Annotated in this window: 124 protein-coding genes, 1 tRNA gene and 1 riboswitch; of the genes, 69 read left to right on the plus strand and 56 right to left on the minus strand. The window is 72.7% G+C overall.

Features of this window, described 5'->3' with window-relative positions:
* Nucleotides 1-59: 59 nt before the first annotated feature.
* The 4 genes from HGB44_RS18970 to HGB44_RS18985 all read left to right on the plus strand — a co-directional run bounded on the left by HGB44_RS18970 (nucleotide 60) and on the right by HGB44_RS18985 (nucleotide 5,321).
* On the plus strand, nucleotides 60-1,289 hold the full coding sequence (locus tag HGB44_RS18970) for a sugar ABC transporter substrate-binding protein (protein ID WP_210751874.1): 1,230 nt from the start codon (nucleotides 60-62) through the stop codon (nucleotides 1,287-1,289).
* A 269-nt stretch (nucleotides 1,290-1,558) separates the two neighbouring features.
* Nucleotides 1,559-2,806, plus strand: a complete 1,248-nt coding sequence (locus tag HGB44_RS18975) for a sugar ABC transporter substrate-binding protein (RefSeq protein WP_061082543.1) — start codon at nucleotides 1,559-1,561, stop codon at nucleotides 2,804-2,806.
* A 2-nt stretch (nucleotides 2,807-2,808) separates the two neighbouring features.
* The gene (locus HGB44_RS18980) at nucleotides 2,809-4,416 is read left to right on the plus strand and encodes an ABC transporter permease subunit (protein WP_061082519.1); all 1,608 of its coding nucleotides are present in this window, start codon (nucleotides 2,809-2,811) and stop codon (nucleotides 4,414-4,416) included.
* Nucleotides 4,416-5,321 (plus strand): sugar ABC transporter permease, encoded by a 906-nt coding sequence (locus HGB44_RS18985; protein ID WP_061082520.1) that lies wholly within the window; start codon nucleotides 4,416-4,418, stop codon nucleotides 5,319-5,321. The genes HGB44_RS18980 and HGB44_RS18985 overlap by 1 nt, the downstream gene beginning before the upstream one ends.
* Before the next feature lie 246 nt (nucleotides 5,322-5,567).
* Here HGB44_RS18985 and lepA read toward each other — a convergent pair whose 3' ends face one another.
* Entirely contained in the window at nucleotides 5,568-7,409 is a 1,842-nt protein-coding gene (gene lepA, locus HGB44_RS18990) for a translation elongation factor 4 (RefSeq protein ID WP_061082544.1), read from the minus strand.
* Nucleotides 7,410-7,715: 306 nt separating this feature from the next.
* On the opposite strand from lepA, the gene HGB44_RS18995 reads away from it, so the two are divergent.
* The 5 genes from HGB44_RS18995 to holA all read left to right on the plus strand — a co-directional run bounded on the left by HGB44_RS18995 (nucleotide 7,716) and on the right by holA (nucleotide 14,167).
* Complete coding sequence (locus tag HGB44_RS18995; RefSeq protein ID WP_061082521.1) at nucleotides 7,716-8,708, plus strand: hypothetical protein; 993 nt, start codon at nucleotides 7,716-7,718, stop codon at nucleotides 8,706-8,708.
* Between the two features lie 210 nt (nucleotides 8,709-8,918).
* Nucleotides 8,919-9,188 (plus strand): 30S ribosomal protein S20, encoded by a 270-nt coding sequence (rpsT, locus tag HGB44_RS19000; protein WP_061082522.1) that lies wholly within the window; start codon nucleotides 8,919-8,921, stop codon nucleotides 9,186-9,188.
* Nucleotides 9,189-9,818: 630 nt separating this feature from the next.
* Entirely contained in the window at nucleotides 9,819-10,655 is an 837-nt protein-coding gene (locus HGB44_RS19005; RefSeq protein WP_231972577.1) for a ComEA family DNA-binding protein, read from the plus strand.
* 6 nt (nucleotides 10,656-10,661) lie between these two features.
* Entirely contained in the window at nucleotides 10,662-13,007 is a 2,346-nt protein-coding gene (locus tag HGB44_RS19010; protein ID WP_061082523.1) for a ComEC/Rec2 family competence protein, read from the plus strand.
* A 197-nt stretch (nucleotides 13,008-13,204) separates the two neighbouring features.
* The gene (gene holA, locus HGB44_RS19015; protein WP_061082524.1) at nucleotides 13,205-14,167 is read left to right on the plus strand and encodes a DNA polymerase III subunit delta; all 963 of its coding nucleotides are present in this window, start codon (nucleotides 13,205-13,207) and stop codon (nucleotides 14,165-14,167) included.
* A gap of 85 nt (nucleotides 14,168-14,252) precedes the next feature.
* Here the strand turns inward: holA and HGB44_RS19020 are convergent, their stop codons facing one another.
* Both HGB44_RS19020 and hflX read right to left on the minus strand, forming a co-directional pair.
* Nucleotides 14,253-15,461 carry an amidohydrolase family protein gene (locus HGB44_RS19020; RefSeq protein ID WP_061082525.1) on the minus strand — a complete coding sequence of 403 codons (1,209 nt, stop codon included), beginning with the start codon at nucleotides 15,459-15,461 and terminating at the stop codon, nucleotides 14,253-14,255.
* A gap of 448 nt (nucleotides 15,462-15,909) precedes the next feature.
* Nucleotides 15,910-17,448, minus strand: a complete 1,539-nt coding sequence (hflX, locus tag HGB44_RS19025; RefSeq protein ID WP_061082526.1) for a GTPase HflX — start codon at nucleotides 17,446-17,448, stop codon at nucleotides 15,910-15,912.
* A 330-nt stretch (nucleotides 17,449-17,778) separates the two neighbouring features.
* Between hflX and aceB the strand changes: the two genes are divergently transcribed.
* From aceB to HGB44_RS19055, 6 genes are all read left to right on the plus strand, one after another.
* Nucleotides 17,779-19,383, plus strand: a complete 1,605-nt coding sequence (gene aceB / locus HGB44_RS19030) for a malate synthase A (RefSeq protein ID WP_061082527.1) — start codon at nucleotides 17,779-17,781, stop codon at nucleotides 19,381-19,383.
* Between the two features lie 147 nt (nucleotides 19,384-19,530).
* Nucleotides 19,531-21,012, plus strand: a complete 1,482-nt coding sequence (locus tag HGB44_RS19035) for an FAD-linked oxidase C-terminal domain-containing protein (protein WP_061082528.1) — start codon at nucleotides 19,531-19,533, stop codon at nucleotides 21,010-21,012.
* 34 nt (nucleotides 21,013-21,046) lie between these two features.
* Nucleotides 21,047-22,246, plus strand: a complete 1,200-nt coding sequence (locus HGB44_RS19040) for an FAD-binding oxidoreductase (RefSeq protein WP_061082529.1) — start codon at nucleotides 21,047-21,049, stop codon at nucleotides 22,244-22,246.
* A gap of 27 nt (nucleotides 22,247-22,273) precedes the next feature.
* Nucleotides 22,274-23,596: a (Fe-S)-binding protein gene (locus HGB44_RS19045; protein WP_061082530.1), complete on the plus strand. Its 1,323-nt coding sequence runs from the start codon at nucleotides 22,274-22,276 to the stop codon at nucleotides 23,594-23,596.
* 115 nt (nucleotides 23,597-23,711) lie between these two features.
* Nucleotides 23,712-24,281, plus strand: coding sequence for an RNA polymerase sigma factor (locus tag HGB44_RS19050; RefSeq protein ID WP_061082531.1), 570 nt, complete (start codon nucleotides 23,712-23,714; stop codon nucleotides 24,279-24,281).
* A complete protein-coding gene (locus HGB44_RS19055) occupies nucleotides 24,248-25,330 on the plus strand; it encodes a CU044_5270 family protein (RefSeq protein ID WP_061082532.1) in 1,083 nt (360 codons plus the stop codon). Before HGB44_RS19050 ends, HGB44_RS19055 begins: the two co-directional genes overlap by 34 nt.
* Before the next feature lie 163 nt (nucleotides 25,331-25,493).
* On the opposite strand, the gene dapF is transcribed toward HGB44_RS19055, so the two are convergent.
* Complete coding sequence (gene dapF, locus HGB44_RS19060; protein ID WP_082768541.1) at nucleotides 25,494-26,318, minus strand: diaminopimelate epimerase; 825 nt, start codon at nucleotides 26,316-26,318, stop codon at nucleotides 25,494-25,496.
* Between the two features lie 76 nt (nucleotides 26,319-26,394).
* On the opposite strand from dapF, the gene miaA reads away from it, so the two are divergent.
* From miaA to HGB44_RS19075, 3 genes are all read left to right on the plus strand, one after another.
* Nucleotides 26,395-27,387 carry a tRNA (adenosine(37)-N6)-dimethylallyltransferase MiaA gene (gene miaA, locus HGB44_RS19065; RefSeq protein WP_061082533.1) on the plus strand — a complete coding sequence of 331 codons (993 nt, stop codon included), beginning with the start codon at nucleotides 26,395-26,397 and terminating at the stop codon, nucleotides 27,385-27,387.
* 274 nt (nucleotides 27,388-27,661) lie between these two features.
* Nucleotides 27,662-28,447: a TetR/AcrR family transcriptional regulator gene (locus tag HGB44_RS19070; protein WP_061082534.1), complete on the plus strand. Its 786-nt coding sequence runs from the start codon at nucleotides 27,662-27,664 to the stop codon at nucleotides 28,445-28,447.
* A gap of 17 nt (nucleotides 28,448-28,464) precedes the next feature.
* A complete protein-coding gene (locus HGB44_RS19075; RefSeq protein ID WP_061082535.1) occupies nucleotides 28,465-29,730 on the plus strand; it encodes a cytochrome P450 family protein in 1,266 nt (421 codons plus the stop codon).
* A 106-nt stretch (nucleotides 29,731-29,836) separates the two neighbouring features.
* Here the strand turns inward: HGB44_RS19075 and miaB are convergent, their stop codons facing one another.
* Entirely contained in the window at nucleotides 29,837-31,303 is a 1,467-nt protein-coding gene (gene miaB, locus HGB44_RS19080; protein ID WP_269458485.1) for a tRNA (N6-isopentenyl adenosine(37)-C2)-methylthiotransferase MiaB, read from the minus strand.
* 314 nt (nucleotides 31,304-31,617) lie between these two features.
* On the opposite strand from miaB, the gene HGB44_RS19085 reads away from it, so the two are divergent.
* The 5 genes from HGB44_RS19085 to HGB44_RS19105 all read left to right on the plus strand — a co-directional run bounded on the left by HGB44_RS19085 (nucleotide 31,618) and on the right by HGB44_RS19105 (nucleotide 37,499).
* Nucleotides 31,618-32,361 (plus strand): amino acid ABC transporter ATP-binding protein, encoded by a 744-nt coding sequence (locus HGB44_RS19085; protein WP_168444065.1) that lies wholly within the window; start codon nucleotides 31,618-31,620, stop codon nucleotides 32,359-32,361.
* A gap of 44 nt (nucleotides 32,362-32,405) precedes the next feature.
* Entirely contained in the window at nucleotides 32,406-33,260 is an 855-nt protein-coding gene (locus HGB44_RS19090; RefSeq protein ID WP_061082538.1) for a glutamate ABC transporter substrate-binding protein, read from the plus strand.
* A 78-nt stretch (nucleotides 33,261-33,338) separates the two neighbouring features.
* On the plus strand, nucleotides 33,339-34,013 hold the full coding sequence (locus HGB44_RS19095; RefSeq protein WP_061082539.1) for an amino acid ABC transporter permease: 675 nt from the start codon (nucleotides 33,339-33,341) through the stop codon (nucleotides 34,011-34,013).
* The gene (locus HGB44_RS19100; RefSeq protein WP_061082540.1) at nucleotides 34,010-35,149 is read left to right on the plus strand and encodes an amino acid ABC transporter permease; all 1,140 of its coding nucleotides are present in this window, start codon (nucleotides 34,010-34,012) and stop codon (nucleotides 35,147-35,149) included. The genes HGB44_RS19095 and HGB44_RS19100 overlap by 4 nt, the downstream gene beginning before the upstream one ends.
* A gap of 190 nt (nucleotides 35,150-35,339) precedes the next feature.
* Nucleotides 35,340-37,499 carry a S9 family peptidase gene (locus HGB44_RS19105; RefSeq protein ID WP_168444066.1) on the plus strand — a complete coding sequence of 720 codons (2,160 nt, stop codon included), beginning with the start codon at nucleotides 35,340-35,342 and terminating at the stop codon, nucleotides 37,497-37,499.
* Nucleotides 37,500-37,624: 125 nt separating this feature from the next.
* Here HGB44_RS19105 and recX read toward each other — a convergent pair whose 3' ends face one another.
* From recX to HGB44_RS19120, 3 genes are all read right to left on the minus strand, one after another.
* A complete protein-coding gene (recX, locus tag HGB44_RS19110) occupies nucleotides 37,625-38,209 on the minus strand; it encodes a recombination regulator RecX (protein WP_061083735.1) in 585 nt (194 codons plus the stop codon).
* Nucleotides 38,202-39,347, minus strand: coding sequence for a recombinase RecA (gene recA / locus HGB44_RS19115; protein WP_061083736.1), 1,146 nt, complete (start codon nucleotides 39,345-39,347; stop codon nucleotides 38,202-38,204). The genes recX and recA overlap by 8 nt, the downstream gene beginning before the upstream one ends.
* Nucleotides 39,348-39,522: 175 nt before the next feature.
* Nucleotides 39,523-39,717: a DUF3046 domain-containing protein gene (locus tag HGB44_RS19120; protein WP_061083737.1), complete on the minus strand. Its 195-nt coding sequence runs from the start codon at nucleotides 39,715-39,717 to the stop codon at nucleotides 39,523-39,525.
* A gap of 75 nt (nucleotides 39,718-39,792) precedes the next feature.
* On the opposite strand from HGB44_RS19120, the gene HGB44_RS19125 reads away from it, so the two are divergent.
* The 3 genes from HGB44_RS19125 (at nucleotide 39,793) to HGB44_RS19135 (ending at nucleotide 45,794) form a co-directional block, all read left to right on the plus strand.
* Entirely contained in the window at nucleotides 39,793-44,310 is a 4,518-nt protein-coding gene (locus HGB44_RS19125; RefSeq protein ID WP_168444067.1) for an ATP-dependent helicase, read from the plus strand.
* Between the two features lie 137 nt (nucleotides 44,311-44,447).
* Complete coding sequence (locus HGB44_RS19130) at nucleotides 44,448-44,927, plus strand: GNAT family N-acetyltransferase (protein WP_061079564.1); 480 nt, start codon at nucleotides 44,448-44,450, stop codon at nucleotides 44,925-44,927.
* 207 nt (nucleotides 44,928-45,134) lie between these two features.
* Nucleotides 45,135-45,794, plus strand: coding sequence for a hypothetical protein (locus HGB44_RS19135; RefSeq protein WP_061079563.1), 660 nt, complete (start codon nucleotides 45,135-45,137; stop codon nucleotides 45,792-45,794).
* Nucleotides 45,795-45,966: 172 nt separating this feature from the next.
* On the opposite strand, the gene HGB44_RS19140 is transcribed toward HGB44_RS19135, so the two are convergent.
* Nucleotides 45,967-47,181 carry an ROK family transcriptional regulator gene (locus HGB44_RS19140; protein ID WP_061079562.1) on the minus strand — a complete coding sequence of 405 codons (1,215 nt, stop codon included), beginning with the start codon at nucleotides 47,179-47,181 and terminating at the stop codon, nucleotides 45,967-45,969.
* A 273-nt stretch (nucleotides 47,182-47,454) separates the two neighbouring features.
* Between HGB44_RS19140 and HGB44_RS19145 the strand changes: the two genes are divergently transcribed.
* From HGB44_RS19145 to HGB44_RS19165, 5 genes are all read left to right on the plus strand, one after another.
* Nucleotides 47,455-48,732, plus strand: a complete 1,278-nt coding sequence (locus HGB44_RS19145) for an extracellular solute-binding protein (RefSeq protein WP_061079561.1) — start codon at nucleotides 47,455-47,457, stop codon at nucleotides 48,730-48,732.
* An 89-nt stretch (nucleotides 48,733-48,821) separates the two neighbouring features.
* A complete protein-coding gene (locus HGB44_RS19150) occupies nucleotides 48,822-49,814 on the plus strand; it encodes a carbohydrate ABC transporter permease (protein WP_061079560.1) in 993 nt (330 codons plus the stop codon).
* Complete coding sequence (locus tag HGB44_RS19155) at nucleotides 49,811-50,779, plus strand: carbohydrate ABC transporter permease (RefSeq protein ID WP_061079559.1); 969 nt, start codon at nucleotides 49,811-49,813, stop codon at nucleotides 50,777-50,779. Before HGB44_RS19150 ends, HGB44_RS19155 begins: the two co-directional genes overlap by 4 nt.
* A 149-nt stretch (nucleotides 50,780-50,928) precedes the next feature.
* Nucleotides 50,929-52,401: a glycoside hydrolase family 3 protein gene (locus tag HGB44_RS19160; protein WP_061079558.1), complete on the plus strand. Its 1,473-nt coding sequence runs from the start codon at nucleotides 50,929-50,931 to the stop codon at nucleotides 52,399-52,401.
* 238 nt (nucleotides 52,402-52,639) lie between these two features.
* Nucleotides 52,640-53,104: an RrF2 family transcriptional regulator gene (locus HGB44_RS19165; protein WP_013151707.1), complete on the plus strand. Its 465-nt coding sequence runs from the start codon at nucleotides 52,640-52,642 to the stop codon at nucleotides 53,102-53,104.
* Nucleotides 53,105-53,209: 105 nt separating this feature from the next.
* Here the strand turns inward: HGB44_RS19165 and HGB44_RS19170 are convergent, their stop codons facing one another.
* The 9 genes from HGB44_RS19170 to HGB44_RS19210 all read right to left on the minus strand — a co-directional run bounded on the left by HGB44_RS19170 (nucleotide 53,210) and on the right by HGB44_RS19210 (nucleotide 64,003).
* Complete coding sequence (locus HGB44_RS19170) at nucleotides 53,210-53,566, minus strand: helix-turn-helix domain-containing protein (RefSeq protein ID WP_013151706.1); 357 nt, start codon at nucleotides 53,564-53,566, stop codon at nucleotides 53,210-53,212.
* Nucleotides 53,567-53,725: 159 nt separating this feature from the next.
* Complete coding sequence (locus HGB44_RS19175; protein WP_061079557.1) at nucleotides 53,726-54,274, minus strand: CinA family protein; 549 nt, start codon at nucleotides 54,272-54,274, stop codon at nucleotides 53,726-53,728.
* Nucleotides 54,271-54,876 carry a CDP-diacylglycerol--glycerol-3-phosphate 3-phosphatidyltransferase gene (pgsA, locus tag HGB44_RS19180; protein ID WP_061079556.1) on the minus strand — a complete coding sequence of 202 codons (606 nt, stop codon included), beginning with the start codon at nucleotides 54,874-54,876 and terminating at the stop codon, nucleotides 54,271-54,273. Before pgsA ends, HGB44_RS19175 begins: the two co-directional genes overlap by 4 nt.
* Nucleotides 54,873-56,315, minus strand: coding sequence for a 30S ribosomal protein S12 methylthiotransferase RimO (gene rimO / locus HGB44_RS19185; protein WP_061079555.1), 1,443 nt, complete (start codon nucleotides 56,313-56,315; stop codon nucleotides 54,873-54,875). The genes pgsA and rimO overlap by 4 nt, the downstream gene beginning before the upstream one ends.
* 177 nt (nucleotides 56,316-56,492) lie before the next feature.
* Nucleotides 56,493-57,632 carry a helix-turn-helix domain-containing protein gene (locus HGB44_RS19190; protein ID WP_061079554.1) on the minus strand — a complete coding sequence of 380 codons (1,140 nt, stop codon included), beginning with the start codon at nucleotides 57,630-57,632 and terminating at the stop codon, nucleotides 56,493-56,495.
* 233 nt (nucleotides 57,633-57,865) lie between these two features.
* Nucleotides 57,866-60,382: a DNA translocase FtsK gene (locus HGB44_RS19195; protein WP_061079553.1), complete on the minus strand. Its 2,517-nt coding sequence runs from the start codon at nucleotides 60,380-60,382 to the stop codon at nucleotides 57,866-57,868.
* Between the two features lie 235 nt (nucleotides 60,383-60,617).
* On the minus strand, nucleotides 60,618-62,303 hold the full coding sequence (locus HGB44_RS19200) for a ribonuclease J (protein WP_061079552.1): 1,686 nt from the start codon (nucleotides 62,301-62,303) through the stop codon (nucleotides 60,618-60,620).
* Nucleotides 62,300-63,271, minus strand: coding sequence for a 4-hydroxy-tetrahydrodipicolinate synthase (gene dapA, locus HGB44_RS19205; protein WP_061079551.1), 972 nt, complete (start codon nucleotides 63,269-63,271; stop codon nucleotides 62,300-62,302). The genes HGB44_RS19200 and dapA overlap by 4 nt, the downstream gene beginning before the upstream one ends.
* A gap of 351 nt (nucleotides 63,272-63,622) precedes the next feature.
* Nucleotides 63,623-64,003, minus strand: coding sequence for a phage holin family protein (locus tag HGB44_RS19210; RefSeq protein ID WP_082768262.1), 381 nt, complete (start codon nucleotides 64,001-64,003; stop codon nucleotides 63,623-63,625).
* Nucleotides 64,004-64,099: 96 nt separating this feature from the next.
* On the opposite strand from HGB44_RS19210, the gene HGB44_RS19215 reads away from it, so the two are divergent.
* The 5 genes from HGB44_RS19215 (at nucleotide 64,100) to HGB44_RS19235 (ending at nucleotide 67,518) form a co-directional block, all read left to right on the plus strand.
* Nucleotides 64,100-64,654 carry a GNAT family N-acetyltransferase gene (locus tag HGB44_RS19215; RefSeq protein ID WP_061079549.1) on the plus strand — a complete coding sequence of 185 codons (555 nt, stop codon included), beginning with the start codon at nucleotides 64,100-64,102 and terminating at the stop codon, nucleotides 64,652-64,654.
* A 141-nt stretch (nucleotides 64,655-64,795) separates the two neighbouring features.
* A complete protein-coding gene (locus HGB44_RS19220) occupies nucleotides 64,796-65,668 on the plus strand; it encodes a 1,4-dihydroxy-2-naphthoate polyprenyltransferase (protein ID WP_061079548.1) in 873 nt (290 codons plus the stop codon).
* 94 nt (nucleotides 65,669-65,762) lie between these two features.
* Nucleotides 65,763-66,443 (plus strand): hypothetical protein, encoded by a 681-nt coding sequence (locus HGB44_RS19225; RefSeq protein ID WP_061079547.1) that lies wholly within the window; start codon nucleotides 65,763-65,765, stop codon nucleotides 66,441-66,443.
* On the plus strand, nucleotides 66,430-66,723 hold the full coding sequence (locus HGB44_RS19230; RefSeq protein WP_168444068.1) for a hypothetical protein: 294 nt from the start codon (nucleotides 66,430-66,432) through the stop codon (nucleotides 66,721-66,723). Before HGB44_RS19225 ends, HGB44_RS19230 begins: the two co-directional genes overlap by 14 nt.
* Before the next feature lie 111 nt (nucleotides 66,724-66,834).
* Nucleotides 66,835-67,518, plus strand: a complete 684-nt coding sequence (locus tag HGB44_RS19235; RefSeq protein WP_061079571.1) for a class I SAM-dependent DNA methyltransferase — start codon at nucleotides 66,835-66,837, stop codon at nucleotides 67,516-67,518.
* Between the two features lie 117 nt (nucleotides 67,519-67,635).
* On the opposite strand, the gene dapB is transcribed toward HGB44_RS19235, so the two are convergent.
* From dapB to HGB44_RS19290, 11 genes are all read right to left on the minus strand, one after another.
* Entirely contained in the window at nucleotides 67,636-68,379 is a 744-nt protein-coding gene (dapB, locus tag HGB44_RS19240; RefSeq protein ID WP_082768261.1) for a 4-hydroxy-tetrahydrodipicolinate reductase, read from the minus strand.
* Between the two features lie 136 nt (nucleotides 68,380-68,515).
* On the minus strand, nucleotides 68,516-69,493 hold the full coding sequence (egtD, locus tag HGB44_RS19245; RefSeq protein WP_061079544.1) for an L-histidine N(alpha)-methyltransferase: 978 nt from the start codon (nucleotides 69,491-69,493) through the stop codon (nucleotides 68,516-68,518).
* A gap of 65 nt (nucleotides 69,494-69,558) precedes the next feature.
* Nucleotides 69,559-70,302, minus strand: coding sequence for an ergothioneine biosynthesis protein EgtC (gene egtC / locus HGB44_RS19250; RefSeq protein ID WP_061079543.1), 744 nt, complete (start codon nucleotides 70,300-70,302; stop codon nucleotides 69,559-69,561).
* Nucleotides 70,302-71,642 carry an ergothioneine biosynthesis protein EgtB gene (gene egtB / locus HGB44_RS19255; protein ID WP_061079542.1) on the minus strand — a complete coding sequence of 447 codons (1,341 nt, stop codon included), beginning with the start codon at nucleotides 71,640-71,642 and terminating at the stop codon, nucleotides 70,302-70,304. Before egtB ends, egtC begins: the two co-directional genes overlap by 1 nt.
* Nucleotides 71,639-72,925 carry an ergothioneine biosynthesis glutamate--cysteine ligase EgtA gene (gene egtA / locus HGB44_RS19260; protein WP_061079541.1) on the minus strand — a complete coding sequence of 429 codons (1,287 nt, stop codon included), beginning with the start codon at nucleotides 72,923-72,925 and terminating at the stop codon, nucleotides 71,639-71,641. The genes egtB and egtA overlap by 4 nt, the downstream gene beginning before the upstream one ends.
* Nucleotides 72,926-73,138: 213 nt before the next feature.
* Nucleotides 73,139-74,017, minus strand: coding sequence for an arylamine N-acetyltransferase family protein (locus HGB44_RS19265; protein WP_061079540.1), 879 nt, complete (start codon nucleotides 74,015-74,017; stop codon nucleotides 73,139-73,141).
* 180 nt (nucleotides 74,018-74,197) lie between these two features.
* Nucleotides 74,198-75,277, minus strand: coding sequence for an ABC transporter ATP-binding protein (locus HGB44_RS19270; RefSeq protein ID WP_061079539.1), 1,080 nt, complete (start codon nucleotides 75,275-75,277; stop codon nucleotides 74,198-74,200).
* Nucleotides 75,278-75,311: 34 nt separating this feature from the next.
* Entirely contained in the window at nucleotides 75,312-76,334 is a 1,023-nt protein-coding gene (locus HGB44_RS19275; RefSeq protein ID WP_061079538.1) for an ABC transporter ATP-binding protein, read from the minus strand.
* Nucleotides 76,331-77,377 carry an ABC transporter permease gene (locus tag HGB44_RS19280; protein ID WP_061079537.1) on the minus strand — a complete coding sequence of 349 codons (1,047 nt, stop codon included), beginning with the start codon at nucleotides 77,375-77,377 and terminating at the stop codon, nucleotides 76,331-76,333. Before HGB44_RS19280 ends, HGB44_RS19275 begins: the two co-directional genes overlap by 4 nt.
* On the minus strand, nucleotides 77,374-78,444 hold the full coding sequence (locus tag HGB44_RS19285; protein ID WP_061079536.1) for an ABC transporter permease: 1,071 nt from the start codon (nucleotides 78,442-78,444) through the stop codon (nucleotides 77,374-77,376). Before HGB44_RS19285 ends, HGB44_RS19280 begins: the two co-directional genes overlap by 4 nt.
* On the minus strand, nucleotides 78,441-80,387 hold the full coding sequence (locus HGB44_RS19290) for an ABC transporter substrate-binding protein (RefSeq protein ID WP_061079535.1): 1,947 nt from the start codon (nucleotides 80,385-80,387) through the stop codon (nucleotides 78,441-78,443). The genes HGB44_RS19285 and HGB44_RS19290 overlap by 4 nt, the downstream gene beginning before the upstream one ends.
* A 413-nt stretch (nucleotides 80,388-80,800) precedes the next feature.
* On the opposite strand from HGB44_RS19290, the gene HGB44_RS19295 reads away from it, so the two are divergent.
* From HGB44_RS19295 to HGB44_RS19315, 5 genes are all read left to right on the plus strand, one after another.
* Nucleotides 80,801-81,514: a metal-dependent hydrolase gene (locus HGB44_RS19295; protein ID WP_082768259.1), complete on the plus strand. Its 714-nt coding sequence runs from the start codon at nucleotides 80,801-80,803 to the stop codon at nucleotides 81,512-81,514.
* 160 nt (nucleotides 81,515-81,674) lie between these two features.
* Nucleotides 81,675-82,334: an O-methyltransferase gene (locus HGB44_RS19300; protein WP_061079533.1), complete on the plus strand. Its 660-nt coding sequence runs from the start codon at nucleotides 81,675-81,677 to the stop codon at nucleotides 82,332-82,334.
* Nucleotides 82,335-82,435: 101 nt separating this feature from the next.
* The gene (locus HGB44_RS19305) at nucleotides 82,436-83,593 is read left to right on the plus strand and encodes an exonuclease SbcCD subunit D (RefSeq protein ID WP_061079532.1); all 1,158 of its coding nucleotides are present in this window, start codon (nucleotides 82,436-82,438) and stop codon (nucleotides 83,591-83,593) included.
* The gene (locus HGB44_RS19310; RefSeq protein ID WP_061079531.1) at nucleotides 83,593-86,580 is read left to right on the plus strand and encodes an AAA family ATPase; all 2,988 of its coding nucleotides are present in this window, start codon (nucleotides 83,593-83,595) and stop codon (nucleotides 86,578-86,580) included. Before HGB44_RS19305 ends, HGB44_RS19310 begins: the two co-directional genes overlap by 1 nt.
* A gap of 47 nt (nucleotides 86,581-86,627) precedes the next feature.
* Entirely contained in the window at nucleotides 86,628-87,056 is a 429-nt protein-coding gene (locus HGB44_RS19315) for a hypothetical protein (RefSeq protein ID WP_061079530.1), read from the plus strand.
* 68 nt (nucleotides 87,057-87,124) lie between these two features.
* Here HGB44_RS19315 and HGB44_RS19320 read toward each other — a convergent pair whose 3' ends face one another.
* Complete coding sequence (locus tag HGB44_RS19320) at nucleotides 87,125-88,024, minus strand: TIGR03621 family F420-dependent LLM class oxidoreductase (protein ID WP_061079529.1); 900 nt, start codon at nucleotides 88,022-88,024, stop codon at nucleotides 87,125-87,127.
* Between the two features lie 110 nt (nucleotides 88,025-88,134).
* The gene (locus HGB44_RS19325; RefSeq protein WP_061079528.1) at nucleotides 88,135-90,330 is read right to left on the minus strand and encodes a cytochrome c oxidase assembly protein; all 2,196 of its coding nucleotides are present in this window, start codon (nucleotides 90,328-90,330) and stop codon (nucleotides 88,135-88,137) included.
* A gap of 463 nt (nucleotides 90,331-90,793) precedes the next feature.
* Between HGB44_RS19325 and HGB44_RS19330 the strand changes: the two genes are divergently transcribed.
* From HGB44_RS19330 to HGB44_RS19345, 4 genes are all read left to right on the plus strand, one after another.
* Entirely contained in the window at nucleotides 90,794-92,011 is a 1,218-nt protein-coding gene (locus HGB44_RS19330) for an amidohydrolase family protein (protein ID WP_061079527.1), read from the plus strand.
* 283 nt (nucleotides 92,012-92,294) lie between these two features.
* Entirely contained in the window at nucleotides 92,295-93,416 is a 1,122-nt protein-coding gene (gene ald / locus HGB44_RS19335; RefSeq protein ID WP_061079526.1) for an alanine dehydrogenase, read from the plus strand.
* Nucleotides 93,417-93,771: 355 nt separating this feature from the next.
* On the plus strand, nucleotides 93,772-94,929 hold the full coding sequence (locus HGB44_RS19340) for an enolase C-terminal domain-like protein (protein WP_061079525.1): 1,158 nt from the start codon (nucleotides 93,772-93,774) through the stop codon (nucleotides 94,927-94,929).
* Nucleotides 94,930-95,074: 145 nt separating this feature from the next.
* Nucleotides 95,075-95,530, plus strand: a complete 456-nt coding sequence (locus HGB44_RS19345) for a MaoC family dehydratase (protein ID WP_061079524.1) — start codon at nucleotides 95,075-95,077, stop codon at nucleotides 95,528-95,530.
* Nucleotides 95,531-95,623: 93 nt separating this feature from the next.
* Here the strand turns inward: HGB44_RS19345 and HGB44_RS19350 are convergent, their stop codons facing one another.
* From HGB44_RS19350 to HGB44_RS19360, 3 genes are all read right to left on the minus strand, one after another.
* On the minus strand, nucleotides 95,624-97,279 hold the full coding sequence (locus HGB44_RS19350; protein WP_061079523.1) for a glycosyltransferase: 1,656 nt from the start codon (nucleotides 97,277-97,279) through the stop codon (nucleotides 95,624-95,626).
* Nucleotides 97,276-99,288 (minus strand): glycosyltransferase, encoded by a 2,013-nt coding sequence (locus HGB44_RS19355; RefSeq protein WP_061079522.1) that lies wholly within the window; start codon nucleotides 99,286-99,288, stop codon nucleotides 97,276-97,278. The genes HGB44_RS19350 and HGB44_RS19355 overlap by 4 nt, the downstream gene beginning before the upstream one ends.
* Before the next feature lie 73 nt (nucleotides 99,289-99,361).
* Nucleotides 99,362-100,408: a class I SAM-dependent methyltransferase gene (locus tag HGB44_RS19360; protein ID WP_061079521.1), complete on the minus strand. Its 1,047-nt coding sequence runs from the start codon at nucleotides 100,406-100,408 to the stop codon at nucleotides 99,362-99,364.
* 794 nt (nucleotides 100,409-101,202) lie between these two features.
* On the opposite strand from HGB44_RS19360, the gene HGB44_RS19365 reads away from it, so the two are divergent.
* Nucleotides 101,203-101,817 (plus strand): superoxide dismutase, encoded by a 615-nt coding sequence (locus tag HGB44_RS19365; protein ID WP_017565449.1) that lies wholly within the window; start codon nucleotides 101,203-101,205, stop codon nucleotides 101,815-101,817.
* Nucleotides 101,818-101,987: 170 nt separating this feature from the next.
* Here the strand turns inward: HGB44_RS19365 and HGB44_RS19370 are convergent, their stop codons facing one another.
* Nucleotides 101,988-103,463, minus strand: coding sequence for an aminotransferase-like domain-containing protein (locus HGB44_RS19370; RefSeq protein WP_082768257.1), 1,476 nt, complete (start codon nucleotides 103,461-103,463; stop codon nucleotides 101,988-101,990).
* 119 nt (nucleotides 103,464-103,582) lie between these two features.
* Here HGB44_RS19370 and HGB44_RS19375 point away from each other — a divergent pair, with 119 nt between their 5' ends.
* Complete coding sequence (locus tag HGB44_RS19375; RefSeq protein ID WP_061079519.1) at nucleotides 103,583-104,068, plus strand: DUF3291 domain-containing protein; 486 nt, start codon at nucleotides 103,583-103,585, stop codon at nucleotides 104,066-104,068.
* A gap of 470 nt (nucleotides 104,069-104,538) precedes the next feature.
* The gene (locus HGB44_RS19380; RefSeq protein WP_061079518.1) at nucleotides 104,539-106,050 is read left to right on the plus strand and encodes an SGNH/GDSL hydrolase family protein; all 1,512 of its coding nucleotides are present in this window, start codon (nucleotides 104,539-104,541) and stop codon (nucleotides 106,048-106,050) included.
* 51 nt (nucleotides 106,051-106,101) lie between these two features.
* Here the strand turns inward: HGB44_RS19380 and rocD are convergent, their stop codons facing one another.
* Entirely contained in the window at nucleotides 106,102-107,376 is a 1,275-nt protein-coding gene (gene rocD / locus HGB44_RS19385; RefSeq protein ID WP_061079517.1) for an ornithine--oxo-acid transaminase, read from the minus strand.
* Nucleotides 107,377-107,738: 362 nt separating this feature from the next.
* Here rocD and HGB44_RS19390 point away from each other — a divergent pair, with 362 nt between their 5' ends.
* The 4 genes from HGB44_RS19390 (at nucleotide 107,739) to thiD (ending at nucleotide 112,541) form a co-directional block, all read left to right on the plus strand.
* Nucleotides 107,739-109,412 carry an acyl-CoA synthetase gene (locus HGB44_RS19390; RefSeq protein ID WP_061079516.1) on the plus strand — a complete coding sequence of 558 codons (1,674 nt, stop codon included), beginning with the start codon at nucleotides 107,739-107,741 and terminating at the stop codon, nucleotides 109,410-109,412.
* 452 nt (nucleotides 109,413-109,864) lie between these two features.
* Complete coding sequence (locus HGB44_RS19395) at nucleotides 109,865-110,794, plus strand: DUF368 domain-containing protein (RefSeq protein WP_061079515.1); 930 nt, start codon at nucleotides 109,865-109,867, stop codon at nucleotides 110,792-110,794.
* Nucleotides 110,795-110,813: 19 nt separating this feature from the next.
* The gene (locus tag HGB44_RS19400) at nucleotides 110,814-111,509 is read left to right on the plus strand and encodes a DedA family protein (protein WP_061079514.1); all 696 of its coding nucleotides are present in this window, start codon (nucleotides 110,814-110,816) and stop codon (nucleotides 111,507-111,509) included.
* A 142-nt stretch (nucleotides 111,510-111,651) separates the two neighbouring features.
* A riboswitch (TPP riboswitch) is annotated at nucleotides 111,652-111,750 on the plus strand.
* A complete protein-coding gene (thiD, locus tag HGB44_RS19405; RefSeq protein WP_061079513.1) occupies nucleotides 111,738-112,541 on the plus strand; it encodes a bifunctional hydroxymethylpyrimidine kinase/phosphomethylpyrimidine kinase in 804 nt (267 codons plus the stop codon). Its footprint overlaps the riboswitch before it by 13 nt.
* Nucleotides 112,542-112,660: 119 nt before the next feature.
* Here thiD and HGB44_RS19410 read toward each other — a convergent pair whose 3' ends face one another.
* Nucleotides 112,661-114,076, minus strand: a complete 1,416-nt coding sequence (locus HGB44_RS19410) for an alanine/glycine:cation symporter family protein (protein ID WP_061079512.1) — start codon at nucleotides 114,074-114,076, stop codon at nucleotides 112,661-112,663.
* A gap of 478 nt (nucleotides 114,077-114,554) precedes the next feature.
* Nucleotides 114,555-114,809, minus strand: a complete 255-nt coding sequence (locus HGB44_RS19415) for a DUF6457 domain-containing protein (protein ID WP_061079511.1) — start codon at nucleotides 114,807-114,809, stop codon at nucleotides 114,555-114,557.
* A 354-nt stretch (nucleotides 114,810-115,163) separates the two neighbouring features.
* Between HGB44_RS19415 and HGB44_RS19420 the strand changes: the two genes are divergently transcribed.
* Nucleotides 115,164-116,417, plus strand: a complete 1,254-nt coding sequence (locus HGB44_RS19420; protein ID WP_061079510.1) for a glycosyltransferase family 4 protein — start codon at nucleotides 115,164-115,166, stop codon at nucleotides 116,415-116,417.
* A 238-nt stretch (nucleotides 116,418-116,655) separates the two neighbouring features.
* Here the strand turns inward: HGB44_RS19420 and HGB44_RS19425 are convergent, their stop codons facing one another.
* A complete protein-coding gene (locus tag HGB44_RS19425; protein ID WP_061079509.1) occupies nucleotides 116,656-117,984 on the minus strand; it encodes a pyridoxal phosphate-dependent aminotransferase in 1,329 nt (442 codons plus the stop codon).
* Between the two features lie 146 nt (nucleotides 117,985-118,130).
* Between HGB44_RS19425 and HGB44_RS19430 the strand changes: the two genes are divergently transcribed.
* Complete coding sequence (locus HGB44_RS19430) at nucleotides 118,131-119,069, plus strand: LysR family transcriptional regulator (protein ID WP_061079508.1); 939 nt, start codon at nucleotides 118,131-118,133, stop codon at nucleotides 119,067-119,069.
* Nucleotides 119,070-119,306: 237 nt separating this feature from the next.
* Here HGB44_RS19430 and HGB44_RS19435 read toward each other — a convergent pair whose 3' ends face one another.
* The 3 genes from HGB44_RS19435 to HGB44_RS19445 all read right to left on the minus strand — a co-directional run bounded on the left by HGB44_RS19435 (nucleotide 119,307) and on the right by HGB44_RS19445 (nucleotide 121,810).
* Entirely contained in the window at nucleotides 119,307-119,615 is a 309-nt protein-coding gene (locus tag HGB44_RS19435) for a hypothetical protein (protein WP_061079507.1), read from the minus strand.
* A gap of 107 nt (nucleotides 119,616-119,722) precedes the next feature.
* A complete protein-coding gene (locus HGB44_RS19440) occupies nucleotides 119,723-120,922 on the minus strand; it encodes a glycosyltransferase (protein WP_061079506.1) in 1,200 nt (399 codons plus the stop codon).
* A gap of 12 nt (nucleotides 120,923-120,934) precedes the next feature.
* Nucleotides 120,935-121,810, minus strand: coding sequence for a DMT family transporter (locus HGB44_RS19445; RefSeq protein ID WP_061079505.1), 876 nt, complete (start codon nucleotides 121,808-121,810; stop codon nucleotides 120,935-120,937).
* Nucleotides 121,811-122,086: 276 nt separating this feature from the next.
* On the opposite strand from HGB44_RS19445, the gene HGB44_RS19450 reads away from it, so the two are divergent.
* Nucleotides 122,087-123,667 (plus strand): beta-N-acetylhexosaminidase, encoded by a 1,581-nt coding sequence (locus HGB44_RS19450; RefSeq protein ID WP_061079504.1) that lies wholly within the window; start codon nucleotides 122,087-122,089, stop codon nucleotides 123,665-123,667.
* A gap of 76 nt (nucleotides 123,668-123,743) precedes the next feature.
* Here the strand turns inward: HGB44_RS19450 and HGB44_RS19455 are convergent, their stop codons facing one another.
* Entirely contained in the window at nucleotides 123,744-124,997 is a 1,254-nt protein-coding gene (locus tag HGB44_RS19455; RefSeq protein WP_061079503.1) for an alanine racemase, read from the minus strand.
* Between the two features lie 190 nt (nucleotides 124,998-125,187).
* The gene (locus HGB44_RS19460) at nucleotides 125,188-126,147 is read right to left on the minus strand and encodes a glycerophosphodiester phosphodiesterase (RefSeq protein WP_061079570.1); all 960 of its coding nucleotides are present in this window, start codon (nucleotides 126,145-126,147) and stop codon (nucleotides 125,188-125,190) included.
* Between the two features lie 255 nt (nucleotides 126,148-126,402).
* On the opposite strand from HGB44_RS19460, the gene HGB44_RS19465 reads away from it, so the two are divergent.
* Together HGB44_RS19465 and HGB44_RS19470 are read left to right on the plus strand one after the other, a co-directional pair.
* Entirely contained in the window at nucleotides 126,403-127,896 is a 1,494-nt protein-coding gene (locus tag HGB44_RS19465; RefSeq protein ID WP_061079502.1) for an ICP22 family protein, read from the plus strand.
* Nucleotides 127,897-128,561: 665 nt separating this feature from the next.
* Entirely contained in the window at nucleotides 128,562-130,367 is a 1,806-nt protein-coding gene (locus HGB44_RS19470; RefSeq protein ID WP_061079501.1) for a gamma-glutamyltransferase family protein, read from the plus strand.
* Nucleotides 130,368-130,759: 392 nt separating this feature from the next.
* Here HGB44_RS19470 and HGB44_RS19475 read toward each other — a convergent pair whose 3' ends face one another.
* Both HGB44_RS19475 and HGB44_RS19480 read right to left on the minus strand, forming a co-directional pair.
* Nucleotides 130,760-131,926 (minus strand): C40 family peptidase, encoded by a 1,167-nt coding sequence (locus HGB44_RS19475; protein ID WP_231972353.1) that lies wholly within the window; start codon nucleotides 131,924-131,926, stop codon nucleotides 130,760-130,762.
* Between the two features lie 162 nt (nucleotides 131,927-132,088).
* Entirely contained in the window at nucleotides 132,089-133,765 is a 1,677-nt protein-coding gene (locus HGB44_RS19480) for a bifunctional 3'-5' exonuclease/DNA polymerase (RefSeq protein WP_061079499.1), read from the minus strand.
* Nucleotides 133,766-133,854: 89 nt separating this feature from the next.
* Here HGB44_RS19480 and HGB44_RS19485 point away from each other — a divergent pair, with 89 nt between their 5' ends.
* Together HGB44_RS19485 and HGB44_RS19490 are read left to right on the plus strand one after the other, a co-directional pair.
* Nucleotides 133,855-134,136 (plus strand): type II toxin-antitoxin system Phd/YefM family antitoxin, encoded by a 282-nt coding sequence (locus HGB44_RS19485; protein WP_061079569.1) that lies wholly within the window; start codon nucleotides 133,855-133,857, stop codon nucleotides 134,134-134,136.
* Nucleotides 134,133-134,423 (plus strand): type II toxin-antitoxin system RelE family toxin, encoded by a 291-nt coding sequence (locus tag HGB44_RS19490; RefSeq protein WP_231972352.1) that lies wholly within the window; start codon nucleotides 134,133-134,135, stop codon nucleotides 134,421-134,423. Before HGB44_RS19485 ends, HGB44_RS19490 begins: the two co-directional genes overlap by 4 nt.
* Here the strand turns inward: HGB44_RS19490 and HGB44_RS19495 are convergent.
* The 3 genes from HGB44_RS19495 to HGB44_RS19505 all read right to left on the minus strand — a co-directional run bounded on the left by HGB44_RS19495 (nucleotide 134,408) and on the right by HGB44_RS19505 (nucleotide 137,346).
* The gene (locus HGB44_RS19495; protein ID WP_061079498.1) at nucleotides 134,408-135,340 is read right to left on the minus strand and encodes a 2-hydroxyacid dehydrogenase; all 933 of its coding nucleotides are present in this window, start codon (nucleotides 135,338-135,340) and stop codon (nucleotides 134,408-134,410) included. The genes HGB44_RS19490 and HGB44_RS19495 overlap by 16 nt on opposite strands.
* Nucleotides 135,341-135,542: 202 nt before the next feature.
* The gene (locus HGB44_RS19500; protein ID WP_061079497.1) at nucleotides 135,543-136,361 is read right to left on the minus strand and encodes a TrmH family RNA methyltransferase; all 819 of its coding nucleotides are present in this window, start codon (nucleotides 136,359-136,361) and stop codon (nucleotides 135,543-135,545) included.
* A 328-nt stretch (nucleotides 136,362-136,689) separates the two neighbouring features.
* Nucleotides 136,690-137,346 (minus strand): hypothetical protein, encoded by a 657-nt coding sequence (locus tag HGB44_RS19505; RefSeq protein WP_061079496.1) that lies wholly within the window; start codon nucleotides 137,344-137,346, stop codon nucleotides 136,690-136,692.
* Between the two features lie 349 nt (nucleotides 137,347-137,695).
* Between HGB44_RS19505 and HGB44_RS19510 the strand changes: the two genes are divergently transcribed.
* From HGB44_RS19510 to HGB44_RS19535, 6 genes are all read left to right on the plus strand, one after another.
* Nucleotides 137,696-139,465, plus strand: coding sequence for a substrate-binding domain-containing protein (locus HGB44_RS19510; RefSeq protein ID WP_061079495.1), 1,770 nt, complete (start codon nucleotides 137,696-137,698; stop codon nucleotides 139,463-139,465).
* 268 nt (nucleotides 139,466-139,733) lie between these two features.
* On the plus strand, nucleotides 139,734-141,515 hold the full coding sequence (locus HGB44_RS19515; protein ID WP_061079494.1) for a substrate-binding and VWA domain-containing protein: 1,782 nt from the start codon (nucleotides 139,734-139,736) through the stop codon (nucleotides 141,513-141,515).
* Nucleotides 141,516-141,727: 212 nt separating this feature from the next.
* Nucleotides 141,728-142,459, plus strand: a complete 732-nt coding sequence (locus HGB44_RS19520) for a hypothetical protein (protein WP_061079493.1) — start codon at nucleotides 141,728-141,730, stop codon at nucleotides 142,457-142,459.
* Nucleotides 142,460-142,558: 99 nt separating this feature from the next.
* Entirely contained in the window at nucleotides 142,559-144,694 is a 2,136-nt protein-coding gene (locus HGB44_RS19525) for a DUF2510 domain-containing protein (protein WP_082768256.1), read from the plus strand.
* Nucleotides 144,695-144,780: 86 nt separating this feature from the next.
* Entirely contained in the window at nucleotides 144,781-145,431 is a 651-nt protein-coding gene (gene orn, locus HGB44_RS19530; RefSeq protein ID WP_082768255.1) for an oligoribonuclease, read from the plus strand.
* 67 nt (nucleotides 145,432-145,498) lie between these two features.
* Nucleotides 145,499-145,574: transfer RNA gene (locus HGB44_RS19535), tRNA-His, on the plus strand.
* Nucleotides 145,575-146,289: 715 nt separating this feature from the next.
* Here HGB44_RS19535 and HGB44_RS19540 read toward each other — a convergent pair.
* Nucleotides 146,290-147,309, minus strand: a complete 1,020-nt coding sequence (locus HGB44_RS19540) for a YciI family protein (RefSeq protein WP_082768519.1) — start codon at nucleotides 147,307-147,309, stop codon at nucleotides 146,290-146,292.
* 287 nt (nucleotides 147,310-147,596) lie between these two features.
* Between HGB44_RS19540 and HGB44_RS19545 the strand changes: the two genes are divergently transcribed.
* The 3 genes from HGB44_RS19545 to HGB44_RS19555 are packed head-to-tail and all read left to right on the plus strand — an operon-like array spanning nucleotide 147,597 to nucleotide 151,539.
* The gene (locus HGB44_RS19545; RefSeq protein ID WP_061082331.1) at nucleotides 147,597-148,328 is read left to right on the plus strand and encodes an NUDIX hydrolase; all 732 of its coding nucleotides are present in this window, start codon (nucleotides 147,597-147,599) and stop codon (nucleotides 148,326-148,328) included.
* Nucleotides 148,325-149,473: a 5'-methylthioadenosine/S-adenosylhomocysteine nucleosidase family protein gene (locus tag HGB44_RS19550; protein WP_061082330.1), complete on the plus strand. Its 1,149-nt coding sequence runs from the start codon at nucleotides 148,325-148,327 to the stop codon at nucleotides 149,471-149,473. Before HGB44_RS19545 ends, HGB44_RS19550 begins: the two co-directional genes overlap by 4 nt.
* Nucleotides 149,470-151,539 carry a hypothetical protein gene (locus HGB44_RS19555; protein WP_231972559.1) on the plus strand — a complete coding sequence of 690 codons (2,070 nt, stop codon included), beginning with the start codon at nucleotides 149,470-149,472 and terminating at the stop codon, nucleotides 151,537-151,539. The genes HGB44_RS19550 and HGB44_RS19555 overlap by 4 nt, the downstream gene beginning before the upstream one ends.
* 726 nt (nucleotides 151,540-152,265) lie before the next feature.
* Here the strand turns inward: HGB44_RS19555 and HGB44_RS32850 are convergent.
* The gene (locus HGB44_RS32850) at nucleotides 152,266-153,639 is read right to left on the minus strand and encodes a DNRLRE domain-containing protein (protein ID WP_369689885.1); all 1,374 of its coding nucleotides are present in this window, start codon (nucleotides 153,637-153,639) and stop codon (nucleotides 152,266-152,268) included.
* A 558-nt stretch (nucleotides 153,640-154,197) separates the two neighbouring features.
* Between HGB44_RS32850 and HGB44_RS19565 the strand changes: the two genes are divergently transcribed.
* Complete coding sequence (locus HGB44_RS19565) at nucleotides 154,198-154,887, plus strand: GntR family transcriptional regulator (protein WP_231972558.1); 690 nt, start codon at nucleotides 154,198-154,200, stop codon at nucleotides 154,885-154,887.
* A 3-nt stretch (nucleotides 154,888-154,890) separates the two neighbouring features.
* Here HGB44_RS19565 and HGB44_RS19570 read toward each other — a convergent pair whose 3' ends face one another.
* From HGB44_RS19570 to HGB44_RS19590, 5 genes are all read right to left on the minus strand, one after another.
* Entirely contained in the window at nucleotides 154,891-155,769 is an 879-nt protein-coding gene (locus tag HGB44_RS19570; RefSeq protein ID WP_061082347.1) for a carbohydrate ABC transporter permease, read from the minus strand.
* Between the two features lie 5 nt (nucleotides 155,770-155,774).
* Nucleotides 155,775-156,695, minus strand: a complete 921-nt coding sequence (locus HGB44_RS19575; protein WP_061082327.1) for a carbohydrate ABC transporter permease — start codon at nucleotides 156,693-156,695, stop codon at nucleotides 155,775-155,777.
* Between the two features lie 3 nt (nucleotides 156,696-156,698).
* Nucleotides 156,699-157,982 carry an ABC transporter substrate-binding protein gene (locus HGB44_RS19580; protein ID WP_061082326.1) on the minus strand — a complete coding sequence of 428 codons (1,284 nt, stop codon included), beginning with the start codon at nucleotides 157,980-157,982 and terminating at the stop codon, nucleotides 156,699-156,701.
* A gap of 112 nt (nucleotides 157,983-158,094) precedes the next feature.
* Nucleotides 158,095-160,110 (minus strand): alpha-amylase family protein, encoded by a 2,016-nt coding sequence (locus HGB44_RS19585; RefSeq protein WP_061082325.1) that lies wholly within the window; start codon nucleotides 160,108-160,110, stop codon nucleotides 158,095-158,097.
* On the minus strand, nucleotides 160,107-162,224 hold the full coding sequence (locus HGB44_RS19590; protein ID WP_061082324.1) for a family 10 glycosylhydrolase: 2,118 nt from the start codon (nucleotides 162,222-162,224) through the stop codon (nucleotides 160,107-160,109). The genes HGB44_RS19585 and HGB44_RS19590 overlap by 4 nt, the downstream gene beginning before the upstream one ends.
* Between the last annotated feature and the right edge of the window lie 492 nt (nucleotides 162,225-162,716).

Genomic DNA, 162,716 nt, shown 5'->3' on the forward strand with positions numbered 1-162,716 from the left:
GGCGCCCCGCCAGGGTCCCGCCGTATCCCCCGGAGGCCGCTGTGAGGTCACTTCCGCCATTGCGTTCCCCCTTCCTCTCCGGTGCGTGCGGGCTGCTGCTCGCCCTGACCGCCTGTTCCTCCGGGGCCGGTCCGGCCCCGGACCCGGCCGGCCCGACCATCACCGTGTGGGCCGACGACGAGCGCGCCGTGGCCCTGACCACCTTCGCCGAGGCCTACTCGCGCACGCTGGACGCGCAGGTGGAGGTGATCGTGGTCGACCACGAGGAGCTGCGCGCCAGCTTCCTGAGCACGTACACGAGCGACATGGGTCCCGACGTCGTGGTCGGCCCGCACGACTGGACCGGCGAGCTGGCCGAGGCGGGCGCGATCGTCCCGGTCGGCCTGGGCGCACGGGACGCCGACGCGTTCACACCGGGCGCGCTGGAGGCCGTCACCCACGAGGGGCGCGTGTACGGGATCCCCTACGCCACCGAGAACGTGGCGCTGGTGCGCAACACCGACCTGGCGCCGGACGCCCCCGAGACCTTCGAGGACTTGGTCGAGACGGGGTCGGCGCTGGTGGAGGCGGGCCGGGCCGAGCGTGCGCTGGGCCTCCAGGTCGGCGAGGAGGGCGACGCCTACCACCTGCACCCGCTGTTCACCTCGGCCGGCGGCTACCTGTTCGGCGAGGACGAGGACGGCGATCCCGACCCCTCGGACCTGGGGGTGGCCTCCGCGGAGTCGGTGGAGGCCTTCGAGCGGCTGGCGGAGCTGGGTGAGGCGGGTTCGGGCGTGCTGTCCCGGGAGGTGGACGCGGCGACCGCGTCCGCGCTGTTCACCGAGGGCGCGGTGCCGTTCCACGTCACCGGTCCGTGGAGTGTGCCGGCGGTCAAGGAGGCCGGGGTGCCGTACGCGATCAGCCCGGTCCCGCCCTTCGCCGACGGCGGCCCCGCCCGGCCGCTGATCGGTGTGCAGGCCTTCTTCGTCTCCGCCGGGGCCTCGGACCCGGGGCTGGCGGAGGAGTTCACGGCCGCCTTCATGGCCGATCCGGCGTTCTCGGTGACGCTCTACGACGCCGATCCGCGGGTTCCGGCCCTGGTGGCCGCCCTGGAGGAGGTCGCCGAGCGCGACCCGGACCTGGAGGCGTTCCAGGCCGCCGGGGAGGGCGGTCTGCCGATGCCCGCGATCCCCGAGATGGACGCGGTGTGGGGGCCGTTCGGGCAGGCCGGGGCGGACGTCATCGGCGGCGCCGACCCGGCGTCGGCGCTGGTCGAGGCGGAGGAGCAGATCAGAGCCGGGTTCGAGTAGTCGGAAGCGGCGTGTTCAATGGTGTTACCAAATGGCTGCTCATCACAGGAATGATCAGCGAACGGTCACCGCACCGCTACCCAGCGCACGATGTCACACGCCCGTTTCCGCGGCGTTTCCACATCTTTATGCAGGAGCTCCGCAAAGTCTTTCAAAGCTTGCAAGTTATTGCTAGCGTCACATCACCACGCATGCCCGCGACGGGCCCGGGGCCACCGCCGGAACGCATGCGCGACCTCCTCAGCACGGCCTCCCGGAAGGAAGACAGCATGAGATTTCGCAGCGCACCAGCGGTCACGGGTATCGCGGCGATCGCACTGATGGCGACCGCGTGCAGCGGCGGCGGCACCGACGAGGGCGGGGAGACCGCCGCCGAGGGCAGCCTCGTCATCTGGTCCGACCCCGAGCGCGCCGACGCCATCGAGGCGGCCGCCCAGGAGTTCGCCGAGGCCAACGGCATCGAGGTCGAGGTCCAGGGCCTGACCTTCGGCGACATCCAGGGCGACGTGCTCAACGCCCACCAGGCCGGGAACGCCCCCGACGTCTTCATCGGCGCCCACGACTGGACGGGCAACCTGGTGCGCAACGGCGCCGTGCAGCCCATCGAGCTGCCCCAGGACCGCGCCTCCGGACTGGACGAGACCTCGCTGCAGGCTCTCGACTACGACGGCCAGCTCTTCGGTGTTCCCTACTCCCAGGAGAACATCTTCCTCATGCGCAACACCGACCTGGCGCCGGACGCCCCCGAGACCTTCGAGGAGATGGTCGAGGTCGGCACCGAGCTCAAGGACTCCGGTGAGACCAGCGAGGTCCTGTCCATGGCCGTGGGCCAGGAGGGCGACCCCTACCGGATGAACGCCCTGTTCACCTCCGCGGGCGGCTACCTCTTCGGACAGGACGAGGAGGGCAACTGGGACCCGACCGACCTGGGCGTGGGCACCGACGAGTCCATCGAGGCCATGGAGAAGGTCGCCGAGTACGGCGAGGCCGGGGAGGGCGTGCTGCGCCGCTCCATCACCCTGGAGAACGACGCCTCCCTGTTCTACGAGGGCGATGCCCCCTTCTTCGTCGCGGGCCCGTGGAACGTCGCCGACGCCGACGAGGCGGGCGTCAACTACGAGATCAGCCCCATCCCCGGGTTCGAGGGCGAGGAGCCCGCCAGCCCCTACATCGGCTACCAGGCCTTCTTCGTCACCGAGGGCAGCGCCAACAGCGCCCTGGCCCAGGAGTTCGTGACCAACTACGTCACCGACACCGAGTTCGTCCTCAGCCTCTACGAGGCCGACCCGCGCATGCCGGTGCAGACCGAGGCCCTGGAGAGCGTCTCGGCCGACGACCCCACCATCGCCGCGATCTCCGAGGCGGGCGCCGAGGGCATGCCGATGCCCTCCATTCCCGAGATGGGCGAGACCTGGGAGCCGCTCGGCATCGCCCAGGCCGCCGTCGTCGCCGGTGAGGACGTGCGCGAGGCCATGGAGGCCGCCCACGACACGATCGCCGCGCAGATCGGCGGGTAGCGGTGGCGTCGAAGAAGACAGCGGGTGCCCCCTCCCCGGGGGCGCCCGCCCGCACGCCCCTGCCGGGCGGACGGTTCGCCGGCGGCGGGTCGCTGGGCGGGCAGCTCGTCAAGATCGCCCTGCTGGGCCTGTTCACCGCCCTGGGCGTGTGGGCGGTCCTGCCCCTGTACGTGGCGGGCAACTGGTGGGGCATCGGCCTGGTCGTGGCCGTGGTCGGCCTCGTCTACTGGATCTACCTTTCCAAGCGCACCGTCCCGGCCAAGTACCTGATCCCGGGCGTGCTGTTCCTGACCGCCTTCCAGATCCTGCCGGTGCTCTACACGATGAGCACCTCGGTGACCAACCTCAGCGACGGCCACCGGGGCGACAAGGAACAGGCCATCGCCTCCATCGAGGCCTACTCGGTGAGCAGCCCGGACGGGGCCGAGGAGTACACCCTGACCGTGGCGGTCACCGGCTCGCCCGAGACCGGTGAGCTGGTCTTCCTGCTCACCGGCCCCGAGGGCGACGCCTACGCCGGAACCGAGGAGGGGCTCACCGAGCTCGACGGCGCGACCGTGGAGCCCTCGGGCAAGATCACCGAGGCCTTCGGGTACACGGTCCTGTCCCCCACCCAGGCCAACGCGCGCAGCGAGGAGCTCCAGGCGTTCGCGGTGCCCACCGGCAGCGGCACGGGCATCCGCTCCAGCGGCCTGTCCACCGCCTTCGAGGGGACCGCGACCCGCGCCTACGACGCCGGATGCGACTGCGTCACCGACGCCGAGACCGGCATCGTCTACCACGCGGACAACGAGCGCGGCGCGTTCTACGACGAGAACGGGGAGCGCCTGGCCCAGGGCTGGCAGGTCGGCGTGGGCTTCGACAACTTCGCCCGCTTCCTGTTCAACCCGACCTTCGCGTCGTCGTTCTTCAGCATCCTGGTGTGGAACATCGCCTTCGCCGCCTCCGTCACCTTCCTGGTGTTCGTGGTGGGCCTGGCGATCGCGCTCACCCTGCACGCGCCCGGACTGCGCGGCAGGGTCGTGTACCGGATCCTGGTGGTCCTGCCGTACGCGATGAGCTCGCTGGCGATGTTCCTGCTGTGGCGGGACATGTTCAACACCGACTTCGGCCTGTTCAACCGGGTGCTCGGCCTGGAGGTGGACTGGCTGGGCGACGCGTGGTCGGCCCGGGCCGCGGTGATCCTGGCCAACGTCTGGCTGGGTTACCCGTACATGTTCCTGGTGGCCACGGGAGCCCTCCAGGCCGTCCCGCGCGAGCTGGGCCAGGCGGCGCAGATCGACGGCGCGGGCCCCTGGCAGGCCTTCCGCAACGTCACCCTGCCGCTGCTGATGGTGGCGATGACGCCGATCCTGGTCTCGACGTTCGCGTTCAACTTCAACAACTTCAACGCGGTGTGGCTGATCACCCAGGGCGGCCCCTTCTCCCCGGGGAGCCCGACGGCCGGGGCCACCGACCTGCTCATCACCTACACCTACCGGCTCGCCTTCAACGAGGCCACCGCCCAGTACGGGTACGCGGCGGCGCTGTCGGTGATGATCTTCCTGATCGTGTCGGTGATGTCGGTGGTCAGCCTCAGCAGGAGCAAGGCCCTCAAGGAGGTGGACTGATGGCGGTCGGGACCCCGGGCGCGGTGCGCACGCCCTACCGGCGCGGTACCGGAGTCCGTCTGGGCCTGTGGGCCCGCAGGTACGGATGGCGTCACGTGGTGATGCTGCTGGTCGTGGCGTTCGCGCTCTTCCCGGTGCTGTTCGTGGTGTCGGCGGCGCTCAACCCGCTGGGCACCCTGTCCAGCGCGCAGCTGTGGCCGACCGGGGCCAGCCTGGACAACGCCGTCGACCTGTTCGGCAACACCCCGTTCACGACCTGGTACGCGAACTCGCTGTTCTTCGCCTTCACCAACGCCGCCGTGACGGTGCTGCTGTCGGCGCTGGCCGCGTACGCGTTCAGCCGCATGCGCTTCCGCGGCCGCCGGGTGGGGCTGATCGGGCTCCTGGTGATCCAGATGTTCCCGCAGTTCCTGGCGATCGTGGCGATCTACCTGATGTTCTCCACGATCGGCGAGTACTACCCGTCGATCGGCTTCGACACCCGCTGGGGGCTGCTGCTGGTCTACCTGGGCGGCGCGCTGAGCATCAACACGTGGCTGATGAAGGGCTTCTTCGACACCGTGCCGAAGGAGCTGGACGAGTCCGCGCAGATGGACGGGGCCTCGCACGCGCAGGTCTTCTTCCGGATCATGCTGCCGCTGGTCACGCCGGTGCTGGCGATCGTGGGCCTGCTGGTGTTCATCTCCACCATCAACGAGTTCCTGATGGCGAGCGTGTTCCTGCGCGACACCGACGCCAAGACGCTGGGCCTGGGGCTCTACCAGCTGGTGGCCTCGCAGCGCAACGCGAACTTCGGGATGTTCGCGGTGGGCGCCATCATGCTGTCCCTGCCCACCCTGGCGGTGTTCTGGTTCCTCCAGCGCTACATCACCGAGGGCCTGACCGCGGGAGCGGTCAAGGGTTGAGGAAACGGCACTGAGGAGAACGCGGAGGGGGCGCCCCGGGCCGGGGCGCCCCCTCCGCGTCTGTGCCTTCCACGCGCCCACGAACCCGCACGGGGCCCGAGGGGCGTACCGGGCTCCGCGGGAGGAGCCGAGCCGCCGGCGGGGACCGACCGCCAGGCGTGGGCGGCGACGCTGTGCCCCCGGGCTCGGGGCCCCGGTCCTTGGCGCCCCGGGCCCGTGCGGGCCTGCGGGCACGTGGAGGAGAAGCTACTTCTTCTTCTTGTCCTCGGCGCCGCCGCTGTCGGTGGACAGCGCGGAGATGAAGGCCTCCTGGGGCACCTCGACCCGGCCGACCATCTTCATCCGCTTCTTGCCCTCCTTCTGCTTCTCCAGCAGCTTGCGCTTGCGGCTGATGTCGCCGCCGTAGCACTTGGAGAGCACGTCCTTGCGGATGGCGCGGATGTTCTCGCGGGCGATCACCCGGGCGCCGATGGCGGCCTGGATGGGCACCTCGAACTGCTGCCGGGGGATGAGCTCGCGCAGCTTCTTGGTCATCTCCACGCCGTAGGCGTAGGCCTTGTCCTTGTGCACGATGGCGGAGAAGGCGTCGACCGCCTCGCCCTGGAGCAGGATGTCGACCTTGACCAGGTCGGAGGCCTTCTCCCCGGTGGGCTCGTAGTCCAGAGACGCGTAGCCCTTGGTGCGGGACTTGAGGTGGTCGAAGAAGTCGAAGACGATCTCGGCCAGGGGCAGCGTGTAGCGCATCTCCACGCGGTCCTCGGACAGGTAGTCCATGCCCTGGAGGTCGCCGCGCCGCTCCTGGCACAGCTCCATGATCTGACCGATGTGGTCGGAGGGGCTGAGCACGGTGGCCTTGACCATCGGCTCGTAGATGGAGGCGATCTTCCCGGCGGGGAACTCGCTGGGGTTGGTCACCACGTGCTCGGTGCCGTCCTCCATGTCCACCCGGTAGATGACGTTGGGCGCGGTGGAGATGAGGTCGAGGTTGAACTCGCGCTCCAGGCGGGCCCGGGTGATCTCCAGGTGCAGCAGGCCCAGGAAGCCGCAGCGGAAGCCGAAGCCCAGGGCGGCGGAGGTCTCCGGCTCGAAGGCCAGGGCGGCGTCGTTGAGCTGGAGCTTCTCCAGGGCGTCGCGCAGCACCGGGTAGTCGGTGCCCTCGATCGGGTACAGGCCCGAGAACACCATGGGCTTGGGCTCGCGGTACCCGGACAGCATGTCGGTCGCGGGCCGGTTGAGGGCGGTGATGGTGTCACCGACCTTGGACTGGCGCACGTCCTTGACGCCGGTGATGATGTAGCCGACCTCTCCCACCCCCAGCCCGCCGCACTTGGTGGGCTCGGGCGAGCTGACGCCGATCTCCAGGATCTCGTGCGAGGCGCGGGTGGACATCATCTGGATGCGCTCGCGCGGGCTGAGCTTGCCGTCGATCACCCGGACGTAGGTGACCACGCCGCGGTAGGTGTCGTAGACCGAGTCGAAGATCATCGCGCGGGCCGGGGCGTCGGCGTCGCCGACGGGCTGCGGGATCTGGTTGACGATCTCGTTGAGGAGCTCCTCGACGCCCTCGCCCGTCTTGGCGCTGACCCTGAGCACGTCGGAGGGATCGCAGCCGATGATCCCGGCCAGTTCCTCGGCGTACTTCTCCGGCTGCGCGGCCGGGAGGTCGATCTTGTTGAGCACCGGGATGATGGTGAGGTCGTTCTCCAGGGCCATGTACAGGTTGGCCAGGGTCTGCGCCTCGATGCCCTGCGCGGCGTCCACCAGCAGGACGGCGCCCTCGCAGGCGGCCAGCGAGCGCGAGACCTCGTAGGTGAAGTCGACGTGCCCGGGGGTGTCGATGAGGTCGAGCGTGTAGGTCCGGTCGTCGACGGCGGTGAAGGGGATGCGCACCGCCTGCGACTTGATGGTGATGCCGCGCTCGCGCTCGATGTCCATGCGGTCCAGGTACTGGGCGCGCATCTGGCGGTCCTCGACGACACCGGTGATCTGGAGCATCCGGTCGGCCAGCGTCGACTTGCCATGGTCGATGTGCGCGATGATGCAGAAGTTGCGGATCAGCGCGGGATCGGTCCAGTTCGGCTGTGCCACCGTGCTCCGTTCACAGGTCGGGTCCGGGTCGTGTGCGCCTCGCGGCGGTGTCGCCCCGCCGCGGCGGAGGCCGACGGCGTCGTCCATCATCCCACGGCGGCCGGGTGCCCTCTCTCGGTGACGGCGGCGGACCGTGCGGCAGTATGGGGCGCGGGCGCGGGTCTGGTGTCCAGATTATGTGACCCGGGACCAGGAACGGGCCGTACGGAAGGACGGAAGGGCTGCGCGCGCGGCGCGGCCGGTGAGGGTGGTGGCGGGCGACGTGCGGAAAGGCACCGCGGTCCGGGACGTGGGAGGAGCGGGCGGTTGAAGTGGCTGTTGACACGGTTGCTGGCGGGTGTGGCCGCGATCGCGGTCGTGGTGGCGGGCGCGGGGGCCCTGCTGGCTTTCCAGTTCTCGGGTGAACCGGCGCCGTGGGCGGCCTCACGGGGCGCGGACGCGGCGTGGGTGGGCTCCTGGGAGGACACCGGCTCCCTGGCGCGGGTGCTCGACACCGGCGGGGTGGACACGGTGTACGTGTACGCGGGCGAGATCGACGCCGGGGGCGCGGTCGAACGGGTGGAGGACACCGGTTCCCTGCTGTCCTGGCTGGAGCGGGAGTACCCCGACGTGCGCGCGCTGGCGTGGCTCCGGCACGTGGAGGACGGGTCCTCGCTGCTGCGGGACCGGCTTGACGAGCAGGCCCGCGCGGCGCTCGCCCCGGCGGTGGCCGAGGTGGCCGCGGACGGGTTCGCGGGCGCGCACCTGGAGATCCGCCCGGTGACCGTGAACGACCCGTCGATCCCCACGCTCATGTCGATGGTGCGCGAGGAGCTGGGCGAGGAACCCGTGCTGTCGGTGCAGGCCCACCACGTGGAGCTGGTGCCGGGCGGGCGGGTGCCCTCGTTCGTCATGGAACGCGGGGAGAAGTACTGGTCCAAGGGCTACCTGGACCGGGTGACCGAGCACGCCGACGAGGTGGTGCTGCCGGGCGTGGGCGCGGGGATGCCCGGCGACGCGCTGTACGGCGGGTTCATGGTGCGGCAGGTGACCGAGGCGGTGACGGCCCTGCGCGCGCGTGAGGACGTGACGGTGCGGTTCGGGCTGCCCGCGTACGGCGGTGGCGAGTGGGCCCCGGAGGAGTCGGACGAGTCGGTGGCGACCGCGCTGACGGCCGTCAGGCTGGGCATGACCGAGGCCGAACCGCCGGAGGGGATGACCCTGGGGGTGGCCTTCTACCTGGGGGACGAGGCGTCCGAGGAGGATGTGGCGGCCTACACCGCGGAATGGCTGCTGTCCTGGGAGCCTGAGGTCGATTGAGGTCGTCTGAGGTCCCTGAAGTCTTTTCGGGTCTGTGGGTGAGGCATACTGGAAGTCCGTGTCTCGGACTTCCACATTGGCTTCGGGCCCTGTGGACTCACACACCCTGCGTCGGCGCCCACGCCGGCCTCTCGCGGAACGGCTGCCCGCGAGTTGGGCCGCCTGGTTCGGCCGGCGCGATGACCAAGATCAACTGGAGCACGTTTTCGCATGGCGAACATCAAGTCGCAGAAGAAGCGCATTCGGCAGAACGAGAAGGCTCGTGTCCGCAACCAGGCGGTGCGCTCCTCGCTGAAGACGGCCATCCGCAAGTTCCGTGAGGCTGCCGAGGCCGGGGACGTCGAGAAGGCCACCGTCGCCCAGCGCGCCGCCGCTCGCGCGCTGGACAAGGCCACCAGCAAGGGCGTCATCCACCAGAACCAGGCCGCGAACCGCAAGAGCGCGATCGCCAAGCGCCTGCACTCCCTTCAGGGCGCCTGAGACTGACGACTCGACCCGGCCCGGTGCGTGCGCACCGGGCCGGGTTTTTTCGTGCGCCCGCGGCCGTCGCCCACCACCGTCCGCACAGGTCGCGAGGCCGGGGCGAGAGTTGTCCACAGCCTGGAACCGGCTGCTGACACAGCGCTTCCGGCTTCCTAACGTGGTCCTATGACTACTCAGCGCCGCACCCGGCGCCACTCCCCCGGGACCGACCAACAGGAGCGGCTCCGCGCCCTCACCCTGGACGCCTCACCCGCGGCCCGGCGCCTGCGCGCGCGTATCCCACGCTCACATGCGCGATCCGCGCCGCCGCCCCGCGACGCCCCTCAGATCCCGAGCGCGCCGTACGCGGTGACCGGTACGCACACCCCGTACCGGCCGGAGGCGTCCGGCGGCGCGCCCAGCCCGGAGCGCACCGGCCGCCCCGCGGCCGCGCCCCGTGGGGGTCCGGCCGCCGGCCCCCCGCGGCCGGACACCCCTGAGGACACCGCGGCCTGGTCCCCGCCCCCGGGACACCAGGGCGGGAGGGCCGCGGTGCCCGCACCGCGGCCCTCCGGGGAGGCCCGCGGCGGAAAGGCGGCAGGGCCCGTCAGGCGGGACACCGGGGCGGACGCGGACGAGAGGACCGCCGTGTCCGCCCGCCGTGCTGGCGCACCGGAGGGCGTGTCCGGTCCGGACGCGGGGTCCGACCCGGCCGGGGGACGGCACCGGCGCCCGGAGCGTCCGCCGTCGGGATACGCGGAGTTCGACCCCGAGCCGTCCGGATCGCTCCTGGAGCGGCTGGCCCGGCGGTTGCCGCCCCGGGCGGCGCTGTCCCGCCGGGCGGTGGTCGCCCTGGCCGTGCTGGGCGCCCTGGCCGTCGTGCTGGTGCTTGCGCTGTACCACCGGCCGACCACGGTGCCCGCGCCCGAGATGGTCACTCGTGCAGCGCCCGTGCCCGCGGCCGCGGCGGAGGGCGACAGCGCGCTGACCCCGGCGCAGGACGCGGGGACGGAAACCGGGGAGGCGGACGCAGGAGCGGCCGGGGCCGCGGCGCCGGAGGAGGACCTCGTGGTGCACGTGGGCGGCGAGGTGTCCGACCCCGGGCTGTACACGCTGCCGTCGGGGTCGCGGGTGGCCGACGCCGTGGAGGAGGCCGGCGGCGCGCTGCCCGACGCCGACCTCGACCTGCTCAACCTGGCCCGTCCGCTGGTCGACGGCGAGCAGGTCCTGGTGGGCGTCCCCGCGCCCGCGGGCGCGGGCGTCCCCGGGAGCGGCCCGCAGGGGGCCGGGGGGCTGGTGGACATCAACCGGGCGGACAGGGCCTTGCTGGAGACCCTGCCCGGGGTCGGCGCGGTGATCGCCGACAACATCGTCTCCTACCGCGAGGAGCACGGCCCGTTCCGGAGCGTCGACGACCTGGTCAACGTGGACCGGATCGGTGACAAGACCCTCGCCGATCTCCAACCCCACGTGACGGTGGGGTGAGCGTCGGTGGCGACGTGGCTGGGGACGGACGCCTACGGGCTGGACAGGCCGCCCGACCTGCGCCTGCTGGCGCCCGCGGCGACGGCCTGGCTGGCCGCGCTGGCGGCGCTCGCCGCCCCGCCGTGGGCGGCCTGGTCCCTGGCCGGGGCGGCGGGGGCCGGCGCGGCGGTCGTGCTCCTGGCGGTGGCGCGTCCGCCGCTGGAGGCGGTGGCGCTCACCGCCGCGGCGTCGCTGGCCTGTGTGGCCACGGTGGCGGCGGTGGCCGGTGTCCAGGTGCACCGGGTGGAGCGGAGCGCGGCCCGGGAGGCGGCGGAGCAGGGGCGCGAGGCGGAGTTCGAGGCGGTGGTGACGGCCGATCCGCGTCCGCGGTCGGGGACTCCCCGGCCGGGCAGGGCGGCCTGGGTGGTCGACGCCCGTACCGCGTGGGTGCGGGCCGAGGGGACCAGACGCGGGTCCGCGGCTCCGGTGGTGGTCCTGGCCTCGGGATCGGGCTGGCGCGAACTGCTGCCCGGGCAGACCTTCCGGGCGCGGGGCGTCTTCCTCGGCGCGGAGGACGACCCCCTCACCGCCGCCCTGGTCCTGGTGCGCGGGCCGCCGGAGGAGGTGGGGCGGCCCGGCGGCCTCCAGAGCTTCGCCGGTCTGGTGCGGGAGCGCCTGCGGGAGGCCTCTTCCGGGCTGCCCCGGCCCGAGGACGGGCTCCTCCCGGCATTGATCGTCGGCGACGCGTCCGGAGTACCGCCGGAGACCGCCGAGGACTTCCGGGACACCGGGATGACGCACCTGCTGACCGTCTCGGGGGCCAACCTGGCGGTGCTGACCGGCTTCGTCCTGGCGGCCACCCGGCTGCTGCGGGCGCCCCCGTGGTGCTCGGCGGCGGGCGGCGCGGCGGTGATCTGGGTGTTCGTCCTGGTGTGCCGCCCGGAGCCGAGCGTGGTGCGCGCGGCGTTCATGGGGTCGCTGGGCCTGCTGGCGCTGGCGACAGGGCGCGCCCACGCGGGTCTCGGCGCGCTGGCCGTCACGGTGGTCGGGGTGCTGTTCGTCGCGCCGGGGCTGGCCGCCTCCTTCGGGTTCGCGCTGTCGGTGCTGGCGACCGCGGGCATCCTGCTGCTGGTGCCGCCGTGGACCCGGGCGTGGTCGGAACGCCTGCCGCGTCCGGTGGCGGAGGCGCTGGCGGTGGCTTTGGCCGCGCAGGTGGCGGTCTCGCCCGTGCTGGTCCTGCTCTCGGGCGAGCTGTCGTGGATCGCGGTTCCGGCGAACGTACTGGCCGCCCCGGTGGTCGCGGCGGTGACGGTGACCGGGTCGGCGGTGGCGGCCCTGGCGGTGGTGTGGCCGGGTGCGGCGGCGGTGGCCGCACACCTTCCCGGACTGGGGGTGTCGTGGATCGCGGCGGTGGCGGGGGCGGGCGCGCGGGTCCCGCACGGCGCGCTGGCGTGGCGGTCGGACCTGCTGGGAGGGCTGGTCCTGGCCGCCGTGCTGGCGGTGCTGGTGTTCACGCACGGGCGGTTGCGCCGTGTCGTGGCCGCCGTGCTGGCGGCAGTGCTGCTGCTGGCCCTGGCCGCGCGGTGCGTGCCGGGCGGATGGCCGCCCTCGGGCTGGGCGCTGGTGGCGTGCGACGTGGGGCAGGGCACCGCGTTCGTGCTGTCGGCGGGCCCTGGCTCGGCGGTGGTCGCCGACACCGGCGAGGACCCGGACAGGGTGGACGACTGCCTGGGGCGGCTGGGAGTGCGCGAGGTCCCGCTGCTGGTCCTGAGTCACGACCACGCCGACCACGTGGACGGGACGTCCGGGGTGTTGCGGCACCGGAGGGTGGGGACCGCGTTGGCGCCGCCGGGGTTCGGGGAGAGCGCCACGGGGCGGCTGCTGGCCGGGGCCGGGGTACGTCTGTTGGAGGCCGGACGGGGCCAGCGGCTGCGGGTGGGGCCGTGGCTGCTGCGCGTGCTGTGGCCGGAGCCCGGCTTCACGGGATCGGTGAACGACGCCTCGGTGGTGGTCCGGGCGGACGGGGCGGCGCTGACGGTGCTGCTGACCGGTGACATCGAGGAGGAGGCGCAGAGAAGGCTGCTGGAGGGTCCGGACGCCGACCTGTTGCGGGTGACCGTGCTGGCCGTGCCCCACCACGGGGCGGGGAGCCAGGAACCGGCCTTCCTGGAGGCCACCGACCCGGTGGTGTCGGTGACCTCGGTGGGCGCGGACAACACCTACGGGCATCCGGCGCCGTTCACGTGGAACATCCTGGAGCGGGTGGCGCGGGTGAACCTGCGCACCGACCGGGACGGCGACGTGGCCGTGCTGGACGGCGGCGGTTCCGGGCCCGGACAGGCCGTGGTGCGCGGGCCCGACCCCGCGCGGTAGGGGGCTGTGCCGCGGAAGGGAGCGCGGTGGGAGGCTGCGCGACAGGGGTTGGCGCCGTAGGAGGCACCGCTGTACGGGGCTCACCGGCCACGGGCGGTGCGGGCGACGGGGCGGAAGCGTGCCGCGGACCGCGCGGTGGGTGCCCGGCCGACCGGCGGGGCGCCCGGCTGGTCGGTGTGGCGTGGCATCCTCTGTGTATGCCTGCACCCGCCCTGCTCACGATCATCGTCGGGGACGAGGAACTCCTCGTCGACCGGGCCGTCGCCGCCGTCGTCGCGGCGGTCCGCGAGGCCGACCCCGGCGTGGACGTCCACGACCTGGTGCCCGCCCAGGTGGGGATGTCCACGCTCGTCGAGGTGACCTCGCCCTCGCTGTTCGGCGACCGACGGGTGGTGGTGCTGCGCTCGTCCCAGGATCTGACCAAGGACCTGGCGGCGACCGTCACCGACTACCTCGGGGACCCGGCCGACGACGTCAACCTCGTGCTCACCCACGCGGGCGGCAACAAGGGCAAGGCCCTGCTCCAGGCCGCGGTCAAGGCGGGCGCCCACCGCGTGGACTGCAAGGGGCCCGGCAAGCCCGCCGAGCGGGTGGCCTTCGTCAAGGGCGAGTTCTCCCAGGCCGGGCGCCAGATCACCGCCGACGCCGCTCAGGCGCTGGTGGACGCGGTCGGCAGCGAGCTGCGCGAGATCGCGGCGGCCTGCACCCAGCTGATCGCCGACACCGAAGGCCGGGTGGACGCAGCGGCGGTGGCCCGGTACCACTCCGGCAAGGCGGAGGCCTCGGGGTTCACCGTGGCCGACCGCGCCGTGGAGGGGCGCCTGCCCGAGGCGCTGGAGCAGTTGCGCTGGTCTCTGGCGGTGGGCACCGCCCCGGTGCTCATCAACAGCGCGCTGGCCGGTGCGGTGCGCGGCATCGCCGTGGCCGCCCAGCCGCCGCGCGGCATGTCCGAGGCGGACCTGGCCAAGCGGGCCAAGGTCCCGCCGTGGAAGCTGCGGACCCTGCGTCAGCAGGCGCGGGGGTGGAGCCCGGCGGGGGTCACCCGGGCCATGGCGGTGGTCGCCGAGACCGACGCGCTCATCAAGGGCGCCGGACGCGACCCCGAGTACGCGCTGGAGCGGGCCGTCATCGAGATCGCCCGGGCCCGCGGCACACGCTGAGCGGCGCGACGGAACGGACCGCGTCTGCGGGCCGGCTGCCGGGAGCGGTGGCGGGACGGGCAGCGCCCCCGGAGGGAGCACCGCCTCAGCGGATGGTCCTGCCGCCCTGCCACACGCGCAGGGTGTTGAGGCCCATCGACCAGGCGAAGGCGCCCTCGTGGTCGGCGTCCCACTGGACGAGGTCGGCCAGGCTGCCGGGCGCGAGCACGCCCCGGTCGGTCAGGCCCAGGGCTCGTGCGCTGCCCACCGTGGCGGCGTGCAGGGCCTCGTGCACGGTCATCTCGAACATGGAGATGGCCAGTGAGATCACCAGCGGCATCGACATCGTGCCCGACTGGCCGGGGTTGTGGTCGGTGCCCAGTCCGATGGGCACACCGTGGTCGAGCAGCGCCCGCACCGGCGGGGTGCGGCGCTCGTGCAGCGAGGTCGTCGGGCAGGCCACCACCGGCGTGCGGGTGGCGGCCAGCGCCAGGACGTCCTGCTCGTCGGTCTCGTGCAGCAGGTCCACCGAGGAGCAGCCCATCTCGGCGGCCATGCGCACGGCGCCGTGCCGCGGGCGCGAGCAGGCGTGCAGGGTGGTGCGCAGCCCCGCGGACTGGCCCGCCCCCAGCAGCATGCGGGCGTCCTCGGTGGTGAACTGCTGGTTGTCGCAGTACACGTCCATCCCGTCGGCACCGGCGAGCGCGGCGTCGTTGAGCCAGGAGGCGGCGGTGGCCGCGTACTCCCTGGGTCTGCCGAAGAACTCGGGCGGCACCCCGTGCGCCGGGAAGAAGGTGACGTGCAGGCGCGGCATGCCCGGCTCCTCCTCCAGGGAGCGCAGCAGGCGCACGTCGGCCAGTTCGCCGTCCCTGGTCAGGTGGTAGCCGGTCTTGGCCTCCACGGTGGTGCTTCCGGTCAGCACCCAGTGCCGGAGCCGTTCGCGTACCGCGTTGCACAGGGTCCAGGGGTCGGTACCCCGGGTGATGGTGACGGTGGTGGAGACACCGCCCCCGGCCGCGAAGATGTCCCCCTTGGAGGCGCCCTTGGCCCACATGTTGACCTCGGCGTAGCGGTCCCCCGCGTACACCGGGTGGCAGTGGGCGTCGATCAGCCCGGGGGTGATCATGCCGCCGCCGATGTTGACGACGTCGTCGACGTCGGTGAGGTCGTCCACCACGCCGGGGATGCGCTGGGGGAGCTCGGCGGCGGGCCCGACCCAGGCCACCCGGTCGTCGTCCATCAGGAGCGCGGCCTTGGTGAGCAGTTCGCTCCCGGTCCACAGCCGGCCGATGTTGCTGAGGAGTACCGCCGTCATGGGGTCGTCCGCCCTCGCCGGTCAGATCCGCCGGTGCGACTGCGGGACACGGTCGTGGGATACACGGGCGGACATGGCGACCTCGTATCTGGAGCGGTCCGACAGAGCCGGTGGGGGGCGGCCTGCGGCCGCCGCGGTGCCGTGACAGTGGCAGAGGGGTCGGCTGTCGCGGGACAGCGGCCACTGGCGGCCAGTGCTCCAAAACCGTAGTCCATCCGCGGACTCCGTGTACACCTCCCCGGGAGGACGGATAGGACGGTCTCCCAACAAAAACCCCGGGCACGCGGAGTGATCAGCGCCACGGACGCCGCGGTGAGCTGGGTGTTCGCGTGCGCCGTCCGAGCGGGGACGCGCGTGCGCCGCGTCGGCGCCCGTGTCCCCGGGACACGGCGAGGCCGGGGCGCCCCCGTCTGGGCACCCCGGCCGTGCGCGGCGGACCGCGCGTGCCTCAGGCCGTGCTGGGCGTGTACTCGTCGAGTCTGCCCGCGAGCAGGGCCGGGACGAAGGCGTGGATCGCCGTGCCCTCGGCGGTGTGCTCCTCGCTGAGGATGCGCCCCTCCTCGTGGATCCGGGCGATGAGGTCGCCCCGCGAGTACGGGACGAGCGCCCGCACCTCGTGCGCCAGCTCGGGCAGCGCCGCGGCGACCGCCTCCACCAGGGCGGGGACGCCCTCGCCGGTGCGCGCCGACACCTCGACCATGTCCGGGTAGCGGGTGCGCATCACCTTGAGCACGTCGGGGTCGGCGGCGTCCACCTTGTTGACCACGATGAGTTCGGGCACGTCACCGGCGTCGATGTCGGCGAAGACGTGCCGGACCGCGCTGATCTGGCTCTCGGGGTCGGGGTGGGATCCGTCGACCACGTGCAGGACCAGGTCGGAGTCGGCGACCTCCTCCAGGGTGGAGCGGAAGGCCTCCACCAGCTGGTGCGGCAGGTGTCGGACGAAGCCGACGGTGTCGCTGAGCGTGAACCCGCGGCCGTCGGGCGTGCGGGCCTGGCGCACGGTCGGGTCCAGGGTGGCGAACAGGGCGTTCTCGACCAGGACCCCCGCGCCGGTCAGCCGGTTGAGCAGGCTCGACTTGCCCGCGTTGGTGTACCCGGCGATGGCCACGGACGGCACCGCGCGGGTGCGCCGGACGTCGCGCTTGACGTCGCGTGCGGTGCGCATGTGGGCGAGCTGGCGGCGCAGCTTGGCCATCTTGTCGTTGATGCGCCGGCGGTCGGTCTCGATCTTGGTCTCACCCGGGCCGCGCAGGCCCACGCCGCCGCCCGCGCCACCGCCGCCGGAGCCGCCCGCCTGACGGGACAGGGCGTCACCCCAGCCGCGCAGTCGCGGCAGCAGGTAGCTGAGCTGGGCCAGTTCGACCTGGGCCTTGCCCTCGCTGCTGCGCGCGTGCTGGGCGAAGATGTCCAGGATCAGGGCCGTGCGGTCGATCACCTTGACCTTGACCACGTCCTCCAGCTGGCGCAGCTGGCCGGGCGTGAGCTCCCCGTCGCAGATCACGGTGTCGGCGCCGGTGGCCTCCACGATGTCGCGCAGTTCGGCGGCCTTGCCCTTGCCGACGTAGGTGGCGGGGTCGGGCTTGGACCGGCGCTGGGTGACCCCCTCCAGCACGAGCGCGCCCGCGGTCTCGGACAGGGCGGCGAGCTCGGTGAGCGAGTTGTCCGCGTCGGCCTGGGAGCCGCTGGTCCACACGCCGATGAGGATGACGCGCTCCAGCCTCAGGGAGCGGTACTCGACCTCGGTGACGTCGGTGAGTTCGGTGGACAGTCCCGGAACACGGCGCAGCGCGTGGCGCTCGGCGAGCTCCATCTCACCCTGGTCGGGGGTGTTGTCCGGGTCGTCGTAGCGGTCTCCGCCGGTGGCTCCGGCCTCGCGGGACGCGTCGTGTGCGTCGACCCCGTCCCCGACGGTGATCGCCTCGCGGAACGCGTCCTCGGCCTCGTGGCCGTCGTGGACGCTTCCGCGGGTGTCAGCTGTATTCATATCCCTCCAGGTGGGTCAACGTGGCCGCCGCCGCGATTCTTCCCGCGACCGGACGGCGGCGGGTGCCCTGTCGATGGTGACATCTCGCCTCCGCGAGGGCATCTGAATTATCGCAGGGCACGGCGGGCACGACACTCCACGGAACCCGGGACACGCCCCGCACCCGCCCCGACGACGGGTACGGAAGTCGCGGGAGAAGTTCTTGAGACCTTCCCATCCAGGGAAACTCGCCGGTCAGTGAGACACGCGCGACGTTGACCGTCCGCGAACCGGACGGTAGCTTCGTTTTCCACATACCAGAAGCTTATTTCGTATTGCGGAAGGTTTTCCATGGGCGCCACGCACGGGGTCGAGATCACCGGCCCCCTCCACGAACGGTTCGACGAGATCCTCACAGAGGACGCCCTCGCCCTCGTCGCCGAACTGCACCGCACCTTCGAGGAGCGCCGCCAGGAGCTCCTCGAAGCGCGCGTGACCAGGCAGGAGCAGATCTCGGCCGGGGCCGACCTCGACTTCCTCCCCGAGACCAAGCACATCCGCGAGGACGACAGCTGGCGGGTCGCCCCTCCCGCCCCGGGCATCACGGACCGCCGCGTGGAGATCACCGGCCCCACCGACCGCAAGATGACCATCAACGCGCTCAACTCCGGCGCCAAGGTGTGGCTGGCCGACTTCGAGGACGCCAACACCCCGCTGTGGGAGAACATGATCGGGGGCCAGCTCAACCTGCGCGACGCCCTCGACCGCACCATCGACTTCACCTCCCCCCAGGGCAAGACCTACGCCCTGAAGGAGGACGGCGAGCTCGCCACCGTCGTCGTGCGCCCGCGCGGCTGGCACCTGGACGAGAAGCACGTCCTCGTGGACGGCCAGCGCGTCAGCGGCGGCCTGCTGGACTTCGCGCTCTACTTCTTCCACTGCGCACAGCGCCAGATCGACAAGGGCAGGGGCCCCTACTTCTACCTGCCCAAGATGCAGAGCCACCTCGAGGCGCGCCTGTGGAACGACGTCTTCGTCCTGGCCCAGGAGCGCCTGGGCATCCCGCGCGGCACCATCCGCGCGACCTGCCTCATCGAGACCATCCCGGCCGCGTTCGAGATGGAGGAGATCCTCTACGAGCTGCGCGAGCACTCCGCGGGCCTCAACGCGGGACGCTGGGACTACCTGTTCAGCATCATCAAGACGCACCGCACCCGCGGCCGCAGGTTCCTGCTGCCCGAGCGCAACGCCGTCACGATGACCGCCCCCATGATGCGCGCCTACACCGAGCTGCTGGTCAAGACCTGCCACAAGCGCGGCGCCCACGCCATCGGCGGCATGGCGGCCTTCATCCCCTCCCGCAAGGACGAGGAGGTCAACAGGACCGCCTTCGCCAAGGTGCGCGACGACAAGTCCCGCGAGTCCGGCGACGGCTTCGACGGCTCCTGGGTCGCCCACCCGGGTCTGGTCCCGGTGGCCATGGAGGTCTTCGACGGCGTCCTGGGCGAGCGCCCGAACCAGATCGACAAGCAGCGCCCCGAGGTCGAGGTCTCGGCCGAGGACCTGCTGGCCGTGGACAGGACCCCGGGCGGCGTCACCCTCGCGGGCCTGCGCGGCAACGTCAACGTCGCCCTGCAGTACCTGGCGACGTGGATGGGCGGCAACGGCGCGGTGGCCATCCACAACCTCATGGAGGACGCCGCGACCGCCGAGATCTCCCGCTCCCAGGTCTGGCAGTGGCTGCACAACGACATCACGCTCGACAACGGCCCCAAGGTCACCGCCGAGCTGGTCAGGGAGATCATCGACGAGGAGCTCGCCGCCATCCGCGAGCAGCTGGGCGCCGACTTCGACGAGAACCTGTACCAGCAGGCAGGTGAGCTGTTCACCGAGGTGGCCCTGGCCGACGAGTACGTCGACTTCCTGACCCTGCCCGCCTACGAGCGCATGCCGTAGCCCGACGCTAATTTCATAAGACGGAAGACAACTTCCACTGCACCCCTTGCATGCGCGAGGGGTGCAGTCGTACGTTCACCTTGCGAGGTCGCGTCCGGAAACGGGCGGGACCGTCCGTGTCCGCGCAGGTGGAACCGGGAGGCGCCCATGTCCGAGACCGAGGAGGCGCAGGCGGCCGTGGCCGGGCTCGTCCCGCGCCTGCGCCGGATCTGCGGCGAGGACGGCGTGCTCACCGACACCGCCCAGCGCCGCACCTACGAGAGCGACGGGCTGCCCCACCACCGCGCCCTCCCCGGCGTCGTGGTACTGCCCACCACCGCCGACCAGGTCGCCGCCGTCGTACGCCTGTGCGCCGAGAACGGCGTGCCCTTCGTCCCGCGCGGCGCGGGCACCGGCCTGTCCGGGGGAGCGCTCCCCCGCGCCGAGGGCGTCCTGCTGGTCACCTCGCGCATGCGCCGCATCCTGGAGATCGACGTCGAGAACGAGTGCGCGGTCGTCGAACCCGGTGTGGCCAACCTGGACGTCACCCGCGCCGCCGCGCCCCACGGCTACTACTACGCGCCCGACCCCTCCAGCCAGCAGGTGTGCTCCGTGGGCGGCAACGTCGCCGAGAACTCCGGCGGCGCCCACTGCCTCAAGTACGGGTTCACCGTCAACCACGTGCGCGGCCTGGACATCGTCACGCCCGCCGGCGAGCAGGTGAGCCTGGGCGGCAAGAACCCCGGTGCGCACGGCTACGACCTCGTCGGGGCCTTCATCGGCTCCGAGGGCACCCTGGGCGTGGCCACCCGGATCACCGTGGGCCTCACCCGGTCCCCGGAGCGCACCGTCACACTGCTGTCGGCGTTCACCTCGATGGACGCGGGCGGCCGGGCGGTCAGCTCCATCATCTCCGCCGGGGTGCTGCCCTCGGCCGTGGAGATGATGGACGCGCTGGCCATCGAGGCCGCCGAGAGGGCTGTGGCCTGCGACTACCCCGAGGGCGCCGCGGCCGTGCTGGTCGTGGAGCTGGACGGGCCCGCGGCGGAGGTCGAGGCCCAGCTCGCCGAGGTCACCCGGCTGTGCGCGGAGGCGGGCGCCTTCGAGACCCGCGCCGCCAGCGACGCCGACGAGCGCGCCCGGATCTGGAAGGGCCGCAAGTCGGCCTTCGCCGCCGTCGGCCGGATCAGCCCCGCCTACATCGTCCAGGACGGCGTCGTCCCGCGCACGGCCCTGCCCGAGGTGCTGCGGCGCATCACCGAGCTGTCGGCGGCCTCGGGCATCCGCGTCGCCAACGTCTTCCACGCCGGGGACGGCAACCTGCACCCGCTCGTGCTCTTCGACGACGCGGAGCCGGGCGCGGCGGAGCGGGCGGAGGAGGTCTCCGGCGCCATCCTCGACCTGTGCATCGAGCACGGCGGCTCCATCACCGGCGAGCACGGGGTGGGCGTGGACAAGGCGTGCAAGATGCCGCGCATGTACGGCCCCGACGACCTGGCCACCTTCGACCTGTTCCGCCGGGCCCTGGATCCCGGCGGGCTCGCCAACCCGGACAAGCTGCTGCCCACCCCGCGCCTGTGCGGCGAGCGGCCCGGGGTGCGCACGGGGGTGCACCCGCTGGTGGAGGCGGGAAAGGCCGAGCAGTTCTGAGGCGCGGACGGACCGCGAGCACGGGGGAGAACACGTGACACTCGTCGAGGGACCGGACGCCAGGGACGGCGCCCTGCGGGAAGGGACCGGCGCCGACGCGGTGGGCGGCCTCGTCCCCGCGCGCGTGGCGCGTCCGGCCGACACCCGGGGTCTGGGCCGGGTCATGGCGTCCGCCGCCCGGGAGGGGCTGGCCGTCGTCGCGCGCGGCGGGGGCACGGCCCTGGACTGGGGCGGCCTCCCGCGCGGCCTGGACCTGCTCGTGGACACCGCCGACCTGTCGTGGACCGAGCACATCGCGGGCGACCTGGTGGTGGAGGTGGGCGCGGGAACCCCCGTGGCCGAGCTCTACGACGTGCTGGCCGCCGCCGGGCAGAGGCTGTCGGCGGACCCCGTGCGCACGGGCGGCACCGTGGGCGGGATGGTGGCCACGGGCGTGAGCGGTCCGCGCCGCCTGCTCACCGGTGCGCTGCGCGACCTGGTCATCGGGATGACGGTGGTGCGCGCCGACGGCGTGGTGGCGCGCAGCGGCGGCCGGGTGGTCAAGAACGTGGCCGGGTACGACCTGGCCAAGCTGCACACCGGCGGCCTGGGCACCCTGGGCGTGATCGCCTCGGTGGCCTTCCGCCTGCATCCGCTGCCCCGGGCCCTGCGCGTGGTGACCCTCCCGGCTTCCTCCGCGGCGCACGCCGAGCACCTGCTGACGGCGCTGCGCCGGTGCACGGCGACGCCCGCGGCGGTCGAACTGGACTGGCCTCCGGGCAGTCTGCGGGTGGTGCTGGAGGGAACCCCGGGCGGCGTCGGGGCGCGGGTGGACGAGATCGCCGCGGCCGCTGGCACGGAACCCGAGGTGGCCGACGCCCTGCCCGAGGGCTGGGGCGTACTGCCCGCCGAGGGCACGCTCGCCCTGGTGTCCGTGCCGCCCGCCGAGAGCGTCCGGGCCGCGGTGCGGGTGAACGAGCTGTCCGGCGCGGGCGTCAGCGGCTCGGCCCGGGCGGGGGCGCTGTACGCGTCCTTCCCACCGGGTACCGACGCCGCCGAGGTGGCGGCCGTGCTCGACGGCGTGCGTTCGGTTCCCGGCTGGAGGATGACCCTGCTGCGCGCGGAACCGCACGTCCACGCCGCCGGTGTGGACCTGTGGGGGGAGGTCCCCGGGCTGCCGCTGATGCGCGCGGTCAAGGACTCCCTCGACCCCGGACACCGCCTGGCCCCCGGGCGCTTCGCGGGCGGCATCTGAACACGTGCGAACACCCTGGGAGGGCCCGTGACCGACCTACCTACCGCGGACGAGCGCGACCGGCTGTTCTCCGACCTGCTCAACGACTGCGTCCACTGCGGTTTCTGCCTGCCCACCTGTCCCACGAACGTGCTGTGGGGCCAGGAGATGGACTCGCCGCGCGGACGGATCCACCTGATGGCGCAGACGCACACCGAGGACGTGCTGACCGAGACCGCGGTCGGGCACTTCGACAACTGCCTGGGATGCCTGGCGTGCGTGACCGCCTGCCCGTCGGGGGTGGCCTACGACGCCCTCATCGACTCCACCCGGCACCGGGTGGAGAAGGAGCACGAGCGGCCCGCGGGCGAGCGGGCGCTGCGCGGGGCGATCTTCGCGCTGTTCCCGTACCGGCGCAGGCTGGGGCTGCTGCGCGGGCCGCTGCGCGCCTACCAGGCCAGCGGCGTCTCCTCGCTGGTGCGGCGCACGGGGCTGCTGGAACGGATGTCCCCCGCCCTGGCCACCATGGAGCGGATCTCGCCGCCGCTGTCGTCGCCCCCTCCCGCGCTGCCGGAGCTGCTGCCCGCCGTGGGACGGGCGCGGGCCCGGGTGGGCATGCTGGTGGGCTGTGTGCAGGGGGCGTTCTTCCCCGAGGTCAACACCGCGACCGCGCGGGTGCTGGCCCTGGAGGGCTGCGACGTGGTGATCCCCCGCGCCCAGGGCTGCTGCGGGGCCCTGTCCGGGCACGCCGGGCGGATGGAGGAGTCGGCCGACCTCGCCCGGAGCCTGGTCGAGGTGTTCGAACGCGAGCGGGTGGACCGGATCGTGGTCAACTCGGCCGGGTGCGGGTCCAGCATGAAGCACTTCGACCGCACCCTGGCCGAGGCGGGCGCGGACCGGGCCTGGGTGCGCCGGGGGCGCGCCCTGTCCGAGCGGGTCGCGGACCTCACCGAGTTCCTGGTGGAGCTGGGGCCGCGCGCGGAGCGCCACCCCCTCCCCCTGCACGCGGCCTACCACGACGCGTGCCACCTCTCCCACGGCCAGGGCGTCACCCGTCCGCCCCGCGCCCTGCTCGCGGGCATCCCGGAACTGCGCGTGTCCGACCTGCCCAACAGCGAGATCTGCTGCGGCTCGGCGGGGGTGTACAACCTGCTCAAGCCCGAGGCCGCCCAGGAACTCGGCGACCGCAAGGGGCGGGACGTGGCCTCCACCGGCGCCGACGTCCTGGTGTCGGGGAATCCCGGGTGCTCGCTCCAGATAGCGTCCGCCATGGAGCGCGCGGGTTCTCCGGTCGCGGTGACCCACACCGCCCGGGTGCTGGACGCCTCGCTGCGAGGGTTGACCGTCGGGCGGCTGCTGGGACGCCGCTGAGCCGCACCTCCACCGCCACAGTGACGCACATCACATGGGCTCCGGGGATTTTCCCGTCCTCCCCTCGAACAACGGCCGCTCCGGCGACACAAGGGGTGAGAGAGAGGAGCTGCCGATGGTGCGCGACAACAACGGCGACCCACCCGAGCACACGGCGTTCGACGCGCTGTTCGAGCGGTACTACGACGCGGTGTACGACTACGCCCGCCGCAGGGTCGGCCCCGATCTGGCCGACGACGTGGCCTCGGAGACCTTCGCGGTCGCCTGGCGGCGGCGGGCGGGGGTGCCCGTGGGCCGGGAACTGCCCTGGCTGTACGCCTGCGCCCGCCGTATCACCCTCGCCAAGCTGCGCGAGGTCAGGAAGCGCGGTGAGGTCCCCCCTCCCCCGGAGGAGGTCTGGGGCGGTTCCCAGGACGACGCCGAACGGGTCGTCCGCCGCCAGACGGCCCTGAGCGCCCTGGCCCGGCTCTCCGACACCGACCGCGAGCTCGTGATGCTCGTGACCTGGGAGGGTCTGAGCAGCCGCGGGGCCGCGCAGGTGGTGGGCTGCTCACCCGTGACCGCACGCGGACGGCTGCACCGCGCCCGCAAGCGCCTCCAGGAGCTCATGGACGACACCGCACACCCCGCCGAGGACAGGAAGGACGCCTCGTGGACGACGTCACCGCGCTTCGCGCGCTCCTGAACGACACAGACCCGCGCGCCGGGGAGACGGTCGGCCACGCCGACCGCCAGCGCGCACGGACGAAGGCCATCGCCCTGATGAACGACACCCCCGCCCGCCGCCCCCTGTGGCTCCGCCCCCCGGCCCTGGCCGGCGCCGCCGCCCTCACGGCGGCCGCCACCGCCGCCGTGCTCGTCCTCGGCACCGGTTCGGGGGACCCCGTCGGCGTCCCCGCCGCCTACGCCGCGCCGCCCACCCCCCTGGAGGTGGTCGGCTCCACCCCCGAACCCGGTGAGCAGCGGCTGCTCGAACTGGCCGAGGCCGCCCGCAACGGCGGTGACGCCCCGGGTGAGGGCGACGTCGCCTACGTCTCCTCCTCCGGGGTGGAACTGCTCTCCGTCACCAGTTACGCCGGTGAGGAGCCCGGCGACGAGGACCTGCACAGCGCGGGGTTCATCCCCTACCAGTGGCAGCACTGGCAGGGCCCCGAGGGCGACACCCGCGCGGTCAGCGCCCCGGGCGCGGCCGAGGACACCACCGGAGACGCGGAGGAGCACCGGGAGTTCCTCGACCGGCAGGCCGAGGACGTGGAGGAGAGGCTGGACCCGGTCCTGCTGTTCCCCGAGGAGCTGCCCACCGGGGCCGGGGCCATGGCCGACGCCCTCGCCGCCTGGAGCGGTGAGGACCCCGCGACCGACGCCGCCCTCGTCGACGCCCTGAACAACCTCTACGACCACCGCCCCCTGGACGGGGCCGAGGAGGCGGCCCTCATGGGGGTCCTGGCCGGGATTCCCGGCGTCGAGTACGCGGGGAGCACGCGCGACCCCCTGGCACGGGAGGGCGAGCTCTTCCAGGTACGGGTCGCGGAGCCCGACCAGACGACGCGCTACCGCTACCTCTTCGCCCCCGACACCGGGGACCTGCTCTACCGCGACGCCACCGTACTGGAGGAGGAAAGCGGTGAGAGCTCCCTGGCCCAGCACGGACTGGAGCTGCCGGTGACCACGTCCTACCGGTCCTTCGTCTGGTCCGGCTGGGTGGAGGAGGTCGGCGCGCGCCCCGGGAGCTGAGGCGAGACGTCCGGCGGCCCCGGCCGGGAACCCGGACCGGCGCTCCGCCCCAGGGGGCGCAGAAGCCGGTCCGGGCGGCCCGGTGCGCGGGGCCGCCGGCGTCGCGCGAACACCGGCCGGGCACCGGGCCCGTCCCGCACCGCCGCGCACGCCGCCGCGGGAACTACACCAGGGCCGTCTCACCCTCGGCCACGATGACGGCCGGGCCGCTCAGCCTCGCACCGTCCGCGTCCAGGAAAACGGTGCACTCGCCTCCGAGGACCCGCACCCTCCAGGTCGCGCTCTCCCCACGGGGGGTGGCGGCCGCGGCGGCGGCGACGATCCCGGTCCCGCAGGAGCGGGTCTCCCCGGAACCCCGCTCGTACACGCGCATCTCCAGCACGCCCGGAGACACCTCGCGGTACACCTCGACGTTCGCCCCGGCGGGGAAGGCCTCCGCGTCCAGCACCGGCAGCTCGCCCAGGTCCACCTCGGCGACCGGCACGGTCACCTCGCAGGCCAGGTGCGGGTTGCCCACGGAGATCTGCTCACCGTGCACCACCTGACGGGCGAGCTTGGCGGAGGAGGTTCCCTGCATCTCCACCCGGCCCATGTCTATGGTGATGCCGCAGTCGGCCTCCACCTGGACCCCCTTGGCCCCGTCACGGGTGCCCACCTCGAAGCGGTCCCCCTCGACGAGCCCCGCGTGCAGCAGGTAGCGGGCGAACACCCGCACACCGTTGCCGCACATCTCGGCGACGCTGCCGTCGGCGTTGCGGTAGTCCATGAACCACTCGGAGCGCTCGGCCGTGCGGGCCGCCGGGGCGAGGGCCTCACCGAGGGCGCGCGTGCGCACCACCCGCAGGACGCCGTCGCCGCCGATCCCGGCCCGGCGGTCGCACAGCAGGCGGACGGTCTCCTCCGTGAGGTCGAGCTCCCCGTCGGGGTCGGGGAGGATCACGAAGTCGTTCTCTGTTCCGTGGCCCTTGGCGAATCGCATGCCGACCATCCTAGGCGCGGACGGCCACCGCCCCCGTCCGCCGCTCGACGGTCCGGCCGGGCCCGGGGCTGACTACGCTGGAGAAATGATCAAGGTGATCGCGGTCGTCGGCCCGACCGCTGTGGGCAAGTCGGACCTGGCCGTCGAGGTGGCCCTGCGGCTGGAGGAGCGCACGGGACGCCGGGGCGAGGTGATCAACGCCGACTCCATGCAGCTCTACCGCGGCATGGACATCGGCACCGCCAAGCTCACCGACGCCGAGAGACGCGGGGTGCCCCACCACCTGCTCGACGTGTGGGAGGTCAGCGAACCCGCGGACGTCGCCAGCTACCAGGACATGGCGCGCGACCGCGTCGAACAGTGCGCCGACCGCGACGTCCTCCCCGTCCTGGTCGGCGGTTCGGGCCTGTACGTGCGCTCGGTCCTGGACCACCTGAACTTCCCCGGCACCGACCCCGCGGTCCGCGCGCGCCTGGAGGCGGAGCTCGGCGACGTCGGCCCGGGCGTCCTGCACGCCCGTCTGGCCGAGGCCGACCCCGCGGCGGCCCGTGCCATCCTGCCGGGCAACGGGCGGCGGATCGTGCGCGCCCTGGAGGTCATCGAGCTGACCGGGGAGCCGTTCACCGCGAACCTGCCCGACCACACCTCCTTCTACCCGTGCACGCAGATCGGCCTGACCGCTCCGCGCACCGAGCTGGACGAGCGCATCGGCACCCGTGTGGACCGCATGTGGGAGCAGGGCCTGCTGGAGGAGGTCCGCGAGCTGGACGAGCTCGGGCTGCGCGAGGGCCGGACCGCCTCGCGCGCACTCGGTTACGCGCAGGCGCTCGCCCAGCTGGACGGCGCCCTGTCCGAGGAGGAGGCCAAGGCCGACACCGCCCAGGCCACCCGCCGGTTCGCCCGGCGCCAGGAGTCGTGGTTCCGGCGCGACCCGCGGGTGCGCTGGCTCCCCCACGACTCCCCCGACCTCGTGGAACGCGCCCTGGCCCAGGTGGAGCGGGCCCTGTCGGGAACCTCGGAGGAGCCGGGCGAGGCGCTGGTGGACGTGTCGACCTGGGTGCCCCGCTCCGCGCGCTGACCCCGCGGCGGGTCCGCGTCCGCCGCACACCCGCCCACACGTGACGGCCGGGCCCGCGAAGGGCCCGGCCGTTCGCCTTCCACACTCCCCCCGCCTTCCTTTCCGCGGGTCCGCGGCCCCTGTCCCGCTCTCCCGCGTCCCCGGCCCGTTTTCCCTCCCGAAAACCCTTGCCCCGGCCTCCCGGGTGACCTACTTTGACTTTGTGACCAGTTTTGAAATCTGGTCAAGCAGTCAGGGGAGGGAGGTGCGGATATGGTCATCGGCGTCAACACGCGTGGTCAGCGACACCTCGCACGCCCTCGACTCGCAGGAGTACACCGTGGCCCCATCCACATCCCCGACCGCCAGCGAGCGCGAACTGCGCGCCGACCGCATCCTGGACGCGGCGGAGGAGCTGATGGTCGCCTGGGGGCACCGCAAGATCACCATCGAGGACGTCGCCCGGCGGGCCAGGATCGGCAAGGGGACCGTCTACCTGCACTTCTCCACCAAGGAGGCGCTTCTCCTCACGGTGGTCATGCGGGCGCAGCTCGGCGTGCTGCGCCGGATCCTGGACTCCATGCACGCCTCACCCGAGAACGTCCGGCCCAGCGAGGTCGCCCGCGCCCTCTACCTGTTCCACCTGGACTCGCCGACCATCCGCGCGCTGTTCTCCAACGGCACGGAGTCCCTGGGCAACCTCTCCCGGAACGCGGCCTCCCTGGTCGGCGACACCGTCCGGGAGCGGCAGAGGGCGCTGCGGACCTACTGGGACATCCTGCGCGAACACGGCCTGCTGAACGCCGACCGCGCCCCCGACGAGCAGCTGTACGCCTACAACTCCCTGGTCATGGGCCACCTGGTCACACCCCCGGTGCTGGAGAGCCAGGGCATGCACGTGCCCGACCACGGCACGCGCGCCGAGCTCATGGCCCGGAGCATCCGACTGCTCCTGGAACAGGACGCCTCCCCGGAGGACACCCGTCGGGCCCGGGACAGGGCCCTGGCGCTCTTCTCCGCGCTGGACGAGCGCCTGCACGAGGAGATCACCCGGCAGAAACAGACGACACGCTCCACCTGAGCCCCAGAGGAGGGCCCATGACAGCCGCGACCCCGTCCGACGAACTGATCGACCTGCGCTCCCCCGAGTTCACCGCCGACCCCCACTCCGTGATCGACCGGGTCCGGGCCGCCGGCGGCTCGGCACCGGCCCTCTTCGTGGACACGATGGAGGCCGTCCTCTTCGTCGACGACGAGGACGTGCGGACCATCCTCAGTGACCGGCGCTTCGTGCTGGACCCCGCGAACGTGTCGGGCGGGCGGGCCCAGGCCACCCGCTCCGACGCGCTCAGGGGACTGGGCATCCGCCCCGACCTGATCACCTACCTGACCGAGTCCCTCCTGGACAAGGACGGCGGCGACCACACGCGGCTGCGCAAGCTGGTCTCGCGCACCTTCACCGTGCGCCGGGTCAACGAGCTGCGGCCCGCGGTCCAGCGCATCACCGACGACCTGCTCGCGCGGCTGCCCGACCTCGCCGACGGGGACGGGGTCGTGGACCTCATGCCGCACTTCTCCTACCCGCTGCCGATCGCGGTCATCTGCGACCTGGTCGGCGTTCCGGAGGAGGACCGCGGGATCTGGCGGGCGTGGAGCGACCAGCTGTCCAGGTTCGACCCCACCAGGCCCGAGCTGATGAACGACACGCTCGGCGAGATGATCGGCCACATCGAGGGGATGCTCGCCGAGCGCCGGGCCCGGCCGAGCGAGGACCTGCTCGGCGCCCTGGTCAAGGCGCGCGACGAGGACGGCGGGCGCCTGAGCGAGAGCGAGCTGATCACCCTGGTGTTCACCCTCGTCATCGCCGGGCACGAGACCACCGCGCACCTGCTGGGCAACGGGGTGCGGGCCCTGCTCGACCACCCGGTCCAGTGGGAGATCCTGCGGCACGACCCCGGGCTGCTGCCCTCCGCCGTGCACGAGATGCTCCGCTACGGGGGCACCGCCGTGGTCGCCAAGGCGCGGTACGCGGCCGAGGACGTCGAGCTCAGGTGCGGCCGCCTGGCCGCGGGCGAGCGGGCGATCGCGGTCCTGGCGGGCGCCAACCGCGACCCGAGGGTCCACCCCGACCCGCACCGGTTCGACATCACCCGCCACCAGGGCAGGCCCGGCGAGGCGCACGTGGGCTTCGGCCACGGCATCCACTACTGCCTGGGCGCGGCCCTGGCCCGGCAGGAGGGTGAGGTGGCGGTCGGGTCCCTGCTGACCGCCTACCCCGGCCTGTCCCCGGCACCCGGCCGCGAGCCCCTGCCCGGGAGGATCCCGGGCGCGATGCGGTTGGACAGCCTGCCCGTCCGGCTCTGAGGCCCCATCCGCTTTCCGTGGCCCTCCGAGGGCGGTGCGGCGCGGCCGGACGACCGCGGCCCCCGGCACGAGGGTGCCGGGGGCCGCGAACGCTGTCGGTGCGGGGTCAGATCTCGCAGCAGCCGCCCGCCGGGGCGGGCTCCTCGGCCGGAACGCCGATCCGGGGCATGCCCAGGAGCACCTGCGGCTTGCCCTCCTGGACCGGCTGGCCGTTGCGGGCCGCCCAGGCGTCGCCCGCGCGGGTGCGCCGCAGGGCGCGCACGCCGGAGTCGGCCACCAGGTGGTGCGGGGCGGCGTAGGTGACCTCCACGGTCACCGTGTCGCCGGGGCGCGGGTCGTCGCCGTCACCGACCGCGAAGTGCACGAGGCGGTTGTCGGGGGCGCGGCCGGACAGGCGGCGGTGCTCGCCGTCCTTCCTGCCCTCGCCCTCGGCGACCAGCAGCTCGACCTCGCGGCCGACCAGCTTCTGGTTCTCCTCCCAGGAGATCTGGTCCTGGAGGTCGACCAGGCGCTGGTAGCGGTCCTTGACCACCTCCGGCGGGACCTGGTCCTCCATGGTCGCGGCCGGGGTCCCGGGGCGCTTGGAGTACTGGAAGGTGAACGCCATGGAGAACCGCGCCTCGCGGACCACGTGCAGCGTCTCCTGGAAGTCCTCCTCGGTCTCGCCGGGGAAGCCCACGATGATGTCGGTGGTGATCGCGGCGTGCGGCATGGCGGCGCGCACCTTCTCCACGATGCCCAGGAAGCGCTCCTGGCGGTAGGAGCGGCGCATGGCCTTGAGGACCCGGCTCGACCCCGACTGGAGCGGCATGTGCAGCTGCGGCATGACGTTGGGGGTCTCGGCCATGGCCTCGATGACGTCGTCGGTGAAGTCGCGCGGGTGCGGGGAGGTGAAGCGCACCCGCTCCAGTCCCTCGATCTCACCGCAGGCGCGCAGCAGCTTGGAGAAGGCCTGCCGGTCGCCGAAGCCGCTGCCGTAGGCGTTGACGTTCTGGCCGAGCAGGGTGATCTCGCTGACGCCCTCGTCGACCAGGGCGCGCACCTCGGCGAGCACGTCGCCGGGGCGGCGGTCCTGCTCCTTGCCGCGCAGCGCGGGCACGATGCAGAAGGTGCAGGTGTTGTTGCAGCCCACGGAGACCGACACCCACGCCGCGTACGCGGACTCGCGGCGGCTGGGCAGTGTGGAGGGGAAGTGCTCCAGGGACTCGGCGATCTCCACCTGCGCCTCCCGCTGGACGCGGGAGCGCTCCAGCAGGGCGGGCAGGGAGCCGATGTTGTGGGTGCCGAACACGACGTCGACCCAGGGCGCGCGGCGCACGATCTCGCCGCGGTCCTTCTGCGCCAGGCAGCCCCCGACGGCGATCTGCATCCCCGGGTTGGCGTCCTTGACCGGGCGCAGGTGCCCGAGGTTGCCGTACAGGCGGTTGTCGGCGTTCTCCCGGACCGCACAGGTGTTGAAGACGACGATGTCTGCGGTGGTGTCCTCGGCTGCGCGCGCGTACCCAGCGTCCTCCAGCAGACCGGAGAGGCGCTCGGAGTCGTGGACGTTCATCTGGCAGCCGTAGGTCCGCACTTGGTAGGTACGACTCTGGCTCACGGGACCAGGCTATCCGGTGCCGCGCACCGCGCGGAGACCGTCCAACGGGCCCGACGGCCCCACCTGGGGCTTTCCCCGCGACCCCGCGACGGACCGGGAGGCGGAGCGTGGCCGGGAGCGGCCGTTGTGAGACGCTGAAGAACGGAACCGCGACAGGGAGCGACAAACGGTCACTTAACCGTCCAAACCCATAACAGTTTCGCCGATCACGCCGTAACAAGTCTGCTACTCCGCGGACGGGCGGCGATTTCGTGATGACACGGCAACATGGACCCATTAGGTTCCCCAACATGACCTCAACTCCTCTCGTCGTGCTGGAGAACGTCAACAAGCACTTCGGCGACCTGCACGTGCTCCGCGACATCGATCTGACGGTTAACTCCGGCGAGGTGGTAGTCGTCATCGGGCCGTCCGGTTCCGGCAAGTCGACGCTGTGCCGCACGATCAACCGCCTGGAGACGATCGACGCCGGCACCATCACGCTGGACGGACAGCCGCTGCCCGACGAGGGCCGCGGCCTGGCCCGGCTCCGCAGCGACGTGGGCATGGTCTTCCAGTCGTTCAACCTGTTCGCCCACAAGACCGTGCTCCAGAACGTGACCCTGGGCCCCACCAAGGTCCTGCGCGTGAACAAGGCCGAGGCCGACGCCCGCGGCATGGAACTCCTGGAGCGCGTCCAGATCGGCAACCAGGCCAACAAGTACCCGGCGCAGCTCTCCGGGGGCCAGCAGCAGCGCGTGGCGATCGCCCGCGCCCTGGCGATGAACCCCAAGGTGATCCTCTTCGACGAGCCCACCTCGGCCCTGGACCCGGAGATGGTCCAGGAGGTCCTCGACGTCATGACCGACCTCGCCTCCGAGGGCATGACGATGGTCGTGGTCACCCACGAGATGGGCTTCGCGCGCCGCGCGGCCAACCGGGTCGTCTTCATGGCCGACGGACAGATCGTGGAGGAGAACACCCCCGACGAGTTCTTCACCAACCCCCGGTCCGAGCGCGCCCAGGACTTCCTGTCCAAGATCCTGACCCACTAGGTTTCCCCGCGTTCTTCGCACGAAGCAAGGAAGAGGTACCCCACATGCGAGTTCGTCGCATCAGCACCATCCTGGGCGGCACCGCGGCCCTGGCCTTCGCCCTCAGCGCCTGCGGCACCGCCGACGTCGGCGGCGGCAGCGGCGGCGGTGAGGAGGGCGGCGGCGGGGGTGGCGGCGAGACCATCACCATCGGCGTCAAGTACGACCAGCCGGGCCTGGGCCTGCTGGACGGCGACGCCCCCGTCGGCTTCGACGTGGACGTGGCCACCTACATCGCCGGCGAACTCGGCTACGAGCCCGAGCAGATCGAGTGGACCGAGGCCGCCTCCGCCAACCGCGAGTCCTTCCTCCAGCAGGGCACCGTCGACATGGTGATCGCCACCTACTCGATCACCGACGAGCGCCGCGAGGTCGTCGACTTCGCCGGACCGTACTACGTCGCCCAGCAGGACATCCTGGTCCAGGCCGACAACGAGGACATCCAGGGCCCCGAGGACCTCGCGGGCAAGGTCCTGTGCTCGGCCTCCGGCTCCCGTTCGGCCAACAACATCGTCGACGACATGGGCATCGACGCCGAGCTGCGCGAGGCGGGCAACTACTCCGAGTGCCTGTCGCTGCTGGGCAACGGCGCCGTCGACGCGGTGACCACCGACAACACCATCCTCGCGGGCTTCGCCGCGCAGGACCCGGGCACCTACCGCGTGGTCAACAACCCCTTCGGCGAGGAGCGCTACGGCGTGGGCCTGCCCGACGGCTCCACGGAGCGGTGCGAGGAGGTCAACGCCGCCATCCAGAAGATGTGGGACGAGGGCTACACGGCCGAGGCCCTGGAGAGCGCCTTCGGCGAGACCGACTTCGCCTACGAGGAGGCCGCTCCCGAGGTCGACGCCTGCCAGTAGGTCCCCCTCCCTTGACCGTGCGCCTCGCGGCGGGGCCGGCTCCGGCCCCGCCGCGAGGCCCTTGACCAGCTGGGACCCATGGAAGCCTTTCTCAGCAATATCGACAGGGTTGTCGACGGTTTCTCATGGACCGTCCGGCTCACCCTCCTCAGCGCACTCTTCTCCTTCGTCCTGGGCGTCCTGCTCACGGCCATGCGGGTCTCCCCCGTCCCGCTCCTGCGCGGCCTGGCCACCGCCTACGTCGAGGGCATCCGCAGCACGCCCCTGACCCTGGTCCTGCTCTTCTGCGGTCTGGGCCTGAACAGCGCCCTGGGCCTGTTCCTGTCCGACACCGTCGCGTGGGACGTGTTCTGGTGGGCCGTCATCGGCCTGTCCGGCTACACCGCCTGCTTCGTCTCGGAGTCGCTGCGCGCGGGGATCAACACGATCCCCCTCGGCCAGGTGGAGGCGGCCCGCTCGCTGGGCCTGACCTTCACCCAGAACCTGCGGATGATCGTCATCCCGCAGGCGCTGCGCACCGTCGTCGGCCCGCTGGGCAGCGTGCTCATCGCGCTGATCAAGAACACGACCGTCGCCTCCGTCGCGGGGCTGGGCGTTCAGGAGGCGTCCAGGGAGATGAAGCTCATGTTCGACCAGGGCATCGCGCCGGTCCTGCCGACCTTCGTCGGCTTCGCGATCGGCTTCCTGATCCTGACCCTGCCGACGGGCTACTTCTTCGGCTGGCTCTCCAAGCGCGTGGCGGTGGTCCGATGAGCGCGCAGACCTCCGTCCTCTTCGACGCACCCGGTCCCAAGGCCCGCAGGCGCAACGTCGTCTACACGGTCATCACCGGGTTCCTGGCCGTGATCGGCCTGGGGATCCTGTACCTGGGGTTCAACGGCACCCTGCGCGACACCGGGTTCTCCCTGTTCAACCCGCTCACCTGGGGGCCGCTGGGCGACCCGGCCACCTGGGCGGTCAACCCCGCGGGCGAGTGGACGGCGGACAAGTGGGAGCCGTTCCTGCGGCCCGCCACCTGGACCGACTACGTCCTCCCGGGCCTGCAGAACACGCTGACCGCGGCGCTGACCGCCTCGGTCCTGGCCATCGTCTTCGGGCTGGTGTTCGGCATCGGCCGCCTGTCCGACCAGTGGTGGATCCGCGTCCCGGCCGGGGCCGTCGTGGAGTTCTTCCGCGGCATCCCGCTGCTGATGCTGATCTTCTTCACGATGGCGCTGCCCATCGTGGCCTACCAGCTGTTCGACATCCCCGCGGGCACCTTCCAGGTCTCCGCGCTGGCCGCCGTCGTCACGGGCCTGACCCTGTACAACGGCTCCGTGCTGGCGGAGGTCTTCCGCGCGGGCATCCTCGCGGTGCCCAAGGGCCAGTCCGAGGCCGCGCAGGCCATCGGGATGACCAGGGGCCAGAACATGCGGCTGATCCTCATCCCGCAGGCGATCACCGCGATGATGCCCGCGATCGTGGCACAGCTCGTGGTGCTGCTCAAGGACTCCGCGCTCGGCTACATCATCGCCTTCCCCGAGATGCTGCGCAGCTTCACCCTGCTGGCCACGCGCGAGGGCAACGTGATCCCCGCCGCGATCATCTGCGCGGCCATCTACATCGCCATCAACCTCTCGCTGAGCCGGGTCGCGATCTGGCTGGAGCGGCGCAACGCCCGCCGCGGCAGGCCCTCGGCCAAGCCCGTGGGCGGCGCGGACGTCCCGGTCAGGCCCTCGGGCACCGGTGGCGGCACCGGCGGCGACGGCCTGAAGGTCAACGGCCCCGCCGGGTCCGTGGCGGTGGAACCCACCGTGCAGGAGCCGCTGCCCGACGCGCTGGACGGGTCCCGCCCGGCGAAGTCCGACGACGGCGACGACGCGGACGGCGAGCGGGACCGGAAGGGCTGATCCCTCCTTCCCACGGCCGGTACGGCCCCGTGCGCGCCCCGCGGCGCGTACGGGGCCGTCGTCGTCCCGGCCCTCGGAGCGCGGCCGCGGGGACGCCGCGCGGAGGGTCTTTCGGGACTGCACAAGCGGGCGAACGACGACTAAGGTCGACATGTCATCGCATCGAACCCACGACCCATCCTGAGCGGACATGTCTGAACTGTCGAGCCCCCACGGCTCCTGGCCATCGCCCATCAGCGCCGGTGACGTCGCCCGAGGAGTGCGGCGGATGGCGTTCCCGTCCGTCGTGGGCGCGGAGGTCTGGTGGGAGGAGGGCCGCCCCGAGGAGGGCCGGACCACCCTCATGCGGCGCGACGCCGACGGAACGGTGACCGAGCTGCTGCCCGCGCCCTGGAGCGCGGGGACCCGGGTGCACGAGTACGGCGGGCGCGCCCACCTGCCGGTCCCGCGCCGCGACGACAAGGCCATCACCCGCATGGGCGTGGTGTTCTCCCAGTCCTCTGACCAGCGCCTCTACCTGCTGGAACGCGGCTCCTCGGAGCCGGTGCCGCTCACCCCCGACGACGGCGCCTCGCGCTACGCCGACCCGGCGCTGAGCGCGGACGGACGCGCCGTGCTGTGTGTGCGGGAGAGGCACGGGGAGGGAGCGGTCCGCCGCTCGATCGTGTCGGTACCGCTGTCGGGCCGGGGCGCGCAGGACCCCTCCGCGGTGCGCGAACTGGTCTCGGGCGCGGACTTCTACGCCTCCCCCACCCCGTCGCCGGACGGCGCCCATCTGGCCTACGTCCGGTGGAACCACCCCAGGATGCCCTGGGACGGCAGCGAACTGCGGGTGGGCGCCCTGGGGGAGACCGGGCTGACCGGCGAGTACACCCTCAAGGGCGGTGTGGACGAGTCGGTGGTCTCCCCGGCCTGGGCCGACGGCGCGACGCTGTACGTGGCCTCGGACTGGCCGGGCTGGTGGAACCTGTACCAGGCGGGGATGACCGGGCAGGCGCTAGCGCTGTACCCGGCCGAGGAGGAGTTCCACGCCTCCCCGGGCCGTCTGGGCAACCGGTCGTTCTGCGTGCTGGACTCGGGCCGGGTCGTGGCGCTGCACGGGCACGCCGACATGACCCCGAGCGTGTACGACCCCGACACCCTGGACCTGACGCCGGTGGCGACCGGCCTGACCACGTGGTCGATGCTGGACACCGACGGGCGCACCGTGGTGGCGGTGGCCTCCTCCCCGACCGAGCCGCCGTGCCTCGTGCGGCTGGACCCGGCATCCGGGGCCGTGGAGGTGCTGCGCCGGGGCGCCGAGGAGCTGCCGGACGCCGCCTACCTGCCCGTCCCCCGGCAGGAGACGCTGCCGGGCCGGTACGGGGCGCCGGTGCACGCGAACGTGTACCCGCCGACCCACCCGGACGCGCCCGCGGACGGCCCCGCGCCGTACGTGGTGTGGGCGCACGGCGGCCCGGTGTCGGTAAGCACGAGGGAGTTCGACCTGGCCAAGGCCTACTTCACCAGCCGGGGGATCGGCGTGGTGGACGTCAACTACGGCGGCTCCACGGGGTACGGGCGCCCGTACCGCAAGCGCCTGCACAAGGAGTGGGGCGTGGTGGACGTGGAGGACTGCGTGGCCGCGGCCCGTGCCCTGGTGGAACAGGGGGTGGCCGACCCCCGGCGGTTGGCGATCCGCGGTCCGAGCGCGGGCGGGTACACGGCGCTGATGGCGCTGACCGGGGACACGTTCGCGTGCGGGGTGTCCCTCTTCGGGGTCACCGACCTGCTGGGGTTCAGCGAGACCACGCACGACTTCGAGTCGCGGTTCCTGGACTCCCTGGTGGGGACGCTGCCGGGGTTCGTGGAGCGGTACCGGGAGCGCTCTCCGGTCAACCGCGCCGGGGAGATCGACGTGCCGGTGCTGCTGGTGCAGGGACTGGAGGACAGGGTCGTGACCCCGGACCAGGCCACGGCGATGGCGACGGAGCTGGGGCGGCGCGGGATGCCGCACGCGCTGGTGGAGTTCGAGGGCGAGGGGCACGGGTTCACCGGGCAGGAGGCGCGGATCCGCTCCCTGGAGTCGGAGCTGGCCTTCTACGCGCGGGTGTTCGGGTTCGAGGCCGACGTGGCTCCGCTGGAGCTGGTGACCACTCCGCCGGAGACGAGGACCGCCGAGGACGGCGCGGACGGCGCGGAACCGGCCACGGAGGACTCCCCGGAGTCCGGCGCGGAGGACCCCGGGGAGCCCGGGGGCAACGCGAGCGACGGGGACACCGACGACGCGCTCACACCGGACGCCGGACAGGACGGGCGGCCCACCCGCCCCGCGGAGGCCACCGCTGGCCCGGCCGCCGTCGGCGACTGACCCTGCCGGGAACCTCTGCTCTGGGAGCGGGACGGGACGGGACCGGCGGGCGGTGACGGCTCAGAAGCCGGAGACAGGGCCCGGCCCACGGTGACGGTACCCGCGGCGGGGTTGGCGGTGACGGCTCAGAAGTCGGGGTCGGGCGCGTGGAGTTCGGCCTCCACGCCCTCGCGTTCGAGCTCCTCGCGGACCACGCGGTAGGACAGGCCCGAGGAGTAGCCCTTGCGGGCGAGGAAGCCCAGGGCGCGGCGGATCCGCGTCTCCTTGTCCTTGCCCCGGGTCGCGGCCAGGCGCCGACGGGCGAGGTCGCGGGCGGCCTCCTCCTCGTCCTGGTCGCTGAGTTCGCCGACGGCCTCCCGGACGGTGTCCTCCTCCACGCCGCGGGTGCGCAGCTCCTGGGCCAGGGCACGGCGGGAGAGCCGTCTGCCGTGGTGGCGGGAGGACACCCAGGCCTGGGAGAAGGCGGCGTCGTCGATCAGTCCGGCCTCGCCGAACGTGTCCAGGACCGAGGTGACGACCTCCTCCTCGTACTCCCGGCGGTGCAGCGCCCGCTCCAGCTGGGCACGGGTGCGCGGGGAGTGGGTGAGCATCCGCAGGACCAGGGCGCGGGCCTCGGCCTCGGGGTCCTTCCCGGGCGGGGCCGCCCCGCCCGGGAAGGGGCCGTCGTCCTCGGGGTGGTGCCGGTCCGGGGACCGGCTCCCCTCACGCATCAGCCGCGGGCGCCTTGGGAGTCCTGGCCGCGGCGCGCTTGGCCGGAGCCTTGGCCGCGGCGGCCGGGTCCGGGGTCCCCTCCGCGGCCGCCTTGGCGGGTTCGGCGGTGTCGGTGGCCGGACCGGAGGCGCTGTCGTCACCCTTGACGGGCACGCCCAGCTTCTCCTTGATCTTCTTCTCGACCTCGTTGGCCATGTCGGCGTTCTCGCGCAGGAAGTTGCGCGCGTTCTCCTTGCCCTGGCCCAGCTGGGTGCCCTCGTAGGTGTACCAGGCGCCCGACTTGCGGACGATGCCGTGCTCCACGCCCAGGTCGATGAGGCTGCCCTCGCGCGAGACGCCCACCCCGTAGAGGATGTCGAACTCGGCCTGCTTGAAGGGCGGCGCGACCTTGTTCTTGACGACCTTGACGCGGGTGCGGTTGCCGACCGCGTCGGTGCCGTCCTTGAGCGTCTCGATGCGGCGCACGTCCAGGCGCACCGAGGCGTAGAACTTGAGCGCCTTGCCGCCGGTCGTCGTCTCGGGCGAGCCGAACATGACGCCGACCTTCTCGCGCAGCTGGTTGATGAAGATCGCGGTGGTGTTGGTCTGGTGCAGCGCACCGGCGATCTTGCGCAGCGCCTGGGACATCAGGCGGGCCTGGAGTCCGACGTGGCTGTCGCCCATCTCGCCCTCGATCTCGGCGCGGGGCACCAGGGCCGCCACGGAGTCGATGACGATGATGGAGACCGCGCCGGAGCGGATCAGCATGTCGACGATCTCCAGCGCCTGCTCACCGGTGTCCGGCTGCGAGAGCAGCAGGTCGTCGGTGTTGACGCCGATCTTCTTGGCGTACTCGGGGTCGAGCGCGTGCTCGGCGTCGACGAAGGCCGCGATGCCTCCCATCCGCTGGGCGCTGGCCACCGCGTGCAGGGCGACGGTGGTCTTACCGCTGGACTCGGGGCCGTAGATCTCCACGACGCGGCCCCGGGGCAGGCCTCCGATGCCGAGCGCCACGTCGAGGGCGATCGCCCCGGTGGGGATCGACTCCACCGGCGGGCGGTCGTCGTCGCCCAGGCGCATGATGGAGCCCTTGCCGAACTGCCGCTCGATCTGGGCGAGCGCTGTTTCGAGAGCCTTGTCTCGGTCTCCAGATGCCACGGGATACCCCTGTTGTTGGGTGGATGCCTTTTTCTTCATGGTGAGCACGACGCTACGCGGTCGGTACGACAATCGCGACGTCCCACGTCCGCCTGTGGACAACCCACACTACCCGAACCTGTGTTCGATGTGGCGTACGAAACGAAGGTGATCCCGCGGGACGTCCGTCGCCGGATCAGCGTCTGGAGGCGGGCAGGTCGAAGGCCTCGCACACGGCGCGCCACACCGTCTTGGGCGCCGCCCCGTCGGCGAGCGCCTGCTCCACCGTGCGGGATCCGAGCCCCTCCAGGACGTGGTCGCGGGCCACGCTCTGGGAGTAGGCCTCGCCGAACTGCTCGTGCATGTTGTTCCAGAAAACCGTGAGTCTCATCGGGCCAAGTATCGGTGATCACGGCGTCCGCCGCGTCCGCTCCCCTTTGTCCCCGCCGGCGGGCACACTGGCGGCATGAGCCGTGCGCCACACCCTCTCGAACGCTTCGGACCGGCCACCCGGGCCTGGTTCGACCGGGCCTTCCCCTCGGGTCCCACCCCCGCCCAGACCGGGGCCTGGGAGTCGGTCCAGCACGGGAGGAACACGCTGGTGGTGGCCCCGACCGGCTCGGGCAAGACCCTGTCGGCCTTCCTGTGGTCGCTGGACCGGCTGTCCTCGGCCCCCGTCCCCGAGGACCGCGCCCGCCGCTGCCGGGTGCTGTACGTGTCCCCGCTCAAGGCCCTCGCGGTGGACGTGGAGCGCAACCTGCGCGTCCCGCTGGCCGGGATCGCGGCAGCCGCCGAGGCCGGGGGGCACGCGCTGTCCCCGGTCACCGTGGGGGTGCGCACCGGCGACACACCCGCCGCCGAGCGGCGCAGGCTCGCCACCCGCCCGCCGGACGTGCTCATCACCACGCCCGAGTCGCTGTTCCTGGTGCTCACCTCGCGCGCCCGGGAGGGGTTGGCGGGGGTGGACACGGTCATCGTCGACGAGGTGCACGCGCTCGCGGGGAGCAAGCGCGGCGCGCACCTGGCGCTGAGCCTGGAGCGGCTGGACGCCCTGCTGGACCGCCCGGCGCAGCGGATCGGGCTGTCGGCGACCGTGCGCCCGCCCGAACTGGTGGCACGGTTCCTCGGAGGCGCCGACGTCGTCGCCCCGCCCGGCTCCCCCGGCATGGACCTGCGCGTGGTGGTGCCCGCCCCCGACATGGAGGAGCCCGGTGCCCCGGCACCGCCCCGGCCCTCCGACGGCGCGGAGGGTGACGGGGGCGCCGACGGCGGCGGCGGATCCCTGTGGCCGCACGTGGAGCGGCGCGTCCTGGACCTGGTGGAGTCCCACCGCTCCACCATCGTGTTCACCAACGGGCGCCGCACCGCGGAGAAGCTGTGCGCCCGCATCAACGACCTGCACACCGAGCGGCACGGCGGACGCCTGCCACCGGAGGAGGTCCCCGCCCAGGTCATCGCCCAGTCCGGACACAGCCGCGGCGGCCCCCCGGTGGTCGCCCGCGCCCACCACGGCTCGATGTCCAAGACCGAGCGGGCCCTGATCGAGGACGAACTGAAGGAGGGGCGGCTGCGCTGCGTGGTGGCCACCTCCAGCCTGGAGCTGGGCGTGGACATGGGCGCGGTCGACCTGGTGGTGCAGGTGGCCTCGCCGCCGTCGGTGGCCAGCGGCCTGCAACGGGTCGGCCGGGCGGGGCACCAGGTCGGCGAGACCTCGCGCGGGGTGTTCCTCCCCCGCTTCCGGGGCGACCTGTTGGCGACGGCCGTGGTGGTCGGGCAGATGCGCGAGGGCGGCATCGAACGCCTGGAGATGCCGCGCAACCCCCTGGACGTGCTGTCCCAGCAGGTCGTGGCGATGACCGCCATGGACGACTGGCCGGTGCCCGAACTGGCCGCCCTGGTCCGGCGGGCCGCGCCCTTCGCCGACCTGGCCGACACGGTGCTGGAGTCGGTCCTGGACATGCTGTCGGGCCGCTACCCCTCGGACGAGTTCGCCGAGCTGCGTCCCCGCCTGGTGTGGGACCGGGAGGCGGACGTGCTGCGGGCGCGCCCGGGCGCGCAGCGGCTGGCGGTGGTCAGCGGCGGCACCATCCCCGACCGGGGCGTGTACGGGGTGCACCTGGCCGGGCGGGACGGGGCCGCCGCGCCGGGGCGGGCGCCCACCCGGGTCGGCGAACTGGACGAGGAGATGGTCTACGAGTCGCGGGTGGGCGACGTGTTCGTGCTGGGATCCACCTCGTGGCGGATCGAGGCGATCACCGCCGACCGGGTGCTGGTCTCCCCCGCGCCGGGGCGGCCGGGGCGGATGCCGTTCTGGAAGGCCGACGCGCAGGGAAGACCCGCGGAGCTGGGCCGGGCGGTGGGCGCGCTGACCCGGGAGCTGGCCGGGGCCGAACCCGGGGAGGCGCTGGCCCTGGCCGAGGGGGCGGGGCTGGACCCGTGGGCCGCGCACAACCTGGTGGAGTACGTCTCCGAGCAGCGGGAGGCCACCGGACACGTGCCCGACGACCGGACCTTGGTCGTCGAGCGCTTCCGCGACCAGGTCGGCGACTGGCGCGCGGTCGTGCACTCCCCGCTGGGCGCGCGGGTGCACGCGCCGTGGGCGCTGGCCCTGGCCCGGCGGCTGCGGGACCGGTTCGGCGCGGAGGCACAGGTCGTCCACGGCGACGACGGGATCGTGCTGCGGCTGCCGGACGCCGGGGGCTGGGACCGGCCGGGCGAGCTGGCCGACCTGGTGGCGCTGGACCCCGAGGAGGTGGAGGAGGCGGTCACCGGGGAGCTGCCCGGGTCGGCGCTGTTCGCCGCGCGGTTCCGCGAGTGCGCGGCGCGGGCGCTGCTGCTGCCCCGCCAGCGGCCGGACCGGCGGATGCCGCTGTGGCAGCAGCGGCTGCGGGCCTCCAACCTGCTGTCGGTGGCGGGCCGGTACGGGTCGTTCCCGATCGTGCTGGAGGCGGTGCGCGAGTGCCTGAGGGACGTGTTCGACGTGCCCGCCCTGGTTGAGGCGCTGGAGGGGATCCGGTCCCGCCGGACACGGGTGGTGGAGGTGCGCACCGAGGCCGCGTCGCCGTTCGCGCGCTCGCTGATGATGGAGTACACGGCGGCGTTCCTGTACGAGGGGGACGCCCCCGCGGCCGAGCTGCGCGCGCAGGCGCTCACCCTGGACACCTCGCTCCTGGCCGACCTGCTGGGCGAGGCGGACCTGCGGGAGCTGCTCGACCCGCGCGTGGTGGAGGAGGTCGGCGCGCTGTTGCAGCGGACCGCTCCCGGCTCGGGCGCCCGGGACGCCGAGGGCGCGGCCGACCTGCTGCGCGAGGTGGGTCCGCTGACCACGGAGGAGGCCGGGGCTCGGGGAGCCCGGCGGGAGTGGCTGGAGGAGCTGGAGTCCGCGGGGCGGGCGGTGCGGATGACCGTGGCGGGCGCCGAGCGCTGGTGCGCGGTGGAGGACGCGGCGCGGCTGCGCGACGCGCTGGGCGCGCGGCCGCCCGCCACCGTGCCCGAGTCACTCCTGGAAGCGGTGGAGGCGCCCACCCGCGACCTGGTCTCGCGCTACGCGCGCACGCACGGACCGTTCTCCGCCGGAGAGGCGGCAGCGCGCCTGGGGCTCGGCGCGGACGTGGTGGAGGGCGTGCTGCGGGAGCTGTCCCGGCAGGGGCGGGTCCACCGGGGCGGGTTCCGGCCCGGCGGAACGGGCACCGAGTGGTGCGACGCCGACGTGCTGCGGCGACTGCGGCGCGGATCGGTCGCGCGGCTGCGGAGCGAGGTGGAGCCGGTCGCGCAGACCGCCCTGGCCGCGTTCGCGCCGCTGTGGCAGCGCGCCGTCGCGGGTGAGCGGTGGCGCGGACCGGACGCGGTGTTCGAGGCCGTGGAGTCGCTGCGCGGCGCGACGGTGGCGGCGTCGGCGCTGGAGCCGCTGGTGCTGCCCTCCCGGGTGGAGGACTACGCGCCCAACCGGCTGGACGAACTGACGCAGGCGGGCGAGGTCGTGTGGGCCGGGGCCGGCGCGCTGCCCGGACAGGACGGGTGGGTGTGCCTGGCCCCGGCCGACGAGGCGGCCCTGCTGCTGCCCGAACCGGTGCCGCCGGAGGAGGGCTCCACGGCCCACGCGGTGCTGGAGGTGCTGCGCGGGGGCGGGGCGCTGTTCTTCCGCGACGTCGCCGACCGTGTGGCGGGCGCCTCGGCCGTGACGGACGCGGCGCTGGTCGCGGCGCTGTGGGAGCTGGTGTGGTCGGGCTGCGTCACCAACGACACCCTGGCCCCGCTGCGCGCGGTGCTGGGTTCGGGGGCCGCTCCGCGCCGTGCGCCCTCGCGTGCGGGGCGGCGGGCGCGCCCGGTGCTGCCCACCCGGTCGGGACCGCCCACGGCCGCGGGGCGGTGGTGGGCCCTGCCCGAACGGGAGGGCGACCCCACCAGGCGGGTCCTGGCCCGGCTGGAGGCGCGGCTGGAGCGCGGGGGCGTGCTGGTGCGCGGGTACCAGGGCGGGCGGATCTCCCCGGACGAGTACCGGGTGCTGCGGACGATGGAGGAGTCGGGCCGGGTGCGCCGCGGCTACTTCGTGGACGGGCTGGGCGGCGCCCAGTTCGCGCTGCCCGGAGCCGTGGACCGGCTGCGCGCGGTCTCCGGCGGCGCGGCGGAACCGGTGGTGCTGGCGGCGACCGACCCGGCGAACCCGTTCGGCACGGACCTGGCCTGGCCCGGGGACGCCCAGGCCAGGCCCGGCCGGTCGGCGGGCGCCCTGGTGGTGATCGACGGGGGGCGGCTGACCCTGTACGTGGGCCGGGGCGGCCGCTCGGTGCTGACCTTCGGTTCGCCGCCCGCCCTGCTGGAGCGGGCGGCCCGCGCCCTGGCCGGGGCGGTGCGGGACGGGCGCGCGGGGGCGCTGACGGTGGAGCGCGCCGACGGAACGGAGGTGTTCGCGACGCCGGTGGACGCCGCACTGGTGGCGGCGGGGTTCCACGTGACCCCGAAGGGGCTGCGTCTGCGACCGTAGAGCGTCCCGTCGCGGTGCGCCTTCTCCGGTCGCCACGGGCCCGAAAACGACTGGCCGCGGCGGCTGCGACCGGAGAGGATGGCGTCCGCGACGGGAGAGCACGAGGGGGACTGGTGGGACCACAGGGAATCCGACCGATGCAGCCGGTGGACGAACCGCGCGTGGTGGAGGTGTCGCTGGCGGCGGACTCCGTTTTCGCCGCGGCCGGGGTGGTCCTGCCCCCCGACGACCCCCGGGAGATGCTCGCGCACGCGGAGCGGGTCCTGGTGGCCGACGACCCGGCTACGGGCGCCCCCGTGGTCGGCCTGGCCGCGACCGTGACCGTGGACGGGCGCCCGCACCTGGAGCAGCTGGCCGTGCACCCCGGTCACGGCAGGCGCGGGATCGGCGGCGCCCTGCTGGAGGCGGTGTGCGCCGAGGCGGCCGCCGCCGGTCACACCCGCCTCACACTCACCACCTTCCGCGACCTGCCGTGGAACGGGCCCTGGTACGCCGCCCGCGGGTTCACCGTGCTCCCCCGGGCGGAGTGGGGCCCGGGGCTGGAGGAGGTCTGGCGGGCCGAGGAGCGGGCGGGGATCCGGGTGCTCCCCCGTGTGGTGATGGCCCGGCCGACCTGAGCCTTCCGTGCCCGCCGTGTCCTCGCCCACCTACGATCAGGTGCTCTCCCATCCCCCACGCCGGAGGCCTCCGTGCACGAACCCGAACCCGCCCCGCACCACGGGAAACCGACGGAACCCGTGGAACCGAACGGCGCTCCGCCCCAGGCGGCACCACCGCGACCTGTCGCCTCACCCCCCTCGTCCGGTTCGCGAACACGAGGACCGTTGCTGCTAGGGATCGGCCTGGTGTGCGTGCCGGTGGTCGTGGCCGCCGTGTTGGTGGCGCTCCAGCGCCCGTCCCCGCCCTCTTCCGAGGCCGCGGCGGTCCCGGTCCTCGGTGAGGCCGCGAAACCGGAGCAGACCGCGGACCCGGCACCCTCCGCACCGCCGGTCGGGTACTCCACCTTCGACGATGACGGCGTCGTCATGCGCTACCCCCAGGAGTGGCGCACCGTGTACATCGCCATGGACGCGGGGGCCGAGGATGACGGGGTCCTGTCCGAGTACGAGTTCCACTCCCCCGACGCCGACCACCGGATCAGCTTCACCGTCTTCTCGTTGGAGGGCGTCGAGCCGCGTGCGGCCCGCGAGTACCACCAGGCCGCGGAGACCGCGTTCGCGGGGGAACCGAACACCTCGGACTGGCGGCGGCTCAGCCTGGAGGACGATCCGTCCGCGCCTTCGGGATGGGACGTCTCCCGCATGGAGGCGACCTACCGCGACAGCGGCTGGCGCCGGCCCGACCGGTGGATGCTGTGGAGGTACGCCGTCGTCGCGGAGGAGGGCAAGGGGTACTACCTCCGGTTCGACGTCCCCGGGTCGGAGCGGGAGGACTACGCGCAGATCGTGGAGGAGGTCTTCGGCTCCTTCGAGCTGACGCTCTGAAGGCTCCCCGAGGGCGGGTCGCCCGCGCCCCGACCGGATGAGGGATGCCGGGGCGCGGACGAAGGACCGGAGAGCACGGCCGAGAAGGGGCTGTCAGGGGATGGGCCACCGCTGGTAGAAGCACACGCCCACCGTCGTGGGAGGGCTCCCACGGGGCCGGGGCCCGGCGGACTCACACCGTCGAGGAGAAGACGTCCTCCCGGGCCCGTTCCAGCGCGTGCAGCAGCGCTCCCCGCACCACCGGGCTGCCCTCCACCCTTCCCAGCGCGACCTCGGTCGCGTTCGGGGCGATGCGCGCGGTGGCCGCCTGGACCCGCTCGGCCAGCTTCACACCGCCCGCCAGGGCCACGTCCCCGCCGAGCACCACCAGGCCGGGGTCCAGGATCACCGTGACGGCGGCCACCCCGCGGGCCAGGCGCTCGGCGAAGTCGTCCAGGAAGGCGTCCGCCTCCGGGGTCCCCGCGGCGGAGGCCGCCCCGACCACCTCGGTGACGTCGGTGCCCTCGATGCCGTACCCGGCGGCGAGCTCGACCACCTGCCCCGCCTTGACCAGCGCCTGGAACCCGTGGGGCAGCTCTCGGCTGGCTCCGTCGCGCAGGGACTCGTAGCCGCCGGACAGCCCCACGTCGGTGGGCATGGGCGCCCCGGGCACGGGCAGGTAGCCGATCTCGCCCGCGCCGCCCGAGCGGCCCCGGTGGATGCGGCCGTCGATCATGGTGGACATGCCCACGCCGCCGTTGGCGCTGAGCCAGATGAGGACGAACTCGGCCACCCCCGCGGCGGCGCCCTCGGAGTGCTCCGCCAGGGCGGCCAGGTTGACGTCGTTCTCGATCATGACCGAGCGCTTGAGATCGGCGCGCAGGGCCTCCAGGACGCCCTCGTGCCAGGACATCAGGTCGAAGGAGAAGCGGATGTCGCCGGTGCGGGGGTCGACGACACCGGGGGTGCCGATGACGCAGGCGCGGACCCTGTCCAGTGCGACCCCGGCGGTGTCGGCCAGACGCATCACCGCGGTGTGGACGAGGGCGACGGGGTCGTCGGAGGCACTGGGGTCGACCGCGACGTCGCTGACGATCCGGCCCGTGATGTCGGCGATCGTCGCGGTCACCCGGCGCGCGCTGACATCCAGGGCCGCGACGTAGGCGCTCTCGGGCACCACCGCGTACAGCGCGGCGTTGGGCCCCCGCCCGCCCGCCTGGCTGCCCACGACGCGCACCAGGTCCCGCTCCTCCAGCCGCGCGAGCAACTGGGAGGCGGTCACCTTGGAAAGGCCGGTACGCGTTCCCAGCTGCGTCCTGGTCAAAGGCCCGGCGGACAGGAGCAGTTCCAGTGCCGCGCGGTCGTTGAGCTGGCGTAGCAGCCGGGGAGTCCCCGGACGTTGAGACATAACCGTGACACCTCACCCTGTTTTTATTAGGAAAGTTTCCTGTTAATTTAGCTCACAACCTCACAGGAGGTCACGTCCTCGTAAGGCCCGCTTCGGGCCCTTCCGATACCCGCTGGGCCCTCCCGGTACCCGCTCCGGCGGGGCGGCCAACGTGCTATCCCAGCACAACCCCCACAAGACGTCGAGCCGCCGGGTGATCCCACGATCATCCCAGGCCGGTTCGAGCACAGGCGTCGCACCCCGGCGCGTCGTGCGAAGGGAGAAGAGATACAGATGAGGTTCCCGAAGATCGCCGCGGCCACGGCCGTGGTCCTGCTCGCCTCCGCCTGCGGCGGTTCCGACTCCGGTGACGGGGGCGGCGAGGCCGACAGCCTGACCGTCTGGGTCATGGGCACATCCCAGGAGCCCCTCGTCGAGTACTTCGAGGACGCCGAGGCCCGCTTCCAGGAGGGCAACCCGGACGTCTCCGTCGAGGTCGAGTTCATCCCCTGGCCCGACGCGCAGGAGGCCATCACCAACGCCCTCGCCGGCGGTGACGCCCCCGACGTGCTGGAGGTCGGCAACGACCAGGTCGCGGGCTGGGCCGCGCAGGGCGCCCTGATGGACATCACCGAGCAGGTCAGCGGCTGGGACGCCTCCTCGGGCATCGACGAGAACGCCCTGGAGTACGGCACCTACGAGGGCGTCCAGTACGGCGTCCCGTGGTTCTCGGGCGTGCGCACCCTGTACTACCGCGCGGACTGGCTGGAGGAGGTCGGCCACGAGCCGCCGACGACCTGGGACGAGCTCGTCGAGGTGGCCGAGGCCATCGAGGAGGAGTACGACGTCCCCGGCTTCGCCGCCCCGACCGACTTCACCAACGGCATCGCCAGCTTCATCTGGAGCAACGGCGGCTCGATCGCGGAGCAGAACGGCGAGGAGTGGGAGGGCAACCTCACCGACCCCGCCACCGTCGAGGCCATCGAGTTCTACGCCAGCCTGACCACCGACGGCATCTCGCCGCAGGACTACGTCGGCCAGAACGAGCTCATCGCCCTGGCCGACATGGCCAACAGCGAGCTGGGCATGTACATCGACGGCGGCTGGGCGGTCGGCTCCATGGAGGAGCAGGCCGCGGACCCGGCCGTCATCGAGAACATCGTCGCCGCGCCCATCCCCGGCGCCGAGGGCATCGCCCCGGCCTTCGCGGGCGGCTCCGCCCTGACGGTGTTCACCACCACCGAGCACCCGGACCTGGCCTTCGAGCTGCTGACCGTCCTCGGCAACGAGGAGGGCAGCCAGGGCTACGCCGACGTCGCGGGCTTCTTCCCGGCCTACCCGCACCTGCTGGAGAGCGAGGAGTACCAGCAGGACCCCGCCACCGCCGCGGCCGCCGAGCAGATGCAGCACACGGAGTTCTTCCCGACCACCCCGCGCTGGACCGCGGCCGACCAGGACAACAAGATCCTGCCGAGCGCCGTCCTGGAGATCGTGCAGGGCGGTGACCCCGAGGAGGTCCTCGGTGCGGCCAACGAGGAGCTCACCTCGATCCTCAACGAGCCGGTCGAGTAGTCCGTCCCGCCTCACTGAGTAGAGCTGTGCGCGGGCGGGGCCCCTGGCCCCGCCCGCCGCGGTCGGCCCACGCCTCGATTGAGAAGACCATGGCACAAACCGTCGAACCAGCGACCGCGCGCGAGCGCGAGGAGGCCGTGAAGGCCCCCGCCTCCGAGTCCGCCCCGCGCCGCCGCACGCTTCCCACCCCGTACCTGCTCATCGCCCCGGCCCTGATCCTCCTGGCGGTCGTGCTGCTGTGGCCGATCGTGCAGATGGTGTGGTACTCGCTCACCAGCTTCACCACCCGCAACCTCCTGCCGAACCAGCCCGGGCCGACCTGGAACGGCTTCGCGCACTACCAGGCGCTGCTGACCGACCCCGAGTTCTGGGGGATCCTGCGCAACACGGTCGTGGTCTGCGTGCTGATGGTCGGCATCACGATGGTGCTGGGCACCCTCGTGGGGCTGCTGCTGAACAAGCTCCCCAAGTGGTTCTCGGCGTTCGTGGCCCTGGGCATGATGCTCGCCTGGGCCACCCCCGCGCTGAGCGCCTCCCTGGTCTTCCGCTGGCTGTTCCTGCCGGAGCGGGGCCTGGTCAACGTCATCCTGGACCGGATGCCGGACTGGCTGGTGGGCAGCGGATGGCTGGAGTACAACTGGTTCCTCGAACCGCTCCCGCTGTTCACGATCCTCATCACCGTGATCGTCTGGCAGTCCTTCCCCTTCGTGGCCGTCTCCGTGCTCGCCGGGCTCAAGAGCATCCCGTACGAGCTGTACGAGGCCGCGAGGATGGACGGCGCGGGCGGCTGGAAGGCCTTCTGGAACGTCACGTTCCCGATGCTGCGCCCGCTGTTCGCCCTGCTGCTGGTCCTCCAGATCATCTGGGACCTGCGCGTGTTCACCCAGCTGTACATCCTGGCGAACAGCTTCCAGAACAAGGACGTCTACCTGCTCTCGTACTACATCTACCAGCAGGGCTTCAGCGCCAGCCCGGCGAACTACGGCATGGGCTCGGCGATCGCGGTGGTCATGACCGTGATGATCCTCGCCGTCACCGCGTACTACCTGCGCATCATGATCCGCCAGGGGGAGACCCGATGACCGCGATCGACCAGACCTCCGCCAGCGCCGTCCGCGAGCGCGCCACCGGGGGCGCCGGGACCGGCGGCCCGAGCCGCCCGCCGCGCGTCCACCGCCGCGGCCCGCTGCGCCGCCTGCGCCGTCTTCCGCTGTACCTGGCCGGCCTCGCGGTGTTCCTGTTCTCGGTGTTCCCCGTGTACTGGATGATCATCACGGCCTTCAAGCCGGTGGGTGAGATCTTCACCCGCGACCAGACGATCTTCCCGGCGGCGCCGACCCTGGAGCACTTCGACCGGGTGCTCAACGGCCAGCTGATCCCCGGGGTGAACTTCTGGCAGTTCCTGGGCAACAGCCTGTTCCTCACCGTGGCCTCCGTGGCCATGGGCGCGTTCCTGTCGCTGCTGGCCGCCGTGGCCGTGGCCCGGTTCCGCTTCCGGCTTCGCACCGCCTTCATCATCCTGCTGCTGGTGATCCAGATGGTGCCGATGGAGGCGATGATCATCTCCATCTTCATCAACTTCCGGCAGCTGTCCGACATCAGCGGCGTGGAGCTGCTCGGCAACCTGTCCGGCCTGCTCATCGTGTACACGGCCGTGTCCCTGCCGATCACCATCATGATGCTGCGGGGCTTCGTGGCCGCGGTGCCCAAGGAGCTGGAGGAGGCCGCGGCCATCGACGGCGCCAACGCCTGGACCATCTTCTGGCGCATCCTGATGCCCCTGGTCGCGCCGGGCCTGGTGGCGGCGAGCATCTTCGCCTTCATCACCGCGTGGAACGAGTTCATCGTCGCGCTGACGTTCCTGGGCCGCAGCACCGACAACTACACGCTGCCGCTGACCCTGTCCTACTACTTCGGCCGGTTCGGCACCGAGTGGGGACCGATCATGGCCGCCTCCACCCTGCTGACCATCCCCGTGATGATCTTCTTCCTGTTCGTCCAGCGGCGCATGGTCTCCGGCCTGACCATGGGCGCGGTCAAGGGCTGACCGCCCCTCCCGCCGGGCGGGTCCCGCGACGGACACCGCGGGTCCCGCCCCGGGCGCGCGCTCCGCCCCTTCGCTCTCCCTCCCTCCGCTTCTCCGCCCTTCGTCTGCCCGACCACGGGCACCCCTTCGCTCACCGAACGGAGTTCGTCATGCCGTACGACCCGACCCTGGCGCGTCTGGCCAACGCCACGCTGCTGGTGCCCTTCGAGTCCTACCAAGCCCCGCGCTGGGTCCTGGAGGGTCTGGCGGACGGGATCTCCGGCGTCTGTCTGTTCCACAACAACCTGGACGGTCCCGAGCAGGTGGCCGCGCTCAACGCGACCCTGGCCGGGGTCACCGACACCCCGCTGATCTCCCTGGACGAGGAGGGCGGCGACGTCACCCGCATCGGCCAGGCGCAGGGCAGCGACTACCCCGGCAACGCGGCCCTGGGCGCGGTGGACGACCCCGGCCTGACCCGCGCCACCCTGCGCTCCCTGGGCGGGCGCCTGGCCGAGCTGGGCTTCAACCTGGACCTGGCGCCCTCGGTGGACGTCAACGTCGCCGACGACAACCCGGTGATCGGCACCCGCTCCTTCGGCTCCGACCCCGAACTGGTGGCCCGCCACGCGGCCGCCGCCGTGCTGGGCCTCCAGGAGGCGGGCGTGGCCGCGTGCGCCAAGCACTTCCCCGGCCACGGCGCCACCTCCCAGGACTCCCACCACGTGCTGCCGCGCGTGGAGGCCGACGCCGACCTGCTGCGCCGCCGCGAGCTGCTGCCGTTCCGCGCGGCCGTGGAGGCGGGCGTCCGGTCGATCCTGACCGCGCACATCGAGATGCCCGGCCTGGGCGGCGACGGCCCCGCCACGCTCACCCCGCGCATCCTCAACGACCTGCTCCGCGGCGAGCTGGGCTTCACCGGCACCGTGGTCAGCGACGCCATGGACATGCAGGGCGTCAGCGGACAGATCGGCATCCCCGAGGCCTGCGTGCGCGCGGTGGCCGCCGGGGTGGACCTGTTGTGCCTGGGCCGGTTCGTCTACGCCGACCAGGTCGAGCTGATCCGCGCCGCGCTGGTGGGCGCGGTCCGGGAGGGCCGCCTGTCCGGGGAGCGCCTGGAGGAGGCCGCCGGGCGCAACGCCGAGCTGCGCACCTGGATCCGCGCAGCCCAGACCCGGCGCTCGGACGTGCCCGCGGCCGACGGGGTGGGCCTGGTCGGCGCCCGCCGCGCGGTGCGCGTGGAGGGAGACCTCCCGGCGCTGGCGGACCCCTACGTGGTGGAGGTGGACGCCCCCTCCGGCATGGCGGTGGGCGAGGTCCCCTGGGGCCTGTCCCCCTGGTTCCCGGGCACCGAGCGGGTCTCCCCCGACGTCGCGCACGCCGACCGGCTGGCCGCCAGCGCCCGGGACCGCGACCTGGTCGTGGTGGTGCGGGACGCGCACCGCTACCCCTCCGCCCAGGCGCTCGTCAACCGCCTGCTCAGCGCGCACCCCGACGCCGTGGTGGTGGAGATGGGCCTGCCCATCTGGCGGCCCGACTGCGGCGCGCACGTGAGCACCTACGGCGCCGCGCACGTGAACGGGCTGAGCGCGGCCGAGCTGCTGGGGGCTCCGGTCGGCGCCCCCTCCCCCGGCGTGAACTGAGCCTCCCGGCTCCGCTCCCCGACCCGGCCGGTCCGCGACCGGCCGGGTCGGCGCGTTCCGGTGACGGACGTCACCGCGGCGGACATACTGGGACGGGACACCCCCGGGAGCGGGAACGTCACCGATGTCCCCGCAACCCGGTAGGAGAAGTACCCTTAGCCTGAAGCATCCCGGTCGTCGGCGTTCCCGTCGGCGCCCGGTGCCCCATTCGCCCACTTAAACACGGCATAATCACAGCATGCGCCTTTCAGCCCGGGTCGACTACGCGCTACGCGCGGCGGCGGAGCTCGCCGTCGCCGACGAGGGGCCGGTGACGGCCGAACAGCTCGCACGCGCGCAGGCCATCCCCGGAAAATTCCTCGAGAACATCCTCACCCAGCTACGCCGGGCCGGTCTGGTACGCAGCCAGCGCGGTCCCGTCGGCGGCTACTGGCTGGCCCGTCCGGCGGGGGAGATCTCCCTGGCCGACATCATCCGCGCGGTCGACGGACCGCTCGCCAACGTGCGCGGGGAACGCCCCGAGCACGTCGACTACGACGGTGCGGCCCGCAGCCTCCAGCAGGTGTGGATCGCCCTGCGCGCCAGCGAGCGCGCGATCCTGGAGGGCGTCAACCTCCAGCACCTGGTGACCAACGAGCTGCCCGAGACGGTGCGGTCGTTGGCCGAGGACCCCGAGGCCTGGGTGAACCACACCCACCGCTGACGGCCGCCCCGCGCGAAGGCCCCGCGAACACAGAAGGAGCCGACCGGATGGTCGGCTCCTTCTTCGTGGTCACGGTGACGATGGACGGACAGTTCCGAGGAGGGGTCAGACCCCCACCATGTCGGCGACTTGGGGAACGCGATCCGGTACCGGGTCGATGCCGAGGTCCTGGGCGGAGACGGGGTCGGTCGTGACCGCGTCACCCAGCAGCGCGGCCTCCTGGAGCTCGGCGAGGGCGAGCTGGTCGGAGACCTCTCTCAGTACCTGCGAGAGCGGGACGCCGAGCGCCCCGCAGATCGAGGAGAGCAGTTCGGAAGAGGCTTCCTTCTGCCCGCGCTCGACCTCCGACAGGTAACCGAGGGATACACGTGCATCGGCCGACACCTCACGGAGGGTGCGGCCCTGGCGCTGCCGGAGCCGCCTGAGCACGTCACCAAGTAGGTGACGAAGCAGGACCATCATTCGCGCTCCCTCCCACCGGTAGCGACCTTCATATACACCACCGTACCTGCCCCACGCCCGATTCGGGCACCTCTTGCCGTCCTGTTCGCTGGAGGGGGAACCCCGCCCGGGGGTGCTTTTGTTCCCAAGGGTGGGGAAAGGAAGAACAGCCCGGAAGGTTTAACTCCGGGTGTTTTCCTCCGTGCTCCCGCGCACAGCCGAGTCCAGGAGCAGCAGCGCCCCCTCGACCGTGCGGTATCGGATACCCGCACGGTCCCCGGTGAAACGGAAACGGCGGCCCCGGCTGGCGCCGTCGGGCGTGGCGACGGCCACGAAGACCGTGCCGACGGGCTGGCCGTCCTGGGGGTCGGGTCCGGCCACGCCGGTCACCGCGACGCCGTAGTCGGAGCCCAGAAGGCGGCGGACGCCGAGCGCCATGTGCTCGGCCACCTCGGGGTGGACGGCTCCGTGCTCGGCCAGGAGGCCCCCGGGCACGCCCAGGACACTGTCCTTGGCGTCGGTGGCGTAGGCCACGACACCGCCCCGGTAGGTGCCCGAGGCGCCGGGGATCGCGGTGAGGTGGGCACCGATGAGGCCGCCGGTCAGCGACTCGGCGGTGGCACAGGTGGCGCCGGCGGCGAGCAGGGCCCGGTGGGCGGCCCCGGCCGCGGCGAGCGCTCCGGCACGCGGGTCCTGGTCGGAGCCCGGGAGGCCCTGCTCCCCCGTCACTCGGTGTGGCCCTTGCGGGCGCGCACCGCGCGGACGGCGTCGAACACGTAGGTCAGGCCGGTCCACAGGGTGACCACCAGCGCGGCGGCCATCACGATGTGCGCGAACCAGACGAAGACCTCGCTGAAGGGCAGCACCTGGAGCGGGAAGAGGTAGACGCTGATCGCGACGATCTGGAGGACCGTCTTGAGCTTGCCGCCCTGGCTGGCGGGCATGACCACGTAGCGCAGGACCGCGAAGCGCAGCGCCGTGATGCCCCACTCGCGGACCAGGATGGCGATGGTCACCCACCACCACAGGTCGCCCTGGAGGGAGAGCACCACCAGCGCGGAGCCGGTGAGCGCCTTGTCGGCGATGGGGTCGACGATCTTGCCGAAGTCGGTGACCAGGTTGCGGCGGCGGGCGATCTCACCGTCGACCCGGTCGGTGATGGCGGCCAGCACGAAGACGGAGAAGGCGGCGAACCGCCACCAGGAGCCGTCCAGGAACATGAACCACACGAAGAGCGGCACCATGACCAGGCGGCTCATCGTGAGGATGTTCGCGATGTTCCACAGCGGAACGTGGGGGGCGGGGGTGGCCGCGGGGTCGGGGGTGCTCATCTGTCCGCGGCTTCCCCGTGGGTCTCGTCCTGTTCCGCGATGAGGTCGGCGCCGGCCGACTGGATGACGGTGGCGCGCACCAGGTCGCCGACGGCGAGGCCCTCGCCGTAGAGGATCGTGCTGCCGTCCACCTCGGGGGCCTGGTGCTCGGCGCGGCCCTCGTAGGCCCCGTCCTCCAGCACCGTCTCCACCAGGACGGTGACCTCCGAACCGATCCGCTCCTCGGCGCGCTGGGTCATCAGCTCCTCGGAGAGCCGGTTGAGCCGGTCCACGCGCTCGGCGACGACCTCGTCGGGCAGCTTGCCCCCGTGGTCGAAGGCCTCGGTGCCCTCCTCGTCGGAGTAGCCGAACACGCCGATGGCGTCCAGCCGGGCCTCGGAGAGGAAGGAGACCAGGTCCTCGAACTCGGCCTCGGTCTCGCCGGGGAAGCCCACGATGAAGTTGGAGCGCGATCCCGCCTCGGGGGCGCGCTTGCGGACCGTGTCCAGCAGCTCCAGGAAGCGCTCGCGGTCGCCGAAGCGGCGCATGCGGCGCAGCAGGGTGCCGCTGGCGTGCTGGAAGGACAGGTCGAAGTAGGGCACCACGCCGGGGGTTCCGGTGAGCACGTCCACCAGACCGGGGCGGACCTCGGCGGGCTGGAGGTAGCTGACCCGGACCCGCTCCAGGCCCTCGACGGCGGCCAGACGGGGCAGGAGCTTCTCCAGGGCGCGCACGTCGCCCAGGTCCTTGCCGTAGGACGTGGAGTTCTCGCTGACCAGGAACACCTCGCGCACGCCCTCGGAGGCCAGCCACTCGGCCTCGCGCACGATGTCGTCGGGGCGGCGGGAGAGGTAGGCGCCCCGGAAGGTCGGGATGGCGCAGAAGGTGCAGCGCCGGTCGCAGCCGGAGGCGATCTTGAGGTTGGCCACCGGTCCGCCGACCAGGCGGCGGCGCGGGACGGAGGCGCGGTAGGGCAGCTCGGTGCCCTCGGCCCCGGCGGCGTCGGCGAAGCTGGCGTGGCCGGGGACGTGGGCCTGGGAGGCGTCGCGCTCGGCCGGGCTGATGGGCAGCAGCGTGCGCCGGTCGCGGGGGTCGTGCGGGACCAGGGTCCGCCCGGCCACGACGTCGTCGAGCCGGTCGCTGATGGCGGCGTAGTCGTCGAAGCCGATGACCTGTGCCTCGGGCAGGGCCTGGGCCAGCTCGGAGCCGTAGCGTTCGGCCATGCACCCGGCGGCGACGACTCTGCCGCCGTTCTCCGCCGCTTCCAGGAGGGTCTCGATGGAGTCCTGTTTGGCCGCGTCGATGAACCCGCAGGTGTTGACGATGGTGACGTCGGCCTCGGTGTCGCCCTCGACGAGGTCCCAGCCGCCCGCGGACAGGCGCCCGGCCAGCTCTTCGGAGTCGACCTCGTTACGCGCACACCCCAGGGTGACGAGTGAGACAGTACGGCGCGATGACATGGCTTCCAAGCGTGTGGGAGAGCTTCGGGTGGCGCGGGGGGCCGTCCCGGACCGGACCGCTCGGCCGTGCTCGGTACACGGCGTCGCCTGGCGCCGCCCGCAGCCCCCCACATTACCTTGGTCGGCTCACCCGCCCGTACCCCGGCCCGGAACGTTCCGGGCCGGGGTACGGCACGGTCACTGCCGCACGCCGTCCGGGCCGATCACGATCTCCTTGACCTCGCCGGGAAGCCCGAGGGGGCCGGAGTTCTCGCCGTCGACGGTCACGCTGACCGCCCCGGCGTCGCCGACCCACAGGTTGAGCATGTCCTCGGTCACGTAGTCCTTGACGTCGCCCTCCAGCAGGTAGCCGACGTAGAGGTCCTCGCCCTCGGCACCGGTGACCTCGACCCAGCTGCGCCCGGAGGCGTTGAGTTCGACGGTGAACTCGACGGGCTCCTGCGCCGCCGCGGCCCCCTCCGCCCCCACGGCGGAGTCGACGGTCCTCTCGGTGGTGGAGGAGTCGAAGGCCGAGCGCAGCGGGTTGCCCGCGTCCCAGTCCTGCCAGGTGCGGATCCCGACGAAGAGCGCCAGGAGGAAGATGGCCCCGACCACGGCCCAGGGCCAGTGGCGTCGGACCGCGTCGGCGGGCCGCTGCCGGGCGGCGACGACCACGGGGCGGGCGACGGGGGCTCCCCCGCCGTGCCTGCCGGCCTGGTGCCTGCCGCCCTGCTGCCTGTTGCCCTGGTGCCCGCCGCCCCGGCGTCTGCCCTCGGGGGCCCCGGCCTCGGGCGCCCGAACACGGGGGCGGCGCCCCTCGGTGGTCTGGCGGGGACCGGGGATCCACCCGGCCCGCCGCGGCCTGCGGGGTTCCTGGTGCTCCTGGTGCTCCTCGTCGGGCTGGCGCGTCAGGAACTGCCTGCGTTCGAAGTGCCCCCAGCGCTGGGCGCCGACACCGGAGTCGTCCTCGCCGAAACGGTGGGCCATCACCGCCTCCCCGTCCTCCCCGGGACGGAGCTCGGCGCGCGCGGCGGCGGCCGCCCGCGCCGCCTCGGGCACGGAGGCCGGGTGGCGCTGCGGCGGGACGAAGGCGGGTATGGCGCGGGACGCGTGCTCGCGGTCGTACTCGGCCAGGAGCGGCGCCGGGTCCAGGCCGAGCGTGCGGCAGACGCGGCGGATGTGGCCGCGTGCGTAGAAGTCCCCGCCGCAGGAGAAGAAGTCCTCCTGCTCGATGGCCGTGAGGACGGGTTCCCGGATACGTGTACGGATGCTGAGGTCCGCGACCGTGTACCCCGCCGCGACCCGGGCGGCGGACAGGGTCTGACCGATCGTCGCCATGCGCACTCCCCCCGCGACTGTGTGTAGCTGCAAGAGACCACTCTGCCGTCCGGGGCGCTTTCGCGCAGGTCACCACGCCCCATGAAGCCTCCAAGATCCCACCAAATCGGGCATGCCCGTTTTTAAGGGATGCCAGTGGAGTTTCAGGAAAGGCCGTAACACGGGGCCGGAAGCCCGACTTGCCGGGCGCGGGTCGGCACCCTGACGCCGCCGCGCGGACGCGGCGGCGCGGATCAGGAACCCCGGATGTCGGCCAGCACGGCGGGCAGCTCGTCGGGCTGGACGAGCACGTCGCGGGCCTTGGAGCCCTCGCTGGGGCCGACCACGTCGCGGCTCTCCATGAGGTCCATCAGGCGGCCCGCCTTGGCGAAGCCCACGCGCAGCTTGCGCTGGAGCATGGACGTGGACCCGAACTGGGTGGTGACCACCAGCTCGACCGCCTGGAGGAGCAGGTCGAGGTCGTCACCGATGTCCTCGTCGATCTCCTTCTTCTTGGCGTCGGGGACCGCCACGTCCTCGCGGTAGCTGGGTTCGGACTGCTTCTTGCAGTGGTCGACGATCGCCCGGATCTCCTTCTCCGAGACCCAGGCGTTCTGGAGGCGGATGGGCTTGCCCGCGCCCATGGGGAGGAAGAGCGCGTCGCCCTTGCCGACCAGCTTCTCGGCGCCGGGCTGGTCGAGGATGACGCGGCTGTCGGAGAGGCTGGAGGTGGCGAAGGCCAGGCGGGAGGGCACGTTGGCCTTGATCAGGCCGGTGACGACGTCGACGCTGGGCCGCTGGGTGGCCAGCACCAGGTGGATACCGGCGGCGCGGGCCAGTTGGGTGATGCGCACGACGGCGTCCTCCACGTCGCGGGGGGCGACCATCATCAGGTCGGCCAGCTCGTCCACGATGACCAGCAGGTAGGGGTAGGGCTCGTACTGGCGCTCGCTGCCGGGCGGGGCCGTCAGCTCCCCGGTGCGCACGGCGGCGTTGAAGTCGTCCACGTGCCGGTACCCGGAGGCGGCCAGGTCGTCGTAGCGCCGGTCCATCTCCCCCACCACCCACTGGAGGGCCTCCGCGGCCCGCTTGGGGTTGGTGATGATGGGGGTGATCAGGTGCGGGATGCCCTCGTACATGGTCAGCTCGACCCGCTTGGGGTCGACCAGGATCATCCGCACCTCGTCGGGGGTGGCGCGCATCATCAGCGAGGTGATGAGCCCGTTGATGCAGGTGGACTTGCCCGCGCCGGTGGCGCCGGCGACCAGGACGTGCGGCATCTTGGCCAGGTTCGCGACCACGTTGGAGCCCTCGACGTCCTTGCCCAGGCCCACGAGCATGGGGTGGTCGTCGGAGGTCGCGGCGGGCGAGCGCAGCACGTCGCCCAGGCTCACCAGGTCCTTGTCGGTGTTGGGGATCTCCACGCCGATCGCGGACTTGCCGGGGATGGGCGACTGGATGCGCACGTCCGCGCTCTTGACCACCAGGGAGATGTTCTTGGCCAGGGCGGTGACCTTCTCGACCTTGACCGCGGGGCCCAGTTCGATCTCGTAGCGGGTCACCGTCGGCCCGCGTGTGAAGCCCGTGACGTCGGCGTCGATGTTGAACTGGGTGAGCACCCCCGACAGGGCGTCGACAACCTCGTCGTTGGCCTTGGTGCGCGGCTTGACCGGGCTGCCGGGCTTGAGCATGGTCGGCGCGGGCAGCTCGTAGTCGCCCTCCACCACGCGGGAGGGGATGGTGAGCTGCTCGGTGGTGGCGGGGGCCGGAGTGGGGTCGGGGACCTCCCGCTTGGCGCGTGCGGCCCTCTTCCCCTTGGCCCCGGCCTCCTCCGCGGCCGCGGCCGCGACCGGTTCCGGGCCCCCGGCACCGGTCCGCGCGGCCTCCTCCTCGTCGGTGAGGGCGGGGGCGACGGGCTCGTCGGGCAGCACCGGGCTGTCGTAGGGGCGCTCGTGGTCGCCCGCGACCGTGCCCGTCCTCTTCCTGGGTCCGCTCTTTCGCGGTTTGGCGGGCTTCTTCTTCTCCGCGCCCAGCAGGCCGATGCCCGAGTCGGGACCGGTGTCGCGCTCCATGAGCACGCCGAACAGGGTCTGGAGGCGCTCGGGGATACGCCGGATGGGGGTGGCGGTGACCACGAGGATCCCGAAGACCAGCACCAGGGCCAGCAGGACGCCGGTCAGCCACGGGGTGACGACGGCGCTGAGCGGCCCCGAGGCGACGAAGCCGATGAGCCCGCCGGCCTCCTGGAGGGCGCCCAGCCCCTCGGAGGGCTGCGGGATGCCGTGGGCGATGTGGATGAGGCCGAGCAGGCCCAGCATGATCGAGCTGAAGCCGATGAGCAGCCGTCCGGCGTCGCCCTCCTTGCTGTCGCCCGGGGTGCGCATGAGCCTGACCGCGATCGGCAGGAACAGCAGCGGCAGGATCGGCGAGAACGTGCCGAAGGCGCCGACCACGACCGCGCGGGTGTACTCCAGGAGCAGCCCGTCGCTGTTCCACCACACGGCGGCGGCGATGAGGACGCCCGCGGCCAGCAGGACCAGCCCGGCGCCGTCGCGGCGCAGGTCGGGGTCGAGGCCGCGCGCGCCGCGGCCGACCGCGCGGGCGGAGCCGCCGACGGTGTGCGCGACGAGTTTCCACAGCACCAGCAGGAACTGGCCGAACATGGTGACGGCGAAGGCGATGGGTCCGTCGGGCATGCGCTTCTTCGCCGCGGGCTTGCGCGCGGCGGGCTTCTTGCGTCCGGAACCGCCGGAGGAGGCGCGCGTGGCCATGGGGTCACCTCCAGGGGACGGGGTCGTGCTGACGGTCGGGCAGGACGGCCCGCCACGGCGGGCAGCCTACTGCGGCGTCCACCCCGGGCGCCCGTATCCCGCGCGGCGTGTCGCCCGAACACCGCTGTGCGCCCCGTCCCACCGCGGGCCCGGCCCCGCCCCGGCCCCGGAGACGCGAACGGCCCGTACGCGCCGCGGGGCAGCGTCGGGCCGTTCGTCGTCGTCGGGTATCCGGTCAGACCTCGACCAGGACGGGGATGATCATGGGCCGCCGCCGGTAGGTCTCGTTGACCCAGCGGCCGGCGCTGCGGCGGATGAGCTGGCGCAGCTGGTGGGGGTCGTTGACCCCGTCCCGGGCCGCCTTGTCCAGCGCGTCCTGGATCCGGTCGATGACGTCGTCGTAGGCGTCGGCGCCGATGCCCGCGCCCCGCGTGTGGATCTCGGGATCGCCCAGGATCTTGCCGGAGCCGGAGTCCACCGCCACGACGACGGAGATGAACCCCTCCTCGCCGAGGACCCGGCGGTCCTTGAGCGCGGCGTCGGTGACGTCGCCGACCGAGGAGCCGTCCACGTAGACGTACCCGGCCTGCACCGCGCCGACGATCCTGGCCCGGTTCTTGTGCAGGTCGACGACCACGCCGTCCTCGGCGATGACGATCCGGTCGCTCGGGACCCCGGTCAGCTTGGCCAGGTCGGCGTGGGCGCGCATGTGCCGCCACTCGCCGTGCACGGGCATGAAGTTGCGCGGGCGCACCATGTTGAGCACGTACATCAGCTCGCCCGCGGGCGCGTGGCCGGAGACGTGCACCAGGGCGTTGCCCTTGTGCACGACCTTGGCGCCCCAGCGGGTCAGGCCGTTGATCACCCGGTTGACGGAGTTCTCGTTGCCCGGGATCAGCGACGAGGCGAGCAGGATGGTGTCGCCCTCCTCGATGCGGATCTGGTGGTCCCGGTTGGCCATGCGGCTGAGCGCGGCCATCGGCTCGCCCTGCGAGCCCGTGCACACCAGGAGCACCTCGTCCGGGCGCATCTGGTCGAGCTGCTTGACGTCGACGACCGTGTCGCCGGGGATGCTCAGGTAGCCCAGGTCGCGCGCGATGTTCATGTTGCGGACCATGGAGCGGCCCACGAACGCGATCTTGCGCCCGTGCTGGACGGCCGCGTCGATGACCTGCTGGACGCGGTGCACGTGCGAGGCGAAGCAGGCCACCACGACGCGCTTCTCGGACTGCCGGAACACCTTGTCGATGGCCTCGGTCAGGTTGCGCTCGTTGACGATGAAGCCGGGCTGCTCGGCGTTGGTGGAGTCCGACAGCAGCAGGTCCACGCCCTCGTCGCCGAAGCGGGCGAACCCGGCCAGGTCGGTCAGGCGCCCGTCCAGCGGCAGCTGGTCCATCTTGAAGTCGCCGGTGTGCAGCACCGATCCGCCCGGGGTGCGGATGCCCACGGCCAGCGCGTCCGGGATGGAGTGGTTGACCGCGAAGAACTCCAGGTCGAAGGGGCCGAAGTCGTGCCGCTCGCCCTCCTCCACCAGGACGGTCTCCGGCTTGATGCGGTGCTCGCCGAGCTTGGCGGTGATCAGCGCCAGGGTGAGCTTGGAGCCCACGATCGGGATGTCGGCCCGCTCGCGCAGCAGGAACGGCACGCCGCCGATGTGGTCCTCGTGCCCGTGGGTGAGCACGACCGCCTCGATGTCGTCGAGCCGGTCCCGGATGTACTCGAAGTCCGGCAGGATCAGGTCGACGCCGGGCTGCTCCTCCTCGGGGAAGAGCACGCCGCAGTCCACGATGAGCAGGCGCCCGTCGTACTCGAAGACCGTCATGTTGCGGCCGATCTCACCGAGGCCGCCCAGCGGCACGATGCGCAGCACGCCCTTGCCCAGGGGCGGCGGCGAGCTCAGTTCGGGGTGCGGGTGACTCATACGGATCCCTCCGTGAGGCGCTCGACGGCGACGGCGCTGGCGGGGACGGCCTGGTGCGGGGCGAGCCCGATCGGGCCCTTGACACCCGCGGCGGCCAGGTCCTCGCGCAGGAGTGCCTGGAGCTCGGCGGAGGCGTCGGCGAGCGGAGTGCGGACCGGCCCGGAGGGCAGGCCGAACAGGTTGAGGACGGCCTTGGTCGTGATGACGCCCTGGGTGCGGAACATGCCCGTGTAGACCGGCGTGAGGCGGCGGTGGATGGCCAGGGCCTGGCCGACCTCGCCCTTCTCGAAGGCGTCGATCATCTCGCGCAGGTCGGCGCCCACGATGTGGCCGACGACGCTGACGAACCCGGCCGCGCCGACGGACAGCAGCGGCAGGTTGAGGATGTCTGTGCCGCAGTAGAAGGCCAGGTCGGTGCGCTCCATGACCCAGGAGCTGGCGCCGACGTTGTCCTTGGCGTCCTTGTTGGCGACGATGCGCGGGTGCTCGGCCAGGCGGACCAGGGTCTCGGAGGCGATCGGCGTCCCGGTGCGGTGCGGGATGTCGTAGAGCATCACCGGCAGGTCGGTGGAGTCGGCGATCGACGTGAAGTGCCGGATGAGGCCTTCCTGCGGCGGCTTGTTGTAGTACGGGGTGACGGTCAGCAGACCGTGCGCCCCCGCCTTCTCGGCCGCCTTGGCCAGCCGGATGCTGTGGCGGGTGTCGTTGGTGCCGACCCCGGCCACGATCGTGGCGCGGTCGCCGACCGCCTCCAGGACGGACCGGAGCAGCCGGTCCTTCTCGTCGTCGCTGGTGGTGGGCGACTCGCCGGTGGTGCCGCTGATGACGAGGCCGTCGTTGTGCTGCTCGTCGACGAGGTAGGTGGCCAGTCGGGCCGCGCCCTCGTAGTCGAGTTCCCCGTCCTCCAGCATCGGAGTGACCATCGCGGTCAACATCTTGCCGAACGGGCGGTTCTTGGTGTCCATCATCGTGTGTGAAAGGCGTGCGGACCGCCGCCCTCGGGCGGTGGGGTCCGTGGTTGCCCCTCCTCCTCTCGGTGTACTCCGAAACAGTTGTGGTCTCCCGTGCGGACGTTTCGGGCACGGGTGGTCGGCGCTGCGTGTGCGCCACCGCGACCGGCGGATGCGCGACGGTCGCGGGAAAGATCTGTGGTGCCCCGGTGGCGGGGACTCGGGGCCGGGCCCCGTACGGTCCACCGTCCTCGTGGGTCGAGGTTGGTGGGCCCCGGCAAGACGAACCTACCCGCCCCGGGCCCGTGCCATCCGGCCGGGCCCGGGGGCCGCCCGCAGTTCAGGGCGGACGGGGTCCGTAGGAAGAGGCTAGTCGTCGTTGCCGTCGGGCAGGAACATGCTGAGCAGCCAGCTGACGATGGTGACGACGATCGCGCCCCAGAAGGCGGGCCAGAACCCGTCGATGTGGAAGGGAAGGTCGAACAGGCCCGCGATCCAGTTGGTGAGCATGAGCAGCAGCGCGTTCACCAAGAGGCCGATCAGCCCCAGGGTCAGAGCGTAGAACAGGCATCCGACCGTTTTGACGATCGGTTTGATCACCGCGTTGACCACGCCGAAGATGGCACCGACGGCGAGGTAGACCAGGATCTGGCCGACCGTGTCCTGTGCGGTGACTTCGATGCCGTCGATCAGGAGGACAGCCGCCCAAAGGGCGAGCGCGTTCACGATAACTCTGATAATGAGGCTCACAACGTAGATGTTCGCATGCTGTGGCAAGGTCCGGAAACTCCGGCGTAGGTGATCTTGTCACCAGGCGTGTCGCCCACCCCCGAAGGAGAGTCCTCCGTGTCCAGTGCCCGGTTCGTCCGCCCCGCCCGTACCGCCGACGTGGAAGCGGTGGTCGACATCCAGGTGGCGTCGTGGCGGGCGGTGTACGGGACGCTGCTGCCCGACGAGGTGTCGGGCGCGCTGGGCGGTGAGGAGGCCCGGGAGCAGTTCCGCGAGCGGTGGACGGCTGCCCTGGAGTCGCCGCCGACCTCCCGGCACCGGCTGGTGGTGGCCACCGACGAGGTGGAGGGGACGCGCACGGTCGTGGGCTTCGCCGCGTTCGGCCCCGCCGGGGACCCGGACCTGTGGCCCGCCACGGACGCGGAGGTGTTCGCCCTGCACGTGGACCCCGCCCGGGCGCGTCAGGGGCACGGCAGCCGCCTGGTGAACGCGTGCGTGGACCACCTGGTCGAGGACGGTTTCGGCACGCTGCACGTGTGGGTGCCCGAGGCCGACAACGTGCTGCGGGCGTTCTTCGAGGCCTCGGGGTGGCGCGCGGACGGCGCACGCCGTGAGATCGACATGGGCCGGCTGCTGCCGATGGTGCGCCTGCACGCGGCGATCTCCCAGTAGGGGGCGAGGAGGGGCGCGGGCGGGTCCGCGAACGGTTCCCGTGCCGGGGCGCGGGCGGGAGTGCCGCTGGCAGGGTCTAACGTGGGGTGGTTGTCGCGGCGCGCACGGGCGCGCCGGTGGTGAGCGGGGAGGGGCCGGAGCGTGGCCACGGTCAGTGAATGGGTCTCGGGGCTGCGCCCCCGTACGCTACCGAATTCGGTCGTTCCGGTGGCGGTCGGCACGGCCCTGGCCTTCGCCCTGGACGGGTTCGTCTGGTGGAAGGCGCTGCTGGCCCTGGTGGTGTCCATGGCGCTCCAGGTCGGCGTGAACTTCGCCAACGACTACAGCGACGGCGTCAAGGGCACCGACACCGAGGCGCGGACAGGGCCGACCCGGCTGACCGCCACCGGTCTGGCCGCCCCGAGGCAGGTGCTGGCGGCGGCCCTGGGCAGCTTCGCGTTCGCGGGGGCGGTGGGCCTGGTGCTGGTGGCCACGTCCTCGTGGTGGCTGCTGCTGGTGGGCGCCCTGGCGATCGCGGCGGCCTGGTACTACACGGGGGGCCGCAGCCCGTACGGGTACCGGGGCCTGGGCGAGGTCTCGGTGTTCGTGTTCTTCGGCCTCGTGGCCGTGGTGGGCACGGTGTTCGTACAGCTGGGCTCCGCGCCGTGGCAGGCCTGGGTGGCGTCGGTCCCGGTGGGCCTGCTGTCCTGCTCGGTGCTGGTGATCAACAACCTGCGCGACATCCCGACCGACCGCGAGACCGGCAAGGTCACGCTGGCCGTTCGGCTGGGCGACACCGGCACCCGCCGCCTGTACGGGGGCGCGATCGCGCTCTCCTACGCGGCGGCGCTGGTGCTGACCCCGGTGTTCTGGTGGACGCCGCTGGTGCTGGTGTCGGTGCCGCTGGCGGTGCCGCCGCTGCGGCGCGTGCTGGGCGGCCAGACCGGTCGAGACCTGGTACTGGGCCTGGGCGAGACGGGAAGGCTCCAGATGGCCTTCGGCGTGCTGTTCTCGGTCGGACTGCTCCTGGGGTGAGGCGGTGGCCGTCCGCAGCCGACGGGCCCTTCGTGAGCGGGCCCGGACGCGCCCGTGACCGCCAGGAGACCCACGGGCTCTAGCCTTCCGGGGCATGGCGACCCCCCGCACGACCGCCGTGGCCCTCATCGCCGCGGCGCTGACGCTGATCGCGACCGCCTGCTCCGGAGGCAACCCGGCCGAGGCTCCCCAGGGGCCCGAGGCCTCCCTCGACCACAGGACCGACCTCCCGGAGGGGAGCGCCTCCCCGACCGGGGCGACCCGGGAGGATCCGCCTCCGCCTCCGCCTCCCGTGCCCGGGGACGGCGGAGCGGAGGGGGACGGGGCCGAGAGCGGCGCGGCGGAGGATGACGGGGCCCGGGACGGCCGCGAGCCACGGGAGCCGCGCGACGAGGTGACCGTGCGGCGCGGGGGCACCGAGCTGGTCGTGGGCGTGCGCGAGCTGGTCAGCGGCGGGGCGACGGTCGAGCTGGTGCTGCGGATCCACAACGGCGGGGACGCCGACAGCCCGGCGTTCGCGGAGCTGGTGGGCTCGGACGAGGGCATGGCCGCGGTCGAGCTGGTCGACGCCGCCAACGGCAGGGTGCACCGCGTGGCGCGGGACGCCTCGGGCGGATGCGTCTGCTCCGACCCCGACCCCGCGCTGGTGCTGCGGCCGGGCGACACCGTGGAGCTCAGCGCGACCTTCGCGTCCCCGCCGGAGGACGTGGGGACGATGGACGTGCGCGTCCCGCTGGCCGGTACGTTCACCGGGGTGCGCGTTGTCCGCGGATGAGGGGCGGGGGGCTCCGGGGCGGCGGGGACCCCTCAGGAGGCGGTCCCTCGGCTTCCTCGTGCTGGCCGTCCTGGCCGCCGCCTACACCGCCTACCTCGGGTACGCCCTGCTGTGGGAGCCGCCGCAGCCCCCGCCCGCCGGGCACCGCGGTGAGCTGGTCGTTCCCGCGGTCAACGACGCCCCGGTGGCCACCGCCCCCGTCCTGGACCCGGAGGCGGGGGTGGAGGAGCTGGAGGCGCCCGTGGAGGACCTGGACCTGCCGGTGGCGGGCGCACGCTGAGACGACGCGCCGAACGCCGGGAGGCCGCGTTGGGCCCCGGTCCGGCGGGGAGGAGTTAGGATGCGCGCACCCCGGACACGCGCGTACGACACGGCAGGGAGAGACGACACCGTGCCAAGCGAGAACACCGCCCCCGACCCCCTCGACCGTCTTCCGGACCCGCAGGAGTGGGCACGGCGCTCGGCCCTCCAGGCCGCGGCGTTCGACGCGATCGGAGAACGCTACGACGAGGCCTTCCCCCGCAAGGAGGGCCAGGAGGACCGGGTCCGCCGACTGCTGGACCTGCTGCCGCCCGGTGCGCACGTGCTCGACCTGGGCTCGGGTACGGGCCTACCCACCGCCCGGCAGCTCGTGGCGGCGGGGGCGCGGGTCACCGGCTACGAGATCTCCGGGCGGATGGTCGAGATCGCCCGCCGCAACGTGCCGGAGGCGACGTTCGTCCGGGCCGACATCCTCGACCTGGACCCCTCGGAGTCCTCCTACGACGCCATCGTGGCGTTCTTCTCCCTGCTGTGCCTGCCCAGGGCCCGCATCCCCGAGGCGCTGAGCCGCGTCCGCGCCTCCCTGGTCCCGGGCGGCCTGCTGTGCCTGTCCATGGTGGAGGCCGACCTGGACGACGCCCCGATCCCCTTCCTGGGCACGGACATCCGGGTGTCGGGTTACCCGAACTGGGAGCTGCGCCGGGTGGTGGAGGGCGCCGGGCTGGTCGTGGAGGACGAGCGGGTCGTCTCCTACGAACCCGAGGGCGCCCGGCCCGAGGTCCAGGTGTTCCTCACCTGCCGCCGCGGCGCGTGAGACGGATCGGGGCCGCGCCCTGCCCGGCGCGGCCCCGCGCGGTGACCGGAAAGCGCCTCCGTCGGCACCGCGGGTCCGGCCCCGCGCATCACACCGGCAACGGTTCCGGTCGGCCCGCTAGTCCAGGTCGAGGAGGGCGTCCAGGCCCACGGTGAGGGGGTCGGAGAGGCCTCCCACCCCGCGCACGCCCAGCAGCACGCCCGGCATGAACGAGGTGCGGTTCATCGAGTCGTGCCGGATCTTGAGGGTCTCCCCGTCGGTGCCGAACACGACCTCCTGGTGGGCGATGAGCCCGGCGATGCGCAGCGCGTGCACCCGCACGCCCTCCACGTCGGCTCCCCGGGCGCCGGGGATCTCGGAGGTGGTGGCGTCGGGCATCGGGGCGGTCCCGGCCTCGCGGCGTGCCTCGGCGACCAGCTCCGCGGTCCGGTAGGCGGTGCCGCTGGGCGCGTCGGCCTTGTTCGGGTGGTGCAGCTCGATGATCTCGGTCGAGTCGAAGTACGGCGCGGCCCTGCGCGCGAAGTGCATCATCAGGACGGCGGCGATGCCGAAGTTGGGGGCGATGAGCACCTTGGCCCCCGGCTTCGCCTCCTGCATGCGGCGCACGCGCTCCAGTCTGGCCTCGTCGAACCCGCTCGTGCCGACGACGGCGTGGATCCCGTGGCCGATGAGCCACTCCAGGTTGTCCATCACCGCGTCGGGGTGGGTGAAGTCGACGACGCAGTCGGCCCCCAGCACCGCCTCCCTGTCGCTGGCGGCGTCCACCCCTGCGACGAGTTCCATGTCGTCGGCGCCCCGCACCGCTCGGACGACCTCTGACCCCATGCGCCCGTCGGCGCCGAAAACTCCTACCTTGAACACGGCACGAGCGTACCGGAGCCCGGGACGCGGGTCGTCGCGGCCCGGCCCGCGACGTGGGCGGACGGGCCGGCCGCGCCGCCGGTCAGCCTGTGAACCGCGCCACCGGTGGCGGAGGACCCGGCCCGGCCCTCCGGTGTCAGCGGACGCCGGCCAGGGTGAGCGCGAAGTCCCCGGCCGGGTCGGTCCACCAGTGGGCGGGGGCGAACCCCGCCTCCTCCAGCTCCGCGGTCAGCCCCTCCCTGCGGAACTTGGCGGAGACCTCGGTGCGCATCTCCTCCCCGGCTGCGAACTCGACCTCCAGGTCCAGGTCGGCGACCCGCACGCGCTGGTCGGCCCGGGAGCGCAGCCGCATCTCGACCCACTCCCGCTCGGCGTTCCAGCGCGCCACGTGGTCGAAGGCGCCCGGGTCGAAGTCGGCGCCGAGCCGGTGGTTGATGACGGCGAGGACGTTGCGGTTGAAGGCCGCGGTGACCCCCTGGGCGTCGTCGTAGGCGGCGACCAGGCGGGCGGGGTCCTTGACCAGGTCGGCGCCCAGCAGCAGCGAGTCGCCGGGACGCAAGGCGCCGCGGATGTCGCGCAGGAAGGCGGCGCGCGGCCCAGGCTCCTGGTTGCCGATGGTGGAGCCCAGGACGGCCAGCAGCTGGCGTCCTCCGTCCTCTCCGCCGACCGGCAGCAGTCCGAGGTGTTCCTCGAAGTCGCCGACGACGGCGTGCACGTCCAGGCCGGGATGGTCGTCGGCCACGCGGCGGGCGGAGGAGTCGAGGAAGTCGCCGCTGACGTCGACGGGCACGAAGCGGGTCAGACGGCCCCGGCGGCGCATCGCGTCCAGGAGCAGGCGGGTCTTGACCCCCGATCCGGAGCCGAGCTCGATGAGCGCCTCGGCACCGGCCGCGGCGGCGATCTCGTCGGCCCGCAGCTCCAGGATCGCGCGTTCGGCGCGGGTGGGGTAGTACTCGGGCAGGGTGGTGATCTCCTCGAACAGGGAGCTGCCGCGTTCGTCGTAGAACCACTTGGGCGGGAGTTGCTTGGGCCGCGCGGTCAGCCCCTCGGCGACGTCGGTGCGCAGCGCCTTGTCGAGGTCGTCAGCGGTCAGGTTTCGGTCAATCCGGAACATGGTGCCTCCTGTGTCCCCGAAGATGTACCCGGGACAGGTGGTGTCGGAAAGATGGGCGAGGCCGGTCAGTCGATCGGGCGGACCTCGGTGTGCTCCCCCGTGGCCGTGACCACCGAGTCCTGGGGGACCTCGCGCCACCCGGGAGCGTCGTCGAAGGGTTCGGAGGCAAGGAAGACCCCGCCGTCCGGCTCGCGCAGGGTGAACAGGGTGTCCCCGGCCGCGGTGGCGGCGAGGGTTTCGCCGTCGCTGGCCAGCAGGTTGTAGCGGCCCCCGGAGTGCTTGCGGGCCTCACGGACCACGGTGGCCAGGGTTTCGGACAGGTTCTGGGAGTTCCGCCACAGACGCACGGTGTGCGCGAACAGCGGCGCGGAGTCGAGCGCGGCGCGGGCGTCCAGCGCGCCGCGCGGCGGGGGCGCGGCGAACGCGGCGTTGAGCGCCTCGTCGTCCTCCACCGCGCCGTTGTGGCTGAACAGCAGCCGGTCGGCGCGGAAGGGCTGGGCACCCGACTCCTCCGAGCCGAACCCGACGGTGGCGTCGCGCACGGCGGCCACCACGCACCCGGAGGTGATGGCGCGGGCGGCGTCGGCGAAGGAGGCGTCACCCCAGACGGGCATGGCGCGGCGGTAGCGCAGCGGTTCGGCGCGGACGTCCCCCGGGGGGTACCAGCCGACGCCGAACCCGTCGGCGTTGACGGTGCCGTACCGCTGCATGCGCGGCGCCCAGGACTGGACGTGCAGCGAGTGGGGCGCCGCGTACAGCAGGTCGTGCACCGTGCGCGGCGGCCCCAGGTAGGCGAGGTGTCGGCACATCAGACGGGTTCCGCGTCGCGCGCGCAGCGGAACCCGCTGAAGATCTGCCGTCGGATCGGATGGTCCCAGTTGCGGAACGTGGCGCGGACCGCGGTGGGGTGGGTGGCCCAGGACCCGCCCCTCAGCACCTTGTACCCGTCGTCGAAGAACGCCTCCGAGTAGTCCTCGTACGGGAAGGCGCGGAACCCCGGGTAGCCGGTGAAGGTGGTGGAGGTCCACTCCCACACGTCGCCGATCAGCTGCTGGACGCCCAGCGGCGAGGCGCCGTCGGGGTGCAGTCCGGCCGGGGAGGGGCCGAGCCTGCGCTGGCCCAGGTTGGCGTGGCCGGGTCCGGGTCCGGTGTCGCCCCACGGGTAGCGCCGGGACCGGCCGCTGGCCGGGTCGAACCGCGCGGCCTTCTCCCACTCGGGCTCGCTCGGCAGGCGCTTGCCCGCCCAGGCCGCGTAGGCCTGGGCCTCGTGGAAGCACACGTGCTGCACGGGTTCGTCGGGGGGCACCATCTCCTGGCGGCCGAACCGGCGGCGGGACCACCCGGTCCCCTCCCTGGTCCAGAAGGCCGGGGAGAGGGCTCCCCGCCTCTCCTTCCACTCCCAGCCGTCGCGGGTCCACCAGCGGCGGGTCTGGTAGCCGCCGTCGTCCATGAACTCCTGGTAGGCGGCGTTGGTGACGAGCCCGGTGTCGATCCAGTAGGGGCCCAGGTCGACGGTGCGCGCGGGGCGCTCGTTGTCGTAGGCCCAGGGGTCGTCGTCGGTGCCCATGGTGAAGGGGCCCCCGGGCACGAACACCTCGCTCCGGACCGGCGGACGCAGCGCGGTGACCAGCCCGGCCTCCTCCAGCAGGACGGGTTCGCCCCTGCGGAGCTGGTGGGTGGCGAGCATGGTCTCGCCGTGCTGGTGCTCGTGCTGGATGACCATGTGGAAGACGAATCCGGCCTCCAGCAGGGACCGTTCGCCGTCCGGGCCGGTCCCCGTCCGGGAGAGGTCGGCGGCCTCCAGCGCGTCGAGCACCTCCCGGCGCACGCGCGCGTTGTAGTCGCGGGCCTCCTCGGGCCGCAGCAGCGGCAGGCTGACCCGTTCGGCGCGCGGGTTCTCGAAGGCGTCGTAGAGGGTGTCGATGTCCGGGCGCAGCGCCTCGCGCCCACCGGCGGCGCGCAGCAGCCACTGCTCCTCGTAGTTGCCCACGTGTGCCAGGTCCCAGACCAGCGGCGACATCAGGGGCGAGTGCTGGGCGAGCAGCTCACCCTCGTCGAGGGCGTCGAGGGTCAGCCCGTTGCTGCGGTCCCTGGCCCGGTCGAGTTCGGCGGCGATGCGCTCCTTGGCGAGCTCCTGTTCGTGGTTCACCGTGCTCCTTCCGCGTGTGCGGGGTCCGGGGCCGCGGACCGTGCGCGCTCCGACCGCGCCGGGCGCGGTACGGGCACGGCCGGCCGCGTGTCGGCGGGGCTGAGCCCGCGCCGCGTGTGGTGGTCGGCGTAGTCGTCGACCAGCGCGGCCAGGGAGGCGGCGCCCATGCGGGGCAGGGCCTCGACCGCGGCGTCGAAGCAGGCGCGGGCGCACCGGGCGACGTCGGGATCGGCCATGCCCAGGCGCGCGGAGCGCAGCCACAGGTGGCGGTCGGGGAAGCGGCCCCCGCACAGCTCCTCGGTGGCCTCCTCGGCCGCGGCACGGGCGCGGGGGTCGTCGAGCAGGGCGGCGGCGAGCGCCACCGGGGCCGGCCACCAGCGCACGGGCAGCGCGTCGATCATCCGCAGTTCCCACCAGCCGCGCGGGCGCACGGGCGGGAAGAGGGTGCTGAGGTGGAACTCCAGGTCGGCCCGGGTGACCGGGCGCGGGCCCTGTCCGCCGAGCCACTGGGCGAAGGTGATGCCCGGATCGGGGGTCCAGGGGCCCCCGCTCTCCGGGACCGCCAGGACCCTGGCGGCCAGCGCGTACTCGGCCCACGCCGTGGCGGGGTCGGCGGGGCTGCCGGAGTCCAGGACGGACCGGGTGCGGGAGGCGTCGGTGGCCGCCCAGATCGCCCAGCGGGTGGACTTCCACCCGGTGGGCCGGCCCCGCCAGACGGCGGAGTTGGCGAAGGCGGCGACGAGCACCGGGCCGAGCCGGTGGACGAGTTCCCAGCGGTCGCGGACGTCGTCGGCGTCCCTCCCCGTGTCCAGGCACACCTGGAGCGAGGCGGTGCTGCACATCATGGTGTAGCCGCTGGGCTGGCGGTGATGGGCGAAGAAGCGCTCCATCGCCGTGTACCGGGCCTCCCGGAGCTGGCGCCGGGGAGGACGGACGGGGTCCAGGGCCGACTCGACCAGGTGGAGCCCGGCCTCGGCGAGGGCCTTGCCGATGTGGTCCAGGTCGGCGGAGAGCGCCGCGTGCGCCCGGGCCGGTCCCGGAAGGGCGGGCGAGCTGAGTTCGAGCTGTCCGCCGGGTTCGAAGGTGACGCCGCTCCCCGAGGGCGGTGGGCCGCAGGACTCCACCAGGGCGGCGAGGCGGTCGACGGGAACGGGTGCGGTCGGATCCGCGGAGTCGGCGACCAGCCATTCGGTCTCGGCTCCGACCTTCCCGGGAGAGCCGGTCTTGAAGCAGACGCCGTTGATGTACTCGTGGACGTCTTCCGTGGTCATGTGGTGGGCCATGGGATGTCCCCTCGCGAGCGGCCGCCCCCGCCGGGCGGCGCCCCGGTGATCCTGCCCATCCGGTCGTCATGCCGAACGTGCGCGATGTCCATGAATCTCCGCTGATGCCGCGACACTCCCGATACGGGCGGGAAGGCTGGGCGACGGGATGCCAGGTGGTAAGGGACGTCGCGGTGGGTGGGCGCACTCCCACCCACCGCCGTGTGATGACGGTCACACGCCGGTGAACTCCCGGAGGCGCTTCTCGACGACGGACTGTTCGTCCTGGTCAAGGCCGATGCCGAACACCTCATGCAACACCTGTCCCACCTCCTCCACGGGCACCTCGCGTTCCGTCCGGGTGCCGTCGGGCGCGGTGGTGGTCAGGGTGGTGTCCGTCAGCATGTGCTGGGCGCCCGGTCCGATGCGCTGGACCATCAGTCTGCCCAGGAACGGGGAGCGCGGGTGGCCGACCAGGAAGTGGCTGAAGATCGCGTAGTCCTGGCGCACCGCCGCCGCGGTGGCGAAGGAGTACAGCGGACGCCACTCCCGCCCGTCGAAGGAACGCAGCAGCCACTCGTCCTCGCCCACGTCGGACACGCGGTCCAGCCGCAGGCCCCAGCCGCCCTGGACCTCCTGGTGCCCGTCTGCGAGGGGGACCGGCTCCAGCAGGCCCCCGCCGCCGAAGCCGACGTCGGCCAGCCACGGCTCCCCGTCCAGGTCCACCCGGAGCAGGGAGTGGGTGGAGGGGCGCGGGCTCCCGGTCGCACCGGACAGGACGCGGGCGGTGAATCCGGTGACGGCGAACCCGAGCCGGTCCAGCACGGCCGCCAACAGGAGGTTCTGTTCGTAGCAGTAGCCGCCCCTGGGTCGGCGGACCATCTTGTCGACCAGAGCGGGCACGTCGAGTTCGACGGAACGGCCCAGCACGATCTGGAGGTTCTCGAAGGGGATCGCGGCCAGGTGGGCGCGGTGCACGGCGCGCAGGGTGTCCAGGGTGGGCGGCAGGTCGCCGGACAGGCCCACGCGGGTCAGGTAGGCATCCAGGTCCAGCTCCCGGCCGTGCCAGAAGTCGCGGTCGGTGGTGAGGCGCCCGGGGCGCGGCGCGGGCACGGAAGCGTCAGCGCCAGAAACGCGGTTTCATAGGACATATCGACCCCGAACCGGCTCCAGAACAGGGCTATTCCGACATAACCGACGCACCCTCCGGCCGCATTCGGCCAGGGGGCCGAGGTGTGATGAGGGCGATCGTGGAGACGTCCGCGGTCAGCGCGCCGTCACACCGGCGCGTACTCAGCCGGAGGCCGGTTCCCCCTCGCGAACGCGTCCGGTGGCGTCGGCCGCAGCCCAGTGGCAGGCCACCCTCCGTTCGGCGCCGCCCTCCAGGATCGCCGGGTCCACGGTGCGGCAGCGGTCGGCCACCCCGGCGCGCTCGGCCTCGCCGGAGGCCAGCACCGGACAGCGCGGGTGGAAGCGGCAGCCCCGGGGAACCCGCTTGGGGTCCGGCGGCTCCCCGGAGAGCACCACCGGTTCCCCCTCCGCCTCCGGCAGCACCGACAGCAGCGCCCGGGTGTAGGGGTGGGCCGGAGCGGCCAGGACCTCCTCCACTGTGCCCAGCTCCACCACGCGCCCCAGGTACATCACGGCGACCCGGTCGGCGATGTTCCAGGCAAGGCCCAGGTCGTGCGTGGCCACCAGGGCCGACAGCCCCAGGTCGGCGCGCAGGTCCAGGAGCAGCCGCAGGATCTCGCCGCGCACCGACGCGTCCAGGGAGGCCACCGGCTCGTCGGCCACCAGTACCTCGGGGTCGAGGATGAGCGCGCCGGCGATCACCACGCGCTGGCGCTGGCCGCCCGAGAGCTCGTGCGGGTAGCGGGGGAAGAACCGGTCCGGCGGGCGCAGGCCCGCCTTGGACAGCGCCGCGCCGACCCGCTCGGACTCGTCGGACACGGTGCCCTCGTGGATGCGCAGCCCCTCGGCCACGGACTCGTAGACGGTGCGGCGCGGGTTGAGCGAACCGGTGGGGTCCTGCTGAACCAGCTGCACCCGCTGGCGGTAGCGGCGCATGTCACGGGAGCCGTAGCGCAGCGGGTCGCCCTCGAAGGCCACGTCGCCGCCCGTGGGCCGCTCCAGGCCCAGCAGGACGCGGGCCAGGGTGGTCTTGCCGCAGCCGGACTCCCCCACCAGAGCCACGATCTCCCCCGCGGAGACGTCGAGGTTGACGCCGTCCACGGCGCGGGCGGTGCCCCGGCCGCCGCCGGGGGCGAACCCGGCCGCGAAGGCGACCTCCACCCCCCGGGCGCTCAGGACGGGGGCCGCCTCCTCCCCGCGGGCGGGCGGCGTCTCGTGGGGGTCGGTCTCGGTGGTGCTCACGGGCGCGTCTCCTCGGTGGGTGCGGCGGTCGCGGTCACGGACGGCCCCCGTCGTCCCCGGTGGCGGTCAGCGGCCGGGCGGGGCCCACGTGCACGCACGCCGCCTGCCGGGTGGACGCGCCCCCGGTGTCGGGGTCCACCGGCCACAGGGGCGGGTCGACCGTGGCGCACACGGTCTCGACCACCGCGCAGCGCGGCCGGAACACGCAGCCCGAGGGCGGGTCCGCGGGATCGGGCGGGTCGCCGGGCAGGCCCCGGGGCGCCAGGCGCGAGGCCGGGTCGCCGATACGGGGGAAGGCGGCGCTGAGCGCGCTGGCATAGGGGTGCGCGGGCTCGTGCACGACCTCCCGCGCCGGTCCCTGCTCCACGACCCGTCCCGCGTACATGACCGCGACCCGGTCGCAGGTCGAGGCCAGGACCGACAGGTCGTGGCTGATCATCAGCATGCCGATGCCGTGCTCGGCGACGAGCCGCCGCAGCAGGGTCAGGATCTGGGCCTGGATCATCACGTCCAGGGCGGTGGTGGCCTCGTCGGCGATGACCAGGCGCGGCTCGCAGGCCAGCGCCATCGCGATCATGGCCCGCTGGCGCTGTCCGCCGGAAAGCTGGTGGGGGTAGTCGCGGGCGCGGGAGGCGGGCAGGCCGACCTGTTCGAGGAGGGCGGCGACGCGGGCGGGCGCCTCCGCCGCGGGGACGGTGCCGTGCACGCCCATCGGCTCGGCGATCTGCTGTCCGATCCGCCTGACCGGGTTGAGCGAGTGCATGGCGCCCTGGAAGACGATGGACGCGCCCGCCCAGCGGACCGCGCGCAGGCGGCCCCAGCGCATGTCCAGGACGTTCTCGCCCTCCAGCAGCACCTCGCCGGAGATGCGCGCGGTCTCGGGCAGCAGGCGCAGCAGGGCCAGGGCCACGGTGGACTTCCCGCTGCCGGACTCCCCCGCCAGGCCGAGGGTGTCACCGGGGTTCAGGGACAGGTCCACGCCGCGTACGGCGGGCACGTCGCCGCCGCCCGTGCTGTAGGTGACGCGCAGGTCGCGGACGTCGAGGAGGGAGGTCAACGCTGCTCCCGGAGTCGCGGGTTGATGACGGATTCGAGGGCCCGGCCGCACAGTGTGAAGGACAGCGCGACCACGGCGATCGCCAGACCGGGCGGGACCATGTACCACCAGATCCCGGAGCTGATCGCGCCCGCGTTGCGGGCCGCGTCCAGGATGCCTCCCCAGGAGATCGTGGTGGGGTCTCCCACGCCCAGGAAGGCCAGCGTGGACTCGGCGATGATCGAGGTGGCCACGAGCAGGGTGGTCTGGGCGAGCACGACCGGCATGACGTTGGGCAGGACGTGCCAGAGCATGACGTGGCCGTGGCCGCCTCCCAGGGCGCGGGCCCGCTCCACGTAGGGGCGCGCCTCCACCGCGAGGGTCTGGGCGCGCACCAGGCGCGCCGTGGCGGGCCAGACGGTCAGGCCGATGGCGATGATGATGGTCCCGGTGCCGCGCGGCAGCACGGCGGCCAGCGCCACGGCCAGGACGAGCGTGGGCAGGACCAGGAACCAGTCGGTGACGCGCATGAGCGCCGAGGACACGAACCGCCCCGCGGGGCCGCCGGAGGCGCCGAAGTGCCCGGCGGTGACCCCGACCAGGGTGCCCAGGACCACGGAGACGGCCGTGGCCAGGAAGCCCACCGTGAGCGATACCCGGGAGCCCCAGACGACCAGGTCCAGGATGGAGCGGCCGAAGTTGTCGGTGCCGAGCGGGAACTGGGCGCTGGGCGGCTGGTAGGCGGTGCCCGGCGCGCCGGTGACGGTGAGGTCGGCCTGGTCGACGAAGAGGGGCGCGGCCAGGGCCAGGGCGCCGATGGCCAGCAGCGCGGTCAGGCCGACCAGCCCGGCGCGGTTGCGGGTGTACTCGCGGGCGAAGCGGCGCAGGGCCTCCCTGCGGCGTCCGCGGGCGAGGGCGCGGGGTGAGGGCGGTGTGGTCGGCGGCGGAGCGGTCGCCGTGGCGGCGCCTCCCCCTGCGGGTCGGCCGTCGGGGCCCTCGGGCAGGGCGGAGGGGCCGTTCTCCCCCTCGCTCGGGCTGCCGGGCGTCCCGGCGGGGGCGTTCACGGGCGCACCCGGGGGTCGAGCAGCGGGTACACCAGGTCGGCGAGCAGGTTCATGAGGATCACCGAGGCCGCGAACACCACGAACAGGCCCTGGACGAGGCCGAGGTCGGGTACGCGCAGGCCGGAGTAGAAGAGCTGTCCGAGGCCGGGCCAGGAGAACACGGTCTCCACGAGGATCACCCCGGACACGACCTGCCCGAGGTTGAGGAAGAGGAGGGTCACCGTGGGCAGCAGGGCGTTGGGCACGGCGTGCCTGCGCCGCACCAGGACGTCGCGCAGGCCCTTGGCGCGCGCGGTGGTGAGGTAGTCGGCGCCCTTCTCGTCCATGAGCGAGGAGCGCATGATCATCAGGTACTGGGCGTAGATGACCGCGACCATGGTGGTGACGGGCAGCACCATGTGCCAGGCGGTGTTCAGCACCGTATCCAGGCCCCCGCCGGTGCGGGGGTCGACCATGCCGCCGGTCGGGAACATGCCGGGCACGAACCCGCGCCCGGAGGCCAGGAAGACGATGAGCAGCAGGCCGAGCCAGAACGTGGGCACCGACCAGAAGAACAGGGCGACGGCGGTGTTGGCCCGGTCCGAGCGGCTGCCCGGCCTCCAGCCCGCCCGGGCCCCCAGGAACAGGCCCAGCAGCGCGGCGATGACCGTGCCGGTCCCGGCGAGCAGGATGGTCGGGCCGAGCCGGTCCAGGATGAGCTCGGCGACGGGTTCGTGGTACTGGAAGGACTCACCCAGGTCGAGGCGCAGCAGGCCGAGCGCGTAGTCGAGGAACTGCTGCCACAGCGGCTGGTCGAGCCCGAACTGGCGGCGCAGCTCCTCGCGCTGCTCGGCGGTGACCTCGCGGCCCTCGGTCATGGCGCGGACGGGGTCGCCGGGCAGGATCCGGAAGAGGAAGAACCCGGCGACGACCACGGCGGCCAGGGAGACCACCGCGGTCGTCAGGCGTCCGGCCACGTAGCGCGCGGCACGCCGGGCGCGGCCCGGTCCGGCGGGTTCGACCGGGGAGGGGCCGCCTCGCTTGTTCTCCCCGGGCGGGCCTCCCGCGGAGGTGGGAGTAGTGGTCACTCGCGGTCCTCCATGGTGGAACGTCGGCGCAGCAGCAGGAAGCCCCCGACCGCGGCGAGGACGAGCACGGCGGCCCCGACGCCGATCCAGACCCCGGCGGAGGGACCGGAGGCCGCGCCCGCGGTCCGCTCGGCGGCGGGCTCGGCCGACCACCAGGCCCAGTAGCCGTCCTGGCCCCAGATGTTGCCGCCCTCGGCCGGCTCGTACTGGATGGAGGCGATGTGGTCGGTGCGGTAGGCCTCCATGATGTTGGGGTAGGCCAGCACGTTCACGACGGCCTCGCGGTAGAGGACCTCCTGGAGCTGGTGGATGATCTCCGCGCGGGCCTGGCGGCCGTACTCGGCGAGCTGGGCCTCGTAGAGCTCGTCGTACTCCTCGTCGCAGAAGTAGGCGTCGCCCTGCATGGTGCCCGGCTCGGTGGGCAGCGCGCCGCAGGTGTGGATGCTCAGCACGTAGTCGGGGTCGGGGTTGACCGTCCAGCCGGTGAAGATGAGGTCGTACTCGCCCGCGAAGAGGGCGTCGCTGAGCACGCCGGGGTCGACGGTGAGGTTCTCCACCTCGATGCCGATGTCGGCCAGGCGCTCGACGAGGACCAGCCCGGTGTTGACGTTGTCGGGGCGGTCCTGGTGGACGTGCATGCGCAGTTCGAGGCGGTCGCCGTCGGGCGAGACGCGCACGCCGTCCTCTCCCCGCTCGTACCCGGCCTCGTCGAGCATCGCGTTGGCCGCTTCGGGGTCGAAGTCCAGGATGGCCTCCTCGCCCTCGGGCGCCCAGTGGAAGTCCTCGTAGCGGGGCGGGATGTAGCCGCCCGCGGCCACGGCCTCGCCGCCGTGCCCCTTGTCGACGATCTCCTGGTTGTCGATGGCCATGATGATGGCCTGGCGCAGGGTGCGGTCGGCGAGGGCGGGGTGCCCGTCGCCGAACTCCTCCCCGTCCTGGGTGACCGCGCCGGGGTTGATGGTGAAGGCCTGGAAGCGCTTGCCGTCGGCGATGTTGACCTCGACGTCCTCCGCCGACTCCAGGGCGGCGGCCTGCGCCTGGGTGAGTTCGTAGACGAAGGAGACCTCGCCGCTGCGCAGCGCCTCCACCGCCGCGTCCTTCTCGGAGTAGTAGCGCAGGACGATCCGCTCGAAGCCGGGTGCGCCGCGCCAGTGGTCGGGGTTGGCCTCCAGCGTGATGGAGCGGCCCCGGTCGTGTCCGGTGAGGACGAAGGGACCGCTGCCGACGGTCGGGAAGTCCTCGTTGCCGTAGTCGGCGAAGGCGTCGCCCTCCCGCTCCAGGATCGGCTCCCAGACGTGCCTGGGGACGATCGGGACGTTGAGGGAGGTCATGGTGGCCTGGGGCTGGTCGAGTTCGATGACCACGGTGTGGTCGTCCTCGGCGGTGACCGACTCGAAGCCGGAGACGTAGTTGCCGTTGGCGACGGCCGCGGACTCGTTCTCCATCATGGTGGTGAAGGTCCAGACCACGTCGTCGGCGGTCAGGGGCTCGCTGTCGGAGAACTGGACGCCCTCGCGCAGGTGGAAGGTCCAGGTGAGGCCGTCGTCGCTGGACTCCCAGGACTCGGCGAGGGAGGGGGCGGGCTGGTTCGTCTGGGGGTCGACCGTGACGAGGGAGTCGTAGACGTGCCGCAGGACGTTGGTGGTGATCGCGAGCTGCGCGGTGAAGGGGTTGAAGGAGTCCACCTGCTGGGCGGTGGCGATGCTGAGGGTCTCGCCGTCGGAGGTGTCCGCGGAGGCGGGCCGCGCCGGGAGGGGAACGGCGGTGGCGCCCCCGAGGAGGAACAGGGCGGCGGTCGTGGCGGCGACGCGGCGGAGGGTGGCGTGACGGGAGGAGGGCGCCCGGCGGGGGGCGGTACCGCCGAAGGGCGTGCGGGCGAGATCGCCGGGGGAAAGGGCGGTACGTCGGAAGAGGGAACCGGGGGGAGGGTGGTGGGCGTTCATGTGCGGCCCCTCCTGTCAGAGGATCGTGGGTCGGTGGCACGCCACCTGGGGGTTGGTGGTTGTTTACCAACGGACGACGACGAGCGTCAATGACCTTCGTGGAGCGCCGTGACATCGGTTTGGATTCGGCACGGAGAATGTCGCCGGAAAGACGTCCGGAAACCGTCACCGGAAATGCCCCGGACGCGCGGGAAAAGGGCGTTCTGAGTGCGGAACGGGCACGGAAGGGACACGAAAAGGCGCGCAGAGGCCCCGTGGGCGCACGGAGAGGGGTCGCGGACACACGTCGGGTGGCGGGAGGGCGCCGCCTGGAGGGCGGCGGGGGAACAGGCCGTGTGCGCTGGGTAACCGGCGTGCCGTCGGCGGACGCCCCACGTTGGCAGTGAATGCCGTACTCCGCTACGGTTCCCGCCATGATGGGGCACTCGCACGCACTGAGCGGCGTGGTTGGCTGGATGGCGGTCGTTCCGCTGGTCCAGGGCAGGGAATTCCTTGGACTCAGTTTCCACCTGGGGCCCGGTGAGATCATCGCCGGTGCCCTGGTCTGCGCCGGTGCGGCCCTGCTGCCCGATCTGGACCACAAGAGCGCCACGGTGACCAAGACCTACGGCAAGGTCACCGAGGTGCTGAGCGGCATGCTGGGCTTCCTGTTCGGCGGGCACCGGATGGGGACGCACTCGTTCTTCTTCGCGGTGCTCGTGGGCGTGCTGGTGCAACTGTTGGCGCTGTGGTCGCAGTTGGCCGTCCAGGTCTTCGTGTTCCTGTTGATCGGCATCGCCCTCCAGGGCCTGGGCTTCGGCCTGGACAAGAACAAGGTCGCGTCGGGGGTCATCAACGCGATGGCCACGGCCGGCATCACGCTGGCGCTGTTCACCTCCGGGGTGAACTACAGCTGGCTGGGCCTGGCGGTGGCCTTCGGCGTGGTCCTGCACTTCTTCGGCGACATGATCACCAAGATGGGCGTGCCCATCTTCTGGCCCTTCTTCAAGAAGCGCTTCGGCCAGGGGAAGGGTTTCGTCACCGACGGCCCGGTCGAGCAGAAGTTCGTCACCCCGCTGCTGACCATCGGCGTCATCGTGGGGACCATCTACCTGTTCGACTGGCCCGCGCTGCTGCCCGAGTACTAGGGGGCCGGAGGGGCCCGGGCCGGAGGAGTGTTCCGCGCCCCCCGGGGGGGTGCGCGGGCCCTCCGACGACGCCCGCTTCCACTGAGGCCGCGCTCGGGTCCCCTCCCCGGAACGGCCCGGCACCTGTCCGACGGGGCCCGGCTGGCCTAGGCTGTCGGGCGTGACACGATCCACAGAGGGCCTCAGCCCCGAACTGCACGCCTATGTCGTCGAGCACAGCGAACCCGTGGACGAGGTCCTGGCGGACCTGGCCGAGGAGACGGCGCGGTCGTTCCCCGACCACCGGGGCATGCAGATAGGCCCCGAGCAGGGCGCCTTCACCACGATGCTCACCCGGCTCTGCGGGGCGCGGGAGGTGGTGGAGGTCGGGACCTTCACCGGCTACTCGTCGATCTGCTTCGCGCGCGGCCTCCCCGAGGGCGGCCGGCTCCTGGCCCTCGACGTCAGCGAGGAGTGGACCTCCGTGGCGCGGCGGTACTGGGAGCGCGCCGGAGTCGCGGACAGGATCACCCTGAGGCTGGGTCCCGCCCTGGAGTCGCTGCGGGCGCTCCCCGAGGAGCCGCGGTTCGACCTGGCCTTCGTGGACGCCGACAAGGAGGGCTACGTCGGCTACTGGGAGGAACTGGTCCCCCGCGTCCGGCCGGGCGGCCTGATCCTGGCCGACAACACCCTCTCCCACGGGCGGGTCGTGGACCACGAGAACACGTCTGCGGCCGTGCGGGGGATCCGCGACTTCAACGACCGGCTGGTCTCCGACGACCGCGTCACACAGGTGCTGCTGCCCATCGGCGACGGCCTCACCCTCGCCCGCAAAAACTGACGCCCCGACGCCTGACGCACTGACGCGCCGCGGCGGTCGCCGCCCCCGGAGGTCGTCCACAGGTCGGCTCTCATCCGCACGCGGAGCGTCGGGCTTCGGTAATGTCCAGTGCCATGCGCCTGCTGCACACCTCGGACTGGCACCTGGGCCGCTCCTTCCACCGGGAGAACCTCGTCGACGCCCAGGCCGCCTTCCTCGACCACCTCGTCGAGACCATCCGCGAGCACCGGGTCGACGTGGTGCTCGTGGCCGGTGACCTCTACGACCGCGCCCTGCCGTCGGTGGACGCGGTACGGCTCTTCGACCGCGCCCTGGGGCGGATCCGCGAGACCGGGGCCCGGGCCGTCCTCATCAGCGGCAACCACGACTCCATGGCGCGGATGTCCTTCGCCACCGGTCTCATCGACGCCTCCGGCGTCCACCTGCGCAGCTCCCTGGACGGCGTCGGCACCCCCGTGCTCATCGATGACGAGCACGGACCCGTGGCCTTCTACGGCATCCCCTACCTGGAACCGGAGATCGCGCGCCACCACTGGGACCTGCCGGAGCGGGGGCACGCGGCGGCGCTCGGGCACGCCATGGAACTGGTGCGCGCCGACCTCGCCGAGCGGCCCGGCACCCGGTCGGTGGTCCTCTCGCACGCGTTCGTGACCGGCGGCGAGCCCTCCGACAGCGAACGCGACATCTCCGTGGGCGGCGCCTCGCACGTGCCGGTCCCGGTCTACGACGGGGTGGACTACGTGGCCCTGGGGCACCTGCACGGGCGGCAGACCATCACCCCCTCCGTGCGCTACTCGGGCAGCCCGCTGGCCTACTCCTTCTCCGAGGAGCACCACGTCAAGGGCTACTGGCTGGTGGACCTGGACGCCGACGGCCTCGCGGGCGCCGAGTTCGCCGCGGCGCCCGTCCCCCGCCCCCTGGCCCGGATCCGCGGCCGGATCGAGGACCTGCTCACCCGCCCCGAGTGGGAGTCCCGCACCGGCCACTGGCTCCAGATCACCCTGACCGACCCGCGCCGACCCGCCCACCCCATGGACCGGCTGCGCGAACGCTTCCCCCACGTGCTGGTCCTGGACTTCGCCCCCGAGGGCGGCGCCGCCGACACCCGCCCGGTCGCCGCCTCCGTCGCCGACCGCAGCGAGCGCCAGGTGGTCGGCGACTTCGTGGAGTGGGCCCGCGGCACCCCCGCCACCCCCGAGGAGGAGGCCCTCGTGAACACCGCCGTCGAGCAGGTCCGGCTCCAGGAGGGGACGCGCTGATGCGGCTGCACACCCTCACCGTCCAGGCGTTCGGCCCCTTCGCGGGCACCGAGAAGGTGGACTTCGACCGCCTCAGCGCGGGCGGGCTCTTCCTCATCCACGGCCCCACCGGCGCGGGCAAGACCACCGTGCTGGACGCGGTGTGCTTCGCCCTGTACGGCAGCGTGCCGGGCGCCCGCGGCAAGGACCGCTCCCCCAAGAGCGACCACGCGCCGCTGGACGCCGAACCCAGGGTGGTCCTGGAGTTCACGGTCCAGGGACGCCGTATCTGGATCGAGCGCAAGCCGCGCTGGGACCGCCCCAAGAAGCGGGGCACCGGCACCGTGTCGCAGAACACCAAGGTCGTCGTCAAGGAGTTCACCGGCGGCAGGTGGGAGGGCGTCACCACCCGCCCCGACGAGGCGGGCCAGTTCGTCAACGACCTCCTGGGCCTGACCCTCGCGCAGTTCTGCCAGACCGTCATGCTCCCCCAGGGTGACTTCGCGCGGTTCCTGCGCGCCAAGTCCGAGGAGCGGCGCGAGTCCCTGGAGCGCATCTTCAACACCCGGCTGTTCCGGGACGTGGAGACGTGGCTGGGCGCGCACGCCAGACGGCTCGAACACGAGGTCCGGACGGCCAACGCACAGGTGCGCGCGGTCGCGGACCGGATCGCCGAGGTCGGCCGCTCCCGGGCCCCCGAACCGCCCGAGGAGCTGTCGGCCTGGGCCGCGGAGCTGGCCTCCGTCACCGCCGCGACCGCGCACGACGCCGGGCAGGTGGCCGGGGAGTTCACCGGGGCCCGCGAGGAGGCCCAGCGGGCCCTGTCCGAGGGGCGCGAGCTGCGCGTCCGCCAGGAACGGCTGGCCGACGCCCGTCGGCGCCGCGCCCAGCTGGCCGAGCACACCGCGTGGCGGGCCGCGATCGACGCCCAGCTCGACGACGCCGGGCGCGCCGAGTCGGTGCTGCCCTTCCTGCGGGCCCGCGACAACCGCCGCACCGAGCTGGACAAGGCCGAGCTGGCCGTCGCCGACCACCTGGCCCTGGTGGGCGGGCTGCCCGGCTTCTCCGCGCGGTCCGAGGCGGCGGTGCCGCGTGAGGAGCTGGGCGCCGCCGAGCAGGAGCGCCGGGACGAGCTGGCCCGCCTCGACGCACTGCGCGCGGACGCCGAGCGCCGCCGGTCACTGGGCCGCTCCGTCACCGCGTTCACCGGGCGCCTGGACGAGATCGCCGCGCAGCTGGAGCGCCAGCGCGCGCTGGCCGCCTCCCTGCCTCCCCGGGTGGAGGCGCTGACCGCCGAGCTGCGACGCCTCCACGAGCAGGCCGGGCAGGAGGGGGCCGCCGAGACCGCCCTGGCCGCCGCCCGCAGGCGCCTCGACGCCGCCGCGGAGTACGAGCGGCTGGGCCGGGAGCTCGCGGAGGCGCAGGAGCGCTACCGCGGAGCCGTGGACGGGGCCCAGGCGGCCCGCGACCGCGCCCTCGACCTGCGCGAGCGCCGGATCACCCACATGGCCGCCGAACTGGCGTCCGGGCTGGCCGACGGAGAGCCGTGCGCGGTGTGCGGGTCGCTGGAGCACCCCTCGCCCGCCCGCCCCTCCGGGGAGGGCCTGGTCTCGGCCGAGGAGGAGCGGCGGGCCCAGGCCGCCGCCGACACCGCCGCCTCCCGCCGCACGGAGGCCGAGAACGCCGTGGTGGCCCTGCGGGAGCGGCGCGCCGCCGCGCGGGAGCGCGCCGAGGACGCCACCGCCGACACCGTCCGCCAGGAGGTGGAGGCGCACACCGCGGCGCTGGCGGAGGCCAGGGCCGCCGCCGGTGAGGCCCGGCGGGTGGAGGAGGAGCTGGAGCGCGTCACCGGCGACCTGGAGCGCGCCCGTACCCGCGAGGGCGAGCTGACCCGGCAGGAGGCCCAGGTCGGGGCCGACCGGGACAACGCCGTCCGCGAGCACGGGAGGCTGACCGCGCTGCTGGACCGGGCGCGCGGGGACGACGCCGGGCTGGACGAGCGGATCGCCAGGCTGGGCGGCGAGGCCGACCTGCTGCGCGCCGCGGCCGAGGCGGCCGTCAACCGCGACCGTGCGGCCGACGAACTGCGCACCGCCGTCGCCGAGGCCGAGCGGCAGCGGGCCGACGCCCGGTTCGCCGACGAGGCCGGGGTGTGGGAGGCCGCGCTGGACGAGGAGCGGCGCCGGGCGCTGCGCGAGCGCGCCCGCTCCTTCGACGGCGCTCTGGCCGCCGTCGAGGCGTCGCTGGCCGACCCGGAGCTGACCGCGGCCGGGGAACTGCCCGCCCCGGACCCGGAGGAGCTGGCAGCCGCCGCGCGGACCGCCTCGGAGGCCGCCGACCGCGCGGTGGCCTGGCGGAGCATGCTGGAGGAGCGGGCGCGTCGGCTCGCCTCCCTGCGTGAGGAGCTCGGCCTGCGGTTGCGGGACTGCGAACCGGCGCTGCGCCGCTACGCGGTGGCCGAGGGGCTGCGCGGCCTGACCGCCGGGACCTCCTCCGACAACGCCGACAACGTGCGCCTGTCGGCGTACGTGCTGGCGGCCCGCCTGGAGCAGGTGGTGGCCGCCGCCAACGACCGGCTGGTGACGATGTCGGACGGCCGGTACGAGCTGCGCTACACGGTGGACAAGGCCGCCGGGGACGGGCGCGCGCGTTCGGCCGGGGGCCTGGGCATGCGGGTGGTCGACGCCTGGACGGGAGTGGAGCGCGACCCGGCCACGCTCTCGGGCGGGGAGACGTTCTTCAGCTCGCTGGCGCTGGCCCTGGGGCTGGGCGACGTGGCCAGCGCCGAGGCGGGCGGCGCCGACATCGACACGCTGTTCGTGGACGAGGGGTTCGGCACGCTGGACGAGGACACCCTGGAGGAGGTGCTGGACGTCCTGGACCGGTTGCGGGACGGCGGCCGGGCGGTGGGCGTGGTGAGCCACGTCGCCGACCTGCGGCAGAGGGTGTCCACCCGCCTGAGGGTGGTCAAGACGGCGGCGGGCTCGCGGGTGGAGCACACCGGCTGACCGCGCACGCCCACCCCGGATCCGGGCCCCTCCGGTTCGGTGCGACAATGGCGAGCGTGAATTCGCTGGTCAACATCGCCGTGTTCGGAGTCGTGGGCGCCATCCTGATGGCGGCCCTGCTCGGTCTGCTCCTCGTCGTCTCCGGGAGCTCGCGCGGGGCTTCGCCCCGGTCGCGGGCGGTGTTCGGGATCGCCTCCGTGGTGGTGCTGATCGCGCTGCCGACGCTGGCCGCGGCCAACACGCTGGCCGCCGGGGCCGGTTTCTGGGCGGGGTTCGCCGCGGCCGCCTGCGTCGCGGCCGTCCTGTGCGCGGTCAACGTGGTGATGCTGCCGGTGGTGGCCCGCCGCCAGTCCTCGGGGGGCGGCCAGTCCGCGCTGTCCGCGCTCCGCCCCTCCCTGCCGCTGCTGGCCGCGGCCCTGCTGATCTGCCTGGTCCTGGGGCTGGTGGGGGCCTCCGTGGCCGCCCTGGTCGTCTGACCCCGTACCTTCCGTTCGGGCGCCCCGTGCCCTCCGGCACGGGGCGCCCCGCTTCGCGGGTCCGCCCCTCAGGCCGTCCCCTCCTGCGCCCGGACCAGGGGGATGGCCTCGGCCAGGGCGTCGCGGTAGGGCGCCTGGGTGACCACGTAGCTGAACCCGTACCTCTCGCGGCGCTCCAGGATCCTGTCCGCGATCTCCCGCGGGGTGCCGATCAGCACGTAGGGGTTCTCCCACACGGGTTCCCCCTCGGGGAACACCCCGGGGCCCGCCTGCTCCAGGATCCGGGCGGTGGTCGCCTCCACGTCGTCGGTGACCGCCACCATCTGGACGAGCACGCTCGACTCGTACCCGCGCCCGGCGGCCCGCTCCCGGACCAGTTCCACCCGCCGCAGGGTCTCGGCCGAGTCCGCCACGGAGAACTCCCCCAGTCTGCGGCGCCGCCGCTGCGTGAGTCCGCTGAAACCCACGATGTCGGCCCGCTCGGCCGCCATGGTCAGGGTCGCGGGCCCGTGCCCGCCGATCAGCAGCGGAGGCCGGGGGCTCTGGACGGGCCGGGGTTCCTGACCGCCCTCGGCCAGCCTCCGGTCGAGCTCGTCCAGGGCCGCGACCAGGTTCGCGGTCCGCTCGGCGTGGGGCCGCCAGAGGATTCCCGCGTCGTCGAACTCCGACTTCATGTGGCCCGAGCCCAGTCCCAGCTCGAAGCGCCCGCCCGAGACCTGGTCGAGGGTGGCGGCCTCACGCGCCAGGAGCGCCGGGTTCCAGAACTCGTTGTTGAGCACGTAGGTGCCCAGTCGCAGGCGGCTGGTGACCGCGGCCGCGGCGGCCAGCCGGACGAAGGGCGAGGCCATGCCCAGGTGGTCGGGGGCGAGCAGGACGTCGAAGCCCTGTGCCTCGACGGCGCGGCAGACGTCGGCCCAGTCCCCGGGCTCGTCCGCGAGCATGTTGGTTCCGAAGCGAAATCTCCTCATGGGACCGAGCCAACACCACCGTGCGCCCCGGCGCCAGGGCCCTTCACCCTCCGGGACGGGCCCGGGACGACGGCGGGGGCGCACCGGCCGGTGCGCCCCCGCGTGTCGGGTCAGCCGCCCTTGCTGGCGGCGGGATCGGGATCGTCGTCCCCTGCCTCCGCCGCCGGCGCGCTGCGCGTCCCCGGCTCCTCGCCGGTCCGCGGCGGCGCCTCCGGGGACGCGGTGGCCGCGGCCGGGCCCGCGCCCCGGGAGCGGCGTTCGAGCTCGGCCAGGTAGGCGTTGTAGGCGTCCATGTCGGCGTCGTCGGAGCCGCCCCGGCGGCTGTGGCGCTCCCTGCGGCGCTCCTGCTTCTCGTCGTCGCGCGACCACTGCCGCACCAGCGCGATCATGACCAGCGCGGTGGGGATCTCGCCCAGCGCCCAGGCGACGCCGCCGCCCGCGTACTGGTCCGCGGCCTGGTCCTCCAGCCACGGGATGTCGAACTGGCCGTAGTAGTCCATCGCCAGCGGTTCGGACTGCATCATGATCGTGATGCCGAAGAAGGCGTGGAACCCCATCACCACCAGCAGCAGCAGGATGCGCAGCAGGAAGGGCACCTTCCTCGGCGCCGGGTCCACCCCCACGATGATCCAGTAGAAGAGGAAGCCCACCAGCAGGAAGTGCACGCCCATGAGCAGGTGGCCCAGGTGGTCGTTCATCAGCGTGCCGAACAGCGGCGTGAAGTACAGGACGTAGGGGCTGAACACGAACAGCGGGGCCGCGATCGCCGGGTGCGTGACCGTCTTGGAGAAGCGGCTGTTGAGGAACAGGTTGAGCCACTCGCGCGGCCCCCGGTCACCGCGCCGCGCGGCGGGCCTGAGCGCCCGCAGGGCCAGGGTGATCGGCGCGCCCAGCACCAGCAGGATCGGAGTGAGCATCGACAGCACCATGTGCTGGATCATGTGCGTCGAGAACAGCACCATGGAGTAGGTCGCGAACCCGGTGAGCTGCGTGACCACGATCGTCACCAGCCCCGCCGCGAAGGCCACCGTCCGCCCCACGGGCCAGGAGTCGCCCCGGCGCACCAGCCGGACCACGGCTCCCGCGTACAGGCCGCCCGCGACGAGCACGACCATGATGAAGAACAGGTCGGGGCGCCACAGGGTGAGCAGGGTCTGGGCGCTCATGGGCGGCGGCACGGGGAAGCCGAGGATGGCGGCGGCCGGGTCCACGGTTCCCTCCAGCGGCGGGGGCGGCGCGGTGCGCCCCAGGCCGACGGACACGCCGATGACGGTGGCCATGACGAGCACCTCGGCCAGCGCCGCGCGCAGGAACAGCGGGCGCCGGAACGCCTCCCCCGCAGGCCCCCGCGGGGCGTCCTCCAGGCGCTTGAAGACGAACTCGCGGTGCATGTAGCCGAACGCGCCCAGGGCCCCGAACAGGATGATCTTGACCAGGATGATCAGGCCGTACTCGGTGGCGATCAGGTCCTCGATCGAGTACAGGCGGGCCAGCGCGCTGGCCGCGCCGCTGACGGCCACGCCGACGTAGGCCCACAGGGCCAGGCGGCTGAAGCGGTTGGCGGCCACCGACGTGTCCTGGGCGTCGCGCCGCAGCGCGTGGTAGGTCAGCGCGGCCACGCCGCCCACCCACACGCTGATGGAGATCACGTGCAGGGCCAGCCCGGTCACGGCCAGTTCGTGCGAGCCGGAGGAGGCTGAATGGCCGGTCAGCGCGGGCGGCGTGGTGGCGGCCAGGGCGAGGACGAGCAGCCACAGGCCGCCGGTGGCGGTGGTGGCCGTGCGGCCGAACAGGGCGATGCCGGTCGTGAGCAGGACGACGAACATCAGCGCGATGCCGCCCGAGACCGACCCGGCGTAGGCCGTGACCTCGTCGACGCTGATCTGGCCGACCTTGCGGGCCAGGAACTCCGCGGCCTGGAAGTACAGGGTGAACACGGCGGCGAGGGCCCAGACCAGGCCCGCCCAGCTGGCCGCGCGCACGTAGGAGGTCGCCTGCGGGGAGAGCCTGCCCTTGTGGGAGGGCAGCAGGACGGCGGCGAGCAGCAGCAGGCCGATCGCCACGACCGCGGAGGCGTCCATGGTGACCTTGGCCAGCGGCAGGCCCCAGCGGACCGCCTCTCCGGCGTCGGGCAGCCCGGGGATGACCTCGGGGAAGGCGGCTCCGCCGAGGACCAGGGTCAGGCTCAGGCCGGTCAGGCACAGGGCGGCGGCCGCGGCGGCGAAGAGCGGCGCCCGCCCCGTGCCCGGGGCGTCGTCATGGTGTTCCTTGAGGGGGGACTTCTGGTTCTGTGCGGGAGGAGCCACGCGCCACTCCGTCGTCGGTCTCGTTGCAACTGGCTGGTCAGCGCCCTTGGCCGTGTGACCGCCTCGCCGCTGTCCGGATCTTTCCGGCAGGGGCCGCGCACGGAGGAACACCTCGACCAAGGTTAGTCCGTCTACTACACAGTGTCGGACTCGGGCGTCCGCGTACACCCCCGCGGACGGGTCCGGGCCGCCCGAGGGACGGACGGGAGAGCCGCCGGGCCGGTCGGGGGCCGCGGGGAGCGGTTCGCGGTGTCCCTGGCGCCCCCGCCTCCCCGGCGGGGGCGGTGGCGCAGACGGGGGGATGTCGGATTCCCCCCGTGCGGCGGGGTCCTTCGCGATACGCTCGGATCCGGTCGAGACGACGGTTCCCCCGCCTTCGGCGTCCGGCCTCCCCTCCCGTGCCACGGTTCCCCGTGGTGCCTCTCAGCACATCCTCCAGCGAGCGCAGCGAAGGGGACGGCGGATGGCCGTGTACGACAGTGTGGTCAGGTCCACGCGCGTGGTCGCCCCCGAGGGGGTCCGGCCCGCCTCCGTCGGGGTGCGCGACGGTCGGATCGAGGCCGTGGGCGCCCACGGCGCGCACATGCCCGCCCACGAGACGACCGACCTCGGCGACGTGGCTCTGCTGCCCGGCGCGGTGGACGTCGGCACCGGCGTGCACGTGCCCGGTCAGGGCCTGGCCGAGTCCTACCGCCGGACGGGGGCGGCCGCCCTGCGCGGCGGGGTGACCTGCGTGGTGGCCTCCCCCGCCCCGGCGCGACCCGCCCTCACCCGCCCGGACGCCCTCGGGACGCACCAGCGCGCGGCGGCCCTGTCCCCCGTTCCGGTGCTGTTCCTGGGCGGGGTGGCCCCGGGTACCGGCCCGCTGGACCTGACCGACCTCCAGGCCGCGGGAGCGGTGGCCTTCCACTGCTCGCTGTCGGACGGGGGCGCCCCGGACGTCGCGGCGCTGAACGACGCCCAGCTGCGCAAGACGATGGCCGAACTCGCGGCGCTGGACAGCGTGCTGCTGGTGCACGCCGAGGACGCGGCCGAGCTGGGGACCCCGCCGACGGCCGCGGAGCACCGGCCGCCCCGGGCGGAGCGGCGCGGGCTGGAGCGGGTGATCGCGGCGGCCCGCGCGGTGGGGACGCGCACGCACGTGGGGGCGTTCACGGCGGCCGAGTGCGCGGCGCTGCTGGCCGCGGCGGGGGCTGTGGGGGTGGCGCTGACCGCGCACACCTGCCCGCACTACCTGTGCCTGCCCTTGGAGTCGCTGGCACCGGGGTCGCCCGCGCACGCCTGTCGGCCACCGCTGCGCTCGGACGCCAACCGCAAGGCGCTGTGGAGCGCGCTGCTGGCGCGGGACTCGGCGATCACCACCGTGGGGTCGGGGCACCTGCCCGCCCACGGTCTGTACACGCTGGAGTGGAGCCTGTCGGCGCTGTGGACGGCGGCGCACCGGCGCGGCCGGGGGCTGGCCGACCTCGCGCGGTGGACGGCGCGGGCCCCGGCGGAACTGCTGGGGCTGGTGGGCAAGGGGCGGATCGCGGCGGGGTTCGACGCCGATCTGGTCGCCTTCGACCCCGGCGCGCGGGTGGCGGTCCCCCCGGCGGACCCGAGCCCCTACGCGGGCCGGGAGCTGACCGGCCGGGTGGAGCGGGTGTGGATCTCGGGCCGCCCGGCGGACGGCGTCCGGTAGGACAGCGCCCGGACTGACCGCAACCCGTGCGACAGCGCCCGGCGGGGCGGTGCCCGAACCGACGGCTCCCGAACTGACCGTGCCCGGGACGGCGGCCCTCGGGGCGGTGGGCTCCCGGGGGATTGAGTCCGCGCGCCACGGGCAGGTACCCGTGTCCCAGACCACATATCGGGCTTACACCCTGTCAACAAGATCGTCGACAGCGATGCATGTTGGCGATGGCGCCAGGGCACCCCCGCAGTTCACAGTGGGGGTATCAACGGCGATACCCGTAGGAGGAACCGTGCGCATCGGCGTGCCCCGCGAGATCAAGAACCACGAGTACCGGGTGGCCATCACCCCCGCCGGGGTCCACGAGCTGGTCCGCCGCGGCCACGAGGTGGTCGTCGAGCGCGACGCGGGCCTCGGCTCCTCCATCTCCAACACCGAGTACGAGGCGGCGGGCGCGCGCATCCTGGACTCCCCCGACGAGGTGTGGGCCGCGGGTGAACTGGTCCTGAAGGTCAAGGAGCCGGTCCCGGCCGAGTACCACCGCATGCGGGAGGGGCAGACCCTCTTCACCTACCTGCACCTGGCCGCCTCGCGCGAGTGCACCGACGCGCTGCTGGAGCGGCGGGTGACCGGTATCGCCTACGAGACCGTGCAGCTGCCGGACGGTTCGCTGCCGCTGCTGGCCCCGATGTCGGAGGTCGCCGGCCGCCTGGCCCCGCAGATGGGGGCGGTGACCCTCCAGCGGCCCAACGGCGGGCGCGGTGTGCTGATGGGCGGGGTGCCGGGCGTGCGCCCGGCGCGCGTGACCGTGATCGGCGCGGGCGTCTCCGGCCTGAACGCGACGCAGATCGCGGTGGGCATGGGCGCCGAGGTGACCGTGCTGGACCTGAACGTGAACAAGCTGCGGCACCTGGACTCCCTCTACCAGGGCCGGGTCAAGACGGTGGTGTCCAACGCCTTCGAGCTGGAGCTGTCGGTGCTGGAGTCGGACATGGTGATCGGGGCGGTGCTGGTGCCGGGGGCCAAGGCGCCCAAGCTGGTGTCCAACGAGCTGGTGTCGCGGATGCGTCCGGGCGCGGTGCTGGTGGACATCGCGATCGACCAGGGCGGGTGCTTCGAGGACTCGCGCCCCACCACACACGCCGACCCCACCTTCCACGTGCACGACACGGTGTTCTACTGCGTGGCGAACATGCCGGGCGCGGTGCCCAACACCTCCACGCACGCCCTGACCAAGGACACCCTGCGGTACACGGTGGCGCTGGCGGAGAAGGGCTGGCGGAGCGCCATGAACGAGGACGAGGCGCTGGCCGGGGGCCTGAACACCTTCGACGGCGACGTGGTCTCCGCCCCGGTCGCCGAGGCGCACGGGGTCAAGCACCGCCCGCTGGACGAGGTGCTGGTCCGGGGTTAGCGTCCTGACCGGAAGTGCCTCCGGTGTGATGCGTGGTACCTGACCTGCGATGATCTTGTACTGATGGCGAGGTTCGAGCGCCGACGCCGGCCATGGGCACGAGATCACGGCGAACGGGGCGGGCCGGTGCTCCCTTCCGGTCACACCGCACCAGCGGGCCGCGGCGCCGGTCGGGCCCCGGGCACCGGGCGGGGACGGAGCCCGCCCGGTGCCCGCGCCGCCCGGTCGAACGGGTGGCGCGGGCACCGCCGTTCGGGGTGGTCGCGCAGGTCGGCCGGGGGTACGGTCGAGGGGAAAGCCCGCGCGTCCGGCTCTGCGGCCGGACGCGGGAGGACGAGTACCGAGGTGGGACAGCGTGGCACACACCGGCTCGGCGACCGCGACCCGGATCGTCGAACTAGAGCTGATCCGGCTGCGGCCCCCGGCCGGCGGCCGCGGCTCCGGCGCCGACGGCCCCGTCCTGGTCCGGGTGGCCGACGGTGACGGCGTGAGCGGCTGGGGAGAGCTGTCCGAGGCCAGTGGAGCCCAGTGGGACGCCCTGACCCGCGCCTTCGCCCCCGCCCTGCTCAGCCACTCCTGGCGGCGTCCGACCGAGGCGGGCGAGGCCTGGGCCGACCTGCCCTGGGACCCGGCCGTGGCCGGTGCCCTGGACACCGCCTGCTGGGACCTGTGGAGCCGCCAGCGCGACACCCCGCTCTCGCACGCCCTGGGCGGGGAGCGCACCGCGCTCACCGCGGGGGTGACACTGCCCCGCCAGGTGGCCGTGGAGTCGGTGGTCACGGAGGTGAACCGCCAGGTGGGTTCGGGTTTCCGGCGGATCCGGCTGGAGATAGCCCCGGGCTGGGACGCCGACGTGGTGCGCGCGGTGCAGTCGAGTTTCCCGTTCCTGGTCCTCCAGGCGGACGCGGGCTGCCGCTACACCGAGTCCCCCGCCGACCTGGACGCGCTGCGCGTCCTGGACGGGCTCGGCCTGCTGGCGGTCGAGGACCCCTTCGCCCCGGGCGACCTCGCGGCGCACGCCCGGCTGGCCGCCGAACTGCGCACACCGGTGGCGCTGGGCCGGTCGCTGGAGTCGGTGGACGACCTCACCGAGGCGGTCCGGGCCGAGGCTGGCGGCGCGCTGAACGTGGACCCGGCCCGTCTGGGCGGCCTCACGGCGGCCCGCCGCGCGGTGGACCGCGCCGTGGACGCGGGCTGGCGGGTGTGGTGCGGTTCGTCGGCGGTGACGGGGGTCGGCCGCGCCGCGACGGTCGCGCTGGCCTCGCTGTCGGGGGCCTCGCTTCCGGTGGAGATGCCCGGAGCCGGGAACCGCGGCCGCGATCTGGTGCTCCCGCCCGTGCGGGCGCACGACGGGGTGGTGCCGGTCCCGCTGACCGAGAGCGGTCTGGGGCACACGGTGGACCGCGCCGCGGTGGCCGAGCGCACCGCCCGGGCCCTGGTCGTGGACGCCGACGGCCCGCGCGAGGCCCGCGTGGAGCGCGGTCGCGTCAACGGCGCCCGGCGGCGGCGCTGACCCGCGTGGCTCCAGCCACCGCAGCCACCGCAGCCCAACCCCGCCGCGCCCGGCCGGGTTCCCTCCTCCCCTAACCGAACAGCGTTAGGTAGAGTTGCGGCACCGTCCGGCCCCCGTTTCCGGACCCGACGATTGTGGAGGCGCGGTGCGCGTATTCGCCGACATCCAAGAGGTGCTCGCATCCCAGGGCGAGCACCTGGGCCACACCGACTGGGTGACCATCGACCAGGACCGGATCTCCCTGTTCGCCGACGCGACGCAGGACCACCAGTGGATCCACACCGACCCGGAGAGGGCGGCCGCGGGCCCCTTCGGGGGCACCATAGCGCACGGGTTCCTCACCCTGTCGATGCTGGCCCACTTCTCCCAGTCGGTGATCTCGCTGACGAGCAAGCCGAGCATGTCCATCAACTACGGGCTCAACAAGGTGCGCTTCCTCCAGCCGGTCGTCTCCGGTTCGCGCATCCGCGACGGCGTCGAGCTCAGCTCGGTCCGGGAGACCCCCAAGGGCTACCTGGTCACCACGACCCACACCGTGGAGATCGAGGGCCAGGAGCGGCCCGCCCTGGTGGCCGAGTCGCTCGGCCTCTGGGTGCCCTGAGGCCCCGTTCCCGGAGCGCGCCTCCCCGGCGCGGCCCGGGGGCGCGAGCGCGGTCCCGGCCGGGCGGTCTTCCCGCCGGCCGGGGCCGCGTGTTCAGCGCGCCAGCTTGCGCAGCGCCCTGCGGGTGAGCCCCGGGGTGAACCAGCGCAGCTTGCGCTCGGCCCGCTTGGCACGCGCCCGCATCCTGTCCGCGTCGACGAGCGCGCGTTCGAGCTTGCGCTTGAGCGCCTCGACGTCCTCGGTCGCGGCCTCCTCGCCCGCGTCCGCGATGACGAGGTCCGTTCCCGGCATCCAGTGGGTGCCGCAGACCTCCTCCACCCCGCGGTCCAGCTCCTCGGGGGTCGCCTCGGGCCACAGGTGGCGGGCCCTGGCATAGGCGGAGACCCGTTCCATGCGCAGAACGCCGTCGCCCCGCGTGGCACCGGGCACGGGCGAGCACAGCAGTCCCGCCTTGCTCTTGTTGGCCGCGTCGACCAGGTCGGTGACCGCGCTGGCGCGCAGCGCCGCCCCGGCGGGCACCCGCAGCTGGAAGGGCACACGCGCGTCGTGCGCGGGCGCGGCCCCGACCAGGCGCACCCGGGCGTCCCCCCGGAAGGTCTCCCGCACCAGCCGCAGGTCGAGCCGCTCCTCGTCCAGCGGGGAGCGCCGCCCCTCGTCCAGCTCGTCCCAGGGGCCGACCAGCCACAGCCGGATGTCGGGAGTGGTGCCGGACAGCAGCGCGGAGGCGGTGGTGTCCACGTCCTCCAGGGTGGCGCCGTCCACGTCCATCACCACGTCGACCATCGGCACCTCCCACACCCGTTCGGGGCGCTTGCGGCGCAGGTGGAAGTCGGGTACCCGGTTGGACACGAACGGGGAGCGGTAGCGGGTCCCCGCGTCGCGGCGGGTCTGCATCTGGGAGCGCCCCAGGTGCCAGCTGCTGGTGTCCAGGTCGGGCACGAACAGGGCGCCCTGCTGGGAGACCCGGTAGGCGAACTCGGTGTCGCCGCCCAGGACCAGCTCCCCGTCCAGGCCGCCCGCGGCGTCGAACAGGGTGCGGTGCAGGGAGCCGGTGGCGCCGATGAACACCTTGTAGGCCAGGCGCCCGGCGTTGCGCAGCCGGTCGTTCTGGTTGATCTGGCGCTCCACCCAGTGCGGGTCGGCGGTCTCGCGGTCGAACAGCTCGGCGGCGCGCCCCTCGCGCACCTCGGCGGCCACGTACTCGGGTGTCATCGCGGCGGGGTCGAAGTCCACGAACAGCTTGTGGCCCAGCGCGACCCCGTAGTCGACCAGGTGGTGCCAGCGCATCTGCGACTCGACGTGGTCGCGGTAGACCAGCATGTCCGCGTCCAGGCGCAGGACCACCTGGCCGGAGGAGACGGCCACCCCGCTGTTGACGGCGTGCGCCGAGCCCCAGCCGCCGGGGGCCGAGGTGATCAGCCGGGTGTTCTCCGGGCGCACCGGCGGCAGGGTGAGCGGCTCGGGAGAGCCGTCGTCGACCACGATCACCTCCATCAGGTGCGCGGGGTAGCTCTGCGCGGACAGCGAGGCGAGGACGAGCGCGAGCTTGTCCGGGTGCCCGTGGGCCGGGATGACCACCGACACCGACAGGGTCGGGGTCCACTCCCCGACCGCGGGCGGCTGGAGCACCGCGTGGTCGTTGCGCCGCGCGCGGGGCTGGTCGCTGTAGTCGATCCGTGCCCGGGGCAGGACCGGCGCGGTCGCGTGGTCGCCGGGGACCGGTTCCGGAGTCGTGTCAAGCGTGGTCAACGGATCTCCCCCGTGTACTCGGTGGCGGGCTGGCCCAGGGGCGAGGGCTCGCCCTCCAGGAGGGCGCTGGGGCGCCAGCCGAGCCACTGTCTGGTGTAGTTGTGCAGGAAGTAGCCCATGTCCTCGGACCAGGTGTGGCCGCCACCGGTGCGGCGCAGCACGTAGCCCAGGCCCTGGGCGCGGTAGATGCGGCCGCCGCCCCGGTTGACCGCGAGGAGCAGCTGGGTGTCGATGGCGCGGGGCAGCGGCCGGAAGCCGCCGCTCTCCTCCATCACCACGCGGTCGGTGAGGATGGTGCCCCCGGCGATGAACCGGGTGGTGGTCTCCGATTCGCGGCTGCGCCACACGGTCAGGTCCACCTCCTGGAGGTAGACGAAGTCCTGACCGGTGCCGACGAGCTCCGCGCCGGAGTAGGTGCGGGCCAGCACCATGTCGGCCAGGTGGTCGGGGCCGTACCAGTCGTCGTCGTCCCACTTGGCGATCAGGTCGCCCGAGGCCCGGTCGACGGAGTCGTTGAGCACCGAGCCGAAGATCTGGCCCGCGTCGGCCTCGTGGACGACCAGGTGCAGCCCCCCGGCGGTGAACTCGGCGATGGCCGACGCCACCTCGGGCAGGGAGGCCGCGAAGCCGTGCAGGGTGAGCACCACCTCCAGGTCCACCCCGCGCTGCCGGGCGATCTGGGCGAGCGCGAACCCGACCATCTCGGGGCGGCGCGTACACAGGATGACCGACACCCGGGGCTCGCGGGGCAGCGGGATCCCGGCCTCGGCCCCCAGGGCCCGCCAGCGGGAACGCTGGCCGTGGTCGCGCAGGGCGGCGCGGCGCAGGCGGATGCTGTGCTCCTCGCGGCTGAGCCGGTCGGAGAGGTCGGCCTCGGCGGCCGCGGTGAGCAGACCGGTGAGGGAGGAGCCGAGTCCGGCCGCCCAGGAGGGCACCGGACCGCTGAGCAGAGGCACTCCTCCCGCGGCGAGGGAGGCGACGGCGCGCACCGCGGCGCTGGGCCCGGCGTGCCCGGACCAGTCCACCCGGACGGCGCGCAGGTGGCGCAGGCGTGCCAGGTCGACGTCGGTGACGGTGCCGTCGGCGGCGACGGTGACCAGGACCTTGTTGCCCGCGCGGACCACCGCGCGGTCGCCGTGGACGGTCAGGTCGCCCAGGGGCCCCTTCTCGGACTTGTCGAAGCCGATGGGGTTGACGGTGAGCTCGTCCAGGGGGGCGATCGCGTGCACGGCTTCGGGTACCGCCTCGCGTACCCGGGCGGGTCCGTCCGGTCCGGCGATCCGGGCCCAGGAGTCGGCTCCGGTGGTGGAGCGGTCCAGGACGGGGACGACCGGGTCGGTCCACTCGGGCCGCTCGGCGGTCCCGGACACGCGCAGCGCCATGTCGCCGAACGGGGTCACCCTGCGCAGCGGGACGGGCCCCTCCGCGACCACGCCTCGGGCGCCGGTGTCGCCGGACCGCCACAGGGCGGCCTCGGGCCCGTTGAGGACCGCCATCGGGGCGATCGCGGGAGCCCTGCGGCGGCCGCGGGCGCCGTGCACGACGGCGTCCACGGCCTGAGCGGTGTCCACCCCGTTGGGGAAGAACAGCTCGCACAGCCAGCCGCTCTTGTCCACGCGGCGCACCCGCACCTCCTGGAGGTCGCGCCACTGGCCCATGCCCGGGGACGCCGGGAGCGGGGGCTCCTGGTGGCCGGGGGTGGCGGCCAGCGCGACAAGGACGTGCACGGCCCGGGGCAGGTGCGTGGAGACGGTGAGGGCGCGGTTCAGGTCGGTGGGCGTGGCGGCCAGGACCGCGACGAGTCCGACCTCCGGCTCACCGTTGCGGATCTCGGCGCCGGGGACCTCCACGGCCTGCCCCAGGGGATGGGCGTCCAGGTCCAGGAGGAGGTCGGCGGGGCGTAACGGCAGCCCGGCCAGGACGGAGCGGGTGTCGGCTCCCGCGTGGCACAGCAGGGCGGCCTCGCTGCCACGGGCGCGCAGTGCGTGCCGCAAGGCGGTGGTGATCATCGGGTGACCTCGGGTGTGTCGGGTCGGACTCGGGCCCGTCGGGTGGTGCGTGTGGAAAGGTGTGGTGGGGGGGTCAGAGCCCCTTGCGGCTGAAGATGTGAGCGCCCTTCTCCGCGGCCTCCTCCGTCCGCTGGAGTTCGGGGTACTCGGTGAGCCAGCGGTCACCGATGGCGCGCTCGTCCACGCGCGCGGCGTCGTCCAGGACGATGACGGCGTCCTCGGTGCAGCGCGGCAGCAGGACGGGCAGGGCCGGGTAGCGGGCCTGGAGGCCGGTGGCCTTGGGCGGGCCGTCGACGAACAGAAGGCCGATGCCCTCCAGGTCGGCGAAGACCGAGGCCTCGTACCAGCGGTCCGCGGTGGGCACTTCCTCGCCCTTGACGGTGACCGTCGTGTTCGCGGTCTCGACCAGCGGGGCGTGCCGGACCTCGACGATGTCGTCGAGCCCGTGCGCTGCCACCAGTTCGCGGCTGAGCTCGGCGTAGCGGGCGTCGTGCTCGACGGCGACGAGCCTGCCGGTGCCCGCGCGGCGCAGGGCGTAGCCGATCCAGACGCTGGAGGCGCCGCTGCCGCACTCCACGACCAGTCCGGGGCGCAGCCGGTCGATCTGGCGGACCAGGATCCGGAGCACGTCGGGGGAGGCGGCCCAGCCGCGCAGGGGCGGCATGAACGCGGCGGTGTCGAGGTACTCGCGCAGCTCGGTCCAGGCGACCTGCTGCTCGTAGTCGTCGCGGCCCTGCGCGGAGACCGCGCTCTTGAGGTCGCGGCTCACCTTGGGCAGCGCGTGGTCCTGGAGGTGGGCGACGCGCTCGCGGACGCCGTCCAGGGCGCGGGCGGTCTCCAGGCGTTCGCGGCCCAGCGCCTCGGTGACGCGGCGGCTGTGGGTGTCCATCGAGGTGGCCACGCTCCTGGAGAGGGCGCCCACCCTGCGGTACAGGAGCAGCGTGCCCAACCCGAGCACGCCCACGGCGCCGGCGAGCAGGCCGAGGAAGGTGAGGGTGAGCGCGTCCGCCCAGCCGATCAGGCCCGCGATCCCCAGGGCGGCTGGTACGCAGAGCACGACGGCGCCGACCACCGCGCCGGTGACCAGGAGTGGACGGAGACGGCTGCGAAGCGACCGCATGGGCGGATACCTCCACGGGAGTTTCGACACGGTTCCGCCGGGCGCGGGCCGCGGGGGGACGAGAGGGGAAGAGCTGGTTTCCCGGCACTGAACTGCCGCTTCGCCCGGTGCTTCGGGGGCGGCGGCAATCCGCTCAGACGCTTTCGACCTTAGCCCTTCGAGGAAATAACGGACGCCCCCGAAGGGGAATCGAAACCTGGATTACATGCAATTCGCCTTCCGTTCACCCGGGCATCACGTGCTTCTCATTTTCGCGCATCCGGGGTTTTCCCGGAGCGTCGAGGAGTCCGCCCCACCACCCGCTGGCCTCCTGCGGCACCTCCTCCGTGGCGGGCGTGTGCGGCCGTGTGGCGGTCTCGGGCGCGGCGGTGGGAAACGCGGCGCACTCACTCCGCAGGGGCGGCGCATTCCTCCTCTCCCACCTGCGAATTCCGCACGGCGGCAACGGACACCGGCCGACGTTTTCCGCGGGATACCCGCCTCCTCGTCCGCACTCGCGAGGATTTCGCCGTGAAAGCCAGGATTGGGAGCGACCGTGCTGGGCAGTGCGGGAGGAGGCGGTGGGACCGACCGTGGGGGACGCCCGCCGAGGACCGCTCCCCCGACCGGTCGCGGCGGCCGCGGGCACGGGGCACCCCGCTCCGGAGCGGGGCCCGCGGCCTCGGTTTATTCCCGTGTCGGAGTGTAAAGAGCCTGACATCGGGTGAGCCGCCGCACGACTGATAGCTTGCTGCCTAGGCGATCCCATCGCTGGTGAACACGACGAACCGCGTCATTGGAAAGGTGCGTCAGAGATGTCTGCGCCGTACTCGCTTCCCGAACTGCCCTACGACTACGCGGCCCTGGAGCCGTGGATCTCCGGTCAGATCATGGAGCTCCACCACGACAAGCACCACGCGACCTACGTCGCCGGTGCCAACACGGCTCTGGAGAAGATGGCGGAGGCCCGGGAGACCGGCGACTTCGGCACCATCCCGATGCTGGAGAAGAACCTGGCCTTCAACCTGGGCGGCCACGTCAACCACTCCATCTTCTGGAAGAACCTGTCCCCCGAGGGCGGTGACAAGCCCGAGGGCGAGCTGGGCGCGGCCATCGACGACCAGTTCGGCTCCTTCGACGCCTTCCGCTCGCACTTCACCGCCGTGGCCACCACCATCCAGGGCTCGGGCTGGGCGATCCTGGCCTGGGACGCGCTGGGTCAGCGACTGGTCATCGAGCAGCTCTACGACCAGCAGGGCAACACCGCCCTCAGCTCCGTTCCGCTGCTGATGCTGGACATGTGGGAGCACGCCTTCTACCTCCAGTACAAGAACGTGAAGGCCGAGTACGCCAAGGCGTTCTGGAACGTGGTCAACTGGGCCGACGTCCAGGAGCGCTTCAGCAACGCCCGCGGGGTCAAGATCGGCTAGGCCCGGTCCCCCCGTCCGGCTCGTCGCCGGACACGGCGGAGGGCGGCACCACCGACCGGTGATGCCGCCCTCGCGCGTGCACGGGGCTCACGCGTGCACGGGATCCGAGTGCAGGGGCCCGCGTGTACGGGGGTTCCCGTGTCCGGGCCTCACGCGACCGGTCCCGGGGGTCAGACCACGAGGCGGACCGGATCGGCCTCCACCGGCCCGTGCCGGTCGAGCTCGCGCCAGGCCCGCGCCAGCCGCCAGACCAGCTCCTCGCGGGTGGCGGCGTCGTAGGCGAAGGGCAGCCGGAACCACTCTGCGTGGCGCTCCCCGCCGGACGCCGACATGACCGAGCCCGGGACCAGCTCCACGTCGTGGCAGAGCGCGACCTGCACGTAGGCGCGGGCCTCCACCCCGGGCAGGTGCACCCACAGCGCCGCCCCGCCGTCGGGGCGCCGCCACTCCCACGAGGGCAGGGCCCCGCGCAGCAGCTCCTCCATGTGGTCGAGGGCCTCGCGCATCAGCGCGGAGCGCTGCCGGGACAGTTCGTCGTAGCGCTCCAGGAGGCGCACGGTCACCGCCTGGTCGAGCAGGGGGCTGGCCAGGTCGGCCAGGACCTTGCGGCGGCTCAGGCGCAGGGCCATCTCGGCGGGCGCGCGCAGCCAGCCGAGCCGGAGCCCTGCCCAGCCGATCTTGGACAGCGACTCCACGGTGATGACCTCGGCCCCGCGCGGGGCGAACGCGGCCAGCGGCGGGGGCTCGTCGGGGGCGCGCAGGCCGGTGTAGGCGTGGTCCTCCAGCACCGGCACGCCGTGACGGGCGGAGAGCTCGCCCAGCTCGCGGCGGCGCGCCGCGGACATCATCGTGCCGGTCGGGTTGTGGTACGAGGGCATCGTGTAGACGAGGTGGGGCGCGTGCTCGGCCACGGCGCGGCGCACGCCGTTGGCGTCCAGGCCCTGCTCGTCCAGGGGCACGGGCAGGAAGCGTGCGCCCCGGTCGCTCATCAGGTCCAGGCAGCCCGCGAAGCTGGGGTCCTCCACCACGACGGGCGAGCCGTTGCGCAGGTAGAGCTGGGCGACCAGGTTGACGGCCTGGTGGGCGCCGGTGGTGACGACGATCTGGTCGGCGGTGGTGGGCAGGTCCCGGGCGGTGTAGTGGTCTGCGACGGCCTGGCGCAGCGCGGGCAGGCCGCTGGGGTGGTAGCTGCCCTCGGCCATGAGCGCGGGCAGGTCCTCGGCCACGACCCGGCGGATGGCCTCCTCCACGCCGGGGAGCGCGGGGGTGGCCAGGCAGGCGGCCGAGATGAGGCCGTCCTCCCGCTGGAAGAGGTTGCGGTACATGGGGTTGCCCGTGCCGTTGGCGGTCCAGCCGTCCGAGCGCACGGGCGCGACCCGGCTGCTGACACGGGTTCCGCTGCCCTGCCTGCTGTCGAGGATGCCGTCCGCGCGCAGGGCGTCGTAGGCGGAGACCACGGTGGTACGGCTCACCCGGAGGCTGGCGGCGAGTGCGCGCTCGGAGGGCAGGCGCTCACCGGGGGCGAGGCTGCCCTGGCCGACGAGCCCGCGCAGGGTGTCGGCGAGGCGCCGGTAGAGGGGGCCGCCGCCCCGGGGCCATGCGCCGAGGAGGTCGGCGAGTTCGGCGGAGCTCCGAGAAGAGTCCATTTTCCCCTCCATTGGATCTGTGGGGAGTGGCCCCCGGATTCCATACTGGCATTGCCAGAGGGGATACCACCAGAGCCAGAGTGGACCCTACGAAAGCAGTCCATTTTTCGGGAGCGGTCATGCAGTTCCTCGTCCAGCGCCGACACGACACCGTCCGCCGCACGCCCCGCCACCGTCCGAACCGCGCCCGGGAAGATGGTCCCACACCCCGCGGTGGCTGGCCGGTGCTGGTGGAGGCGCGCGTCCTGCGGGGCGACCGCCGCCACCTCGGCGCGTTCGCCACCGCCCTGCGCGAACGGGCCCGGCGGGATCCCGGCCACCTGGAGGAGGTCCACTTCCTCGACGAGGGGGACCGCATCCGCCTCGTCTCGCTGTGGCGCTCCCCCGGCGACCTGCGGTCCTTCGTGGATGCGGCGCACCGGGACGTGCTGGCCTTCCGTGCGGCCAGCGGCGCCTTTCCGGAGGTGGAGCGCACGCTGTGGTGGTCCGCGGCGGGGACCCCGGTGACGCCGGAGGAGGCCGGGGAGCGCGCGGCGTGGCTGCGCGGGCACGGGCCGGGCGCGCGGGCGTTCACCCTGTCCTCGCCGGTTCCCCCTCCCGCCTGACCCCGGGGACGGTGGTGCAGGTGCGCCGCGGGTGGGCGGCGTCCGCGGCGCGGATCCGGGCGGACCGGCTCGCGGACGTCCGGTGTCCGGCCGCCGCGGGGGGCGTGGGGGTCATGGGGCTCCCTTGTTCACCCCGCTCCCGTACGCGCCCCCGTCCGGTCCCACCAGGAAACCGGACGGATCTTTGTGGGCTTCGGCGAATGACGCGCGGGTGCGCCGGACGGCAGAGTCGTAGACGCCTCCCTGGCACGAAGGACCGGACCGCCCCAGCGGGATTGGCCGCCGCTGGGTCGGTCCCCGCCGGGGACGCACCCTCTCTCCGGCCCGAACGCGCGGCGACGGCAGCCGTCCGGGCGACGCTGAGCGGGGCCGGCGCCCACCGGGTCGTGGACGTCATCGCGGCGAACCGTCCCGGATAGTCTTGCGGAGGTGACGACAGCCCGCCGGGACCTGGGGAGGCGATAGCAGCCGTGTCAGCGCGTGGTGAGGGCCCCGAGGCGCCGGAGCCGGTCCCCGAGGACCCCTCCGCCGTCGGCCGCGTACCGGAATCCGCCCCACGGAAGCCGGAGGAGGGCCCGCACACCGGGCAGGGCCCGGCAGCCGCGCCCCCCGGGAGCTCCTCCGACGGGGACGGTGCGCGCGGTTCCGCACAACCCGCCCGCGAGGACCCCTCCGGCAGGGACGCGGACAGCACCGGCGGTTCCGACGACGGCGGAGCCGGTACGGAGTCGGATGGCGCGGACGGCCACGGAGGTTCCGGTGACGGAACGGACGACGGCGACGGCAGCGGCGGCCCCGGCGGAGACGGTGACGGGCACCCGCGCCGACGGCGTCGGCGGTCCCGGGTCGCCGCCGCCGTCTCGGTCACGCTGATCCTGGTCATGGTGGCCGTCCTGGCGCTGCCCGCCACCCGTGAGGGCCTGGTGGCCCTGTGGTGCGAGGCCACCGACGGCGTGTGCCCGGCGGAGGAGCTCCCCCCGATCACCGAGGAGGAGCAGACCGACTGGCGGATCCGGATGGAGCCCGAGGAGGCCGCGCTGTGGGGCAACTACGTGGCCCTGGGCGACTCCTACTCCTCCGGTGACGGCGCGGGCGACTACGCCCCCGACACCGCCGAGGCGGGCGGCTGCTGGCGTTCGGAGAACGCCTACCCCCGGGTGATCGCCGAGGAGTTCGACTTCGCCGGTTCGCTGGCCTTCTACGCGTGCAGCAGCCACAAGGGTTCGGAGATGATCGAGCAGATCGGCACCTCCGAGTCGCAGATCGAGCGGGTCACCGAGAACACGTCCCTGGTGACCCTGGGCATCGGCGGCAACGACCTGGGCTTCATCCCCGTCCTGCGCACCTGCATGGTGCGGATGCCGCTCCTGGAGAGCAGCGTCTGCGTCGAACAGGAGGAGGAGGTCGACAGGCGGATGAGGACCTTCGAGGAGACACTGACCGAGGTCCTCGGGGAGGTCCGCGACCGCGCGCCCGACGCCCGCATCCTGGTGCTGGGCTACCCGCGACTGTTCCCGGAGGACCCTCCGGGCATGTACTACACGCTGACCAGGAGCGACCAGCTGTGGCTGAACGGTCTGGCCCAGCGGTTCAACGAGCTCATCCGCGACACGGCCTACCGGGCTGACGGCGACGTCTACGGCGGGCGCGAGACCGGCAGCGTGGAGTACGTGAACACCTTCTCCGCCCTGAGCGGGCACGAGGTGAGCGCCGACGCGGCCTGGCTGAACGGGATCGTGCTCGGGCAGCTGGGCGAGGGCCTGCGCGTTGACCGGGCGAGCTTCCACCCCACCGCTCAGGGGCAGCTGTCCATCGCCGAGCGGGTGCGCCTACAGATCGTGGAGGGCCCCGAGCGGGAGGTCTACGTGGCCCGGGAGACCCTGGACAAGGTCGACCCCGAGCAGCTGCGGTCGGAACTGGGCGGACCGCTCGACCCGGAGTTCGCCACCGAGGCGCCCGACAACGAGGCCGACGCCCCCTGACCCGGTAGAGCACGGGGCCGCACCGCGGGTCCGCACGGCCCCGTGCTGTCCCTACCGGCCCGCCTGGAGCTCCCGGATCACCTCGGCGAAGCGGTCCAGACCCCAGTTGAGGTCCTCCTCGCTGATCACGAGCGGCGGCGACATCCGCACCGTGGAGCCGTGGGTGTCCTTGACCAGGACGCCGTGGTCGGCGAGGCGCTCGCACAGCTCCCGGCCCGAGGCCAGCGACGGGTCGACGTCGATGCCCGCCCACAGCCCGATGCTGCGCGCGGACACCACCCCGTCGCCCACGAACTCCTTGAGGCGGCGTTTGAGCACCTCGCCCAGGCGCCGCGCGTTCTCCAGGTAGGGGCCCTCGGTCAGCATCCGCACGACCGTGCTCCCGACCGCACCGGCCAGCGGGTTGCCGCCGAACGTGCTGCCGTGCTGACCCGGCTGGATGACGCCGAGCACGTCCTCGTCGGCGACCATCGCCGACACCGGCAGGATGCCGCCGCCCAGCGCCTTGCCGAACAGGTAGGCGTCGGGGACCACTCCGCTGTGCTCACAGGCCCGGATCGTCCCGGTGCGGCCCAGGCCCGACTGCACCTCGTCGGCGATGAACAGCACCCGCTCGCGGTCGCAGACTTCCCTGACCCGGGGCAGGAAGTCCGGCGGCGGCACGACCACCCCCGCCTCGCCCTGCACGGGCTCGATGAGGACCGCCGCGGTCGTGGAGTCGATGGCGGCCTCGATGGCCTCGGCGTCACCGTAGGGCACCGACCGGAAACCCGGTGTGTAGGGCCCGAAACCCGTCCTGGCCTCCGGGTCCGACGAGAAGGAGACGATGGTGGTGGTGCGGCCGTGGAAGTTGGCGCCCGCCACGACGATGGTCGCCTCGTTCTCGGGCACGCCCTTGACCTCGTAGGCCCACTTGCGGGCCACCTTGATGCCGGTCTCCACCGCCTCGGCGCCGGTGTTCATCGGCAGGACCTTCTCCTTGCCGACCATGTCGGCGAGGGCGCTGACCCACGGGCCGAACTGGTCGTTGTAGAAGGCCCGGCTCGTGAGGGTCACCCGGTCGATCTGCCGGTGCGCCGCCGCGAGCAGGTCGGGGTTGTGGTGGCCGAAGTTCATGGCCGAGTACCCGGCCAGACAGTCCAGGTACCTCCTGCCCTCGACATCGGTCACCCAGGCGCCACGGCCCTCGGCGATCACGACGGGAAGGGGTGAGTAGTTGTGCGCCGACCGCGCCCGTGCGAGCGCGATGTGGTCCGCGCCGGAGAGTGCCTCTCCACCGGGGCTCCCGGCGGAGTCACGCTGTCCCAGGTTCTGGGTGTTGCCCATCTAGCCGCTCCGATCACCATTGACCGATGTCAGACAGTTGATACCCACCGTCGGGCCGGATCGCGCCCCTTCGGCGGGAGGTCTCCAAGAGTTGAGCAGATGATCCGGTGAGCCCACAAGGGGTGGGAGATGTCACAACGCGGAGGCGATGCCCGAAAACCCGCCCGCGAAACGCCGCGCACACCCTCTGAGCGGGACCGTCACATCCGTGGTGACCTGCGATAACGACCCTGGTGACGCGCTCCACAGCCCCGACGGCGGTCGGCCCCTCCCCCGAGGGGTACGGTCGCACCAACAGCCACCCAGCCGCCGCGAGCCCCGTGCCGTGGACGGCCCCGTCGACCGTGCCCGGGAGGTCAGGCGTGCCCACCTTCGCGTCCCCGGACGCCCCCTTCTCCCTCTCCCGCCTGTTCGCGGCGGTCGCCGACGCCGTGCCCGACCGGACCGCCCTGGTCGCCGGTCCCCGGCGGCTCACCTACCGCGCCCTGCGCGAGCGCTCGCAGCGGCTGGCCCGCCACCTGGTCGGCGCGGGCGTGCGCCCCGGAGAGCACGTCGCCGTCCTGGCGTTCAACCGCGCCGAGTGGGTGGAGTCCTTCCTGGGGATCCTGCGCGCGGGAGCGGTCCCGGTCAACGTCAACTACCGCTACGTCGCGGGCGAACTGCGCCACGTCCTGTCCGACTCGCACGCGGTCGCGCTGATCGCGGAGGACTCGCTGGCCGGAGCGGTGGCCACGGTCCGCTCCGACCTGCCCCGGCTGCGCCACGTCCTGCTCGTCGCGGACGGCTCCGCGCGCGGGGCGCAGGGCCGCGACTACGAGGAGGCGCTGGCCTCGGCGCCCGACGACGCGGTCCTGCCCCCGACCAGCGGCGAGGACCACTACCTGCTCTACACCGGGGGCACGACGGGCTACCCCAAGGGCGTGCTGTGGCGGCAGGCGGACATCTTCCGCGCGGCCCTGGAGCGCCGCGCTCCGGGCACGCCCAGCGCCCGGACCCCGGAGGAGGTGGCCGAGCGCGCCATCCGCTGCTTCGAGCAGCGCATGCTGGTCCTCGGCCCGCTCATGCACGCGGCCGGGCAGTGGAACGCGCTGAGCATGCTGCTGTGCGGCAAGCGCGTGGTGCTGTCCACCGACCGCAGCTTCCGTCCGGACCGGGTGCTGGAGACGGCGCACCGGGAGGGCGTGCACGTGCTCCAGCTGGTGGGCGACGCCATGGCCCGCCCGCTGGCCCGCCACCTGCTCACCGAACCGGGGCTGTGTCCGGACCTGGCCTCGATCCGCTCCGGCGGCACCCCGCTCACCCCGGCGGTGCGCGCGCTGTGGCACGCCTGGCGCGAGGACGTGTCCCTCTCCGACGCCTACGGGGGATCGGAGACGGGCGTGTGCGGCTCGGCGACCGGCGCCGAACCGGCCGGTCCGCCCGAGGCCCCGGCCCGGGTCGGCCCCTCCGGCAGCCGCAGCTTCACCATGGGCGGCAGCATCGCGGTGCTGGACGCGTCCCTGCGCCCGCTGCCGCCGGGGTCGCGTGAGGTGGGGCGGATCGCGCGCACCGGACGGATCCCGCTGGGCTACTACAACGACCCCCTGGCGACCGCACGCACCTTCCCCACCGACGCAGAGGGGCGCCGCTGGGCGCTGTCGGGCGACTTCGGGACGTGGGACGCGGACGGCTCGATCGCGCTGCTGGGACGCGGGAGCGCGGTGATCAACACCGCCGGGGAGAAGGTCTACCCCGAGGAGGTGGAGGCCGCGCTCAAGGCGCACCCCTCGGTGGAGGACGCCATCGTGGTGCCCTCGCCCGACGAGTACCTCGGACAGCGGGTGACAGCGCTGGTCTCACTGGCCGCGGACGCCCGCCTGGAGGAGTCCGAGCTGCGCGCGTACTGCCGTGTGCGGCTGGCGGGGTTCAAGGTTCCGCGCACCGTGCACTTCGTGGACCGGGTGCGGCGTACGGCGGTCGGCAAGCAGGACTACCGGTGGGCGGCGTCGGTCACCGGGACCGGGGCGTCCGCTCCGGCCGTCCCGAGCCTCCCCTGAGCGTCGGCCCCGGCGCAGCTTCCGGAGCGGGGCGGGGCCGTGTCCGGGGCAAGCCTCGCAGCCGGACTCCCCGGTTCCGCGGTCCCCCGCTGCGGAACTCCGCACCGGGGCGATACAGGACCCTTCATTTCGGGCACAGGGTCAATACGGACTTACCCAGCCGAAACAGGGGTTGCGCATGTTTCCGACCGCTCTCCACCCGCTCCGCCACCGCTAGACTGGCGTCGCCTGGTTCCAGGCCCCACGGTTTCCTCTCCCCCGCTCCGACCGGATCGCACACTTCCGGCCGGGGCCGCGACCGGTTCCACCGCGCACCGTTCGGGGCCGTGGAACGCGTGGACCACCTTTGACCCACCTCCCACCCGTGCACATGGTGCGCGTGCGGTGACACCACTAGGACGGAGGACGGCGCGCTTCCCCGGGTTCCGCCCGGAGCGCGTCCAAGAACCCAGATGCCCAACTCAGTAGGCAGCTACATCTTCAACGCGGTGCGCGGCGGCGCCGTGGGCGCCTCGGAGGCCCTTCCCGGTATCAGCGGCGGCACGGTCGCCCTCATCGTCGGCCTCTACGACAAGCTCATCGGCGGCGCCGGCCACATGGTCAGCGGCCTCAGGCGCTACGTCACCGACGTCCCGCGCGGGCGCGGAAGGGAACGTGCCCAGGAGCAGTTCCGCCAGGTGGACTGGAGCGTGCTGATCCCCGCGCTCGTCGGCATGGTGGCCTTCCTCGGCATGGCGGCCGTGGTCCTCGCGCCGCTGGTCGAGACCCACACCCAGTACGCGTACGCGCTGTTCTTCGGCCTGGTCCTGGCCTGCCTGTGGATCCCCTACACCGGTGCGGGCCAGAAGTGGCGGGCCTGGCACTACCTCGTCGCCCTGGTCTTCGCCGCGGGCGCGTTCTTCCTCACCGGCCTGCCCGGCGCCAACCTGCCCACCCACCCGGTGGTCGTCTTCCTCGCCGCGGCGGTGGCCGTCTGCGCCCTGGTCCTTCCCGGGCTGTCCGGATCCTTCATCCTGCTCACGCTGGGCCTGTACGAGCCCACGATCAGCGCGGTCGGGGACATGGACGTCGCCTACCTCTCGGTGTTCGCCCTCGGCATGCTCACGGGCCTGTCGCTGTTCGTGAAGCTGCTCCAGTACCTGTTGGAGAACTTCCACCACATGACCCTGGTGGTCCTCACCGGCCTCATGGCCGGTTCGCTGCGCGCCCTGTGGCCGTGGCAGGACGAGGACCGCACGTTCCTGCCCCCCACCGACGTCCCCGTGACGGTGGTCCTGATGGCTGTCGGTTTCGCGATCGTGGCGGCGGCCATCGTCTGGGAAAGCCGTAAGCGCCGCCGGGTGGAGGAATCCGAGCACGGCCGGGTTCCCACCCACGTCTGAGAACGAGGACGACAACCGCATGACGACGAACCTGCTGACGACCGCGACCTCGACGACGGACGTCGACGTCGCCCACGAGTACGAGGGATTCATCGGGTGGGTCCTGAGCCTGATGACGACCCTGGGCGAACCCGGTGTCGGCGTGGCGCTGTTCATCGAGACCTTCTTCCCGCCGATGCCCAGTGAGGCGGTCCTGCCCGGCGCCGGGTTCCTCGCCTACGCCGGGCACATGAACGTGTGGCTCGCCATCCTGTGGGCGACGATCGGCTGCCTGGTCGGCGCGTGGGGCTTCTACGCCATCGGCGCGCTCCTGGGCCGCGACCGCACCGCCTGGCTGGTCGAGAAGACCCCGCTTCTGGAGATCGAGGACTTCTACAAGGCCGAGCGCTTCTTCACCCGCTTCGGCGGCCTCGCCGTCCTGCTGGGCCGGTGCGTGCCCCTGGTCCGCAGCTTCATCTCGGTGCCCGCCGGGATCGAGCGGATGCCCCTGTTCAAGTTCTCGCTGTACACGGTCATCGGCTCCGCGGTGTGGAACACGATCTGGATCGGCCTCGGCTACGTCTTCGGCCCGGCCATCGAGCCCGTCCTGGCCCGGTGGAGCGGCGTGATCAGCAACGTCGTGGTCGTGATCATCGGCCTGCTGGTGCTGTGGTTCATCCTGGCCCGCGTCTACAAGCGGACCAAGGCCCGCCGGGCCGAGGGCACCTCCGCCTGAGGTCCCTCCCCCCGGGGCGCCCTCCCCCGTGAACCCCTCCAGGGGTCCGCCCGCATCCCCGGGCGGACCCCTTCGGCGTTCTGTGGATATCCTGCCCGGAACACACCGACAAGCACATACCGGCCGGGGCCGCCGACGCGGTCCCGGAGGCGCGGGGTGCCGGGACGCGTTCCCGGCTGAGAGCACACCCGTCGAACCTGCCCTAGTTAGCACTAGCGAAGGAACGCCATGAGCGCGTACAACATCGTGTCCATCGCCGGCAGCGACCCCAGCGGGGGCGCGGGAGTCCAGGCCGACCTCAAGGCCTTCTCCGCGCACGGGACCTTCGGGATGACCGTGGTCACCGCGCTCACCGCCCAGTCCACGCGCGGCGTCACCGGGGTCCACCCGGTCCCGGCGCGGTTCGTCGCCCACCAGATGGACACCCTCTTCGCCGACGCCGCCGTGCACGCGGTCAAGGTGGGCATGCTGGGTACCTCGGAGGTCACCGAGGCCGTGGCCGAGGCGATCGACCATCACGCGCTGCCGAACGTGGTGGTGGACCCGGTGATGGTCGCCAAGAGCGGGGACCGGCTGCTGGAGGCCTCGGCCGTCGACGCGCTGCGCACCAAGCTCCTGCCCCGCGCGGACCTGGTCACCCCGAACCTGCCCGAGGCCGCCGACCTGCTGGAGGAGCCCGAGGCTACCGACCTGGCGTCGATGCGCGCCCAGGCCTGGCGGCTGCTGGAGCTCGGCCCGCGCCGGGTCCTGCTCAAGGGCGGCCACCTGGCCGGCGGGGAGAGCGTCGACGTCCTGGTCTCCCGGGACGCCGACCCGGTCGAGTTCCGCGCCCCGAGGGTGGCCACCCGCAACACGCACGGCACCGGTTGCACGCTGTCCTCCTCGATCGCGGCCCTGCTGCCGCAGCGGCCGGACGTGGCCGCCGCGGTGGGCGGCGCCAAGGACTACCTGACCGAGGCCATCCGGCGCGCCGACGAGATCGACGCGGGCGGCGGACAGGGCCCTGTGCACCACTTCCACGCCTGGTGGTAGCAGCGGCGTCACCGGACCCGTTGACCTGCGGGTCCATGATCAGCCGGAGACGACGAGGAGGGGGACCGGCCCCGTGCCGGTCCCCCTCCTCGTCCCGTCCTCCCGCGGAGGCGGAGCTCCTACTTGGTCACGTCCTCCATGATCTTGTCCGGGTCCCTCCAGTCGGGGTGGGCGAAGAACTTGCGCGTCTCCGCCGCGATGACCGGGGACAGCAGCAGGAGTCCGATGAGGTTGGGCAGGGCCATCAGGCCGTTGGCGATGTCGCTGAACAGCCAGACCGAGTCCAGGCTGGCGACCGCGCCCACGTAGATGACGGCGATGAACACCAGGCGGTAGGGCAGGACCAGGCGGCGGCCGCCCAGGAACACCATGCAGCGCTCGCCGTAGTAGGCCCATCCGAGCAGGGTGGTGAAGGCGAACACGGCCACCGCGACGGCCACGATGACGGCACCGGCCGGAGCGAGCGCGGGGCTGATCGACCCCAGGCCCGTGGAGATCGCGTTGCTGGTCATCAGCGAGCCGTCCCCGTCACCGCTGGTCCAGACGCCGGTGGTGATGATGACCAGGCAGGTCATGGTGACCACGATGATGGTGTCGATGAAGGTCTGGGTCATCGAGACCATGGCCTGTCGGACCGGCTGGTTGGTCTTGGCGGCGGCGGCGGCGATGGCCCCGGTGCCCAGGCCCGACTCGTTGGAGAAGATGCCGCGGGCGAAGCCCTGCTGGATGGCGAGCATGATGCCCGCCCCGGCGAAGCCGCCCGTGGCCGCGGTGCCGGTGAAGGCGTCGGTCACCACAAGCTGGAGCGCGGGGAGGATCGCGGCCCAGTTGACGGCCAGGATGACCAGGCAGACACCCACGTAGCCGATGATCATGATCGGCACGAGGCCGGAGGCGACGCGGCCGATGCTCTTGATGCCGCCGAGGATGACGGCGCCCGCGAGGACCACGAGTGCCAGGCCCACCATCCACGTGTCCAGCGGAGTGACGCTGGTGATCTGCTGCGCGACGGCGTTGGCCTGGGTGCCGTTGCCGATACCGAAGGCGGCGATGGCGCCGAAGACCGCGAAGGCGACGCCCAGGGTGGTGCCCAGGCCGCCGCGGATCCCGTACTTGAGGTAGTACATCGGGCCGCCGCTCTGCTCGCCCTTGGCGTCGGTGCGGCGGAACTTCACGCCCAGGAGGGCCTCGCTGTACTTGGTGGCCATGCCGAGGAAGCCGACGACCCACATCCAGAACAGCGCACCGGGGCCGCCGACGCCGATGGCGAGCGCGGCACCGGCGATGTTGCCGACGCCGACGGTGGCGGCCAGTGCCGTGCTCAGCGCCTGGTAGTGAGAGATGTCGCCCTCGACGGAGTCGTCCTCCTTGCGCCGGACGACGGCGAGCCACAGCGCGTGCGGCAGCCGGAGGAGCTGGAGCAGGCGGAGTCGGATCGTGAGGAACAGGCCGACACCGAACAGCAGCGGAATGAGGACGAAGGGCCCCCAGATGATGCTGCTGACGATGCCAGCCATTTCGAGGAGCTGGTCCACAGGGGATCTCCCTATCGGTGAGTGGTGGAGGCGGGGGGTCGCCGGTACCGGAGTACGGGGGATCCGACGCCCTCGCGATCGCTTCGGCACTGGTGGAGGCCCGCGATACCGGCAAAGAATTGCATCGACGCGTAACAAACACATCACACGTGTTCCACATGCCGGTTTCTTCGGGAACTTCCGGTTTCCCTTCCGCGTACCCCCGGCTACGGGCGGTGTTCTCCGGCGAGGCTCGCGCTCCCGGCGGGGGCCGGGGAGGGGGCTTCGCCCGGACGGCGGCACACCAGCTGGAGCCGGTGCGGCCCACGCGGAACACGGCCCGGCTCGGAACGCGGTCCGGTGCGGCCGTACGGACGGCGGGCCGGTACGACCGCTGTGGGCCCGGCACGACCGCGGCGGGCTCCGGGGCTCCGTGTCCCGGGCGAGCGCGACCGGCACGGGCGGGAAGGCCCCGGCCGGTACGGACGGCGCCGGGGTCCTAGGTGCGGTCCTCCTCGTCGGCCTGGGCCAGGGCGAGTCTGCTGAGGGCCGCCGCGGCCTCGTCGGGGTCCGCGCCCTGTCCCACCGCCACGCCCAGGAGGTAGGTGGTGAGGGGCGCGGCGGGCCGGGCCACGGAGTGGGCGGCGTCCCGGGCGAGGTCGAGCACCCGGTCGACGTCCTCCTTGCGGAGCGGTTCGGTACCGGTCAGGCCCAGTTCGCTTCGAACCGCTTCGGCCCATTCCACGAGGGTCACCGCATGACTCCTTAGAGCAATATATTGGCTACATTCAGCAATCATATCCACCGGGGGGTCACCCGGCGGACACACGGGCACACGGGCGCGGTCACCGACCGCTCGAACTGCCCACGCCTGGTCTTCGGGCGCGGTTCCCCCGCCCCCAAACCGAGGTTCACCCCACGAGCCTAGCGTCGGAGGCAGCCGTCCCCGGCGTAGGCAGCCGTTCCCCCGGCGTTGGGAGCCACCCGCATGTCCCCGACCGACCGTACGTCTCCGGCCACTCGCACGTCCCCGGCCGCTCACCCGCCCTCGGCCACACGTGTCGCGCCCCCGGCGCCTCCGGCCGTTCCCCGGCCCGCGAACGACCACGTGTCCACGACCGCTCGCGTTCCCGCTGCCGGGCACGGCGCTCCGGCGGCCCGCACGCCCTCGCCCGACCGCGTCCCCCCGTCCGACGCCCGCGGCCCGCTGCGCGTGGCGATCGTGACGGAATCCTTCCTCCCCCAGGTCAACGGGGTGACCAACTCCGTGTGCCGGGTCGCCGACCTGCTGGCCGCGCGCGGCCACGAGGCCCTGGTGCTGGCTCCCGGCACCGGCCCCTCCTCCTACGCGGGCTTCCCGGTGGTCCGGCTGCCCTCCGTGCCGCTGCCGTTCTACCGCGACTTCTCCGTGGGGCTGCCCGCCCGGCGCGTGATGACCGCCGCGATCCGCGCCTTCTCCCCCGACGTGCTGCACCTGGCCTCCCCCGCCCTGCTCGGGGCGGCGGCCGTGGAGACCGCCCGGCGCTGGGCGCTGCCGACCGTGGCGGTGTTCCAGACCGACCTTCCCGGCTTCGCCGGGCGCTACCGCCTGCCCGGCGGGGACACCCTGTGGTCGCTGCTGCGGCGCACGCACGCCGCGGTGGACCGGACGCTGGCGCCGTCCTCGGCCACCATGGAGGCACTGTCCGCGCGGGGGTTCCCCCGGCTGGACCTGTGGCGCCGCGGGGTCGACGCCCAGCGCTTCTCCCCCGTGCACCGCGACGAGGAGCTGCGGCGCAGGATCGCTCCGGGCGGGGAGACGATCGTGGGCTACGTGGGGCGGCTGGCCAGGGACAAGCGGGTGGAGATGCTGGAACACGTGTCCCGCCTGCGCGGGATCAGGCTGGTCGTGGTGGGGGACGGCCCCGAGCAGGCGCGTCTGCGCAGGCGCCTGCCCGACGCGGTGTTCACCGGGCAGCGCACCGGCGGCGACCTGTCGCGTCTGTACGCGTCCATGGACGTGTTCGTGCACACCGGGGCGGACGAGACGTTCTGCCAGGCCGTCCAGGAGGCGCTGGCCTCCGGGGTGCCGGTGGTGGCCCCCGCCTCGGGCGGACCGCTGGACCTGGTGGTACCCGAACACAACGGGCTGCTGTACGCCCCGGACTCGGTGCGCGAGCTGCGGGTGGCGGTGGGCCGGCTGGCCCACAACCGCCAGGTGCGGGAGCGGATGGCGCGGGGCGCCCGGCCCTCGGTGGAGCACCGTACGTGGGAGGCGGTCGGTGAGCAGCTGCTCGACCACTACCGGTCGGTGATCGCCTCCAGCGCGGAGCTGGCCGCGCGCGAGGCGGGGGTGGGAGGCGCTCCGTCCGGCCTGGGGTGAGCGCCCGGGCGGCGGCCGTACCGGACGAGGGTCCGGTGGGACTCGGAGCCGGGACGGGAACGTGTCGCCGAAGCGGGGGCGAGCCGCCGGTGGCGGGGAGTCTGCCGCCGAGGGGCCCGGGCGTCGCGCCCCACGGGACCGGACAGGGATCCGGCCTCCCCCGGAAGGAGCGGCCGGGGGAGGCCGGATGACGGTGCGTCCGCCCCGCCCCCTTACACGGGGCGGACGCCGGAACCGGTCAGCTGACCGCCTGTGGTTCGGTGGACCGGGGCAGGACGGCCCCGGCGTCGGCGCTCATGGGGAGCAGCGCGCCCAGGACCTCGTCGAGGCGGTCGAGGTGGGCGCGGATCCAGGGCAGCGCCAGCGGGTCCGTGGCGGCGAGGGCCGCGTAGCGGCGTTCCTCGGTGTCGCCGTAGAGCAGGCTGGTGGCGACCCGCATGCGCAGGGCTTCCGTCCCCTCCCCGAACTCCGCGGCGGGCAGCACCCCCATCCCGAAGCGGTCCAGCAGCAGCCCGGTCAGGTCCGGACCGGTGACCACGCCGTGGAGGGCGGCCAGCCGCTCCCGGACCGGCTCGAAGTCGGGGTAGAGGTAGAAGGCCGCCCGGGGGACGGCCACGGTGGCGCCCGCGCGGACGAACGCCTCGGTGACCGCACCGGCGACGATGCCGTGCAGGCGGCGGCTGCGGTCGACGTGGTCGAGGAGTTCGGCGGGTTCGGTGAAGGCGTGCGCGGCGGCCTCCTGGACGGGGGCGACCGGACTCGACCAGATCTCGCTGGCCACCCCGAGCAGCCCGCCGCGCAGGCGGTGGCCGATCTCGGAGTCGGGCAGGCGCACGACGCCGATGCGCCAGCCGCCCAGGGCCAGGTTCTTGCTCAGCCCGGTGGAGATGACGGTGCGCTCGGGCGCGTACTCGGCGGGGCTGTGCACCTCGGCGGGCCCCTCGCCGGGGGCCGCGGGGTGGACGAGGTCGCGGTAGATCTCGTCGGAGATGACGACCAGGTCGAGTTCGCGGGCCACCTCGCACAGGCGCCGGACGGTGTCGGCCCCGGCCACGGTGCCGGTCGGGTTGTCGGGGACGGTGACGATGACGGCGTTGACCGTGCGCCCCTCCTCGCGGGCCGCGGTGACGGCGGCGTGCAGCAGGTCCGGCTGGGGTACGCCCCCCTCGCCGGGGGCCGTGGGAACCATGACGGGCCGCTGCCCCACCAGGCGGCTCTGCGCGGCGTAGCTGACCCAGCTGGGCGCGGCGATCGCGGTGTCGCCGCCGATCTCCAGCAGGAGGCTGTACAGGAGCGGCTTGCTGCCGGGCCCGGCGATGACCAGCCCGGGGTCGGTGGGCAGCCCGCGGCGCTCCCAGTACCCGGCGGCGGCCTCCCGCAGGGCCGCGGACCCGGCGACGGGCCCGTAGGCGTTGGCGCCGTTCCCCGCGGTGAGACGGTCGCGCATGACCGGGTGGACCGGGAGTCCGGCCTCGCCGAAGCCCAGGGGGAGCACGCAGACTCCCTGGCGACGCTTCTCGGCGAGCGCTTCGTTGACGGCGAGGGTCGCGGACACAGTGACGGCCATCGAGGACTCATCTCCGGTTTGTCGTGAATGCGGGTGCTGCGTGGACTGCCGCCCCACCTGGGAGGACGGCCCGTCACCCCACACACTGCCCAGGTTCAGGCATCAGTACAAGCGCGTCTTTTCGATGCTGAGAGTAAGGTTTCCTTATGCTCGATCTGCGTCGTCTGCACGTGCTCCGCGAGTTCAGCATCCGGGGAACCATCTCCGCCACCGCCGGTGCTCTCGGCTACACGCCCTCGGCCGTGTCCCAGCAGCTGGCCACACTGGAGAGGGAGACGGGCGTCGCGCTGCTGGACCGCTCCGCGCGGGGCGCCGAACTCACCGACGCCGGGCGGCTCCTGGTGGCCCAGGCCGAGGACATCCTGGCGCTGGTGGAGGCGACCGAGTCGGTGCTCGCCGAGCAGTCGGACCTGGCGCTGGGCGTGGTCACCGTCACGGCGTTCCCGACCGCCGCCGTGGCGTTCGCCCCGCTGCTGGTGCCGCCGCTGCGCCGGCACGAGGGGATGCAGCTGCTGCTGCGCCAGACCCTGCTGGCGACGGGGACCCAGCAGGTGCGCTCGCGGGAGGTGGACATCGCCCTGGTCGACGACTGGTCCGGACAGCACCCCGGGCGCGGACCGGAGAGCGGGCTGCGGCACATCCACCTGATGCGCGACCCGATGGTGCTGGCGGTGCCCCGGGAGCACACGCTGGCCGACCCCTCGACGCCGGTGGTGCTGGAGCGGTTGCTGAACGAGTCGTGGATCGTGACGCCCGAGAGCGAGCGTTCGCGCTACGGAACGGACCGGCTCCTGTCCGAGGTGGGCGGACTGCCTTCCGCCGCCTGGGAGTTCGAGGGGCTGGGAACGGTGCTGAGCCTGGTGTCGCGCGGAATCGGGATCGCCGCGGTCCCGGCCCTGGCGATGGTGGGGGCCCCGGCGGGACTGGTCTACCGGAGGCTGCCCGTGTCCGCGCCCGAGCGGCACGTGTACGCGGTGGTGCGCTCGGTGGCGGCGAGGCGGCCGGCGGTTCAGGTGACGCTGGCGGCGTTGAGGGATGCCTCGCAGCAGGTGAACAGGGAGATCGCCGGGATGACGATGGCCTGACCACGGGCGCCGGTCCGCTCCGCGCCGGCTCCGCCGGGACCTCCGCCAGTCCGCGCGGCGCGTGCTCGGGCTTGTCCGAGGGCCCGCCCCCTTCGGCTGAGCGCCGCGCAGCGCTCTACGCCGACCCCGCCGGACTCCCCCTCCCGCCCCGCCTCCGCAGGCGCGCCCTCACCCGCGGGACCGCCGCGAAACGGCGCGTGGCCCGGACCCCCGGGGCCGGACCACGTTCGTCGCCGTTCAATCTCTCTCCCTGCCGCGTGTCCGGTCGATCCGGCGGCGCAGTCTGCGGCAGACGTGGAGTGCCCGGTCACGGTCGTCCCGGGCGTTCCACCATCGGGCGTAGGCTTCCAGTCTTCTTTTGCGCAGTGCCTCCAGCTCGGCCTCCATCCGGTTCACCCGGTGCTCCAGGTCGATGCGCTCGCGTTCGAACACCGACATGTCGCGCTCGTGGAACCCCGCCTCCCGCTCGGCACTGACGAGCCGATCGGTGAGGCCCTCGGTGGGGTTTCCTCGGCCGGACTGTGCACTGATCCCTTCGAACCACACAACATCTTGTGTATCCCGCACGGGGACAACATCACCGGTCGCTACGCAAAGAATACGGAAAGTGGCAGAAGAATCTAAATATCAATCAAACGGCCCTTTCGGACACCTCAGGCCGCGACCAACCTCTCGACCCGCACGTGGGCCGAGTCCCGCAGACGGGTGTAGACCTCCTCGAACCGCTCCAGGGACCGGTGGTGGTCGTGCCGCCGCGCGAGTTCGCGGCTGGCCGCGCCCAGGGCGCGCCTCCGGGGGCCGAGCACGAGGAGCAGCCGGTCCGCCAGGAGCACGGGATCGCCCGGCGGGAAGAGGAACCCGTTGCGCCCCTCCTCCACCAGGTGCGGCAGCGCCATCGCGTCCGCGGCCACCACCGGCAGGCCGGTGGACATCGCCTCCAGGGTGGCGATGCTCTGCAACTCGGCCACACCGGCGATCGCGAAGGCGTCCCCCGCCGCGTAGACCAGGGGCAGGTCCTCGTCCGGGACGAAGCCCAGGAAGAACACCCGGTCCGCCACCCCCAGCTCCGCGGCCAGCGAGCGCAGTTCCTCCTCGCGCTGGCCGGTCCCCGCCAGGGCCAGCTGGGCGTCCCGCTCGGGCACGATCCGCGCGAGCGCCCGGATCGTGTCGTCGATCCTCTTCTCCGCGTCCAGCCTGCCCACGAAGACGATCGTGTCCCGGTCGGGCAGCCCGAACCGGCGCCGCGCCGCGGCGGGGTCCTCGTGGGGGCGGAACCGGTCCAGGTCGATCCCGCACGAGATGGCCTCGACCCCGCGCGTGAACCCCTTCTCCCGCAGGAGCCGGGCGGCCCGCGGGGTCGGCGTGGTCACGTGGTCGGCCTCCCCCGCCACCCGGATCATGTCCTTCCAGGCCAGGAGGCCCGCGAGCTCCTGCATCGGCGTGGGGATCCGGGCGTGCGCGTACAGGTTGTCCGGCATGAAGTGGTTGGTGAGCACCACGGGTACACCAGCGGCGCGGCCCCTGCGCACCGCCGAGCGGCTGAGCGGGAAGTGGCTCTGCGCGTGCACGACGTCGGGCTCCAGGCGCTGGACGATCCGGGCGATGTGCCCGCCCATACCCAGCGGGACGGCGGCGCGCATGAAGGGGATGGGCGCCGAACGCAGGCGGTGCTCGGTCACCGCGCCGTTGACCGTGACGTAGGGGTCGCCCTGCTCGGAGGGGCACACCACGTGGACCCGGTGCCCTCGCCCGGCCAGCCCCTCGGCCAGGCGGTGGGTGAAGTATCCGGCCCCGTTGACGTCGGGGGGATAGGTGTCGCTGGCGATCAGGACACGCAGCGGGCGTTCGGCCATGGTGGTTGCTCCTTAGCGTTCGGTGTCGGCGACGACCTCGGGGTTGCGGTGGCGCGCCTGGGCGAGGGCGATGGTCCCGGCGACGGCGAGGCAGGCGAAGACCAGCGCGCCGAACTGGGCGGGAGGGGTCTGCGGCGCGCCCTCTCCCAGGAGGAGGGCGCCGATGGCCACACCGACCACGGGGTCGGTGATCAGGAGGGTCGCGTAGGCGGCCGTGAAGTGCCCGGTGCGGTAGGCGTTCTGCATCAGAAGGGCGCCGAAGACCGCCGTGGCCACGGCGAGCGGGGTCAGCCAGCTGATCAGGCTGGTCCAGTCCCCGACGGCGTTGGCGGCCAGGACGCGTGCCAGCCCGGACGTGGTGCCCATGGCCGTACCGCCCGCCAGGGCGAGCAGGAGGGCCCGGACCCCGTTGTTCATCCGGTGCGCCGTGAAGTGGACGACGGCTCCCGCGCCGAGGGTGAACCCGGTGAGCGCCAGCGCCGCGCCGGTGGTCATGGCGGGGCTGTTGGCGGTGTGCGGGAACAGGGAGATCACCCCGGTCAGGCCGACCATGACGGCGGTTCCGGCGATGATCTGGGAGGGGCTCACCCTGCGGCGGTTGAACAGGGCCGACAGCACGATGGCGAACAGCAGGCCGGTCACGCCGATCGGCTGGATGATGGTCAGCGGCGCACCGCTGAGGGCCACCAGGTGCAGCCCCGCGCCGAGGACGGCGGCCACGCTGCCGATCATCCAGCGGGGCTGGCGCAGCAGGTGCAGCAGGAACCCGGCCTTCGCCACCCGGCCGCCCGGGGCGCGGACGGCGTCGCGCTCCTGGAGGGCGGAACCCAGCGCCAGGGTGAACGCGCCGGCCACGGCGATGAGGATCGGCACCAGCATCAGCGCCACCGCCCCACGGGTGTCCCCCGTCTCCCGGGCATCGCCGAACCCCCTCTGTTCCGTCGTCCCAGCAACGGTACGGACGGGCCCCGCGCCACGGCGATAACGTCAACCCCCCGTCCGCCGTGGTGGTAACCCCACCACGTCCGCACCTACCCGGTCACGGTTCCGGTACCCCGTCGTTTCCGGGTACGGGGTGACCGTTTGTCCCCAGGGGGTGTGCCCGCGAGGAGCCACGTGGCACTATGTCCGGTATTGGTCTAGACCGGATAGGAGCGGTTCACCGTGCCTGACACTTCCCCCTTCCTCGTCCCCCGTCCCAACTCCTCGACTCCGGGAGACACCGGGGGGCTCACGCTGACCGCCTCGACCAGGGTGTCCGCCGACCCCGACGCCCGGGGCACGCTCACGTGGCTCCAGCGTGAACTCGGCGCGGCCACCGGCCTGCCCCTGGCCGCCGGTGACGAGGCCAGCGCACAGGTCCGGCTGAGCGTGGACCCCGAGGCGGGCCTGGGCCGCGAGGGCTACCGGCTGATCGTGGACGCCGAGGGCGCCATCATCGTGGGCAACGACCCCGCCGGGGTGTTCTACGGCGCGCAGACCCTGCGGCAGCTGCTGCCCGCCGACGCCTACCGGGACGCCCCTCTGGGCGGCGCCGAGTGGACCCTGCCCGCCGTGAGCGTCACCGACGCGCCGCGTTTCCGCTGGCGGGGCGTGATGCTGGACGTGGCCCGCCACTTCGTGCCCAAGCGCGAGGTGCTGCGGTTCATCGACCTGCTGGCCATGCACAAGCTCAACGTCCTGCACCTGCACCTGACCGACGACCAGGGGTGGCGAGTGGAGATCCGCCGCTATCCGAGGCTGACCGAGGCGGGCTCCTGGCGGACCCGGAGCCAGGTGGGCGCCGCCAAGCCGCCCGTGTTCGACGAGCGCCCGCACGGCGGTTTCTTCACCCAGGACGACATCCGCGAGATCGTCGCCTACGCCGACGCCCGGCACGTGGCCGTCGTCCCCGAGATCGACGTGCCCGGCCACTCGCAGGCCGCCATCCACGCCTACCCCGAGCTGGGCGAGTGCGGACAGATCCCGGTCGGCGACCAGTGGGGCATCTTCGAGGAGGTGCTCGCGGTCACCGACAACGTCCTGGAGTTCTACCGGGGCGTCCTGGACGAGCTGATCGAGCTGTTCCCGAGCACCTACGTGCACGTGGGCGGCGACGAGTGCCCCAAGACCCAGTGGCGGGCGAGCGCGTCCGCGCAGCGGCGGATCAAGGAGGAGGGGCTGGCCGACGAGGACGAGTTGCAGAGCTGGTTCATCCGCCAGCTGGACGAGCACCTGACCTCACGCGGCCGCCGACTGGTCGGCTGGGACGAGATCCTGGAGGGAGGACTCGCGCCGGGGGCGACCGTGATGTCGTGGCGCGGCGAGGAGGGCGGTGTCGCGGCCGCGCGAGCCGGTCACGACGTGGTCATGAGCCCCACCCGCACCTCCTACCTGGACTACCGGCAGTCGGAGTCCGGGGACGAGCCCGTCCCGGTGGGCACGCTGCTGCGGACCGAAGACGTCTACCTGGCCGAGCCGGTCCCCCCGGGGCTGACCGAGCAGGAGTCCGCGCACGTGCTGGGCGCGCAGGTGAACGTGTGGACCGAGCACATCGACACGCCGCGCAGGCTGGACTACATGGTCTTCCCCAGGCTGTCGGCCTTCGCCGAGCAGGTGTGGTCGTCCGGTGAGCGCGACTACGCCGAGTTCGAGCCCCGGCTGAGGCGGCACCTGGAGCGGCTCGACGCGGTCGGGGTGGAGTACCGGCCGCTGGACGGGCCGCGCCCGTGGCACACCCGTCCGGGGGTGCCGGGCTGGGGGTGACCCCGGGTACGAAGGGCCCCGGGGCCCGTGAGCCGGTGGCGACCGGACCCCGGATCCCGGGCGCCGTCCCGGGGCCTCAGAAGTAGGTGGCCGCCATCTCCACGACGGTGTCCTCCTCGTCCACCACCGGCAGGACCCGCCAGCGGTCGAAGGCCGTGCACGGGTGCGAGATCCCGAAGGAGACCAGGTCGCCGGGGCTGACCTCCAGCCCCGGCGGAACCCTCAGGTAGGCGTGGTGGTCGTTGAGGTCGGTCACCTCCGTGCCCCCGGCCTCCACGGTGGCGCCGTCCGCGCGGCGCAGGCGGCGCGGCACGGGGAACCCCTGGTCGTGGTTGGCGTCGCGGCGCCCCATGCCGACGATCGCCAGCCCCTCCTCCGGGGTGGAGGTCACCTGGGCCCACAGCTCCAGGGCCCCGGCCAGCGCGTCGGGGCCCTGCGGCAGGCGGCGGTAGGGCGTGGTGCGCCGGTACAGGCCGTCGTCGTGGACCACGTAGGCGCCGCTGCGCAGGATCGGCAGGACGTCCTCCCGGCCGCCGAGCTCCTCGGCGACCAGGTCGAACCACGCGCTGCCGCCCACCGACAGCACCGGCCGGTCCAGGCCGTGCCGGGCGGCCAGCGCCGCGGCGTCGCCGACCAGGTCGCGCAGGAAGCCGCGCACTCCGTCGGCGTCGCCGAGCGGCCCCTCGTAGCCGGCCACCCCGGCCAGTTCCAGGCCCGGCGCGTCGGCGACGGCCGCGGCCACCGCGAGCAGTTCCTCCCGGGTGCGGCAGCCGGTGCGCCCCCCGGGGACCCCCCGTTCGACCAGCACCCGCAGGGGCCGTCCGGCGGAGCGCTCCCCGGGCCGGTCTGCGGCGGCCTCCGCGGCGACCGCCACCCCCTCGGCGGAGTCGGCGTAGAAGAGGAACTCGAAGTCGGGGTCCTCGTCCAGCTCACCGACCGCCCAGCGCAGCACCCGGCCGTCGAGCAGCTCGTTGGCGAGCAGGATCCGGCGCACGCCGAACCGCCGGAAGTCCAGGACCTGGTTGGCGCTGGCGGCGGAGACCCCCCAGGCGCCCGCGTCCAGCTGGCGCTGGATGAGGACCGGAGCCATGGAGGTCTTGCCGTGCGGGGCGAACAGCAGCCGGTGGTGCTCGGCGAAGTCGGCGAGCGCGGCGACGTTGCGGTCCAGCGCGGAGGCGCGCAGCACCATCAGCGGCCAGGTGAACGGGCCGGTGAACAGGTGGTCGCGGCGGGCCGCGAACTCCTCCAGGGGAATCGGGGCGTCCGTCCACCACAGGCCCTTGGTGCGCCAGTCGACGTGTTCCTGGGGGATGGTCAGCCGATCGCTCACGTGGTGTCCGCCTCCTGGTCCGAACGCCCCGCTTCCGGGGAGACCGCGGCGCGGTCTCCCCGGAAGCGGGGTCCTCGTGTGGGTCGGACCGATCATCCCACCCGACACCGCCCGGGGCCAGGGAGCGCTCCGGGCGCGGCCCGGGGACGGCGCCCCTCTGAGGCGGACGCGGTTCCCGGACCGACGCGGGTCAGCGGGGCAGGGGCAGTGTGGGGATCCTGACCACCGGCTGGGACCGCTTGGTCCGGGCGGCGATGGCCTCCTGGCCGACGTCGGGGTAGTCGGTGATGAACCCGTCGACCTTCCAGCCCAGGACGGTGTCCATCCGGGAGCGCTCGTTGATGGTGTAGGGCATGATCTCCATCCCCGCCGCGTGGACCCGCTCCACGTAGGCGGCGTCGATGGTGGTGTGGTTGGGGTTGATCATCTGCGCCCAGTCGTGCTCGTCGATACTGCTCTCGGGGACCCGCCCGAGCAGGGCGTGCGGCACGGAGGGGAGCAGGTCCTTGGAGCGCCGCACCGCCTCCCAGTCGAAGCTCTGCACGACGAGGCGGCGGGGCTCACCGGCCGGGTTGGGCTCCAGCCAGGTTCCGCGCTCGGTCAGCTCGTCGGCGACCTCCTGCTCGATGCCCGGGTAGAGCTCGGGCTCCTTGAGTTCCAGGAAGAGGTTGAGGTCCAGTTCCTCCATGCGGTCGAGCCCCTCCGCGAAGGTGGGGACGGTCTCCCCCGCGAAGGAGGGGTCGAACCACTCACCGGCGTCGAGCCTGCGGACCTCCTCCATGGTGAAGTCGCTGACCTCGTAGGAGCCGCGGTCGGGGAAGACCTCCTCGACGTCGGTGGTGCGTTCGAGGGTGGTGTCGTGCATGAGGACGAGGACGTCGTCCTTCGTGCGCTGGACGTCGACCTCCACGGTCTCGGCTCCGAGCCGGTCGGCGGCGTCCAGGGCCGCCAGGGTGTTCTCGGGCGCGTGACCGGAGGCTCCGCGGTGGGAGACGGCGATCAACGGGCGTTCTGATGTCGTGTACTCGATGACTGCGGATCTGGTGACGTCCGACCACCGGGGGTCGGTGTCCTGTGCCGCGGACGATGCGCTCGCGCCGGTGACGACGAAGAACGACACGGCTGCGACGACGATGCCGATGCGCTGCACCGGACCTCCCAAGTGCGCGTGAACTTTCCGGCTGCTTCCTCAGGCTGGGTGCGGATGGTGACCCCGCGGTTACCGTCTGCGGAGCAGCCGGTGATCCGCCGCCCATCATCTGGTGATGTGTCCGGCAGTTCGACGACATTCTCACTTAATGCATCCATTTGGTCACTTCATGTACGGTTTTTGACCCCTGAGCCCATGGGTGATTACTCAGAGGCTGCGAACATCACTAGGAGTAGTCGATGGGAAGGAACACTCATGCGCAAGCACCACAAGAGGTGGGTCGCGCTGCTCGGCGCCGCCGCGATCGCGTCGTCGGGACTGGTCGGTCTCCCCGGGGCGGTGGCGGCCGACGAGAAGGACATGCGGACGCTGACGTGGCCGGAGATCAGCCAGGGCGTCTCCTCGTACAGCCTGGACGGCTACGAGATCGGTTATCTGCCCTCCGGGCTGGAGCGGCACGGGATACACGCCTCGTCCACGACCGACCGGCTGGGCAACAGGCAGTCGCAGCTGTCCTGGATGCGCGGACCGGACCAACTGCTCGGCAGGGTCTCGATCCTGCGCTCGGACAGCATGCAGCAGCTCGACGACCTGCGCGAGCGCCGGTACGGCCACCTTCCCGAGAGGACCCTGGAGCGCTTGGACTCGGGCGAGGCGCTGCGCAGTGAGGCCTACCTGTCGCCGGAGACCGGCGACCTGTTCTGGCTCGACGAGCCGGGCGTGGCCGTGGCCCTGTACCTCCAGCCGGACAAGTGGAGCAGCGGTGAACTGGTCAGGATGGCGGAGTCGCTGACCAGGGGTGAGGAGGCGCCCGCGGAGGGGGCCGGGGAGCCGGGGCCGGAGGGGTCCGGTTCCGAGGACTCCGGGCCGGAGGAGCCGACGGCCGAGGAGCCCGCGCAGGACGACCCGGACGCGGAGGAACCCGCGCAGGAGGAGCCCTCCGGGGCGGGTGGGAGCACGCAGGAGTCCGCGGGTTCGGCGTCCGAGCCGACCGGCGAGAAGGGGAAGGAGGCGCAGGAGCCGGCCGGGGCGGTCGGGGACGCGTCCTCCGCGGACGGGACCGCCGACGGGACTCCGGTGGACACTTCCCCCATCGGGCGGCCCGAGACTCCGAAGACCCACGAGGCCACCGAAACCTCCGAGACCTCACAGACCCCTGAGGCCCCGTCCGACCAGGGCGGAGAGGCCGCGCAGGGGCAGCCCGCCGTCGAGGAGGGCGCGCAGGAGGCACCGGCGGAGGCCGGAGGGAGCGCGGGCTCCGAGCAGCCCGAGGCGACCCGCGTCCGGATGGCCAAGGAGTGCGTCGTCAGCCGGTTCGTGAGCTTCGAGAGCGGCGGGACCAGCCTGGGCGAGATGACCCCGGCCAGCGCGGAGTTCGTCGAGCGGGCCCTGGCCACGGAAAGGCTCGGCGACGGGGACCTCGACCGCCTGCTGGCCACCGTCTGGTACTACGGCGACGAGGGCGTCAGGACCGGCGCCGTCGAGCACTGCGCCGAGGACGTCGAGATGTCGCGCACCGAACTGGAGGAGCTCATCCTCGACCTCGGCGAGATGATCGCCGTGCTCGTGGAGGAGGCCGAGAAGCACGACGCCACACACGAGGAGAACGTGGCGCGCACGCTGGAGGAGGTGAACTCCACCCTGCCCGTGGAGGTGGACTCCACCACGGTCATGGACCCGATCGGCGCCGAGGAGTGGGCCGAGATGGCGGACTCCCTGCCGTGGAGCTTCCCGACCGGGACCTCCTGAGCACCGCGTCCTCCGGCCACGGGACGGTGGCGGTCGGAGGGCAGCACGGTGCGGGCGGCCCCTGAGGGCCCCCTACATCCAGTCAACCCGGGGCCGGGCGCGCGCACCAGCCCCGGGTTCTTCCTGTGGACAACGCCGCACGGCCCGCCGGTCCCACAGCGGGCCGACCAGAAACGTTGCCGGTGTGATGCGTGCTTCCCGACCTGCGGTGATCTTGTGCTTGTAGCGGGTCCCGGCGCGGTGGTTCCTAGTGTCTGTTGCAACGAACCTCGCTACAAGTACGGGATCACGGCGGAGAGAGCGGGCCGGTGCGCCTTTTCGGGCACCGCGGTGGGCACCGGCGCGCGGCTCCTCCGCCCCCGGCCAGGCGCCCGTCCCGCCGGAGCCGTGCACCCGCCCTCCTCCGCACGCCGGGCACCGCTCCGCCCCGCACACCACCTCTCACCCCGTCTCCGTCCCCGCCCCCACGCGAAGCCCCCGGCCTCCCACACAAACCAGACATCGGCCCCTTCATGTGAACAACCCATGATGTACCGTCGCCTCAGGCCCGCGCCCGGGTGACCGCAGTCACCCTCCCGGCCTCCGCGTCCCCCGTCGGGGACAGGACCGGACCGGACCGCGGTGGCGACCCCGCCACCACCGCTCCCTGAGGAGGACCCGCTCAGATGCCCCCCGGTTTCACCACCCGCCCCCAGCTCCGCGGCGACTTCGGCATGGTCGCCTCCACCCACTGGCTGGCCAGCGCCACGGGCATGTCCCTGCTCGAACGCGGCGGCAACGCCTTCGACGCCGCCGTCGGCGCGGGGTTCACCCTCCAGGTGGTCGAGCCCCACCTCAACGGCCCCGGCGGCGAGGTCCCCGTCGTCTTCCAGGCCGCCGGGAGCTCCCCCCGAGTCCTGTGCGGCCAGGGCGTCTCCCCCGCCGCGGCGACCATCGACGCCTTCGCGGGCATGGACCGCGTTCCCGGCAGCGGCGTGCTCGCCGCCACCGTCCCCGGCTCCTTCGACGCCTGGATGCTGCTGCTGCGCGACCACGGAACCATGACCGTCCGCGACGTGCTCGACCACGCCATCGGGCTGGCCGAGCGCGGCTACCCCGTCCTGGACCGCATCGCCGCCGCCGTCGAGGCCCTGACCCCCGTCTTCTCCCGGCACTGGGCCGGTTCGGCCGCCGTCTACCTCCCGCACGGCGCCGCGCCCCGCCCCGGCTCCCGGCTGCGCAACCCCGCCCTGGCCGCCGCCTACCGGCGGATCGTCGCCGAGGCAGAGGGGGCCGGAGGCGACCGCGAGGCGCAGATCGAGGCCGCCCGGCGGTCCTGGTCGCAGGGCTTCGTCGCGCAGGCGGTCGGGGACTTCCTGTCCGCCCCCGTCCCCAGCGGCACGGGCGAGCCCCAGCGGGCCCTGCTCACCGCGCAGGACATGGCCGACTGGAGCGCCTCCTACGAGGAGCCCGCCAGCGCGGCCTACGGCGCCCACACCGTGCACAAGACCGGCCCGTGGGGACAGGGGCCCGTCATGCTCCAGCAGCTGCGCCTGGCCGAGGCCCTGGGCACCGGCCGCGACGTGCTCGACGGGGTCAGCGCCGACTTCGTGCACGGGGTGACCGAGGCGGCCAAGCTCGCCTTCGCCGACCGCGAGGCCTGGTACGGCGACCCCGGCTTCGGGGACGTCCCCCTCAAGGAACTGCTGGGCGCCGACTACGCCGCCCACCGCGCGGAACTGGTCGACGGTGCGCGCGCCAGCATGGAGCAGCGCCCCGGCGCCGTCGGCGGCCGCACGCCCTTCGAACCACCGCTGTACGTACCGGGCCGCACCCCCGGCGACCGCACCACGGGCGAGCCCACGGTACGCCAGGACGCCGTCGCCAACCCCGCCGACCTGCGCGGGGACACCTGCCACGTGGACGTCGTGGACGCGTGGGGGAACATGGTCTCGGCCACGCCCAGTGGCGGCTGGCTCAGCAGTTCGCCGGTCATCCCCGCCCTCGGCTTCCCGCTGGGCACCCGGGCGCAGATGTTCTGGCTCGACCCGGCCTCCCCCAACGCCCTGGCGCCCCGCAAGCGCCCCCGGACCACCCTGTCCCCCACCCTGGTCACCGGGGAGGACGGCCGGGCCGTGCTGGCGATCGGCACCCCGGGCGGCGACCAGCAGGACCAGTGGACGTTCACCGCCCTGCTGCGGATCCTCAACGGGATGGAGAACCTCCAGGAGGTCCTGGACACCCCGATGTTCCACACCACCGCCTTCCCCAGCTCCTTCCACCCCCGCGAGACCGTTCCGGGCGGACTGGTCGTGGAACCGGGCGTGGGAGCGGAGGTCATCGAGGAGCTGCGTCGGCGCGGCCACCGGGTGCAGGTCGCCCAGGAGTGGTCGCTGGGGCGCCTGGCGGCGGTGGCACGCGATCCGGAGACCGGCGAGCTGCGCGCGGCCGCCGACGCGCGGGCTTCACAGGGATACGCGGTCGGCCGCTGAACCGGCTCTGAACTGCACGGAACCGGAGGAAGACGAAACGGCACGGAACACGGTACTGCGTTGAGCGGGATGCGCGGCGGAGCGGGATTGACAGCGCTTACCTGCATTGATCTGGCCTCTTGCCAAATCGCCCGGTCACTGCTTATGTAGACCCTGTGCGACGGCACTCCGGGAAAGCTTCCGATCGCGTTCCGTCAGAACTCAATACCACCGCATCAGGGCTCGTGCGCTGTCTCCCCCTCCCTCAGTGACGGCCCTGTTCCCCCTCCTGACCGAGGCCTGCCCTCCCCTCCCGGCTGGGTTTTTCGGACAAGGAGAAACGAGCGGGCCGTGGTACCACCGGCGCGGTGGTACCACGGCCCGTCTCGTGTGCGCGGCCGGGCCGCGCGGCGTCAGGTGTTGACGCGCACGGCTCCGGCGTAGTTGGCGGTGCGCACCTGGGTGACGCGCACGTCCAGTCCGGTGCGCGGCGCCTCCAGCATCATGCCCTCGCCCAGGTAGATGGCCACGTGCGAGATGTAGTCGGGCGCGGTGGGGTCCGTGCGCCAGAACAGCAGGTCGCCGCGCTGGAGGTCGTCGAACTCCACGCGCTCTCCGGCGTTCCACTGGTCGTGGGTGACCCGCGGGATGGACACGCCCGCCTGGGCGAAGGCCCACTGGAGCAGGCCCGAGCAGTCGAAACCGCCCTCCGGGGTCTCACCGCCCCAGACGTAGGGGACGCCCAGCTGGCTCTCGGCGTGGTCGATGACCTGCTCGATGACCGAGGGGGCCACGGCCTCGCCCTCGACCAGCGGCTCGGGCGAGTCGGCGACGAGCTGGAGGGAGACGTCCTCGCCGAGGGCCTCGGCCAGGGCCTCGTGCAGCTCGGCCAGGTCGGCTTCGGGCGCCGAGACCACCAGGGCGTTGCCCCTGGGCATGCCCAGCTCGGCGGCGCGCTCGCGGGAGACCAGCCCGTCGATCCCGGCGATGCCGGACGTGGCGTGCGTCCACACCTCCACGGGGACCTCTCCGTGCCCGCCCGCGACGGTGACCTCGCGGCCGATCTCCAGCTCGCGCTCGGTGCCGACGTCGTTGGACAGGGCGATGTGGCCCTCGGCGACGCCCTGCCAGATCTCGTCGGACTCGGCAGAGGGCCCGGGGGCGTGGTTGCGGAAGCTGGAGGGGCTGACGCCGAGCACCGAGGTGGGTTCGCCCTCGATCTCGACACGGGCGGCGTCCACGGTCAGGACGCTCTCGACGCCCTCGATCCCGCGGACCGCGTCGACGGCCTCGCGCGGCAGGGGGCGGGGGGCGACCGCGAAGTACTCGGTGCTGCGGGCCTCGCGGAAGGGGGCGACGTAGGCGTCGCGCCGCAGTTGGGAGTCGGAGACCTCGGGGGACTGCTCGGACGTCTCCTGCCGGGGGTCGGCGCCGTCGGAGGTCCCGGAGGAGAGCTGTTCGCTGATGGGGGGACGGTCCTCGACCACCGGCTCCGCCCAGGCCGGGGTGGTCCCGAAGGCGGTGAAGGCGACGGCGAAGGCGGCCGTGGTTCCCGCACACGTTCTCAAGCGGCTCCGCACGGGGGGATCTCACCTTTCTGCGAGTGAGCCGACCGGGGTGTGGGGGACCCCTGCGGCGTACGGCCTGTTGCTGGTTTTGCACTTTCCGGATCCAAGAATGGGCGTACCGGGACGAGTTTGCAAGAAGCCCACGCCGTCCGATATCGGACCGCCATCCTGTGCTCACCCGATGTTCCTCGTCACCACGGGGGCCAGCGGGAAGCGCACCGGGGTGTCCCCGAAGAGGGTGGCGCGGGTCGTGGCCTCGGCCTCGGCCACCGCGCGCACCGCCTCCCCGGCCAGGTCGGCGGGCACGTGCAGCACGACCTCGTCGTGGACGAAGAAGACGATCCCCGCGCCCTCGGGCATGTCCGGCAGGCGCTGGCGCAGCGAGGCGAGCAGGACCAGGGCCCACTCGGCGGCGGTGGCCTGGACGACGAAGTTGCGGGTGAAGCGGCCCTGGGCCCGGCGGCGGCGCTCCCCGCCGGGCCCGGAGACGGCGGCGGACCAGGCCTCGGGGGCGGGCGAGGTGCGCCCCAGCCAGGAGCGGACGATGCCGCCGCCCTCGCCGGTGCGCGCGGCGGAGTCCACGTACTCCAGGGCTCGCGGGTAGAGGCGGCGCATGGTGGCCAGCAGGGGCGCGGCGTCGCCGGAGGTCTGGCCGTACATGGCCGAGAGCATCCCGATCTTGGCGCGGTCGCGGTCACCGCCCACGTGCACGGCCAGGCGTGCGTACAGGTCCTCCTCCGCGGCCGCTGCGGCCAGGGCGTCGTCGCCGGAGACGGCGGCGAGCACACGGGGTTCGAGCTGTCCGGCGTCGGCGCGGACGAGGACCCACCCCGGGTCGGCGCGGACCGCCCCGCGCAGCGACCTGGGGATCTGGAGGGCGCCGCCGCCCCGGGTGGCCCAGCGGCCCGACACCACGCCGCCGACCACGTAGTCGGGGTGGAAGCGCCCGAGGACGGTCCCGTCCGGGCCGGGGCGCCTGCGCACCCAGGCGTCCAGCCACGCCCAGCCGTTGGCGGAGTGCAGGCGGGAGAGCTCCTTGTAGCGCAGCAGGAGCGGGACGACGGGGTGGTCGATCCTCTCCAGGACCCAGGAGCGGGTGGAGTCGACGGGATGGCCGATCCACGCCATGGCCCGCAGGACCTGCGCGGGGGAGTCGGGGTTGACCTCGCGGCCGACGGCCTCGCTTATGCGGGCGGCGAGGTCGGCGAGGACGGGCGGGCGCTGCCCGGAGGGGGGCCGGCGGCCGAGGAGGCCGGTGAGGATCTCGTCGTGGACGTCGGGCCGCCAGGGCAGGCCGTCGTGGCTCATCTCCGCGGCGGCCAGTCCCCCGGCCGACTCCACGGCGGCGAGCAGGCGCATGCGGCCTGGGGCGGGGTCGGGGAGGTCCGCGAGGCGCCGGAGCTGGTCGGCGTGCACCTCGACCAGGGCGGCGAGGCGGTCGGTGCCCGGGGGCAGGGTGGAGCGGTCGGCCTCGAAGAGCGCGGGCTGGGTGTGGGAGGTGCCGCCCTCGCCGAGGGGGCGCACGGGGTCGTCGGGGACGGGAAGCCGGTGCAGGCGGGCCCAGGCGGCGCCCAGGGAGTAGGCCTCGCCGTGGCGGGCGTGGTAGCCCAGGAGCAGGGCCTCGGTGAGCGCGGCGTCGTGGCAGCGTGAGACCCGCACCCCGGCGCGGACGAGGTCGGGGTAGACGTCCTCACCGGCCGACCACACCCAGCGGGGCGGTTGGGGGCGGGCGTGCTCGGCCTCGCGCACGGCGGCGGCGAGGTCACCGACACGGCGGACCGGGCCGGGGGCCTCGTCCAGTTCCTGGAGCCAGCCGCCGCCCTCGCCGTCGGCGACCACCGCGATCCGCATTCCTCCCAGTGTGTCGCCTTCCTGCGACAGTCCTCCGGATTCGCGCTTCTGTACAGACTTCGCGCCAGTTCTTGGCTGCTATGGGCATCATGACGACCACGCCTTTGACCGAAGCCCGCAACCGCCTGTCCGAACTCATCGACGATGTGGAACGCACTCACGAGAGGGTCACCATCACCAGACACGGGGAAGCGGTCGCGGTCCTCGTCTCTCCCGGTGACCTGGAGGCACTCGAGGAGACGCTCGACGTCCTGTCCAGTCCCGAGCTCCTCCGCCAGCTGGGAGAGTCCCGATCCGCCCTGGAAGCGGGCGACGTACTGGAGGCCGACGAACTCGCCGCCCTGATGGCGCGGCGGAAGGATCAGGCGTGAACGACGGGGACCACACGAACTACCGTTTGGTCATCACCGGTCCGGCTGCCCGGATGCTCGCCGGACGCCTTCCGGAGAAGGTGGCGACGGCGGTGTACGAGTTCGTCACCTCCACGTTGCCGGAGAACCCGCACCGGCTGGGCAAGCGGCTCCTCCTACCTCCCTATGAGGGCACGTGGTCGGCCAGGCGCGGAGCCTATCGCGTGCTCCACGAGATCGACGAGGAGGAGCGGACGGTGGTCGTCACCGCGATCGAGCACCGGGCCGACGCCTACCGGTCCCGCTGAGTTCCCGGGCGGACCACGTTGGCCAGCCGCCCACCGGCGGCCCAGCGGGCGAGCTGGGCGTCCATGAAGGCGCGGGCACGCGGGTAGAACGCGGCCGAACCCCCCGCGACGTGCGGGGTGAGGAACACGCCGGGGGCGCTCCACAGCGGGTGGTCCGCGGGCGGGGGCTCGGGGTCGGTGACGTCGAGGGCGGCCCGCACCCGGCCCTTCTCCGCCAGCAGGGCGCCGGTGTCCAGGACCGGGCCGCGGCCCACGTTGACCACGAGCGCGTCGTCGCGCAGCAGGGCGAACTCACGGGCGCCGAACAGGCCGCGGGTGGCCTCGGTGAGCGGGGTGACCAGGACGACGACGTCGGCCCCGGGCAGCAGGGCGTGCAGTTCGTCCACGCCGTGCACGCCCTCGTCCGGACGGGCGCGGCTGGCCACGCGCACGACCTCGGCCTCGAAGGGCAGCAGGCGGCTCTCGACGGCCTGGCCGATACTGCCGTAGCCGACGATCACCACGCGCGAGTCGGCCAGGGAGCGCAGCTGGGCGGAGCCCCAGTGGTGCTCCCTCTGCGTGAGCGCCCACCGGGGCAGGTCGCGCTGGGCGGCCAGGATGAGCGCGAGGGCGTGCTCGGCGGTGCTGGCGTCGTGGAGGCCACGCCCGTTGCACAGGGTCACGCGGTCCGGCAGCAGCGGGAGCACCTGCTCGTACCCGGCGGAGAGGAGCTGGACGACCTCCAGCGACGGCATCCGCGCGATCATGTCGAGCCGCGCGTCGACGCCCTGGGTGGAGGGGGCGTAGGGCACCTGGTAGAAGGTGACCTCGTCCAGCCCGCTGTCGGGCGCCGGTCCCCCCTCGTAGAGGTCCACGGTCAGGGAGTCCGGGGCGTTGTCCCTGTTCTGCTCCCACTGCACCAGCGTTCGGCCGCCCATGTCGCGCCGTCCTTCCCCTCGGTCCGTCTCAGGCGCCACCCTAGCGTCCTGGCCGGAACCGTTTCGGGTGTGGCGTGCGGACTCCCCCGGTGAGCCTGCCCTTGGCGGCGCGACGGGCCGCCGACCGTGCCCCCATGAGCAGGATCACCCCCGGGGGGCGCACCGGCGGGCCTTCGCGGTCACCGTGCCCGCGGGGACCGGTTCAGCCGGTGGAGCGAGTGAGCTCGTAGCAGGCGATGGCCGCCGCGGCGGTGACGTTGAGGGAGTCGACGTCGCGGTCGGCCATGGGGATGTGCACCCGGGCGGTGGCCCGCTCCAGCCAGCGGGAGGAGAGTCCGTCGCCCTCGGTGCCGAGCAGGAGGCCGACCCGGTCGCCGGGCGCGAGGGCGGCCATGGCGTCGCGCAGGGGCAGGGAGCCCTCCCCCGGCGTGAGCGCCATGAGGTGGAACCCGGCCGCGCGCAGGGTGTCCAGACCGCCGTACCAGTCGTCCATGCGGGTGTGGGGCAGGGTGAAGACCGCCCCCATGGACACCTTGACCGCGCGCCGGTACAGGGGGTCGGCGCAGCGGGGCGCGAGCACGATCGCGTCCACGCCCAGGCCGGCGGCGCTGCGGAAGATCGCGCCCACGTTGGTGTGGTCCACCAGGTCCTCCAGGACCACGATGGTGCGCGCACCGGCCAGGACGTCGTCGAGCGGGGGCAGGGCGCGGCGGTGGAAGGCGGCCAGCGCGCCGCGGTGCAGGTCGAAGCCGACGAGCCGCTCGGCGGTGTCCTCCCCGACCACGTACAGCGGTGCGGAGGAGGCGGCGACCACGTCGTCGAGCGCCTCGGCGCGGCGTTCGGTGAGCAGGAAGCTGCGGGGCTCGAACCCCGCCGCGACGGCCCGGCGGATGACCTTGTCGCCCTCGGCCATGAACAGCCCGTGCTCGGCCTCCAGGTGGCGGCGCAGGTTCACGTCGCGCAGGCGGGTGTAGTCGGCCAGGCGCGGGTCCGCGGGGTCACTGACCTTGATGACGTCCATGGGGGACGATTATCGCCGCTCCGCGGAGGTCATGGGCCGGGGAGGTCTTCGGCCGGAGGGAACCCGGTCCGCGAAGGCCCCCGTCCCGGGTCCGTCCACAGGGACGGCGGGGGGCTGGTGGCGCGGTCGGCGGCACGGCAGACTGGAGAACGGGGGGACCACCCCCTCCTGATCGGCGGCGCGCGGCGCCCCCGACATCGAGCGTACGTCCGCACCACCGCGCCCGAAAGCCCCGATCGCGGCCTGTGGACGAGCGGCCTGTGGACACGGGGGCACCCGCCCCTCGAACGCGGGACCAGCCGCGCCGCGGGTCCAGCCGCTCAGTCCGTCAGCTGATCTGCTCGGTGAGGGCGCGCAGGCGCTGCCAGCGCGCCTCCTCACAGGAGCCCTTGCGGGTGAGCGTGGTCTCGATCTCCTGTCCCTCCCAGGTGCCCACGATGGTGGCCTCCTGGGGGCCGTACACCTTGTCGGTGCACACGGTTCCCTCACGAACCTCGGTGAACAGCAGCGCGCTACCCGTGTTGACGGCCTCCGTCGGCTCCGGGCCGCCCGCGGCGCCTTCACCGTCCTCGGCCTCGGCGTCGGCGTCGCCCTCGGTGTCGACCGGCTCCTCCTCGACGGTGGCCGGCCCGCCGGTGTCGGCGTGCAGCTCCTCCGCGGCCTGGGCCAGCTCGGCGCAGGCGGCGGGGTCCTCCTCCAGGTTCCCGGTGCACATCAGCGTCTGCACCCAGGCGCGTCCGCGGTCGCTCACCTGGACCTGGAGACGGCCGCTCGGCCCCTCCTCCACGGCCTCCTCCGGCTCGTCCGCGTCGGGGGCCAGGTCCGGGGTCATCGCGGTGGTGGCCTGCACGTCCCGCTGGTCCGGCGGCAGCATCGACGGGCCGACGATCGCCCCGTAGGCGACCGCGCCGAGGCAGCACGCTCCGGCGAGCATGGCGGTGCCGAGAGTGCCTCGGCTCCGGTGTTCACGATGCGATGGGGACATGCCAAAAACCCTCGGGGGTCGGTGTCATGGAACGTCCACTGGGGAGTGTGGGCTGGACGTGGACGCGGGGGCCTAAGCCTAGCGGGGAGCGCCGAGTGACCCTTGACGGGCACAGTAACAAAGCGATCACCCTGGTCGGTTCGGGAAGGGCTTCCTCTCGTGCGTTACCAACGAGTAAGGTCCTGGAAAAGTGTCGTTCGCGCCTCATGGTGTGGTTGTTCTTCCTCCATCCCGTGTGACGCCGGCGGGTGTGCGGGGGTTCGCACCTCCCTTCGCGGGTGTGCCATATCACCGCGGGGGCGCTGCGCCGCCCCGCCCCGTGTGCCTGCATCGACCCCCCGGAGTGCCCGTGCCCAGTGGACGCCACCGACAGGACTCACCGCCCGCCGCGAAGACCCGCCGTGCGGTCGCGTCGCCGCTGGGGATCACCGCGATCGCCGTCGCCCTCATCGCGGGTACCGCGATCGCGGTACCCGTCGGACTCGACATGCTCGGCTGCGGCGACACCCGCTACCTGCGCGTGTCGGCGACCCAGAGCATCGCGCCCGTGCTCCGCGAGGCCGCCGGCGAGTTCAACGACGAACGCCCCAGCTACGACGGCGAGTGCGTGTACGCGCAGGTGGACGAGATCGCGCCGCACCGCATCATGACCGCCCTGTCCGGCGGCCGCGTGGGCGACTCCACCATCGCCCCGCACGTGTGGGTGCCCGAGTCCTCGGCCTGGGTCGAGCTGACCCGTGTCTCCGGGAGCGGCACGCACCGCATCGACACCGACCCGCCCTCGCTGGCCAGCTCACCGGTGGTCCTGGCCGCGCCGCGGGGCACCGGGGACATGCCCGGGCCCGACGGGGCCGGTTGGCCCCTGGTCCTGCCCGACGGACGCGAACGCCCCCTGGTGATGGTCGACCCCAACCGGGGCGCCGACGGTATGACCGTCATGCACGCGGTCCGCCGGCACCTGGGCACCGGTGACGACGCCGACACCGCCATGACCGACTTCGTGCGCGACGTGCAGCTCGACAGCGCGTTCGGCGAGATCGACCTCGACACCCTCTACACCTCCGGTCGCACCGGCGGCGGGAGCGGCGGGGAAGGCGCCGGAGGGCGCGTCGACCCGCTGATCGCCGTTCCCGAGCAGGCGGTGGTGTCCTACAACGCCGACCGCGCGGAGTCCGCGCCGCTGTTGGAGGCCCACTACCCGACCGAGGGCACCGTCAGCCTCGACTACCCCTACGTCACCACCACCGACACTGCCTCGCTGCGGTCAGCGGCCGCCGACCTGTACGAGGTGCTGCGCCAGGACTCCTACCGCGCCCAGCTCCGGGATCTCGGCTTCCGCGACCCCGGCGGCACCCTGTCCGGTGAGGCCGGGACGAACGCCGACGAGTTCGGTGTGACCGCCGAGGAGCCGCCCACCCACGACGACCTGACCGGGGACGCCCTGCTGGCATCGGTCACCGACTGGAACCGGCTGTCGATGCCCAGCCGCACCCTGGTGCTCGCCGACACCTCCGCGAACATGGCGGAGGACCTCGACGGGGGCCCGACCCGGATGGAGGTCGCCCAGCAGGCGGCGCTCATGGGCCTGTCGCTGTTCCCCGACGAGACCGACATGGGCCTGTGGCTGATGTCGGACGAGAACGCGAGCGGCCGCGACGAGGCCGCGGACATGCACCCCCTGGGCGAGACGGAACAGGGTGACACCGCCACCCGCCGCCGGGAGCTCATCGGGGTGGCCGAGGAGATCGCCGTCCGCGGCGGCGGTTCGCGCCTGTACGACAACATCCTGGCCGCCTACGACCGGGTGCAGGACGACTACGACGAGGACAAGATCAACAGCGTCATCCTGCTCACCGCCGGACAGGACGAGGGGTCCAGCGACATCACGCACGCGGACCTGGTGGCGGCGCTCCAGGACCGTTTCGACCCCGAGCGGCCGGTCAGCATGTTCATCATCGCCTTCGGGTCGCGTGAGCAGCAGGTCGAGGAGGAGGAGCTGCGGCGGATCGCGGCCGCCACCAGCGGGTCGCTGTTCGTCACGGACGACCCCGACGAGATCGGCGACATCTTCCTCAGTTCCATCTCACGGCGTCTCTGCGTGCCCAACTGCGACAGCTGACGGCCGAGGCCCCCTCCCCCGGCGCGGTCTCGATTGGGTATCGGAATCGAATTCCGTTCCGCCTCGCCCGGAAAGGAGAACACCGGGAAAACGCACGGAATCCCCGAGGTGATCGGCACTGTGCCCGGGTTCACACCGGCGGGACCCCGACAGCGCCAACATGAGAGCGGCACGGTCGGCATTAACCCGGTCTGGACTGTTGAGTACCGTTTCCCACCAGTAACACCCCCCTGTACGCCCCGTCCGTACACCACCCGTGAGGAAAGCTGTGGGACGTCACCGCGGAAGATACGCAGAAGAACCCTCCGGCAGGTCCAGACGCCGTCGCGGCCGCGGCGGCGCCTTCGCCGCCCTGGCCGCCGCGCTGGTGATCGTGGTCGGCCTCGCCGCGGTGGGCGTCTACGTGTTCGGCCGGTCCGACGGCTGCGGCGGCTCCGACATCGCGCTGGACGTCGCGGTCAGTCCCGAGCTCGCCCCGGCCCTGGCCGACGTCGCCTCCGACTTCAACGCGGAGGAGCACCAGGTGGACGGGAGCTGCGTACAGGTGCAGGTGCGCCAGGTCGACTCCGCCAACGTCGCCTTCGGCATCACCGGCGCGGGCGCCACCATGGGCGACACCGAGTCCGACGTGTGGATCCCGGACTCCTCCCTGTGGCCGCGCCTGGTCCAGAGCCAGGCGGGCGACGCCGTCATCACCGAGACCGGTACCTCCGTGGCCCGTTCGCCGCTGGTCCTGGCCGAACTCGCCGAGTTCGCCGACGAGGACTCCCCGGACAGCTGGGCGGAGGTCGTGCCCACCACCGCACCGGGCCAGGAGTCCGGGCGCACCGTCCGAGTGGCCGACCCCGCCCGCAACGCCACGGGGCTGGGCACCCTCTACCTCCTGCACGGCGCGCTGGAGGAGGCCAGCCCCGACACCGCCACGTTCAACGCGCAGATGACCGCGGCCCTCCAGGCCCTGCACCGGGGCGCGTCCTCGGACGAGGAGGCCGCCTTCCTCGCCTTCAGCGGCGGCGCCGCCGAGGCCCCGCCCATGATGGTCATGTCGGAACAGGCCGTGTGGCGCTACAACGCCGCCCACGGGGACGTCCCCGCGCAGGTCGACTACATGGAGGGCGGCACCTACTACCTCGACTACCCCTACGTCGTGCGCAGCGAGGAGAGCGCCGTCACCCGCGCCGCCGAGGAGTTCCGCGACGCGGTGCGCGGCGAGGACGCGCGGGCCCGGCTGCTCGCGGAGGGCTTCCGCGGCCCCGAGGGGCAGGTCGACGCCTCCGTGCTCACCGAGGAGGTCGGCTTCGCCTCGGAGCCGCCCACCGAGCTGCCCACGCCCGCGGCGGACTCGATCACCGGACTGATCCGCACCTGGAACCAGCTCAAGATGGACTCCCGGGTGCTGGCGATCGTGGACATCTCCGGCTCGATGCTGGCCGAGGTGCCCGGAACCGGGATGACCCGCATGCAGGTGACCGGCGCCGCCGCCACGCAGGGCCTGGAGATGTTCACGCCCAGTTCGGAACTGGGCCTGTGGGAGTTCTCCACCAACGTCAACAACGACCTGCACTACCAGGAGATCGCGCCGATCCGCGAGCTCCAGGCGGCCGCCGACGACGGCACCCCGCACCGGGACGTCCTGGCGGGCGCGCTGGCCTCGCTCCAGCCCCTGCCGCAGGGGGACACGGCGCTGTACGAGACCTACCTGGCGGCCTACCAGGAGATGTCCCGTACGTACCAGCCGGACCGGACCAACGTCATCCTCATGCTGACCGACGGCGACAACGACAACCCCGGCGGTCTGGGGCTGGACGAGCTGATGACCCAGATCGAGTCCCTGGCGAGCCCGTCGCGGCCGATCCCGGTCATCACGATCGCCTTCGGGCCGGACGTGCAGAACCTGGAGCCGCTCCAGGAGATCGCCGCGGCCACCGGCGGCGCCGCCTACATGACCGAGGACCCCACCGAGATCGGTGAGATCTTCCTCCAGGCGTTCTCCCTGCGGATCTCCGAGGACACCGAGCAGACCGAGGGCGCCGAGCAGACCACGGAGTAGCCCGACCGGCGCCCGGGCCCGCGGCCCGGACGCCTCCCCTTTCCCACGCGGCTCCAGCCCTTCACACGGGACTGCGACGGACGGTGACAAGTCCCTGTCCTCCGGGTGAGGGGCCCTGGACTTCTCCGTTGCGTTGGCGTACTCAGAGAGGAGTCGGGGGTGCTCCCGCGGCGCCGGGGGCCCGGCACACGACGACCGGATGGGGGAAGGCCATGGCGGAGGCGTGGATGCCCGGCGCCGAGAGGCTCGGCGGCGGGACGAGCACCCGGACACCCCCCGGGATCGGCGCTCCGCGCGCCGTGTGGACGGTGACGGGGTCGGACCCCGGGTCCTGGTCCGCGCGCGAGGAGGCGCGGCGGCTGGTGAACGAGGAGCGCGCGGCACACCTGGTGTGGAACCCGCTGACCGGCGACGTGGTCCAGACCCTGGCCGCGACCTGCCGCGGGCGCCTGCACCTGGGCAGCACCCGCCGGTACGAGCTGTACCTCGACCACGGCCACGAGGGGCGGGTGTGCCTGGTGGTGGCGGTGGTGTCCTCGTGGGAGGTGCCCTTCACCGACGGCCCGATGCGCGGGCTGTCCCCGATCCTGACGTGGCTGGACTCCTGGGGGGTGGAGCGGGTCTGGCGCGCGGACCCGCCGGGACCGGTGGCGGGGACCGTGGCGGCGCGGAGCACGGAGACAGGGACCGCGGTGACAGGGGCCGTGACGGCGGAGGCGGCGGCACACGCCGCGACGGCGCCGCACGCCGCCGAGACCACGCGTGCGGCGCTGACGGCGCGCGCGTGGGCCAGGGGCGGGCACTTCGGACACGACCAGGTCCCCGGCTCCTCCGCGAAGGGCCCCGGAGGGCTGGACACCGCGCGGCTGTTGGCCACCGGCCTCGTCCCGCCGCCGAGCGGTCCGCCCGTTCCCGCCGAGCCGCGATCCTCCGCGATGAGGTGAGTACGCGACGGCGGGAGAAAAATGGTCCGGGTGTTCTGACCACCGGTAATCGGACACCACTGGTTCATCGCCGTTCCGCAACCCTTTAGTCTGTCGCCCATGGGTGGATCTATCGAGCCGGGTTGGTACGCGGACCCGCAGGGCGACGCGCAAACGCTCAGATGGTGGAACGGCAGCGAGTGGACACGGCATACCCGTTCCCTGAGCGAACTCCAGGGCGGTGGCGGTCCGGGTGACGAGGAGGCCGCGACCATCCACCTGGGCGGGTCCGGACAGGGCGCTCCCGCCTCCGACGAGGAGGACCCCGGAACGGTGCGGCTGGGCCCCTCCCAGACGCAGTCGGCGGCACCGATCGACGACGAGCCCAGCACCATGCGCATCAACCCGTCCCGGGCACAGGGATCCCCCCAGCAGGACACCGCCTCGCCGTCCTCCCCGCCCCCGATCGACGACGAGCCCAGCACGATGCGGATCAACCCGTCGTGGGCACAGGCCTCCTCCCCTTCCGTTTCTCCCTCCTCCCCCGCCTCACCGTCCTCCGGCGCCCCCATCGACGACGAGCCCAGCACCATGCGCATCAACCCGTCCTGGGCGCAGGGCGGCGATGACGACGAGGAGCCCACCACCGACCTGGGCGGCACGGGCGCCACGATGCGCGTCAACCCGGCCGACCTCCCGGGCCGCGGCGGCGGACCCGGGGCGGGCGACGGACAGGACGGCCCCGGGGCGACCATGCGGGTCAGCCCGTCCGACCTCCCCCGGCGCGACGAGGACGAACTGCCCACCGCCGACCTCACCGACGACGAGATCCCCACGTCCAACCTGACCGACGACGACCTGGGCGGTGAAGCGCCGCGCACCGCGGTGTTCGACCCGGGTGGTCCCGGTGCTGCTGGTGCCCCCGGTTCGACGGGGTCGGCGGGATCCCCGGGTGAGGCCCCGCGCACCGCGGTGTTCGACCCCGACGACCCCGCGCTTCCGGGCGGCGGGACCTCCGGCACGGCCGTGTTCGACCCGGGCGACCCCGCCTTCTCCGGAAGCGGGGCCTCCGGAGACGGGACCGCCGGTACCGCGGTGTTCACCCCCTCGGGCGGCGAGCACCCCCGAACCGCCGTGTTCGACCCGGGCGACCCCGCCTTCTCCGGAGGCGCGGACTCCGGAGGCGCGAACGAGGGGGACAAGAAGGGCGGCAAGTTCAACAAGTTCCTGGGCAGCCTCAAGGAGGGCTGGTCCGACCTGTCCGAGGAGCGCAAGGAGCAACGCCGCAATTCCGAGGAGGAGGCGGCCAAGCGGCGCGAGGAGGAGCGGGCCCGCAGGGAGGCCGAACTCCAGGAGGAGGCCAGGCGCCGGGAGGAGGAGGCCCGGCGTCGCGCCGAGGAGCAGCCCCCGGGTGCGCAGGCCCCGGGCGCCGCTGCCGCCGCCGGTTCGGCGGTCGGCGCGCAGCCGGGAGCCCCGTGGCCCCCGTCCGGCCAGCCCGATCAGCCCAGCCAACCCGGTCAGCAGCCCTCCGAGCAGCAGGCCCCGGGCCAGCAGGCGTCGGGGCCGCAGCCCCCCGCCCAGCCGTTCCCCGGCGCCCAGCAGCCCACGCACCAGCCTCCGGGCTTCCCGCCCGCCGCGCAGCCGCCCTCCGGACCCCAGCAGGGGCACTCCGTTCCGCCCGCGGCCCCGTCCGGACCGCAGCAGGGCATGTTCTCGCCCCAGCGCCAGTCGGGACCGCAGCACCCGCCGTCGGGCCCCCAGGCCGGTTACCGCCAGCCCCCGCCGCCCCAGCAGGGCGGCTTCGGCCCGCCCGGGTACCCGCCCCAGCAGCAGATGGGCGGCCCGAACCCTCCGGGGCGTCCGCCGCAGGGCATGCCCCCGAACGCTCCGCCGCCCGGGCAGCGGATGAACCGGCCGGGCCCGCCGCCCGGGTACCCGCCGACCCCCGGCCCCATGGCCAACGCTCCCGGCGGGCAGCCGCCGATGGGCGCACACCCGGGAGGTCCGCAGTGGGGTCAGCCGGGTCCGGGCCAGCCCCCCGGCCCGGGGCAGCCCTACCAGCAGCACCGCCCGCAGAAGCCCAAGAAGAAGCGGGGATGCAGGAACTGCGGCTGCGGCTGCTTCACCTTCCTGCTCATCCTGCTCGCCGTCCTGGTCCTGGGCTACCTCCAGTTCTGGGGCGTGTGGGACTGGATGTACGAGATCTTCAGCGTCGGTGAGCCGCCCGGCGTCTCGGACCCCTGGATCTGGGACTGACCCAGGCTCAAGGGGGCGGTCGGACACGGTCCGGCCGCCCCCTTCGTCATCCCCCGGGACTCCCCGCAACCCCTAAGCTGACCGGTATGAATGACAGTTTGGTGTGGATTGACTGCGAGATGACGGGCCTGGACTTCGAGAGCGACGCGCTGATCGAGGTGGCCTGTCTGATCACCGACGGCGAGCTCAACATCCTCGACGAGGGCGTGGACGTCGTGATCAGACCGCCGCAGGCCGCACTGGACCGCATGGGGGACTTCGTCCGCGACATGCACACCACCTCCGGCCTGCTGGAGGAGCTGGACAAGGGCGTGAGCCTCCAGGAGGCCGAGGACCTCGTCCTGGAGCACATCCGCCAGTACGTGACCGAGCCCCGCAAGGCTCCGCTGTGCGGCAACTCGATCGCCACCGACCGCACCTTCCTGGCCCGTGACATGAAGCGCATCGACGAGTTCCTGCACTACCGGATGGTCGACGTGTCCTCCATCAAGGAGCTGCTGCGCCGCTGGTACCCGCGCGTGTACTACGCGAGCCCGGAGAAGAACGGCGGGCACCGGGCGCTCGCCGACATCACCGACAGCATCCACGAGCTGCGCTACTACCGCGCCGCGGCCTTCGTGCCCGAGCCCGGCCCGAACTCGGCCACCGCCCGCGCCATCGCCGCCGACGTGGTGGCCGGGGGCACCGGCAGGGAAGCGCGTGAGGCGGCTCTCGCGGACGACGCGGCGGAAAACTGATCGAAGCACTCCCCGGAGTCCGCTAAGCTTTCATACGTACGCGGGGCCGAGAGGCCCGGCGCACGTGGTGGGTGTAGCTCAGCCGGTAGAGCACTTGGTTGTGGTCCAAGAAGTCGCGGGTTCAAGTCCCGTCACTCACCCCAGAGGCGAAGGCCCCTGACCAGCGCAAACGCGCGATGGTCAGGGGCTTTCGCGTTGTCGGGATCCCAGCGGTGGCGGGCGCGCGGCGGTGGGGGTTCGTCCGCACCTCCGGCTTCCCCCATCACGCACCGACCCGTCAGACGTTCGAGAACGAGGACCACGGCGACCTCGCCGGGCACGTCCCGGCCGCCAGCACCGCCACCAGGTACCCCTGCCTTTCGGTCTCGGGTTTCGGCTCGGGTGGCATCCGTCTGGCCAGAGGGCCACGCCAAGAAGGGACGCTGCCTCGTCGGGCGGGGTGAGTCAGCGTCCCAGCCCGGCCCCGTCCATGCGGCCCTGGAGCTCGTTCCTGCGCCGGTGCCGCTCGCACGGTTCCCGCGATCTCCGGTCGAAGGCGACCTGCTCTCTCGTGTTCGGTCCGGGCGTGCAGACCGGCGACCAGGGCCACGGCACGGTCGTCCAGGCGGGCTGCACGATTGGCGGGCTCCTCCCAACGCCGCCTCTCCCGCACGACCTGCCGATCCGCTCCCTCTCGCTCTCTCCGAGCGCGCTGCTCCCCGGGACCGTCCACCGCCCGCGCACGGCCCCGGATCCCTCAGCCACCGCCGAGACGCCGTGGCCGCCCTCCCGGAAGGCGCGGAGCATCTGGGTGCGCGCCCGGGCTGTCCTCGCCCAGCGACCGGCCCGGAGCGAGGGAGCCGTAGCGCCGGTAGGCGCTCACCCCAGGGCCGTCCTCTCGTTGGGGCGGTATCCGTGGTCGGCAAGCCATCGACGGGCGCGGCCCAGAGCGCGCTCTTCCTCGAAGATCGTCCAGGCGGTCAGGTCGTCACCGCCCGCCCTGTGGATAGCGTCCTTGAACCGCGCGAACGCACCGCGCCCATCCAACGCCCGCCGCAGGCACTCGCGCAGGTCGGGGGCGTCCACCGTTTCGGCGAAGTCCGCCATGTCCTGGTAGGCGGACCGGCTGTCGGGTTCGACCACGATCCGGCGGTCCTCCGCGGAAGCGTCCACGTCCAGACCGGATTCGAATTCGAGGAGGGCGGTGGACAGGATCTCACCGGTCATCGGGTCGAAGGCGCCGTCCCCCTCGTTGGGGTCAGAGCCCAGAACAGCGACCAGCTCCTCCAGGTCGGCGGATACGGGTGTGAGCTCCGCACCAGCGTCCTTGCCTGCCAGGGCCCGGTCCAGCTCGTCGGCGAGCAGACCGTCTCCCGGCCAATCCCGGTCGCGCAGTTCGGAGGCGCACCCTCGTGCCGGGTTCACCAGGCCGGGGGCGCCCGCTCGCAGCGCCGCGAGCACCGCGGTGCCCGCGCGGTGCGACACCGCCCTGACGTTCTCCTCGGAGAGGACGGTGTCAAGTCCGGCAGCATCCGGGCGGAGCCCTCGGTACTCCCGGAGCGTCCACTGTGGGGGCGAGGTGGACAGCGTGGTCGGGGAAGCGGGCGGAGAGCTCAGCAGCACGTTCAGGTCCGGGTGGACGATCCCCGCGTCGGCCGAGACGATCTCGTAGGCGGCGACCCCGTTTCGGACGAACGGGTCCTCCGCCACCGCGGCCTCGACCTCACCGCGCGCTCCGCGTGCCAGGACAATCCCTCCGAGATCGGCGGGCACGGTACGCCCGGAGAAGAGGAACACCCCATGGGAATGGTGCTTCTCCAGGTAGGCGATGTGATCGGGGATGTGGGGCGCGACCTCGTCCGCAGGGGCGACGTAGCGCAGGATCAGGACATGGAGCATGCGGAAATTATCTCCCACCTGCTTTTCCGGAAGGCCCGAACACGTGACGCGCACCTCGTACACATCCATGGGCTGCGTCCAACCACGGGCTTCCGGCGCTCCTCCGGACAAGCCTCTGATCTGCACTGCCTCTCTACCGAATCCCACCACCCCCAAAAAGTACTTACAGACCATCAGAAACACCAACAACACAGGCTTCTCGACACACACCAACAAATCAAATTTCCACGAGCACCAATTTCTGAAAAACGCTTCCTGTCGATCTGACAGGAAGCTAGGCTCAGCGCATGCCGAACGAAACCTGGCAACCACCCTCCGTGCTGTTGACCGTTGACCTGGTCATCCTGACCCTGCGGTCCTCAGCCCTCCACGTCCTCCTCATCGAGAGGGGCATCGACCCCTACAAAGGCGAACTGGCCCTGCCCGGCGGGTTCATCGCCGATTCCGGTGAGGACGTCTTCGACGCGGCCTGTCGGGAACTGCGCGAAGAGGCCAACCTCGACGCGACCGCACTACACCTGGAGCAGCTGGGCGCCTACGGCACCCCCGACCGGGACCCGCGGGGGCGCATCGTCTCCGTCGCCTACCTCGCCATCGCGCCCGGCCTGCCCGAGCCCGAGGCCGGTACCGACGCCTCGGCGGCCTCCTGGCGTCCCGTCGAGGAGTTCTCCTCAGGCCGCGGACGGCTCGCCTTCGACCACCGGCAGATCCTCGACGACGGGCTGGAACGCGCCCGCGCGAAGATCGAGCACACCTCGCTGGCCACAGCCTTCTGCGACGAGACCTTCACCATCGCCGAACTGCAACGGGTCTACGAGGCGGTGTGGGGGTTCGGGCTCGACCCGCGCAACTTCTACCGCAAGGTCCAGGCGGTGACGGGCTTCCTCACCCCGGTCGTCTCGGACCGGCGCGTGACCAAGGGACGCCCCGCGCGCCTCTTCCGAGCAGGACCCCAACAGGTACTGCGCCCTCCGATGATGCGGCCCCTGTCCCCGAGCCGGAACGAGAACGAGGAATGAGCGACGACCTCGTGGTGGTGCTGACCGCCCTGAACCTGGAGTACAAGGCCGTGCGGGAGCGGCTCCACTCCCCCGAACCGCACCTGCACGCCCGGGGTACCCGGTTCGAGATCGGAACCCTGCCCGGCGGCCGTGGACGCGTCGTCCTCGGACTCACCGGCAAGGGCAACCAGTCGTCGGCGGTGCTGGTCGAGCGGGCGGTCCAGGAGTTCTCACCGGCCGCGGTGCTCTTCGTGGGCGTGGCCGGAGCCCTGTGGGACACACCTCCGCTGGGTGACGTGGTCGTGGCGACGCACGTGTACGCCTACCACGGCGGGACCAGCGAGGACGACGGCCTCAAGGCCCGGCCCCGCGCGTGGGAGTCACCGCACGGCATCGCCCAGACGGCCGCGCACCTGGCCAGGCTCGGCACATGGTCCCGGCAGGCACCGCCGGAGAGGCCGCGCCCCCAGGCGCACCTGGGCCCCATCGCCGCCGGAGAGATCGTGCAGAACTCGCGCATCTCCCGCGAGGCCGAGTGGATCAGGCAGACCTACAACGACGCGTTGGCCATCGAGATGGAGGGCGCCGGAGTCGCCCAGGCCGGACACCTGAGCGGCGCACCGGTGGCGATCGTGCGCGGCATCAGTGACCGTGCCGACGGCACGAAGGCCAGCGAGGCGGACCGCGAATGGCAACCGGTCGCCGCCGCGAACGCCGCGGCCTTCGCCCTGGACCTCGCGGAAGAACTCATCGGGCAGGAGGATTCCCCCACCATGCGCAAGAACGGCGACTCCGGCGACGGAGGCAACGTCACCAACACCGCCTACGGGAGTGTCGGCGTCCAAGCGGGCCACGTGCGCGACAGCACGTTCCACGTGTCCTTCGCTTCGGCCGGGACCGGAGGGTCCGGTGTCGCGGACGAGCTCGCCGTCCTCCGGGAGAAACTGGCTCGGGAGCGCTCGGCGGGACGCATCGACGAGGACACCCACGAGGCGGCGTCGGCCGAGATCGACATCGCCGACAAGGGGATCGAGGAGGGAACACCCGAGAGCAGGAAGACCTCGGTCCTGGCCCTGAAGCGCCTGCGGGGGCTGCTCGGCGACCTGGCGTCGCTGGCCGCGCACGTCGCGACGCTGATCACCGCGGTGAAGGGGCTCTCGTGAGCGGACCCGATACCGCCAACACGGCTGAGTCCGGCTCCTATGTCGGCGTCCAGGCGGGCCATGTGCACGACTCCGTCATTTACGTAGTGGGCCCCGACGACCCGCCTGAGCGTGATTACGAAGTCGGGCGCCGTTACCTCGCGGACGGGGTCCCGGTCAAAGCGAGGGAGCACCTGGAGCGAGCCTACGCGCGCGGATTCGACGGCCCGGAGATCCATTTCCATCGGGCTCTGGCCATCCTCAGCAAGCGCTCCTACCGGGATCTCACCAAGGAGGACCGCACGGTCCTGGGAGAGCTGTCAACACGGCGGACACCGGTAGGACGTAACGAGTGGTGGCGGGGCCTGGACATCGTCTTGGAGCTCCTGTCCTGTGTGGACGGCTCCGGTGGAGACCCTGCGGACACGATGATCCGCCTGGACGCTCTGCCCAGCGCACAGCGCGACCTGATTCTGCGCCATCTCGGTCTGGTACTCACCGGAAGTATGAAGCAGGGTGTGTGGCACCGGATCCGGGAGGGCGCCAGACTGGAGCAACGCGCCCACGAACGGGTCGACCGGGCTTGGGTCTACTTCGAACCCGTACCCGCCGGGGCCAGGGCCAGGAGGCCCAAGCCGAAGTCCACCACCCTCCGGGATATCTTCGGAGGTCTGATCCTGGCGAGCACGTTCCTGTTCCCTGTCACGGTCGTGATGAAGTCCGCCTTGGCTCAGGGGAACCTGCCGTCGCTGGTCTCCTGCTTGGCGATGCTCGTCTTCGGGGCCGCCGCAGGTTGGCACGTCGCCTTCTGGAATCACAAGAACCGGCGCAGGCTCGCCAAGGAACAGGAGTACGGTTACCGACGCTCGCGCACGCGTCCGCCCGAGCGCGGTTTCGCTGATCATGTGGAGCGTGCGTTCGACCACTACTTCGCCAAGTACGCCCCCGAACCGGAGAACAGGGACGAGTGGCTGAGCCAGACCATCGGCGTACGCCGGTCTCTGCGTGATGAGATCGCCCGTGTCTACCGGGAGAGTAGCGTTCGCAACGGAGCGGTGAACTGGCTGATCCGGTTCATGGTGCGTGATGTCCGGCGGCGCTGGACCAAGGGCCTGCCGCTGGAACCTGACGAAATCCACACAGTGGGAACGGCGGCCAAAGCACGATGCGTGATCCTGTGTCTGCTCTCGGCGGCGGCGACCATGACGGCCCTCAGCATCGCGTTCCAGGAGTCACCGGTCTCAACCGTGGGCTGTGTCCTCCTCGCCGTGATCGCCGGCAGGTTCGCGATTCCCCTGTGGTTGAGGATTCACAGTGAACACCGTCGTTACAGGGAGGAGAACTGGGAACGGGAGATTGTCCTCGCCGCGCGGGAAGCCGAGTACGAGCGGTGGAAGGGCAAGCTCAAAGCGCTGATGCCCACGGAAACGGAGATGGAAGCCTGGTTGAACGCGGATAAGACCCTGATCCTCAACGAGGCCCTGAAACACCACCGTCTGGTCTGGTCTGAGGTCACCACCCACGCTTTCCTCCCGACACCGGACCGTCCCTGCAAGTCGGCCAGCGTGCAGGGAGGCCCTTGGCGTCACTCAAAGTACGAGATCAGGGTCTTCTTGGTCACCAACGAAGGAGTGCGGGAGGCCACGGCCAAACTCGACTTCGAGCGGGCATGGTGGCACCGCAGCGAACGGGACAACTACCGTTTCGACGCGCTTTCCTCCGTCCAGGTGCAGATCAAGAGTGCACGCCGCTACACCCTGAACATCACGCTGACCAACGGACCGGCCAAGAGCATCCCGGTGTCCGACACCCCCGTTCACGACCAAGGGGACGAGGAACCGCAGACCGAGGCATCGGATATCAACCTCGACGCCGCCGGGTTCTCCCACACGCTCCGCATCCTCGAAGGCATGGCCGCCGAGGGGAAACCGTGGTTCGAACGCGCGACGGATCCTCCACCCGCTTTCGCGTCCGAGCACCCCGAAACCGATGCCCCTTCGGACGCGGGTGCCACCTCACCGGCACGGAACGGCAAGACCCGGCGCGATCGGTCAACGCAACCGCTCCCAGCAGCCCCCGTACCGTGAGCCTCCGGTGCGCCCGCGCGGGTGCGCCACGGCGACGAAAGGCGTGCACCCGGAGGTTGCACATCTCCCAGCGGAATCCGGGACCACGCGGCACAACCGGGTGAAGGCATTCCCCCACCATCCGCGGCTTCTTGCGTTCTCGCGGTTCGGAACACTTACCGGCCACAGGTCAATTCCCGTCACCCACTCCAAGACGAAAGCCCCTGACCAGAGTGAATACGCAGCGGTCAGGGGCTTTTGGGTTGTCGGTGCGGCGGCGGGCCCGCCGTTTCGGCGTGATCCTGTGCTCATAGCACGGCTCGACCGTCCAGCCTCCTCGCCTCACCCTCTGCTCCGGACCCCGCCGGTGAAACAGGGCACCGCGTTGGGGATCTCCATGGCGTCCTCGGTCCAGCCGGGCGCTCCGATTCCCCCACCGTGTCGACGGGCCCGCGCACCGCCCGTGCCTTCGGGGCCGGAGTGAGCGCGGGAGAAGGAACCCTCCGTCAGCTGTCAGTCCGTGCGGGCCGCACTCGGCTAGCGCCGTCGCCCGCTGACGGTGGAGCGCACGGCCCCCTACGCACGAACGCCGACGGCGGCCCGGAACACCATCCTGTGCGGTGCCCATGCGCACAGGAGGTTCCGGGCCGCGGCGGCTTTCCGGGGCAGAGCCCCCTGCCGGGCTCCACCACGGGCGCGTGCGGTATCGGGGACTGACACCTCTCTCACCGGCGCGAAGCCGTGCCGTCACCGCAGGCGGCCACCGTGCCCTGTGGCCGGTGCGGCGGTGGTACGGCTCCGTGGCCGCTTCCGAGCTCCGCCCACCTCACGGTGCTCCGGGAACGGCCTGCCCGACCCCCTCGGGCTGCCGCCGGTGCGCTGCCGGTGCCCAGCCGGATGTCGCACCGGGAGAGGCGGGTGCCGTGGTCCGTCAACCTGTTCCTCGCGGTCGGTGAACCGGGAAACGGTCCCCGACCGGGTCGTGCTCGGCGGCCCCCGGACCCGGGGAGGCGCGTCCCCGTCCCGTTTCCGCTGGCCGTCCGGAGCGGTGGGACGGTCTGTCCGCTCCCCCTGCCGGGAACGGATCCGTCCACCCCCGTTCGGGAGCCGGCCAGCGGAGACGGGGCCCGGGACGCGGGCGTCATCTTCCCTGGTCCCGGGATCGGTGACACCGGAAGGAGCAAACCCCTCCACGGATCGGTGCGGCGCGGGATCCGCCGCGTCCCGGCCATGGACGGCGGTGTCTTCCCCGGAGTCGCCCCGCAGGCCATTCGGGGAGGAGGCCGTGTCCGGGGCCCGCTGTGTGCCGTGGTCGACCACCAGCACCGGCGGATCGCCCTCAACGTCGAAGCGGCGCCAGGCCGTGGTCCCGGACTCGTCGCGTTCGCCGAGCCGGAGGTGAAGGTGGGGTTCTCCGTTGTCCACGGCCCACTGGTAGGCCCCGGTCACGTCGAACTCCACGCCGCCGGTCACGGGGCAGGCTGGCCGCCCTCCCCTGACCCTCCGGGTGTCGAGAAGCGCGCGGGCCCGCGGCTGGTCGTTCCAGGTGGTCCCGTCGTCGAAGGGATCGACCCGGTGCAGCTGCACGAAGGAGTCGCTGCCGCAGTCGTAGGACCACACCACCTCGGTGCGCAGCACAGCGGAGTCCACGGCGGTGCCGGGGCCCGGCGCGACCGGGAACCGGAGCAGGGCCCTGCGGGTGTAGACGCGGTCCCATTCGAGGCGCCCGGTACCCACGCTGGCGTTCTCGGTGCCGCCGTGGGACCGGTCGGGAGAGGCGCGGTCCACATAGGTCCACGCGGAGCTCTCGACCTCGGTGCGACCGCCGTCAGAGCGCCCGGGGGCGGGAGAACCAACGGCGGGAGAGCCGTCGGTGGGAGAGCCAACGGCGGCGGAGTGGTCGTCGGATCCGATCGTGTCGCCGGGTTTCCCCGCGTCCGCGGCGGCCCCGCGCGGTTCACCGCTCCGCTCCCCCGAGACGCCGTGCTCTCCGGGGACGGACGTGCCATCGGTGGCGGCGGGGGCCTTCTCGTCGGCTGTGGCGGGAGCGACCGTCCCCAGCGCAAGGACCAGGGCATAAGCCGCCCAAGCCGCCGTCGCACGGGTCAGGGAACGACGCATTACGGTTGGTGCCTACACATTCCAGCTACGACCGAAAAAGAATTCAGAAGAAACGTTCACAACCCGCTTCAACCACAAGGAATTTACCAAGATTCCACAGGGTCCCACAAACCCGAGAAGTATAAACGCAGACCAAAACTACGATTACTACCAGCAGAAACACGGGCACCGCCGTAACCCACCCGAAGACGCCCGGACCCACCGGGGGTCTTTATATGACAACCAGAAAAATCCAATTCACGCCAGACCGGAAACCAGCCGTTACTCAGGACCGGCATACGCCGGCAACAGCCCCTCACCGCGGGCCGGGGGGAGGGGCCGGGCCAATTGCGCCCGCGCGTACGGGACAGCCGGTGGACACCTCCGTGCGGCACGGGCGCTCCCCGTCCGCCCACACTCCTTCGTGGTACGCGGGACCCCGTCGGGGACCGCCTCCCGACCGCGGCACTGTGCTGGTGGTCACAGACCGGACGCACTCCCACACCCTCATCAGGACTTACCAGTGCACTGGTCAGACAGATGTATGTGTCAGTGACTCGGCTGTGGCACCATGAAGACGTGAACCGACAGGCCAACTTCACCCTCGCCCCCTCGTCCCTGACCGACGCGCTCTACCAGTCGCTGCGCGCTCGCATCGTCAACGGGGAGATCGCGGCTGGCGAGAAGCTCACCGAGCACCGGATCGCCAGCGAGTACGACGTCGCGCGCCCCACCGCCAAGGCGTGTCTGGAGCGGCTCACCGCCCTCGGCCTCCTGCGCCGATCGGCCCACAAGACGGCTGTCGTCCCCGACTTCCACGCCGACGAGATCCGCGACCTCTTCTTCAGCAGGGGCACGGTGGAGAGCGCGGCGGTCACCGTCCTGGCGGCCGAGGGCCTGGTGCCCAGGGAGGCCACGGAGGCGCAGGCGCTCATCGAGGCCGCGGCCAGGGACGGCGACTTCGAGCGGCAGGTGGAGGCCGACATCGCCTTCCACACCGCGCTGGTCTCCGGTGTCGGCAGCGAGCGGCTGAGCAGGATGCACGAGCTGATCATGGGCGAGGTGCACCTGACCATGGGCCGTTTCCAGGCGCACCGGTCCACGCAGGGCAGCACCGTGGCCCACGAGCACGCGACGATCCTCGAAGGCATCAGGGCGCAGGACCCCGAGACGGCGCGCCTGCGTCTGTCCGAGCACCTGGACCACGCGCGCGGCCGCCTCCTGTCCCTGCTGGAGGCCGGGACGCAGGAGACGGCCGGAGCCGAGTAGGGCTCATTTGAGGCCGCTGGTGACCATCCCGCGGATCAGGTAGCGCTGCGCGAAGACGAAGAACAGGATGACCGGCAGCAGGGATACCAGGGACATCGCGAACAGCATCCCGATTCCCTGTTGGCTCTCCGAGCTGACCATGGCGCTCAGCGCGACCGGCACGGTGTACATGTCCGTCGACGTCAGGTAGATGAGCGGCGTGAAGAAGTCGTTCCACGTCCAGATGAACGTGAAGATGGTCGTGGTCACCAGGGCGGGACGCATCAGCGGCAGGATCACGTGCCAGAAGATCCGGAAGTGCCCGGCCCCGTCGATCTCGGCGGCACGGTCGAGGTCGCGCGGGATGCCCCTGATGAACTGCACCATGAGGAAGACGAAGAACGCGTCGGTCGCCAGCAGCTTGGGGATCAGCAGCGGCAGGTAGGTGTCCACCCATCCCAGCTGGGCGAAGAAGATGTACTGCGGGATGATGAGCACGTGCATCGGCAGCATGACGGTGACGAGGGTGATCCCGAAGAAGAGGCGCCGGGCCCTGAACTCCAGCCGGGCCAGCGCGTAGGCGGCCAGTGAGCAGGAGAACAGGTTGCCCAGGATCGAGCCCACGGTCACCACGAGGGAGTTGAGGAAGAACACCGAGAAGGGCTGGTTGAGGGCGTGCCAGCCCTCACGGAAGTTCTCGAAGGTGACCTCGGTGGGCACCAGTCCCGGCTCGGTCAGGATGAGGTGCGCCGGTTTGAAGGCGCTGACGACCATCCAGACCAGCGGGTAGACCATCACGACCAGGAACAGCAGCAGTCCGCCGTGTTTGAGGATCGCGGTCCGCGGTCGGCGGCGGCGCTGCCGCGGACGGCCGGCGCCCGCGACCGGTGGAGCGTCGGTCATGGTCATCAGTCGTCTCCGTAGAACACCCAGTACTTGGACAGGAAGAAGTGGACCGCCGTCACGGCGCCGATCACCAGCAGCAGCACCCAGGCCAGTGCGGAGGCGTAGCCCATGTCGAACGCCCTGAAGCCCTGCTGGTACACGTAGAGCGTGTAGAAGAGGGTGGAGTCGACCGGCCCTCCGGTACCGCCGCTGATGACGTGGGCCTGCGTGAAGGTCTGGAAGGCGCCGATGGTCTGGAGGATGAGGTTGAAGAAGATGATCGGCGTCAGTATGGGGACGGTGATGTGCCGGAACTGCCGGAGGCGTGAGGCGCCGTCGACGCGCGCCGCCTCGTAGTACTCCTCGGGGATCTGCCGGAGGCCGGCCAGGAAGATCACCATCGGTGACCCGAAGGTCCACACGTTCAGCACGATCAGGGTCGACAGGGCCGTGGACGGGTTCTGGAGCCAGCTCTGCCCCTCGATGCCCATCAGGGCGAGGGCGTCGTTGACCAGGCCCTCGTGGCCGAACACCTCGCGCCACAGGATGGCGACCGCGACGCTCGCCCCCAGGAGCGAGGGCAGGTAGAAGGCGCCGCGGTAGAACGGGAGTCCGCGCAGTCCCCGGTCGAGGATGACGGCCAGCAGGAGGGCGAACATCAGCTGGAGCGGCACCGAGACGACCACGTACCGGGCGGTGACCGAGGAGGCCGCCCAGAAGCGTTCGTCGCCGAGCATGCGCGCGAAGTTGTCCAGACCGGTGAAGGTCGGCGAGCTGAGGATGTTGTAGTCGGTGAAGGCCAGGTAGAGCGAGGCTCCCAGCGGTATGGCCGTCACCAGGCCCAGGCCCAACAGCCAGGGGGACAGGAACACGTAGGCGGCACGGCCCTGGCGCTGCCGCGGGGACGGCGCGCCGAAGCGGCGGGGGCTCACTGAGGGGGGCACGTCCTACGCCCCCCGGTCGATGCCGGCCTGGATCTCGGCGATGAGCTCCTCGGTCACCTGCGAGACCCCGGCGTTGCCCAGGGCGACGTTCTCCGAGGCCCGCGACATGGCCTCCCTCCAGGTGCCCGTCCCGGGCGGAGCCTCGTACCGGGGGCGCTGCTGCTCGGCGCGGTCCGCCTCCACCACGGCCAGCATCTCCTTCTCGTCCTCGGAGGCGAAGTCGTAGGCCTCCGCGAGGAGGCGGGGGTTGGGCGGCGCGCCCATGGTGAGGCCGACGGTGCGCAGGAAGTCGGCGTTGTTGACGTTGAAGTCGATGAGCTTTCCCGCCGCCTCGACGTTGTCGTCGTCGATGCCCTGGTAGACGGCCAGCCGCGGGTAGTAGAGGAAGCGGTGTCCGTCGGCCGCGTCCGCGCCGACCGGCACGGACCGCAGGCGGTACTTCCATTCGGGGAACATGGCGGCTTCGTCGATGATGTGGTTGGAGCTGCCGAAGTTGAGCAGGACCCGGTCGCCGACCGCGGAGAAGTCGGGCTGCATGCCCTCCTGCTCGCCCAGGCTCAGGACCGCCCCCTCGTCGAGGAGAACGCGCCACCACTCGAACCAGTCGCCGAGGGCCTCCGCGTCGAACCCGACGGTCCCCTCCTCGGTCCACAGGTCCTGGCCGCGCTGGCGCAGCCACGCCTCGAAGGCCATGTCCTGGTCGGGCGTGTAGGTCGCGCCCCGGCGCCCCTGCGCGTTGTTCGCGCTGTAGTCGATGAGGAACTCCGAGAGGTCCTCCCAGGTCCAGTCCTCTCCGGGCATCCGCGCGCCCTCCTCGTCGAGGAAGGTCTCGTTGTGGCGGACCACGGGGACGAAGACGCCGTGCGGCATGCTCAGGAGTTCGCCGTTGAGGGAGAAGGACTCGATGTCCTCGTCGCTGTAGTCGGAGAGGTCGAGGGTGGGGATGTCGTCGAGCCTGCGGTACAGCCCGTTGGCCTCGTAGGTCATGACCTGGGGGGAGGCGATCCAGAAGACGTCGGCGACGTTGCGGGCCGCCATCTGCGTGGTCATGCGCTCCTGGAAGGCGGTGTACTCGGCGAACTCCGGCTCGACCGTGATGTCGGGGTTGGCCTCCTGGAACGCCTCCAGGGCCTGGTTGTAGCTCTGCTGGCGGACGGTGTTGCCCCACCAGGCGTACCGGAGGACGGTCCCCGAGCCGCTGCCGCCACAGCCCGACAGGAGCCCGGAGACCCCCATGGCGCCCATGCCGGTCAACGCGAGAAATGCGCGCCGATCGAAATCTCTCATCACGTTCCCTTCGCTGCGGGGGAGGTCACCCCAGTGAGTGTGCAGCTTCACAGGTCATGTTTCCGGCGTGGTTCTGGTAAGTCAATGATTCATGAATACTTGTTTTACAAAGTTACCGGGTGGTGACGGGACACTCGGTGACCAGGACCTCGAAGAGGTCGACGCGGGGCAGCGCGACGTCCTCCCCGACCGCCAGGGACGTGTCGGCGCGCAGGGCGTGTGAGGGCTGGTGCGACCACCACGGCACCCGCAGGCGGCGCCCCTCGACCGGCAGCGGTGCGCGGAACCCCTGGGGCACGGCGCCGGAGTGGTTGACCAGGTGGACCACTCCCCCGGCCTCCGAGACGCCCAGGACCACCTCGACCTGCTCGGGGAGGTCGGTGTCGACCCGGACCGGGCCGCTCGCGGTGCGCAGCGCGGCCTCGACGAACACGTCCCGGTGCCCGCTCAGGCCCAGCTGGTGGTACGCCCTGCCCGGTGTCCAGGGCAGCACGGCCACCCGGCCGAGCCCGTGGGCGCGCCACAGTGCGCCGGGGTGGTCGAGGAGAAGGTGGCCGTGGCACTTCTCGGGTGGGCCGTAGGGAGCCCGGGACAGCACCGGGAGGTCGGTGTCGGCGTCCGCGACGGGCTCGACCACGTGGAAGGCGCCCACGACGGGGAGGTCGCCCCCGCGTCGCGCGTCGTCCCGGCCGGGGCGGCGCAGGTGCAGCGAGCGCACGGACTCGACTGTGTCCCGGACCGCCGTCCTGCGCAGTACCGGCGAGCCCTGGATCAGGGAGGCGTCGCCGTCGAACCCGCTCGTCCCGGTGGCGAGCACGCCTCCGCCCTCCTCGGCGTAGCGGCCCAGGGAGTCGACCGCCTCCCGGTCCAACGGTCCCAGGTCGGGCAGGACGACCAGCCCGTAGTCCCCCAACCGGCCCTGGCGGTCGACGTCGGGGACACGAGGCTCGGGCAGGACGTCGAAGGGGATGTGCCGTTCGAGGAGCGCCGAGTACAGTCCCCGGAACTCGTGGACGGCCTCCTCGAACCGGGCGGGGGCGAGCTTGAGCGGGTCCGGCCGGACGAGGAGGACACGGGCCGCGGACACCAGGTCCTGGTAGAACCCGCCGTGGTCGCGGTGGAACCGGGTCAGCTCACCGGCCACGTCGAGGCACTCGTAGGTGACGTCGTCCGGGGTCCCCATGATGTACGTGGAGGGGTTGGCGCCCCGTGAGACGGCCTGGACCAGGTACTGGGCGAAGTGGTGGGGCTCCTCGCCCGCCAGGCGGTAGGGCATGTCGACGAAGCCCACGGCGTTGGTGAGCACGGGCACCCCGGGCCGGTACGTCCGGGCCGCGCTGACGTGCTCAGCGGTCCTGTGGTGCCACAGGGTGCGTCCGACGGCGTTGTTGGCCTCGTGGAAGACGATGTCGGCGCGGTCGCCGAGGATGAGCGGCGCCTCGGGCCGACGTGCGCTGACGTGGTCGCGCACGCGGGAGGTCAGGTCGTCGAGCACCGCCTCCGTGAACCGCTTCCACACCTGGTAGGCGGGGGACGCGGGTCCGGTCGGCATCTCGACACCGGGCGCGAAGGCCGCGAACGCCCGCTGGCAGGGCAGGCAGTGGCACGTCCCCCGGTGGACACCGCTGTAGTCGACCTCGTTGAAGGACATCCAGTTGAAGAAGAACCCGTCCACGGGGTAGCGGTCCAGGACCTCGTCGACCACCTCCAGGAGGCGGTGCTGGTAGTAGTCCCCGCTGGGGCACACGCTGGTCAGGCCGTTGTAGACCTGCTGCGTCCCGTCGGCCCCCGTGAAGCACCACTCCGGGTGGCGCTCGGCCCGGCGGTGGTCGACCTTGGAGAAGTCCATGCGGGCCAGGACCCGCACCCCCCTCTCCCGGGCGGCCGCCACCGCGTCGCCCACGAGGTCTCCCGAGGGGCGCCGGTCCAGCGCGGGGTTGCGGGTCTGGAACTCCAGTTCCGTGGGGTAGTTGGACACGATGCCGCCGACGCTGAGGAGCCAGGCACGCGCGCCGAAGTCCTCCAGGTAGTCGAGGACCCGGTCGACGTCGAGGGGTGCGTCGACCTCCCTGAGGTTGGTCTGGAACATCTGGAAGGGCCGGTGCCACCACAGGCTCTGCCCGGTCATGCCCGCTCACCCCGGATCCACGTGAGGCGGACGGCCTCCATCAGGTCCGCCGAGCCCACGGTGACCTCGGCCCGCCCCGCGCGGATGCGTACCGGGACGTCGGAGTCGGCGACCAGGAGGCGGGCGCGGGCGCCCACCGCGCCCTCCGGCAGGGCGACCGAGACCTCCTGTTCGGGGAGCGGGATGATCTCGCGCATGGGCCCCTTGAGTGCCATGGGGTTGGTGAGGTTCACAAGCACCGCGACGACCGACTCCGTGTCCTCCCAGAGCGCGAGGTCGACCAGGCCCCGGCCGCGGACCCGCACCCGTTCCGGTTCCCCGAGGGCCCAGCGGACGGCGTTGGCGACGAGTGCCCCGTGGTCGGGCTGGAGCGCCTCCCAGAACAGGGAACCGAGGTTGAAGGCCACATAGACGGAGCGTCCGCCTCCGGGCAGCTCCCGGGCGACCAGGGCCGGACTCCCGGGTTCCTCGCGCGGGTACACCTCCTCCATCGGCAGGTCGGGGTAGTCCGGTACGAAGCGCAGGGGCACGTCGGTACCCGGACGGGCGGTCACACCGATGAGCTCGGTGCCGCCGATGATCCGCTCCGCCCCCTCGAACCCGCCCGTGGTGGGGTGCTCGCCGGTGAGTGCGACGTAGTTGTTCCTGACCGGACCCCGCACCGGCATGCTCAGGTCCACGCCGAACACGTCGGCGAGCCCGAAGTTGGCCCGCGGGGTTCCGTACTCGTCGTCCAGGGAGGAGCGGTGGGCGGCGACGACGCTCCCGCCCGACTCGGCGAAGGTCCGGATCGCCCGGCACTGGTCCTGGCTCAACCGCTCGGCGTCGGGAAGGACGAGGACCCTGAACCGGCCGAGTTCACTCTCGGTCAGGTTCTGCTCCGCGACGATCTCGAAGGGGACGCGGGCCTCGACCAGGGCGTGGTAGAAGCCGTCCTCGTGCGAGCGTCCCCTCTCCGGTCCGCCCGTCTCCAGGAGCGCCACGTCCGCCGTGATACGGCGACCGGCGAGTTCGGGCTCCAGGCGCTCGTGGAGCGCGAAGGCCTCGGCGACGGGGCGCACCCACCGGCGGTCGGGCACCATGCCGTTGAACTTGGTGAACCACGGGAACGCGCCCTGCGCGAAGCCGTCGACGATCCACATGGTCGTCTCGGCTCCGGGCGAGACCGAGTCCTTCCAGCGGTGCTGGTGGTGCTCGGGACCGATGGAGGTGATGAGCCCGACCGGCCTGTCCCGGAAGACCGCCCGGCTCCGTTTGCCGTTGCGGCCGGCCGACCAGGGCGCCTCCACCCCGGAACGGCCCTGCTTGTCGATGAGGAAGAACGGGAAGTGCCTGGCCAGCATGTCGCGGTCGAGGTCACGCGCGGCGATGCTGCCCAGGTTGGGGATGAAGCGGGCGTGCGGGCGGATGTCGCGTACCGCCTGGTCCCACAGGCTCACCAGGTCGCTCAGCTTGCGCCTGCGCCACACCACGTAGGCGCGCCAGGCGGGGTCGGAGGTATCACCCTCCCGGCGCGGCAGGTCGAACCCCGTCTCGTCGCGGAAGCTGCGCAGCGCCGCCTCGCTGTAGGAGATGCCGTGGCCCTGCCAGCGGTTGGCGAAGACGGCGTCCACGTCGTACCGGGTGACGATCTCCCGGGCGACCTCGGTGATGAATTCCCGGTTGTAGGGACCGAACGGGCAGGTCAGCCAGATGCCGGGGTACCCCCAGTGCTCCACCGGACTGCCGTCGGCGGTACGCGCCAGCCACTCGGGGTTGGCGCGTGCGGCGTCGGCGTGGACGGCGTGGGGGTCCACCCTGGCCATGACGTGCATGCCCAGGCCGCGCGCTCCGTCGACCAGGGCGCCGAAGGGGTCGGTGTCGCCGAGGTGGACGCTCCGGTGGTGGTGCGGGATGTCCGTCGGATAGAAGGCGACGTACCCGCCCGCGCTGATGCAGGCCGCGTTGGACCTGCTCTCGCGCATGACGTCGATCCAGAAGTCGGGGTCGAAGCGCCCGGGGTCGTTCTCGGTCAGCGTGAGCTGTGTCCAGCGCGTCGCGCCCAGATGCCAGTCGGCCCTGCGCGGCGCGCTGGCCGCGGTCTCGGGCCCGCTCTCCGTCACACCCTGTGCCATGTGGCTGGTCCTCTCGTCTGCTCGGCCGCCGCGGCCGCGGCTCGGCTTGCGCGCCCGAGGCGCTCCGCGACGGAGGCAGGACAGTATAGGCACATTGTCAGTCAAGATTTCAAGACTGACAATGTGCCCAGGAGAGGTGTTCGGATGAGGAGGTGTTCCGCGGAGGCTTTCGGACCAGCGAGCGGCCGTCCGGGCGACCTCTCGCAAGACGGTTCGCGCAGATCAGCCTGGTCGGCTTTTCAAGCGGAATCGGCGCGGCGAGAGGCAGCCCGGTGCCCGCGGTGAGACCGGGGCCGCAGGCTCTCCGTTGGGGGTGGTGGAGGGCGACGGGCGGGACCGAGACGATCCGAGGAACACGCCCTAGCTGTATTGACCACTGAGGTTGGTAACACCCACCCCACCTGACACACACAAAGAGGGCCTCCGGTAACGGTGTGGATTGCGACATCTACCACCGGACCGGAAGGCCCTCGATGCCCCACACTACCCACG

Origin of the sequence: Nocardiopsis alborubida (genome assembly GCF_012396365.1) — a bacterium.
GTDB lineage: Bacteria > Actinomycetota > Actinomycetes > Streptosporangiales > Streptosporangiaceae > Nocardiopsis > Nocardiopsis alborubida.

What these genes read in the sequence shown, in the direction of transcription:
- HGB44_RS18975 (WP_061082543.1), top strand. Translation starts at nt 1,559, where the DNA reads ATGAGATTTCGCAGCGCACCAGCGGTCACGGGTATCGCGGCGATCGCA.
- HGB44_RS18985 (WP_061082520.1), top strand. Translation starts at nt 4,416, where the DNA reads ATGGCGGTCGGGACCCCGGGCGCGGTGCGCACGCCCTACCGGCGCGGT.
- rpsT (WP_061082522.1), top strand. Translation starts at nt 8,919, where the DNA reads ATGGCGAACATCAAGTCGCAGAAGAAGCGCATTCGGCAGAACGAGAAG.
- holA (WP_061082524.1), top strand. Translation starts at nt 13,205, where the DNA reads ATGCCTGCACCCGCCCTGCTCACGATCATCGTCGGGGACGAGGAACTC.
- HGB44_RS19020 (WP_061082525.1), bottom strand. Translation starts at nt 15,461, where the DNA reads ATGACGGCGGTACTCCTCAGCAACATCGGCCGGCTGTGGACCGGGAGC.
- hflX (WP_061082526.1), bottom strand. Translation starts at nt 17,448, where the DNA reads ATGAATACAGCTGACACCCGCGGAAGCGTCCACGACGGCCACGAGGCC.
- aceB (WP_061082527.1), top strand. Translation starts at nt 17,779, where the DNA reads ATGGGCGCCACGCACGGGGTCGAGATCACCGGCCCCCTCCACGAACGG.
- HGB44_RS19035 (WP_061082528.1), top strand. Translation starts at nt 19,531, where the DNA reads ATGTCCGAGACCGAGGAGGCGCAGGCGGCCGTGGCCGGGCTCGTCCCG.
- HGB44_RS19050 (WP_061082531.1), top strand. Translation starts at nt 23,712, where the DNA reads ATGGTGCGCGACAACAACGGCGACCCACCCGAGCACACGGCGTTCGAC.
- dapF (WP_082768541.1), bottom strand. Translation starts at nt 26,318, where the DNA reads ATGGTCGGCATGCGATTCGCCAAGGGCCACGGAACAGAGAACGACTTC.
- miaA (WP_061082533.1), top strand. Translation starts at nt 26,395, where the DNA reads ATGATCAAGGTGATCGCGGTCGTCGGCCCGACCGCTGTGGGCAAGTCG.
- HGB44_RS19075 (WP_061082535.1), top strand. Translation starts at nt 28,465, where the DNA reads ATGACAGCCGCGACCCCGTCCGACGAACTGATCGACCTGCGCTCCCCC.
- HGB44_RS19085 (WP_168444065.1), top strand. Translation starts at nt 31,618, where the DNA reads ATGACCTCAACTCCTCTCGTCGTGCTGGAGAACGTCAACAAGCACTTC.
- HGB44_RS19090 (WP_061082538.1), top strand. Translation starts at nt 32,406, where the DNA reads ATGCGAGTTCGTCGCATCAGCACCATCCTGGGCGGCACCGCGGCCCTG.
- HGB44_RS19095 (WP_061082539.1), top strand. Translation starts at nt 33,339, where the DNA reads ATGGAAGCCTTTCTCAGCAATATCGACAGGGTTGTCGACGGTTTCTCA.
- HGB44_RS19100 (WP_061082540.1), top strand. Translation starts at nt 34,010, where the DNA reads ATGAGCGCGCAGACCTCCGTCCTCTTCGACGCACCCGGTCCCAAGGCC.
- HGB44_RS19105 (WP_168444066.1), top strand. Translation starts at nt 35,340, where the DNA reads ATGTCTGAACTGTCGAGCCCCCACGGCTCCTGGCCATCGCCCATCAGC.
- recX (WP_061083735.1), bottom strand. Translation starts at nt 38,209, where the DNA reads ATGCGTGAGGGGAGCCGGTCCCCGGACCGGCACCACCCCGAGGACGAC.
- HGB44_RS19120 (WP_061083737.1), bottom strand. Translation starts at nt 39,717, where the DNA reads ATGAGACTCACGGTTTTCTGGAACAACATGCACGAGCAGTTCGGCGAG.
- HGB44_RS19125 (WP_168444067.1), top strand. Translation starts at nt 39,793, where the DNA reads ATGAGCCGTGCGCCACACCCTCTCGAACGCTTCGGACCGGCCACCCGG.
- HGB44_RS19130 (WP_061079564.1), top strand. Translation starts at nt 44,448, where the DNA reads ATGCAGCCGGTGGACGAACCGCGCGTGGTGGAGGTGTCGCTGGCGGCG.
- HGB44_RS19140 (WP_061079562.1), bottom strand. Translation starts at nt 47,181, where the DNA reads ATGTCTCAACGTCCGGGGACTCCCCGGCTGCTACGCCAGCTCAACGAC.
- HGB44_RS19145 (WP_061079561.1), top strand. Translation starts at nt 47,455, where the DNA reads ATGAGGTTCCCGAAGATCGCCGCGGCCACGGCCGTGGTCCTGCTCGCC.
- HGB44_RS19150 (WP_061079560.1), top strand. Translation starts at nt 48,822, where the DNA reads ATGGCACAAACCGTCGAACCAGCGACCGCGCGCGAGCGCGAGGAGGCC.
- HGB44_RS19155 (WP_061079559.1), top strand. Translation starts at nt 49,811, where the DNA reads ATGACCGCGATCGACCAGACCTCCGCCAGCGCCGTCCGCGAGCGCGCC.
- HGB44_RS19160 (WP_061079558.1), top strand. Translation starts at nt 50,929, where the DNA reads ATGCCGTACGACCCGACCCTGGCGCGTCTGGCCAACGCCACGCTGCTG.
- HGB44_RS19165 (WP_013151707.1), top strand. Translation starts at nt 52,640, where the DNA reads ATGCGCCTTTCAGCCCGGGTCGACTACGCGCTACGCGCGGCGGCGGAG.
- HGB44_RS19170 (WP_013151706.1), bottom strand. Translation starts at nt 53,566, where the DNA reads ATGATGGTCCTGCTTCGTCACCTACTTGGTGACGTGCTCAGGCGGCTC.
- pgsA (WP_061079556.1), bottom strand. Translation starts at nt 54,876, where the DNA reads ATGAGCACCCCCGACCCCGCGGCCACCCCCGCCCCCCACGTTCCGCTG.
- rimO (WP_061079555.1), bottom strand. Translation starts at nt 56,315, where the DNA reads ATGTCATCGCGCCGTACTGTCTCACTCGTCACCCTGGGGTGTGCGCGT.
- HGB44_RS19190 (WP_061079554.1), bottom strand. Translation starts at nt 57,632, where the DNA reads ATGGCGACGATCGGTCAGACCCTGTCCGCCGCCCGGGTCGCGGCGGGG.
- HGB44_RS19195 (WP_061079553.1), bottom strand. Translation starts at nt 60,382, where the DNA reads ATGGCCACGCGCGCCTCCTCCGGCGGTTCCGGACGCAAGAAGCCCGCC.
- HGB44_RS19200 (WP_061079552.1), bottom strand. Translation starts at nt 62,303, where the DNA reads ATGAGTCACCCGCACCCCGAACTGAGCTCGCCGCCGCCCCTGGGCAAG.
- dapA (WP_061079551.1), bottom strand. Translation starts at nt 63,271, where the DNA reads ATGATGGACACCAAGAACCGCCCGTTCGGCAAGATGTTGACCGCGATG.
- HGB44_RS19225 (WP_061079547.1), top strand. Translation starts at nt 65,763, where the DNA reads ATGGCGACCCCCCGCACGACCGCCGTGGCCCTCATCGCCGCGGCGCTG.
- egtD (WP_061079544.1), bottom strand. Translation starts at nt 69,493, where the DNA reads ATGTTCCGGATTGACCGAAACCTGACCGCTGACGACCTCGACAAGGCG.
- egtC (WP_061079543.1), bottom strand. Translation starts at nt 70,302, where the DNA reads ATGTGCCGACACCTCGCCTACCTGGGGCCGCCGCGCACGGTGCACGAC.
- egtA (WP_061079541.1), bottom strand. Translation starts at nt 72,925, where the DNA reads ATGGCCCACCACATGACCACGGAAGACGTCCACGAGTACATCAACGGC.
- HGB44_RS19290 (WP_061079535.1), bottom strand. Translation starts at nt 80,387, where the DNA reads ATGAACGCCCACCACCCTCCCCCCGGTTCCCTCTTCCGACGTACCGCC.
- HGB44_RS19295 (WP_082768259.1), top strand. Translation starts at nt 80,801, where the DNA reads ATGATGGGGCACTCGCACGCACTGAGCGGCGTGGTTGGCTGGATGGCG.
- HGB44_RS19305 (WP_061079532.1), top strand. Translation starts at nt 82,436, where the DNA reads ATGTCCAGTGCCATGCGCCTGCTGCACACCTCGGACTGGCACCTGGGC.
- HGB44_RS19310 (WP_061079531.1), top strand. Translation starts at nt 83,593, where the DNA reads ATGCGGCTGCACACCCTCACCGTCCAGGCGTTCGGCCCCTTCGCGGGC.
- HGB44_RS19315 (WP_061079530.1), top strand. Translation starts at nt 86,628, where the DNA reads ATGGCGAGCGTGAATTCGCTGGTCAACATCGCCGTGTTCGGAGTCGTG.
- HGB44_RS19320 (WP_061079529.1), bottom strand. Translation starts at nt 88,024, where the DNA reads ATGAGGAGATTTCGCTTCGGAACCAACATGCTCGCGGACGAGCCCGGG.
- HGB44_RS19330 (WP_061079527.1), top strand. Translation starts at nt 90,794, where the DNA reads ATGGCCGTGTACGACAGTGTGGTCAGGTCCACGCGCGTGGTCGCCCCC.
- HGB44_RS19355 (WP_061079522.1), bottom strand. Translation starts at nt 99,288, where the DNA reads ATGATCACCACCGCCTTGCGGCACGCACTGCGCGCCCGTGGCAGCGAG.
- HGB44_RS19360 (WP_061079521.1), bottom strand. Translation starts at nt 100,408, where the DNA reads ATGCGGTCGCTTCGCAGCCGTCTCCGTCCACTCCTGGTCACCGGCGCG.
- HGB44_RS19365 (WP_017565449.1), top strand. Translation starts at nt 101,203, where the DNA reads ATGTCTGCGCCGTACTCGCTTCCCGAACTGCCCTACGACTACGCGGCC.
- HGB44_RS19370 (WP_082768257.1), bottom strand. Translation starts at nt 103,463, where the DNA reads ATGGACTCTTCTCGGAGCTCCGCCGAACTCGCCGACCTCCTCGGCGCA.
- HGB44_RS19375 (WP_061079519.1), top strand. Translation starts at nt 103,583, where the DNA reads ATGCAGTTCCTCGTCCAGCGCCGACACGACACCGTCCGCCGCACGCCC.
- rocD (WP_061079517.1), bottom strand. Translation starts at nt 107,376, where the DNA reads ATGGGCAACACCCAGAACCTGGGACAGCGTGACTCCGCCGGGAGCCCC.
- HGB44_RS19395 (WP_061079515.1), top strand. Translation starts at nt 109,865, where the DNA reads ATGCCCAACTCAGTAGGCAGCTACATCTTCAACGCGGTGCGCGGCGGC.
- HGB44_RS19400 (WP_061079514.1), top strand. Translation starts at nt 110,814, where the DNA reads ATGACGACGAACCTGCTGACGACCGCGACCTCGACGACGGACGTCGAC.
- thiD (WP_061079513.1), top strand. Translation starts at nt 111,738, where the DNA reads ATGAGCGCGTACAACATCGTGTCCATCGCCGGCAGCGACCCCAGCGGG.
- HGB44_RS19425 (WP_061079509.1), bottom strand. Translation starts at nt 117,984, where the DNA reads ATGGCCGTCACTGTGTCCGCGACCCTCGCCGTCAACGAAGCGCTCGCC.
- HGB44_RS19430 (WP_061079508.1), top strand. Translation starts at nt 118,131, where the DNA reads ATGCTCGATCTGCGTCGTCTGCACGTGCTCCGCGAGTTCAGCATCCGG.
- HGB44_RS19440 (WP_061079506.1), bottom strand. Translation starts at nt 120,922, where the DNA reads ATGGCCGAACGCCCGCTGCGTGTCCTGATCGCCAGCGACACCTATCCC.
- HGB44_RS19465 (WP_061079502.1), top strand. Translation starts at nt 126,403, where the DNA reads ATGCGCAAGCACCACAAGAGGTGGGTCGCGCTGCTCGGCGCCGCCGCG.
- HGB44_RS19470 (WP_061079501.1), top strand. Translation starts at nt 128,562, where the DNA reads ATGCCCCCCGGTTTCACCACCCGCCCCCAGCTCCGCGGCGACTTCGGC.
- HGB44_RS19480 (WP_061079499.1), bottom strand. Translation starts at nt 133,765, where the DNA reads ATGCGGATCGCGGTGGTCGCCGACGGCGAGGGCGGCGGCTGGCTCCAG.
- HGB44_RS19485 (WP_061079569.1), top strand. Translation starts at nt 133,855, where the DNA reads ATGACGACCACGCCTTTGACCGAAGCCCGCAACCGCCTGTCCGAACTC.
- HGB44_RS19495 (WP_061079498.1), bottom strand. Translation starts at nt 135,340, where the DNA reads ATGGGCGGCCGAACGCTGGTGCAGTGGGAGCAGAACAGGGACAACGCC.
- HGB44_RS19500 (WP_061079497.1), bottom strand. Translation starts at nt 136,361, where the DNA reads ATGGACGTCATCAAGGTCAGTGACCCCGCGGACCCGCGCCTGGCCGAC.
- HGB44_RS19505 (WP_061079496.1), bottom strand. Translation starts at nt 137,346, where the DNA reads ATGTCCCCATCGCATCGTGAACACCGGAGCCGAGGCACTCTCGGCACC.
- HGB44_RS19520 (WP_061079493.1), top strand. Translation starts at nt 141,728, where the DNA reads ATGGCGGAGGCGTGGATGCCCGGCGCCGAGAGGCTCGGCGGCGGGACG.
- HGB44_RS19525 (WP_082768256.1), top strand. Translation starts at nt 142,559, where the DNA reads ATGGGTGGATCTATCGAGCCGGGTTGGTACGCGGACCCGCAGGGCGAC.
- orn (WP_082768255.1), top strand. Translation starts at nt 144,781, where the DNA reads ATGAATGACAGTTTGGTGTGGATTGACTGCGAGATGACGGGCCTGGAC.
- HGB44_RS19540 (WP_082768519.1), bottom strand. Translation starts at nt 147,309, where the DNA reads ATGCTCCATGTCCTGATCCTGCGCTACGTCGCCCCTGCGGACGAGGTC.
- HGB44_RS19545 (WP_061082331.1), top strand. Translation starts at nt 147,597, where the DNA reads ATGCCGAACGAAACCTGGCAACCACCCTCCGTGCTGTTGACCGTTGAC.
- HGB44_RS19550 (WP_061082330.1), top strand. Translation starts at nt 148,325, where the DNA reads ATGAGCGACGACCTCGTGGTGGTGCTGACCGCCCTGAACCTGGAGTAC.
- HGB44_RS32850 (WP_369689885.1), bottom strand. Translation starts at nt 153,639, where the DNA reads ATGCGTCGTTCCCTGACCCGTGCGACGGCGGCTTGGGCGGCTTATGCC.
- HGB44_RS19570 (WP_061082347.1), bottom strand. Translation starts at nt 155,769, where the DNA reads ATGACCGACGCTCCACCGGTCGCGGGCGCCGGCCGTCCGCGGCAGCGC.
- HGB44_RS19580 (WP_061082326.1), bottom strand. Translation starts at nt 157,982, where the DNA reads ATGAGAGATTTCGATCGGCGCGCATTTCTCGCGTTGACCGGCATGGGC.
- HGB44_RS19585 (WP_061082325.1), bottom strand. Translation starts at nt 160,110, where the DNA reads ATGACCGGGCAGAGCCTGTGGTGGCACCGGCCCTTCCAGATGTTCCAG.
- HGB44_RS19590 (WP_061082324.1), bottom strand. Translation starts at nt 162,224, where the DNA reads ATGGCACAGGGTGTGACGGAGAGCGGGCCCGAGACCGCGGCCAGCGCG.